General features: G+C 44.8%; 176 protein-coding genes, 3 tRNA genes, 1 other RNA gene, 8 pseudogenes and 2 riboswitches (2 of these 190 cut by a window edge). Of the genes and pseudogenes, 89 read left to right on the top strand and 99 right to left on the bottom strand.

Going from position 1 to position 230,686, the window contains the following annotated elements:
• The 8 genes and pseudogenes from JMY03_RS10725 to JMY03_RS10700 form a co-directional block, all read left to right on the top strand.
• On the top strand, positions 1 to 302 hold the end of the coding sequence (locus tag JMY03_RS10725; protein WP_201603613.1) for a tyrosine-type recombinase/integrase. Its footprint begins 1,069 nt before the window's first position; only the last 302 of its 1,371 coding nucleotides appear in the window; its start codon lies off the left edge, out of view; the stop codon is at positions 300 to 302.
• Between the two features lie 65 nt (positions 303 to 367).
• Positions 368 to 2,206, top strand: a complete 1,839-nt coding sequence (locus JMY03_RS10720) for a DUF262 domain-containing protein (protein ID WP_071001258.1) — start codon at positions 368 to 370, stop codon at positions 2,204 to 2,206.
• Between the two features lie 241 nt (positions 2,207 to 2,447).
• Positions 2,448 to 3,662, top strand: coding sequence for an IS256 family transposase (locus tag JMY03_RS10715; RefSeq protein ID WP_201603611.1), 1,215 nt, complete (start codon positions 2,448 to 2,450; stop codon positions 3,660 to 3,662).
• A gap of 10 nt (positions 3,663 to 3,672) precedes the next feature.
• Positions 3,673 to 3,936, top strand: a pseudogene (locus JMY03_RS10710) (transposase); the annotation flags it as partial.
• A 231-nt stretch (positions 3,937 to 4,167) separates the two neighbouring features.
• A pseudogene (locus JMY03_RS13505) lies at positions 4,168 to 5,868 on the top strand (ESPR-type extended signal peptide-containing protein); the annotation flags it as partial.
• A 552-nt stretch (positions 5,869 to 6,420) separates the two neighbouring features.
• Positions 6,421 to 7,950, top strand: a pseudogene (locus JMY03_RS13500) (trimeric autotransporter adhesin AtaA); the annotation flags it as partial.
• A gap of 12 nt (positions 7,951 to 7,962) precedes the next feature.
• Positions 7,963 to 8,889: a YadA-like family protein gene (locus tag JMY03_RS13455; protein ID WP_449314258.1), complete on the top strand. Its 927-nt coding sequence runs from the start codon at positions 7,963 to 7,965 to the stop codon at positions 8,887 to 8,889.
• A gap of 82 nt (positions 8,890 to 8,971) precedes the next feature.
• On the top strand, positions 8,972 to 9,436 hold the full coding sequence (locus JMY03_RS10700) for an outer membrane protein assembly factor BamE (RefSeq protein ID WP_201603607.1): 465 nt from the start codon (positions 8,972 to 8,974) through the stop codon (positions 9,434 to 9,436).
• Positions 9,437 to 9,683: 247 nt separating this feature from the next.
• Here the strand turns inward: JMY03_RS10700 and JMY03_RS10695 are convergent.
• A pseudogene (locus JMY03_RS10695) lies at positions 9,684 to 10,339 on the bottom strand (IS1595 family transposase).
• Between the two features lie 271 nt (positions 10,340 to 10,610).
• Between JMY03_RS10695 and JMY03_RS13450 the strand changes: the two are divergent.
• The 3 genes and pseudogenes from JMY03_RS13450 (at position 10,611) to JMY03_RS10685 (ending at position 11,669) form a co-directional block, all read left to right on the top strand.
• The gene (locus JMY03_RS13450; protein WP_201603606.1) at positions 10,611 to 10,739 is read left to right on the top strand and encodes a transposase; all 129 of its coding nucleotides are present in this window, start codon (positions 10,611 to 10,613) and stop codon (positions 10,737 to 10,739) included.
• Positions 10,740 to 10,792: 53 nt separating this feature from the next.
• Positions 10,793 to 10,897, top strand: a pseudogene (locus JMY03_RS13495) (transposase); the annotation flags it as partial.
• On the top strand, positions 10,896 to 11,669 hold the full coding sequence (locus JMY03_RS10685) for an IS3 family transposase (protein WP_201603660.1): 774 nt from the start codon (positions 10,896 to 10,898) through the stop codon (positions 11,667 to 11,669). The pseudogene JMY03_RS13495 and the gene JMY03_RS10685, both read left to right, overlap by 2 nt.
• Here JMY03_RS10685 and JMY03_RS10680 read toward each other — a convergent pair.
• The 9 genes from JMY03_RS10680 to glpK form a co-directional block, all read right to left on the bottom strand.
• Entirely contained in the window at positions 11,647 to 12,405 is a 759-nt protein-coding gene (locus tag JMY03_RS10680) for an IS5 family transposase (RefSeq protein ID WP_192529359.1), read from the bottom strand. The two genes, JMY03_RS10685 and JMY03_RS10680, sit on opposite strands and share 23 nt — an antisense overlap.
• 450 nt (positions 12,406 to 12,855) lie before the next feature.
• Positions 12,856 to 14,538: an NAD-dependent malic enzyme gene (locus JMY03_RS10675; RefSeq protein WP_201603605.1), complete on the bottom strand. Its 1,683-nt coding sequence runs from the start codon at positions 14,536 to 14,538 to the stop codon at positions 12,856 to 12,858.
• A 142-nt stretch (positions 14,539 to 14,680) separates the two neighbouring features.
• The gene (locus tag JMY03_RS10670; RefSeq protein WP_201603604.1) at positions 14,681 to 15,328 is read right to left on the bottom strand and encodes a glutathione S-transferase; all 648 of its coding nucleotides are present in this window, start codon (positions 15,326 to 15,328) and stop codon (positions 14,681 to 14,683) included.
• A gap of 83 nt (positions 15,329 to 15,411) precedes the next feature.
• Complete coding sequence (gene arfB / locus JMY03_RS10665) at positions 15,412 to 15,825, bottom strand: alternative ribosome rescue aminoacyl-tRNA hydrolase ArfB (protein WP_201556872.1); 414 nt, start codon at positions 15,823 to 15,825, stop codon at positions 15,412 to 15,414.
• A gap of 211 nt (positions 15,826 to 16,036) precedes the next feature.
• Positions 16,037 to 16,729, bottom strand: a complete 693-nt coding sequence (locus tag JMY03_RS10660) for a TetR/AcrR family transcriptional regulator (RefSeq protein ID WP_025645546.1) — start codon at positions 16,727 to 16,729, stop codon at positions 16,037 to 16,039.
• A gap of 213 nt (positions 16,730 to 16,942) precedes the next feature.
• Entirely contained in the window at positions 16,943 to 17,965 is a 1,023-nt protein-coding gene (locus JMY03_RS10655) for an endonuclease/exonuclease/phosphatase family protein (protein WP_201603603.1), read from the bottom strand.
• Positions 17,966 to 18,269: 304 nt separating this feature from the next.
• Complete coding sequence (locus tag JMY03_RS10650; protein ID WP_201603602.1) at positions 18,270 to 19,637, bottom strand: sodium:solute symporter family transporter; 1,368 nt, start codon at positions 19,635 to 19,637, stop codon at positions 18,270 to 18,272.
• Positions 19,638 to 19,821: 184 nt separating this feature from the next.
• Complete coding sequence (locus tag JMY03_RS10645) at positions 19,822 to 20,373, bottom strand: hypothetical protein (protein ID WP_201603658.1); 552 nt, start codon at positions 20,371 to 20,373, stop codon at positions 19,822 to 19,824.
• A 499-nt stretch (positions 20,374 to 20,872) separates the two neighbouring features.
• Positions 20,873 to 22,459, bottom strand: a complete 1,587-nt coding sequence (glpK, locus tag JMY03_RS10640) for a glycerol kinase GlpK (RefSeq protein ID WP_201603601.1) — start codon at positions 22,457 to 22,459, stop codon at positions 20,873 to 20,875.
• 216 nt (positions 22,460 to 22,675) lie between these two features.
• Here glpK and JMY03_RS10635 point away from each other — a divergent pair, with 216 nt between their 5' ends.
• From JMY03_RS10635 to JMY03_RS10615, 5 genes are all read left to right on the top strand, one after another.
• Complete coding sequence (locus tag JMY03_RS10635) at positions 22,676 to 24,334, top strand: TolC family protein (protein ID WP_201603599.1); 1,659 nt, start codon at positions 22,676 to 22,678, stop codon at positions 24,332 to 24,334.
• A gap of 97 nt (positions 24,335 to 24,431) precedes the next feature.
• On the top strand, positions 24,432 to 25,310 hold the full coding sequence (locus tag JMY03_RS10630) for a YihY/virulence factor BrkB family protein (protein ID WP_201603597.1): 879 nt from the start codon (positions 24,432 to 24,434) through the stop codon (positions 25,308 to 25,310).
• A gap of 158 nt (positions 25,311 to 25,468) precedes the next feature.
• Positions 25,469 to 26,656, top strand: a complete 1,188-nt coding sequence (locus JMY03_RS10625) for an HlyD family secretion protein (RefSeq protein ID WP_201603595.1) — start codon at positions 25,469 to 25,471, stop codon at positions 26,654 to 26,656.
• Positions 26,657 to 26,668: 12 nt separating this feature from the next.
• Entirely contained in the window at positions 26,669 to 27,952 is a 1,284-nt protein-coding gene (locus JMY03_RS10620; protein ID WP_201603593.1) for an ABC transporter permease, read from the top strand.
• Positions 27,952 to 29,187 (top strand): ABC transporter permease, encoded by a 1,236-nt coding sequence (locus JMY03_RS10615; RefSeq protein WP_201603591.1) that lies wholly within the window; start codon positions 27,952 to 27,954, stop codon positions 29,185 to 29,187. Before JMY03_RS10620 ends, JMY03_RS10615 begins: the two co-directional genes overlap by 1 nt.
• Before the next feature lie 87 nt (positions 29,188 to 29,274).
• Here JMY03_RS10615 and sthA read toward each other — a convergent pair whose 3' ends face one another.
• Together sthA and ppsR are read right to left on the bottom strand one after the other, a co-directional pair.
• Complete coding sequence (sthA, locus tag JMY03_RS10610) at positions 29,275 to 30,924, bottom strand: Si-specific NAD(P)(+) transhydrogenase (RefSeq protein ID WP_227675602.1); 1,650 nt, start codon at positions 30,922 to 30,924, stop codon at positions 29,275 to 29,277.
• A gap of 199 nt (positions 30,925 to 31,123) precedes the next feature.
• Complete coding sequence (gene ppsR / locus JMY03_RS10605) at positions 31,124 to 31,963, bottom strand: posphoenolpyruvate synthetase regulatory kinase/phosphorylase PpsR (RefSeq protein ID WP_201556942.1); 840 nt, start codon at positions 31,961 to 31,963, stop codon at positions 31,124 to 31,126.
• Between the two features lie 542 nt (positions 31,964 to 32,505).
• Here ppsR and ppsA point away from each other — a divergent pair.
• From ppsA to JMY03_RS10575, 6 genes are all read left to right on the top strand, one after another.
• The gene (gene ppsA, locus JMY03_RS10600) at positions 32,506 to 34,890 is read left to right on the top strand and encodes a phosphoenolpyruvate synthase (protein WP_201603589.1); all 2,385 of its coding nucleotides are present in this window, start codon (positions 32,506 to 32,508) and stop codon (positions 34,888 to 34,890) included.
• Positions 34,891 to 35,145: 255 nt separating this feature from the next.
• A complete protein-coding gene (locus tag JMY03_RS10595) occupies positions 35,146 to 36,159 on the top strand; it encodes an RDD family protein (protein WP_227675601.1) in 1,014 nt (337 codons plus the stop codon).
• Positions 36,160 to 36,438: 279 nt separating this feature from the next.
• Complete coding sequence (gene rpsF / locus JMY03_RS10590; protein WP_025645577.1) at positions 36,439 to 36,825, top strand: 30S ribosomal protein S6; 387 nt, start codon at positions 36,439 to 36,441, stop codon at positions 36,823 to 36,825.
• Between the two features lie 16 nt (positions 36,826 to 36,841).
• Positions 36,842 to 37,072: a 30S ribosomal protein S18 gene (gene rpsR, locus JMY03_RS10585; RefSeq protein ID WP_010198808.1), complete on the top strand. Its 231-nt coding sequence runs from the start codon at positions 36,842 to 36,844 to the stop codon at positions 37,070 to 37,072.
• A gap of 20 nt (positions 37,073 to 37,092) precedes the next feature.
• Positions 37,093 to 37,608, top strand: a complete 516-nt coding sequence (rplI, locus tag JMY03_RS10580; RefSeq protein WP_201603588.1) for a 50S ribosomal protein L9 — start codon at positions 37,093 to 37,095, stop codon at positions 37,606 to 37,608.
• Between the two features lie 235 nt (positions 37,609 to 37,843).
• Entirely contained in the window at positions 37,844 to 38,083 is a 240-nt protein-coding gene (locus JMY03_RS10575; protein WP_201603587.1) for a hypothetical protein, read from the top strand.
• A gap of 260 nt (positions 38,084 to 38,343) precedes the next feature.
• On the opposite strand, the gene ssrA is transcribed toward JMY03_RS10575, so the two are convergent.
• Both ssrA and JMY03_RS10565 read right to left on the bottom strand, forming a co-directional pair.
• Positions 38,344 to 38,702, bottom strand: a transfer-messenger RNA (tmRNA) gene (gene ssrA / locus JMY03_RS10570).
• A 196-nt stretch (positions 38,703 to 38,898) separates the two neighbouring features.
• A complete protein-coding gene (locus tag JMY03_RS10565) occupies positions 38,899 to 39,570 on the bottom strand; it encodes an alpha/beta hydrolase (RefSeq protein WP_201603586.1) in 672 nt (223 codons plus the stop codon).
• Positions 39,571 to 39,849: 279 nt separating this feature from the next.
• On the opposite strand from JMY03_RS10565, the gene JMY03_RS10560 reads away from it, so the two are divergent.
• Positions 39,850 to 40,620, top strand: a complete 771-nt coding sequence (locus JMY03_RS10560) for a response regulator transcription factor (RefSeq protein ID WP_201603585.1) — start codon at positions 39,850 to 39,852, stop codon at positions 40,618 to 40,620.
• Positions 40,620 to 42,368, top strand: coding sequence for a two-component system sensor histidine kinase CreC (gene creC / locus JMY03_RS10555; RefSeq protein WP_201603584.1), 1,749 nt, complete (start codon positions 40,620 to 40,622; stop codon positions 42,366 to 42,368). The genes JMY03_RS10560 and creC overlap by 1 nt, the downstream gene beginning before the upstream one ends.
• 111 nt (positions 42,369 to 42,479) lie before the next feature.
• On the opposite strand, the pseudogene JMY03_RS10550 reads toward creC, so the two are convergent.
• Positions 42,480 to 43,574, bottom strand: a pseudogene (locus JMY03_RS10550) (RNA-guided endonuclease InsQ/TnpB family protein).
• A gap of 122 nt (positions 43,575 to 43,696) precedes the next feature.
• Here JMY03_RS10550 and JMY03_RS10545 point away from each other — a divergent pair.
• On the top strand, positions 43,697 to 43,909 hold the full coding sequence (locus JMY03_RS10545; protein WP_201556912.1) for a hypothetical protein: 213 nt from the start codon (positions 43,697 to 43,699) through the stop codon (positions 43,907 to 43,909).
• Between the two features lie 130 nt (positions 43,910 to 44,039).
• Here JMY03_RS10545 and aroC read toward each other — a convergent pair whose 3' ends face one another.
• Both aroC and prmB read right to left on the bottom strand, forming a co-directional pair.
• Entirely contained in the window at positions 44,040 to 45,146 is a 1,107-nt protein-coding gene (aroC, locus tag JMY03_RS10540) for a chorismate synthase (protein WP_201603583.1), read from the bottom strand.
• 98 nt (positions 45,147 to 45,244) lie between these two features.
• Positions 45,245 to 46,438 (bottom strand): 50S ribosomal protein L3 N(5)-glutamine methyltransferase, encoded by a 1,194-nt coding sequence (gene prmB, locus JMY03_RS10535; protein WP_201603582.1) that lies wholly within the window; start codon positions 46,436 to 46,438, stop codon positions 45,245 to 45,247.
• 435 nt (positions 46,439 to 46,873) lie between these two features.
• Here prmB and JMY03_RS10530 point away from each other — a divergent pair, with 435 nt between their 5' ends.
• A complete protein-coding gene (locus JMY03_RS10530) occupies positions 46,874 to 48,370 on the top strand; it encodes a L,D-transpeptidase family protein (RefSeq protein ID WP_201603581.1) in 1,497 nt (498 codons plus the stop codon).
• A gap of 184 nt (positions 48,371 to 48,554) precedes the next feature.
• Here JMY03_RS10530 and JMY03_RS10525 read toward each other — a convergent pair whose 3' ends face one another.
• On the bottom strand, positions 48,555 to 48,767 hold the full coding sequence (locus JMY03_RS10525) for a hypothetical protein (protein ID WP_201603579.1): 213 nt from the start codon (positions 48,765 to 48,767) through the stop codon (positions 48,555 to 48,557).
• 273 nt (positions 48,768 to 49,040) lie between these two features.
• On the opposite strand from JMY03_RS10525, the gene JMY03_RS10520 reads away from it, so the two are divergent.
• The 5 genes and pseudogenes from JMY03_RS10520 (at position 49,041) to JMY03_RS10500 (ending at position 56,324) form a co-directional block, all read left to right on the top strand.
• On the top strand, positions 49,041 to 50,801 hold the full coding sequence (locus JMY03_RS10520) for a TIGR00341 family protein (protein WP_227675600.1): 1,761 nt from the start codon (positions 49,041 to 49,043) through the stop codon (positions 50,799 to 50,801).
• Between the two features lie 139 nt (positions 50,802 to 50,940).
• Positions 50,941 to 53,613, top strand: coding sequence for an alanine--tRNA ligase (gene alaS, locus JMY03_RS10515; RefSeq protein ID WP_201603577.1), 2,673 nt, complete (start codon positions 50,941 to 50,943; stop codon positions 53,611 to 53,613).
• A 267-nt stretch (positions 53,614 to 53,880) separates the two neighbouring features.
• A complete protein-coding gene (locus JMY03_RS10510; protein ID WP_201556921.1) occupies positions 53,881 to 55,167 on the top strand; it encodes an aspartate kinase in 1,287 nt (428 codons plus the stop codon).
• A 442-nt stretch (positions 55,168 to 55,609) separates the two neighbouring features.
• Positions 55,610 to 55,777 (top strand): annotated as a pseudogene (csrA, locus tag JMY03_RS10505) (carbon storage regulator CsrA); the annotation flags it as partial.
• A 172-nt stretch (positions 55,778 to 55,949) separates the two neighbouring features.
• Positions 55,950 to 56,324, top strand: a complete 375-nt coding sequence (locus JMY03_RS10500; RefSeq protein ID WP_037059813.1) for a HopJ type III effector protein — start codon at positions 55,950 to 55,952, stop codon at positions 56,322 to 56,324.
• A gap of 286 nt (positions 56,325 to 56,610) precedes the next feature.
• Here JMY03_RS10500 and JMY03_RS10495 read toward each other — a convergent pair whose 3' ends face one another.
• The gene (locus JMY03_RS10495) at positions 56,611 to 56,922 is read right to left on the bottom strand and encodes a YeaC family protein (RefSeq protein WP_201556922.1); all 312 of its coding nucleotides are present in this window, start codon (positions 56,920 to 56,922) and stop codon (positions 56,611 to 56,613) included.
• A gap of 34 nt (positions 56,923 to 56,956) precedes the next feature.
• A complete protein-coding gene (locus JMY03_RS10490) occupies positions 56,957 to 58,081 on the bottom strand; it encodes an NAD(+) kinase (RefSeq protein ID WP_227675599.1) in 1,125 nt (374 codons plus the stop codon).
• Between the two features lie 523 nt (positions 58,082 to 58,604).
• Between JMY03_RS10490 and JMY03_RS10485 the strand changes: the two genes are divergently transcribed.
• Complete coding sequence (locus JMY03_RS10485) at positions 58,605 to 59,327, top strand: Bax inhibitor-1/YccA family protein (RefSeq protein ID WP_025647016.1); 723 nt, start codon at positions 58,605 to 58,607, stop codon at positions 59,325 to 59,327.
• A 109-nt stretch (positions 59,328 to 59,436) separates the two neighbouring features.
• On the opposite strand, the gene JMY03_RS10480 is transcribed toward JMY03_RS10485, so the two are convergent.
• Entirely contained in the window at positions 59,437 to 62,238 is a 2,802-nt protein-coding gene (locus tag JMY03_RS10480; protein ID WP_201603575.1) for a heavy metal translocating P-type ATPase, read from the bottom strand.
• A gap of 416 nt (positions 62,239 to 62,654) precedes the next feature.
• Here JMY03_RS10480 and mrcB point away from each other — a divergent pair, with 416 nt between their 5' ends.
• The 6 genes from mrcB to purH all read left to right on the top strand — a co-directional run bounded on the left by mrcB (position 62,655) and on the right by purH (position 70,514).
• Positions 62,655 to 65,099: a penicillin-binding protein 1B gene (mrcB, locus tag JMY03_RS10475; protein ID WP_201603573.1), complete on the top strand. Its 2,445-nt coding sequence runs from the start codon at positions 62,655 to 62,657 to the stop codon at positions 65,097 to 65,099.
• 242 nt (positions 65,100 to 65,341) lie between these two features.
• A complete protein-coding gene (locus JMY03_RS10470) occupies positions 65,342 to 66,184 on the top strand; it encodes a tetratricopeptide repeat protein (RefSeq protein WP_201603571.1) in 843 nt (280 codons plus the stop codon).
• A 93-nt stretch (positions 66,185 to 66,277) separates the two neighbouring features.
• Positions 66,278 to 67,204 (top strand): 50S ribosomal protein L11 methyltransferase, encoded by a 927-nt coding sequence (gene prmA / locus JMY03_RS10465; RefSeq protein WP_201603569.1) that lies wholly within the window; start codon positions 66,278 to 66,280, stop codon positions 67,202 to 67,204.
• Positions 67,205 to 67,274: 70 nt separating this feature from the next.
• Positions 67,275 to 68,249 carry a zinc-ribbon and DUF3426 domain-containing protein gene (locus JMY03_RS10460; RefSeq protein ID WP_201603568.1) on the top strand — a complete coding sequence of 325 codons (975 nt, stop codon included), beginning with the start codon at positions 67,275 to 67,277 and terminating at the stop codon, positions 68,247 to 68,249.
• Between the two features lie 30 nt (positions 68,250 to 68,279).
• Complete coding sequence (fis, locus tag JMY03_RS10455; RefSeq protein WP_025647022.1) at positions 68,280 to 68,579, top strand: DNA-binding transcriptional regulator Fis; 300 nt, start codon at positions 68,280 to 68,282, stop codon at positions 68,577 to 68,579.
• Positions 68,580 to 68,939: 360 nt separating this feature from the next.
• A complete protein-coding gene (purH, locus tag JMY03_RS10450; protein ID WP_201603567.1) occupies positions 68,940 to 70,514 on the top strand; it encodes a bifunctional phosphoribosylaminoimidazolecarboxamide formyltransferase/IMP cyclohydrolase in 1,575 nt (524 codons plus the stop codon).
• A 95-nt stretch (positions 70,515 to 70,609) separates the two neighbouring features.
• Here purH and JMY03_RS10445 read toward each other — a convergent pair whose 3' ends face one another.
• Positions 70,610 to 72,484: a SurA N-terminal domain-containing protein gene (locus tag JMY03_RS10445; protein ID WP_201603566.1), complete on the bottom strand. Its 1,875-nt coding sequence runs from the start codon at positions 72,482 to 72,484 to the stop codon at positions 70,610 to 70,612.
• 400 nt (positions 72,485 to 72,884) lie between these two features.
• Complete coding sequence (locus tag JMY03_RS10440) at positions 72,885 to 73,157, bottom strand: HU family DNA-binding protein (protein WP_025647025.1); 273 nt, start codon at positions 73,155 to 73,157, stop codon at positions 72,885 to 72,887.
• Positions 73,158 to 73,840: 683 nt separating this feature from the next.
• Here JMY03_RS10440 and JMY03_RS10435 point away from each other — a divergent pair.
• The 8 genes from JMY03_RS10435 (at position 73,841) to fdx (ending at position 81,074) form a co-directional block, all read left to right on the top strand.
• A complete protein-coding gene (locus JMY03_RS10435; RefSeq protein WP_307833145.1) occupies positions 73,841 to 74,422 on the top strand; it encodes a hypothetical protein in 582 nt (193 codons plus the stop codon).
• A 641-nt stretch (positions 74,423 to 75,063) separates the two neighbouring features.
• On the top strand, positions 75,064 to 75,573 hold the full coding sequence (locus JMY03_RS10430; RefSeq protein WP_025647027.1) for an Rrf2 family transcriptional regulator: 510 nt from the start codon (positions 75,064 to 75,066) through the stop codon (positions 75,571 to 75,573).
• The gene (locus JMY03_RS10425) at positions 75,570 to 76,796 is read left to right on the top strand and encodes an IscS subfamily cysteine desulfurase (RefSeq protein ID WP_201603564.1); all 1,227 of its coding nucleotides are present in this window, start codon (positions 75,570 to 75,572) and stop codon (positions 76,794 to 76,796) included. Before JMY03_RS10430 ends, JMY03_RS10425 begins: the two co-directional genes overlap by 4 nt.
• 152 nt (positions 76,797 to 76,948) lie before the next feature.
• On the top strand, positions 76,949 to 77,359 hold the full coding sequence (iscU, locus tag JMY03_RS10420; protein WP_025647029.1) for a Fe-S cluster assembly scaffold IscU: 411 nt from the start codon (positions 76,949 to 76,951) through the stop codon (positions 77,357 to 77,359).
• A gap of 182 nt (positions 77,360 to 77,541) precedes the next feature.
• Positions 77,542 to 77,862, top strand: a complete 321-nt coding sequence (gene iscA, locus JMY03_RS10415) for an iron-sulfur cluster assembly protein IscA (RefSeq protein WP_025647030.1) — start codon at positions 77,542 to 77,544, stop codon at positions 77,860 to 77,862.
• A gap of 88 nt (positions 77,863 to 77,950) precedes the next feature.
• Positions 77,951 to 78,535 (top strand): Fe-S protein assembly co-chaperone HscB, encoded by a 585-nt coding sequence (hscB, locus tag JMY03_RS10410; protein WP_201603563.1) that lies wholly within the window; start codon positions 77,951 to 77,953, stop codon positions 78,533 to 78,535.
• A gap of 238 nt (positions 78,536 to 78,773) precedes the next feature.
• On the top strand, positions 78,774 to 80,651 hold the full coding sequence (gene hscA, locus JMY03_RS10405) for a Fe-S protein assembly chaperone HscA (protein ID WP_201603562.1): 1,878 nt from the start codon (positions 78,774 to 78,776) through the stop codon (positions 80,649 to 80,651).
• An 84-nt stretch (positions 80,652 to 80,735) separates the two neighbouring features.
• Positions 80,736 to 81,074, top strand: a complete 339-nt coding sequence (fdx, locus tag JMY03_RS10400) for an ISC system 2Fe-2S type ferredoxin (RefSeq protein ID WP_025647033.1) — start codon at positions 80,736 to 80,738, stop codon at positions 81,072 to 81,074.
• A gap of 118 nt (positions 81,075 to 81,192) precedes the next feature.
• Here fdx and JMY03_RS13340 read toward each other — a convergent pair whose 3' ends face one another.
• The 7 genes from JMY03_RS13340 to JMY03_RS10370 form a co-directional block, all read right to left on the bottom strand.
• Positions 81,193 to 81,639, bottom strand: coding sequence for an adenylate/guanylate cyclase domain-containing protein (locus tag JMY03_RS13340; RefSeq protein ID WP_265089640.1), 447 nt, complete (start codon positions 81,637 to 81,639; stop codon positions 81,193 to 81,195).
• Positions 81,629 to 82,588, bottom strand: a complete 960-nt coding sequence (locus JMY03_RS13335) for an adenylate/guanylate cyclase domain-containing protein (RefSeq protein WP_265089639.1) — start codon at positions 82,586 to 82,588, stop codon at positions 81,629 to 81,631. The genes JMY03_RS13340 and JMY03_RS13335 overlap by 11 nt, the downstream gene beginning before the upstream one ends.
• Before the next feature lie 614 nt (positions 82,589 to 83,202).
• Positions 83,203 to 83,406 carry a neutral/alkaline non-lysosomal ceramidase C-terminal domain-containing protein gene (locus tag JMY03_RS10390; RefSeq protein WP_227675610.1) on the bottom strand — a complete coding sequence of 68 codons (204 nt, stop codon included), beginning with the start codon at positions 83,404 to 83,406 and terminating at the stop codon, positions 83,203 to 83,205.
• A 400-nt stretch (positions 83,407 to 83,806) separates the two neighbouring features.
• A complete protein-coding gene (locus JMY03_RS10385; RefSeq protein WP_025647036.1) occupies positions 83,807 to 84,238 on the bottom strand; it encodes an HIT domain-containing protein in 432 nt (143 codons plus the stop codon).
• A gap of 93 nt (positions 84,239 to 84,331) precedes the next feature.
• The gene (gene mfd, locus JMY03_RS10380; RefSeq protein ID WP_201603560.1) at positions 84,332 to 88,036 is read right to left on the bottom strand and encodes a transcription-repair coupling factor; all 3,705 of its coding nucleotides are present in this window, start codon (positions 88,034 to 88,036) and stop codon (positions 84,332 to 84,334) included.
• A gap of 280 nt (positions 88,037 to 88,316) precedes the next feature.
• On the bottom strand, positions 88,317 to 88,832 hold the full coding sequence (rraA, locus tag JMY03_RS10375; protein WP_227675609.1) for a ribonuclease E activity regulator RraA: 516 nt from the start codon (positions 88,830 to 88,832) through the stop codon (positions 88,317 to 88,319).
• Positions 88,833 to 88,938: 106 nt separating this feature from the next.
• Positions 88,939 to 89,640: an NAD-dependent epimerase/dehydratase family protein gene (locus tag JMY03_RS10370; protein WP_201603557.1), complete on the bottom strand. Its 702-nt coding sequence runs from the start codon at positions 89,638 to 89,640 to the stop codon at positions 88,939 to 88,941.
• A 495-nt stretch (positions 89,641 to 90,135) separates the two neighbouring features.
• Here JMY03_RS10370 and rpsT point away from each other — a divergent pair, with 495 nt between their 5' ends.
• Positions 90,136 to 90,402 (top strand): 30S ribosomal protein S20, encoded by a 267-nt coding sequence (gene rpsT, locus JMY03_RS10365; RefSeq protein WP_025647041.1) that lies wholly within the window; start codon positions 90,136 to 90,138, stop codon positions 90,400 to 90,402.
• 235 nt (positions 90,403 to 90,637) lie between these two features.
• Here the strand turns inward: rpsT and JMY03_RS10360 are convergent, their stop codons facing one another.
• The 19 genes from JMY03_RS10360 to JMY03_RS10270 all read right to left on the bottom strand — a co-directional run bounded on the left by JMY03_RS10360 (position 90,638) and on the right by JMY03_RS10270 (position 114,038).
• Entirely contained in the window at positions 90,638 to 91,477 is an 840-nt protein-coding gene (locus JMY03_RS10360; RefSeq protein WP_201603556.1) for a histidine phosphatase family protein, read from the bottom strand.
• An 87-nt stretch (positions 91,478 to 91,564) separates the two neighbouring features.
• Entirely contained in the window at positions 91,565 to 92,359 is a 795-nt protein-coding gene (locus JMY03_RS10355) for a metallophosphoesterase (RefSeq protein ID WP_201603555.1), read from the bottom strand.
• A 201-nt stretch (positions 92,360 to 92,560) separates the two neighbouring features.
• Complete coding sequence (gene pyrF, locus JMY03_RS10350; protein WP_201603554.1) at positions 92,561 to 93,295, bottom strand: orotidine-5'-phosphate decarboxylase; 735 nt, start codon at positions 93,293 to 93,295, stop codon at positions 92,561 to 92,563.
• 62 nt (positions 93,296 to 93,357) lie between these two features.
• Complete coding sequence (locus JMY03_RS10345) at positions 93,358 to 93,774, bottom strand: LapA family protein (RefSeq protein ID WP_025647045.1); 417 nt, start codon at positions 93,772 to 93,774, stop codon at positions 93,358 to 93,360.
• A gap of 86 nt (positions 93,775 to 93,860) precedes the next feature.
• On the bottom strand, positions 93,861 to 94,163 hold the full coding sequence (locus JMY03_RS10340; protein WP_025647046.1) for an HU family DNA-binding protein: 303 nt from the start codon (positions 94,161 to 94,163) through the stop codon (positions 93,861 to 93,863).
• Positions 94,164 to 94,458: 295 nt separating this feature from the next.
• A complete protein-coding gene (gene rpsA / locus JMY03_RS10335; RefSeq protein WP_201603655.1) occupies positions 94,459 to 96,150 on the bottom strand; it encodes a 30S ribosomal protein S1 in 1,692 nt (563 codons plus the stop codon).
• A 301-nt stretch (positions 96,151 to 96,451) separates the two neighbouring features.
• Entirely contained in the window at positions 96,452 to 97,225 is a 774-nt protein-coding gene (gene cmk, locus JMY03_RS10330; RefSeq protein ID WP_025647048.1) for a (d)CMP kinase, read from the bottom strand.
• A gap of 246 nt (positions 97,226 to 97,471) precedes the next feature.
• The gene (gene tadA, locus JMY03_RS10325) at positions 97,472 to 98,107 is read right to left on the bottom strand and encodes a tRNA adenosine(34) deaminase TadA (protein ID WP_227675597.1); all 636 of its coding nucleotides are present in this window, start codon (positions 98,105 to 98,107) and stop codon (positions 97,472 to 97,474) included.
• A gap of 6 nt (positions 98,108 to 98,113) precedes the next feature.
• Positions 98,114 to 98,866, bottom strand: a complete 753-nt coding sequence (locus JMY03_RS10320) for a uracil-DNA glycosylase (protein ID WP_201559671.1) — start codon at positions 98,864 to 98,866, stop codon at positions 98,114 to 98,116.
• Positions 98,867 to 99,048: 182 nt separating this feature from the next.
• Complete coding sequence (clpA, locus tag JMY03_RS10315; protein WP_201603553.1) at positions 99,049 to 101,619, bottom strand: ATP-dependent Clp protease ATP-binding subunit ClpA; 2,571 nt, start codon at positions 101,617 to 101,619, stop codon at positions 99,049 to 99,051.
• A gap of 540 nt (positions 101,620 to 102,159) precedes the next feature.
• Positions 102,160 to 102,579, bottom strand: coding sequence for an ATP-dependent Clp protease adaptor ClpS (locus JMY03_RS10310; RefSeq protein WP_390880263.1), 420 nt, complete (start codon positions 102,577 to 102,579; stop codon positions 102,160 to 102,162).
• 111 nt (positions 102,580 to 102,690) lie between these two features.
• A complete protein-coding gene (locus JMY03_RS10305) occupies positions 102,691 to 103,647 on the bottom strand; it encodes a hypothetical protein (protein ID WP_201603552.1) in 957 nt (318 codons plus the stop codon).
• 607 nt (positions 103,648 to 104,254) lie between these two features.
• Entirely contained in the window at positions 104,255 to 105,322 is a 1,068-nt protein-coding gene (argC, locus tag JMY03_RS10300) for an N-acetyl-gamma-glutamyl-phosphate reductase (protein WP_201603551.1), read from the bottom strand.
• A 66-nt stretch (positions 105,323 to 105,388) separates the two neighbouring features.
• Complete coding sequence (gene hemE, locus JMY03_RS10295; RefSeq protein ID WP_201603549.1) at positions 105,389 to 106,525, bottom strand: uroporphyrinogen decarboxylase; 1,137 nt, start codon at positions 106,523 to 106,525, stop codon at positions 105,389 to 105,391.
• 163 nt (positions 106,526 to 106,688) lie between these two features.
• Positions 106,689 to 107,861, bottom strand: a complete 1,173-nt coding sequence (gene proB / locus JMY03_RS10290; protein ID WP_025647055.1) for a glutamate 5-kinase — start codon at positions 107,859 to 107,861, stop codon at positions 106,689 to 106,691.
• A gap of 281 nt (positions 107,862 to 108,142) precedes the next feature.
• Complete coding sequence (gene cgtA / locus JMY03_RS10285; RefSeq protein ID WP_201603547.1) at positions 108,143 to 109,366, bottom strand: Obg family GTPase CgtA; 1,224 nt, start codon at positions 109,364 to 109,366, stop codon at positions 108,143 to 108,145.
• A gap of 247 nt (positions 109,367 to 109,613) precedes the next feature.
• On the bottom strand, positions 109,614 to 111,053 hold the full coding sequence (locus JMY03_RS10280) for a glyceraldehyde-3-phosphate dehydrogenase (RefSeq protein ID WP_201603546.1): 1,440 nt from the start codon (positions 111,051 to 111,053) through the stop codon (positions 109,614 to 109,616).
• Between the two features lie 196 nt (positions 111,054 to 111,249).
• Complete coding sequence (locus tag JMY03_RS10275) at positions 111,250 to 112,545, bottom strand: lipocalin family protein (protein WP_227675596.1); 1,296 nt, start codon at positions 112,543 to 112,545, stop codon at positions 111,250 to 111,252.
• Positions 112,546 to 112,742: 197 nt separating this feature from the next.
• Complete coding sequence (locus tag JMY03_RS10270; protein WP_201603544.1) at positions 112,743 to 114,038, bottom strand: NUDIX domain-containing protein; 1,296 nt, start codon at positions 114,036 to 114,038, stop codon at positions 112,743 to 112,745.
• 251 nt (positions 114,039 to 114,289) lie between these two features.
• Between JMY03_RS10270 and hemP the strand changes: the two genes are divergently transcribed.
• Entirely contained in the window at positions 114,290 to 114,454 is a 165-nt protein-coding gene (gene hemP / locus JMY03_RS10265; protein WP_084212668.1) for a hemin uptake protein HemP, read from the top strand.
• Between the two features lie 347 nt (positions 114,455 to 114,801).
• Here the strand turns inward: hemP and JMY03_RS10260 are convergent, their stop codons facing one another.
• The gene (locus tag JMY03_RS10260) at positions 114,802 to 119,787 is read right to left on the bottom strand and encodes a translocation/assembly module TamB domain-containing protein (protein WP_201603542.1); all 4,986 of its coding nucleotides are present in this window, start codon (positions 119,785 to 119,787) and stop codon (positions 114,802 to 114,804) included.
• A gap of 123 nt (positions 119,788 to 119,910) precedes the next feature.
• Entirely contained in the window at positions 119,911 to 123,621 is a 3,711-nt protein-coding gene (locus JMY03_RS10255) for an autotransporter assembly complex protein TamA (RefSeq protein ID WP_227675595.1), read from the bottom strand.
• 463 nt (positions 123,622 to 124,084) lie between these two features.
• Between JMY03_RS10255 and JMY03_RS10250 the strand changes: the two genes are divergently transcribed.
• The 7 genes from JMY03_RS10250 to JMY03_RS10220 all read left to right on the top strand — a co-directional run bounded on the left by JMY03_RS10250 (position 124,085) and on the right by JMY03_RS10220 (position 133,452).
• Positions 124,085 to 125,410, top strand: a complete 1,326-nt coding sequence (locus JMY03_RS10250) for an MFS transporter (RefSeq protein WP_201603541.1) — start codon at positions 124,085 to 124,087, stop codon at positions 125,408 to 125,410.
• A gap of 215 nt (positions 125,411 to 125,625) precedes the next feature.
• Entirely contained in the window at positions 125,626 to 126,270 is a 645-nt protein-coding gene (gene coq7 / locus JMY03_RS10245; protein WP_025647063.1) for a 2-polyprenyl-3-methyl-6-methoxy-1,4-benzoquinone monooxygenase, read from the top strand.
• Between the two features lie 250 nt (positions 126,271 to 126,520).
• Positions 126,521 to 127,534: a tetratricopeptide repeat protein gene (locus JMY03_RS10240; protein WP_201603540.1), complete on the top strand. Its 1,014-nt coding sequence runs from the start codon at positions 126,521 to 126,523 to the stop codon at positions 127,532 to 127,534.
• Positions 127,535 to 127,789: 255 nt separating this feature from the next.
• Positions 127,790 to 130,264 carry an esterase/lipase family protein gene (locus JMY03_RS10235; protein WP_227675594.1) on the top strand — a complete coding sequence of 825 codons (2,475 nt, stop codon included), beginning with the start codon at positions 127,790 to 127,792 and terminating at the stop codon, positions 130,262 to 130,264.
• Between the two features lie 501 nt (positions 130,265 to 130,765).
• Positions 130,766 to 132,274, top strand: a complete 1,509-nt coding sequence (locus JMY03_RS10230; RefSeq protein WP_201603539.1) for a cytochrome ubiquinol oxidase subunit I — start codon at positions 130,766 to 130,768, stop codon at positions 132,272 to 132,274.
• Positions 132,274 to 133,290 carry a cytochrome d ubiquinol oxidase subunit II gene (gene cydB, locus JMY03_RS10225; RefSeq protein WP_201603538.1) on the top strand — a complete coding sequence of 339 codons (1,017 nt, stop codon included), beginning with the start codon at positions 132,274 to 132,276 and terminating at the stop codon, positions 133,288 to 133,290. The genes JMY03_RS10230 and cydB overlap by 1 nt, the downstream gene beginning before the upstream one ends.
• Before the next feature lie 45 nt (positions 133,291 to 133,335).
• The gene (locus tag JMY03_RS10220) at positions 133,336 to 133,452 is read left to right on the top strand and encodes a DUF2474 domain-containing protein (protein ID WP_156923998.1); all 117 of its coding nucleotides are present in this window, start codon (positions 133,336 to 133,338) and stop codon (positions 133,450 to 133,452) included.
• A 109-nt stretch (positions 133,453 to 133,561) separates the two neighbouring features.
• Here JMY03_RS10220 and JMY03_RS10215 read toward each other — a convergent pair whose 3' ends face one another.
• The 4 genes from JMY03_RS10215 to JMY03_RS10200 form a co-directional block, all read right to left on the bottom strand.
• Positions 133,562 to 134,311, bottom strand: coding sequence for an MBL fold metallo-hydrolase (locus JMY03_RS10215; RefSeq protein WP_201603537.1), 750 nt, complete (start codon positions 134,309 to 134,311; stop codon positions 133,562 to 133,564).
• A gap of 184 nt (positions 134,312 to 134,495) precedes the next feature.
• A complete protein-coding gene (locus JMY03_RS10210) occupies positions 134,496 to 135,254 on the bottom strand; it encodes an IS5 family transposase (protein ID WP_192529359.1) in 759 nt (252 codons plus the stop codon).
• A 220-nt stretch (positions 135,255 to 135,474) separates the two neighbouring features.
• On the bottom strand, positions 135,475 to 136,203 hold the full coding sequence (gene murU, locus JMY03_RS10205) for an N-acetylmuramate alpha-1-phosphate uridylyltransferase MurU (RefSeq protein WP_201603536.1): 729 nt from the start codon (positions 136,201 to 136,203) through the stop codon (positions 135,475 to 135,477).
• A 36-nt stretch (positions 136,204 to 136,239) separates the two neighbouring features.
• On the bottom strand, positions 136,240 to 137,469 hold the full coding sequence (locus JMY03_RS10200; RefSeq protein WP_227675593.1) for an aminoglycoside phosphotransferase family protein: 1,230 nt from the start codon (positions 137,467 to 137,469) through the stop codon (positions 136,240 to 136,242).
• A 317-nt stretch (positions 137,470 to 137,786) separates the two neighbouring features.
• Here JMY03_RS10200 and JMY03_RS10195 point away from each other — a divergent pair, with 317 nt between their 5' ends.
• The 3 genes from JMY03_RS10195 to JMY03_RS10185 all read left to right on the top strand — a co-directional run bounded on the left by JMY03_RS10195 (position 137,787) and on the right by JMY03_RS10185 (position 143,061).
• Positions 137,787 to 140,750: an LPS-assembly protein LptD gene (locus tag JMY03_RS10195; RefSeq protein WP_201603534.1), complete on the top strand. Its 2,964-nt coding sequence runs from the start codon at positions 137,787 to 137,789 to the stop codon at positions 140,748 to 140,750.
• Positions 140,751 to 140,851: 101 nt separating this feature from the next.
• On the top strand, positions 140,852 to 142,249 hold the full coding sequence (locus tag JMY03_RS10190) for a peptidylprolyl isomerase (protein WP_201603533.1): 1,398 nt from the start codon (positions 140,852 to 140,854) through the stop codon (positions 142,247 to 142,249).
• A gap of 539 nt (positions 142,250 to 142,788) precedes the next feature.
• Positions 142,789 to 143,061 carry a hypothetical protein gene (locus JMY03_RS10185; protein WP_201603532.1) on the top strand — a complete coding sequence of 91 codons (273 nt, stop codon included), beginning with the start codon at positions 142,789 to 142,791 and terminating at the stop codon, positions 143,059 to 143,061.
• Between the two features lie 421 nt (positions 143,062 to 143,482).
• On the opposite strand, the gene JMY03_RS10180 is transcribed toward JMY03_RS10185, so the two are convergent.
• Positions 143,483 to 144,637 (bottom strand): endonuclease/exonuclease/phosphatase family protein, encoded by a 1,155-nt coding sequence (locus JMY03_RS10180; protein WP_201603531.1) that lies wholly within the window; start codon positions 144,635 to 144,637, stop codon positions 143,483 to 143,485.
• A gap of 320 nt (positions 144,638 to 144,957) precedes the next feature.
• On the opposite strand from JMY03_RS10180, the gene asd reads away from it, so the two are divergent.
• Positions 144,958 to 146,091 carry an aspartate-semialdehyde dehydrogenase gene (asd, locus tag JMY03_RS10175; RefSeq protein WP_201603530.1) on the top strand — a complete coding sequence of 378 codons (1,134 nt, stop codon included), beginning with the start codon at positions 144,958 to 144,960 and terminating at the stop codon, positions 146,089 to 146,091.
• Between the two features lie 82 nt (positions 146,092 to 146,173).
• Here asd and JMY03_RS10170 read toward each other — a convergent pair whose 3' ends face one another.
• The gene (locus JMY03_RS10170; protein ID WP_265089638.1) at positions 146,174 to 146,302 is read right to left on the bottom strand and encodes a heme-binding protein; all 129 of its coding nucleotides are present in this window, start codon (positions 146,300 to 146,302) and stop codon (positions 146,174 to 146,176) included.
• Positions 146,303 to 146,446: 144 nt separating this feature from the next.
• On the opposite strand from JMY03_RS10170, the gene tgt reads away from it, so the two are divergent.
• The gene (tgt, locus tag JMY03_RS10165) at positions 146,447 to 147,598 is read left to right on the top strand and encodes a tRNA guanosine(34) transglycosylase Tgt (protein ID WP_025647076.1); all 1,152 of its coding nucleotides are present in this window, start codon (positions 146,447 to 146,449) and stop codon (positions 147,596 to 147,598) included.
• Between the two features lie 106 nt (positions 147,599 to 147,704).
• Here the strand turns inward: tgt and JMY03_RS10160 are convergent, their stop codons facing one another.
• From JMY03_RS10160 to rimO, 13 genes are all read right to left on the bottom strand, one after another.
• Complete coding sequence (locus tag JMY03_RS10160; RefSeq protein ID WP_201603529.1) at positions 147,705 to 147,839, bottom strand: methionine/alanine import family NSS transporter small subunit; 135 nt, start codon at positions 147,837 to 147,839, stop codon at positions 147,705 to 147,707.
• A 40-nt stretch (positions 147,840 to 147,879) separates the two neighbouring features.
• A complete protein-coding gene (locus JMY03_RS10155) occupies positions 147,880 to 149,397 on the bottom strand; it encodes a sodium-dependent transporter (protein WP_201603528.1) in 1,518 nt (505 codons plus the stop codon).
• Between the two features lie 283 nt (positions 149,398 to 149,680).
• On the bottom strand, positions 149,681 to 150,460 hold the full coding sequence (gene lpxA / locus JMY03_RS10150; protein WP_025647078.1) for an acyl-ACP--UDP-N-acetylglucosamine O-acyltransferase: 780 nt from the start codon (positions 150,458 to 150,460) through the stop codon (positions 149,681 to 149,683).
• A 66-nt stretch (positions 150,461 to 150,526) separates the two neighbouring features.
• Entirely contained in the window at positions 150,527 to 151,036 is a 510-nt protein-coding gene (fabZ, locus tag JMY03_RS10145; protein WP_201603526.1) for a 3-hydroxyacyl-ACP dehydratase FabZ, read from the bottom strand.
• 507 nt (positions 151,037 to 151,543) lie between these two features.
• The gene (gene lpxD / locus JMY03_RS10140) at positions 151,544 to 152,560 is read right to left on the bottom strand and encodes a UDP-3-O-(3-hydroxymyristoyl)glucosamine N-acyltransferase (RefSeq protein ID WP_201603524.1); all 1,017 of its coding nucleotides are present in this window, start codon (positions 152,558 to 152,560) and stop codon (positions 151,544 to 151,546) included.
• Between the two features lie 171 nt (positions 152,561 to 152,731).
• On the bottom strand, positions 152,732 to 155,182 hold the full coding sequence (bamA, locus tag JMY03_RS10135) for an outer membrane protein assembly factor BamA (RefSeq protein WP_201603522.1): 2,451 nt from the start codon (positions 155,180 to 155,182) through the stop codon (positions 152,732 to 152,734).
• A 262-nt stretch (positions 155,183 to 155,444) separates the two neighbouring features.
• Positions 155,445 to 156,827, bottom strand: a complete 1,383-nt coding sequence (gene rseP / locus JMY03_RS10130; RefSeq protein ID WP_201603521.1) for an RIP metalloprotease RseP — start codon at positions 156,825 to 156,827, stop codon at positions 155,445 to 155,447.
• A 34-nt stretch (positions 156,828 to 156,861) separates the two neighbouring features.
• Entirely contained in the window at positions 156,862 to 158,094 is a 1,233-nt protein-coding gene (ispC, locus tag JMY03_RS10125) for a 1-deoxy-D-xylulose-5-phosphate reductoisomerase (protein ID WP_201603518.1), read from the bottom strand.
• A 54-nt stretch (positions 158,095 to 158,148) separates the two neighbouring features.
• Positions 158,149 to 158,958, bottom strand: a complete 810-nt coding sequence (locus JMY03_RS10120) for a phosphatidate cytidylyltransferase (RefSeq protein WP_201603516.1) — start codon at positions 158,956 to 158,958, stop codon at positions 158,149 to 158,151.
• A 107-nt stretch (positions 158,959 to 159,065) separates the two neighbouring features.
• Positions 159,066 to 159,815, bottom strand: a complete 750-nt coding sequence (uppS, locus tag JMY03_RS10115; protein WP_201603515.1) for a polyprenyl diphosphate synthase — start codon at positions 159,813 to 159,815, stop codon at positions 159,066 to 159,068.
• Positions 159,816 to 159,957: 142 nt separating this feature from the next.
• The gene (frr, locus tag JMY03_RS10110) at positions 159,958 to 160,512 is read right to left on the bottom strand and encodes a ribosome recycling factor (RefSeq protein WP_025647086.1); all 555 of its coding nucleotides are present in this window, start codon (positions 160,510 to 160,512) and stop codon (positions 159,958 to 159,960) included.
• Positions 160,513 to 160,601: 89 nt separating this feature from the next.
• Positions 160,602 to 161,327 (bottom strand): UMP kinase, encoded by a 726-nt coding sequence (gene pyrH, locus JMY03_RS10105; RefSeq protein ID WP_025647087.1) that lies wholly within the window; start codon positions 161,325 to 161,327, stop codon positions 160,602 to 160,604.
• 215 nt (positions 161,328 to 161,542) lie between these two features.
• A complete protein-coding gene (rimO, locus tag JMY03_RS10100; RefSeq protein WP_201603513.1) occupies positions 161,543 to 163,126 on the bottom strand; it encodes a 30S ribosomal protein S12 methylthiotransferase RimO in 1,584 nt (527 codons plus the stop codon).
• Between the two features lie 160 nt (positions 163,127 to 163,286).
• Here rimO and JMY03_RS10095 point away from each other — a divergent pair, with 160 nt between their 5' ends.
• The 3 genes from JMY03_RS10095 (at position 163,287) to JMY03_RS10085 (ending at position 166,611) form a co-directional block, all read left to right on the top strand.
• Positions 163,287 to 164,594: a two-component system sensor histidine kinase NtrB gene (locus JMY03_RS10095; RefSeq protein ID WP_201603512.1), complete on the top strand. Its 1,308-nt coding sequence runs from the start codon at positions 163,287 to 163,289 to the stop codon at positions 164,592 to 164,594.
• 43 nt (positions 164,595 to 164,637) lie between these two features.
• Positions 164,638 to 166,320 carry a sigma 54-interacting transcriptional regulator gene (locus JMY03_RS10090; protein ID WP_201603511.1) on the top strand — a complete coding sequence of 561 codons (1,683 nt, stop codon included), beginning with the start codon at positions 164,638 to 164,640 and terminating at the stop codon, positions 166,318 to 166,320.
• Positions 166,321 to 166,526: 206 nt separating this feature from the next.
• Positions 166,527 to 166,611, top strand: a tRNA-Leu gene (locus JMY03_RS10085).
• A gap of 70 nt (positions 166,612 to 166,681) precedes the next feature.
• Here the strand turns inward: JMY03_RS10085 and JMY03_RS10080 are convergent.
• Entirely contained in the window at positions 166,682 to 167,641 is a 960-nt protein-coding gene (locus tag JMY03_RS10080; protein ID WP_201603510.1) for a serine/threonine protein kinase, read from the bottom strand.
• Positions 167,642 to 168,139: 498 nt separating this feature from the next.
• Between JMY03_RS10080 and JMY03_RS10075 the strand changes: the two genes are divergently transcribed.
• Positions 168,140 to 169,120, top strand: a complete 981-nt coding sequence (locus JMY03_RS10075) for an ATP-binding protein (RefSeq protein WP_201603509.1) — start codon at positions 168,140 to 168,142, stop codon at positions 169,118 to 169,120.
• 32 nt (positions 169,121 to 169,152) lie between these two features.
• Here JMY03_RS10075 and JMY03_RS10070 read toward each other — a convergent pair whose 3' ends face one another.
• From JMY03_RS10070 to JMY03_RS10045, 6 genes are all read right to left on the bottom strand, one after another.
• Positions 169,153 to 170,277: an MBL fold metallo-hydrolase gene (locus JMY03_RS10070; protein WP_201603508.1), complete on the bottom strand. Its 1,125-nt coding sequence runs from the start codon at positions 170,275 to 170,277 to the stop codon at positions 169,153 to 169,155.
• Positions 170,278 to 170,309: 32 nt separating this feature from the next.
• The gene (locus tag JMY03_RS10065; RefSeq protein WP_025647094.1) at positions 170,310 to 170,537 is read right to left on the bottom strand and encodes a hypothetical protein; all 228 of its coding nucleotides are present in this window, start codon (positions 170,535 to 170,537) and stop codon (positions 170,310 to 170,312) included.
• Positions 170,538 to 170,662: 125 nt separating this feature from the next.
• Complete coding sequence (locus tag JMY03_RS10060) at positions 170,663 to 171,331, bottom strand: glutathione S-transferase (protein ID WP_201603507.1); 669 nt, start codon at positions 171,329 to 171,331, stop codon at positions 170,663 to 170,665.
• 230 nt (positions 171,332 to 171,561) lie between these two features.
• Positions 171,562 to 172,545, bottom strand: a complete 984-nt coding sequence (rarD, locus tag JMY03_RS10055; protein ID WP_265089643.1) for an EamA family transporter RarD — start codon at positions 172,543 to 172,545, stop codon at positions 171,562 to 171,564.
• A gap of 276 nt (positions 172,546 to 172,821) precedes the next feature.
• Positions 172,822 to 175,638 carry a DNA gyrase subunit A gene (gene gyrA / locus JMY03_RS10050; RefSeq protein WP_201603506.1) on the bottom strand — a complete coding sequence of 939 codons (2,817 nt, stop codon included), beginning with the start codon at positions 175,636 to 175,638 and terminating at the stop codon, positions 172,822 to 172,824.
• 394 nt (positions 175,639 to 176,032) lie between these two features.
• Complete coding sequence (locus JMY03_RS10045; RefSeq protein ID WP_201603505.1) at positions 176,033 to 177,709, bottom strand: alpha/beta hydrolase family protein; 1,677 nt, start codon at positions 177,707 to 177,709, stop codon at positions 176,033 to 176,035.
• 345 nt (positions 177,710 to 178,054) lie between these two features.
• Here JMY03_RS10045 and JMY03_RS10040 point away from each other — a divergent pair, with 345 nt between their 5' ends.
• The gene (locus JMY03_RS10040; RefSeq protein ID WP_025647099.1) at positions 178,055 to 178,330 is read left to right on the top strand and encodes a hypothetical protein; all 276 of its coding nucleotides are present in this window, start codon (positions 178,055 to 178,057) and stop codon (positions 178,328 to 178,330) included.
• A gap of 82 nt (positions 178,331 to 178,412) precedes the next feature.
• A complete protein-coding gene (locus JMY03_RS10035; RefSeq protein ID WP_201603504.1) occupies positions 178,413 to 179,291 on the top strand; it encodes a methyltransferase in 879 nt (292 codons plus the stop codon).
• 35 nt (positions 179,292 to 179,326) lie between these two features.
• On the opposite strand, the gene JMY03_RS10030 is transcribed toward JMY03_RS10035, so the two are convergent.
• The 7 genes from JMY03_RS10030 to JMY03_RS10000 all read right to left on the bottom strand — a co-directional run bounded on the left by JMY03_RS10030 (position 179,327) and on the right by JMY03_RS10000 (position 189,669).
• A complete protein-coding gene (locus tag JMY03_RS10030; RefSeq protein WP_227675607.1) occupies positions 179,327 to 180,430 on the bottom strand; it encodes an ABC transporter ATP-binding protein in 1,104 nt (367 codons plus the stop codon).
• 492 nt (positions 180,431 to 180,922) lie between these two features.
• The gene (locus JMY03_RS10025) at positions 180,923 to 182,587 is read right to left on the bottom strand and encodes an ABC transporter permease (protein ID WP_201603502.1); all 1,665 of its coding nucleotides are present in this window, start codon (positions 182,585 to 182,587) and stop codon (positions 180,923 to 180,925) included.
• Between the two features lie 46 nt (positions 182,588 to 182,633).
• Positions 182,634 to 183,668, bottom strand: coding sequence for an extracellular solute-binding protein (locus JMY03_RS10020; RefSeq protein WP_390880295.1), 1,035 nt, complete (start codon positions 183,666 to 183,668; stop codon positions 182,634 to 182,636).
• 259 nt (positions 183,669 to 183,927) lie between these two features.
• On the bottom strand, positions 183,928 to 184,716 hold the full coding sequence (locus JMY03_RS10015; protein WP_201603500.1) for a 16S rRNA (uracil(1498)-N(3))-methyltransferase: 789 nt from the start codon (positions 184,714 to 184,716) through the stop codon (positions 183,928 to 183,930).
• Positions 184,713 to 186,215 carry a 3-deoxy-D-manno-octulosonic acid transferase gene (locus tag JMY03_RS10010; protein WP_390880293.1) on the bottom strand — a complete coding sequence of 501 codons (1,503 nt, stop codon included), beginning with the start codon at positions 186,213 to 186,215 and terminating at the stop codon, positions 184,713 to 184,715. Before JMY03_RS10010 ends, JMY03_RS10015 begins: the two co-directional genes overlap by 4 nt.
• 220 nt (positions 186,216 to 186,435) lie before the next feature.
• Positions 186,436 to 187,986, bottom strand: coding sequence for an SEL1-like repeat protein (locus JMY03_RS10005; protein ID WP_201603497.1), 1,551 nt, complete (start codon positions 187,984 to 187,986; stop codon positions 186,436 to 186,438).
• 36 nt (positions 187,987 to 188,022) lie between these two features.
• Positions 188,023 to 189,669, bottom strand: a complete 1,647-nt coding sequence (locus JMY03_RS10000; protein ID WP_227675591.1) for a cardiolipin synthase — start codon at positions 189,667 to 189,669, stop codon at positions 188,023 to 188,025.
• A gap of 493 nt (positions 189,670 to 190,162) precedes the next feature.
• On the opposite strand from JMY03_RS10000, the gene JMY03_RS09995 reads away from it, so the two are divergent.
• Both JMY03_RS09995 and JMY03_RS09990 read left to right on the top strand, forming a co-directional pair.
• Positions 190,163 to 190,238 (top strand) — tRNA-Val (locus JMY03_RS09995).
• Positions 190,239 to 190,274: 36 nt separating this feature from the next.
• A tRNA-Asp gene (locus JMY03_RS09990) sits at positions 190,275 to 190,351 on the top strand.
• Between the two features lie 299 nt (positions 190,352 to 190,650).
• On the opposite strand, the pseudogene JMY03_RS09985 reads toward JMY03_RS09990, so the two are convergent.
• Positions 190,651 to 190,797, bottom strand: a pseudogene (locus JMY03_RS09985) (integrase core domain-containing protein); the annotation flags it as partial.
• 78 nt (positions 190,798 to 190,875) lie between these two features.
• Between JMY03_RS09985 and JMY03_RS09980 the strand changes: the two are divergent.
• A complete protein-coding gene (locus JMY03_RS09980) occupies positions 190,876 to 191,865 on the top strand; it encodes a D-cysteine desulfhydrase family protein (protein WP_201603495.1) in 990 nt (329 codons plus the stop codon).
• Between the two features lie 117 nt (positions 191,866 to 191,982).
• Entirely contained in the window at positions 191,983 to 192,597 is a 615-nt protein-coding gene (locus tag JMY03_RS09975) for a DedA family protein (protein ID WP_025647112.1), read from the top strand.
• Positions 192,598 to 192,639: 42 nt separating this feature from the next.
• On the opposite strand, the gene JMY03_RS09970 is transcribed toward JMY03_RS09975, so the two are convergent.
• Complete coding sequence (locus JMY03_RS09970) at positions 192,640 to 192,939, bottom strand: DUF4298 domain-containing protein (protein WP_201557210.1); 300 nt, start codon at positions 192,937 to 192,939, stop codon at positions 192,640 to 192,642.
• Positions 192,940 to 193,073: 134 nt separating this feature from the next.
• Positions 193,074 to 194,057 (bottom strand): glutathione S-transferase family protein, encoded by a 984-nt coding sequence (locus tag JMY03_RS09965; RefSeq protein WP_201603493.1) that lies wholly within the window; start codon positions 194,055 to 194,057, stop codon positions 193,074 to 193,076.
• 492 nt (positions 194,058 to 194,549) lie between these two features.
• On the opposite strand from JMY03_RS09965, the gene JMY03_RS09960 reads away from it, so the two are divergent.
• From JMY03_RS09960 to JMY03_RS09945, 4 genes are all read left to right on the top strand, one after another.
• Positions 194,550 to 196,214 carry a glycosyltransferase family 2 protein gene (locus JMY03_RS09960; RefSeq protein WP_201603492.1) on the top strand — a complete coding sequence of 555 codons (1,665 nt, stop codon included), beginning with the start codon at positions 194,550 to 194,552 and terminating at the stop codon, positions 196,212 to 196,214.
• Positions 196,215 to 196,342: 128 nt separating this feature from the next.
• Positions 196,343 to 197,656 (top strand): glycosyltransferase family 4 protein, encoded by a 1,314-nt coding sequence (locus JMY03_RS09955; RefSeq protein ID WP_201603491.1) that lies wholly within the window; start codon positions 196,343 to 196,345, stop codon positions 197,654 to 197,656.
• A gap of 45 nt (positions 197,657 to 197,701) precedes the next feature.
• Entirely contained in the window at positions 197,702 to 198,925 is a 1,224-nt protein-coding gene (locus JMY03_RS09950) for a hypothetical protein (protein WP_201603490.1), read from the top strand.
• 21 nt (positions 198,926 to 198,946) lie between these two features.
• Positions 198,947 to 200,038, top strand: coding sequence for a glycosyltransferase family 2 protein (locus tag JMY03_RS09945; protein ID WP_201603489.1), 1,092 nt, complete (start codon positions 198,947 to 198,949; stop codon positions 200,036 to 200,038).
• A gap of 227 nt (positions 200,039 to 200,265) precedes the next feature.
• On the opposite strand, the gene JMY03_RS09940 is transcribed toward JMY03_RS09945, so the two are convergent.
• The 5 genes from JMY03_RS09940 to JMY03_RS09920 form a co-directional block, all read right to left on the bottom strand.
• Positions 200,266 to 201,576: a lytic murein transglycosylase gene (locus JMY03_RS09940; RefSeq protein ID WP_201603488.1), complete on the bottom strand. Its 1,311-nt coding sequence runs from the start codon at positions 201,574 to 201,576 to the stop codon at positions 200,266 to 200,268.
• Between the two features lie 222 nt (positions 201,577 to 201,798).
• Entirely contained in the window at positions 201,799 to 203,040 is a 1,242-nt protein-coding gene (locus tag JMY03_RS09935) for a vWA domain-containing protein (RefSeq protein WP_201603487.1), read from the bottom strand.
• 81 nt (positions 203,041 to 203,121) lie between these two features.
• Positions 203,122 to 203,979, bottom strand: coding sequence for an AAA family ATPase (locus JMY03_RS09930; protein WP_025647121.1), 858 nt, complete (start codon positions 203,977 to 203,979; stop codon positions 203,122 to 203,124).
• Positions 203,980 to 204,313: 334 nt separating this feature from the next.
• Positions 204,314 to 204,973, bottom strand: coding sequence for a hypothetical protein (locus JMY03_RS09925; RefSeq protein WP_227675590.1), 660 nt, complete (start codon positions 204,971 to 204,973; stop codon positions 204,314 to 204,316).
• A gap of 287 nt (positions 204,974 to 205,260) precedes the next feature.
• Positions 205,261 to 205,581, bottom strand: coding sequence for a YcgL domain-containing protein (locus tag JMY03_RS09920; protein ID WP_025647123.1), 321 nt, complete (start codon positions 205,579 to 205,581; stop codon positions 205,261 to 205,263).
• A 268-nt stretch (positions 205,582 to 205,849) separates the two neighbouring features.
• Positions 205,850 to 205,971, top strand: a riboswitch (glycine riboswitch).
• Between the two features lie 63 nt (positions 205,972 to 206,034).
• A riboswitch (glycine riboswitch) is annotated at positions 206,035 to 206,174 on the top strand.
• 284 nt (positions 206,175 to 206,458) lie between these two features.
• Here JMY03_RS09920 and gcvT point away from each other — a divergent pair.
• From gcvT to gcvP, 4 genes are all read left to right on the top strand, one after another.
• Positions 206,459 to 207,643 carry a glycine cleavage system aminomethyltransferase GcvT gene (gene gcvT / locus JMY03_RS09915; RefSeq protein WP_201603486.1) on the top strand — a complete coding sequence of 395 codons (1,185 nt, stop codon included), beginning with the start codon at positions 206,459 to 206,461 and terminating at the stop codon, positions 207,641 to 207,643.
• A 120-nt stretch (positions 207,644 to 207,763) separates the two neighbouring features.
• Positions 207,764 to 208,144: a glycine cleavage system protein GcvH gene (gcvH, locus tag JMY03_RS09910; protein WP_025647125.1), complete on the top strand. Its 381-nt coding sequence runs from the start codon at positions 207,764 to 207,766 to the stop codon at positions 208,142 to 208,144.
• Positions 208,145 to 208,457: 313 nt separating this feature from the next.
• Positions 208,458 to 209,228, top strand: a complete 771-nt coding sequence (locus tag JMY03_RS09905; protein WP_037059828.1) for a nitroreductase family protein — start codon at positions 208,458 to 208,460, stop codon at positions 209,226 to 209,228.
• Positions 209,229 to 209,364: 136 nt separating this feature from the next.
• A complete protein-coding gene (gcvP, locus tag JMY03_RS09900; RefSeq protein WP_201603484.1) occupies positions 209,365 to 212,265 on the top strand; it encodes an aminomethyl-transferring glycine dehydrogenase in 2,901 nt (966 codons plus the stop codon).
• Positions 212,266 to 212,407: 142 nt separating this feature from the next.
• On the opposite strand, the gene orn is transcribed toward gcvP, so the two are convergent.
• Complete coding sequence (gene orn, locus JMY03_RS09895; RefSeq protein WP_025647130.1) at positions 212,408 to 212,995, bottom strand: oligoribonuclease; 588 nt, start codon at positions 212,993 to 212,995, stop codon at positions 212,408 to 212,410.
• A gap of 150 nt (positions 212,996 to 213,145) precedes the next feature.
• Here orn and rsgA point away from each other — a divergent pair, with 150 nt between their 5' ends.
• The 4 genes from rsgA (at position 213,146) to secB (ending at position 215,881) form a co-directional block, all read left to right on the top strand.
• Positions 213,146 to 214,249, top strand: coding sequence for a ribosome small subunit-dependent GTPase A (gene rsgA, locus JMY03_RS09890; RefSeq protein ID WP_201603482.1), 1,104 nt, complete (start codon positions 213,146 to 213,148; stop codon positions 214,247 to 214,249).
• Between the two features lie 121 nt (positions 214,250 to 214,370).
• Positions 214,371 to 214,823 carry a rhodanese-like domain-containing protein gene (locus tag JMY03_RS09885; RefSeq protein WP_025647132.1) on the top strand — a complete coding sequence of 151 codons (453 nt, stop codon included), beginning with the start codon at positions 214,371 to 214,373 and terminating at the stop codon, positions 214,821 to 214,823.
• Positions 214,824 to 215,106: 283 nt separating this feature from the next.
• A complete protein-coding gene (gene grxC, locus JMY03_RS09880; RefSeq protein ID WP_201603480.1) occupies positions 215,107 to 215,370 on the top strand; it encodes a glutaredoxin 3 in 264 nt (87 codons plus the stop codon).
• Between the two features lie 58 nt (positions 215,371 to 215,428).
• Positions 215,429 to 215,881, top strand: coding sequence for a protein-export chaperone SecB (secB, locus tag JMY03_RS09875; protein WP_025647134.1), 453 nt, complete (start codon positions 215,429 to 215,431; stop codon positions 215,879 to 215,881).
• A 120-nt stretch (positions 215,882 to 216,001) separates the two neighbouring features.
• Here the strand turns inward: secB and adk are convergent, their stop codons facing one another.
• The 6 genes from adk to JMY03_RS09845 form a co-directional block, all read right to left on the bottom strand.
• Complete coding sequence (adk, locus tag JMY03_RS09870; RefSeq protein WP_198013365.1) at positions 216,002 to 216,655, bottom strand: adenylate kinase; 654 nt, start codon at positions 216,653 to 216,655, stop codon at positions 216,002 to 216,004.
• A 252-nt stretch (positions 216,656 to 216,907) separates the two neighbouring features.
• Positions 216,908 to 218,188 (bottom strand): c-type cytochrome biogenesis protein CcmI, encoded by a 1,281-nt coding sequence (ccmI, locus tag JMY03_RS09865; RefSeq protein ID WP_201603479.1) that lies wholly within the window; start codon positions 218,186 to 218,188, stop codon positions 216,908 to 216,910.
• On the bottom strand, positions 218,185 to 218,715 hold the full coding sequence (locus tag JMY03_RS09860) for a cytochrome c-type biogenesis protein (protein ID WP_390880291.1): 531 nt from the start codon (positions 218,713 to 218,715) through the stop codon (positions 218,185 to 218,187). The genes ccmI and JMY03_RS09860 overlap by 4 nt, the downstream gene beginning before the upstream one ends.
• A gap of 32 nt (positions 218,716 to 218,747) precedes the next feature.
• Positions 218,748 to 219,341 (bottom strand): DsbE family thiol:disulfide interchange protein, encoded by a 594-nt coding sequence (locus JMY03_RS09855; protein ID WP_201603477.1) that lies wholly within the window; start codon positions 219,339 to 219,341, stop codon positions 218,748 to 218,750.
• Between the two features lies 1 nt (position 219,342).
• Positions 219,343 to 221,370: a heme lyase CcmF/NrfE family subunit gene (locus JMY03_RS09850; protein ID WP_227675589.1), complete on the bottom strand. Its 2,028-nt coding sequence runs from the start codon at positions 221,368 to 221,370 to the stop codon at positions 219,343 to 219,345.
• A 281-nt stretch (positions 221,371 to 221,651) separates the two neighbouring features.
• Positions 221,652 to 222,986, bottom strand: coding sequence for a membrane protein (locus tag JMY03_RS09845; protein WP_025647140.1), 1,335 nt, complete (start codon positions 222,984 to 222,986; stop codon positions 221,652 to 221,654).
• 940 nt (positions 222,987 to 223,926) lie between these two features.
• Here JMY03_RS09845 and mrdA point away from each other — a divergent pair.
• The 7 genes from mrdA to JMY03_RS09810 form a co-directional block, all read left to right on the top strand.
• Positions 223,927 to 225,927 carry a penicillin-binding protein 2 gene (gene mrdA, locus JMY03_RS09840; RefSeq protein ID WP_201603475.1) on the top strand — a complete coding sequence of 667 codons (2,001 nt, stop codon included), beginning with the start codon at positions 223,927 to 223,929 and terminating at the stop codon, positions 225,925 to 225,927.
• Between the two features lie 26 nt (positions 225,928 to 225,953).
• Positions 225,954 to 226,685 (top strand): 16S rRNA (guanine(966)-N(2))-methyltransferase RsmD, encoded by a 732-nt coding sequence (gene rsmD, locus JMY03_RS09835; RefSeq protein ID WP_201603473.1) that lies wholly within the window; start codon positions 225,954 to 225,956, stop codon positions 226,683 to 226,685.
• A gap of 254 nt (positions 226,686 to 226,939) precedes the next feature.
• Entirely contained in the window at positions 226,940 to 227,368 is a 429-nt protein-coding gene (gene rplM / locus JMY03_RS09830; RefSeq protein WP_025647143.1) for a 50S ribosomal protein L13, read from the top strand.
• A gap of 10 nt (positions 227,369 to 227,378) precedes the next feature.
• Entirely contained in the window at positions 227,379 to 227,765 is a 387-nt protein-coding gene (gene rpsI / locus JMY03_RS09825; RefSeq protein WP_025647144.1) for a 30S ribosomal protein S9, read from the top strand.
• A 270-nt stretch (positions 227,766 to 228,035) separates the two neighbouring features.
• On the top strand, positions 228,036 to 229,142 hold the full coding sequence (locus tag JMY03_RS09820; protein ID WP_201603471.1) for an LpxL/LpxP family acyltransferase: 1,107 nt from the start codon (positions 228,036 to 228,038) through the stop codon (positions 229,140 to 229,142).
• 118 nt (positions 229,143 to 229,260) lie between these two features.
• Positions 229,261 to 230,331: a tryptophan--tRNA ligase gene (locus JMY03_RS09815; protein ID WP_201603470.1), complete on the top strand. Its 1,071-nt coding sequence runs from the start codon at positions 229,261 to 229,263 to the stop codon at positions 230,329 to 230,331.
• Positions 230,332 to 230,419: 88 nt separating this feature from the next.
• Positions 230,420 to 230,686, top strand: the 5' portion of a protein-coding gene (locus JMY03_RS09810; protein WP_227675606.1) for a segregation and condensation protein A. 528 nt of this gene lie beyond the right edge of the window; only the first 267 of its 795 coding nucleotides appear in the window; it begins with the start codon at positions 230,420 to 230,422; its stop codon lies off the right edge, out of view.

Genomic DNA, 230,686 nt, shown 5'->3' with positions numbered 1-230,686 from the left:
AGACTATCCTGCAAGAGCAGCTAAAATACTCTCTTGTACTTGTTGAGATGGCTCTAGGTCATACTACTAAAGACCCTAATGGAACTGCTTACGGTCGGTTTGAGTACATCGACGATCGTAGTGAGATGATGCAAAACTGGGCGGACTATTTAGACGCATTACGAGAAGGCAGAGATACGGCAGAATTTAGAGCGGAAGCGCAAACTAAGGCTAACTCTACTTCTCAGTTGCAAGCCTTAATTGATCTGCTTGGTGAAGATAAAATCTTAGAGACGCTTAAAAATCGAAAGGGCCAAGATTAATATCAAACAACTTTATAGTATTATCTTCAATATAATACAATCTTATTAGCATATAGGTTATTTTCATGGAAAAGAAAACTTTATCTAACATTCTTGAAGGTAAAATATTTAGAATACCTGATTATCAACGGGGATACGCTTGGGAAAACAAACAGTTAAAAGACTTTGTTCAAGATATTGATGCACTAATTGATGAGGAAATAAAGAGTCATTATACAGGTACTATCGTCATTTTTCAGCCTAAGAATGAACCAACCGAACATTATGGAATTAATCAACTAGAGATTGTCGATGTTGTCGATGGCCAACAAAGATTAACTACCAGTAGTCTATACTTATCAGTTATTTTAAATAAGCTTATAGAAAGAGGAAATGAAGAGTTTAAAGAGGCAATTCCTATCTATCTTTATTCTGGCTCCAAAATTAAGCTACGGCTCAGTAATGACACAGAACACTTCTTCTTTGACCTTATTTCTAAGGGCAATGCTAATGTTAATGCAACTACTATTCATCAAGAAAGACTATTGAATGCCTATCAATTTCTCAACACTCACATTAAAAGCCAAACAAAAAATAGGGATGCTATTTCATATCTAACAAACCTATTTAATGCGATTACCCGCAAATTAAACTTTTCATTTTATCCTATTGAAGAAGAAAGCGAAATAGGTATGACTTTCGAACTAATGAACTCAAGAGGTAAAGACTTATCATCGTTAGAATTATTAAAAAACTACTTAATGTATTGGGTTTATCGTAACGTTTTAAATGATAGTGATAAAGAAAATCTAACCCACTTAATAAATAAATCTTGGAAAGAGGTTTATATAAATATAGCAGAGTCTAACGGTAGTGAAAATCAATGCTTACGTCTCGGTTGGACGCTATATTATAACCATTCTCCTAAAAAATGGGATGGCTATACAGGTTTTAAGTCAAACGACGTTATTCCTTTGCGAGATTTCAAGAAAAAAAGTAAAGAGGATACACAATTATTTATAGCAACATTTACAACTGGCTTGGCAGAATTGTCCAAACACTACTCAGCTATCCTAAAGCCTAATGATAAGTCTGCATTACCGAATGAAATTAAGTGGTTAACTAAAATCAAAAATGCGGGCAATATCGCCAGTTATCTACCACTAATGGCCGCTTCTAGAAAAGGGGTAATTGATGGATATATATCTCCTACGGCATATATAACTTTACTACAAGCCTTAGAATTGTTTTCCTATAGAGTTTTTTTATGGGAAGGTAAACGTAGTAATACTGGTTTATCAAAATTCCATAAATGGGCCGATGATGTTTTCTCGAAGAACCATAGTTTAGAAAGTATCATTGACTTAATCCTAGGAACAATAAACTGGTATTCTAATGAAATCCGTTTCAGAAAAGAGATTTATGAAGAGCTGTATGATTGGTATCACTCGCGTAGGCTTCTTAAATATACACTATACGAATATGAATTATGGCTTCTTAATAACGAAGGTAAAGGAGCTAATCCTAAACTTGCTTGGAGCGATTTATCTGATGCAACTTTAGAGCATATCTTACCTCAGAACCCTAAAGAAAACTCTTATTGGAAAAAGTCATGGCCAGAAGTAGAATCTAAGAAATACTTGCATGATATTTCAAATTTAGTTTTGACAAAAGACAATTCTCATTATTTAAACTTTGATTTTGATAGAAAAAAAGGTAGTCCTGGATGCGGTCATTGTTACTCTAATTCAGATATTAGACAAGAGCGTAAGATAGCGGAGTTTGATGAATGGACTCCCTTAAGTTGTGCTAAACGCAGAGATACAATGGTATCATGGATCATAGAAAGGTGGGGAATTGATAAACATTTTGAACTTCCTAAAGAAGTTTTAGAACTTGAAGATGAAGAAGAGATCGACTCTTAACGAAAACTGACGTATTAATTAAGCACGCTACAAGTCAATACCCCTACTCCACATAGAAAAGTTATGAAGTAGCTTTACTAAGCTACTTAAAGTCAAACAGTTATGATATTACTAATAACTATCCTATATTCAGTTTATAGATATTCTTGATGTATTAAACATATAAGCTGAATTGGTTAGTTATGAGCCTTTCCCAAACTCTGTGTAACTGCTTATAATCCAATGTAAAGGAGAATAAGCAATGACAAAAGAAACAGAACTAAAGAAATTAGCCGAACAAATGGCTAAACACGTTGGAAGCTTCGAAGACATCAAAGACTTTCAGAAGCAGCTCATGCAATCCTTTATCGATACTGCCCTTGAAGCTGAGATGGAAGACCATCTCGGCTACCCCAAGCATGAAAAGGCGGATAAACCTAATAAGCGTAATGGGCACACTAAAAAGACCGTCCGCAGTGACACAGGCGATCTTGAGATATCTACCCCAAGAGACCGTGATGGTGACTTTGAACCTACACTTGTGCGCAAGCATCAAACCCGTATCTCAGGGCTTGATGATAAAATCATATTTCTTTACGCCAAGGGCCAAACCACCACCGAGATTGTAGAGAGCATTAAAGAGCTGTACGATGTCGACATCTCAAGCTCTCTTGTCTCAAGAGTCACCGATAACATATTAGAGGACATCACCGCTTGGCAGAACAGGCCACTGAGCAGTATCTATCCTATCGTCTACTTAGACTGCATTGTCGTTAAAGTACGTCAAGACAAGCAGATCATCAACAAGGCTATATACCTGGCATTAGGCGTGGGACTTGATGGTAGAAAAGAGCTGCTTGGCATGTGGTTATCAGAGAATGAAGGCGCTAAGTTCTGGCTTGGTGTTCTCACTGAGCTACAAAACCGCGGGGTACAAGACATCTTAATCGCTTGTGTCGATGGTTTAAAGGGCTTCCCTGATGCCATTAACACGGTTTATCCCAATGCTCAGGTTCAGCTGTGTATCGTGCATATGCTGCGTTACTCCATGAAGTTTGTGCCGTGGACAGATAAGAAGGCCGTAGCGGCTGATTTAAAGGCCATCTACGGCGCTGATACGCTTGAGATAGCAGAGGCCAACCTTGAGCACTTTGATGAGACTTGGGGCACAGAGTACCCGCATGTCATCAAGTCTTGGCGTAATAACTGGGAGGGCCTAACGGTGTTCTTTGACTATCCTAAAGACATCAGAAAAGTGATATATACCACCAATGCTATTGAGTCGCTAAACAGTGTGATTCGAACAGCGGTGAATAAGCGTAAGGTGTTCCCGTCTGATCAGGCAGCGTTTAAAGTGGTGTACTTAGCCACCCAGCAGGCATCCAAAAAGTGGTCGATGCCGAGTCAACACTGGACGTCTGCTCTGAATCGTTTTATGATTATGTTTGATGACCGTATCAGTAAGCATTTAATCTAAATGGCAGTTACACAGAATCTGGGATGGTCTCGATGTCAGTGAGTTTACTCATTATCGTATCAACCACTCTAAAACCTTTGTTAATGACAAGAATCACATTAACGGTATAGAGAACTTTTGGAACCAAGCTAAACGGCATCTACGCAAGTTTAACGGGGTTCCAAAAGAGCATTTTTACCTCTATTTAAAGGAATGTGAGTGGCGTTTTAATCACAGTGACCCAAAGTCGCAATTACTACAATTAAAACAATGGGTTAAACAGGGTTTGAACTAGTTATCTAGGACAGCCCCAAAAGTATTTAGATTCTTTCTTAAATATTACTGATGAACGGTCGATATTTAGTGATGAACGGTATTTACTATATATCTTGGTACTATAAAATGATAACAAAACTAGTCAATAAGCTAACAAAAGTTATTTAATTATCTCTAATCTGTATATATACAAACCTATAGTGTTTCCCGTTACCTACTCGCCCACTCATCTTCATAGGATAAGAGCAATATGAATCGTAATTACAAAGTCATTTGGAATCAGTCATTAAACTGCTTTATGGCGGTTGCTGAATATGCAAAAAGCCGTGGTAAGTCTAGTAGTAGCGTGAGTTCTACGTCTACCGCATCTGCTGCGATATCTTCAGGGGCACGATTATTACGATTGAGTGCTCTAAGTGTGGGGCTGATTAGTGCCGGGTTTAGTGTGCAGGCAGTAGCAGGCTATGAAGCAGGCGGTGGGACGACTAGGGCAAACTGTACAAGAGGTACTACTGGTTCTGGTACTGAATCTGCTTCGATAGCTATTGCAAACGAGAATAGTATTGCTTGTGCCTCAGGTCCAGAGGCAATCGCAATAGGTGCAAATCTTGCAGCATCAGGTTCACAGGCTACAGCAATCGGTAGTGATATTATTGCGAGTGGTGATCTATCAGTCATTATAGGTCAAAATTTCAATAGTAATCCTACGACATCTACTGGTGCAGGTGGGGTTGCTATTGGTAGTGGCTTAACGCCAGCCTTAGATAGTCCAGTCGCAAATGGGGTTGGTTCTGTTGCTATTGGATCAAGTGGAAATGGTACAACTAATAGCCTAAATGGTGCGGTTGCCTCAGGAAATCATGCCTTAGCTCTCATGTCTGGTGCGAATGCGTCAGCCACAAACTCTATCGCTTTGGGTACTTCTGCAACAGCAAATAATGCCAATAGTGTTGCATTGGGTTCTGGTTCAACAACTGCTGCGTACGTTCGAACCCAAACAGGTACAGTTAACGGCAAGACTTATACCTATGCAGGCACACCTGCTACTTCAAGCACGGTGAGCATTGGTGCATCAGGTACTGAACGTACTTTAACCAACTTGGCCGCTGGTCGCGTGAGTGCAACGAGTACAGATGGTATTAATGGTAGTCAATTATTTCAAACTAATACAGAACTAGGGAACCTAGCAGCCAGTACAGCTAGTGCATTGGGAGGTAGCTCTGCTGCAGGAACAGCTGCAGGTGCAGTGAGTCTCCCTACTTATAACGTCGGTGGAACAACAGTTAATAATGTAGGTGATGCATTAACCAACTTAGATGGTCGCACCACGGCAAACACTTCTGGTCTTGCAGATCTGGCCTCAGGTAAAACTGGTCTGGTTCGTCAAGATACTGGTACAGGCGCGATCACCGTTGGTGCTCAAACGGGTGGTACCAGTGTTGAGTTTACTGGCACTGATGGCGTGCGTACCTTAAGTGGCCTTGCAAATGGTAACGTTGCTGCAAACTCTACTGAAGCAGTGACTGGTGATCAGTTAAATACTACTAATACCAATGTCACTACTGCTCAAACAACAGCAAGCAGTGCCCTAACTAAAGCCAATCAAGGCTTTAATATCAGTGCCGACAATGGCACTCAAGACAACGTACAGTTAGGCGAAGCGGTTAACTTCACCAACACAGATGGTAACCTAGTCTCAACCGTAAGTGACAATGGCATTAACTACGACTTAGCAGAGAACATTAGTGTCACCCAAGCGACTATTGGTGATGCCACCAATAACACAGTATTGACCAGCACAGCTAATGGTTTAGATGTCGGCGGTGATAAAATCACTAACTTATCTAACGGCACTATTGCTGCTGGATCAAGTGATGCAGTGACGGGCGATCAATTAAACACTACTAATACTAGTGTTACTGCTAATAGAACAGACATTGATACCAATACAGGGAACATCGCCGACAATAGCAATCGCTCTACTGGTAATCTGGCTGCTCTAGGTGGCGGCGCTGCTTATGATGCAGCAACCGATATTTATACCGCACCCACTTATACCTTAAACAACGGTAATAACGATGGTAGCACCACAGACTATAACGATGTCGGTAGCGCACTAGGCAACTTAGATGGTCGCACCACGGCAAACACTTCTGGTCTTGCAGATCTGGCCTCAGGTAAAACTGGTCTGGTTCGTCAAGATACTGGTACAGGCGCGATCACCGTTGGTGCTCAAACGGGTGGTACCAGTGTTGAGTTTACCAATGTCGATGGCGCTAATCGTCAACTAACAGGCGTTGCCAGTGCAGGAGACATTACTCTTGCTGCCAATGCAAACAATGCCGTCAACGCAGGCGATGTAAATACGGCAGTTACAGGTTTGACCAATGCTGGTCTAAAATTCTCAGGCGACAACAACACTGCAACACCGTTCACTCGTAAACTGGGTGAAGAATTAAAAGTTCGTGGCGGAGCTACTGAACTAACTGATAACAACATTGGTGTGGTTGCTAGTACTGACGACACCCTAACGGTCAAGCTTTCTGAGAATATTGATCTTGGTGCTAATGGTAGCGTGACGACTGGCAACAGCGTCACCAACAGCGATGGTGTAAAAGTTGATGATGGTGCAGGTAATGCAACCACCATCACCACTGCAGGTACCAGCGTCACTGACGGTACCAGCACCAGCAACTATGGTGCTGAAGGCTTTACTGTTACAGATGCAACGGGTAACAGAAGTATCTTTAATCAAAGCGGCATCAGCTTTACAGACACCCAAGGTGATGTAACCGGTCCAAGCATTACTGCAAGTGGCATTAATGCCGGTGGTTCTACCATCACCAACCTAAAAGATGGCACAAACGCTGGCGATGCAGTGAATAAACGTCAGTTAGACGCCATTACTGGCAATATTACCGCAGGCGGGGTTCAGTATAATCGAAACCCTGACAACACAGTAAACTACGACCAAGTCAGCTTCGCTGGTACACCAGCTATCGTCGGTAAAGATGACAATGATAACGACATCGTCGTTAGTGGTGGAACGACGCTTACTAACGTTGCCAATGGTATCAACGCCTCTGATGCAGTTAATAAAGGTCAGCTTGATAGTGTTACTAAGGTCAAGGTGTTTGATAAAAACGGTGATGAGGTCACGGTAAATTTGGCAGATCAAGTGGTTAACAACAATGTAAATAACAATGACTTAGAATCTTTATTCTTAACCTATAATAAAGAAGGCCAAGAAGTCACTGATCGCTTGACCATCGGTGAGACGGTGCAAAAAATGAACACGGAAGGCGTAAAATTTGCCCATACCAATGCTAGTAGTCAAAGCAAAGGCGACATTGCTAACGGTGTGACCAATGACTCAAGCGCAGGTGGTCTAGACTCTACTGCCATCGGTGTCAACGCCATTATCGAAGCTGGCGCTGATAGCACAGTAGCCTTAGGTCATGACACGTTTGCCTCGGCCGATGCGACAAAATCTGTCGTTATAGGTAAAGGGTCAGAGGTTGCAGGTGAGTCATCAATTGCTATTGGTGATGGCGCGCAAGCGTTAGGTAATCAGTCCATTAGTATCGGTACCGGCAACGTTGTTAATGGCGATAACTCTGGTGCCTTTGGTGATCCAAGTATTATTAATGGCAGTAACAGTTACTCAGTGGGTAATAACAATACAATTAATAGTAATGACACCTTTGTCTTCGGTAATAATGTGACTCAAACTGTCGAAGGCTCGGTAGTATTGGGTACCGGCTCTGCAGCGATGACGGGCGCGGGTATCGCAGGATTTGGGGCCGTTAGCAATGCTGCTATTGCTGCCACAACCAGTACTACAGGCGCAGTTGCTGTGGGTGATGCGGCTAATAACGTATATCGTCAAGTCACTGGCGTTGCCGCAGGTACGGCGGATTCCGATGCGGTCAACGTCTCACAGCTAAAAGCAGTCAGTGATGCACTGGGTGATAGCAATGAAGCGCTCAGTAACGCTGCCGTGCAATACGACAAAAACCCAGATGATACTGTCAATAAAGGCAGCATTACATTAGGCGGCGCAGCAGGTACCACTATCACCAATGTCAAAGGTGGCTCTATCGCTGCAGGTAGTACTGATGCCATCAATGGTGGTCAATTGCATAATCTTGGTAGCGATGTTGCTGGCATTATCGGTGGTGATGCTACCTATGATGCAGATGGTAACCTAACCGCTAATAACATCGGCGGTACTGGTAAAGGGAATATCAGTGATGCTATTGCTTCTATTAACCAAGGTAATGCTCAGGCCAATGAAGATATCAAAGTCAACACTGATAATATTCAAGCCAATACTGACAGACTAGATGCTGGTCTAAGCTTCGGTGCTGATAATGGTGACAACTTCAATAAACCAGTAGGCGATGGCACTGCCCTTAAGTTTGAAGGCAGCGATAACATCACTACAACCACCACTGGCAGCGGCATTAAGTTTGATTTGAATGGCAATATCAGTGTGGACAGTGTCACGGCTGATAGTGTGACCACAGGTAATACCACAGTCAGCAATAATGGTATCACCATCAAAGATGGTCCAAGCATGACCACAGAAGGCATCAATGCAGGTAATAAAACAATCACTGGTGTCGCTGATGGCATCGAAGTCAATGATGCTGTCAACCTTGGTCAGCTTAATGCGCTTGATGGGAAGCTCAGTAACAGTGTTAATGAGCTAGGTTATAAAATAAATGAAGTAGAAGACGATGCAAATGCGGGTGTTTCAGCAGCAATGGCTATGTCTTCACTACCACAAGCTTACATCCCTGGTAAGTCAATGGTTGGTGGTGGTATCGCTACTTATAATGGTCAGAGTGCAGTGGCGATTGGTGTCTCTAAAGTATCTGATAATGGTCGCTGGGTCATTAAGGTAAATGGTACAGCAGATACTCAAGGCAATGCAGGCGGCGCAGTTGGTGCAGGCTTCCATTTCTAATATAAGCACACTACTTCATGGCAGCGTTTATCTATGAATAGACGCTGTCAATTTACCCATAAAATATATTTAGGAATGTGTAATGAAAAAATCTGTATATCGTTATGGCTTATTGGCAACGACCGCTTTACTATTTACGGTAACTGGCTGCAGCCAAAAAAATATCTTACCAACTTGGCATTTGACGCCTGGTGCTCAGCATGGCTCTGTTGATTCTGATGACTTGGTCTTTCCTGATCCAAACAAAGCATGGCAAAAAGGCGGTACCATTGTCAATCATAATGATGTTGCCAAGATTAGAGTAGGAACTACTAAAGATGAGATTTACAAACTCATCGGCACCCCTCATTTTAGTGAAGGCTTCAATGCTCGCGAATGGGATTACATTCTCAAATTTTACAATACCGATAGTGGAGTAGAGGTTTGCCAGTATAAAATTATCTTCGATGACAGTTATGAAGGCAGAATGCGCGACGACGAATTCTTTGCAACTGAATTCTATTGGCTGCCTGCATCCTGCGGTAAATATTCGGAATTTGCGCGTTAACTAAAAAACCTAACGTTATAACATTAACCAAGATAAGGTTTGTCATTATCATTGTTAATACTGCCTTCCAAGCTAGGATCATAGTTTGGAAGGCTTTTTTATGGTTTTTTGGTTGCTTTAGTAAAGTTTAGCGGATTTATTTGAAAAGTTAGACACACAGCTTTTCAATCTTATTTGCAGATGGTGTTTCACAATCTTATCCGCATCCTTTGAATACTATTTTTATTGGGGCTGTAGTAGATAAGGATTAAATATCACACCATTTTCTCAAGGTTTTCAGCTGATTAGATGGTGAGCCATAGTTAAACCTAAACTCGCACTCTTTTAAAAACAAATGGAAATGCTTCTTATCAATTCCATTATATTTTCTGAGCGTTCGTTTAGACTGATTCCAAAAGTTCTCAATGCCATTGATGTGATTGTTTTTACCACAAGTAAACTCTTTAGAGTGATTGACTCTGAAATGTTTGAATTCGCTCACATCTAATGCATTATAACTTCGATAGCTATCAGTATAAACAAAGCTGTCAGGCTTGATTTTACGCTTGATGACAGGCATTAGGGTAGTCTGTTTGGTGTCTGCTACGACAATGGTATACACCTTACCGTTTCGTTTTAGAATACCAAATACAGCGGTTTTACCAGCAGCCCCGCGACCTCTTTTGCCTTTGCGTACACCGCCAAAGTAACTTTCATCTAATTCGACTTTTCCATCAAAAAGCTCATCAGCTTCTAATGAGAGATGGTAATCTATCACAAGTCTTATTTTATGATAAAAAGTGCAGCAGTATTAGGCTGAATATCAAGCAAATCTGCGGCTGTTCTAGCAGTCACTTCAGCTGTGAAAAACTCTAACAGCCTTCGCTGCAATTTTTTACTTAGTTTACAACGGGTTATCTTCATAAAAATAGTCTAGCATAGTGCTTATCTACTACAGCCCCTTTTTATTTATAAACAATATGATTTCCTGATTAATAATGCTCTTTAGATAATCATTATTCCTGGGTAGTCCTAAAAATACAGACACTGTATACGAATACAAATAACAGTAGAGCAGCCTAAATAATAAGATAAACAAAGATATTTTTTACAAGGAGTAGTCTTGCAACTATCCCCTAAACTAACACAGCTCAAACGTAGAATTTCTTATAACATACCCATAAGGAGTTTTGATATGAGCAAACGAATGACTGAGACCCAAATAGTATCCATATTAAAAGAAGCAGAAGCTAGGATACCTGCTAAAGAGCTGTGCCGTAAATACGGTATTGCTAGCTCGACTTTCTATAATGAGGAACGTTAAAAAACCGTCTGGGAGACTGTTTTAGTGACGCAAGACGGAGCGATAGCCAAGTTAAATCTAAGTACGGTGGTATGGAAGCCTCTGACGTGAAGCGACTAAAAGAGCTAGAAAAGAAAACCGCAGACTCAAACAGATGTATGCTGATTTAAGCCTCAAATCGCAAATGCAGGAAGATATCATAAAAAAGCTATAGCGCCTGCCCTCGAGCGCAAAGTCTGGGCGCAAGAGTTACAGGCGCAGTATGATGTCAGCATTGCAGTGAGTTGTCAGGTGGTCTGCATGAGTCGAACCGCTTACTACTATAAGCCTAAGCTATCTGATGATAGTGAGATTATTGATGTCTTAAATGAGCTTACTGACAAGCACAATCGTTGGGGCTTCCCAAAGTGCTTTAAGCGTATACGTAAGCTTGGCTATCAATGGAATCATAAGCGAGTACACCGTGTTTATACAGCGTTAAACTTAAACCTACGCCGTAAGTCTAAAAGACGGCTACCAACACGTCATCCTCAGCCGTTAAGGGCCCTAAGTGTATTAAGGCATACATGGTCTATGGATTTCAAGAGTGACAGACTACATAATAAGATTCGCTTTCGAACCTTTAATGTGATTGATGATTATAACCGTGAAGTGCTAGGTATTGATATTGGTACCAGTATCCCCTCACTCCGAGTGATTCGCTACCTTGATCAGCTAGACGAGTGGCATGGCTATCCTAAGCAAATTCGCGTGGATAACGGCAGTGAATTTACCTCGCATATATTCACTGATTGGGCGTCGGCTCACGGTATCTACATTGATTATATTGAGCCTGGTTGTCCTTATCAGAATGCTTATATTGAAAGATTTAATCGCAGTTATCGCAATGAGGTTTTAAACTGTTATTTATTTAGGGTGTGTATAGAATTCAAATCAGGGGCAACCAGATAAAGACACAAGCGAGCATTACCGCCGCTGCATAGCTATCTTTGAGCTTATCATATCGCGTGGCAATGCCCCTAAAATGTTTCAATCTAGCAAAAGCGTTTTCTACCAAATGACGGCAACGATACAAATACCAATCTAGTGTGTCGTTACAGCTTTTAGAGTTCGACTTAACAGGTATGACTGACTGAGCACAGTGCGTGAAGATACACTCTCTAATATCGCTACTATCGTAGCCCCTGTCTGCAATCACCGCTTTAGTCTGGTTATTAATCGTGCTAAATATCAACGCCTTTGCCATCTTAGAGTCATGTACTTGCCCACCTGACAGCTCAACATGTATAGGGTTGCCACAAGCATCGACCACTAAGTGCAGTTTGCTGCTATTACCTGCAACGCTTTTACCAATGGCCTCATCAAGATGACTGGCTGCGCCTGTACTATGCTGATGAGCTTTGACCACGCTACCGTCTATAAATAACCATTCACTATCATAGTTTGCTGTGACTATCTTCATGAGCTTTTGCCATTTACCGGTTTTACGCCAGTAACGGTATTGATGATATATGCTAGACCAATGACCAAAATAAGAAGGTAAGTCTCGCCATGGACAGCCTACTCGTATGCGGTACAACATGCCTTCAACGGTACGTCTTAGATTGGGCTTGTTATATACGTTAATTTGTCGCAATATAATAAATAGCTTGTGCCAATGTTCATCGTTGAGCTTGGTGCGAGCCATAAGTGACGCCTTGTTTCTTTGTTGTGGTAAACATTAGAGTAAGGCGTTGCTTATTTTTTTCAATGTTTTCTCAATTCTATACAGCCCCTAATATAGCCACAAGAAAACGCTGTATTAACAATAAATAACAATAGTATTTTAGGTCAAACTCTTTACCATGTTGATTGATCGCTGAGTATATCACCAACTCATTTGTTGGTATAATCGTTGGTATAACCAAAACTATTTTTAATAAATAACATGTAAATCAAAAACTTATTGATTAAATATGGTTGATACTGGGCCCACCAAATTCAAACCCTTACAGGCATTGGCTTGTAAGGGGTTTTTGTTGTTTAAAAAGCTCAAGTTATTATTATCATCCAAGCTAATAATATATAAGTAATTATCATTAATGAGCTGACTACTATTTTTGATAATAATCAGCTTATCTCTTTATATTTTATAGCCCTAAAAAGAAGTACGGCGATAATTACGATACTCAGGTAACCAAAAATTTGCTTCTAATCGACGTTGTAGGTTTTCTGCCGTGACTGGCAGGGCAAGCTTATCTTCAACAGCTTGCATTGCCACAGCATGAGCTATTTTTTCACTAATCTCTTTAATGACGTTGATGGGCGGTAATATAGCACCGGGTGCTTTTTTGTATTCCATAGATATATCTGCTAGGGCCTGGCTTGCGGCCATGAGCATATTATCGCTGATCCCTGTTGCCCGTGCTACCAAGACCCCCAAGCCTATACCTGGGAATATATAGCTATTATTACATTGTGACACTTCAAAAGACTGACCATTATAAGTGGTATTGGCAAAAGGACTACCCGTAGCAATGATTGCGCGTCCGTCGCTCCAGTTTGTCACTTCTTGCGGTGTGGCTTCAACGCGAGACGTTGGGTTTGACAGCGGTAGCACAATAGGATGTTCTGTGTTGGCACATAAAGACTCAATAATCTCTTGGGTAAACAGACCTTTTTGCCCGCTAACCCCAAACAATACCGTTATCTTTGCTTGTTTAACCACTTGTAAAAGCCCAAGTTTCTGACTCTTATCCCAGTGCTGCATATCTGCTTCTTTTTGCACTAGTGGCACTTGGAACGCTTGTAGCTCTGTCATGTTATCGGTGAGTAGGCCATAACGATCCACCATAAATACCTGTCTGCGTGCCTGCGCCTCACTTAAGCCTTCACGCTGCATTTGGCGAATAATATGCTCTGCAATACCGCAGCCTGCCGATCCTGCACCCAAAAACGCTATGTTCTGCTCACTGAGTTTTTGGCCTTTGTTTAAGCATGCTGCGATCAATGTACCGACTGAAACCGCAGCCGTACCCTGAATATCATCATTAAAGCAGCATAATTGATCGCGATATTTATTTAATAGTGGCGTGGCGTTTTCTTGTGCAAAATCTTCAAATTGTAAGAGCACCTCTGGCCAGCGCCGCTTAACGGCTTGAATAAATAAATCGACAAATTCATTGTATTCCTCACCAGAGATGCGCGGATTTCTCCAGCCCATGTACATAGGGTCATCAAGCAGCTGCTGATTATTGGTACCGACATCTAATAATACGGGTAGACAGTAAGCAGGGCTGATACCGCCGCACGCAGTGTATAAAGATAGTTTACCAATGGGAATGCCCATACCGCCAATGCCTTGATCGCCTAGGCCTAATATACGCTCACCGTCAGTGACTACGATCACTTTTACCTTTTGTTTAGTGGCGTTTTGTAGCATATCATCGATTTTATGACGCTCGGGATAAGAGATAAATATACCGCGCTTTCGGCGATAAATCTGCGAAAACTTCTCGCAAGCTTGCCCAACCGTTGGGGTATAGATGAGCGGCATAACCTCTTCAATATGTTGGTCAATCAAATGATGAAATAAGGTCTCATTGGTATCTTGAATGTTGCGTAAGTAAATATGCTTATCCATGTCGTCAGTGAATGAGCGAAGTTGATGATAAGCGCGCAAAGATTGCTCTTCAATCGTCTCGATGGTATGAGGCAATAATCCGGTTAAATTAAAGCTATCACGTTCTTCTGGTGAAAAGGCGCTACCCTTATTTAGTAAAGGGGTTTCTAATAGCGCAGGACCTGCAAAGGGAATATATAACGGACGTTGGTTTGGCATAGTAAAGTCTTCTAGTTAAAAGCGTATCGCTAAAGGAATGTTCTATTGTCTCATTATACAGAGCATTGGCTTGTACTTGGCAATAGGCGACAAATTCATTGTCTATAATGTAATTTTAAACTGGCTGGATGATATATCTACTTTAATTAGGAAATATGATTACCTCGTCGCCTTCTTGCCAAGGATCGAACTTCGTCATAGCTTGCTTAAATAGCGGATGTTCTAGCCAGTCCTGTAACCAACTTTGCAGCTTTGGGTATGGCAAGCCATAAAAAACGTCGCGGTCTACGTGAGCGAATTGGCGTACAAAAGGCATAACACCAATATCAGCGATACTGATGCTATCACCTAGCAAATAAGCATTTTTATTTAGCAAAGTCTCTAAACTCTGTAAGAATACCTCGCCTCGCTCTTGATACTCAGCCTGACTCATCTCAGGATAACGGTCTGCATACTTGTAGTGATCAAGCCAGTGTTTAAACTCATGATCATTTTTGTCGAGTAAGTCATTTGCCTGTTTGATAAGCTTAGCATCGAGCAGTCCTTGTTTGTCATTCTGTTCAAGCGCCCATATCATGATTTCTCGGCTTTCTTCAATTACCCTGCCCTCAGGCAGCTGCAAGACGGGTACTGTGCCTTTCGGACTAATCGCTAACATTTGGCTTGGTTTGTTTTTTAGCACGATCTCTCGTAGCTCAACTGGTAATTCAGCAAATAATAAAGCAAGGCGCGCCCGCATCGCATAAGGGCAGCGACGAAACGAATATAAACGCGGAAGTAATGAGGTCATAGAAGGGTCTCACAATATAATTAAAATTTTATAATTAAAGTTTATGGATGCAACAACAGTGGTGAGAAAAATTAAAGCCTTAGCTAGTAATCAACCTTACCCCTTAACGCTTTGACTTTACCTCGCTGAGTCTTGTTATCTACTCGCTTACGTTTGGCATTACGGCTTGGTTTCGTTGCTTTTCGAGTTTTATTTACATAAGTGGCTTGCTTGATAAAGGCCTGTAGACGCTCGATGGCGTCTATTTTATTACGCTCTTGGGTTCGATATTGCTGGGCTTTGAGCACAAATATGCCGTCTTTATTAATGCGACTATCTTTACTGGTTAACAGGCGTGTTTTGTGTAGATCGCTCAGGCTTGAGGCTCTGATATCGAAGCGCAGATGAATAGCAGAGGCGACTTTATTGACGTTTTGACCCCCTGCACCTTGAGCGCGTATAGCATTAATCTCTACTTCATTGTCGTTCAAAGTGATATTATTGGTAATAAAAATCATAATATTCAGTCATAGTTCTCATTGCAGTTTTTAGATTGGCTCTCTTGGCTAAGAAGGTTTATTATCCATGATAGCCTTAGCAATAATAAATTCAATAGACGATGTGGCTAGTTTTGTTTTAATGCTGTTCTTACAGAGATCACTTAACGCATAAACCGCAAAAAGCCGACATTGAGTCGGCTTTATTGTCATTAAACTTCAGCGGTAGCTTTTATGCCTCTTTACGAGGCAAGTTTTCGGGAAGATAGCAGCGCAGATAAGCAATTGACGCCGTTCCCGCTTCTTGCACATAGTGCTCAGTGATACTGGCATGACGGCGATAAGATAAGGTAAATATCGCATTGATAATGCCATAAGTCACTAATAAGATCTCTTTTATGTTGTCAAAATCAGGCATCTCATAACGCTCAGATAAGCGCTTGTGAACCAGTTCGATGACCTGATGATCCATATCCTCACCAAAACTATCCCCCTCAAAATCAGGAGTGTTGGTGTCATATATCAGCTTCGCTTTAGTCTCGTCATCATGAAAAATCTCAACACAGCGCTTGACAAGTGCAATCAGGTAGCCCTGCCATCTATCATAATCTTCGGTCTCAACGGTCGCTAATATCTCTAAGATATCAATCGCATTCAAGAACCTTAAGGCCAAAAATATCGCTTCAATATTAGGAAAGAAGTGATATGCAGAAGCGCGCGGGATACCTGCTTCTTCGCATACCGCAGCTAAGGTGATATCATTGATAGGCATGGTTTCGCTAAGCTTTTTAGCACCCATCAGTAACTTTTGACGGCGAGCACGGCCTTGCTGACTGGTAAACTTAAATTTATTTGGTACCAGTTTCTTGGCCAACTCTGAGTCTACTAACACATCTTCGATTTTGTCGTCTTTTTGTCCACTCATTATAAACCTCTTAATGTTAGCCTTATTGCCATAACTTGTTTTCATCAAATTATCAGCCCTAAATCAAGTACTGATATGGTCTTTAATAATAGACAATATGATAGCTATTATTATCGTTAGCAAATAATGTATTGCATCACAACCATTTAACTTTTAGTCGGCAAAATCAGGCATTGTCTTAAACCACAATGTAATAGCTAATGAGATATAGCATCAGCCATGAATGTTTATTTTCGCTCGTATAATACCATGATCAGTGACTCTATCAGCATAATCCCATTTTAAGTGATCGTTGAAATAATCTACTCGCTCGACGTGACCGAGAGCGAATTTACTCTCGGGCAAAAACTCTTCTGAGACAAATAACTGATCGATAACCTCTGGCATACCCTGGTAGATATGAGTATATGCCACATCCTTCATCCAACCATAGCGTGCTTGCACGCGAGCTGCATCGAATAATGATACATCGCGCATACTTTTATCATAATTTACCTCTCCTGTCTCTGTCATCAACTGAGTAGTCACGCTGCCAGTGACATCATTCATGTCGCCAAGCAGTATCAAAGGCTCTCGCGTATGCTTTAAGCGCTCTATAATCGTCATTCTTATAGATGCTGCTTCCGCCGCGCGCATACACAGACTACGCAGTTTGGCGCGAACCCGAATGTTAGGGTCATCCATATCCTCTAACAAATTGCCATCATCATCACGTAAGAAAAAAGCACGTTTACTTTTTAGATGAGCGGTGATAATCGTAATAGGCTGACCATAAGCCTCGACTTTAACCAACAATGGCGGACGTTTAAACTGACGATAAGGGCCAATGTCTGGAATATCAATTGTCGCTTCATCGACAACGGTTTCTAGCAAGCTTGTCTCTATCGCCTCAAAGCGGCTAATAATACCTACCGCTGGCGTCCCTATGGCTCCTCTGCCTTGGGTATAGGGGCTTGATTGCTCATTACTGGCTAAAGGAATAATGACATCCTTAGCCTCAAACCCTAATGACATTGCCAACGACTCAACTGCCCTGCTATCCCAAGCTTCTTGCACAGCGATGATATCAGCATGAGCGTTGGATAGTAGGCTACTTAGTCCGTTCAATTTATGCTCGTAAGCCTTATTGGTATAAGCTGGTGCGTTTTCATAAAAGATACGATTGGGATTGGCAAAATTAAGTAAATTAGCAGTGGCAATATAAAAACTATTATTACTGGCGGTATCTTGACTCATAAACAACCTATTATTTTTATTATGTATAAAAAAGAGTATAAACAGTGAAGATGTGAGCAGCCTAATAGATGAATGTATGATAAAACGTATCAGCTATGCCACTTGTCTAGGCGCTGTAGTTTTCACAAGGTAAACTAAACTCAACCGTTAAACTGTCTTAACATAGCATAAGTCGCTCACCTTAGTGTTGAACACGTGTTCAAAAAGTATGTTTGCTTTATTACTAAACGATATTACAACACTTTTAAGGACCGTCTTTGCAACTCTCATTCGCAAATATAGCTCAGGCATGTTGTATGATTATTTACGGTTTTGATGCATCCTTTTTACGAGCAACTACAAAAGATAAGCAACCGAGTAATGACGCGACAACACAGAGTATTAATAGCTTGACGTATTTGTGCTCTACACCAAAAAGCGGGGTCATTAATGTAACATAACCCGCGTTTTCTAGCATATAAATGACGCCGGCTAGCAAAGCTGAAGCGAAGCTAATGACGAGCGCCCAAGGCTTAACCTGCCAATTAGACCAAATACTAAAAAATACAACCGGCGCTAAGAATAGCGAAGCCGTACCACTGATAGCGACGGCGTCAAATAAGTCCTTGCTGCCGGTAGCAATAAACCCTAAGCCTACCAGCAAAAAGCCGATCATGACCAATCTGCCGTTTCTAACTGTCGGCTTAATAAGTTTCATATCGACAGCGACGAGTTTTGCGGCACTCGCATAAGTTGAGTCGAGCGTAGAGATCGCGGAAACGATTAACGCAAAACAAAATAACAGCATCACCGCTGGCGAAAATAAAGTGTTCAGTGTTTGCGTGACCTCAGTAGCACCGCCAGCATTATTTAACTGAGCAAACACACCAAGCAGACCAAATAGCATAATGCAAATCATGGAGATAGGCGCGGCATAATAAAATGACTTTTTGGTGGTGCTACGATCTGCTAGAAAACCGCGGTCCGTCATCACTGGATCATGGGCCGGGTAACTCCAAACTTGAATAAAAGCAACGATCAGTAATATCCAGCCTTTATTATCGGCGGTGTTGGAAGAGCTGACAATATCGGTAAAAGAGAATAGCGGGTGCATAAACATAGCGATAGCTAGCACTGCGATTGCTACGATAGTCAGCGAGGCTTGCATAACATCAGTCTTGAGCGCCGTATGTAAGCCGCCGATTGAAGAATAGATTAAGGTAGCAATGGCAATAAACACTATTAAGTAGCTCTCATTAAAGCCCACAAACAAGGTCGTAATAAAGCCAAACACTAATAAATTACTAAATATCTCGCTCACCAACCGAAAGCTAATCACGGCATTAAAACAGTGCTCGCCGGTTTTACCGAATTTGTCATACATAAAGGTTTGCATGTTATGAAAGCCATGCTTGAAACGTAGGCTATCGACAATATGCGCGCCAGTGACAAAGCTAAAATAATACATCGCATAAGCTAAAGCGCCGGCAATACCATAAAAAAAGCCCAATATAGCGGCATTCATCAGTGAGCGGGCAAAAATCCAAGTCGTAACTTGAGAGAGTACGAGGGTCCAAAGGCCTGGCGCTTGTCCTTGTCGCGACTTACCTTGATAGAAGCTTGCGACATCAGCAGACAGCTCAGAGGCGCTTAGCATAGGTTTATTTGATGAAGGGTCGTTAGTAACAGCCATTTGCGTTCTTTATAAAGGTTGTGATAGATAATCTCAGAATAACATAACTTTGTAATCGCTTTACGCCAAAAGTATAAGCGTAAAAAAAAGCTTCTAGAACAACTCTAGAAGCTTTTATTTTTATCTTTGCCTGTTTAGAAATTAGGTAAAGATACTTTTACTGTCCTATTCACTAATGCAGCTATTATCTACTTACACGGTTCCAAGCATCACGTGAGGCTAGACGCGCTTCTTCCCACTGCATACGCGACTCACCTTTGACCTCTTCCCAAGAGCGCTTTAGGTCACTTTCGTGATCTTCGAAACGAGCATCAGCGGGATACTTAGCGCGATTAGCATAACCGACTGCATAAGCAGGATTTAGATCACGGTCAAAGTCATGACCCTCTTTATAATAGCTTGCATTCACATGCTCAGCACGCCAGTAAGCTTCTTCATGAGTCGGGTTAATCGCTTCAGCTGAAGCATGACCTGCACCGCCACCTACGACTGCACCGATAGCGCCACCGATTAGGGTGCCTAGTGGGCCTGCCATCGAACCGATAGCCGCACCAGCTGCTGCGCCGCCAACGCCGCCAATACCAGTACCTACTGGATGCGAGCCTGGCTCACCAGTGATCATGTCAGCGTTTAGGTCGTCTTTTGTCTCTTTTGACATGTGTTTGACTTCACTACGATCAATATTATCAGGATCGTTAGTGACCACTTTTCTATCGACCACTTCTTGGTCTGCCATACGGCGAGCATTGTCATCTATGATACGCTGCTTATCGCCGCCAACCATGTTGTCATCAGTGATAATGCGGTCATTAGCATCAATGACATTACCTTGAGCGTCTACTCTTGGCTCATTATTAATTATATTATCAGTCTTATTGTTATTCATCGTTTAATCCTTTAATTAATTGTTATAAATTTAGAGTTCTCAAATGAGGGTTGAATAAGAGCTTAACTTCTTCAGTTTCGGCACTGATTCAACACTAATGTAGCGCTGAACAAGCTAAATCAAAGAAAACTGAAGTGGCTAAGTCCACTTCATGTCCTCTTTAGTAAACAACCTCATTACTATTTAAGTATAAAATCATCTGCGTGGTAGTAGCTACACCGGATATGTAAGCTATGTCAACGCCAATATTAGCTTACGTTACAGCATGTATCCTGCCAGCAGGTTTGCACCGTTTAATAGCCTTTTGAGTATCTATCAATAAAACCTTTATAAAACTGTCATCAAAAAATCAAAGTTGAGTCAGCGCGCGCGTCATGGCATCCTGCCATTTACCTAGATACGTTTGACGATTTGTTTCTGACATCGTTGGCTCAAAACTACGCTCCACTTTCCAAGACTCTATCATCGTATTATCATCATATAGTCCAGATTTTAGTCCCGCTAGTAGCGCCGCACCTTTAGCGGTAATCTCCGTATCCATGGGACGTAGTACCGGTACACCAAGCAAGTCAGCTTGAAACTGCATTAACAAATCATTATTAGCGGCGCCGCCATCAACCCGCAATTCAGTCAAAGGATGAGGGCTGTCTTTTTGCATAGCAATCAATACATCATAAGTCTGATAAGCGATAGCTTCTAATGCTGCGCGGGCGATATGGGCCTTGGTAGTGCCGCGGCTCATACCGGTGATGCTAGCACTGACATCTGAGCGCCAATACGGTGCACCAAGCCCGGTGAATGCTGGCAATAGTACCACCTCTTCGCTGCTATCGACCTGCTGAGCCAAGCGCTCGACATCCCTACTTTCGCTGATCATGCCAAGATTATCTCGCAGCCACTGCACGATAGCGCCTGCCATAAAGACACTACCCTCTAACGCGTAAGTGGTTTGTTTTTTTGGGATTTGTAATAGCCGCCGACCCGACTCTACCATTTGACCAAAGGTGAGTTGCTCAGCGCGGCTTTGTACAGCGGTCTTTTGCCAAGCAATGGTGGTGAGCAGTTGCTGCTCGCTGAGCTTAGGGGTCTCGCCTATATTCATCAGCATAAAACAGCCGGTACCATAAGTGTTTTTTGCCATGCCAGGCTCAAGGCAGCCTTGACCAAATAAAGCCGCTTGCTGATCGCCTAATACCGCCTGAATAGCGATCTGTTTGGCAAATAAGCCTTTTTTGGTCTTGCCAAAGTCGCCATCAGAAGGTAGGACTTTTGGCAGTATCGACATAGGTATATCAAAGCGCGCACACAGCTCACTCGACCAGGCCAGTTTATTAATATCGTATAGTAAGGTGCGAGATGCATTGGTCACATCGATGACGTGCTCACCACCGGTCAACTGATAGATAAGCCAGCTGTCAATAGTACCAATCGCCAGCTCTTCGGTTTTGTTGGCATCGATGCGCGCCTTAATATCTGGGTTGTTTTCTAATAACCAAGCGATTTTACTGGCACTAAAGTAAGGGTCTAAGCGTAAGCCTGTGACGCTACGTATCTCTTGGGCGACGCTGCGCTGATGCGAGACGGTTTTTTTGGCTAGCGTCTCACAATAGCTAGCGGTACGCCTATCTTGCCAAATGATCGCTGGGGCAAGCGGCTTGCCTGTGGTTTTATCCCAAACCACAATGGACTCGCGCTGATTGGTAATGGCGATACTGGTGATATCTGTCGCTAATAACCCCGCTTGATTAATAGCATCATGAGCACAGCTGATTTGTGTCTGCCATATCTGCTGAGCATCCTGCTCGACAAAACCGGCTTTCGGGGTGATAAGCTGAGTCGGCTTCTGCACTATTTTGACAGTATTGGCTTGGTCATCGTATATAATGGCGCGGCTAGAAGTCGTGCCTTGATCCAAAGCTAAAATATACCCTGCCATTCCCTACTCCTTAAAGTTATCATTATTTTCTATACTATCGACTATAGCATTATTTACAATTGCGCATTTTTATAGCCGTTGTCACTTTATAATCCTTGCAACTTTATAAACCCTATAACAACGCTTAGTCTAAACCTAAAACTGGTGTGTCAACCCTAACAGGGCTATAATGCCCTAAATTCAGCACGACATCTTGATAAGTGGTTTACCTCTATTATGAAATTTGCGTTATTGTCTCTACCTTCTATGATAATCACTTTGATGCTCTCTTGCGCTTCCGGTCAGGCTTTAGCGGATAGTTATACGCCTGCCACTTCTCAGGCAACTACGCAAATTGTAGATAGCGCTACTTCTGTAAGTACTGCTATAAATAATACTAGCTACCTTGCCGCAGAGCCACTAGCAGCGAGCGCGACTCTAGACACCCTCATTGACCCTATTACCCATAAAAGTGTTGCCAATAGCTACCCGTTAGAGGTATCTAGCTTTTTGAGCTTGGAGCAAGCACAGAATACCTTATTTCAAGTGTCGCCGAAACTCGCCGCTAATCAAGCTGCTATCGCCGCTAGCGAATATCAGACAGACGCCCTTGCGACAGTAGATCGGCCGTTTGTGTTCGCGCAGTTATCTGCCAATGCCTATAGGGTACAAGAAGATATCGACTTATCCTCGCTTAGAAATCGAGTCATTGATGGCGTCAATAATGTGGGCAATGACTTTAACAGCCCAGGCATAAGTAATGTAGCGCCGCCTATTCCGCCGGTACCAGACTTGCCTAATTTTGGTGAGATCATCGGTGAGCGTATTCCAGACTCTTATGATTTTAACCGTTCAGGCTCCACGACAGGGGCAGGTCTTGGAGTGGCGTGGCCGGTGTATACCGCTGGGCGCACTGCAGCGCTAACCGGAGCTTCTAATGCGCGTACGCAAGAAGCGGTCGCTGATAGTATATTAGACAAAAACGAGCTATATAATACGCTTATTGAGCGCTACTTTAGGGCGCAATTGGCGATTATTGCCGCTTACTTACGTGAAGATGCTTATGATACCCTGCAACAAACCGACTATACTGCGCAGCGCTTATTCGAAGAAGGCTTTATTTCGCGGGTCGATCGTCTGCAAGCCCAATCCGCGCTTGCCGATGCAAAAAGCGAGTCTATCAAAGCCAACAACGATGCTCGTCTAGCAATGATTGCGCTGCAGCGTTTATTGCGCACTGATTACCGTATCAAACCGACGACCCCGCTGTTTGTCTCAAGCCAGCCTTTGAGCGATGTCAGCTACTATCAGAACTTAGCGCTTACCAACCATCCAGGACTACAAAAAGTGGCGGCAAAGCGCGCGCAAGCGCAGCAGCTTCGAGCGTTATCAGACACAGGCTATAAGCCAACCGTACTACTCTATGGTTTTAGTCAAGTTGAAAAAGACCCGAGCTGGATTGCGGGGGTATCTGCCAGTTGGAAGCTGTTGGGCGGGCTGGATAAAACCGCATCGTTAGCTGCTAGCGATGCGCGCATCCGTCAAGCCGATTTATCTGAGATTGAGGTCAGCGACAATCTTTTATTATTGGTCGAAAAGAACTGGAATGATGTCAATAACGCTCAAGCTCGGTATCAAGCACTACAGAGCAATGTCGATCTGGCCCAAGAGGTACTGCGTCTACGCCGTTTAGGACTGCAAGAAGGTGTAAACACCACCATCGATGTGGTACAAGCACAGACTCAAGCGCTCAAAGCGCGTACCGAACAAGCGCAAGCAGCCAATGACTATGTACAAGCATTGGCCAGTTTGATGCAAAGCTGTGGTACGCCGCTTGCTTTTAATACGTATCTTAACGCTGCTGATATCAGGTTACCGACTTTATATACTCAATAACGTCAAAACTAATAAAACTTGTAACCTTATTTACTGCCTGTGAGTGCTTATACTATTTGACTCTTATGCTATTAAACCCCCTACTACGAATAATACTATGAATAATACTATGAATAATCCAACTGCTAAAATTAAAAAGCTACCAACGCAGCTATTAAAGACGTGGGGCGATGCCAATAATTCTAACGTTTGGGCGCATTGTGCTAGCGTAGGATTTTTTGGGTTTTTATCTATCTTTCCAGTAATGGCGGTATTTGTACTGCTGTACGGTCTTATTTTTTCGCCGGCTGAGATGCAAGAGCAGATCAATTTTTTGCGCCAATTTATACCGCCATCCGTTTATGATGTGCTTAACGCCCGCCTTAGTCAGTTAGTCTCTAATACCAGCACACGCTTGACCTTCAGCCTTCTACTATCTAGTGTGTTAGCGCTTTATGCCGGCTCTAAAGGGATCAAGTCCTTAATCATTTTGATTAATCTTGCTTTTGGTATCACCCAAGAGCGCGGCTTTATACAAAAAACCATTCGAGCATTGGGTTTAACCTTTGCTGCATTAGTGGTGTTGATCGTAGCGATCTCCTCAATTGCGCTTATTCCACTGCTTGCGAACAACTTTCCTTTTCCACAAATCGCTAAGACTATCGCGCTTTGGAGCCGTTGGCCGGTATTGGCTATTATCATATTTGTCAGCCTATTGGGTCTCTATCGTCTCGCGCCGAATCGTGATGCTATAGCGCTCAAAAATCTAATGCCAGGGGCTGCTGTTGCTACGGTACTGTGGATGTTATTGTCGGTATTTTTTTCAATCTATGTACAAAACTTTAATAACTATAGCGCTGAGTTTGGAGCTTTATCAGCGGCGGTAGTTATTATGCTTTGGCTTTATTATTCAGCCTTTATTATCGCATTTGGCGCTATTTATAATTATGAGAGCATAGAAGACTCTAAACCTTATGCTATTCGTGTCTACCCATAACCAATGGATTGTGTAAAAACGATTATGGATCGAAGCGCGTTATGACACTTTAACGCGCTATGACACTTTTAAGGCATTCGACCTATATTAACATTCATTTTCTTAGCTTTTATACTCATTTTTCACTTCTTACTCACTTGCTTTAGGAACGTTATATCATGGCTAACTCTCATAACGACGCTGATGATGTCAATACATTAGATCCGGTTCATGATAACAAACCCTCTGATAATGCTGAGGAACTAGAGAAAACGACGGCGCCCTATCCACATAAAAAATCAGCAGACAAGGCTGCAAATATAAAAAAAGCTGTCTTTGCACTCGTGCTATTAATAGTACTGGCAGTTATCGCTTATGGCCTATACAAAAGCAGTCAGTCAAGCGCACCTGAGAGTATTACGTTGCAAGGTCAGATGCAAATGAAGCAGACCTCTATCGCGGCCAAAGTACCTGGACGTATCGCCCAGATATTAGTCACCGAAGGCGATAAGGTCGAGGCCGGACAGCAGCTCATTGAGATGGACTCGCCAGAGATCAATGCCAAGGTCAACCAAGCACGAGCAGGTCTCGATGCCGCACAAAGCCAGTTAGATAAAGCAGAAAATGGCGCTCGCCCGCAAGAGATCGCGCAGGCAAAGGCCGCTTGGCAAGCCAATAAAGCCGCCTCAGACTTAGCCGCCAACACCTATGAGCGGGTCAACCGTCTTTATCAAGAAGGTCTAATGGCGCGGCAGAAGCGCGATGAAGCTTATGCTAAGTATCTTGCCACTCAAGATCAAACTGAAGCGGCGCGTTTGCAATATGATCTGGCGTTAGAAGGCGCGCGTAGTGAAGATAAGTCGGCCGCTAATGCGCAAGTGGCGCAGGTCGAAGCTAAGCTTGAAGAGGCGTTGGTCGCCAAAGAAGAAGCCAATCTAAAAAGCCCTATCGCTGGAGTGGTAGATAATGTCATCGTCAGTAATGGTGAGGTCATCGGTCAAGGCGTACCCATACTGACTTTAGTCAATACCGATGACCAATGGGTGGTCCTTAACGTAACCGAAGATCATCTGAATCGGTTCGCCATCGGGCAACAGTTTACCGGCACCATCCCGGCTTTATCTGCATCCAATCGCCCTTATACTAAGACCTTCACTGTCTATGCTTCGTCTAGCTTATCGGATTTTGCCACTTGGCGACCGACTAATAATGATGACGGCTTTGATGTGCGCACTTTTGAGATAAAGGCTCGGCCAAATACCGCTGATGCGCGCATTCGTTCAGGCATGAGTGTGTTAGTAGATATCGATCCGCAAACAACGACTGCAGCAAACCCTTCCCAAAACTCAAACCCTTCCCAAAACTAAGAGTCACGAATCATGCGTCTGATACAAGCGTTTGTACGCAGTGCTAGTTATGAGCGGCGGTTTTTACAAAAAAACCCTTGGGATTTGGCGATGATTTTGTGGATTCCTCTAGCGACGATTTTGTTAGTCTGGTGGATTTTTTCACAAACGCAAATCACTGATCTAACGATTGGCGTGATTGATGAAGATAATGGTCCTGTGGCTAATACCTTAACTCGCTATTTGGACGCGCATCCCAACCTTGAGGTTGCCAGTCTTTATAGCTCGGCTGCTAGCGCTGAAGCCGCTATCTTGCAACGCGATATCTACGCCGTCGTGGTGATTCCAGATGATTTTTCGACTAACATTTTAGCCAGCAAACCTGCGCCGGTACTACTACAAGTCAATGCACAATACGGCACGCACTCTGGCATCATTCAGACCAGCGTCCAAGCCGTTACCGCCACGCTATCGGCTGGCGTTGAGATTCAACGTTTAGTCAAGCAAGGCATGGTACCCTCTGAGGCTGCCATCAACTACTCACCTATCAGTATTCAGCGTACTAGCCTATTTAATACGGTGAATAACTATCAGCAGTTTTTGGGCTCAACGGTGATTCCTGCGTTATTACACATCTTAGCGATGGTCATTGGTGCCACTACTATCGGTCGCGAGCTACGCGATAAGCAGCTTGGTCGTTGGTATCGCTTTATTGATACTGGGCGTCCTAACTTAAATACTGACAATTCTCCTGAAGCTCATACAATTGCTCAGGCTAATTTAGCGGATAGGACAACTTATATTCCTACCTCTAAACCTAGTCTGCTCGTGCTGTTTTTCGGTTTACTTGGTAAGTACTTTTGGCCGCTACTGGCGTATTGTTTATGGGCGGCACTCGCCTTATGGCTTGCGACCATGCGAGAGGATCTAAGCTTTGATTCTATAGCGCTTACTTATCTAGCTTTTATCACTTTGATGTTTTTATCGTTTTGGCTGGGCGCTTTTTTTACTTTAGCCTCGTTTTCTTTGCGTATGGGCTTATCAGCGACGGGTTTTATCTCAGTGCCCTCTTACGCTTTTGCTGGGGTGACTTACCCTTATATCGCTATTACCGATAGCGCCAAACATTGGGCAGACGCTCTGCCCTTGACCCATTATCTACAGCTGCAGATTGCACAAATACAGATGCATGCTCCGGTAGCGCTATCAGAACCGATCATCTACGGTCTACTGTTAGCGGTGCTTATATTAATGCTGCTCTCAGTACTCTGTGCTAAGCGTGCTTTAGCGCATCCTGAGCGCTGGGGAGCCCGCTGATGACAAAACCATCTTTTGAGCAAAGTAAGAAAGCGCCTATAGACTCAGCATCTTTAGACAAAAGTGCTACGCAAACCGTTGATAATGCGATAGCCGATACTTTTTGGGCAAACTTTAAGCAGACCCTCGTCGATGTCTTTAAAGATAAAGGCGTGCTTTTGATGCTCATCATTGCGCCAATTATTTATGGCTTTTTTTATCCTTGGCCTTACTCTTCAGAAGTCGTCAATAACGTCCCTGTCGGCATTGTTGATTATGATCGTAGCGATTTATCTCGTACGATCAGCCGCTATGCTAGTGCTAGCCCGCAGTTGAACACCGTAAACTTCGTGGATGAGCAGCAAGCCAAAAAAGCCATCTGGAGCGATGAGATAGCAGGATTTATGATTATCCCAGCCGGACTTGAACAGCAAGTGATGGCAGGCAAAGCGGCTAGTGTTAGCGTACTGGGTAACGGCGGTTATTTTTTATTAAATAAAAACGTACAAACCGGTTTTTTGCAAGCGGTCAGCACCGTCTCAGCAGGAATTGAGGTGAAAAAAAGCGTAGCACAAGGGGCTTATATGCCGACTGCCGCGCAAAACACCCAAGCGGTACCGTTACAGATCGTGCCTTTATATAATCAGACCGAAGGCTACGGCGCCTACGTGGTGCCAGCGGTATCTATTATTATATTGCAGCAGACCTTACTGATAGCGGCCGCGATGCTCGTAGGTACTTGGTTTGAGATGCGTCGCCATACTACTAGTATTGCTGGCTGGCTAGGACGTATTGCAGCCCTTAGTACGTTGAGCTTTGTGGTTGGCTGCTTTTATTATGGCTGGGCGTTTGAGCTGCATAACTACCCGCGCGGCAAAAACATGCTCGGTAGTCTGCTATTTTTACTGATATATTGTCCGACGGTAGCGACGCTTGGCTGTGTGTTTGGCTTATGGCTGCGTCAACGCGAGCGCAGTATGCAGGTTTTGATTTTTAGCTCATTACCGGTATTTTTTATGAGCGGTTACCCGTGGCCGGCCAATCAGCTACCAGAGGTTTTGCAAATCGTGCGCTGGCTTGTGCCAACGACCCCTGCTATCAATACTTCGGTACAGCTTAACCAAATGGGCGCTAGCATCGCGCAAGTAGCGACTGGTTTTTATGCTTTGCTTGGCTTATGGGTCTTTTATTTTATAGTCTTATTACTGCTTCGGCGGCGATTGGCACAAAAAGATAGTGCGGTTTATAAGATATAGTCCGCTTCAATTAAAACGATGCAAAAAAAGCGCCTGCAAAATAGACAGACGCTCTTCTACCTTTAATACTTCATGCACCCTTAATACCTAAAACACGCGATTAAGACCATTGAGCGCCGCCACGCGATAAGCTTCTGCCATCGTTGGGTAGTTAAAAGTAGTATTCACAAAATACTCAAGCGTAGCATGACATTTCATCACCGCCTGCCCAATATGAATAATCTCTGAGGCGTGATTGCCGTAGCAATGAATCCCTAATATCTCCAAAGTCTCCCGGTGGAATAGTATCTTAAGAACGCCGGTACGCTCACCAATGATTTGCGCGCGCGCCAGATGCTTAAAGAAGGCTTGACCGACTTCATAAGGCACTCGCTCATCAGTGAGCTCCTGCTCGGTCTTACCGATACTCGATATCTCAGGAATCGTATAAATCCCTGTTGGCACGCTTGAGACGGGTTCGGCATCGCTATCACCAACCATAAAGGCGGCTGCACAGCGCCCCTGGTCATAAGCAGCCGAGGCTAGCGAAGGCCAACCTATCACGTCGCCAGCAGCATAGATATTATCCACTTCGGTACAATAATGATCATCAACTTTGAGCTGACCGCGGCTATTGGCTTCTAGGCCGATTGCCTCTACATTAAGACCTTCAGTATTACCAGAGCGCCCGTTTGACCAAAGAATAGCATCAGACTTGATTTTTTTACCACTCTTTAGATGAAGAACGACATGATCGTCATGCGTCTCTAGATGATCGATCTCTTCATTGTTACGAATGAGCACGCCAAACTGTCTAAAGTCATGCGCTAGCGCATCACTAATCTCACTATCGAGATAGTTCAGTAGCTTGTCTTGGTTATTAATCAAGTCGACTTTATAGCCAAGTCCCGTAAAAATAGAGGCATACTCACAGCCAATAACCCCCGCGCCGTAGATGATGATCTTTCTGACCACATAATCCATCTGTAGAATTTTATCAGAGTCAAAAACGCGCGGATGATCGAAGTCTAAGATCTCAGGCCGATAAGGACGACTGCCTACGGTGATAATGGCTTTATTAAAGGTGACGGTTTCAAAGATATTTTCATCAGTTTCAACCTTTAAGGTGTGCTTATCGACGAAACTTGCCCAGCCTTGAATGACGTCGATCTGATTACGCTCATAAAAACGCTTGTGCGTACTGACTTGGTCGCGTATCACGCGGCGCGCGTTGGCTAGTACCTTATTGAGCGGTACGCGCTCATACTCTAGCGCTTTGGTAAACATAGGATCGCGGCGAAAGTTAATGAGGTTAAAAACCGATTGACGCAGTGCCTTACTCGGAATGGTGCCAACGTGCGTCGAGTTACCGCCGACTTGCTCACGAGGGTCAATAACCGCGACCTTTTTGCCAGATTTTGTTAGCTTCATTGCCGCCGCCTCACCAGCAGGGCCTGCTCCTAAGACCACAGCATCATATTCAAATTCATGCTTATCGCTTTTGATACGCTGTGAGTCTTTGGTAAACTCTGATTTGATATCGATACGCTTATCATCTAGGGGGTTGACTAAGTCAGGATGATGCATGATGTCATCATTCACTTGTTCATGCGTTTGCTCGATTTTTTCTTTTTTACTGGCGTCTGTGGTTTGCTCAGGCGCTGTATTTGGCGCGCTGCCGCTATCTTTATTTGAGACTTCGGTGCTAGTATCTAGACCGGTGTCATTGGTGTCGTCACCTTTATTCTTGCTGGCCATCGTAACCTCTTTATTAGTTTATGTGGTTTTTAATATTTATACTTTATCTTATGACTTTTGAGGATGCCCACCGTACTCGATGAGTCCTAATTTTGCAATGTCCTTAATGAGCAATGTCTCTTATTAGCAGTATCTCTTATTAGTATAGTCAGGCTTGGATTACGGAACTCATACTATTGACTCATAGATATGCATTTTGCTAACCAATGCGACGCTTGAGACCTGTCATTTGCAGTATGCGAGTCGCAATCTCTTCAACAGACATCTCAGAGACATCCAAGTTCGGGATACCTTGAGAGATATAAATGCCTTGTATCGCGCGCTGCTCTTGCTGCACTTGTTGATAGCTAGAATACCGGCTACCGGCGCGGCGCTCTTGGCGAATTTTTACTAGCCTATCGGTATTAATCACTAGCCCAAACAGCTTGTCCTTATGCTCGCGCAAGGATTTTGGTAATTGATTGTCGTACAGATCATCTTCAGTCAGCGGATAGTTGGCCGCCCGAATGCCGAATTGTAAGGCTAAATAAAGCGACGTTGGCGTTTTTCCTGAGCGAGAAACTCCAATAAGAATAATATCCGCCATATTATAGTGACGGGTACGCGCGCCATCATCATTATCCAAGGCAAAGTGCACCGCATCGATACGCTCTTTGTAAGTCTCAGAATCAACATTATCATGCGCGTGGCCTGAGTGACCATCCGGCTCAACACCCATCTCTTCAGCGATACGGCCAATCAAACCCTCGTACATATCTAAATTACAGCTTTTGGCAGAATTCACTGTTTCGCGAATCTCAGGGCTGACGATAGTATCGAACACCAGCGGTAATAAGCCGTCGCGCTGATACGCCATATTGATCCGAGCCACCGCATCCTCAGCACGCTCGATACTATCGACATAAGGCAGAACATGTGTTTCAAAAGGCACAGAAGCAAACTGACTTAGAATCGAGCGCCCCAAAGTTTCAGCGGTAATCGCCGTACCATCAGAGATAAAAAACGCACTTCTAATCGTTTGCGAGTTATCTAAGCTCATAGCATGCCGGTTCTGAATAGTTGGTTTATCTGGTTCAGAGGGATTATTAAAATACATAACGGACAACCTTAAAGCTCTATGAAGTGTTTATTAATGAGAAGCAACTATTTTTTAGCCACTCTATTTAATCGCTCTATTTTTTGATGGTGACTGGTGGCTTGCTAAACCTAAGTGAGTTATTTAATAGTAATGCCTTACATTATACTCATAATAGCGCCTGAATAGGAATCGATGTTGAGGGCAAAATGTACCAGTGCCTTTAAAGTAAAAACTATCCACTACTCTGTTTTGTCTTAGCGATTTACTTTGCTATTTTTGTTGTGATTTGCTATTAAGTTTTAGCAATATTCTCACTACATGTAGGTTACTGATAATACATCTCGTTGCTATTACAGTAGCCGCTGAGCTACAAAGACGTAAAAAACTCTAAATTTTGTATCTTTTTTCAAAGTTTTTACCTTATCCTCTCGAAATTCGCAAAATATAGGCGTATAATCCACCTTTATAATCCTTACTAAATAACCTTATTTTTTGGAGTTATCATGGCAGCGCAATCTACAGCACTTGTAATCAATCTTGATCAGTTAGGAAAAGACGATATTGAGATGGTCGGTGGTAAGAACGCCTCTCTTGGCGAGATGATTAGCCACTTATCAGATTTAGGTGTTAGCGTTCCTGGCGGCTTTGCCACCACCTCAAATGCTTTTAACCGTTTTTTGAACGAAACAGGTCTGCTTGACAAGATCAACAGCGAGCTGAAAACCTTAGACATTAATGACGTCAATAAGCTTGCTGCTACGGGTAAAAAAATCCGTAATTGGATTGTCGAACAAGAGCTGCCAGCAGATCTTGAAGCTGAGGTGCGTAAATCGTTTGAAGTGATGAGTGGCGGCGAAGACATCGCGGTTGCGGTACGCTCTTCTGCGACTGCAGAAGATTTGCCAGATGCTTCATTTGCCGGTCAACAAGAGACTTATCTAAATATTCGCGGTATTGATAACGTTCTTATCGCTATTAAAGAAGTGTTTGCCTCACTATACAACGATCGCGCGATCTCTTATCGTGTACACAAAGGCTTTGAGCACGAAGGCGTCGCTTTATCTGCAGCCGTTCAGCGTATGGTGCGCTCAGAGACAGGTGCAGCGGGCGTGATGTTCACTCTAGATACCGAAAGCGGCTTTGATCAAGTGGTGTTTATCACTTCAAGCTATGGCCTCGGTGAGATGGTCGTACAAGGCGCGGTCAACCCTGATGAGTTCTATTTATCTAAGCGTCTACTTAACGATGGCAAACCCTCTGTCATCCGCCGCAACTTAGGTAGCAAGCACAAAAAGATGATTTATGGTGATGAAGGTAGCACCGCTAAATCAGTCAAAGTCGTTGATGTCGAAAAAGAAGAGCGTATGCAGTTCTCTTTATCTACTGAAGAGCTGACCTCTCTTGCCAAGCAAGCGATGACTATTGAGCAGCACTATGGTCAAGCGATGGATATCGAGTGGGCCAAAGATGGCGATAGCGGCCAGATCTTTATTGTGCAGGCGCGTCCTGAAACGGTCAAGAGCCGTCAAGACAGCAATGTCATGGAGCGTTATGTCATCAATACTGGTGATGCCAAAGTATTATGTGAAGGTCGCTCAATCGGACAACGTATCGGCGCCGGTAAAGTCCGCGTTGTCAGTAACCTAAACGAGATGGATAAAGTCGAAGACGGCGATATCTTAGTCTCTGATATGACCGATCCTGATTGGGAGCCGGTCATGAAGCGCGCTTCAGCCATTATCACCAACCGTGGTGGCCGTACTTGTCACGCCGCTATCATTGCGCGTGAGCTTGGCGTACCCGCTATCGTTGGTTGTGGTAACGCCACCGAGCTATTGGTTGATGGTCAAGACGTCACTGCCTCTTGCGCTGAAGGCGACACTGGCTTTATCTATGAAGGTCAGCTTGATTTTGATATCCAAACCAACTCGATTGAGTCTATGCCAGAGCTGGCGTTCAAAGTGATGATGAACGTTGGTAACCCTGATCGCGCCTTCTCCTTTGCCCAAATGCCTAACGAAGGTATCGGTCTTGCGCGTTTAGAGTTCATCATCAACCGGATGATTGGCGTGCATCCAAAAGCACTACTGAACATGAACAGCCTGCCACGTGAGATCTCACAAGCGATCAATGAGCGTATTTCAGGCTATGCTTCACCTGTTGATTTTTATGTCGATAAGCTGGTCGAGGGTATCTCAACGCTAGCCGTTGCCTTTATGGATCAGCCGGTTATCGTACGGATGTCAGATTTTAAATCGAACGAATATGCCAATCTTTTAGGTGGTAAATTGTACGAGCCATCAGAAGAGAACCCAATGCTTGGTTTCCGCGGCGCGAGTCGTTATGTCTCTGACAACTTCCGTGACTGCTTCGAGCTTGAGTGTAAAGCGCTCAAACGCGTACGTGACGAGATGGGTCTGACCAACGTCGAGATTATGATTCCTTTTGTGCGTACTGTTGATGAAGCGGCGCAAGTCATTGAGCTATTAGAGAAAAATGGCCTAAAGCGCGGCGAGAACGGTCTACGTGTCATTATGATGTGCGAGCTGCCGACCAACGCCTTACTAGCAGACGAGTTCTTAGAGCATTTTGATGGCTTCTCTATCGGTTCAAACGATTTGACTCAGTTGACGCTAGGTCTAGATCGCGACTCAGGTATCGTCTCACATCTATTTGATGAACGTGATCCTGCCGTGAAAAAACTATTAAAGATGGCAATTGATGCCTGCCGTAAGCAAAACAAATATGTCGGCATCTGTGGTCAAGGTCCATCAGACCATCCAGATCTAGCGTTTTGGCTCATGGAGCAAGGTATCAGCTCGGTATCATTGAACCCTGATTCAGTACTTGATACTTGGTTCTTCTTAGCTGGTGAAGAGGCTAAATAGTTACTAAATAGTTACCTAGGAGATATGAGCTTTAGGTAGCGATAAGCATAATACAGCTACTATTAAAGATCGTAACTAGTCACTATTATTAGGGTTTGCTTGCTATTCATCATTAGTTTTGATGAAATAGCGAGCAAACCCTAAACTGTATTTACCCTATAGTGAAATACTAACCTTGTTATAAGTCACTTTGACCCAATAAATTCATTTATAAAAGCAAAAACTTATCATCAGCGAATTAAGATATCATTCATTATGCAAATTTTTCTTGCTCGAAATAATGTCCAAGCAGGCCCTTATACTCTAGATCAGCTCAATATCATGCTTACCTCAGGTGAGGTGGTGCTTGATGATTTGATGTGGCACGAAGGCTTAGCGAACTGGCAACGGCTCGGTGACTTGACAGCCAATCAACCTTACTATCGCCCGACCATGAATAATACAACCGTTAATGGTAGTGATGATGACTCTATTATCAGTAACGTCACTATCTTTCCAGAAGACTCTGATGACACTAATACTAGCGCCAATCAAGACGGTTTGAACGGTAAAAAGCTCTCTTTGGATAGACTCTATGGTAAGCCTGAGCGCTCAGCGACAGATGGTAAAAAGTCTAAAGTAGATATGACCACTAATCGCGACCATTCACCAAGCAATAATATCTCGCTTAATAAGTCTGGCAGCGCTAGAGTAGCAAGCGCCAAAGATGTCGTTATCGGAGATGTAATCTTAGCGCCTGTCATGTCGCGGATACTAGCCACTGCGGTCAATGGTTTGCTCTATATATTAGCCATTTTTCCGTTAGTATTGGCCCTGACCAAAATGGATATCGATTATACTAAATTTCAAGATATTCAAAATATGGACGCCGCTTATCAGTACTCGATGACTTTAATAGAGAGTATCCCTAGTGGTACTTTGATGATGTCACAAGTCATGGTATTTGGCTTATTTGCCCTGCAGCTCTTATTTATTATTCTGCGTGGCCAGTCTTTGGGTAAACTGATTACGGGTATTCGCGTGGTGGATCAAACCACGCATAGAATCCCGTCCTTTTTTAAACTTATTGTTATGCGCACGTTGCTGCTACTTATTGTCTATAATCTACTGTTTTCATTTACGAGTTTTTTAGGTTTTATAGTGATTGCCGTTCATTATTATATGGCCTCAAAAAGTCCCGAGAATATCGGTTGGCATGACAAACTCGCTAAAACTTTAGTGGTTAAAGCAGATAGCAAACAGCTGGTTAAACAGCCTAAAGTGAAATAACTATAGTAAACTCACGTCTCCTAATTAAAATATTTCAAAAAGTAGCGCTTAGTCGCTACTTTTTTTATGGCTAGCCTTATCGTTTGTAAATAATAAGCGCTACAATTAACTCCTTTTATCCGCATTAACCTTTGTGTTAACGCTTGAGTACTGTTATAATACTGCGCTTTATATCCTAAGCTTATCACTCTGTGTAATAATAGCTGAGACTAAGTTTACCTTATAAATCTCCTTGCTACCTGCATAGGGCCGGTAGCTACTAATCCGTAAGGAGTCCAAATGCGACATTACGAAGTGGTGTTAATTGTACACCCAGACCAAAGCGACCAAGTTGTCGGCATGGTTGAACGCTATATCAAGTTGGTTCAAGACAACAATGGTATCATCCATCGTCTAGAAGATTGGGGCCGTCGTCAACTGGCTTATCCAATCAACAAGATTCATAAAGCTCATTATGTGTTATTCAACATCGAAACTGACGGTGAGACTCTAGAAGAGTTAGAAGAGTTATTCCGTTATAACGATGCCATCATCCGTAGCTTAGTCATGCGCCGTGATGAAGCAATCACTGAAGAGTCACAGCTAGCTAAAAACGCCGATGAAAAACGCGCACGTAAAGCTACGCCACGTCGTTCAGACAACAATGACAACAACAGTGAAGACTAATTAAAGGAGAATACTTATGGCACGTTTCTATCGCCGTCGCAAATTCTGCCGTTTCACTGCTGAAGGCATCACTCACATCGATTATAAAGATGTTGAACTGCTAAAACAGTACATCAGTGATAATGGTAAAATTGTACCAAGTCGTATTACTGGTACCTCTACTAAATATCAGCGCCAACTAGCCACTGCTATCAAGCAAGCTCGTTACTTGTCGCTACTTCCGTACACTGACAACCATCAGGGTTAACCGTTAACTAGGAGTGACTCATGCAAATTATTTTGTTACAGCGTATCGTCAACCTTGGTAAACTCGGTGAAACTGTCGATGTAAAACCAGGTTACGGACGTAACTATCTTATCCCTCAGGGCAAAGCGCTTCCTGCTACTAAAGCGAATATCGAAAAGTTCGAAGCTCGCCGTGCTGAGCTTGAAGCTGAAGAAGCCCGCGAGGTCGCTACTGCACAGACTCGTGCTGATGCGTTAACTGACGTTAATGTTATCATGCGTGCGAAATCTGGTGACGAAGGCAAGCTATTCGGTTCTATCGGTACTCGTGATATCGCTGAAGCTCTAACTAACTCAGGTCTAGAAGTAGACCGTTCTGAGATTAAGCTGCCGGAAGGTACACTACGTCAGATTGGCGAATACAACGTTGATATTCAGCTACATCACGACGTTACTGCTAGCATCTTGGTAACTATCTTGTCTGAAGACAATGATGACGAAGACCAAGACGTTGAAGAAGAAGCCGTTGATCAAAACGAAGAGACTTCTGAAGAGTAAGATTTATATTCTCTAATCGAAGTTAAAAAGAAGCCAGTGACATAAAGTCGCTGGCTTCTTTTATATGGCTATAGAATTTGACTAGACTTCAACAAAACACTATAAATATCATACCCTTAGTTTCATACACTACCGTTCAGCATACTCATTCAACCGCTCAGCACCTTCTCCATGTTCTTTTATCATGAATTTTACTATCATAGCGTGCTTCGTTTTAATTGGTAGGAGAACAAACATGATTAAGACTGGTGATAAATTAGTATGTACGAGTGGCAATGCTTTTTATGCAGAAGGACACGTCTATACTGTAGGCGACTTTATTAACGACAAGTTTTTTGAGTTGCCAACTGGCTGTAACGATGAATACTGGTACGCTAAAAGAGACAGCTCTGGTATCTCTATTCATTTTGATACGATGACAACCAAAGTCAGAGATGCTTATTTTGATAAATTAAATAACCAAATTTACGCTTAGAAGAGACTTCTATAGTAGATAGATAATTCTTAGTTTTGCCTAAACCCGCTTTGATATTTAATCGTTTTAAAACTACTTAGTCGCTTTAAAACATAGTAGCTGTAGTACTTGATACTAGCGTCCTAGTATTGATACCTTGTATTTGTAGTAAATAACATGTACATCACACATAAATACTATGAAGAATAAAGCTTGAAAGAATAAAGCTTGTACCATAAAAAAATCCGGTCACTTGATGAAGTGACCGGATTTTTAGTATTTGGTGGAGATGGCGGGAGTTGAACCCGCGTCCGCCAGCATTACGCTCATGACTCTACATGTTTAGTTTCTGTCTTTAGTTTTAGTCCGCACCGATCCGACAGTCAGGATGGATTGGACGAGTCTCTACTTTTGAACCCAAGCGATTGAGACAATCCCTTGTGGCGAACCTATATACGGACGCTTCAACTGGGCTAACCAACTATAGGTAATCGGCAGCGCAGTAAGCAGGGTTTAAGCTGCTAGAGCGTAAGTTTCGTCGTTTGCGACTATAACAATATATGTTTGATTTACGAGAGGACATACACTCTCGACATGCATCATTGAGTTTCATCACCAGCGTCGAAGCCAGAACATCCCCAATAAGACTGAGTATTTTAGACTAACTTCAGCTTTGACTCAACCTATAACCGTTAGTTATTACATTAATTTACAGGTTGGCTATTACGTTTAAAGCTTATTCATCTGTCTTAATTACTCTACTTACTATATAGGGTCAACTTACCTGATTTCAATAGCTAAGAGACTATTTATAAAGCAATATTTATAAGAAAAAGTTAAGCTAAAACCTTATTTAACCATTTACCGATATTCTGGATTTGCGGCATACAGACTTGATGCGCCATGGGATAAGTGTTGAATTCAACGTCATAGCCTTTATCTGTCAATAGCTGCTGGGCTTGCTGGCCTAATACTACTGGCACTACCGGATCTTGCACGCCGTGTTCAATGAGAATCGGTAAGTCTTTATTAAGATCACTATAGCTTAGGCTATCATTGGTTGCCAAATAAGTAGACAAGGTCATAAGACCAGCTAAGCGCTGTGGATAGCTTAGCGCCACATGGTAGGCCACTGCCCCGCCCTGCGAGAACCCAGCGATGACAATATGCTCAGGTTTGACCCCGCGTTCAATCTCGCGCTGAATTAAATCGCGAATTTGCTGCGAAGATTTCTCGATTTGTGCTACGTCGATTTTGCGATCAAGACTCATCTCTAAAATATCGTACCAAGCCGGCATCACCATACCGCCATTAATAGTTACGGGTATCTGCGGCGCATGCGGAAAGATAAATCTTACCGCCATATCATTATCGAGACCCAACTGCGGCACGACTGGCTCAAAATCATGTCCGCTAGCACCTAAGCCGTGTAGCCAAATCACCGCGCGATCTATCTTTTTTTGAGAGGGATTATGCTCTACGGTGACCACATCCAAATAATTACTCATACGATTTCCTTATTTCAGTTCAGACAAATTATTATTACCTACAAAGCATCTTCAAGTCTTGTGATTCTTAGCGGAGTGATTATCCATAAGTTTTTCATACGCTTTGCTTGCCTATCACATAGTCTTCTCAGCTATCTATGCTAGGATAGCTTTATTATAAAACTTATGCTGCTAACAATTCTCTGTATTTATGATGCTAGCCTGCGACTTTTCAATGGCAAAGCTCACAAATACGGTAGCTGTCTTTTAGACACCCAAAAACAATTAAGATAAAACGCTATGACTCATATCCTCTTAGTAGAAGACGATCCGGCTATCGCTATGTCACTCAAAGTGACTTGTAAGCGTGAAGGCTGGCAAATCACTTGGCTTGACAATGCTAGTAGTGTATTGCCAGAGCTGCGTCGTTTGCATGACGCAGAGGCACAAACGTTATCAGCGATTATTTTGGATGTGGGGCTACCAGACGGTGATGGCCTAAGCTTATGCCAACAGATTCGTCATGACTCTGAATTGGGTAGTTTAAAGGATATTCCGATTATATTTTTGACCGCGCGTAGCGATGAGGTTGACCGTATCTTAGGGCTTGAGATGGGCGGTGATGACTATTGTGCTAAGCCTTTTAGCCCGCGAGAATTAGTGGCAAGATTAAAAGCGGTTTGGCGACGTGAGCAGTTATCTAGTCAGTATAAGGAGTCTGATAAGACTATAGATGACGCCGGTTTAGTCTCACAATCGCCGGTCAGCTATACTTATAGCTCAGGAGACTGGCACTATCAGCCGTTGAACTATTCGCTGACTTGGGATGGACAAAAGCTTGAGCTGAGCAATACTGAGCGCAAAATCTTATTGGCTTTATTGCAAGCGCCCAATCAAGTCTTTAGTCGTGAACAGCTGTTAAATGCCATCAGCGATTATCCTGATCATCGCTTGGCAAGAACGATAGACAGCCATGTCAAATCTATCCGTAAGCAGCTGGCCAGCATTCATCCTGATATCGACGTCATCCATACCCATCGTGGTCTGGGCTATGGTCTGTGTCCTGCCTAATGTCTACTTTCCAACACAAAAATAGTGCTGATACGCAGATCAATAGCGATGTAAGTCAAAACAATTGGTATACTAAGCTGCATCCAATGGGTACGTCTCAGCAGCAAGCTCAGCCTAAACAGCCGCTAAATTTAAGTATATTTTTTCGGATTTGGTTGGCGGTGGCTTTGATCCTGATAGTCTCAGGCATTGTGGTATTTACGCAGCTATTTGAGCACGTCAAGCCTACCGCGCAGCAAGTCATTGAAGATACTTTGCTCGATACCAGTAAGATGATAGCTGCCAATCTCCAAGAACCTGTACAATCAGGGCAAATATCAAACACCGCCTATCAGCAACAGTTAGATAGCGCTTTTATCGCTCAGCCCGCTAGCTTTAAAGATCACAGTATTAAAAGTAAAACGGCTAAAACCGCTTATAACCTAGATAATGAGCCTGAATATAAGCAAAAAACGGCGAGCAGCTTTCGGCTTTACGTTACCAATAGTCAAGGCATCGTTCTGTACGACTCCCTACCCGCATCTGATAATGCTGAAGGCGCAGACTATAGCCGCTGGAACGATGTGTATCTGACCCTTAGAGGCCAGTACGGCGCGCGCAGTACGCCTGACACTAACAGCACCCGCGGCAGCTCAATTATGTATGTCGCTCAGCCTATCAAGGATGATTTAGGTCACTTGATTGGCGTGGTCAGTGTCGGTAAACCGGTCGATAGCGTCTTACCCTATCTCGATAATACGCGCCAGCGTATGCTGATCACGACTCTACTTATTAGTATTGTTTCACTGATTTTGGCAGGACTTGTCGCTTGGTGGCTGCAGCAAAGTATCAGTCTTGTGACTCGCTATACTAGCGCGCTTGCCGAGGACACTAAAAAGCCATACTTTTATTTAGCTCATGAGCTCAACAGCTTGACCGACACTATCGAGTCGATGAAACATCGGTTAGAGAATAGAGCGTACGTTAGCGACTATGTACACACGCTGACTCATGAGCTAAAGAGTCCTCTGACCGCTATTCGCGCAAGCGGTGAGCTATTAGAAGATGACAATCTAGATCTAGACGATAGGCAGATGCTTAGCCAAGCGATTGGCGAGCAGAGTATCAAAATGCAGCAGCTCATTGATCGGCTGTTACTGCTGGCGAAAGTTGAGCAGCCCACTTTTAGATTAAACCGTCAAGCTATCTCGCTAACTCCTATCCTCACTAGCCTAATAAAAGACAGTAGCGTTAAGGTTCAGCAACGTAGCCTAGCCTCTATTAGATTTTTTATTGATAATGAGCCAATAAATAATCTTGCCACTGAGCAAGATTATCCATCTACCCTTTTAGCCAAAACCACCATTGCAGCCGATCGCTTTTGGTTAGTGCAAGCGCTGCAAAACGTCCTTGATAATGCCATTTATTTCGCTAGCAATGAGGTGAGTATTGAGGTGACGACGGCACAAAACAGCGTCACGATTGATATCTTAAATGATGGCCAGCCACTCCCTGATTACGCTATCGCCAAAGCTTTTGATCGTTATTTTAGCCTCTCGCATCAAAAACAATCGCCTCAAGCAAACGGTAATCATTTGAAAAAAGGTACCGGGCTTGGCTTAACTTTAGTCAAGCAAGTCATTGAGCATCATGGCGGCAGCGTTAGTATCGATAACGTAGATGACTATATAAACCATACAGCAACTAAAACCCTTAGCAGTCCCTCTCAAGGTGTGTTGGTGCGTATTATCTTACCTTTGGCTAACTAAGATTAATTCATTAAACATCCATCATCTCTGCACAGGGTTCATACCTCAATATTCTACGATAGCTCTATCGAAACTTGCTATCTAGACTTAAGGTTTGACTTCCTCCCCTCCCTAAACGGAGGGGATTCCTTCTACAAGACGGTCAAGCCCGACCGCAAGAATGTTTTTGGCCGCGTTAATATCGCGGTCATGAGTGACACCGCACTCGCATATCCACTCTCTTATACCAAGACCTTCTCTACCTTTCGGACTGTCTTGGCGAGAGCCGCAATTTGATCAGGTTTGGGTGGTGTACGCTTCATTGACTTCGATATAGTGGCAACCTGCGTTCGCGCATTTGTAATCCAGTTGTCGCTTCATCTCAAACCATCCTGCGTCATAGACAGACTTAGCTAGTTTGCTTGAAGTAAATGAGCTTGATTGAAGTTTACCGACCACTATCAAGGCGTTGTCCTTAATCAGACTGGTGGTAAACTTGTGAATTAAGTCTTGACGAGTGTTTTTTATCTTGGCGTGAATGGCTTTTACGCGCTTTTTATGGTTTGCTCTTTGAGCAATGGTAAGTTTTTTAGCCCATTTCTGGGTTTGCTTAATGGTTAGCTTGTCGCCTTGGCTGCTGGTAGCAGCATCCTTACACCCTAAATCAACACCAACCTTACCATCACCACCTTTAACCTTAGGAAAGTCTTTAACGGTGATACAGGCATACCAGTGGCCGCGATTGTCTTGCACTAGCTCCAGAGTATTGATGCTGTACAGGGCTAGATTATAGCTGTCCCATAGATCTATTGTGAGTTTTTTACCCTTAGCGAGGCTTAGTTGGATAGTGGACTTAAGGCTTTTCTTGCCTGATTGACGGGTTGCTAAGTGCTTAATGGCAGTCTTTCTAAACGGAATCCAGCCCAAGCTTCTTCTCTTGGCTTTTGGATTATTAGTACGCCAGTTGAGTTTGGCTTTTTTAAACTGTTTACGGGATTTAGCGTGAACCTCACTGATCGCTTGCAAGGTTTGACTGTGCAGATTTAGGTATTCACTAGCCCCTTTGGTGTAAGTGGCCAAGTCATAGGCTGAAAAGAATTTGCCAGTGCGCTGTAAATGTTTAAAACTAAGCACATTGACGTAATTCCAGACAAAGTTGACCGCACCAGCTAAGATATTGAGCTGCTTGGCATGTTTGTCTTTGGTGCGTAGTTTGAGCGTTTTCATAGAATGATTATGATCTCAATAAGCAGAGTTGACAAGGTAGATGTCATCTTAGGTGACAACGGTTGACGCCTTACATCCATGCCCTAGAAGGATGTGGTTTTACGGCGCTGGTGATAAATGCTATGCAAAAACTCATTCCAACTCATACTACAGCCACTCATTTAACAAGCACTTACTTAGGGTATAGCCGTCAGGAGTGTCGCCAATTATTGGCTAACTCTAATATTGACAGTATTACCTTTGCATACTGGCTTGCTATTCCCAGTCAGCAGCTCTTATTGGTTTTTAAGCACCAACGCTGCGTAGCCGTTGATTACTATTCGAATGTCGCTTAATAAACAGTAAAGCTAAGCACTTCTTATCCCTTTTACTTACAAGCACAAAAAAACCTTTTACTCTTAATCAGCCTTGTTAGATGACTTTCATTAAAAGTAAAAGGCTTGCTACTACCTAAACGGCTTTACGCTATTTAGTAATCGCAGCTACTGGCGCGACTACGTCTGCATTTTGACCGCGGTGACGCAAGTAATGATCGAGTAATACAATCGCGAGCATCGCCTCAGCGATAGGCGTCGCTCTTACTCCAACGCAAGGATCATGACGGCCTTTAGTGAGCATATCGATCGCTTCGCCATCGGTGTTTATACTTTTGCCAGGGGTGGTAATACTAGAAGTAGGCTTGAGCGCGATACTTACGCTAATATCTTGCCCAGAGGAGATACCGCCCAAGATACCGCCAGCATGATTGGCAGTAAAGCCATCCGGAGTCATCTCATCGCGAGATTTATGACCGAATTGACCGGCGACCGCCATACCATCACCGATCTCCACACCTTTCACCGCATTGATGCTCATCATCGCATGGGCAATCTCAGCATCTAGGCGATCAAATACCGGCTCACCAAGCCCGACCGGTACGCCGCTTGCGACAACCTCAAGCTTAGCACCGCAGCTGGTGCCCGCGCGTCGCAGACTATCGATTAAGGTCTCAAAACGCGATACTGCTTCGCTATCCGCGCAAAAGAATGGATTGCTATTGACGAATTCCCAGTCGATTTGGCTTGGATCAGTGACTTGGCTGTACTCATTACCAATCTGGGTCACATGCCCATGAATCTGTATACCTAAGCGCTCAGACAGATACTTCTTAGCGATAGCGCCTGCGGCCACACGCATGGCAGTCTCGCGAGCTGAAGAGCGCCCGCCGCCGCGATAATCACGAAAGCCGTACTTCATACTATAAGTATAATCGGCATGACCGGGGCGGAAGGTATCTTTAATGTCGCTATAGTCTTTAGATTTTTGATTGGTATTACGGATCAGTAAGCCAATAGAAGTACCTGTCGTTTTACCTTCAAAGACGCCAGAGATGATCTCGACTTCATCGGGCTCGCGGCGCTGGGTTGCGTACTTAGAAGTCCCAGGTTTACGGCGATCTAGATCAACTTGCAAGTCCTCGCTAGATAACGCCATACCTGGCGGCACGCCATCGACGATAGCCATCAGGCCAGACCCATGCGACTCTCCGCAAGTTGTGACACTAAAGAGTTTTCCTATACTATTACCTGCCATGTCTATCTATCCTTCAATACTCAATGCTATTAATATTGGGCTACTGTCCATCTTACGCTTTTGGCTTCACTTACTTCTTTACTGGTAGAAGGTACTGATTATTGCACCTGATGACTCTCTAAAAGCTGTACATAATGGGCAAATGACTCACGGTGCTCTAACAGGTCATCATAAGTGATCGCAAAGATACCGTGACCGCCATGAGCGAACTTTAACCAATTAAACTGAATATCAGGATAAGCTTGCATCAGTGCCCATTCACTATCGCCAACCTCACAGACGAGTAGACCTTCTGGCGTCAAGTAATCAGCGGCGTCATACAAAATCTTGTGTACTAGATCTAAGCCGTCTTGACCGGCGGCTAACGCATGATCAGGCTCATATAGAAACTCAGGCGGCAAGTCAGCCATGATTGCCGCATCAACATAAGGCGGGTTAGTGACAATAAGCTCGTACTGATTGTCGCTTGGGAGCTTAGCAAACAAATCAGATTCAATCACATTGATTTGATGCCCCAGATCATGATGATCGACATTGACCATCGCCACCTCAAGCGCGCCTTTATCGATATCAGCGGCGTCCACCAAAGCATCGACAAAACGTGTCGCAAGCGCAATAGCAATACAGCCAGAACCTGTGCACAAGTCTAAGATACGCTCAGGCTGCGTCAACTGCTTCATGTCAAGGCCGTGCTCGAAGAACTTAGTGGCTGACTTGCCTGCATCCATAGCGTTTATGCTGCTGATACCAATCGGCTTGGCAAGCTCATTGACATCGAAATATGGATAGAACTGCTGACGGATCAACTCAGCTATCGGCGAGCGCGGAATAAGCACACGCTCATCCACATAAAAAGGTAAATCACAAAAATACGCTAAATTGATCAAATAACTAAGCGGCTTACGTTGAATGATACGCGCTTCTAATAGCTCTAGCACTGCTTGCTTCTCTGAGGCAGTCAGACGGCAGTCTAATATTTGCTCATTTGCTGACCAGTCAAGCGACAAAGAGTGCAAAACAATAGCAGAAGCCTCAGCGAATTCGTCGGTCGTACCTTGCGCTACTACCACATCATAGTTCCGCAATTGCGTCACACAAAAACGAATGAAATCGCGAATCGTCACTAATTGCTGACGCGCCTCTTCAAGCTCACTATGAAAATTAGCAAATTCGCTATGCTCGGTGTCTTCAGCATTTAGCTCATGTCCATCTAGATCGTGACCATCATAGTCGTACTGATTTGGATTTTGCTGCTGAAAGTCTTCTGCGCTCATTATCTGCTCGTCTGACATACGGCCTCTTTTATGGTTTGTTTGATAGCATTAAGGTTTGTTGATAGCATAAAATTATTGGTTTCGATTTAAAGCATTATAAACTTAAAGCGAATATGACGCCAATCAATCCTACAACTGATAATAGCAAATCCCCGGTTGCACTCTACTCAGACGAACTGCGCTTCTAGAGCAACCATGTTATGATAGAAGCATGCTTAGTATAAGTTGCATTAATAGTACCTGACTCGAAAGCACCTTACTCGCTTCTTGCTAAGCGTCTGTTTTGCGCAATATACTCTTTATATTATGACTCAATCCTCTCTCCCTAGTCATTAAAGCGTCAACGCCTGACGTCTGTCTGCTCATTACTACAAAAAGAGGGGTTAAAAGTTTGCGAAGCGTCCAGATAATGCGCATAATACTTCCATAATAACCACCACATTGTGACCCTTTATGATGAAAATAAAACCTATTGTAACTGCACTCTCTATTGCCACGCTGAGTCTTAGTGCCACTGTCTTTGCTGCACCGACAGACAATACTCGTACTTTGCCTGTAGACAATTTGCCAGATATCGACAGCTTATCTGGTATCAATCTAGAAGAGAGTCGTAGCAGCTCAGTTGATAGTGATACGCGTAACACTTTGCCGAATAACGACTCAGCAACCAATGCTCAGCCGCAAGTGAGTACGCCGGCAGCCTCTGATAGAATGGGACAACTGATTGACAGTAAACGCGCCGCTCAGCCTAATATCGGGACTGGCATAGCTTCTAACGACATAGCTTCTAACGATATAGCTTCTACAGACATCGCTGCTAACAACACAGCATCTAACGCTGTTGCCGCTGATAATATGAGCGTAGAAGAGCTCACCCGTAAAGACCAGCAGTCTGATACGACTGATGATATCAGTGACGGTCAGGCTCTAGCAGGCCCTAGTAGTGCGGCAGCGGACACCTCAAATTTTGAAGTCACTAATAGCGCACAGCTCCAAAACATCGGCGATGAGTCTGCTATCAAGAGCATCGAGGATAAGAATGGTAAGAGATATACCACGCTAGATTTATCCAATTATGCCAAGCAAGTCAATGGCTCGACTTGGTCGCCCAACATGAACGTCAACTCAGCGATGACGATTAAATTGCAAGCGCTTCTCGACTGGAACCATGCTTCACCAGGCCCTATCGATGGTGGTTGGGGTATGAATAGTAAAAAGGCGCTCGTCAACTTTCAAAACATGAAAGCTCTGCCTGCTACTGGTAAAATGGATCAAAAAACTTGGGATGCTCTTAACAAAAACATTCCTGCCAATAAGCCAGTACTAGTCACTTATACCATTACTGAAGATGATGTAAATACTAATTTTGCTAGATTGCCATCTGGCTCTGAGGCAAAGTCAAAAGTCAAAGGCCTTTACTATCAAGACATCAAAGAGATGTTAGGCGAGCGCTTCCATATGGATGTACGCTATCTCGATAAGTTAAACAAAAACAAAACGTACAAGGCGGGCGAGACCATCACCGTATTAAACAATCGTGAGCCTCTCAATCAACGTATCAACCATATGGTCGCCAATAAAGCGGATAAAACATTATACGCTTATAACGGTGATAAATTAGTTGCCACTTATCCGACGACCATCGGTAGTACGAGCACCCCTTCCCCGCAAGGCAGCTTTAAGATTATCAATAAAGTCAAGATGCCATGGTATAAAGCGACCGTTGGCAAAGGTGACGATAAGAAAGTACATATGCTGCCGCCAGGACCTAATAGTCCTGTAGGCGTGGTATGGATGGGACTATCAAAACCTTCTTATGGTATTCATGGCTCACCGAAGCCTGAGGGCATCAGTCGCCAAGCCTCGGCAGGCTGCGTGCGTTTGACCAACTGGGATGTGCTAGAAGTCTACGCCAATATCGAAAATGGCGCGACCGTTGAGCTACAATAACGGCTGAGCTACGAGCGTATATCTGACGTCAAAAACAGTCTTAACAAAAATAAAAAAGCAGCCTCCACATAGGCTGTTTTTTTATTTAAATCATAACGTTTAGACCCAAAGCCCTTGCTAAGTCTACAAGCTAGACTGCCCTTCAAACACTTCTAAGCTTTATAGCATTTAAGCCTGATAGTTGCTAAGCCTTATAGCCTTCTTCATTACCGGTAATGCTGCCTATTTTTTTGGTAAAAAATAAACCGACTGGAATAGCGACTAGTAGTCCTATGACTATGACTATTTGAATATGCCGTATCTCGTTAAAGCCGGTTACTAAAGCGGCGATCATCAGTAAGCCGACGATGACAGTAGCTGCCATAGAGTAAACAACAGAAAGTAGTGGCCAGTTCATAGTCTAATCCTTATCTTTTGTATGGGTATAATTACTTTATACCTTAAACCCACATAAAAAGTAAGTCTTTATTATAACCAGCAAAGCCACCAAAACTAGGCGACTAATCGCTAAACCCATGCTAATATTAGGGAGTTATCTAGCGTATTAAAAACACTTACTTTACCGCTTACTCTGCTACTCAGAGCTCGCTTGTCGCAAAAATCTATACTTTCTCCCCTATTTGTCTTTACAATAGTGATTTTCTTCTTGCCTTTGAGAAAGTCCAATACTATGACCGCTAACCCTGCTAGCCGCTCTAATAGCTCTAATAAATCTGACAACAAGAACGCTCAAGAGCCTGCATCTACCCCTAATAGTAATGATAGTAATTTTGATAATAGTGTCGACGTCGACGACGCTGGCGAGCATGCTGATAACAACGAGTCCTTAGAGTCTGAAAGTGAAGAGATAAATACCGCAGAAGTAGGACATCATCATTCTGACGCGAAAGTGACGATGACGGCTATTAGCGAAGAAGTGGTTGTCGCGACGGTTGAAGATATCACACCTGAGATGGCGCAAGCTCAAGCTGTCAACTTAGAAGCTGCGGACTTTAGCATTTCTAACGTCAGTTTTTCTAACATCGACTTTGCTCACTTGGCAATGGCTGACTTAGTATTTACTAAAGCCAACAGTGCCACTGTCACTGCTAATACCCAAGCAGCTGATGAAAACGCCCTTACCGATGACTCAGGAACTAGCGCCCATGGCGACACTGCTGATGTCGATAGTAACCAGTCTGATGAACAAGCGATGTGTGTTGATGAAGCGTATATAGAAAACAGTGAGACAGCAAAGGTATCCGGCAACACAGACGCTAGCAATATAGATTCTAAGCAAAGCGAGAACGACTCTAAGAGTACTGCAGAGGAAGAAAACGCAAAAGAGGAAGTACAAGAGAAAAAAGAAGCGAAGCTTGAGTCTTATAAGCAGTTTGTCGCTGAACAGTTTAGTAACCAAAAAGTCGATTATCCAGAAGTACGCGTCAAAATCGAGGCCAATGCCCTACCGAGTAAGATGTATTTTATTATGAACATCCTCTCGGCCATTATCGCAAGCTATGGCTTAGTGACTAATTCTGCAGCGGTTGTCATCGGCGCGATGCTAGTGGCGATGATGTTAGGACCTATCACTGGCGTGGCGCTCGCGATTATTGACCACCGTATGCCGCTACTGTGGAAGTCGCTATTTACGGTCATCGCGGGCGTCTCTTTAGTGGTGCTCGTAGGCTTTTTGATCGGGCTGCTGCATAACGATCAACCGCTGACCGCTGAGATTTTATCGCGTACTCAGCCCACTTCTATGGACTTAATGATTGCGCTAGCTGGCGGCACAGCTGGCGCGTATGCGATGGTATCACCACATCTATCGGTCGCGGTCGTAGGCGTCGCGGTAGCCACCGCTTTGGTGCCTCCTCTAGCGGCAAGCGGTATTTTATTCGCTCATAGCGAGATGCAATTAGGTCTTGGGGCGCTATTGTTAGCTATTACTAATATTATCGCTATTCAATTTACCAACGCTTTAGTGCTCTGGCTACTTGGCTTTCGCCGCCTAGTCGATGATGATTATCAATCAAACACTTATTTGACTTTTTTACGCCGCAATGCAGTGACCTTATTACTACTTGCCGGACTCGGTACTTATTTGACTATCAATCTACAAACCAATGCTAAGCAGCAAGTCTTTGAGAGCAGCACTAAAGAGGCGATAAACAGCTATTTTATCGACAAAGGCAATGTACTGACCAACACTCAATTTGAGACCTCGAATGAGAACCAAATCGTGCGCGCTATTATTCGCGGCGAGACGACTCCTAGCTCTTACGATGTCCAGCAAATTGAGGCGCTCATCACCGCTGATATGGTAGAGAACTTTCCGGAGTATCTACCCATTAAGCTACAACTGCGCTACCTACCTGTACAAGTCATTGAAGCCAATCCATTAGTTACCGATAAACTAGATAAGACAGACGCGGCCATCTTGACCAATTAACGACTGTTTTATGACTGCTAGTGTATTAGCCCTCACAGTGACTATTTGCGAATGTTCAACGAGGGCGGTATGTGCTAAAATCGCGGGCAAATTTAATATTCTACAACTATCTTAAAACCATTTTTTGTAAGGAGCCGCTGTGAGCCAGCCATCTCAAACAGCCGAGATTCGTCAAGCTTTTATCGATTTTTTTATAAGCAAGCAGCACACCCCTGTCTCCTCATCGAGCCTTATTCCGCATAATGATCCTACTTTACTGTTTACCAACGCCGGTATGAATCAGTTTAAAGAGACTTTTTTGGGGATGGAATCGCGTGATTATACGCGCGCGGTCACTTCACAAAAATGTGTGCGGGCAGGCGGTAAGCACAATGATTTAGATAACGTCGGCTACACCGCGCGTCATCATACTTTCTTTGAGATGCTCGGTAACTTCTCTTTTGGTGATTATTTTAAAGAAGCCGGTATTGCTTATATTTGGGAGTTTTTGACATCGACTGAATGGCTAGCTATCGACAAAGACCGTCTCTACGTCACTATTTATGAGACTGACGACGAAGCCTTTGATATCTGGCACACTAAGATTGGCCTGCCAGCGGAGCGTATTATCCGTATCGGCGATAATAAGGGCGCCCCTTACGCCTCTGATAACTTTTGGACAATGGGTGATACCGGTCCTTGCGGCCCTTGTACCGAAGTCTTTTATGACCATGGCCCTGAGATTGAGGGCGGCTTGCCTGGTACGCCTGAGGAAGATGGCGACCGCTATATCGAGATTTGGAACTGCGTGTTTATGCAGTTTAATCGCCAAAAAGACGGCACCATGCTGCCACTACCCGCCCCTAGTGTCGATACTGGTATGGGACTTGAGCGCATTAGCGCTATTATGCAAGGCGTGCATGGCAATTATGAAATCGATTTATTCAGCCACTTGATGGACGCTGCTGCAGAGATTTTAGAGATTGACAACGAGCAGCAATCCTCACTAAAGGTGATTGCTGATCATATCCGTGCCGTATCCTTTTTGATCGCTGATGGCGTGATGCCAAGTAATGAAGGCCGCGGCTACGTGCTGCGCCGAGTTATTCGCCGAGCGGTACGTCATGGTAATAAGCTTGGCGCTGAGAGCGAGTTCTTTTATAAGATGGTAGCGCCTTTAGTCCGTGAAATGGGCGATGCTTATCCTGAGCTAAAAGACAAACAAAGCCTCATTGAAGCCGCTATTCAAAAAGAAGAAGCACAGTTTGCCAAGACCTTAGCCCAAGGCTTACGTCTGCTCGCCAGCGAGCTTGAGAGCTTAGAAGATGGCGATATCCTCTCTGGTGCTGCCGCTTTCAAGCTCTATGATACTTACGGCTTCCCGCTTGACCTCACTGCAGATATTACCCGTGAACGCGGTATCAGCATCGATGAAGAAGAGTTTGACGAACAGATGCAAGCGCAGCGCGATCGCGCTCGTGATGCTGGCAAATTCGATGTCGACTACAGTAGCGTCATCCAAGTGGAGACGCCAACTGAGTTCATTGGCTACGAGCAGCTCAGCGATGATAATGTCAATATTACCGCGCTCTATCAAGACGGTAATGCGATCGAGTCTCTAGCAGAAGGCAGCGAGGGCGTTATCGTCTTGGATCGTACGCCTTTTTACGCCGAAGGCGGCGGACAAGTCGGTGAGCTTGGCGAGATACGTAGCGAGTCTGGCGTCTTTAGCGTACAAGACACCAAAAAATCAGGGCAAGCCATTATCCATCATGGCGTCGTCAGCATGGGTACTGTTAGCGCAGGTCAAAGCGCAGAGGCGCAAGTGCTCTCAAGCATCCGTGCTGCGAGCGCTAAAAACCATTCTGCTACCCATCTGTTACACGCGGCTCTACGTCATATACTCGGCGATAAAATCAGCCAAAAAGGCTCGCTCGTCTCAAGTGAAGTGCTAAGGTTTGACTTTGCTTATGATAAGCCGGTAAGCCCAGCTGAGATTGCGCAAATTGAGCGTTTGGTTAATGAGCAAATCCAAGCCAATACGCCAGCTTGTATAGAGAACATGGCTATTGATGAAGCCATGGAAAAAGGCGCGGTGGCGTTATTTGGTGAAAAATACGGTAGCGAGGTGCGCGTACTCACCATGGGCACCGAGATGACTATCGATGGGAATAACCAACCCTTCTCTATTGAGTTATGCGGCGGGCTACACGTGCAGCGTACCGGTGATATCGGCCTATTTAAGATCACTGGTGAATCTGGTATCGCCGCTGGTATTCGCCGTATTGAGGCGCTCACTGGTATGGGCGCTGTCAAGTATGTTCAACAAAATGATCAGCAGCTAGCGACTCTTGCCGGACAACTCAAAGTTAAGCGTCCACAGGTTGCCGCGCGCGTACAGACCATGGCAGATAAGCAGCGCGATTTAGAAAAGCAGCTCGAGCGCTTGCAACAAAAGCTCGCCAGCAGTCAAGCGGCAGATTTATTGAACGAGGTGCAAACCATCAAAGATACACCTGTACTGGTCAGCACTTTGAGCGGTATTGACGGTAAATCTATCCGCCCCTTAATGGACGATATTAAGTCCAAGCTTCCTGATGCCATCATCGTATTAGTTGGCGATAAAGACGAGCAATTAGCACTCGCTGCGAGCGTAGCGAAGTCGATGACTGCGCAGATTAAAGCCGGTGATATTATTCGTCACTTGGCAGGTGAGCTTGGTGGCAAAGGCGGCGGTAAGCCTGACTACGCGCAAGGCGGCGCGCCAAAATCTGGCAATACTCGCACTGTGTTAGAGGCACTACCCGCTTGGATCGAAGCTAAATTAAGTTAAGCTCAATTAAGCTAAGTTAGCTCGTTTCTATAGTAAAACGCTTAACTTACATCTGATTTGTATTTGACAGATGGCAGTTGGTTATAGCATTGATAATTAATTACCATATATCAAAGCGGCATGGCGACTTAAATTTGTGCTTTGATTATGGTATAAAGGTCAGCGTTCAAATATTAATTGACTCTATCACTATGCACGGTCATTAAAATACGATTGGATTTAATGGACACTTATAGGTGATAGAGGATGCAGAATAGGTAAAATCTTATGGCGTTAATAGTACAAAAATACGGCGGCACCTCAATGGGCAGTATTGACCGCATTAAGAACGTCGCCAAACGCGTCAAACGCTGGCATGATAACGGTCACCAAGTCGTCGTCGTCGTCTCAGCGATGAGCGGAGAAACCAACCGCCTCATCGATTTGGCACGTCAAATCAGCGCTCAACCTGACCCTCGTGAATATGATCAAATGGTCTCCACTGGCGAGCAAGTGTCGATCTCATTACTTGCTATGGCCATTCAGGATCTAGGTATTGGCGCGCGCTCAATGACCGGTCGTCAAGTCGCTATCAAGACCGACACCTCACATAATAAAGCCCGTATCGAGAGCATCGATGATGAAAACATCCGCCAGCAGCTAGATGCCGGTAATATCGTCATTGTGGCAGGTTTCCAGGGTATCGATGAGCACGATAATATTACCACTCTCGGACGCGGCGGCTCAGACACCACAGGCGTCGCTATCGCAGCTGCCCTAGGTGCTGATGAATGTCAGATATATACTGATGTTGACGGCGTCTACACTACCGATCCACGCGTCACTTCAAAAGCTAAAAAACTTGAAAAAATAACTTTTGAAGAGATGCTCGAGATGGCAAGCCTTGGCTCCAAGATTTTACAGATTCGCTCAGTAGAGTTCGCTGGTAAATACGGTGTGCCCTTACGAGTGCTATCGAGCTTCGATGACAATAACGATGGCAGCTTTGACGATGATTTTAGAGATAACGTGGGCACCCTAATTACGATAGACGAAGGAGACAGTATGGAACAGGCAATTATCTCAGGTATCGCCTTTAACCGTGATGAAGCAAAGATTGTGGTACGCGGCGTCCCTGACCACCCCGGTATTGCCTCAGCTATTTTAAGTCCAATTGGAAATGCCAATATCGAAATCGATATGATTGTGCAAAACCTATCGGACCAAGGTACCACTGACTTCACCTTTACTGTCAACCGTACTGACTTAGACAAAGCGATGGCAGTGCTAAACGATGAAATCAAAGACGACATCGGTGCCAAAGAGATATTAGGTAACAGCGAAGTGGTCAAAGTATCTTTGGTCGGTGTGGGTATGCGCTCACACGCAGGGGTTGCAAGCTTGATGTTCCAGACCTTAGCGGAGAACAACATCAATATACAAATGATCTCTACTAGCGAAATCAAGGTCTCCGTCCTTATCCAAGAGCAGCACTTAGAAAAAGCAGTTAAATCCTTGCACACAGCATTTGGCTTAGATCGTGAAGACGGTGAGAGCAAAGTTGCTGGACAATAGGTTCTAGCATAAATTCTAGCTGTTTTTTTATTTATCTGCGCTTAACCGCTGATATTTTGCTAAACGGCTAAAATAAGTTTTAATATACAAAATGACAGAACCTATCAATGTTCTGTTTTTTATGACTATTATGCTCATAATTTCCATAATAGCGCGGCTTGCTTACTCTTTTATTGGCGCTAAATAGTCACAAGACTTCGGCTTTATCCAGTAGTATTGTTAAAATCCGTGACAGTACGGTCTATGGGACTTATAATGGGGCGTTCATTTGGGCAAAATGATACCTATAGTTATGGAAGCTGTTTATCTTGTTTTAGACGGTATAATTACTTGTGAATTAAAACCTTAAACAGCTCGATACTGGTTCATTCAGTGATATTGAGTAATTGAGAAGTCATATGATAAGTAATCGTTCTTTACTGCGACATAAGGAGTGTGACGCATGTTAATTTTAACTCGCCGCGTTGGCGAAACTTTAATGATTGGTGATGAGGTCAGTGTTACTGTGCTAGGCGTCAAGGGTAACCAAGTACGCATAGGGGTTAACGCGCCAAAAGATATCGCGGTACATCGCGAAGAGATTTACCAGCGTATCCAGCAAGAGCGCACGGTACAATCACAGATGCAACATCTCGAGCAAGGCAACTTTGCGCCCTCTTTTGATGACGAAGACTATTTTAATCGTTAAAATAGAGCTTTATCGTTTATAGCAGACTCGTTACGGCTGCTCTGCCTATAAGCGCTTACTCTTTGTAATTTTAATATTTTTGAGGTCATTTACTATGAGCATCCGCCAATCCGACGTCTCGGCTTTATTGAATGGTTTGAATAAAAAAGCCATAGGTTTTAACGATGTTATCAGCTTTATTGACGATTTTTATCGTTATTCCCCAGCGCCGTTTGTCAATGGTATGCAGCACAATGCCGCTGGCGAAAACGAAGGTAGTGCCAAAGTCTTTGGCTTTGCTAAGCATCATGGCCTAAACCAGCTAGATACCCTTAAACTATTTGGTGAGCATTATGAAAAAGTGCTAGCCACACCTAAGGGTACGGATCACGCCAATATCCGCAATTTCTTGCATTGGGGTTGGCAAGGATTTTTGATGCAAAAAAATCCTTTAACGCTACGTCCGACTGTCGATACCACTGCTTTGTAAGCTTGGCTCTATAAAAGCTTAGTTCTATAAAAGTTTAGTTTTATAAAATAACAGCATAGACCAAAAAATCCACGCTATGATCATAGTGTGGATTTTTGCTTTTAGGGCGTGTCCCTATTTTAAAAATGGTGATAAAAATGAGATAAATCGCAGGCAAACAAGGAAAATAGCGCAGGTAATATCAAGATATTGACCAGCTATTTGACACCGTTTGCCAAAGATTTAGCCATTTTTAGCCCATTTAGTCATAAACGCTTGAATTAGGGACACGCCCTAATATTACTCATTATTTATCGCGGAATTTTACCGGTTGAATCGCGCCTTTAGGATTGGGCATATTAGGATAATGATGTTCGTGCTCGACATCGCATTCCGCGCCCACGATACTGCCGTCGTCTTTGATAGGCTTATGAATAAAGCCGACACGCTCGGAGGGCTCTAGATGCTCGTGCTCCCACATCATCACCGCTTGCATACACGTTTCGCGCTGCTCAGCGCTTAGCTTACGGCCATCTGGCCATTTACCAATCTCAATGGCTACTCGGAATTTATCTACTATCTCCGGGGTCAAACTGGCTAGTACTGTCTCTTTATTCATCTTCACTCCTCTTCTCTAGCTATCTGTAACCTGTCTAAAATTTAGTGACTCGATCGGTGTTTGTATCTATCTGCTCAGGGGTAGTACTTTGAGCATCAGCCTCAATAATATGGTGGTCAGTACTTTGTATCTCTACGCTTTCTATCTCTATGCCTTCTATCTCAATGTCATCATCGTCATCGCTATCGAGACTGAACTCTTCGGCATGTACGTTCCAATGCAGCTTAGTACGGCAAGCTTCATAAAACTCAAACCCTGGTGGATGCAGCAAAGTTAGCTTATCAGGATGTTTACGGATATATAAGCGTTGATCCTGCTCAATAGGTACGCTAGGTTTACCGTCAGCGCTGACCATTGGCTGAGTGCGATTGTCCTCATGAATGCGAATACAGACCTCACTACTACCACTGACCACGATAGGCCTGCTTGAGAGCGTATGTGGATGCATCGGTACCAGACAAATCGCATCCATGCTAGGATGGATAATAGGCCCGCCACCCGAGAGTGCATAGGCTGTCGAGCCCGTCGGAGTCGCGGCAATGAGTCCATCACTGTGCTGACGATAGACGTCTTGACCGTCAATTTTCATTTGAAAGTCAATCATGTGTACCGACTTGCCCGCATGTAATACAATGTCGTTGAGCGCCATATCTTCATGCAAGATATTGTCGCCTTCGCGTATCTCCATCGTCAGCAAAAACCTATGATCGAGCTGATAATCCCCCATTAATACTTGCTTTAATTTAAAGGCAACCTCATTGGGCTTCACATCTGCCAAAAACCCAAGACGACCGCGATTGACCCCAAGCACAGGAACCCGGTACCGCGCCAATGCCTCAGCGGCATGTAAAATAGAGCCATCGCCGCCGACAACAATCACTAAGTCACAAATCTCACCGATCAAACTGCGCTTGACGATTTTTACCTTTTCGATATCTACTAAATTTAAAGTCGGTAGATTGGCGGTTTGCACATCCATAATCAGCGTTAGATTCATCTCGTTGACTGTGCTTGCCACTTGAATGAGACTCTCAATAACGCTGCGCTTGCCGGCACGGCCCATCAGACCAATGCGGCGAAAGGCTGGGTTTTTGATGGCGTGAAACAGTTCTGATTCGTGCAAGTGTGGCAATCGGGCTGACTGCGCTGAGTTTTCCATAAAGCGACTCGACAAACTTAAAAAAGTGCAAAGGTAAGTGATGCAATGACATCGACTTTTTATAATTAACAGTATCGAAAGAGGGTTTTTAGATGACAACCTACAAACTTAAAAAGTCTAATGCTGATTTAGTCATAAACTATCAAGCTAATGATAGCGATAAATAAAGCGTTAAACTAGCATGTTTTACCAATCATCGTTGTTAACTGTCGTAATCGACCCCATCTATAAAAGGTTAGACGCTCACTTTAGCGGAATGATTTGTCTTAAATGACCTTTTTAGAAGGGCTTTTATTGACCGACTTAACCATTAGCTGATTTGCTGTGATTGATTTTTACTTATAGTTAGTAGCGCTGTTTTAGCGCTTAGTAGTGCCTTCTTGTGACTGCTCGCTAACCATTAGCAATAAGCAGAGGATATCAAGACTAAGCCTTGATATGAGTCACGCAAAGACAGTTGACAATAATCCCGGTTTTGCTAAAGTAACGTTGATTTATACTATTTTATATTAAGGATATATGTATGGCTAATCCTATTGTCAGCCGCGCAGAATTTGCGGTCGGTGGCGAGCCTATGACCGTCAAAGGTGTCATCCAAAAGACCAGTATGTTACTTGGGCTGGCGGCTATCACGGGCGTAGGCTTTTTCTTTTATGCTCTTATGGCAGGACTGTCACAAGGTTTTATCACTATGGCCGCTTTTGGTAGCATGTTTGCCGCCTTTGGCTTAGCTGTTTTTATGACTTTTAAGCCCAAAAAAGCCAAAACCTTAGCTGTCCCTTATGCCCTACTCGAAGGTATATTTTTGGGTGGTATCTCGCTATTCTTCATGCGTATGTACCCAAGCGTACCTGTCACTGCTATGTGCGCAACCTTCGTCACCGCGGCAGTGATGCTAGGACTTTATCGCTCTGGTCTGGTGAAAGTCACACAAAAGTTCCGCTCGATTGTCACCTCAGCACTTATTGCTATTATGCTCGTTTACGTGGCGCAGTGGATACTATCTCTAGCCTTTGGCTCAAGCCTACCTTTCTTGTTTGAAGGTGGCGCTATTGCAATCGGCTTTAGCTTGTTTGTCATTGTTATTGCTTCTTTTACCCTCCTCCTTGACTTTGATAATATCGATCGCGGCGTAGCAGCGGGTATCTCTGAAGACTACGAGTGGTTATTTAGCATCGGTATCCTCGCAACGCTTGTGTGGATGTATATCGAATTTATGCGTCTGCTAAGCTACTTACAAGACTAATTTACAGCGCTTCGCTACTACCCTCTTAAATCGAAAAACCGCCTGTTATATTTAGCAGGCGGTTTTTTTGCTCAATGTTCATGCTATTGTTTTGCTTGTAGCCTAGCCTTTAAGCCCGTTTCAGACGTAGAGCGTTAAGTACCACTATCAAGGAGCTTAGCGACATACCGATTGCAGCAAGCCAAGGCGGCACATAACCAAAGATAGCTGGCAGCAGGACAATGCCGTTATAGCCTAATGCCCAGCGAAAGTTTTGTTTGATAATGCGCTCGGTCTTATCAGCGATGCGCTTAGCCGCATTAATACCTTCGACTTGACCATTTAAAATAATACTATCACTAGACACTTGCGCCAGATCAGCGGCGCCAGCGATAGACGTAGACACATCAGCGGCAGCTAGCACGGGCGCATCATTGATACCATCACCGACCATCAGTACCACTGCGCCTTTACTTTGTAGCTGCTGGATGTGATTGACTTTATCCGTAGGCGATAGGCCATTATAAGCGGCGCTCATCCCTAAGGTGTCCGCTATAACTAAAGCTTGCGGACTAGGGTCGCCTGTTAGCATCACTGACTCTATTCCTAGCTGCTTTAGAGAGTCCAAAGTCGCTTTGGCGCTATCACGAACCTTATCATTGAAATAAAAGCAGGCGAGTGCTTGCCAGCTAGGCGCAGTATCTTCGGAGCTTTTAGTTAGAGACTGACAAGATAGAACCACCGCTGAGCTGGCTCGATGGGCTATCAAATCGATATTGAGCGACTGAGCACTGCTGCTCGCATCGTCATGGGTAGCGTCCATAGCGAAATCAGCATGACCGATCCGGTACAATACCCCATCGACTATCGCTTCAACGCCGCCTGCCGGGTAATGTTGAAGGTTTTGGGTAGCTGGCAGGTGCAACTGATAGGCCGCCGTCAGCAGCGCGTGGGCAATCGGATGGCGACTGCCCACCTCTAGCGCAGCCGCTATCGCTAATAGCTGATCCTGCGAGTCGGCATGAGCTGATGCTTGAGCGTTTAACAGCTCAATATTTAATAAATTGGGCTTACCGTAAGTCAGCGTACCTGTCTTATCAAAGGCCACGTGGGTAATCTCAGCCAAAGTTTGCAGCGTATGACCACGGGTGGTCAAAAATCCATAGCTTGCTAGCCTATTGGTCGCTACCGTCAGCGCAATAGGCGTTGCCAAGGATAATGCACAAGGACAAGTGGCGACTAACACTGCGACAGTGGCCCAAATGGCTAGACTAGGATCTACGATATACCAACCAATGAACACTAAGACCGAGAGCACCAAAATACGCGCGACAAACCAACGTGCCAGCTTATCGGCTTGCTGCGCAAGCTTAGGCTTCTCGCTCATAGCACGGTTCATCAGCCGGTCGATCAGTCCCATCTGACTGTCTTCTGGTAAGGCCGTCACTAGCATCTCAAACGGCTGACTGTCATTTTGCGCGCCGCCAACGATGTAGTCGCCTTGACGCTTGATAATCAGGTCGCCCTCGCCGGTCAGCAGGCTTTGTGAGACGGTCGCAGTTGGACTCAGCAAGATACCATCACTGATGATCTCCGCCCCTGCCTCGATCATGATAATATCGCCCACTTGCAGACTTTGAGCGGTGACCATGGACTTATCAGCGGCATGTAGTTCGGTTACCGAAGCCGCGGATTGTTGCCATGCGGCAGCAACCTTTTGCGTCAGCGCTTGGACATTAGCGTCCATATCTTGCATAAAGTTAGGTAACGGACTGGCTTTTAGATTGGTACTGATATCATCATTAGTATCAACCGCATTATTCATATCGCTGGCTACTAACGGTGCGACGTCAGCTTGGCTTTGCTGGTTTAAACGCCCTAAAATTAGCGCAGCCGACGCCTTATCTTCAGCGATTTTTTGGACTAAAATTGGCTCAACCACGACCAGATCATTGGCCATAGTCGCCGCTTTTAGCCGTGCATTATGCTCAATGTAGCGCCCAGCTAATAAAAAGAAAATGAACATACTTACTGAATCATAGTAAGTCTCGCCTTGTCCGGTCACGGTGGCATACATGCTAGCGAAAAACGTGACGATTAAAGCGACACTGACCGGCACATCCATATTGACTTGACGCGCACGAATCGCCGACCATGCTGAGGTAAAAAACGGCACGCCAGCATAAAAGAAAACAGGCGTGCTGACAAATAACGACACCCAGCGCAAAAAGTCGCGCTGAAAGACCAGCATATCGCTATATTCACCAAAGTATAGCGCTACTGCATACATCATCGCTTGCATAGCACCGAGAGCCGCGATACCGAGCCTGAGCAGCATCTTATTATTGTGCCGGGCTAGCATCGCCTCATGGGTATCTTGGCGATAAGGTTTGGCGTCGTAACCGATTTCATTGATCACCGCTAAGATACGGCTAATGGGCAGCTTGTTTTCATCCCAGATAATACGCATGCGCTGATTGGTCAAGTTGACTTGGCATTTATCCACGCCATCAATCTCATAAAGCCTTGACTCAATCAGCCAAGTACAAGCCGCGCAGCGCAGATTATTGACTGACAGCTCAGCGACTGATAGACCTTCTTGCGCATAGACAAACTGCGACTTGATCTCATCATGATCATAAGCTTCAAGCTGCGTTAACTGAGTGGGCAGGCTTGCGGTACGGTTAATCTCTGAGCGATCAAGATAATACTGCTCAAGCCCTGCTTCTACGATACTCTCAGCTGCCAACTGACAACCCATACAACACATCTCACGCGCCTCGCCTAATATCTGTGCGTGAAATGGCGGCTTAGGTACTGGATCGCCGCAATGAAAACAGTGCCCAACCTGCGGCAGCACTAACCCTTGGGTGATGGAACTATCGTCATACTGAGAATGGGACACAGACGAGGATGAAAAAGAAGGGGACATGATTGCTCTTATTAATGACCGGCTTATTGTTAGAGGACGTTACTTTAGAAAAATCAGCTTTTGGTAAAACTATCTTATCGTCAATCTAATCATAGCCGTACGCTGTTATTTGGGAATTACTATCTAATGTTGCTTATACCTTGCTCAAAACGGTGTTTAATTCATATAAAAAACATAGTGAGACTCACTATAAGTCGTTATCTTATATGGCAGTGATATTCTAGATTAAAAGTAGGTATCGGTATTTATTCATTAAGCTGCGATTACAGCGCGATAAGCTCTACTTATTATAACGGTTTAATGCCATGGTATGATGAATGGCGTAATGAATGCCGTGACTGAGATGATAGATTGAAAATTTAGTCAATTTGCGTCATTATGAGGCAGTTTTTTTATGTTAAAACGGTGTGTTATCAGTGCAAAAACCTAATCTTACCCCGCCGCAGTCGCCTAGAGCTGCAATGAGCTCCCTACCCTCCAAACAAGGCGGGATTGTGTTTAGCAGTATCTTACTCATCATTGTCATCGTAGCTATGGTGTTATTGGCTCTATACCTAATCAAGCTTGATCGTACTATCACTAGTAAGTTTGAGGGTAAGCGCTGGGATATTCCAGCTAAAGTTTATTCGCAGCCACTTGAGTTGTATCAAGGCGCTAATGTCGATAAAGACACGATAAAGACTTGGCTTGATCTACTGAACTATCAAAGCAACACCGCTTATGATCGTACTGGTAGCTTCCACCGCTCCGGCAATACCTACTTTATTCATACTCGGGGCTTTAGCTATAGCGCTAACGATGTCGATAAAGAACAAGTCATCAAAATGACGCTTGCTAATAATAAGATCCAAAGCATCCAGAGCACTGAGCAAAACGATACAGGTATCATACGCCTAGAGCCTGTCAGTATCGGCGGCATCTATCCAGATAGTAACGAAGATCGCTTAGTCGTCTCTTTAGATGAGGTGCCTCAGCCGCTCATAGATGCGCTAATTGCTACTGAAGATCGCGCGTTTTATGAGCATAAAGGCGTATCGATACGCGGCATAGCGCGCGCGGTCATCAATAACTTCTCAGGCGGCTCTATGCAAGGCGGCTCGACTATCACCCAGCAGCTGATTAAGAACTTTTATCTCAACTCAGATCGTACTCTTAAGCGTAAAGCCAACGAGGCGTTGATGGCGATACTGCTAGAGCTGCATTATAGCAAGGATGAGATACTACAAACTTATCTAAATGAGATTTACTTAGGTCAAAACGGCAATCGCTCTATTAATGGTTTTGGCCTCGCATCACAGTTTTATTTTAATAAACCTTTAAATGAGCTGCGTCTAGATCAGCAAGCGATGTTAGTGGGTATGGCAAAAGGGCCTAGCATCTATAACCCGCGTCGTCATCCAGAAGCGGCCAAAACGCGCCGCGATGTGGTGCTGAGTAATATGCAAGCGATAGGCAAGCTGACAGCAGAAGACTATGCAGCTGCCTCTGACAACTCTTTAGGCGTCGTCGATAAGCCCGTTGAAGGTAAGAGCCAGTTTCCTGACTTTTTGGACATCGTTAAACGCGAGCTCAATGATGTCTACTATGCTGACGATCTCAAAAACGAAGGTCTGACTATTATCAGTACCCTCGACCCTATTGCACAGCTAGCAGCAGACAAAGCGATTGATCGTAAGCTCGGTGAGCTGCGCCGTAATAATAGTAAGACCAAAGATTTACAAAGCGCTTTGGTCAGTGCCAATCCTGAGACCGGTGAGCTTGTCTCTGTCGTCGGTAGCGGTAGCGAGTTCACCGGCTTTAACCGAGCGGTAGATGCTAAACGTCCCGTCGGCTCGCTGCTAAAACCTATCATCTATATGACCGCGCTTGAGAGTGGACGCTATAATTTAGCCAGCTCAGTGGATGACTCACCTATCACAGTCACCTCAAACGGTAACGACTGGAACCCCAAAAACTACGATGGCCGCGATCATGGGTTTATTCCTTTCACCACTGCCCTAGCTAAGTCCTATAACCAAAGCACTGTACGTTTAGGGATGGAGTTTGGTTTAGATACTTTTGCCAGACAACTACGCCGTATGGGTATCGAAGAAAAAATCTCCCCTTACCCTTCTGCGCTATTAGGCGCCGTTAATCTCAGTCCGATGGATATGCTGGGCGTGTATCAGGTCTTTGCTACCGGCGGCTTTCGTACGCCTATCCATAGTATTCGTACTGTTATCGATGATCGTGGTCGTATTTTGCAGCGTACTGGGCTTAACACACAGCGCAGTGTGCCGCCTGAAGCTAACTTTTTGACCAACTATGCTTTGCAGCAAGTGGTCAAAGAAGGTACAGCTCGCCGAGCGCAGTCTTTGGGTAGTGAGCTAAATTTAGCGGGTAAGACTGGAACCACTAATGACTACCGAGATGCTTGGTTTGCAGGCTATAGTGGTAACTATGTCAGTGTGGTTTGGGTAGGCCGCGATGATAATAAGCCTATCGGTCTTGGCGGTGGTACTGGAGCGCTACCGATTTGGGTTGATTATATGCGCCGTTTAAAGCTAACTCCTGTAGCCATGGCAGAGCCGGAAGGGATCGAATGGTTATGGCTTGAGAACAACTCAGGCAAGCTCTCTAATGAGCGCTGCGCCAATGCACGCTACTTACCTGTGATGTCCGCCTATCTACCTGAAGAGGCTAGTGAGTGCGCTTTGCAGCTTTATCAGCAAGAACAAGCGCGTGAACGCGGATTTACTTTCGGGCAGCCACAATCAGAAGGTCTGGACAATACGCAACAGCCTACTACTGAAGATATGGAGAATAATGAGCCACAACGAGGCGCTGATACTTGGTACGACCGCGCGCTTGAGTGGTTCTAAAGGTTGATTCAATAGCTGCTAAAAGCAGGACAATCGAGTTATAATAAGGGCTTTAGAGTTATCTAAAGCCCATTATTTATAGTTAGGGGCTGTATACTGATACGTGCATAGTGGCATTGTGACATTGTGGCATTGTGACATGATAACGACACATAACTTATTATCAAAAACAGATCACCCTATTATTCAGTAAATCTTTTGCTGTTTATAGATGATGTAATATTAAGTAGAGGTAGCAGGATATGGCGATACTAAAGCAGCAAAACTCACAACTTTTGGCAAGCGGAGCAGCACGCTCATTACCGTCGAAGCGCGTACTTCTTCCTACTATACTCATGAGCGCCTTAACCCTGAGCGCTTGTCAAACCGCGCCGTCTACAATGGCTAATCAAGGACCCGTAACTTCTACTACTCAAACGACTGCGGTTGCTGACTCTAGCCAGCCAGCACCTAGCTACACCAATGATGGCTACCCTATTGAGCCTTATCATCCGCCTGCCCAAGCCCCTACGACTTATGAAAATAGCAACAATCGTCAAAACCCCTTAACTCAGTCTGGCTCAGCCCCGAATCAGCCCATACCTACACGTCCTGATGATAATGTTTTAGTCATACCGCTACCGGATGCGATGATTGAAGAGCCACCTGTTTATGACGCTAATACGCCTTCTCAATCGCCGAGCTTACCCTCACATAGCGATTTATTAGAGCGTGCCCGTAAAAACTCGCAGCAGTCCTCACAGTCCAGCCGGCAAGCTTCTAATAATAAAAGCGATTTACCTGCTTTTCAGAACCTGATGCGAGTCGGTACCTCGCAGCTACAATCTGGTAATCTGACCGCAGCAGAGAACAGCTTTACTCGTGCGCAGCGTTTGGCGCCTAGATCGTCCGCGGTATACTTTTATTTATCGCAAGTCGCACTAAAAAAGAATCAGCCCCGTAAAGCCGAAGCGATGGCTCGCCGCGGCCTGACTGTCTCGCAAGATGCTAATCGTCGGCGCGCTTTATGGCAGCTTATCCTTAGATCTGGACAAGCACAGAACAATACTCGCGTGATTCGTGAGGCGCAGCAGGCGCTTCGTTAGTAGCAAGGCGAGATCGTCAGTATGTGTTAGGCAGCATTAGATCTCATTATTTTTAAACTCACTCTTATTTTTCTTATTTTTAAAGGCATTTTTATGGCATGGCAACAACTGCATCTACAGTGTAAAAAAACCAACGTTGATTTGGCAGAAGCGTTGTTATTAGAATCGGGCGCGCTGTCTATTATGTTAGACGATGCAGGCGACCAGCCTTTGTTTGAGCCGCTACCTGGCGAGTCGCCACTATGGGATGAGGTGGTACTAACAGGTATCTTTGACGCCGCTACCGAACAGGGTAATCGACAGGCTCTCGAGCAGCTTAGTCATGATATCGCTGCACAAGTAGATGCCAGTCGTACTTGGCTCAGTGCTGTCGAGGACAAGGACTGGGAGCGTGAATGGATGACGCATTATCAGCCGATCGAATGCGCCAATAACCTCTGGATTGTACCTGAATGGTTGACACCTCCAAACCCTGAAGCAACCAATATCATTATGGATCCAGGCTTAGCTTTTGGCACAGGCTATCATGCAACGACTCGCTTATGCTTAGATTGGCTCACCAACGAGGACCTGCAGGATAAAGTCGTCATCGATTATGGCTGCGGCTCTGGTATTTTGGGAATAGCTGCCCTGCTATTGGGCGCGCGTCAAGTTTATGCGGTAGATATTGATCCACAAGCAGTATTGGCCACTAAGCAAAACGCTGAGCGCAATCAAGTTGATGAGCGGCTATTGGCTTTTTTACCAGAAGAGTTCAACGATTACTGCGCTGAGAATGAGGTGATACCAGTAGACATAATAGCCGCTAACATCTTAGCAAAACCGCTTATTGGGTTAGCGCCTTATTTTGCAACGCTTATCGCTGTACAAGGCAGGCTAGTGTTGGCAGGTCTTATTGAGTCGCAGACTGAGCAAGTTATTGACGCTTATCAGCCCTATTTTACCCTCGACCCTAAGCATGCTTTTACCACGCAAGAAGATCATCATTGGCAACGACTGTCAGGAACATTTACAGGCTAGCAACATTTAATTACATCTGTTACGATATTGGCAGTACCTACTTACCGCCAATAGTAGCTGAGTAGAATTAATGAACACTGCTTCTGGACTTGATGACATGACTACGCGTATCAAAACTCAGTGTCCTAGTTGTCAGGTGTATTTTGAACTAAATGCTGAATTGCCAGAGCTCTTACAGCGACCGAGCACACAGATGCGCTGTGCCCATTGTCAGCACAACTTTTTGGTGAATGAGCATTTAGTTGTTTCTGCCAATGATGATTCATTGAATAATACAGTAACACCAGATGATAGCGCGCATTCAGATAATAACTGGCTCGAAGAGCTGCTCAGTAAGCATAATAGTCACCACGACAAGCCGCTCGGTCACGCTCAAGCACAATCTGCTGACCAGAGTGCTTCGCAGTCGACGCCTTATTTAACTCAGCCCGTTTTGCCCGCTAACAAGATCGATAAAGCGCTAAGTAATCAGTATTTGTATCAAGACTTAGCGCAGCGTAATTTAGCTCAAGATAGAGTGCGGCGCTATGTTGCTCAAGATGATGAGACGCGATCGGGGCACTACGATGACGGACCGCAATCAGTAGCAATATTACTGTGGAGCGCTGGTTGCTTGGTCTTAACCTTATCTTTATTTGCCCAATATATTATCTTTAATTTAAATACTTTAATCAAAGATCCAGACTATGCTGCCCGTTTGGAGGCTGTGTGTGTGATAGCGGCGTGCCGACTACCCTCTGCTGATCTAGATGCTTTTGTCATCTCTGATCCCGTATTTAGAGCAAGCAAGATTAAAGCGGCTACTGCTTATAGTGATGTGCAAGCGACCCTATCGAATCAAAGTACCGAGACCCAGCTGGTACCTAGTCTTAGAGTTAGTATTTATGGTAGCGATGCATTAGTCGGAGAGTTTATTGCGCTACCAGAAGACTACTTAATGACTCGTCAAAGCCAGCTGTCTGCCAATTACAGCCAACCTTTTATGTTTACTATCCCTCTGACTCGCCAGCAAATTGATAGGATTACTATTGAACCTATTTATTGATCATCTGCCCAATATTGAGGAAAATACCTTATGACACCATCTGTACAGGGCTCCGCCAATCATTTTGCCCAAAGCGTACATTATGCAAGCTCAGCTGAGAGCTCTGAGCCTTTACGCTATCATGTTGAACGTGTGGTTCGTGAGTATTTTCTAGCCTTGGGCGACGAGCTACCAACTGATTTGTATGAGCTTATCTTAAAAGAAGTCGAGCTACCATTATTGACCGTAGTCCTCGAAAAGACTCGCGGCAATCAAACCAAGTGCGCGCAAATATTAGGGTTGAATCGTGGGACTTTACGTAAAAAGCTAAAGTGCTACGACTTGATGTAATGCTTCAAGCTGCTAGTTCATCTTCTAGGCGCTAAAGCGGCGAGTATTTTGACTAATAATTTGGGCAAACAAGACAAAATTTTGTACATACTAGCCAATATGTTTTATCATATCGGCCTTTATACTATTGCCTTAACCGATGAATCACTAGGCCAATCGTAATCACATAAACAACCATATCAGTCACCACATATTTTATAATAGTTATCACGACCTACTCATGGCAATAATTAAGCCTGTTTTTTATGGCTTGTCTTGCCTATATCCCCTCGCCTGAGCCTATACGGTATCCATCGCTAGCAGCCTATGCTTGCGGTTAAATGCCTTTTATTTTCAGGATTTTTATGGAATGATTTTATTATGACAAAACCACTAGCTCTCCTCTCAGTATCTAATAAAGCAGGTATTGTAGAATTCGCTCAAGGCTTAATTAAATCAGGTTTTGGCCTATTGTCTACGGGCGGCACTTATCGTTTGCTACAAGACAATAATGTCGAAGTCACAGAGGTCTCTGACTATACAGGCTTTGCTGAAATGATGGACGGCCGCGTCAAAACCCTACATCCCAAAATCCATGGCGGTATCTTAGGCCGCCGAGGTACTGACGATGCGATCATGAATGAGCATGCTATTGAGCGCATTGATATGGTGGTCGTCAACCTATATCCGTTTGCTGAAACGATTGCACAAGCTGACGTGACTATGACTGACGCTATTGAAAATATTGATATTGGTGGCCCTACTATGGTCCGCGCTGCGGCAAAAAATCATGCTGATGTTGGCATCGTAACCGACCCTAATGATTACGAGCGCGTTCTATCTGCTCTAAACAAAGGTACAACGCTGACCTCAGCGTTACGCTACGATTTGGCAGTGAAGGCTTTTGAACATACGGCTCAGTACGATGGCATGATTGCAAACTTCTTAGGCAGCCGCGTTAACGACACACAGCAGCCAGAAGTTTTTTCTCGTACGCTCAATCTACAATTCGATAAAATGCAGGATTTGCGCTACGGCGAAAACCCGCACCAAAAGGCCGCCTTCTACGTCGAAAATTCTGCTTTAGATAAAAAAGAAGCGTCGATTGCCACTGCTAAGCAGCTACAAGGCAAAGCCCTATCCTATAATAATATCGCTGACACAGACGCGGCGCTTGAATGCGTAAAAGCCTTTACCGCGCCTGCTTGCGTCATCGTCAAACATGCAAACCCTTGCGGTGTTGCCGTTGATCCTGATCAAGTCGCTGCCTATCGCACCGCCTTTAGCACAGACCCTGAATCCTCTTTTGGCGGTATCATCGCTTTTAATACTGCGCTTAGCGTCGCTGCGGCAAAGGACATCATCGATAACCAGTTTGTCGAAGTGATCATTGCTCCCAGTATCGAAGATGGCGTGCTAGAGGTAACGGCCGCGAAGAAAAACGTTCGAGTATTGGTTTGCGGCGAGCTACCAACGACTAACCGCCAAAGCAAACTCGACTACAAGCGCGTTAACGGTGGATTACTGGTGCAAGAGCAAGACTTGGACATTATTGGTGCTAATGACTTACAGATCGTCACTGACGTACAACCGACAGAGGCTCAAATTGCCGACTTGCTGTTCACTTGGACTGTCGCCAAATATGTCAAATCAAACGCTATTGTTTATGGTAAAAACAAGCGTACTATCGGCGTTGGTGCAGGTCAGATGAGCCGTGTCAATTCTGCTCGTATCGCTGCTATAAAAGCTGAGCATGCAGGCCTTGCAACTGAAGGCGCTGTCATGGCTTCAGACGCCTTCTTCCCTTTCCGTGATGGCATTGACAATGCGGCTGAAGTCGGTATTGCTGCTATCATTCAGCCCGGTGGTTCTATGCGTGATGACGAGACTATTGCTGCAGCTAATGAGCACGGCATAGCCATGGTATTCACTGGAATGCGTCATTTCCGCCATTAATCCGGTATCGATAAGCTTGCTTAACTATTAAGTACAACTGGTACACACAAAAAGCCACCGTCATTACGGTGGCTTTTTTGTGGCTAACCTTGTATTTAGCGAACCTGAGCGTTCTCCATATTCGCTTCATTGATCTCAACGTTATACGCTAAACGTAGGTAGTCTAAGTAATCCTGCAACTGATCTTGGCCTAAATTATCACGGATAATAGCAGCAGTTTGTACTTTTTCTGCTGCAGATAGCTGCGACTCACCTTGTGTTTCTATATGGTCACCTACTAGCACTGACGCCCCCACTTCCGTAGGACTGGCTATCGCCACTACTCCATTCATAGGTGCTTGCTTACTAAACGCAAGGCCACGCTCTTTATCAGATAACAAAGGCGTTTGACGATTGATCTCACCCAATGCTTGAAAGGATACAGCTTGCTTTGCGATATCATCGACAGTATCAATAGCGGCTGCTACTTTTTTGGCATCGGCTAGAGCTAAAGCACTGGCTTTTTGTTTGCGTAGGGTTTGCGTGATAATCGGGGTCGCTGCGGCTAAGCTTAGAGTCTCAGTAGGACGATAGTTGCTCGGCTGCGCCCAGACCATACCATTACCGACTTCAATACCAGTCGTTACCGCTTGATCCTGAATAGTAAAATCATCAAACGCTTGTTTGATCACTGCAGGCTGCGCGAGTACGGACGTATTGTTTTCTTTGCGGTAGTCATTGATCCGCTTAAGCGTCACATTTTCTTGTTGAGCGATATCTTCGATACTAAAGCCGTCTGCCGCCAAATCATTAATAGCAGTGACTTTATCAGCATAAATCGTCTGACGCTTATACTCTTTGGCTTTTGCCGTCAGCTCTTCGCGCATACTCTCCATAGTAGGCACGTCATCACTATTGTCTTCAGTGACTTTGAAAATCTGATAACCAAAGCTCGTATTGACGACTGGGCTCACCTCACCGACGGTTAATCCCTCAAGAGCGTCCTCAACCTTAGCAGCATCGTTACCAAATACCGAAGGATTAAAACGGCCAATAGCGCCGCCGCTTGCACCAGTAGGGTCATCAGAGTACTGTTCAGCCAGCGCAGCAAAATCTGCACCGTTATTTAGCTCGGCCAATACCTTATCAGCGCGTGCTTTGGCATCATCACCGCTCAAAAGTATTTGGCTAATCATACGCTCGTCACTCACCCCAAGCTGTTGCTTATAGCTCTCATACTGCTGTTCTAACTCATCTTCAGTCACTTGCTTAACTTCAATGTTAGCCGGTATCAGCTGAATATAAGCAAGATCGACCATAGCGTCGCTTTTTAGCTCATCTTTATTGGCATTGTAATACGCCTCTACATCCGCCTGACTGATTTGTACTTGTTGCTGGTAGTCCTGCCAGTTGAAACGATGCAACCAAACCTTACGGGTCTCAAGCTGCAAGTCGATCAGCTGGTTGACAGCGCGCATTGGATAGATGGCTGTTCCCACAATACTGGCGTTGAGCTGATCTAGACTCAACTGATTGCGAAACTCTGCAAATAGCTGGTTTTTAGTCATTCCGCGCTGACGCAAGAAGTTTGAGAATTGATCATTAGAAAAATTACCTTCTGCGTCTTTGAATATCTCTTCTTGCAACAATAAGCGATTGATCGTGTCATCAGATACAGTCATACCCAGCTTGCCTGCTTGCTGCTCGAGTAAAGTGCGATCAATAAGGCCTTTTAACACTTGATCATGCAGCACATCTTCATTGATCAAACTGGCATCATCGACCTGATCTAATAGCTCAGTACGGCGGCTGTTCACCGCAGACTGGTACTCGCTAAGTCCAACACTTGCCTCTCCTACCTGAGCGATTTGGTTGGGATCGACATTCCCGCCAAAATAGCTCTCAACACCCAACAACGCTAATGGCGCTAGGCATAAAATCAATAAAATGCGACCAGGCCAAGTTTTTAAAAAATCGCGCAATTTATCCATAATTATTTCTGCTTTATTAAACCGTGTTGGGAGGACCATTTTAATACTATCAGTCGTCATAGGACTGACAATGGTCAGAATCAATAATATACAATACTTGTTAACAGGTCAGTATCTTGTCGATATATAAGTCTTCAAAACTTATCAACGCTATAGCTTATCAACGTTAGAAACAGGAGAATGACTGCTATCTCAGCGCTTGGGCAAGCGAAACCTGCGCGCCTATGATACGTGATTTTTGCCATAGACTCAAAATATTCGTTTCGCCTTTACTAGCTTTTTTACCCATAAAAAAAGCACCTCAATTAAAGATGCTTTTTTTGTGCTATTTATCATATTGTTTTGATACAGTTAAAACCATAACTAACAGCACTGAATACTTCACAACTTAGAGTCTGGCTTAGTTTAAGCGCTCTTTTAGGTTTTTACCGGCTTTAAAGCTAGGTACTTTACTAGCTGGGATAGCCAATTCTTCACCAGTCTTAGGGTTACGACCAGTACGTGCTTTGCGATCTTTAACACTAAAAGTGCCAAAACCTACTAGTGAGATGCTCTCGCCAGCTTCTAGTGCTTCACCAACGCTTTCCATAACAGCGTTCAATGCATCACCAGCTTGAGTCTTATTTAAACCGCTTTTGTCTGCGATGCTATCAATGAGTTCTGACTTATTCATAAAATTTCCTTCAAGTTTAAGGGCTATAATAAACGCTAGCTTCCGCTATTGTATCGCTCTAATAATGCTTAAGCAATAACGATAACTAGAAGCTTACGTGGTTGTGGTTACGCTTTATTAAGGCCTTTATATCAAGGCAGCATAGGGAGCGCAAGCGATTTTACATTTTTTTGTGTACTCTACAACGCATTCGACACTCAATATTACGTAAAATACCAGTAACTTTCTTATCTAGATTTTTATTGCTTTTATTTCTTAGCTGCTATTTCACTCTCTAACTTGTTATTTTAATTACCTATTCTATGAATGGCTGGTGCTCTGACATAAACAATATTGCCAATATTGCAACAATTCGGTTACTGACACTAGATAGCATTATTTTTATGATAAGTTTGTCAGTATGGTAGCAACCCCATAGCAGCAACGCTCTTGAACTTGAACGGACTAAGCAGCTTAACTAAAGAATGCCAAGACGCATTGACACATTGACACATTTAAATTTTGACATACTGCGTTTTTACGCTACTCTTAGCAAGAATTTGCATTACTACTGATTCACTATATTGTGACTCTACTCATTTACCTCATAACCCTCCACCTTATAACAATGGATAATTGACATGAAGCGTTCTACATTGTCTCATTCTCTGCTAAATATCATTTTGGTTTTTATTGAATCAGCAATGACGTTATTATTACGCTTAGATCCTGAGCTACGTAAAGCAGCATACCCTTTGGCTAAACAAAACACGCTAGTGTGTTTGCGCTTATATTTGCCTCATGTCGAAGTGTTTGCCACTTTTAGCTATAAAGGGGTACTGTTAGATACAAGTATGCCGACCGATCGTAGTGAGCCTGACGTCGTTATCAATGCTTATAGTATGCAGGTCATCAATGCGCTCACAACTCACGATATCGAGAGCACTGAAAAGCTACAAATGCGCGGAGAAGTAGTGCAAGTACAACTGGTCAAACAGTTTATTATGCAGATGGGTTTAGGCGGCATCATTCAAGGGCTAATCAAAAAAATCAAAGGCAGCGAAAAAACCAAACCCAGCGATGCCGAAAAGCAGGAAAAAACTGATAACTACAAAGCACGTATCGCAGAACAACAAACGCAAATCAATACCCTTACCATAAAGAACCGCGAACTTGAAACGACGCTCAAAGAATTGCAAAGTAAGCAAAAGCTCCTGATGATAAGTGCGGTTGTAGCTGTAGTTATCGCTCTGATCGCTATTATTGCTTTTTTTATCAGTCAATAATAGAGGGCTGTATTGTTTACTCATTATTGCTCATCGCTGTTAGCAATACGCTGTTAGCAATACGCTGTTAGCAATACGCTGTTAGCAATACGCTGTTAGCAATAAATAGTACCCCCTCATTGTAAGAATAAAGATAAATAGTAGTGGTGCTTGCTGTACTACTACTGTTACTTTTCTCCTTTCAATCATTACTGGATCAAAGCATTATTAAATCTAAACCTTTGTGAATCAAAGCGCTTTATTCAAAAGCGACTCTCTCTTTAGTATTCATTTACCCCTCGCTGTTCTAAGTATAGAAATAACGATAATCTATCGATTTTACACCTATTACTGTCAATTAATATTATCAATCACTGGCTTAAATTTAATTAACGCATCAACCACACTTTAATCTTGACTAAATTACTCAGGATTAAGTATAATACTCGTATCGCGACATTTATAGGATTAACCATCTGTTGTGAGATAGCCATAGCGTATGACTTACTGACTATGAGTTTGTTATTTATTAGCGACTAACTCGTTAGTTTCAAGCTATTCGTTGGGGCAATATGTTGAATACATCACCAGTCTGATACTGGAATGTTAAAAGCAGCACTTTACCTACTTAAGCTTACTACTAATCAGTTTGGAGATCTTTCATGCGTTTAACCACTCGAGGCAGATATGCCGTTACTGCATTGCTAGATTTGGCACTGCAGACCAGTCAACAAGATAGTGCGGTGTCTTTATCTGATATCGCTAAGCGGCAATCAATATCGATCTCCTATCTTGAGCAGCTGTTCTCTAAGTTACGTAAACGAGGGTTAGTCACGAGCATTCGCGGTGCTGCTGGAGGTTATTATTTGTCAAAGCCTCTAGACGAGATTGATGTCATGAGCATCATCTCAGCAGTGGATGAGTCCGTCAATGCAATGCAATGCGAGGGACGAGGCGACTGCCAAGGCGGCACCATGTGTCTGACTCATGATTTATGGTGTGCTTTATCAAATCATATCGAGCAGTACTTGAAAAATATAACTTTAGCACAACTATTAGATATGGAAAATGTGCAATCCGTTTCAGAACGCCAGCACAGCTCTTCTAAAGAGATTTCATCAAAAGACATCAATACCATTACTTTATCGACTAGCGAGGCAAACCCAGCATGAGCCAACATAATAATTTAATATACTTAGACTACGCCGCTACTACCCCTGTTGCTCAGCCTGTTGCTGCAAAAATGAGCGAATATCTAACGGTAGACGGTATCTTTGGTAATCCAGCTTCGCGCTCTCATGGTTACGGTTGGCAAGCAGAGGAAGCCGTAGAGACAGCGCGCGGACAAGTTGCAGAAGTGATTAACGCTGATCCACGCGAGATTGTCTTTACCTCAGGGGCAACTGAGTCTGATAACTTAGCCATTAAAGGTGCGGCACACTTCTACCATTCTCGCGGTAAGCACATTATCACGAGTAAAATCGAGCACAAAGCCGTATTAGATACTTGTCGTGAGCTTGAGCAAGAAGGTTTTGAGATCACATATCTTGAGCCGCAAAAAGGCACAGGTCTGATACTGCCAGAGCAAGTCAAAGACGCACTACGTGAGGACACCATTTTAGTCTCACTAATGGCAGTCAATAATGAGCTTGGCACGATTACTGATATCACTGCTATCGGTGAGATTACTCGCGAAGCAGGCGTTATCTTTCATGTTGATGCCGCTCAAGCCGTAGGCAAAATAAAAATTGATGTCGAAACGACTAAAGTCGATTTAATGAGCTTTTCAGGTCATAAAGCTTATGGCCCTAAAGGTATCGGTGCTTTATTTGTTCGCCGTAAGCCACGTGTACGTCTAAAAGCTGAGCTACATGGCGGTGGTCATGAGCGCGGTATGCGTTCAGGTACGCTGCCAACGCATCAGATTGTTGGTCTAGGCGCAGCCTTTAGCTTAGCTGAAGAAAAGCGCGAAGAAGATCATGCTCATGTTGCTAATCTTCGTCAGAAGTTGTGGGATGGCTTGCAAGATATTGAAGAGATCTATCTAAATGGTGATCTTGAGCACAGCGTACCTAACATCGTTAACATTAGCTTCAACTTCGTTGAAGGGGAATCTTTGATGATGTCGCTAAAAGACTTAGCGGTTTCTTCAGGTTCGGCTTGTACTTCAGCAACGCTTGAGCCCTCTTACGTACTGCGCGCTATCGGCCGCTCTGATGAGTTAGCGCATAGCTCTATCCGTTTTAGCTTTGGCCGCTATACTACTGAAGAAGATATCGATACGGTACTCTCGCAAATGCATAGCGCTGTTGACAAGTTACGTGCTCTATCGCCGCTTTGGGATATGTATCAAGACGGCGTAGATCTTGACTCAGTTGAATGGGCTGAGCACTAAGATAGTCGCTAGTATAAGTACGGCGAATACTAAGTACAACGAGTAAATAAAAATTACAGACTATTAATACGTTTGACCCCAATTACAGATAAGCCCTCGAAGCAGTAACCTTAAAATACTTCGGGACTCATCGTCTAACCAGGAGAAAACCCATGGCTTATAGTGACCAAGTTATTGATCATTACGAAAATCCACGCAATGTCGGCAATCTTGATAAAAATGCCGAAAATGTAGGTACCGGTATGGTTGGTGCTCCAGCCTGTGGTGACGTTATGCGCTTACAGATTCAGGTTGGCGATAACGGTATCATTGAAGATGCCCGTTTTAAAACTTATGGCTGCGGCTCTGCTATTGCTTCAAGCTCACTAGTCACTGAGTGGCTAAAAGGTAAAAGCTTAGATCAAGCCAGTGAGATCAAAAACAACGATATCGCTCAAGAGCTTGCTTTGCCACCCGTTAAAGTGCATTGCTCAGTCTTAGCAGAAGATGCAATCAAAGCAGCTATCAGCGACTACAAAGGAAAGCATGGCACTAGCGATACGCAAGAAGAAGTCGCGCACTAAGCGGTTTAGTTGAAGGCGTCTTATCTTTATAATAAGTCTATAGAGCGCTGAGCTTTATACGCTACGGAGGTGACAATACAGCTTATGCCATTGTCACCTTTATTTTATACCCTACTTATAAGTTTACTCATTATAATCTTAGTGATTACAGTCTTAGTTATTGATAAATAATAGGAGTTGGCATGATTGAAATGACAGAACGCGCCGCTCAGCATGTTCGAGAGTTTTTAGATAATCGCGGTAAAGGCGAAGGTATCCGCGTTGGTATTCGTACTGCAGGGTGCTCAGGTTTGGCCTATGTTTTGGAGTTTGTAGATACTCCCGACGATAACGATACGCGCTATGACAGTCGCGGTGTCAGTATTTTTATTGATCCAAAAAGCTTAGTATATCTCGATGGTCTGCTGATGGACTACGAAAAAGAAGGATTAAATGAAGGCTTTAAATTCACTAATCCTAATCAAAAAGGCGAATGCGGCTGCGGTGAATCATTTACCGTATGATGTTTTGCTTGTTTAAAATAGCCAAACCTTTGATAGATTAATCCTTAAATATAACAATAAATGAGTATCACTTTTTAAAGGTCAAAATATGACTTCAGATAACCATGCGCAGCCAGACGCTCAGTTCGATAATTTTTTTGCTTTATTTGAGCAGCCTGTTCAGTTTGACTTATCTCAGCGGGCTCTAGATCAGCGCCTGCGTTTGCTGCAAAAACGCTATCATCCTGACAATATAGCAAAAAGTAATACTAGTGATCATCTGCAGCAGTCTGGGCAAGCGTCAGCCGTTATCAATCAAGCCTATCAAACCTTGAGTCATCCAGATAGCCGAGCCGCCTATCTATTAGATATGGCTGGGCAAGCACAGACTTTGGAGCATTCCATTGCCGATTTAGAGTTCCTTGATGATGCCATGCAGTTGCGCATTGATTTAGAAACTGCTATTGAAGATAAAGAGCGCTCGAGCCTACAGCAGTTACATCCACAGATTACTAGCCGCTTAGAAGAGCAGTCAACGCGATTCAAAGAGGCGTATCAGCACGAGCAATGGCAAACGGCCATCGATGCGACCCAAAAGCTAAAATTCTTAGTCAAGCTCAATGCTGATATCACTATAGCGCTCGATGAGCTTGCTAATGCAGAACAAGCAGACGACGATGATCTGTATGTCTAAGCTTACAGACTAAGTCTTTATGTGATTATTAATGGCCTTATGACGATGAGCGGCCTTTGCCCTTTTTATCATCAGTAGATTTTATACTGTCGGAGCTATTGCTAGAGTTACGATATCAGCGGTAATCACGTATAATCTGCCTGACTTAGCTTTGTCTTAGAAAATATATAACAACAGATTCTAATAGCCGCTTTTTTATTACCCTCTCATTTTTCACTTTTATTTTTTGAGCTGTCTTATGTCTTTATTGCAAATTGCTGAACCCAATCAAAGTGCCCAGCCTCACCAGCATCGTTTTGGCCTTGGTATTGATCTAGGAACCACGCGCTCATTAGCAGCAGTCGTCCGTTCAGGCAAGGCGCAAGTACTGCCAGCGAAACATCATGCCGATACGCTACTCCCTTCTGTCGTTTACTATCCTGCTACTGGGGCACCTGTAGTCGGCTCTGAAGCACTAGCCCACCTTGCAGATGATCCTAAAAACACCATCATCTCCGCCAAGCGCTTTATGGGCCGTAGTCAAGCAGACATCAAATTCTCACATCCTTATGAGCTCAGTGGTAGCGAAAACGCTATGCCGGCATTTATGACCGCGCAGGGGGATGTCTCGCCAGTAGAAGTATCCGCGCGCATACTAGCCGCCCTAAATGAGCGCGCAGGCGATGCCCTGCCTGCAGATAGCGTTGAAGGCGCTGTCATTACCGTACCGGCCTATTTTGATGAGGCGCAGCGTCAAGCGACTAAAGACGCTGCTCAAGCCGCTGGTATTAATGTATTAAGACTGCTTAACGAGCCTACTGCCGCTGCAGTTGCGTATGGTCTCGACAAGCCTAATCAAGACGATACTGAAAGCTACTACCTCATTTATGATTTGGGTGGGGGTACTTTTGATGTGTCTATCTTGAAGCTGACCGATGGCGTGTTTGAAGTGCTCGCTACAGGCGGTAACAGCGCGTTAGGCGGCGATGATATTGACCGCTTATTGGTCAATTGGCTGATCAAGCAGTTGGGTATCGATCCTGCTGAGGTCAGTCGCCATGACAAATCTATCTTGGCTCAGCAGGCTAAAACCTATAAGCAGGCGCTAACCGACAGCCAACAAGTAGATGTCGATATCGCTATCAATGAGCAAACTTTCCAAGGGGTATTAACTCATGAGGACTTGCTTGCTATTGCACAGCCCGTTAGCCGCCGTACCTTAGCGGTCTGCGAGCAAGTACTACGTGATGCCCAACTATCAGTGACAGACTTAGATGAGGTCGTTTTGGTTGGCGGCTCTACGCGTATGCCAACTATCCAAAATACCGTAGCTGAGTTTTTTGGTAAGCAGCCGTTATCTCGTCTTAATCCCGATGAAGTAGTCGCTTTAGGTGCGGCGCAAACAGCGCATCAGCTTATCAACGGTAATAGTGATAATAACCTACTCTTACTTGACGTTACCCCGTTATCACTTGGGCTTGAGACCATGGGCGGCTTAGTTGAAGTGCTCATCCCGCGTAATACACCTATTCCCGTCAAAAAACGTCAAACCTTTACCACTTATCAAGATGGGCAAACCGGTCTAGTAGTCCATGTGGTCCAAGGTGAGCGCGAAACGGTTGAAAACTGCCGCTCATTGGGACGCTTTGAGCTGTACGGCATCCCGCCGATGAAGGCCGGGTTTGCGCGTATTGAGGTGACTTTTAGTATCGATGCGAACGGACAGCTAACTGTGAGCGCGCAAGAAACCAGTACAGGTACGGAAAGCCAGATCGAAATCACACCTTCTTATGGCTTATCTGATGAGCAAAAAGAGCAGCTGTTAGTAGCAGGTTTTAAACATGCCGAAGAAGATAAGAATGCTCGCTCTCTGATTGAAACAAAAGTCGAAGCGGAGCGTGAGCTGTTAGCGCTACAATCAGCGCTTGGCGACTTCGACAGTTTACTCACAGCAGAAGCCAAACAAGCATTAACCACGCAAATGCAAGCCTTACAAGAAGCGCTCGCTCATGATGATCTAGCCAATATCGAGGCCCAGCAAGCTAAGCTTAAACCTTTGAGCGATGCTTTTGCAGCTAGCATCATGAACCAAAGCGTCAAAACCAGCATGGCCGGCACTAGTGCAAAAGACTGGTAGCTCATAAAGAGCGCGCTTCCCACATAGACTTTAAACGCTATTAACCCCTACATTTTTAATTAATAAATCGCGGATAGATTATTTATGCCAAAGATTACTGTACTCCCCCATCACGAGATTTGTCCTGAAGGTACTGAAGTTGAGCTTGAGACTGGTAGTAACTTATGTAAAGCGCTACTCGAAAAAGGCATCAAAATTGAGCATGCCTGTGAGATGTCAAAAGCCTGCACTACCTGTCACGTCGTCGTGCGTAAAGGCTTTAACGGTCTAGATGAGATGGACGATATCGAAGCCGATTTATTAGATCGTGCTTGGGGGCTTGAGCCTGACTCTCGTCTCTCTTGCCAAGTTGTTGTCGAAGAGGATGACTTAACTATCGAGATACCAAAATATACTCTGAACCATGCCAAAGAAAACCATTAAGCTCAATCTATGAGCTCAACAATGAGCTTTTTTTAAATTGGAAAGAAAAAATCCAGCGATTCTATTTAGTGTCGCTGGATTTTTATATTATAAAGCTATAAGAAATTAGATGCTGTTTTTATCGACCTGACATTTGATCACTCTCTTCTTTTTCGATACGCTCTAGCGCAAAGTTGAGACGATTTCTAATTTCTTGATAATCGTAATTTTTCATATCTTTGAAGTTAAGATGCAGATTGAAACCCGGTAAAGTATGATCGACCCATTTGGACGACTCATCCTTATCGGCATCGGGATCTAAAACCTGCCAAGCCCGAATAACATCATCAAAGCCTTTTAACTTATAGCTAACCGCATATTTACACTGATAATCATGGCAGATGTAGTCATAAGTCGCTTGGCTGATCAAAATCTCATCATTGCCCGCGGCTTGCTCGAGACGCGCCGCACGATTGGCCTCTCTACCGATAATAGTATAGTTCAATCGGCTACTACTGCCAAAGTTACCAACATGGCAGTAGCCGGTAGTAATGCCAATGCGCACGTATAGACCATCAAACCCCATCAAACCCCATCAATCGCCACTTTTGTCTGAGCGTACGCATCTCGCGGCGCATATCTATCGCCATCGCCACACAATCTAGCGCGTCTTGACGCACTCCGCGACTATTGGGCTCACCGAAGAAGCAAACCATACCATCGCCGATAAACTTATCTAACACCGCGCCATGTTTATTAGCGATATCGGTCATTACCTCCATATAAGTATTTAAAATATCGGCTAAATTGTCAGCGCTCAGACTATCGGACAGCTCTGTAAAGCCGACAATATCTGAGAACATAATGGACAGTTTCGCACGCTTATTAGCGACTTGAACCTCGCTATTTGATTTAACAATAGGTTGCCATATCTGCTGCGGTACAAAGCGGGTCAGCTTACTAATCACCGACACCATAGTGCTGAGTCTGCCTTTAGACTGCGCGGCTATGCGGCTATGCTCAATGTACTTATTATAAAAAAACCAAAAGTGACCGAGCACAACTAACAAGCTTGCAAACAGAATAGTAGGCGGTACGAAGCCTTTATCACAATCTATTTTAGAGCCACTTAAAGTGATACTAACATAATAAAATATCACCATAGTTATGACCGCTGCCATCAAAAGCTTAGCGCGGTTCTCTGCTTCGCTAATAATGATGCGCACGGCAATCAGCAGGGCTAAACTCAAAGCGATTACTACGCAAAATTGCATCGTACCAATGACTGTCCCTAATAAAACAACAACCGCATTTGAAGTCCAAAAATTTGAGGGACGCCGATAGTTGTATACAAGAATCATCAGACTAGGCAAAGAGATGATGACAAAAAGGGCCATCGCTGTGGGACTGAACTCATAATATAAAGCGAGAAGAGCCACGCTTAGCAGCAAGACATAAACCTCAGGATAATTAAAATTAAAACCTTCACCGGTTTTTAGTGAAAATTTCGGTTTTAACATCTCTGATATTGACATGCTGTTATTCGCTTTATTAAGTCACCGTAAAATAATCTTACAGCAGAAGGGTTAATCATAATGTTTGGATAACCGAAACAGTATGATTATTGAAATGTGATAAATAGATAACTCTATTATAGTGCTTCAAGCCTGCTAAGCCTACGGCAATGATACCCAAAAAAATACCGCTTGTCAGTTAAATGCCGCCAAGGCCTTGAAAATATTAGATAATATTCGCTAATCCGTATTTAGTATATACAAATAATTAGATATTTATACTGGACTTTTATAGAGTCCAAAGCGGCTTAAACCTCACTCTATTTACTGCACCGTAAAGCTAGGGCGTGTTGAACATTCGACCATGGCACTGACAGAGACTATTTTTTAGGCGATTTGCAGATAAAAATGGTAAGTTTAGTCGTTCTAAGCGTCTATTTTTATCAATAAAGCGGCAAAAAATAGTCCTGTCCCTGTTGTTGTAGTTAGGGCTGATGCTAAAATCGCCCTAGTCGTTGCGACTGTTTAATTAAAATCAGCTAGCCAATGCAATAAGCATTATCTGCAATTTTAACGACGACTAGAACACAGCTTTGATTAACTAGTAGCGATCAGCAGTGCGCATTTGTGAATGTTCAACACGCCCTATTAGAAGTGCCTGAGTACGGCTTGATTTTGTGTGTCCAGCCACTCTTCCAATCTCCGTAATGAGTCAAGCGATAAGTGCCAGCTGGCGTATCATCTGCTATGCGCCAATCGATAATCGCCTTACTGTATGCCGCACCTTGACGCTGCCAAGTATAATTGGTCTCAAAGTCGCTATCGCTTAAATAGTCAATCCATTGACCGTTCTCATAGCGCTACACCGCTAAGAAGCTGTCTTCAGTTCGCAGATTGTTTTTGGGATGGGCGGCGCAGAACAAGAAGTTGTCATCTGTTATCCTTAACGTAGAGTGAAGTTACAGCTACTTATGTTGGCTTATAGTAAGCACTAACATTTCGCTGAGACCAAATAGCTCAAACCGCTTTTAAGGTGTTACATCAATGACGATTACGACCTACAAAAACAGCTCTAAGCCTACAAATTGACTAAATCCTTTAGTCAACCTTCTCTAATTAATGAATAACAGACAAATGTGAAACGCTTTATGGTGAATAGTGACATAAGCTAAAACTCGCCTATATCACCATAAGGTTATTTAGAAAGTACTAAGACATGTTTATAACATTATGGCTTGACTACATTTGCCAATCGAACGGCATTTGATGATGCCCACGTAGTGCCATCATTAGCGGCTGCTGCATTTGCGCTAGTACTTCTTGCGTATAAGGAATAGCAGGCGTGCCCCATACTGGATTTGGCCATTTAATATCGTTTTGATAACGCACAATATGATGAAAATGCAGCTGCGGTACTTGATTACCTAAAGCGGCAACATTCATCTTTTCGGCTTGAAAAGTCTTGGCCAGTTGACTCGACAACCAACTTGACTCGCGTAAAAACTGGTTTTGATCGGCCTCTGAGAGCTCATATAGCTCGGTTATTCCAGTCACTCGCGGCACCAATATCAGCCAAGGAAACTGGCAATCATTGATCAAACGGCAGGTGGATAAAGGAAAATCACCAACCAAAAAACTATCGCTAGCAAGCTTAGGATGCAATTGAAACATAAGATGTATTTCTCTAATAATAAATATAATAAAAAGGTAGAAGTAATTAAAGCTATTTTAGCAGTTATCGTTGTAGCCGTGTTAGCAATTCCCTTAAGCCGGCTCTGCTGCCATATGCTCGCTAAAGTACTTTAGTAGCTTCTCCACAGCTTTGACTCTTTGCTCAGCGCTTTTTAGCTTATCTGCATCACTGTAGCGGATACCTGAGGCGCCATTCATCCGATACTTTTGTCCATTTGATTGAATGAGTTTAATAATAGCCAAAGCATCGACTGGGGTATCAGGGGCAAACTCTAAGCTGACGCTGCTACTATTGGCATCAATCTTATTGATCATCAAGGGCTCAGCTTGCAGCCGCAGACCATGTACAGCAAACAGCTGCTTGGTTTGATCCGGTAGCCCCCCGAAGCGATCTATCATCTCCGTACGGATATCGGTGAGGGCGTCAATATCATCAGCATTACTAATACGTTTATAAAACAGCAGGCGCTGATGCACATCGTGCACATATTCTTCTGGAATCAGTGCTGAGCTATGCAAGTTAATTTCACTAGTCAGCGACAATGGCGTATTGAGATCAGGCTCTTTGCCTGCTTTAATCGCCTTAGTCGCACGCTCGAGCATATCCATATAGAGGCTAAACCCAATCGCTTGCATATTACCGCTTTGCTGTTTACCTAGTATCTCGCCTGCCCCGCGAATCTCTAAATCTTCACTTGCTAGCATGAAACCAGCGCCAAGCGTATTAGCGCGTTCAATAGCGCGTAGTCGGCGCTTTGCATCACCTTTTAGACCTTTGAGCGATGGCACCAGTAAATAACAGTACGCTTGATGATGACTACGACCTACGCGACCACGAAGTTGATGCAGCTGCGCAAGTCCAAACTTATCTGCGCGCTCAATGATAATAGTGTTTGCATTAGGCACGTCGATGCCGGTCTCGATAATGGTTGAGCAAACCAATACATTAAACTTTTTGTGATAAAACTGCTGCATGATTTGCTCAAGTTGCCGCTCTTGCATCTGCCCATGCGCGACACCTACTCTAGCTTCTGGTACCAACTCACGTATCGTCTCTGCCATGCGCTCAATACTCGCCACATCATTGTGCAGAAGATAGACTTGCCCACCGCGTAACAGCTCTCGCAGAATCGCCTCTTTCATTAATGCTTCGGTCTTTTGCATGACAAAAGTCTTGATCGCTAAGCGGCGCGCAGGCGGTGTGGCGATAATCGACATATCACGCATACCAGACAGCGCCATATTGAGCGTACGCGGAATCGGTGTGGCAGTCATCGACAAACTATCGACATCAGTCTGAATGGCCTTGATACGCTCTTTATGACGTACGCCAAAACGGTGCTCTTCATCAACGATCATCAAACCCAAATTGGAGAACTCGACGTCTTTTTGTAGCAGCTTGTGCGTACCGATAATGATATCCACTTTACCAGCGGCCAAATCTGCAAGCACTGTATCTTGATGTTTTTTGCCGCCAAAGCGCGATAAAGTCTCAATGCGCACTGGCCAATCGGCGAAGCGGTCGCGAAAGTTATCTTCATGCTGACCGGCAAGCAACGTCGTCGGTACTAACACCGCCACTTGATAACCGGCGCTAACCGCAATAAAGGCGGCTCGCATCGCCACTTCTGTCTTACCAAAGCCAACATCACCGCAGATCAGGCGATCCATCGGTTGGTTTTGGCGCATGTCTTCCATCACTGCGTGAATGGCATTGGCTTGATCGGGCGTCTCTTCAAAGGCAAACTGGCTGGCGAATAGCTCATACTGCGACGGCTCAATCTTAAAGTGGATACCGACTTTGGCCTCACGTCTTGCCTGCATGTTGAGCAGCTCTGCAGCGACATCATGAATTTGCTGTAAGGCTTTTTGTTTGGCTTTGTCCCATTTGCCGCTACCGATTTTATGCAGTGGCGCTAAGGCCGGATCGCCACCACTGTAACGGCTGATCATTTGCAGATTGGCTACGGGCACATAAATACTCGCATCATCAGCATATTTTAAGTGAATAAACTCTTGCTCACCATCACCTACATCTAGAAGGATTAAGCCATCATAGCGCCCTATACCGTGCTCAATATGCACCACGGGGCTACCTTGGGTCAGCTCAGTGACGCTTTTAACTAAGAACTCTTCTGAGACCCCGCTTTGACGCCGACGACGCGTTTGCAGCATTTGCCGGCCAAACAGTTGTGTCTCGCTGATCACCACTAAGCGCTCAGGCACATAAACGCCGCGCTCAATCGGTGCGACGGTCAACCCAACATGAGGCAAACGACTGTGTTTATTAGAGTCGTTATGAGCGATGCTACTATGATCGATAGCTAAAAAGTCTCTAAAACTATCATAAGCTTTGGTCTCAATTTTACCTTTGAATAACTCAATGAGAATTTCACGCCGGCCTGCGGTTTCAGCGACGATTAACACCGGCGTTGCCGTTTGGCTCTGTAGTTCTAGGAAAGCTAACAGATCAGCTAAAGGCTCAGATTTTTTATGGTTGACAGACAACTGCGGCGGCTCTTGGGCGCTTAAGGTCACTAGTCCTTGCACCTTTTGATTATCTGAGCTGTTATCCTCCATTGCCGCCTGAGTCTGACTCGTCGCCAGCTCGCTGCGGGCGCTAACGATCACGCGCGGATACTGATTGAGCTGTTCGTTAAAGCGATTAGCAGGCAAATATAGGAATTCAGGCGCAAGTATTGGCTTATCGATATCGTGGCGACGCTCTTCATAACGGCGCTGTATTTGCGACCAATAATCGACTTGCCGCTCACCGATAAGCTCATCAGTAATAAATAGCACGTCACTGGGCAGATAATTAAATAAACTACTCTCTTCTTGCCAATTATTTAGATCAAAAAACAGCGGCTGATAATACTCAAGACCACTACTCGCAATCCCTGCCATCACGTCTTTATGTAACTCAAACTTGCGGCTACTGGCATTTGGGAACATCGCAGCAAAGTTTGTTCTGAAGGTTTTGCGGCCTTCATCCAGTGGAAATTCTTTAGCAGGCAAGATTTGGAATTTCTTAATGGGTTTTGAGATATCAGGGAGCTTATGTAATAGCGACAGCGACTCTGCGCCCATACTACTGTCGTTACCCGATAGCATAGCTCGCAAATCATCTTCAGTTAAAGTGCGCTGCGTTTGCGGATGAAAAAAACGAATCGTCTCAATCTCATCATCAAACAGATCAAGACGCAGTGGAAACGGCTGACCCATAGCAAAGATGTCGATGATACTACCGCGTACCGCAAACTCACCAGGCTCAAAGACGTTTTCGACTGCTCGGTAGCCTGCTTTTGCCAGTAGTTCGCGCTGAGCATTGATATCGAAAATATCACCTGCACTCAAGTCAAAGTGCTGGCCGATCAGCCAACTTGGCGGCGCGACTCGCTGCATCAGTGTCTGCACCGATATCAATAGCACTCCTGTCGTCGGCATATCGGTCAATAGATTGATACGCTCACTGACGATGTCTTGGTGCGGCGATAGCTCATCATAAGTCAAAGTCTCCCAATCAGGGAACACATAAGCATCGACGCCGCAAAACGCCAGTTCAGTCTCAATCTGATTGAGCTGGTTTTGATCGCGCGCTACCATAATCTTGAGCCGATCAGCCACCTGCCATAACTCAGTATTGACCAAGCTTGCAAGCCAAAGGCTACTCACCGCCCCATGCACAGGCGCCAGCCAGCGCCGCTGATGATCCTTAATAGGAAAAAGTTGCTTGTTAATAGGATAAAAAGCGTCAGTCAAAGCAGTGATAGGCATAAAGAGTAGTATCGAAGTTAGCGAATAAGGGAGATGAAAAATAAAGAGATATTATACGAATTTTTTGGCCATTGACCAAAAGTTATGCGGTAACGGTTTGTCAGTTTGAAGACTTGTCCGTTTCACGCTTTTCATTTTAGAGGTATGGATAGTTAGTTTAAGAGTATCCAATAAACATAGCTAAGCGCGAACCTGCATCAGTGCAGTCAGCGCTTAGCTACTTTTTGATCTTGATGTCGATATCTGACTTATAAATTTAATCGCTATATAAATCGAGCTGCTACAGTAATGCTTTATCACTAGCAATTATGCCGTTATTGTCAGCATAGACAAACATACCAGAATTAAGCGTCAAATCACCAAAACTAATTTCAATATCCATTTGCCCTTCATCACGGCGCGTTGATTTGCGCGGGATACAACCTAATGCCATTACTCCTATGTCCATCTGCGCCATATCATCGACATCACGGACACAGCCGTAGACCACAACGCCTGCCCAGCCATTATCAATAGCCGCTTGCGCGATCATATCACCAAGCAGCGCGCAGCGCATAGAACCGCCACCATCGACAACTAATACCTTTTTGTTGCCATCAGCGTCTTTGCCATTACTATTCAATAACGCTTTGACACGGCTATTATCTTCAAAGCATTTAACCGTGACAATCTCACCGCAGAATTTATCTTTGCCGCCAAAGCTATAAAACGACTTACCTTCGATATTAGGCAAGCAAACTTGTGATTCAGGATTAGCGTCTAATAAGTCGCAGGTCACAAAATCTTCTTTTGTCATCTCGTTAATATCTGGCATAGTTATCTTCCTTGTTCAGTTTTTATTGATAATTTTTACTTAGGCTATTTTATAAGAGCGGGCTTACTTAGCGAGTCATATATTCATACTAGTATTTTACTCGCGTCATCGCAAGCATCTGCTTATTTTCAATAATACTTGTAGTGCTAGGCAGATTAGCGGACTGAAATTTGCGGCGCTCATAAAGGTTATTAGCGCTCATAGTCATAGCGCTTGCGACTCGTCTAGCGCTAATAGGATGGATGGATAGCGACTCTGGTACCAAAGGCGAAAACACCTTAAAGATGTTTTGACTCACATTCTCAAGCGTTCGCCCTTTGTGTTTACCCAGTAATAACGAGGGACGAAAAATAAGGAGCTGTTTGAAACCCAATGCTCTAATGGACTGCTCGGTCTCTGCTTTTACTCGGTTATATAAGAAACGACTGTCGATATCATTATTCATTGCAGATAATAAAAAGAAATTCTCTACGCCTTTTTCTCGGCATAATTTTGCAAAGCTGACGTTATAATCGTGATCGACTTTACGAAATGCCTCATCACTACCGGCTAGCTTGCGAGTGGTCCCTAAGCAGCTAAAAGCATCGGTATTTTGATCAGCGCCAATATTGGCACATATTTCGGCTAAGTTATCGAAGTCATTCACTTGATAAAAATGAATACTGGCATTGATGTAACGCAGCGGTCGTCTCGCAATCACGATTAAAGTGTCATAAATCTCACTTAATTGCTTTACTAAGTATTGCCCTACCAAGCCTGTGGCGCCAATTACAATTGCTTTTCGCTGCATAGCTTATCCATCTTTATAGTCAAATATTTTATAGTCAATCGTTTGGTTATCGTCTCATATATTTTAGTCTTATCGACAACAGCTGTTATAAGTTAACCGATTCACTCTATGATTGCTTATCATTAATTGTAAGAGATTTTATCAAAAAACCGGTGGTAGAAGTAAATATCGATAAGGTAGAAACTTTGTTCACAAAAGGCGTCTAGTCGCTTCAATGAATAGCAGCGATATCATATCACTGCTACTTAAATACACACTTCTTTATGCTTCTTCGCTCAAACATATTGTTCTTAGAGCAAGAATTTGTTAAAATGACCGGCTTTACACGTCGAAGCTATTTAATTATTCCAAACGGCTTTGACGCCTTTGATGACTTACTGTACATTTGGCATCAACATCATGTTTGGCGAGACGGCTGCTCGTCACCGATGATGGTTAAAACTATTACTGTATTCAACATTCATATTTTTATCTGTCTTTATCAAGGAGATACGCGTGGCTAATACTGCACAAGCTCGTAAACGCGCCCGTCAAAACACCAAACGTCGCCAACACTCTGCTTCACAGCGCTCTATGGTTCGCACTTACCTTAAGCGTGTAGATGCAGCTATCGAGTCAAAAGACTATGATGCGGCAACTGAAGCTTACAACAAAGCGGTACCGGTTTTAGACCGTATGGCTGACAAAGGCATTATTCACAAGAATAAAGCTGCTCGTCGTAAGAGCCGTTTGAACAAAGCAATCAAAGGCTTACAAGCTTAATCATAAGAGTATTCTCTTATTTAGATTGCTAGGTTTAAATCTAAAAAACCTTGTCACAGGCTAAAATGCTGAGACAAGGTTTTTTTATGGCTGTTAGTTTCTACGGGTGTTAGTTTTTACGGGTGTAAGTTAGTGAAGCCTATTGGCGCTATACAATAACTATCAAGCTGGCGGAAATAGCTGAAAGCTTAGTTATTAACTACAAACTCAGTGATTAACTACAAGCTCAGTTATCTCAATCCCATTTTACCTCTGACGGCAGCAGCAGCTTATCACTACCAAAGCCTGAAGCACTATAATAGCTCTCTAACAAATGACTTACTGGGCGGATATAATGCTCACCTCGCCATATCAGGTTCGCGTTCACCTTCTCAAAAGCGCCTTCATCGAACCATAAAAACACCCCTTCCATCATTTTAGGCCAATCATTCCAGTCGATCTCTATAAAGTCGAGCATGACTGCTAAGAATGCCGATAACAAGGTATCATGACTCACTGCTAGCAGCATATGACCTGGCTGCGGCTGATATTGATAAAATAGTGAGAGAATATCTAAGCCGCCTTGATAGGGATTCTTGGTCCCTTCAAGATTGTTTTGCAAAAAACGATTGATAAAGTTCAGCACGCCAATCTCTTTAAATATCGGATTGGCAATCTCAGGGTCGGTGACTAAGCTACCCGGCTCTACCAGTAGTGATTGATGGACAATACTACGGCTAAGACCTGCGCCTTGTTGCATGAGCATAGCGGTGTCTATACAGCGTCCTATCGGACTTGAGAGACTATCCACATCTAAGGAGTACGGCAGATGCCCTGCGAGCCAACGTCCCCAAGATTTGGCTAACACGCGGCCTCTAGGAGTCAAAGGCAGCTGATAACTGGCAAAACCGTTACCGTCTGAGCGCTCACGTAAAGAGTGCCGAGTAAACAATATCAGCCGCTTGTCCTCAGGCAACACCCCAACAGAAGACATCATGCTATCTGGCAGATGCGCTGGAGCTGGCATGCTTGGACTATGTCTTGAGTGCACACTCACATGAGAGTTAGTATGCTTAGGATGAGTAGTATTAGTCATAAAAGATAGTATAACGAGCTGTTTATTTATAAGGGGAAAATACAATTTGAGTCACTACTGTAGCCATCATAAAACCCACTCGCTATCTTATACTTCGATAACTCTATCCCAAGCGAACTCAAGAGCAGTACTGCTGACTTCGTTAGGATAAGCACGCGGATTGACGATAACACGAGTGTCATTGATACGGTAATCAAAGGCTTCATGAGTGTGACCATGCACCCAAAGCGTTGGCGCCCAGTCCTCAAACATCCAAGCAGACAAATCGGTGACAAAAGCGGCGTTACTCGGTAAGGTCGCGTACTTTTGGGACACTGATAAAGGGCTAATACTATGGTGAGTCATCACTACCGTTTTTTTGCCTAACTGCTTGGCGGCTATCAGCGCTTGCTTGAGCCATTGCCGCTGCTCATCATGAATCTGCATTGAGACCTCTGGTGAAAACAGCTTATGACCTACGTATATTTGCTTATAGTCGCGCATAAAGCGCTTGGCAATATCTATAGTATCGCCATTAGCCTGATATTGATAGTCCGTCCATAACGTACAGCCTAATATTCGTACCTCACCAATGTCGATATGCTGGCACTGCAAAAAACGCAAGCCTAAATGCTGAGTCGCATCGTAGTTATCCCAAGTCGCTAGCTTTTTATCAAAATGCAAAATATCTTCGTTAAAATATTCGTGATTACCTGCAATCGTTAGCAGAGGGACTTGTAGCCGTGCCGCTTGCTGTTGTAGCCAAGGCATACCGCTATCACTATTAGCGGTGTCGCCTGCGACCAATACAATATCAGCATCAGTCTTTGGAATATGTCCTATGGGATGCGATTGTCTGACATAGCTATCGATATGAAGATCGCTTAATATCTGGAATTTCATACAACTCAATATAATAAGTAGGTTAACAACGTAGACTCTAAACTGTAGTAGCAATAAAGCTAAAACGCTCACCTAGTGTAGCATTTATTTATATGGCGTTAGAGACTAAAAAAGACAACGGCTAGGTTGTCTTTTTATAATAGTATAAAGCGGCGTTGACGATATCACATCATAATAGCTTATACCGATAGCAGCTATACCTTAGATATCTATACTTTGTAAAATAGTCTGTAGTTTCGCAGTAGGATCAGGCGAGTTGGTAATAGAGCGGCCGATCACTAGATAGTCCGCGCCGTCTTGCAAGGCTTGCTTAGGCGTACAAATGCGCTGCTGATCATCACTGTTATCTTCTGGCAAACGAATACCTGGGGTAATCAGTTTAAAATCATCACCGCATAATGTCTTAAGCCTTTTTGCCTCTTGTGCGGAGCAAACCACCCCATCGAGACCAGCTTTTTGGGTCAATTGTGCAAGCCTACTGACTTGAGTTTCAAGCTCATTATTGACCCCGATTTGCGCTAAATTCTGTTGATTCATCGAGGTCAGTACGGTCACTGCAATCAGCAAGGTATCATAGCCGCCTTCGACTAGGCGCTGTTTTGCTAGTGCCATAGCATCATAACCGCAGCTAGCGTGGACATTAACCATCCACACGCCTAAATCAGCCGCAGCCATGACGGCTTGCGCGGTAGTATTAGGAATATCATGGAACTTGAGGTCTAAGAATACCTCAAAGCCTCGCTTTTGTAGCGCCTGTACGATAGCAGGCCCTGAGCGGGTAAATAGCTCTTTGCCTACTTTAAGACGGCACAGCGTAGGGTCTAGTTTATCTGCTAAAGCAAGAGCGGCGTCTAAGGAAGTATTATCTAAAGCCACAACAACAGGAGAAGTCAGGGTTGTAGAAACTGCTTTGAGAGGCGCCAAAATATCCGTCATGAGTTTACCGCTTTTTTAAATAGTAATTAGTGAGTTGGTATTAAAGTGATGCAATAACTCCATCAACGACGAGGAGTTTTGCTAATGGTACTAGTCTTAGCAGCAATGGTGTTATCACTTTCATCAGCGACTACGTCAGGCTGAGCTGGCGTGCCATAGACAGCTTGTTCGGCGGTGGGTGCATTCGCTTGACGATCGATAGCGATATTGGCTTGATTGAGCTGCTCTTGTAGATGGGCGTTACTTTTTTGCAGACGGGAAATCTCCCATTTATTCTGAAATACTCGAAACAGTAATAACGACAGTATAAGACCAATTACAATACCCAGAGTCATACTCAAAATCAGCAGCAACCCTAAGTTCATAGCAGGCGCTTGTGAGAATAACAAATTCACCCCAATATCAGAATTATTTGCTAATACCAAACCAAGCGCGTAGGCAAAGCTCAGAAATAGTAGGACAAACAGTATAAAGCGCATAATGGGTTACCTTTTAGTTAGTAGTCATCTGTTGGTAGAGGCTAATCTCGATCAAAACCTTAGCTGCAATATCAAGCCAAAAGTAACTATACCGCTATTTTGTCATTGACCGCTTCACGTAGCGCTTTACCTGGCTTGAAATGCGGAATAGCTTTTGCAGGGACAGGTACACTTTCTCCCGTTTTGGGGTTGCGCCCTATACGCGCGCGTCTATGATGCAAACAAAAGCTACCAAAACCGCGTACTTCAACACGGCCATCATTCGCTAAAGTGTCTACCATAAGATTGAGTATTTCACGCACTGCATCATCAACCACGCTCTCAGCCATTGGATCACAGCTGACACTCAAATTATTAATAAAGTCAGATTTATTTATCGCTTGCTGCATTGTCACACTTGCCTTATTGATTTAGATTTGTCAGATTAAAAACAAAAAACTGCACTTGTTCAAGCACTTAATATTAGTTTACGTCTCAAAACTCGTGGTGACAAATGATATCTCAAATAAAAACAAATAGAAATCAAAGTTTGCTCATTTTAGCTAAAAGTTTTTTATTTTTTATAAAAAGCGGCTTTGTCATCTGGTATTTGACAACTAATACTAAGACCTATCGAAATTAGAACATAAAAAAAAGCGACCGAAGTCGCTTTTTTTTTATGTTCTATACAAACAAATCAGAGATTTACTGCATTTGCTCTTTGATCAAGTCACCAATAGTCTTAGGCTGAGCATCAGAACCTGCTGCTGGAGCTGCTCCTGCACCGCCAAGATCTTTAATCGCTTGACGCTCTTCAGCTTCGTCTTTGGCTTTGATAGACAAGCTGATGTTACGCGTTTTGCGATCAACACTGATGATTTTCGCTTCAACGTCATCACCAGCAGATAGATGCTTAGTCGCATCTTCTACGCGGTCACGTTGAATCTCAGAGGCACGTAGATAGCCTTCAACTTCATCAGCAAGCTCAACAGTCGCGCCTTTAGCATCAACTTCTTTGACTTTACCATTAACGATAGCGCCGCGGTCATTAGCGACTAGGTATTCGTTGAATGGATCAGAGCTTAACTGCTTCACGCCTAGGCTAATACGGTTCGCTTCTGCATCTACAGACAATACCATAGCTTCAACGGTGTCGCCTTTGTTGTAGTTACGGATAGCTTCTTCGCCAGTCTCATTCCAAGAAATATCAGATAGATGAACCAGACCGTCGATACCGCCGTCTAGACCGATGAAGATACCAAAGTCAGTGATAGACTTGATAGTACCTGTGATCTTATCACCGCGCTCATGCTTCTTATCGAACTCATCCCATGGGTTTGCTAGGGTTTGCTTGATACCTAGGCTGATACGACGACGCTCTTCGTCAATATCAAGGATCATCACATCAATCTCATCGCCAACTTGTACGACTTTTGAAGGATGGATGTTCTTATTGGTGTGATCCATCTCTGATACGTGGACTAGACCTTCGATGCCTTCAGAGATCTCAGCGAAACAACCATAGTCAGTTAGGTTGGTGACGCGAGCTTTAACGATACTACCTACTGGGTAAGTAGCACCAACGTTATCCCAAGGATCTGTGCCTAATTGCTTCAGACCTAGGCTTACGCGGTTACGCTCACGGTCAAACTTCAATACTTTAACTTTTAGGTCTTGACCGACTTCAACCACCTCAGATGGGTGCTTGATACGGCGCCATGCCATGTCAGTGATGTGAAGTAGACCATCGATACCACCAAGATCAACGAACGCACCGTAATCGGTTAGGTTCTTAACGATACCTTCGATCTCGATACCTTCTTCAAGCTTGTTCAACAGCTCTTCGCGCTCAGCTGAATTTTCAGCTTCCATAACCGCACGGCGGCTAACCACAACGTTGTTACGCTTTTGATCAAGTTTGATCACTTTGAACTCTAGCTCTTTGCCTTCAAGATGCGTGGTATCACGGATAGGACGAACGTCAACCAATGAACCTGGTAGGAAAGCGCGTACTGAACCGATATCAACGGTGAAACCGCCCTTAACTTTGCTTGAAATAATACCTTTAACGATTTCATCGTTATCGGCGATCTTCTCTAGGAAGTTCCAAGTTTCAACACGCTTAGCTTTTTCGCGTGACAGCAAGGTTTGACCCATACCGTTATCTACGGCTTCAACGACAACATCAACACTATCGCCAACTTCAACTTCAAGTTCGCCTTCTTCGCTTAAAAACTCTTCACGAGCGACGATACCTTCAGATTTAAGACCTGTATCTACAGTGATCCAGTCGTTATCGATGGCAACAACAGCACCTGTGATAACCGAGCCACGCTCGATATCTAAGCCTGTTTCTTCGATGCTCGCTTCAAATAGTTCAGCAAATGATTCCATTATATCTACCTTTGTGTAGCCGTAGCCTGTCCAGCACAGTACGGATCAAATTTATGATTTTATAAAACGTTATGCTGGTTTTATATCTTATAAAATCATATAAAAAACAGTTGTTAATAATAAGCGCGTCGTTGTAGCAACTCACTAGTAGCAACAGTCTAAAAACCTAGTTAAATCAGTATTATACTATTTTTAGTATTAAGTAGAAACACATGCAAATAGTGAAAACATGACTCAATGCTTTAATCTTACTATTTTACCCTAAAACTGCATCGTTTACGACTCATTAATCGTTATATTTCTGTCAAAAGCATATCCCTTGTTGCTGACAGTAGCTTTTAATCTGTTCGTAAACCACATCCGCAGGCAGTGCTGAACTATCTAATACTAGCGCATCGGAGGCAGGCTTTGACGGCGCAGTGCTGCGGTTCTCATCACGATCGTCGCGCGCTTTAATCGTCGTTAAGATAGCCTGGTAGTCCGCGACTTGTCCGGCCTGCTCTAGCTGACATACTCGGCGTTCAGCTCGCGCCTCAGGGCTAGCTGTCAGGTAGACCTTAACATCAGCATCAGGAAACACGACTGTACCCATATCACGGCCATCAGCCACTAGACCTGAGCGCGTAGCCATGTCTTGCTGTAGCTGCAACAAAGCTTGGCGCACTTCAGGGAATACCGCCACTTTCGAAGCATAACCACCAACCGTTTCATTGCGGACTTGCTCACCAACGCGCTCATCATTGACGATAATATCGATACGCCCTGAGGTGTTGTTCAGCTCAAACGCAATGTCTAAGCTTTGGGTTAGCTGCAACAAAGCAGCTTCATCAATAGTCTTACTGCCATCAGCACCCAGCAATCCGGCCTCAAAAGCTTTTAGACCGACGATCCGATATAAGGCTCCAGAATCTAGCAATTGATAGTCCAAGCTTTGCGCCAATCGCCAAGCAACCGTACCTTTACCGGCACCACTAGGACCGTCGATACAAATCACAGGAAAGCGTTCTGGCAACACTTGGCTCTGTTGATTAGCAGAGTCAGTCTTAACAGAGGGGTTAGATAGCTCAGGTGCAGTCATAATGGCTCAGTCATTATTGGTTAGCAGTCCTAGTCAGCAAAACGCTGATAGAAGCAATTATCAATTCAAGTAATAGCTAGTAGCTAGCTAAAAACTTTTATCGACTAATAAAGCAGGTTCACGCAATTAAATAGCGTCATATTATAGCAAGATAACGCGGCTGCCACTAGCACTAGATAGATGCCATTGTCTGACGATGGCATCGCTTTTATTAGCCTTTGGATAACATGTCTACTCTTACAGTACTTACTGGTGCTGTGTTTGCTGAATTTTACTAGCTTTTAACGCCTGTCGACGCTGACGAAAAAATGCTTTTAGTAGTTGACTGCTAGACTCTTGGCATAGCCCTTGTTGTACTTGTATCTGATGATTATAAAAAGGCTGAGTGCTCAGATTCATCTGACTGCCGACCATGCCAGCGCGCGGCTCATTAGTGGCATAAACGAGCCTGCCTACACGCGCATGAATAAGCGCGCCGATGCACATCGTACAAGGCTCTAAGGTAACATATAATGTAGTACCCACCGGCAAGCGATAATTATTAAGATGCCGACAAGCCGCTCTTATGGCTGTCATCTCCGCATGAGCTGTCGCATCGTGACGGCCTATAGGCTCATTAAACCCTTCACCGATAATGCTATGATCATGGACTAAAACGGCGCCTACTGGTACCTCTCCCTGCCCAGCGCCCCGCTTAGCAAGCGTCAAAGCATACTGCATCCAGTAGTAATCTGTAAGTGACCAAAAACGATAACTGGCCAGCTCGTTACCAGTAACTGCCCTAGATAGCTCATTATTAACCTGTAAAGGCTGCAAAGCATTAGAGACCTGCCACAAAGGCAATAATAATAAACGTTGACTGCTCATTTGCATAGTAAACATAGTAAGCTACTGCGGTAATTGCCAATCGATCGGTGTCTGACCATGCTGCTTAAGATAATCGTTCGTTTTCGAAAAAGGTTTTGTGCCAAAGAAGCCTCCACGATTAGCAGCTAATGGCGAAGGATGCACCGCCGTCAAAATCAGGTGCTTATCGGTATCGATATACTTGCCTTTTTTCTGCGCTTTGCTGCCCCATAAGATAAAGACAGTATGCTCAGTTTGCTCATTGACCACATCGATAACTTTGTCGGTGAACTGCTCCCATCCCGCGTTTTGATGGCTATTGGGCTCGCCCTCGCGAACCGTCAACGAGCTGTTGAGTAATAATACTCCTTGCTGTGCCCAATAGGTTAGATCGCCATGCTTAGAGGGCGTGATACCGATATCGCTTGCCATCTCTTTTAGTACGTTATTCAGCGATGGTGGCTTAGGTATGGTCTTAGGGACGGAAAAAGATAAACCCATCGCTTGCCCTGCGCCATGATAAGGGTCTTGGCCGAGTATAACCACTTTGACATTCGATAAAGGCGTCAAGTTTAGCGCATTGAACATTAAAGGCGCTGGCGGATAGATACTATCACCTGACTGATAGGCTTGCTTTAAGAACTCACGCAGCTCATCCATATTCTCTGAGGTCAGCTCCTCCTCTAGAGCGCGCTTCCAATCCTCTGGGAGCTTTACTTTATCTAAAATCGCCTTTTTTTCGGCGGCAGTCTTAGTGTTAGAATCATCATCAGATAGATCGTCAAATAAATTCATGGTTATCAAGCCTTATTAATTATCAGTAAATCTTACTAGCGAGGGTAACAAAAATAACGGTTGTTTTTCATTAGACTTTTAAAATAAATTGAGCAAACAAATTAGCTCAAACGAGAATAAGTGCATAAAAAAACGACTACCTCTATAGATAGAGATAGTCGTTATAGTAACCAAAGATCATATTAACTAGCGACAGATTCAGAATCTGAGCGCGGCTCATGAGTCTCAACGACTGTCAAAAGTATACGGCTGTCGTCTGAACTATTTGCTTTGCGGCTGCTCTTATCAAGATCTACCGACTCTGTCGTCTGCTCCTCTTCCGGTGCTAAAGTGAGCTGCACAACCCCGCCATTTACCAAATCACCGAACAAGATCATACTGGCAAGCGGTTTTTTAATCTCATCTTGAATGAGGCGCTGCATAGGGCGTGCGCCCATCAGACGATCATAGCCTTTATCCGCTAGATAATCACGTACTTCGTCATCAATCTCAAGAGTGACTTGTTTGTCATCGAGCTGGACTTGTAGCTCAACCAAGAACTTATCAACCACTGAGGTGACAACTGAAGGCTCTAACGCGTTGAACTGAATAATCGCATCTAAGCGGTTACGAAACTCTGGAGTAAACACCCGCTTAAGCGCTTCAGTATTATCACGGCTATGGTCTTGCTCCGTGAAACCCATAGATGAGCGGCTAATACTCTCAGCGCCCACGTTAGTGGTCATGATGATGATAACTTGTTTAAAGACTGCCACACGGCCATTATTGTCTGTCAAAGTACCATGATCCATCACTTGCAGTAGCAAGTTAAAGACATCAGGATGCGCCTTTTCAATCTCATCAAGCAACAACACACAGTGCGGATGCTGATTGATCTTTTCAGTCAATAAGCCGCCCTGATCAAAACCAACATAGCCTGGAGGTGCACCAATCAGACGAGAGGCTGTATGCGCTTCCATATACTCACTCATATCGAAACGGACCAGCTCAACGCCCAGCAAATTAGCCAATTGGCGCGAAACTTCGGTTTTACCCACCCCAGTAGGCCCTGCAAACATAAAGGAGCCGATAGGCTTGTCTGGCGCTTTAAGACCGGCACGCGATAGTTTGATCGCATCCGCTAGGTTTTCAATCGCTTCGTTTTGACCAAAGACGAGATGTTTAAGGTCACGATCTAAATGCTCAAGGATACTCTTGTCATCGGTAGAGACAGACTTAGGCGGAATACGAGCTAGTTTTGCGATAATCGCTTCGATATCAGCCACATCGATTTTAATCGGTGCTTTTTGTGCCTTATTAGAGCCAGCATAATCAAAATCAGTAGCTTGCTGAGCATTTGTATGAGTCTGCGACTTATCATCCGACTTCGCTAATGCTGCTTGCTCACTCATCTCGTTATCAGTGTCGTCTTCAAGACTGGCGTCGATATCATCATAATCGGTATCATCGATGTCTTGTTCGAGATCGGCGATAAAGCTCTCTTCTGCTTTGATGTCTTCGGCATCAGGAATCACGCCCAAACGCTTGTACGCACCCGCTTCGTCGATAACGTCGATCGCTTTGTCTGGCAAGAAACGCTCATGAATATGCTTAGAGGACAGCTCTACTGCGCTAACTAAAGCCTCGTCAGTATATTCGACATTATGAAACTCTTCATAACGCGGTTTTAGACCGCGTAAGATATCAATACTGTCGTCTACGCTAGGCTCTTTGACATCGATCTTTTGGAAACGACGCGAGAGTGCATGATCCTTTTCGAACACTTGACGATATTCTGTAAAGGTCGTGGAACCAACACAGCGCAGCTCGCCATTGGCTAACGCCGGCTTGATCAGATTAGAGACGTCCATATTGCTACTCATAGAGGAGCCAGCACCGATAATCATGTGAATCTCATCGATAAACAAGATGGCATTTGGCTTTTTCTTGAGCGCATCAAGCAATGACTTCATACGTTTCTCAAAGTCGCCGCGATACTTAGTACCAGCAATTAGCGAACCGATATCTAAACTATAAATCACGCAGCCGTTGAGTGGTTTGGGCGCTTTATCATTGATAATTAACCAAGCTAAACCTTCAGCAATGGAGGTTTTACCCACGCCAGGCTCACCGACTAACAGCGGGTTGTTTTTGCGGCGGCGGCATAATACTTGGGCAGTGCGCTCAATCTCTAGGGCACGGCCAATGAGTGGATCTGTCTTGCCTTCAGCGGCGCGCTGATTAAGGTTAGTAGCAAACTCCACTAGAGGATCTTTACTGGTCTTCTCTTGAGCACTACGGCGCTCGCCCGTCATAGAAGAGCGCGACTCCGCAGGCTCGTCTTTGTCTTGACCGTGCGAGAGATATTGAGTCAGCTCCAAGCGGCTGATGCCTTGTTTTTTGAGCAAATAGACAGCGTAAGTATCATGCTCTGAGAACATAGAAACTAAAATATCTGACCCTTCAACCAAACGGCCACCGCCAATAGACTGCACATGAAAAATAGCTCGCTGCAAGATACGATCGAAGCTTTGAGTCGGCTGCGGAGACTGCTCTAGATCGACATCTACCGTTGGCGTATGCTTATTAATATAAGTTTCAAGCTCTGTACGCAAGCTTGAGATATTAGCATTGCAGGCTGTCAGTGTGTTGGCCGCGTGAGTGTTCTCAAGCAGCGCTAGTAGTAAGTGCTCAACAGTGAGATACTCATGCGATTTTTGGCGCGCAAGCGTCATTGCTAAACGTAAAGAAACTTCAAGATGACGACTTAACATAACGAATTCCTACGGTTGTATAACTCTTTATAATTGAATAGCTTAACTGATAAATTAGGGCGATATGGTGAATGTTCAAGCGCAAATATCAGGGTTATGACTGGATAATAGCTCTTATTCATTACAGACTGAGTATTTCATCAGCGTTTATTCATATCAACATGATAGCCATAGATAGTCAATCTTTTAACAACGACTAAAATGTATCAAGGCATATAAGCTCTAAGATAAACGCGTGAACAAGCATACGATCACCAGCCGATTGAATGCTGACTAATGAGATTGAAGGTGATAATAAATTGAAGAGAATGACAGTTTAAATAAGATAAAATACAAAGCTGTAGCAGCGATAGCTGAATGAAAGGCTGTAGTAACGATATAAGTGCAGCCCTTATAAACTATATAGGGCTGCCTATCATAAAAATCAAGTGATAAAACAAGGAGATAATATAAAAAGGGCTCTGCAATGGCCTTATAAAAATAATGGCAAATGAGTCGATTAATCGTTTATTTGTAAAAAGACTTAAACTCGATTATGACTTATTCGCCTTGATGCGGCTCGATTTGTGTGAGTAGCGGATAACCTTCACGATGCGCTAAGCTATTGACCTTTTTGGCTTTTGTTTCAGCAATATCTTTAGGATAGATACCGGCTATTCCTTTACTAGTATTATGAATCGTCAACATGATTTGTACCGCAGAATCGACGTTATGCTTAAACTCTGATTGCAGCACATAGACCACAAACTCCATAGGCGTATAGTTGTCATTGTACATCACCACCGCATACATAGGCGGCTTAGCGACCTCAGGCTCAGCCACCAATACATCGGCTTGCGGCGCGCCTTGGGTATCTGGGTCATCATCTTGCGCACGGATCCCTGCCGGCATACTAGGCAAATGCCAATCCATTACCGTTGGCTCACTGTTTTTAGCGATTGATAATTGAGGTGTCATCATAATAACTTCATAATAATATTAAGATAAAAATGTAAAGACCAGCTACCAGTTACTTCTTGTAGCTAGACTCATACTAGATAATTTAAGGTGTCAGGGAGTTAAGGCGTGCGCCTATATAGGAGACTGATCCACTTCTGGCAGATCTATCAAAGACAGCGGCATACTATCTACTCGATCTCCTAGCGTCCAGTCATATAGCTGCTCAACTTCTTGACCGTCTGCTGTTAGTACAAGCTTAACTTGTAATGGTTCAAAGTTGTTAGGCATGACAAAGCGGCCACGAATACGAGTAATCCCTTTGAGCAAATAACTTGCCGAATCTAAGGGAACTTCCACGAAATCATCGTCGTTCAGTAACATCAAAGTGGCATTCAAACGTTTTGCCTGACCGTCTTCGCTGAGCATAGCGACATCAAAACCAAACTCAAAAGCGTCTTCTGGTAGTGGCTCAATTTTAGCCCCTAGTACTTGCAGCGGTAGGCCACCTTCTTCACTGAGAGCCGCAGCATAAACCTCGTTAAGCTGATTAAGCTGCTTGTTTTCGAGACTAAGCTCTTTTTGATTCTCACGCAGCTCATCCAAGTTATTTAAGCTGATGGTCAGCTCTTGCTTAGCTACCGCAACTTGATTGCTCAGCTCCTTATAACTTGCTCGCATCTCCTCTAACTCTTGCACGGTCATCTGGGTACTGTTGATTGCTTGTTTATTCTGCACTTCTAGAGCATGGTAGCCACGCTTGTAACCCAAGCTATGGCCTAAAGCTAACCCTACTATCACCGTAAGCAGGATGGCTGCTGCAAACAACGCTAATATCCAAGACGCAGCCCCTGCTTGTTTGCTTTTAAAACCAGTACCATAAAGCTGCTTACTGCCCGAAGCTGTTATAGCGCTACGCTTCAATGGATAATCATCCACTTTTATTTGCTGTGCCTCGCTCATTAATGGCTGAGCGTCGTCATTGCTAGTGGTCTGCTGCGCTGTCAAGCCTGATTTAAGAGACAGTAAATCGTCCTGATAAGGCAAAGGTACTGGCGGCAAGCGTAAGCAAATAGCAGTCTTAGTACGCATCTGGACAGTATCTCTTAAGAGGAAAGGCAAGACATTATAACGGAATTTATGGGCAATACCTAGCATCGCCCTGTAAGCCAAATGAATCAATAGTCAACATCCTTGGTAAGATTATTGTCAGCCTCAGTCATTGTTAGACTTCATATTGTTAGACTTCATAAAGGTAAGTTTATCCCTAACTTATAGCGTCAGTAATTAGCTTTATCAATTTACATTAGTAATCATGCCTTTTCACTGAATTTTTGGCTTAATTACTAGGGCGTGTTGAACATTCACAAGAAGGCACTGCTGATAGCTGCTAGTTAATCAAAACTGTGTTCTAGTCGTCGGGAAAATTGCAGGTAATGCTCATTGCATTGGCTAACTGATTTTATTTAAACAGTCACAACGACTAGGGCGATTTTAGCATTAGCCCTCACTCTAACAACAGGGACAGGACTCTTTTTTGCCGCTTTATTGATAAAAACTGACGTATAGAGTGACTATACTTACAATTTTTATCTGCAAATCGTCTAAAAAATAGTCTCTGTCAGTGCCACGGTCGAATGTTCAACACGCCCTAATATAAAAAAATTACTACGATAGACATTACTGCGATAAAAACCTATCAAGGGACAATCGGCGCTGCGTTAAGGCCCATTGATTCCTCAAACCCAAACATCACATTCATGTTTTGTACGGCCTGCCCTGCTGCACCTTTGACTAAATTATCTTGAACCACCAATACTGTCAGCTCACGGCGCTCATTGTCTTGATAGATCGCGATACGCAAACGGTTGCTGGCGCGTACACTACGCGTGTCAGGATATACACCAGTCGGCAATACATCAATAAAAGTCTCACCGTTATAGCTACTCTCAAACTCCTGCTGCCAATCGATAGCAGCACCTGACTCAGTCAGCTCTAAATGAATAGAGCTGAACATACCGCGTATCATAGGTACTAAGTGCGGTAAAAAGCGGATGCGCTGCGTGAATTGACTCGCTAATAGCTGCTCCACCCCTTGCTCAATCTCAGGCAAATGACGATGTCCTGTCACTCCGTACGCCTTAAAATTATCAGTGGTTTCGGCATAATTTAGCGCCAGACTCGCTTGGCGACCTGCACCTGAGACCCCAGACTTAGCATCGATTACGATACGAGACTCTATCAAACGCTCATTTTGCTGATTTTGCAAGGCGATAATCGGTTTTAAACCTAAAATAGCCGTTGTCGGATAGCAGCCTGGATTTCCTACTAGCATCGCATCAGCTAATTTATCACGGTTGATCTCTGGTAGGCCATAAACTGCGCTTTTGAGCAGGTCAGGACACGCGTGTGATTGCTTATACCATTTTTCAAACTCCGCTAAAGACTGCAAACGAAAGTCAGCGGCTAGGTCGACGACTTTAATACCAGACGCGGTTAAAGCTTCGGCCTGCTGCATCGCTACGCCATGCGGGGTAGCAAAAAATACCACGTCGCACTTTTGCAGCGCTGCAAGCGTATCTTCACCTAGATCACTAAAGACAATATCTGATATCCCGCGCAAGCTTGGAAAAATCTCATCAGCGCGAGTGCCCGCTTCACTTCGTGAGGTCAATAGATCAATAGACACCTTAGGATGGGCAGATAATAAGCGAATAAGCTCAATACCTGTATACCCTGTACCACCGACAATCGCTGCTGAAATCATAACTTATCCTTTTTTAAAACTTAATGCCGCTCTCAATACCAAACTCATACCTTCTAAACTTAGCGTCTAAATCTGGTAGTCATGCACGGCATCGACAAAGACTTTTGCATTGTCAGGGTTAACCCACTGAGTAATACCATGGCCTAAATTGGCAATATACCCTGTCTTGTCACCACCAGCATAAGCGCCATCTAGCATCAGCTTAACCTCGCTGCGGATACTCTCTGGAGAGCCATATAAAGTCGCAGGATCCAGATTACCCTGAATAGCCTTACTGCCTTGCAAGGTTTTATGGCGCTTAGTCAAATCACGCTGACTCTCAGTCAATACTTGGCGAGCACGGTCGAGTGGCATAGTCCAGTCTAACCCTAACGCATCCGCGGCGCTATCGGCTTGCACATCGAGCCATAGACCGCCGCCTTTGGTAAATAGTACCACAGGCACATCTGGATGACGCTGCTTTAACTCCGCGACAATGCGCTTATTATAAGCATGCGAGAAGTCGATAAATTGACGATGGCCTAGCGCCCCGCCCCAGCTATCAAATATCTGTAAGACTTGCGCGCCAGCGACGACTTGGGCATCTAAGTAATCAATGACTGCTATCGCTAGCTTGTCTAACAACTGATGCAAAAACTCAGGGTTACTATACAAAAAGCCTTTGGTATAGCGATAGTCTTTTGAGCTACCACCCTCAATCATATAAGTCGCTAGTGTCCAAGGACTACCTGAAAAACCGAACAACGGCACTTGACCATTGAGCTCTTTACGGATGCTAGTCACAGCGCGCATCACGTAATCCAAAGAGTCATTGACATCTAAGGTTGGCAAACGATCAAGATCGGCTTGCTGGCGAATAGGATGCTTAAATTTAGGACCTTCGCCCGTTTCAAAATACAAGCCTAAGCCCATAGCGTCCGGAATCGTCAAGATATCACTAAACAAAATAGCCGCATCTAAATCCATACGACGCAGGGGCTGCATAGTAACTTCTGTCGCACGCGCCGTATCTCTACATAAGCTCATAAAGTCGCCCGCTTCCGCGCGGGTTGCTTTATACTCTGGCAAATAACGACCTGCTTGACGCATCATCCATACTGGAGTGGTATCTATCGGCTCAAAACGCATGGCGCGCAGCAATCTGTCGTTTTTTAGGGGTGCAAATTCGTGCTTAGGCGAACGGCTATTGTCTGAAACACTCATTGACAAATCTCCAAAGTAGAAATAGGTATTATTATAAAATTTTATTGTCGCCTAAGTGGTAAAGCAAATACCAAGTAGCTCAACAAAAACGTTAAACTTAAGGCAGGTTATACTATCGCTAACCTGCCCTACAAAAAATCAAATATGATGTATTAATCAAACATTATGAAGTTAAAGCTAAATTGTCGCGGTGCACCATAACTATACGCTCATCTTTATCACCAAGAATCTTGTCAAACTGCTCAGTACGCTCACGTGCTACGCGCTGAGCTTCATGTGAAGAAAAGTTGACTTGGCCAACCGCTATTCGCTCATTGGTATCTTGATGCACGATTTCGACGACATCACCCTCATCAAAACCACCACGTACCTCTACCACCCCAACGGGTAATAAGCTGCGATTTTGCTCAACGAGTGCTTTAGCTGCGCCAGCATCAACGATTAAACTACCCGCCATACGTAGATGCGCGGCAAGCCACTGTTTACGAGCGATGATTTTGTCCGCTTCATTGGTAGTCAATAAAGTCCCTAACGCCTCGCCTGAGACCACACGAGTAATCACATCATCAATGGCACCGCTGACGATCACAGTTGGGCAACCGCCCATGGCTGCAAGACGCCCTGCGCGAATCTTCGTCAGCATACCGCCGCGCCCAAGTTTGCCGCCATCACCAGCGATGTCAAACAAATAATCAGCCATCGCTCGCTCTTGACGGATCATCTTCGCATCGGGATTGTCGCGCGGGTTATCGGTAAACACCCCGTCTTGATCGGTTAAGATGATGTATAGATCAGCATTGACTAAGGCCGCTGACATCGCCCCTAAAGTATCGTTGTCACCGAATTTAATCTCATCAATGGTGATCGTATCATTCTCATTAATGACCGGTAGTACGCGCCACTCTAACAACTGAGTTAAAGCGCCGCCAGTATTCAAATAACGGCTACGGTTAGATAGATCATCATGAGTTAGTAGTAGCTGCGCGCTTTGGACGCCATGCTGAATCAGCGCTGACCACCAAGTTTCGATCAAACCCATCTGACCGATAGAAGCGCAAGCTTGTAGTGCCATAAGCTTCTTGGGACGCTCTTCTAGATTCATCCGTACTACGCCTTCAGCCACAGCACCTGATGACACCAGTAACACTTCCATACCTTGATTATGCAGTTTGGCAATCTGTTTTGCCCAACCATAGATAGCAGTTCGATCAAGCCCGCGACCATTATTGGTCAATAACGATGAGCCGATCTTGACAATAACGCGCTGAATATCAAAGTTGCGGGATTGTTTAATAAACCTTGCTTCTTCTGTCGTTTGTTCGCTGTCAACTGCCATAAAAAACTCCTTTCTATGAATGGTGCTTAGGGAATGGTGCCTAGGGATTGGTACTTATATTATTGGTACTTGTATTAATATTTACATCACGCTGTTAAAGTTTTTGAGAAAAGTGACTACTCAAATCCTTTAGCGCTAAATCTAACACGTTTACTCCTTAGTGTTGAGCACTGTTGTATCAGAATCTATCAACTCACCAGTTAGTGAACCGATATATGATTATCGGCGCATTTATGGCTGTTGTCTTTATGACTAGTGTATTTGTGGCTATCGCATCTTAGTTAAGGAACATAAACCACTTCTACGCCGTCATCGTCGTCATCATCAAAGTCAGTTAGATTCTCACCATTAATATCAGTTCCTTCACGCTGCGCTTTACGAGCGGCTCGGTAAGCTTCGCGCTGTGCTTCAGTGTTGCGGCGCACCTCACTCTCTAAACGCTCAAAGCGCTCGGCTTGCTCTTCAGCAAAAATAGGATCCTCGAACTCACGTTCGCGCTCGCGCTCGATCTCATTCATCAGATGATACTTAACCGCGTCGACGCCTTCGCCGGTAAGGGTTGAGGTACGAAACACAATACCCGTCCAGCCAAGCTCAGCGACGATATGTGTACACAGCTCATTGAGCTCAGTCTCGTCTACGATCTGATCGATTTTATTGAGCACTAAAATTTGCGGTAAGTTGGCCAGCTCCGGTGAAAAACGCTCGAGCTCATTTAAGATGACATTAGCGTTCTCAACAGGATCACTACCATCAATCGGCTGAATATCTACGATGTGTAATAGTCGGCGCGTACGGGCCACATGCTTTAAAAAGCGAATACCAAGCCCTGCCCCGTCTGAAGCGCCTTCAATCAGACCCGGAATATCTGCCATCACAAAGGAGCGATGACGACCGATATCAACTACCCCTAAATTCGGCACTAATGTGGTGAAAGGATAATCAGCAACTTTTGGTGTAGCGGCAGAGACCTGACGGATAAAGGTAGACTTACCGGCATTAGGCAGACCGACTAAACCGACATCAGCCACTACTTTTAGCTCGAACTTAAGTACCTTTAGCTCACCTTCAAAACCTGAGGTCGCTTTACGCGGAGCTTGGTTGGTTGAGCTCTTAAAGTGGGTATTACCCAAACCGCCATCACCACCTTTGGCGATCAGTAGAGTTTGATCCACTTCGGTCAAATCGCCAATGACTTCATCAGTTTCAGTGTCAATGATAGTCGTCCCAATAGGGACTGGCAAGTAGATATCGTCAGAGCCTTTGCCGGCGCAGTTCTTGCTATGGCCGTTCTCACCACGCTTGGCATCATGGCGGCGAGTATAACGATAATCCACTAAAGTGTTGGTGTTGTCGTTAGCGATGACATAAACATCGCCGCCTTTACCACCATCACCACCATCAGGACCACCACGAGGGACGTATTTTTCTCGGCGGAAACTGGCGATTCCGTTACCACCGTCACCTGCCTTTACCGTTACGACGGCTTCATCAATAAATCGCATGTTACCTTCCTTAATTTACTATTGTAGTACTGCTAAATATAAATACTGCTAAACGTCTTGGCCATTCACAGCCTACTGCTCAGGTCCAATCATACACTATAAGGTTATAAACCATAATACCAACAACACCCGATAACCAATGCGACTATCGGGTGTCTTATAGGCGACCTGATATAGCTTAACAACGATGCTTATTCGTTATGATTCACTATTATCTGACAGCCTGACCAGTCTACGCAAGCAAGCGTTACGCTGGAATTTGCGTGTAGCTGATACCAGCCATCTGCGCTGCTACGCGTAAGACTTGGGTGCTGTAACCGACTTCATTATCATACCAAATATAAACCGTAGCATGATTATCAGTAACGATAGTCGCTTGTGCATCAACGATACCCACATGCTTAGTCCCCACAAAATCGGTAGAAACAGCTTCGGTAGAGTCCGTATAAGCAATTTGTGCTTGCCAAGTGCTGCTATTGGCCATATCACGTAGGAAGTGGTTAAGAGCGTCAGCATCTTTTGGCGCAGTTTTTAAATTCAGATTTAAGATCGCTAAGCTGACGTTTGGCGTCGGTACACGAATGGCATTACCAGTCAATTTACCGCTAAGCTCTGGTAAAGCTTTACCCACAGCTTTTGCCGCGCCAGTACTGGTGATTACCATGTTCAGTACCGCACTACGACCACGGCGATCAGATTTATGATAGTTATCAATCAAGTTTTGATCATTGGTAAAGGAGTGAATAGTCTCGACATGACCGTTCTCGATGCCGTACTCATCGTTTAACACTTTGAGCGTCGGAGTAATGGCGTTAGTCGTACAGCTTGCCGCACTGACGATTTTGTCATCGCCAATAGTGTCGCTATTTACCGCATAAACGACGTTTTTGATATCGCCGCCGGCAGGAGCTGTTAGTAGTACCTTTCGTACGCCTTTAGACTGTAAGTGCTTACCTAAGCCGTCTTCGTCTTTCCAGATACCCGTATTATCAATAACCAATGCGTTGTCGATACCATAAGCGGTATAGTCAATCTCACTTGGGTCTTTGGCATAGATGACCTGAACAAAACGACCATTGATTAAGATGCCGTTATTGGCTTCATCAACGCTCACACTACCGGTAAAGCCGCCGTGGATAGAGTCGCGCTCAAGCAGCGAAGCACGCTTAGCTAGATCGCCTGCAGGTGCAGGGCGCACGACAATAGCTTTTAGCTGTAAGCCTTTAGCACTTGAGGCCTGCGCTAATAACAAACGCGTGAGGATACGGCCAATACGGCCAAACCCGTAGAGCACAACGTCAGTTGCATCGTTAGTCGCTCCATTAGCACTAGTCCCTTGTAGCGCTTGTTGTACATCGCTGTCACTAGCGATAAGCTGACCGACATCTACGCTTGCTGCAGTCACATCGCTTTGTGCTAATGTTTTTACGATGGCTAGCGTATCAGCAATAGCCACTGCTTGACCACTAGTATTGCGAGTCGCCGTCTTTTGATGTAGCGCTAATATTTGCCCTACTGAGCTGGTATCTAATGTCTCACCAAATAAAGTGACTTGTACATCTTGCTCATTATAAAGGGTATTGAGTACACCCATCAGCTCAATCGCTTGTTGCTCTTGGTTATTATATTGGCTTAACTGGTCTTGATGTAATTGGCGTAAGGTATCAGCATTGCTCACAGGAAGCATCCTTATAATCAGTAAATGAATAGTCAGTAAATAAAAAACAATAAAAAAGAGGTAGAAAATGTTCGTTGATTATCCTTTGGTAAGCGCTACAAATAATAGCGGAATCAAAGGCAATAAATGGCGTAGATTTTAGCCTAAAACGCTTAGTTTTGCCAGTAATAACCGTTTTACCCAAAACAACATAACCTAGTCGCTACTAAGGAATCAAGTTAACAGTCTGATTCGCATGAGGCGTTAAGGTAAACTCTTTAAGATTGTATCCTTGGTCCTGAGCGATCTGACGGTACTTTGCATAGGTTTGCTGAGTCACATTGGGCGAGCGTGCCAGCAACCACAGATAGTCTTTATCTGGCGTACCCACTAACGCTGTTTGATAGTCAGTATCACGCGCTAGTACCCAGTAATCAGCGCGCCCGATAGGCAACCAGCGAATCCAAGTAGGCAAAAAAGTTACTTTCAGTTTGCTGCCAGTAGCATCAGCGGGGTTAGCTAAGCCTTCAGCGACAATTTGCGAGCCGTCTTTATCCAGACATTTATTCGTCACAATAATGCCAGAGCCATCGGCTTTTTCAGTATAGTTAGCGGTTACATCGCTTGCACAGTTACGCTGAAAGTACATCGGCAGACGTCCTATCTCGTACCAAGTACCAGCGTATTTATCCAAGTCCACGCTATCCACTGTCGTAGGCTTAGTCGCTGACTTATGGATAAAGTTCTTGGGATCAATATTTATCTCTGTTGTTTGATCTTCAGTATTATTCATGTTCTTAGCAGCAGTTACTGTCTGCTCAGGAGTCGCAGCGTAAGCTGAAAACGCGGCTAGCGGAATAATAATAGCTAAAGCAATACCAGTATGCTTAAGAAGACTGGACATAAAAACTCTCTCCGAAACTTTAACAGTAGTATTGATAGCACTTTGATTCTGGTACAGCTGTTTATGAGCCAAATCTGGATTATCTAGCACTCCATCGACCTCTGGCTCACTATTAGTAGTATTGATGACTTCTTGTTTTAATATATCTTGCTTGTTTTGCAGCGCATCCTGTTGTTCTGTAGTGTTAGCACTACTTTTCTTATTATCAATCGACTGAGTATTGTTCTGCATATAGTGCAATAGCATCTCTTCTTCGTCAGATATTAGGGTACTTTTCATTAGGGCACTTTTAGCAACTGGTGTGGCTTTTTTATAGCCGCAGCTGACATCACCAGAGCGACTAGGAGCACTAGCCGATTCACTGAAGTGATAAGCTGGCAGGTCATCTTGCTCATAAGCATAGCTAGCGTCATTACTTGCAACCGAGCTATTCGCACTCGACTTCGATAAGTCTGATTTTGACAAATAGCTATCGTTTGCCGGTGTTTTGCTAGCGAGCGAATTATGATTATTTTTAACCTGATGACCATTCGCCTGCCTATCGTATGAGCGATCATACGGGTCGGACTTAGTGGAGGTATTGGCTTTCATAGGCATAGGGTTACCGTATTTATTCATTTATTGAGGTCTATTAATAAGACACTACTTTGATATTTGTGCCATCAATAATAAGGATGAGTAGTCAAAATAAGTAGTGAGGCTATGTATGAAAAAGCTACGGTTTGTAAAATACTCCAAAATTATTAACGCTATCAAATACATAGTAACCAGATAGTTGCCATTTATTAAATATAAGTAATGTTTTACCGGTAAGATTAGACTCCTTCTTGAAAACTGCGGATACCTGCAACGGTGTTTGCGCCATTTATAGTCGCCAAATCGCTCATCGCCGGTGATAAACCGCCCAAAGCAATGACCGGTACATCAGCGAGCGCAGCCAGTGCAGACCACTGCTGCCAGCCAAGCGGTGTCTGCTCCGGATGAGTTTGTGTGGCAAGTACAGGGGATAAAAAGATAGCAATAACTGGCGCTAATGAAAGCGTTAGGCGCAAATTAGCCAATTGATTGGCGGCAGCGATACTCTCAGCGTCATGACAACTAATAATCAGCCCGGTAGTGTTTTGATCACTAGTATTGAGTAGGTCTAAGTCAAAACGGCAACTTACCTCGGCAGTAGCGCGATTAGAGCTAGAATCATAGCGAAGATCGTCATTGCTATCTGCGCCGCTATCTAGATGACTAGACTGCTTTTGATACTGACTAAACCAAGCCATCAGCTCCGTTTGCGTCAAGTGATAGGCAGATATTGGTAAGTTGTCTTGGTTTAAAGTCGGTTGATTAGTACTCGCGCTTATATTGTCATTTTTCAAATCATCTAGATGATTAAAATCTATAGCTTTGCGTAAGCGGTAAGGGACGATAGCGCTAATATCGCTTCTAATCGCCAGTAATTGCGTAATAATTTCGGCCTCTTTATCAGTATTATTATTCGATTGAGCGAGCTTAAGACGTAAATAACTCCAGCCTTGATACGAGAGCTGCTGCTGATGATACTTCAGCCACCTTTGAGCTGGGTTAGTGGCTAAACTGTCACCTGAGTCTGGCGTCTCAAAGTGCGCTAATGGGTAAGTGATGGCCATACACTTGGGCAGCTTGAGCCAAGCCAAAATAGTTCGGTTGGCAGCGGGCAGCGGATAATGATTATTGAGTAATAGATCTTTATCGGCCCACGTCAGCATTTGCGCTTCTAGTCCATACTCTTGCTGCTTGTAATGCTGATACTGCTCAGCGCTAAGCTCAATTTTGTAAATATGCAAAGCGACCTGTTTATCGACATAGTCATGATGCAGCCGTCCAAGCTTGAGAATGACATTGCCAGCAATATCAAAGCCAGTCTCTTCTTTGACCTCGCGTATCAAAGCGGCAACTGGAGTTTCATTAATGTCTATTTTGCCGCCAACGAACTCATAACGGTCGCCTTGATGCTGCTCCCGCTTGCGGTAGCCAAGTAGATACTGCTGCTGATAATGAATAACAGCTACCGCGACATTGACGACTTTTGAGGATTTAGCTAGAGGTTGATTAGAAATAGGATTAGAGTTATTTGGCATGATAGCCCCTGATATTCAAAGATATTCAAAGATATTCAAAGATATTTAAAGTATTTACCGCTATTAAACGGCCGTTATCTTAAGACAGTTATTATTGAGGAGAAGCATCATCTATAACTGAATCAATTATCAAGCTAAAGATGATTTAATTCATAAAAGCACTTGCAAAAGCCATAAATGTTAATGATAATTATTATCGTTAAGTTAATTCATTTATTAACGCTCTATTTTACTATCAAAAGGAATTCATTATGAGTCTGGTCATCTCTCGCTATCTAAATAACCGTGACAATCGTCTACCTACCCTGCAGTCGCAGCACTTATTTGCTTTGACCAAAGAGGTGCGTATCGAGCATGAAGGGGAAGAATATCGTCTGCGCTTGACTCGAAATAATCGTTTGATTTTGACCAAGTAGCTTTTGGCCAAGTGGTTTTTAATCAAGCAGCTTTTTGCCAAGTAATTTTTAATCGAGTAGCTTTTAACTCACTAGTTACTGAGCTTATTGCGCTGTTTTAGCTCATATTCGTCCAAGTCAGTATTAGGGCGTGTCCCTAATTCAAGCGTTTATGACTAAACGGGCTAAAAATGGCTAAATCTTTGGCAAACGGTGTCAAATAGCTGGTCAATATCTTGATATTACCTGCGCTATTTTCCTTGTTTGCCTGCGATTTATCTCATTTTTATCACCATTTTTAAAATAGGGACACGCCCTAGCTTGAATCAATAAAAAACGCCTTTAAATAAAGGCGTTTTTTATGCGTATTAGAACTGCCAACTATAGACCACATCCGCCGCGTTTTCAGCAGCGGAGGTCGCCTCTAAATAGACACGGCGAGTCAACTGATACCGCACCGAGAGACTATTTTCAGCATTGAACACCCCTACCCCGTAACGAATATACAGATCAGGCGAGATATAACCGGTAACATTGACATTAGTGTCATCACTGTTGCCTGAAGCATCAACGGTTAAGCTTTGGAAACCAAAAGCTTGGCCGATCTGATTGGTGAGACTACGCGTGCCACTCAAGCCAAAGTTAAGACCGGCGGCGGCTAAGTTATTGGTCACTTGCGACTTAAAGCCCTGCTCACTGATTTGGCTGGGGCTGCCGTCATTAATACGTCCTGTCACCAAAGCATTCATTGCTTGTTGCTGCGTCAGTCCGGCATTATTAAAGACGATAATATTTGGATTTTCAGTATTGCCCTTGATGCGGACGCCAACGATATTATCATCGATGATTTTGACCGCTTCGATGCTAAGATCAGGCTTCATGACATCGCCGTTAAAGCGTATTTGTCCGTAATTCAGCTCTAAGCTTTGGCCAAAAGCATCGATACTAGTACGCTTCGAGACTTGTACGACACCTTTAGCGCGCATGACGCCACTGCCATTTTGCGTAATATTAATGGCGCCTGCCAGTGGAATAACCGCACCAAAACCGCGGAAATTGATATCGTCGCCCAGATCGACACCGATATCGGCGTTGATCGACCAAGGCTTAGACACCGCCAGTACTTCATCAATATTACCGATTAGACGCCTATCGAGCACCACTGCATCTTCGGTCTGGGTGATGATATCTTCGCTGGCCTCAGGAGGACGGATCGTCGCAGTAGGTATACTGACAGCGCCTTCAATATTGACGTATTTGTCATTTGGACGCACGATGATATCGATGTCTGGATTGACCTCTGCTGAGAGTAGCGGCGGCTGAGTCAGCACTAGACGCTCACCGACGATACTGAGTTTGGCCTGTAGCTCTTGCTGCCAGTTTACCGTACCGGTAAGCTCACCGGTACCCGTACCACTATTGAAGCTACCGTCTATCACCGCCTCTGTACCGCGGATTTTGGCAGTGGTGTTGACATTAGTAAGATTCACCGGTAACCCAAGCATAGCGATCCGACCATCAGCGAGTTTGACATCGCCGTAGAACTGCGGCTTGGTTAGAGTACCGCCAAGGCCACCTGCCATGGTGATATTCCCTTCAAGCACACGCATACCCGGGAAGAAAGGTTTAAGTATCGCTAAATTTAGCTCATTTAATACCAAAGCGCCGGAGATAGGTTTAGGATCTTTATACGGATCCACAATGACTTCGGCATAGCCACGGGCACCGCGACCAGTGTTGATATCTGTACGCAGCTTGACACCTTCAGGGACCGATAACGCAATCAGCGAGACGCGCTTATAAGGTAAGCTCACTGGAGCCAAATCACCATCTTGAATCAGACCGATTTTGCCGTTGTCCGAATATAAAGTGGTGTTAATAGTAGGAGCACGGCCCTGTTGCCAACCAACGACAGCTTTGCCATTGATCTTCGCCTGCCAATCGATATCTTTAGGCAAAAATACTGAAAATAGGGAGGTATCAAGATTTTGTATCGCTAAATTGACTTGACCGGCGTCGGCTGAGGCGATTAGGTTCTCTCGTAAGCACAGCTTGCCACTTTGATCAGCGGCCTGCCAGCAATGTGCTGCCAGCTGTACTTTTAGCGGATTGCTCTCACCTTGAGGCAAGTTTAAGATAAGCTGCGCCGGTTGTAGCTGGTTGAGCGTGGCATATTTAGATTTGACGCTACCATTTCCTATTGCGCCGCGCCATATCAACTCGTCGCGATTGAAGCCGCCTTTTAAGCGCGCTAAGACGTTAAGCTCATCATTGGCTACATCAAGATTGACCACGTGTGCCTGCTCAGTACCATTGAAGGTCGCTTTGACCTTTTGAAAGCTTTGACCAGCGGCATCTAAGCCTTCAGCACTGACTATCAGCTGACTTGGACTATTTGCGAGATTCACTAACTTGCCGCGCACGCGCCCTTGACGTAAAACAAACCCTGGCAAGGCAATGCGCTCACCCACTAAGTCCACATAAATCGTTGGCAAGGCTTGGCCTGCGGGCTGCGATAGAGTGGCCCCGCCGCTGACCTTACCGGCGAGCTGGTCAGATAACTGATCTAGGCTTGTGATATTGATTTTGGCTTGTAGCTGTTTAGCATTACCGTTAGCAGTTAAGTAGTTATCGCCCCACCGTAGCACTAAATCATTGGCATCAAGGCTATCAATTAAAGCGTTCACTTGCTTGTACTGCGTTTCGCTATCCTGAGCTTGCAGGCGTTCAAAATAGCTGCCTAAGTCCTTGGGTAAGCTAAGCTTAGCAGACAAACTACCTTTGGCACTTAGTGGTTGACCCTTGAGCATGCCGCGCAGATTAATCTGCTGTAAGTTGATAACCTGCTGGGTTTCGCCCCAGCGTCCATCAGTTTTTATACTGCCGGTGATGGTACTTGGCGTGTCTTTTAAAAAGTACCCTAAGTTGAAGCGATCCATAGTGGCGTTGATGTCCCAAGCAATGCCTTGGCGTACGTCCACGCTACCTTTAGCATCGATACTGCCGGCCGCGCCTACATGACGAAAGCGCTTAATACGAATCAGCTGCGCATCGCCACTGGCATCAATCGTCAGCTTGCCTGCTGGCAGCTGCTCAGCATCTAAAACGCCATCAAAATTGACAGCAAAGCGTTGCAGCTTACCTTGGCTATTAGCCGCTGTACTCGCGGGCTGTTGCCACTCACCACTAGTAACCAAATCTCCGGTCAAAATAGCCGGATTATTAGGAAGAAAGTAACCAACATCGAAGTTATCAAAACGTCCTGTGACGCTCCAGCCAATATTATCACGCAGATCGATGACGCCTTTTGCGTTCACTGCGCCAGCTTCACCACTGTAATCCAGTTTGCGAACGCTGATAAGCTTTGGTGTGCCTGCTGCGCTTATCGATAACAGACCATCGGGTACATCTTGAGTATCAACGCGGCCATCGAAGCGTACGTCAAACACTGACAGCTCACCGCCGATAAGATCTATCTCAGCGTCGCCATTACCAGTAACGCCGATAGCGCGCTGGTCTTGACTAGCGTCTAGCTTTGCTTGCAGGTCGGTACTCGTAATATTGACAATATGCCGCTGACCTTTGTCGCCGTTTTTGCGGATATTTAGCAGGCGGCCGCGCGCGCTCAGGTTACCTGTTAAACGCTCAAGCGGCAGATCACTACGATATTGCTTCGGCAACAAGCCGTTAGTACGCGCATCTACCTGCCAAGTCAGCGGGCGCTGATTGGTGGCGAGTTGTATTTGCCCGGTGCCAGATAAGTCGCCAACGATGCCCTGATAGTTGAGACGATTGATATCGATGACATTAGCATTTTTGCGAATGCGAACGTCATAATTACCTTTAGGCGCTGCATTTAATTCATTGATGACAGCATTGGCATCGACAGATAAGTTTGAGCCGCGCACGATGACATCAGCGCGGCCGCTTGGGCTATCGATATTGCCAATACTTGGCACATCACGGCGGGTCAAGTTCTGCCACCTAGCATCGATATACATAGGCGCTGGCTGCTTAGATTTGGCAGATAGCTTACCGCGGACAATATTAGCGTTGATATGCTCGCCATCACGCTGACGCAAATCGGCATCAACTTGCAGATTATTGCTGAGGTTTTTTTGTTGATAATGTAGCGATAGTCGACCATTAAGCGTCTGCGGCGCATAAGCCTTAAAGTCGCTATACTCATCTGGAATCGCTTGACGGATATCAAAGCCATTGCCAACAGCGCGAATTTTGGCATCGAAGCTCTCGCTCCAGTCCAATATCCCCTGCAAGGTTAGCCGTCCTGCGGGCACATCAGCATCTAAGCGATCGATACGCAGCTGACTATTGGCAATCACCGCGCGTCCTTTATAACGGCCTGAAGGTATGTCTTTGGCGGTCAGCTCCGTATTGATGCGCAGTTTAATATCCGAAACCACGCCAGAAGCAGTCGCCATACCGCTTTTTAGATGGATATTTTGCGCATCAGCATACGGTATCAGTACATCATCCCAGCGCAGTTTCGCTTCAAACGGTGAGCCTTCATCTAGCCCTTGTGCGACAAACTCGCCGCTGACATCACTATCATTGTAGCGGCTGCGCACTTTACCTATCGTACGTTTTAGAGTACCAGTTGCTTTGACATTGAGCGGATCTATATAAGCTTTTTCAAGGGCGCTGACTTCAACAATAGCGCTTAGATCTAAGGGGTAGTCGCCTTGTAGGTCGATCTCACCTTGTAGCGCACTGACTTTTACAATATCACTATAAAAGAGCTTACCACTGCCGACGGTGACCTGACTGCCGACCCAAGTCAAATCCCTTGCCGCTATATCGTTAACGATGACCGGCTCTTTAGTCACTTGCTTATAGACGATAGTTTTGATTTTGGCTTGGTCGAAACGCAGATTGACTGGTAGCTCAAGCGTCTTATAATCGAACGGCTCACCGGTTGGCGGCTTAGTATTAATAATCTCAATACGCTGGATATCGGCATCACGTAAGTGTACTTCTTTAGCAAATACAGCGCGCCAGCCTATTTTGACGTAAGCCTGGTCTACTTTAATCTCAAGATCTTCGGTAGCCTTAAGATCGATATCAGTGACCATAATACCGTCACGCAGGTTACCACTGCCATATTTGAGCTTGACGCCCGTTTCGCTACCGACTTTTTCTAATAAAAACTTAGTGCCTGCATCCGTACCTGCTGCATAAAAAAACACCGCGAACATCACAACTAAGACAATAGCAATCAATGCTAGCAGCTTTAGCAAAAAAGATAGCGGATACCACCGACGCACCGCGTGGGCATCTCGTTGCGCAGGATCTTTAGACGACGGGTCGTTAGGTGGGGTTTTATTATTCAACATGACACTCAATCAAGTAAAAAAATTATTAGCTCTTCGCCTGCGAGCCTTGCTTGGGTTTTCGTTTGGCTTAGTTATAAGTTCTTATTATAAGTTCTTAGTTAAAAGACTTAATTATGCATCCGCTTATAACGGCGAGCCGATAAAGAAATGCAAACGCACCGGAATACTATCCTCTGTCACCCCAGCTGCCACATCGACTCGCACCACACCAACAGGCGACGCCCAGCGAATACCAACGCCGACCCCTACTTTAGTATCAGTTTTGAAGTCTTTATCATAAGCATTACCCACATCGGTGAATAATGCCCCGCGGAAACCCGGTCTAAATTCATAGTTATATTCAGCACTACCGACGGCGAGAATCTGTCCACCAGTCAGATAACCGTTTTCTAACGGTGATAAGCTCTCATAATCATACCCGCGAATACTCTGATCACCGCCGGCGAAGAAGCGTAGCTTATAAGGCACTTCATAAAAGTCATCCGCCCAAATATACCCGGTATTGAAGCCGCCTAGCACTTGGTGCTTATCATCCTCACCAAAGCTATAAATACCGCTGACACCGGCGCGCACAATCGCCAGATCAGTATCGCTAAGTACGCTCTCAGCGCCGGCTTCGATACCATAATACTGACGATAGCCGCTGGTAGGATTGATAGCATTGTTGACGTCGGTTTTATTAATACCGTAACCAAACAACAAAGCTTGCTGCGTAGGTCTTGAAGAGGTGAAACGTACCGGTAGATCTTCTAACTTTGTATCGTCAACCCCAGTTTCGAGCTCATCTAACCGATAACGTACCGAATATCTCCTATTCCAGCCGCTCTCTTTACGAATATTTCTAGCCAAAGCTGCCTTTACAGTATTAGTCGATAGATCAAAGTTCCCTTCACCTTGATCGATGACTTCCTCTTCATAAGTCAGACGCGCCTCTAATTTATCATTGAGCGGGTGCTTCCAAGGGCGACTACCATAGACAGTCACGTTTTTACTGATGCGTGAGGCTTCTACTTCCGCGCCGGCTTGGTAGCCCTGACGATTAACCAAATTATAGTCAATCTTTGCAGTAGCACGGATATCGGTATCAGTACCATAACCCAGACCAACCTGAGCATCGCGCGGCTTATCTGCGGAGACGAAGACGTACAAAGGCACTTTTTTACTTTCAAAAACCTCTTCAGGAGTAATACGATTGGCTAAAGTTGGCGGTACAAAATCCTCATCGATTATGGACTCCTCTTCAGGGAATATCTTCTCGGCAATATTACTGATTGAATCGCTGATTTTTCCTAAGAAGTTCTCAGCTTCTTCGTCTTTTTCATCCAATACCCGATCATTAGGTAGGCTACTTAAACGATTGGCTTTGGCTTTGATTTCTTGTAATTTATTTTGCGTTTGTTCATCGACTTGGAACTCAATAGGAGCGATATCAGCGGCATCAACGGTAGCGCCACTGTTCGCCTCAAGGCTTTCAGCAACGACCTCAGAAACGACCTCTGAATCATCCTCATCACTGCTAAGATTGTCACGGCTCTCGCCAATGAGATCAGTATCGCCAGCGCCTACGTTTGCCCCTTCTTTAACATCACTGTCTAAATCGCCATCTTCTACATTATCTGACTGATTAGCAGTATTATCAAAAGCTAGCGTACTGCCAGCACTCAGCTCATCGGGTGGCAATAAGCTCTCAACGTTGACCATATTGAAGTAGCGCGTTGCCGCTAGATCATTACTTAACTTGGTCACATCGGGACGATAAAAAGGATCACCAGCTTCAAAGTGTAGCAACTGACGCAGTAAAGGCAGCTCTACGGGTAGCTTATCAGGGTCGCGCGTGAGGGTACCTGTCGCCTCATCGTACGTAAAAAACACCACGTCATCGAAGTCATAACGAACCCCAGTATCATAAACGAGTGATATATCGGCTTTATTATCTGGCAAGATAATGTCGACCGATTTATTCAGCCAATTCTCATCAAAATAGCCATAAGTGCGGCTTAGAGCCTCAAGAGCAGCCTTACTATTTTTATAAACTCTATGGTTAAAGACATCGCCCTCTGCTGGCAGCGCTGTCTCTTCTAGCGTTTTGAACTCGGCTTGCTCGGCGCCCTCACCGCGGACATCGACGATACGGCTATCGACAGTTACCGGTTCACCCAGCTTTTCGATGATCACATCGATACTGTTGGCATCCGGCTGACGTAGTTTGAGAGTAATATCATAATAGCCTACAGCTTTTGCCGCATCTAAAGCGGTCTCTTGCAGGCGTGGCAGGGCTGCGGTGAAGTCAGTGACCGACTGAACGGTAGTATCATCGATAGCAGCTTTGATATTATTAATCGGCTGAATATCTTCATCAGCCTTGATCAGTCTTGGCGTACCCTGAGCCGCATCATTGGTAGCATTGTTAGGGCTTCTATCTGCGTCTTGCTGCAGATAAACCGTGGTCTCAACACGCGGCAACGCTGCTACGCCGCCGTTAAATAGGCGATTATACAAACGTTTGACAATACCGCCTTCATTGCGAGCTAATGGTTTAGAATTATTCGCTTGAGTCACGCCTTCTGCGACGGCGTCAGCATTGTCCTGTGCTTGATAGTCTGGCAGATAGTCATCAGGATTAAGATCGCCGCTTTGATCACTATTTTGATCATCAGCCACCTCGCCATCGCTGGCCTCGATTTGTGCTTCAGCGATAGTATCATCAGCACCTGTCACTGAACGATTGTCTTGCTGCGCTAATATCTGCTCAGGATTGTTTTGCTCAGTGATGTCAGCACCGTCATCGACTCGGCCACTACTGACAGAGTCGCTCACCTCAATAGGACGCGCCATTATCTCTGCTGTTTGTGCCTGCTCTTCTGGAGTTTGTGCGCGGTTTAAAGTCTCAAGATTGTTGGGCGTAGGCAAAGTCGCAGAGTCGATTTTTGGATCTAATCCTAAAGGTAATTGCTGACTATCAAGTCGGGCAATAGGCGCATTAAAGCCTTCGTCATTAAAACTATCGAATTGACTGTCTATCTTGTTACTGTCAAAGCTGTTTAGATTACTATCGAAGCTGTTTAGATCGCTACTAAACCCTGCATCAAAAACATCATCTAAACCGTCGGTGTTGCCATTACTCGTACTCTCCATAAAAGAGTCATTCTCAGCGTCCAAAGCCGCAAGTTCCCGATCAATCTGTTCGGGAGTCATCATCTGATACCCTTGCTGCTGTATCGCCGTTGCCTGTCGTTGCAGCTCGGCATCGCTATCAAAATCATTGTTACTGACTGGCGATACATCCGCTTCATTACTATTATTGTTTTCAGCGTCCGTGCCAGTATTTATCTCACTAGTGTTCATATCGCCATCTTGGCTGACTTCTTCACTGAACTCATCGAGTACGGATTTATCGACTTCTCCCTGCTCAAAATCTCTTCTTAGGCGCAAAGCCTCTAAAGCCGCATCAAGCTCCGCTTCTGAGTCAAAATCAATAAGGCTATCGTCTGAACCATCCTGCGCTACATTGGTTTGTGAAGTGCTCTGAGAGTTGTTTTGGACTTCTACTTGCGGGTTAGACGCTGTAGGGCTTTGCGCCACCTCTGCGCGAGGGTCGGTCTCAGCGGCACTGGCAGAGGCCATCCCAACACCAACCAAAACACTAGCGACAGCGCTAAATAAAGCGGTTCGGGCAAAATGGTGACGTACGCCAATGCTTGTGTGCTGAGCATGCGCGCCGATTAGCGCCAACCGATTAGAGGGAGATGACGGGGCCGTGCTAGATACACAAGGTTCCGACACGAGTATCGAAGCGGTCATTGAAGCGTGATGCAATGAGGGGTTACTTCTCATGACTAATACTATCCTATCATCTGATATGGCCACTTAAGCCTAGCGTAACGGTTCACAAACGCTTTAAAAAGACTGTTTATAGCCTTGTAAAGCGGACCTATTGATATAGCGAAAACGATGCACACTTAACGATGTAGAGGCTGATAATTATCAAAATATCACTGCTGCATCAGGGCTTATAAAATTTACAAATCATAACTGAGCTCACGAACATATCATAGCATTTAATACATGTATTTGCCCCACAGCCTTGCTATTATACGAGGTTAGAATCATAAAACCTATCATATATTTTAATAAGTTATTGATACTATTTATAATTACCATATTAGCAACAGCATAACCGCTATCCCTCGTATGGTAGCCTCTGGTCACGTCTGATAGCGTCATTATCCGACTACCCGTTTTTATCTTGATCTGTGGTTATTTAAACAATTAAAAGTACTCGCTCATAGGAAGCCTCATGGCAAATCAGTTTCAGTTATTCAAGCGGCGGCGTTTTAGTGCCATGTTTTTTACCCAGTTTTTGGGCGCTTTCAATGACAATATTTTTAAGCAGGCACTGATATTAGTGCTGACTTATACGGCCGCAAGCCAGCTCGGTGCTGAGGTTAGCATTCTTAACAACTTAGCCGCGATGCTCTTTATTTTGCCATACTTTTTATTCTCAGCGCTCGCCGGACAAATCGCCGATAAGTTTGAAAAATCCAAACTCACGCGTTTGGTAAAAATACTTGAGATCGTCATTATGACAGTGGCCGCTATTGGCTTTGTGTTTGAGTGGTATGTGCTACTGTTTGTGGCGTTATTTTTGATGGGTACCCATTCTACCTTTTTTGGTCCTATTAAATATGCTTATCTACCCCAAGCAATGCGAGAAGATGAGCTGGTTGGCGCTAATGGCTTATTTCAGATGGGTACGTCTTTGGCAATCTTGCTGGGGATGATTATCGCAGGAGTATTAACGCAGCTACCGCAGTCGCTATACTGGATCAGCGCGACTGTGCTTTTGGTCTCATCTCTAGGTTATCTAGCTGCGCGCGGTATTCCGCACATGCCAGCCATGCAGCCGAAGCTAAATATCAACTGGAATATCTTCACCACTAGCCTATCAACGGTTCGCTACTTGTATTCGCTGCCCTTTTTATTTTTTATTATTTTAGGCAATAGCTGGTTTTGGTTTTATGGCGCGACTTTTTTGACACAGACGCCAGAATTTAGCAAAGTTATCTTACAAGGTGATGAGTCAGTCGTGATATTTTTACTGACTTTGTTTTCTGTAGGGGTCTCTATCGGCTCACTGCTGTGCAAGAGACTGACCAAAAACGAGGTTAGTTTGCGTCTACTGCCCTTTGGCATTGCCGGTTTGAGCATTTTTGCAATTGATCTTTATTTTTCTTTATCAGGGCTGAACATACAGCCTGCTGGGGATACTCTATTAACAATTGGCGACTTATTTGGAGTACCGGGAACTTGGCGTGTTTTTGCAGACTTATTCTTCTTAGGGTTTAGCGGCGGTCTGTATATTGTACCGCTTTACGCCTCAATGCAAGCTTATGCGCCAAAGAGTCATCGCGCGCGTATAGTCGGCGCTAATAACATTTTTAATGCCATATTTATGGTCGGTTCTGCTATTTTTGCTATTGTAGTATTGAATAGCTTGCAGCTGACACTACCGCAGTTATTTTTGGTCACCGGCATATTAAATATTGGCTATGGCACCTTTTTGTACTTAAAGCTCAAAAAGCATCAACAGCAAGCTGTCATACAAAACCATGATGAAGGTTAAATGCTTTAGTATAGTTAGCTGAATGTAAAACTTTTACGGATTTAAACGCGCTACTGGTATAAATTTTACTTGCGTGCTGCGTTCCCAGAGGCTGCGCAAAATTCATCCCAGTAGCGCTATGACATTTTTAGAGTGTATCGACTATATTAATTAATAGTATCAATCGATAATCAGTAAGATGAATGTAGAAAACCGTACTTTATTAGGAGTTGTTTATGACAGCGCGTCCTCTTTCAAAGATTGACCATTTATTATTGAGCGTTGATAAAGCGCTACGAGCGGTAGTGCCGCACTCAAACCCAAGCTCTCGGCCCTTACCTGTGAGTAGCGATGAGATTCCTGAGCTGAGCATCACCGAATCTCGCCATGTCGCAGGCCTTATGCGTATCAACCATACCGGTGAGGTCTGCGCGCAAGGCCTCTATCATGGTCAAGCCTTTACCGCAAAAGACGAGACCGTCAAGCAAGCCATGCACCAATCTGCTACTGAAGAGGTCGATCATCTCGTTTGGTGCGAGACTCGCCTTGATGAGCTTGGTAGCCACCCAAGTGTCTTTACGCCGCTATGGTACGGCATGTCCTTTGGTTTGGGCGCGGTGGCCGGAGCTATCTCTAACGAGTTCAGTCTAGGGTTTGTCGCTGAGACAGAAGCGCAAGTCAGTGAGCATCTACAAGATCATATCGCCCAACTACCTGCGCAAGATCAGCGTACTCGTGAGATACTAGCGCAAATGGATATCGAAGAGCTGCATCATCGTCAACTTGCCCTTGATAATGGCGGTGCGGCGCTAGCACCACCGATACGCCGCAGTATGCGTTTTATGGCGAATTGTATGAAAAGTGCTGCTTATCATATATAAGTAAAGCAGTCATAGCTTGGCGCTGCAAACGATGGCAGAGGATTTACGGATAACGTCTGCCAGATAATGTTTAGTATTATTATTAACAATCCTACCGTTGCGAGTGCTGATACTAATTGCTAGGGTATGAAAAAATAAACTGCTTTGATAGCTTTGACTGCATTGACCTAAACACTTATTCATATAAGCAAAACTAAGATCAGTGAAAACCTCACTTTTCCCTTGAGACTACTAAAAGGCAACCGTTTTTATGAAACACAATATAACTCACAAATTTGCAACTCTGACTGCTCTAGCAGCGGCTTGTACTATGCTGTTGACCACCCCAGCCCTTGCAGCACCTGATAGCGTCACCGCAAGCGTGCCTAGCGCTAAGGATTCAAGTCGGCGTATCATTCGCCGTGCCCAGCCAGCCAACACTCAATCTGGCGCGCAGCCTATTCCGGTGCAGTCAAATGTAGCGACTCCAGCAGCCGCAGCCACTAATAGCGTAGCAAATGAGTCGGAGCGTGCTACTCGCGTGTATCAGCGTGGCCCTATCACTAGTACGGGCATCGATATTAGCCAAGGTCAGCTTCGCAATATCCCAGCGCCGCAAGCGACTATCTCTGATATCAGCTTTATCTCAACCGTACTTATCCCTACCAAGCGCGGTGTAGGCGCAGATAGGCTCGACGTTAGCTTACTTGATCATTTTATCGAAGACGTCTCGCCCAATGCGCGCCACTATCCACCAAACTTCCCCAACCGCTCACAGCGCTACTACACGCGCGAGAAGATTAAAGTATTAGCAGATTGGATTGAGCCTTTTGCCAGTGCGCCAGACGCCTCTTATGAGGTCTTAATTCGCGCCGCTAAGCTCAATGGTATGGGCCGCAACTTAGATTTGGGCTCAGATTATGCCGTACGCGGTGGTCAATATATAGATCGCGCAATCAAAGCTCAGCCTGACAGCGCTGAGGCCAACTTTTTATATGGCATGATGCTCTCAGAAGGCGGCGGTTTTAAGGAAGGTCAAAAGTATCTTGACCGAGCGGTTGGCCTAGGCTATACCGAAGCAGAACAAAGCTTGGCTCAATCTGATCTGTTAAGCGATCGCCGCAGTGAAGCACTCTCGCGCCTGCGTCGTCTCGAGCAAAAAGTACCAGATAATAAAGTAATACGTCAACAAATCAAACTCATTGAAGACGGGAAATACTATATCTGGGATCTACCCGCTCCTGATATCAATGTCAGCCCGAATAGTATCAACCAGACCAGTTAATCGGCAGTTAAAGATAGCATTATCTAAAACAGCGGTCGTTTAAGATAATATTAGTCGCTGAGGCTGACTTTAGTTATCAAGCCAGTCGATTATAGCGCCGCTTTAACAGCGCGCCTTCTTTACAGTGATTGAGTAGTGACTCACTATCATCTATAAAGCAGGCGCGCTTTTTTTGTTTTAGCGCTATACTGTTTGAGGTTTTATCTTATCGAATCTGTCTTTATTCTATATTGAGATTATCTACTGAGACTCGCTATGACTGTTGCAAGTAACGCTGTAAACGCTATAACATCTGCTCACAAACAAGCGCTTTTGGCTATAACTATTATTACCTCTACACTACTTGTCAGCGCTTGTAGTACGGTATCTGTAAGCCAGCAAAGCAAGTCCAAAGTCATTAGTAGCCAACGCGGTAATATCGTCTCAGACAATAAACTCAGTAGTAATACTGCGTCAACCCTGCTCTCGGCTGGTCTCAATGAAACGGCCTGTTTGCAGCACTTTGATCTGTGCTTAGGGCAGCTCTCTGATAGTCTCCTCGATGATAATTATCGTTCGTCGCTTGCTGTCTTCGCTGAGCTGCATTACGCCAAAGCAAGGCAATTAGCCGAATCTTCAGACTGCCTCGCTGCGCTATCTCGGCCACCGATTGACCCCTACTTTGCCAACGCCCCACTCGATGAGGAGCAAGCAAAAAGTAAAGAACAAAGAACATCCGCTTGTCTTATGAATTATCAACAGCGGCTGTTTGATGCCGTCAAATCAAGCTACGCGTATCTATTTTATGACAGATTAGAACACGACTTTGAGAACGCTACTCAAAAACAAAAAAGCGCACCTTTACAAAACCGCATTCCAAACGATGTCGATATTCAAACTCAAGATATCTACAATGCCGCGAGCAATGACATCATAACTAAGCTGTATCAATCTAAAGCCCGCACTAAGAAGATGTTTGGCAACACTCATATTGAGTACTTACCAACAACAGCTACCGACGATTCAGCCCAAACCGCTATTTCTAATAAAGTTGCGATGGGCGGCCGTGCCACAGACCAAGTCAAGGTCATGACGGTGCAAGTTGGGGACTATGGTCTCAATGTCCATCTACCCAATGAAGACCAGTATCTACAAAACGCTCGTGAGCAAACTTCTGCTTTGACAGATCTGACCTCTACTTATGAGCTGCGTCTTGCGGGACTAAACTCGATAAGTAAGCGGCCAGGTTTAGGTATTAGCTTCGTGGCGTCTCTCAATGACCGTTACACGACCACTATTAGCCAGCTGCTCGTCTCCTCTTTGTCAGGTAGATTGGCTCAAGACAATAGCACCGATAACGACGAAAGCATAAGCAATGAGGACCCGAGTAGCCGAATCTACCCTAGCGGCCATTTGCTGATGACCGGTTTGATTAAACCTGTAGGAGATAGCGTATTAGATGTACTCAGTAGCGAGCAGCTCGATATTCATCTATATAACCCTTACCGCAGTGAGAGCACTACTATCTTAGGCGAAGACTATCCGCTGGCAGCGAATTTTTCGGCAGGTTATGGTATGTGGCTTGCAGAGAATCAACTAGACGGCGTCGGCTACTTAAACCTAATCACTCGTCAACAAAAAACCAATCTGCCCAAATTGTTTATGCTTGAGCCTTATGACCCTAACAAGCGGGTATTGATTATGCTGCACGGGTTAGCCTCGAGTCCTGCCACTTGGGTCAATTTAACCAATGATATTTTGAACGATGCTCTGCTGCGTGATAACTACCAAGTTTGGCAGATATTTTATCCAACCAACTTGCCTATTATAGAAAACCGCTACCAAATACAGCGTCTAATCAATAGCACTTATGAGCAAACCGATCCTAAAGGACAAAATCGCGCGAGCAAAAACAGTGTGATTGTCAGTCATAGTATGGGCGCGCTTATCGCTCGCATGATGCTCTCAGACGACAACTTGGTCGATGACTTAGATCGACTCGATGATCAAAACCAGCTCACATTTAGCGAAAAAAACAAAATACGTGAGGCGCTCAAACAGTCCTTTGGTGAAGAGCAGTTAAAAGAGCGCTTTGAGCTGCATGCTTTGCCGCAAGTTGACACTGCTGTATTTTTGTCTGCGCCCTTTCGCGGTACCGACTACGCGGATCGCTGGTTTACTCGCGCGCTGCGCCGTATTGTCTATTTGCCCGTCGGACTTGTCAAAACGGTCACTGAAAACTTAGCTACGATCGCAACCCAAGGTGATTTGGCACAGAATCCTTTAGGCGCGCTATATTTGCAAAATGGTGCCAGTCAGCTCAGTGATCAATCCTCTTTTATTCAGTTAACCAAAGACATCAAAATCAATGATCGCGTCACTTACCATTCCATTATAGCCAGCAATGACTCCGACATTACTCAAGGGCTTGCACAAGCGCAGCCCGATGGCGTCAAAATCGATCTATCACAGCCGCAACCTAAAGAGACAGTAAAAGGTGAAGATGACGTTGTTGATAACGATGTTAATGATGCAGTAGAGTCTCTACCACTTGTTGCTGCGGTCCGTGTTGATGGCGATATTAGTCAAGCATTAACCAAAACCTTATCAGATGGCATTGTGCCTTATACTAGCGCTCACCTTGAAGGTGCGGCTTCTGAGACCATTATCAATGGTGGACATAGTATTCAGACCAGTCCGCAAACTATCTTGACCCTGCGCCGAATTCTGCATGCTCAACTCGAGCAATAAGCTTAGGCGATTAAAAAAGCATTGCGTTTAAGTGTATTTTAATATACGTTACTATAATATATATTAAATAATATTAAAAGTTATAAGAGGGTTATCGGCGTAAAATGAGTCACTATAGCTTCAAATAATAGAAGTTTATACACTCAAAAAGGCATTTTAAGCTTATTTATGTGTGATTTTTTCAATACCTATTGTAGGTTATAAGTGACTGATAGATGTATAACCTGCAACTTGCAGCAACTAGGGTACAAGCGCATAATAAGTGAATACAAACTTTTAATATAACTTTGATTAACAATAACTTATTAATTTATAAGGATATAAATTATTAATTTAAGTTAAGCCGTTATGGTCACCTCATTAGTCCATCCGTTTAGCTTATTCATACTCACAGCCAAATCTTAGCTATTGACCGTACTACTTGTATTTAAGCTGCGGTTAGTAACTTGGGCGTATCACGGAAGCTTGCGCTATTTTGCTCACGAATGAAGGTAAGCGCTTATGTTCGCTGCATTTATGATCGACCAAATGGACGCGCTGATGCTCGCGCGTATTCAGTTCGCTTTTGTCATCTCTTTTCATATTGTCTTTCCGGCGTTCTCTATCGGTCTTGCCAGCTGGCTGACCGTATTAGAATTTCGCTGGCTCAAAACGGGTGATCCCATTTACGCTGAAGTCTATAAACACTGGGTCAAAATATTCGCCGTAGTGTTTGGTCTTGGCGTGGTATCAGGCGTGGTGATGTCCTACCAGTTCGGCACCAACTGGGCCGTATTCTCCGACAAAGCCGGTAACGTCTTAGGGCCTTTGCTCGCTTATGAGGTGTTAACCGCCTTTTTCTTAGAAGCGTCCTTTTTGGGGATTATGCTGTTTGGGTGGGGGCGCGTCAGCAAGCGCATGCACTTTGCCTCGACGGCAATTGTCGCTGTCGGCACGCTGATATCAGCCACTTGGATTTTATCAGCTAATAGCTTTATGCAGACGCCGCAAGGCTTTATGATAGGCGCTGATGGCCTTCTGTATCCAACCAATTGGCTTGAGATTATCTTTAACCCCTCCTTCCCTTACCGTCTTGCACATATGGTGACGGCAGCATTTTTGACTACCGCTTTTGTCATCGGCGGTATTGGTGCCTATTACCTGCAGTCCAAAAAACATCAAGATCATCGCAAGCATGGCCGCGTGATGCTAGGTATGGCGATGATTATGGCTATCTTTGTAGCGCCGCTACAAGTGCTCATCGGCGATGAGCATGGCTTGAACACCCTTGAACATCAGCCTGCAAAAGTGGCGGCGATGGAAGGTATTTGGGAAGATGAGCGCGGTGCGGCACTACGTTTATTCGCGATACCTGATCAAGATAACCAAACCAATAAGTATGAAGTGAGTATCCCTTATGTCTCGGGTTTAATTTTGACCCATTCATTAGATGGAGAAGTCAAAGGACTCAAAAATTGGGCTGTCGAGGATCAACCGCCTGTTGCTATTGTCTTTTGGGCATTTAGGATTATGGTGGGTATTGGTATGCTCATGGTACTTGTTGGCTTATTTAGTGTTTACAAGTACTTTAAAAAACAACAATTTAATCCTGAGAGTAAATGGTTCCATAGGGCTTGGATGTTTATGACGCCGATGGGCTTTATTGCGATACTAGCTGGCTGGTTCGTCACCGAAACAGGACGTCAGCCCTGGACCGTCTATGAAGTCATTCGTACTAGCGAGAGTATGTCGCCCATTGCAGCACAGCAGGTGGCGACGACTTTGATTGGCTTTATCGTACTGTATATCTTTGTCTTTGGCGCAGGTAGCTTTTACATTATCCGCCTGATTACTCAAGGGCCTAAACCGTACGAGGATCCTTCAGAGGATACTTACTATGATCATTCTGTGACCGAAGCTCAGGGCCGTGCTTTGAGTGGTGATAATGCGCCGCAAGAAAAAACAAAGGATAAGAGTGATGAGCATCTAGACAGTCCTGCTGATGATGTTGATGATGGAGGGTTGCGCTAATGTTTAACTTTGGTGATGTATTAGACTTACCCCTTATCTGGGGCGGACTTATCGCGCTATCGGTCTTTATCTATGTGCTACTCGATGGCTTTGATTTGGGCTGCGGTATTTTGTTTCCCTTTGCAGGCTCAGATAAGAACCGAAGCCGGATAATGAACTCTATCGCCCCATTTTGGGATGGTAACGAGACCTGGCTAGTGCTTGGCGGCGGCGGCTTGTTTGCCGCTTTTCCTGTCGCTTATGGCATTATCATGAGCGGCTTGTATCTACCTGTGACCTTTATGCTCTTTGGACTCATTATGCGCGGGGTGGCCTTTGAGTTTCGCTTTAAAGCCAATACCCGTCGTCATGTTTGGGACGCGTTTTTCTTTGTAGGCTCAGTGATCGCTACCTTCTCACAAGGCATTATGCTTGGCGCTTTGGTACAAGGACTCGAGGCCAGCAACCGCTTATATACTGGCGGTCCGTTTGACTGGCTCACGCCCTTCTCTATCGTTTGTGGTTTTGCCATGATTATCGGCTATGCGCTACTGGGTTCCACTTGGCTGATTATCAAGACAGAACACACGCTACAAGTATGGGCGCGCAAAGTCTCAGGTTGGATGCTCTCAGCGCTTATAGCCTCTATGATTGTAGTTACCGCCTTTATGTTCTTCTCTGATATTGAGGCGCTCGAGGGTTGGTTTAGCTTCCCAGGTCTGCTATATCTTGCCCCTATGCCGATTGTCGTATTGGCTCTGTTCTTTTTGATGCGTAAAGACCTTAAAACAGAACGTGAATATCGTCCGTTTTTGTTAGCCGTAGCGCTGTTTTTGATGGGTTATATTGGCGTCTGTTTTGCTATATTCCCGTATATAGTGCCTTATCAGATGACCATTTATGAAGCGGCAGCCGCCGATACCTCATTGTCGTTTATGCTGATAGGCGCGGTTATCATGTTACCGATTATCTTAAGCTACACTGCGTTTGCCTATTATACGTTCAAGGGCAAATCTGATCACAATCCGATGTACTGATATCTAATCAATAACAGATGTCATAGACAATAAAAGGATAAGATTATGAAAAAGCTAAGTAAAAAACAAAGCCAATGGGCGTGGTTCGTGGGTTTATATTTGGCAGGGTTTTTAGTCGTTTTTACCTTTGCACAATTAATTAGGCTGGCGATGGGACTATAAACTCCATCAGTAAAAAAACGCAGTCTTGATTATCAAGGCTGCGTTTTTTATTACGCTTATAAGCTGCGTGTCAATTGTCAGTCCTAGAAGTTGTTAGTCCTAGAACAGGCTAGCCTTGCGGACTTTGTGTCATTTGGCGACAGTATCCTGCCAAGTTCTCAGGTAAATCCTCTGGACAAACGCCGCACTGCTGATTGCCCGGCACCGCATAATTGATAAATTTTGGATACGGCAGGTTTAGATTATTCATAATGACCCTAAACTCCTCTATCGTCGTATCACCGCCAAGTCTTGGGTTGCGCTTTTTTTCTTGCGCAATTGAAGACACAAACCTCTCTTTATAGTCATGTGCAGGATACACCAAGGTCTCATCTGGTAAAGAAAACAGTTTGTCTCTTACAGAATGATACAGGGCGTCTGCGTCACCATTTTGAAAGTCCGTGCGACCGCAGCCTTCAATCAGTAAAGCGTCTCCTGTAAACACCCGTCCATCAAAGATATAGGCAAAATGCCCATCAGTATGCCCTGGTGTATGCAAAGGATGCAAAGTAATACCATCAAGCTCAAAGGGCACGCCGTCCTCTAAGCCAACATCTGCGCACTCCAAGCGATCATAAGCAGGTGCTGCAATCTTACTGCCAACCTCACGCTTCATCTCCAACGCTGCGGTAATATGATCAGCATGAATATGCGTATCAATGGTATAAGCTAGAGTCAAGCCAAGCTTATGTAGCTCAGCGAGATCGCGATCCATCGTTGCAATGACAGGATCAATCAAGACGGCTTGTCCAGTACTCGTGTCCCCTATCAAATAGGTATAAGTACTAGAGAGCGGTTCATATAATTGCTTAAAAATCATAATCATTCCTTTTTGATGTGCGTGGTTTATCGATACTGATATTTTGTAGTTTATCATTTCAGTAAAGTTAATATTTTCTATATTTAATCATTATATATTACATTATATTATATATTATTGTAAATATTTGGGTGCTGTGATAGATTTGGTAACGTACAAGCGATTACTAGGGTGTGTATAGAATTCAAATCAGGGGCAACCAGATAAAGACACAAGCGAGCATTACCGCCGCTGCATAGCTATCTTTGAGCTTATCATATCGCGTGGCAATGCCCCTAAAATGTTTCAATCTAGCAAAAGCGTTTTCTACCAAATGACGGCAACGATACAAATACCAATCTAGTGTGTCGTTACAGCTTTTAGAGTTCGACTTAACAGGTATGACTGACTGAGCACAGTGCGTGAAGATACACTCTCTAATATCGCTACTATCGTAGCCCCTGTCTGCAATCACCGCTTTAGTCTGGTTATTAATCGTGCTAAATATCAACGCCTTTGCCATCTTAGAGTCATGTACTTGCCCACCTGACAGCTCAACATGTATAGGGTTGCCACAAGCATCGACCACTAAGTGCAGTTTGCTGCTATTACCTGCAACGCTTTTACCAATGGCCTCATCAAGATGACTGGCTGCGCCTGTACTATGCTGATGAGCTTTGACCACGCTACCGTCTATAAATAACCATTCACTATCATAGTTTGCTGTGACTATCTTCATGAGCTTTTGCCATTTACCGGTTTTACGCCAGTAACGGTATTGATGATATATGCTAGACCAATGACCAAAATAAGAAGGTAAGTCTCGCCATGGACAGCCTACTCGTATGCGGTACAACATGCCTTCAACGGTACGTCTTAGATTGGGCTTGTTATATACGTTAATTTGTCGCAATATAATAAATAGCTTGTGCCAATGTTCATCGTTGAGCTTGGTGCGAGCCATAAGTGACGCCTTGTTTCTTTGTTGTGGTAAACATTAGAGTAAGGCGTTGCTTATTTTTTTCAATGTTTTCTCAATTCTATACAGCCCCTAGTATTATGTTCCATTAACAGAGATTAATATGCTGTAATCTGAAACAGTACCTGTATTAAAAAGGCTGCACTATTGTAATAGCGCAGCCTTTTTAATGATTGTCACGGTTCAACTGTTCAATCAATGACTTTTAAGAATCAGATTTATCATTTGTAGAATGATGTTTAACAAACGCATTGACTTGCTCTAAGCGCTCAGGCGTACCGACATCTATCCAGTTATCGGTAATCACTTCGGCGGTGATCTGAAACTTAAGCATCGCTTGCTTAAGTAGTGGCGCAAGAGCAGCAGGCTGACCACTGACTAGACCATCTAGTAGTCTTGGTGACATCACACTAATACCAGCGAAAGTATACTTATCCGCATCAGCAATCGGCTGCTCGCTTGCCAAGCCATTATTGATAGCGAAATCACCACCGTTATTGTGCTCAGGATTGTCTATGAGTATCAAATGCGCTTTTTGATCATTATTAAGCTCATAGTCTTTTAGACTACCAAAATCATAGCTCGTCCACACATCAGAATTGACTAAAATAAAAGGCTCATCTCGTAGCTTACCCGTTTGCAGCGCTTGAAAGATACCGCCTGCTGTCTCTAATGGCTCATCGCCTTCTTCTGACCAATGCAGATTGACGTCAAACTGCGATCCATCGCCTAGCGCTGTCATGAGCTTGTTAGCGAGCCATGAGGCATTAATAGTGATATCAGTGATACCAGCTGCTTGTAGTGCTTTGATATGCCAGACAATCAAAGGCTGTCCGCCGACTTCAACGAGTGGTTTTGGTGTCTCAAGGGTCAACGGACGCAGGCGTGTACCTTTGCCTGCTGCTAATATCATCGCTTGCGTTATTGCAGACATATCTGCTCCCTGATGTTATAAATTAGTGTAATAGGTTTAAATATACTGCTGCACAAACTTAGCCTGATAAGCGGGTAATACGGTCTCTTCTATCCATTGATTAAAGGGAATAAGTGCCTGCTTTACCTCCTCACTACCCTGCTTACTCAGCCAGTCAAGCTCGAAGAGTAAATCGCTCATAACCTTTGGAATATCGGCCAGATAACGACTCTTACCATCACGCTCAAACAAACGAATAAAGATACCGAGCACCTTTAGATGACGCTGAACGCCCATCACATTGACATCGTTTTCAAGCTGCTCAGCACTATCAGTAGTGGTCAGCTCAGCGTTTTTCTGCCTCTGCCAAAAGTCCTTAATCCAGCTAGAGATTTGTACTTCAGGCCAGTCGACATAAGCATCACGGACTAAGGAGACCAAATCATAACTATAAGCGCCGATAACCGCGTCTTGAAAGTCGATAACGCCTAAGCGCGAATGATCAGCTTGGTCTTGCATCAGATTACGACTGTGATAATCGCGGTGAACGACGACTTGTGGCTGCCGCAAAATCTCATTAATTAATGCTTTTTTGACAGTCTGCCAAAGACTAGCGTCTAAACTGACCTCAATGTGCGGTATAAACCAGTCACTAAATAAGTCCATCTCGCGATTGAGCAGCTCTTCATTATAATCAGGCAGCTGGTGCTTATCTTTGGCAGTCTCTACCGGCACTTGCTGCAGTGCAATCAAAGTCTGCATAGCCGCTTGATAATACGCATCGACTTGCGCCGGAGTTGCCCCAACCAGTAAGTGTGCAAACTCCACCGTACCAAAATCTTGCAGCACCAAAAACCCTTGCTCCATATCTTGCGCGATAAGGGTTGGTACATTAATCGCTAGTGCCATTAAAGCGGTGACGTTGATAAACTGCTGCATCGCTTGCTGCTCATCAGCTGAGTCCATCACTATATAATGCTCAGCTTCATCACTATCTGATTGGTTTAACCATTGTAGACGATGGTACTGACGACTGCTGGCATCCCCTGGCAAACTGTCGAGCTTAAAGTCTTGACCGGCAAATACTTGCTGCAACCAATGCAGTAGCTGCTGCTGACGCTCATCAGCGGCCTCGGTATCGCTCCCTATTTGCGTTGGGGTTTGGGTGCTGATTGTAGAATCAGTATTCTTAAGCGTTTTATCTGTCATCGCGCTAGTAGTCATAAAAAAATCGCCGGTTAAATAGAGTGATAAGTCAGGCAAATACTTGCTAAAATAACGAGCCATCTGAGAGTGCTTAGTATTTTTATCCGTCTTATTGACTCGCTATTCACGATTAGCCCGCTTATCAATAAGTAAATACCTTGCTGCATTACAAAATTTGCAGCAATAGTGTAGCTGATTTGGTTTTTTTTGACTATCATAAGTCAAAATAATTGTCGCTTTGCTCATTACCCACTCATTGAACAAAGATTAAACTAGTTTTTCGCGTTATAAAGCTGAGTAGCTAACTTTTGGTTTGATACTTACTTTTAAGATTCATTGACTATCTGTCTCTATCGTCATCCAGTCGGCTAATAGGTTCTACAATCATAGGTGTGCCCTTGTTATATTCTCCGCTCTACCAAAGCATTCGCTTGATTTTATTCGGTGCGTTAAGCCTATCTAGCTTAACCGTTAGTGCTGCTATCACCGATGATGTCCAACAGATGAGCGAGCCTTTGGCGACTGAAGGAGCTGAACGCGCAGTGGCGGATCTCGATACAGCTAGCGCTAATGATATGGCTGTGACGTCCCTAGAGAAGAGTACCGCTATAGGCTCAGTAACTGCTGTAGAGAACAACACTACGCTAGTAAACGATGATGCACAAATAGCGGCTAACATGGATACAGAGCAGATTGCGGTTGTTGACTCCACTATCGAGGCTAACACTGATACTGATACTGATACTGACATTACTGCTACTAATGTTGAAAATTTAAATTTCGACGACGACACTATTCAAGATAGCTTGATGCGCTTGGCAGAATTTTATGAATTAAAACCCAATAGCGATGTAACTAATGCTAACCAGGCGGCCACCAATACTGCCGCAAGTCTAGTCGATAACGACATGACTGGCGCGGAGCTAGATAACACCTTAGAGACAAAGCAAACCTTGCCAAAGCTGGGGACTGATTTAAATGTTGTTCCCATTACTGTCGATACTGCGCCGCGCTGTGAAGGTCAATGGGTCTACCCTGATCGCAATCCAAATTACCAGCGGGCAATAAATGAGGCCAATCGCGACGCCAATGCGCCTCTAAACGATCAAGACTCTATATATGCTGAGTCTGATTATGGTTATTATGATAATGTTGATTATGCTGAGTTGTCTGGCAACGTGATTATCGATCAAGGTGAGCAGCATATCGAGGCCCAAAAAGTAGTTTTGGATCTCAGCAGTGGCGTGGCAGCAGCACAAGGGCAAGTGATGTTCACTGACCAAGCGATTGGCAATGCGCCAAACCGCGGTACGGCAACCGAGCGCCCGGCGGCCACTGTTAATGATAAAGTCTCACAAGGTGGTTTGATTGGCGTCGCGGACAGCTTAAATTATAATACCGAAACCGGACAATCAACAGCTAAGGACGTGGCTTTTGCTAGCGTAGAGCTGCAAGCGCACGGCTATGCCAAGCGCTTAAACCGCCCTAACGAGACGCAGTATGAGCTTGATGAAGTGATGTTTAGTACTTGCCCGCCGACCAACCGCAAATGGCAGTTTGATGCCAAAAGCATCGATTTAGATACCGAAACAGGCCGCGGCGAAGCTTACAACACAACGTTTAAAATTGCTGATGTACCGGTATTTTATTTACCCTATTTTAATTTCCCTATAGACAATAGACGCAGCAGCGGCTTCTTATTACCGAGCGCGAGTGTCGGTAGTAAAAGCGGCCTTGAAGTTGACGTACCTTATTATTTTAATTTAGCGCCGAACTACGATGCCACCCTTAATACTCGCGTTTATACCAACCGTAACCCCATGCTCTCCGGTGAGTTTCGTTATCTAACTGAGGAGTACGGCGAAGGAATTTTTAACGGCTCTTATTTGCCCAATGATAAAAAATATGATGGTGAAGATCGTAGCAGCTTTTTTTACGATCATTATTGGTCATCTACCAGTATTCCGCGCTTAAGTGGCGACGCAAAATATAGCTATGTGTCAGATGCCGATTATCTCAACGACTTCGATACCTTGGGTTTGTCAGACAATACGTTAAACCTACCACGCCGTGCGCGGGTGAATTATTATAACGATTATGTCAATGGTGAATTAAAAGTCGAGACTTTCCAAACGCTCGATGCATTTAACAATAACGGACAGCCTTTACAAGATAAAGACAAGCCGTACTCGCGCTTGCCACAGCTTAAACTTGACTATCGTCTACCATGGGCAAAAAGCTTTGATATCACAGGCGTAAGTGACTCGGCTTATTTTAAAAAATCCATCGATGATGGCTCTGAGGCCGAAAAAAGCGGCGTTAGAGTTTATAATAAGCTAAGCGCCGCTTATCCTATCGAGGCTGCGTGGGGGTATATTAACCCTAAGCTGAGCTTACAGCACCTATATACTTCCTATGATCAAGACAGCTTAGACGCTAATAATCTCGATGAAGACGATGGTAGCCAGTCCGTATTTGTCCCGCAAGCAAGCATCGATGCTGGTCTGAACTTTTATCAGTCAGGCTCACCCTTTGGCGCCTTTGATGACACCATGGGCGGTTATCAGCTACTGAGCCCGCGGCTGAAATATACCTACTCTCCTTTTGAAGATCAGAACGATATTCCTAACTTCAACACGCGTATCGCTTCTATTAACTATCAGCAGCTCTTCTCGGACAGCTGGTTTTTGGGGTATGATCGTCTGCAAGATTTGCACGCCATTACCCCTGGTATCAATTATCGTTACATCGATGCAACGGGTGTGACACGTTTTGATGGTAGCATTGCAGAGCAGTTTTATTATGATGATGGCCGAGTAACTTTAGAAGATCAGACGCCAGTATTCGACACTGACTCGTCAGGAATGGTTTGGAATACTAGCACTCAGCCTTATAATAACGTTTGGGTCGATGTCAGCGGCGCGCTAAACAGTAGCTATGATCTAAATTACATCACTACTGAGCTACGGTACCAGCCTTCAAGCAATAGCTTATTCAACGTCGGCTTCGTCAAGCGTCAAGAAGATGAAAACACCAACCAGCTTCCTATTTCAGCGCTAACGGCGTCAGCTATCTTTCCAATAAACAACAACTGGCGAGTACTAGCACAAGGGCAGTATGACTATCGGCGCAACCAAACCCTCGATGCGTTAGTTGGCATAGATTACGAAGATTGCTGCATTGGCTTTGCCGTTTATGGTCGTCGTTATTATAATGATCTAAATATCAACGATAAACCCAATCAAGCTATCATGGCTGAAATTAGGCTCAATGGTTTAGGCAGTGACAGTGGCCGCTTAACTCGCCTATTAGCAGATAAAGTATTAGGGTTTGAGCCAACACAAACGGCTTGGAAAGACTAGCAAACGATCTACCCTATCGCTATTTAAAGTTGGCTTTTTGCCTACCAGTGCATGCCGCTGATCAACCCATAACCGACATGACGACATCAATAAGGATTATCATGAGACTTTTTTCTTTACGCCAGACGAACCGAGCCATACTCATGAGTATGAGCGCCAGTCTGGGTCTTGTACTCGCGTTGAATGCTCAAGCGGCTACTGTTGAACCGACTAATACTCAAAATGCTAGTGCTCAAAGCCAGAATACCAACCGTCTAACCTCTGCTACCAGTACCGATGGCATCATCGCGCTAGTCAATGATAACGCTATTTTAAAAAGCGATTTGATCAATGCTATTATGCAAACCCGAGCAAGAGCGCAAGCGGCAGGCCAGCCTATTGCCAACTCACCGCAGCTACAATCTGAAGTTCTTAACGGCTTGATTCAGCGCGAGTTACAGCTCTCCCTTGCCAATAGACTTGGCTTACAGCCTGATGATGCGGCTATCAATCAGCGTTTGGCGCAGATTGCTCAAGCAGAAGGCGTTAATAGCCTCGCCGGTCTACAACAAAAACTAGATGCCAACCAGCCAGGTCGTTATGCTGCCCTACGAGCGAAGTTGTTTGAAGATGCCGCTATCCAAGCCTTGCAGCAGCGCCAAGTCAGTAGCCGAGTCCGTATCAGCGAGCAGGATGTCGATGCTTTTTTAGCTTCCCCTGAAGCCAAACGTCTTAACCAAAATGAATATCAGACCATTCACGTGCGTGTGCCTTATATTGACGACTACAGCCGGCTGTCAGCCGCTCAGCGCGAGCAGGCGCTTGCCGTAGCAAATACTCTGCGCACTCGGTTATTAGAGTCTAATGTCGATGTAGAGGCAGCCATGAGCGCCGCGCAAGGTAGCTACCCTATTCCACTACAAGGTGGCGATATGGGCTTTCATAGCGCTGCTGCGCTGCCAACTGAACTATCAAGCCAGATTACTCAGCTCGACGTTGGTGAAGTGAGCGCGCCTTTGGTCACTCCAGAAGGAATCGATATCGTCAAGCTAGCCGATAAAACCGTCAATAACAAAATGATTGTGCCCCAATGGGATGTTCGACATATCTTGGTCAAAATCGATGAGTTACAGACTGATAGCCTAGCCCAGCAAAAAATCAACGATCTGTATGAGCAGCTGCGTCAAGGTGCGGATTTTGCCAGTTTAGCCTCGACTTATTCTGATGATCCCGGCTCTGCTGGACGCGGCGGCGATTTGAACTGGGTTGGCGAAGGTGAGATGGTTGGAGAATTCGAAGCGGTAATGAAGAACACTACCGTCGGCGACTATTCTGCACCCTTTAGAAGCCAGTTTGGCTGGCACATACTAAAAGTCGATGATAAGCGCCAACAAGATATCAGTAACGAGTATCGTCGTGACCTAGCTCGACAAGCTCTGTATCAACGCTTAGCACCACAAGCCACAGAAGACTGGTTACAAGAGCTACGAGCAGGCGCCTACATTCAAGTGATTGAATGATAGCGCTTAGATCGCTCACAGACCCTTATACATTTATCTCATTATCTTAAATCTGTAAGTTCTAGTCTGCGCAGTTACAAAGGGTATATGCCAAAGCATATGCCCTTTTTTTATTCTTCACGCAAAAGTCCATTAGACTCTATCCTAATAATGCTCGAATGATGCAATTATTGCTTCCAAGTCACTATCCGTAACTCATTAAAACCTTGTTAAATCTTTATTGATAATAAGAACTAAACAATTATTCTGCCGATACTATCTAAATCCTAATTATTCACGGTTAGAGTGTACTTTGTACTATGACTCTCTACAATTATCTAGCTTAGCTATAGATTAATTATTAATAAAAACAAACACTTAAATACAAAAAGATGTCTTTTGATACCCAAGTATTATTTTCTATTTTTCATGCTATTGGTAAAATATTCATTAAATACAACCGCTTAGGTTTCGCCACGCTATCAGTGATATTAATAACAAAATACTGATAATAAAGGGCGTACTAATACTAGCGTTAACTAATATCAATAGGAGAATCAGTGATAAATACTGGAGACGTACTCATTTGCACAAGTGGAAATCAATTCTATAAAGAAGGCGAGTTATATACCGTCGGCGACTTTGTGAATGATAAATACTTTATTTTATCTACAGGTCATGACGATGAGCATTGGTATGCCACCATCGATGAGCAAGGTATATATGTCAGTTTTGATTGTCTAACCGAAGAGTGCGACGATGCTTGGTTTGTCGCCACTGAAGACAAGAATGATGACTGGCTTAATGCCTATAACACTCTAGACCACGCTTAAAAATAGCCAAACATTATCTATAAAGTTTTAGAAGTATTAAATGAAGGCTAGCAGCGTGTATAATTAGCAACATTTTTTATGAATAAGAGCTTCATCGAAAAAACTATAGACAAGAAAAAACCCGAACCTTGGGCAATAGGTTCGGGTTATTGGTATTTCGTTTTATTATTATTCTATCCTTGATGACTTATAATAAGTCCTCTCTAAGCCATTTTACACCGACTCATAACGCTTGAGCTGACTCAAGGCTATGCTATAAGCCTCAACACTGCATCCTTGACTATCCTTGTGTTGATGAGTCTATTATAGGCTGACCTCACCGCGCAAACTAGACGCTAAAAGCCCTATTTTTTGTACGCTTATGCTTACAGAGGATTTGAGTCATTTGTCTATGTCATATGTAAGTATAATATAAAAGTACCTATACCGGTTTTGCTGTCTGGTCTTGTTGTGCTTCGTTGTCTTCTTCGGCATGTTGTTGTGAGACTTTTTCTCCCTCTTCTTTACCTTCTTCGATTTTATGATTGGTCTCTTGGATGTCTTCAGCATCAGTTGTAGGGGCGTTTTGTTCCTGCTTACTGGCCTCTTGCGGCTCGTATTGTAAGGTAGTCATCACTGGGAAATGATCGGAGCCAATAGAGGGCATTCGACTGATATCTACTAGCGTAAAGCACGCACTGTGAAAAATATGATCTAGCGCCCAACGCAAAAAAGGATATTTGACGTGAAAGGTATTGATAAAATGACGACCAATACGCGGATCAAGCAAGCCTGAGATGCGCTGAAAACGGCGCGTGGTTTTTGACCATGCCACGTCATTGAGATCGCCTGCTAATATAGCCGTTTGCTCATGCTCTTTGATGTGTTTGCCGACCATCAGCAGCTCTGCATCACGCGTCGTGGATTTATCTGCTTCAGTAGGGCTTGGCGGCATAGGATGCAGGCAATACAGCCAAATCACTCGGCCACTTTGCAAGCGTAACTGACTGTGAATTGAGGGAATATCATCGATAATCAGATACTTGATTTCAGGATCTATCAGCTCGAGCTTTGAGTACAAGTGCATGCCATATAAGTTGTCTAAGGGAACTTTGACCGTATAAGGATAGTCAGGCTCTATCTGCTCAAGCGCTCGCTCCCACTTCTTATCTGTCTCCAACGCGATCAGAATATCAGGGTTTTTGTCGTTTACCAAATCGACTAAATCTTGCTTTTGCTCATTGGGCGTTAATACATTAGACACCATGATTTTGATCTGGTGCTCAGCCAGCTTTGGGCCATCGGTGGCGTTTTGTACTTCTTTTTTCCACAACTGCGTATAAGGAAGCACCATTCTAAGCTGATAAGCTAAAGTCAGACTCAAGGCCAAAAACAATAGCCACTGACCTATCTGCCACTCAGAGTAGAATAAAATCATCGCCGCCCAAGCGACGACTCCTAACACCATAATCTGGATGCGCGGAAACTCGACTACTCGGACCCACCAATTATCAAGGGGCATCCAGCCCCAAATGGTCACAAAGGTGATAAACCCTGCTAACCATTGCGCGCCGTAATACAGTAAAGAGATATCCATAATATAGCTAACCATGTATTTAGATAAAGGCTAGGCCAAGAGTAAAGTCTGACTCAATAAATATATTTATTATCATTTTTAATTGTCGTACTTAATTCTCAAGCTTACTTTTGGCCTTTTATTAAGAAGCCTACTTTAGCATTTCATTAAGCGAATAAACATTATAAAACGTTACTGTTTAGAGCCCATAAATGGTAACGATATAGCAGTAAAAGAAATTTATCGAAAAATCTTGCTTTTTTGTTCTATTCACGGCATTGTTACGGGTTGTCCTTGTCACAAACTATGTCACAAACCATCGTACAAGAGGAAGGCATTTCATGAGTAATTTAACAGTAGGTTTAGTAGGCTGGCGCGGTATGGTCGGCTCAGTGCTGATTGAGCGTATGCGCGAAGAAAAAGACTTCACCGGTATCACCCCGGTGTTTTTTTCAACCAGTAACAGCGGCGGCGATGCGCCAAGCTTTGATGGTATTAGCCCAAGTAAACTCAAAGATGCTCATGATATTAAGTCTTTAGCGGACTGCGATGTGATTATTACCTGCCAAGGCGGCGACTATACTCAAAAGGTACACCAGCCTCTGCGCGATAGCGGCTGGGAGGGTTATTGGATTGATGCTGCTAGTACTTTACGTATGGATGAAGATAGCATCATTATTTTAGATCCCGTCAATCGTAATGTGATTGATAACGCTTTAGCTCATGGTAAAAAAGACTTTATCGGTGGTAACTGTACGGTATCGCTTATGCTGATGGCTATCGGTGAGCTGTTCAACAGAGGCTGGGTGGAATGGGTCAGCGCGATGACTTATCAAGCGGCAAGTGGCTCTGGCGCTAACAATATGCGTGAACTTATCAGCGGTATGGGCGTATTACAAGATGCGGTCAAAGCTGAGCTGTCTGATCCTGCCAGTGCAATCTTGGATATCGATAAAAAGATCGCCGAGACTCAGCGCTCAGCCGATTTTCCTCAGCAGTATTTTGGCGTACCCCTAGCTGGTAGCTTGATTCCTTATATCGATTCGCAAATGGACAATCAGCAATCAAGAGAAGAGTGGAAAGGCGGCGTTGAAACCAATAAGATCCTTGGTAATGATGAACAGAGTAATATTCCTATCGATGGTATGTGTGTCCGTATCGGTGCGATGCGCTGTCATGCTCAGGGTCTGACTATCAAGCTCAAAAAAGACATCCCGCTAAGCGAGATTGAAGAGGCGCTTCAAGGTAGCGATAATAAATGGCTAGATGTAGTTGAGGATACTAAGGAAGCTACAGTCGAGCGTTTAACGCCAGTAGCCGTAACTGGTACTTTAACCGTAGCTCTAGGTCGCCTGCGTAAGCTCAATATGGGGCCTGAATATTTAGGTGCATTTACTGTCGGTGACCAGCTGCTATGGGGCGCTGCAGAGCCTTTACGCCGGATGCTAAACATCATTCGTGAGCAAAACAGCTAAGTTTGACTCAAAGCATCGACTATAAAAAGACAGCATATGCTGTCTTTTTTTATTGACCCGTGTATTTGACTATAACTGGCTGTTATTCATAACGAATCATCACCTCGTTACGACGCATAAAAGGCAGCGTCCATGGCGGGTTGTAACGAGCCAGCTCAGGCTCCCCTACCATCTGTAAATTCTGCTTTTGCATCCATTCTATAAGTGTCAAACGCTATTGTCTGTGTCATTTGGGTAGAGAGCTATTAAAATAAAGGCTGTAGAGCTCTCACTTGACGAGGATAACGGTCATACAAAAAACCGCTAATAATGATATAATTAGCGCCATTTTCATAGCTCAGATAGCGATTATAATATGCAATTTACTTTACATAAAACTGCTAGTGGCGAGACTCGTGCGCGCCGTGGTACCGTTCATCTCAATCATGGCGATGTACAAACGCCTGCTTTTATGCCTGTTGGCACTTACGGCACGGTGAAAGGCATGCTGCCTCGTGATATCGAGGCCATTGGCGCCGACATTATCCTTGGCAATACCTTTCATCTTTGGCTGCGCCCGGGCACTGATATCATCGATCAGTTCGGCGGCCTGCATAAATTCATGCACTGGGACAAGCCAATCTTGACCGACTCTGGTGGCTTTCAGGTCTTCAGCCTTGGCGCAATGCGTAAAATCACCGAAGAAGGCGTACATTTTAAGTCGCCTATTGATGGTGCGAAAGTGTTTTTATCACCTGAAAAATCGATGCAGATTCAGTATAGTCTGAATTCCGACATCGTCATGCAGTTCGATGAGTGTACGCCCTATCCGGCCACGCACGCTGAAGCGAAGAAATCTTTGGAGCTCTCCTTGCGTTGGGGGCAGCGCTGTCTTAATGAGCATCAAAACCTTGGCAGTACTAATGCGCTTTTTGGTATCGTGCAAGGCAGTATGTATAGCGACTTACGTCAGCAGTCACTTGAGGGTTTACTTGAGATTGGTTTTGATGGTTATGCTATCGGCGGTCTCTCTGTGGGTGAACCCAAAGAGGAGATGATGGCGGTATTAGATTACCTACCTGATGATATGCCAGCCGATAAGCCGCGCTATCTGATGGGCGTTGGTAAGCCTGAGGATCTAATCGAAGGTGTGCGCCGCGGCGTTGATATGTTTGACTGCGTCATGCCAACTCGTAATGCACGTAATGGTCATTACTTCGTCACTGGTGATGCTGATAACACTGGAGTGGTACGCATTCGTAATAGCCAATATCGTACGGATACAGGCCCACTAGATCCTGGATGTGACTGCTACACCTGTCAGAACTTTAGCCGCGCTTATCTTTACCATCTCAATAAATGCAAAGAGATGTTAGGCGCGCAATTAGCAACTATTCATAACCTACGTTATTATCAGCGCTTGATGGCAGGTATTAGAGACGCTATTGAAGCGGATACTTTTGATGAGTTTGTGAGTGAGTTTTATAGCAAGCGCGGGCAACAAGTACCTGAGCTAACGCTGCATTAAGTCATATAGCTGTTGATAAAGGCTCTTATTTCTGTCTCTGTTCATACTAAAAAAGCCAGTCACTCATATTAGTGACTGGCTTTGATACATTTATCTACTGATAGTCTTAATAAATTTGATCATCAGGCAGCTGACTCATGGGAATATCAGGATGCTTTCTTAGATGCAAAACAGCTAAGAGCAAACCGCCCCATATAAGCAGCATGGAGATAATCATAAAAATAATGGCTGAAGTTGACATAATTTATTCCTATTAAAGTGTCCGTCTAAGAGCAGTATGATTAGCGTGCATCATCAAGAGCGCGAGCTTTATCATCTTCTTCGTCATGGATACCTTTCATACGAGAGAGTATAAAGGCACCTAAGCCAAATAGTACCACCACGCCCCAACCAAATAGTAATAGGATGGTTGTTGAGTAGCCTTCATAAGGGTTTTGTACCAAATCAACTAATCTCATACCTAGCGCAATGACCAGTACAACAGGCGTAATAACCGTCAGCATAAATACCCAAGCACCGCCTAATTTGACACTAGACACCTGATTGATATGCGCTATTAAACCTGGGATTTTGCGGCGATTAAACCAAGTGACCAAGACAATAGACATGAGTCCACCTGCGACGATACCGATGTTATTAGCAAAATGATCAATCACATCGACCAATACCAATGAGCTACCAGTAGAGAAAGCTGAGATAGATATAACCGCAGATACACCCACGATTATGGCTACTGCTTTTTTGCGCGACCAGTCAAATTTACTTTGAAACGCAGAGACGGGTACTTCTAAGATACTAATTAATGAGCTAATACCAGCAACGACCAACGAGCCAAAGAATAAGAAACCGACAAAGTCGCCACTAGCGCCCATAGTAGAGATGATTTTGGGGAAAACAAAGAAGGCTAGTCCAACGCCGCCACTCGCGACTTCAGCAACATCTTGACCGGTTGACATCGCCATAAAGCCAATAGCTGAGAAGATACCGATACCTGCAATAAGCTCAAATGAGGAGTTAGCAAAACCAACCACTAAGCCTGCGCCTGTTAAGTTAGTGTTCCTTTTAAGGTATGAGGCATAAGTCACCATGATGCCAAAACCCACTGATAGCGAGAAAAACACATGCCCATAAGCAGCTAGCCAAACACTAGGATCCGCCATTCTGGTCCAGTTTGGTTCAAAAAAGGCATTCAAACCAACCACAGAGCCTGGCAAAGTGACGGCTTTGAAAACCATAATACCAAACAGCACAATAAGTAGTGGTAAGCAGATTTTGTTCGCAAGCTCCACGCCTTTACGGATGCCGCCAAACATAATCAATAGCGCTAAAGCCCAGACAATCACTAGACCTGTAAACATCTGCGGTACAAAGACGGAGGTCAGCTCGCCAGTATGCTGTATAAAGTCACTGACAAAGAAGTTAGTGGTATCCTCGCCCCACTTTTGTCCAAACGAGAAGACCATATAACTACCTGCCCAAACGATGACGGCGGCGTAATAGATGGCAATGACAAAAGAGACCAAAGACTGCCACCAACCGACAAACTGACCAGATGGTGAGAATCTCTTATAAGCTCGCGGCGCGGCGGCGCGGTATTTGTGGCCAATAATATAATCTAAAAATAATAACGGAATACCTGCGGTTAATAAGGCGATAAGATAAGGCACCATAAATGCCCCACCACCATTATCATAAGCCACATAAGGAAATCGCCAAATATTCCCTAATCCAACTGCTGAACCGACAGCTGCTAGAATGAATCCAGTACGACTGGACCAATTTTCCCTTTGCTGTGCCATATAACACTCCTAAAATTCACTGGCGTTCTCTTTTAATGCCCTTTAAGTACCTTAAACGCTGCACTTTAGAGCAGCAAGATAATCAAAGAGACTACCAGTCAGCTATTGGTTAAAATAAGTTACTAAAACCTTACTACATATGACTTGAAAGTTTCTGCTAATCGACAGCAAATGTCAAGAAATGATAAACACAAAAAGCCATAACGTTATGTTATGGCTTTTAATGATAGAGGTTATGATGTTTAGACTCGAAATGATAGTACCAACTGTGCTGAGCTAAATTTTAACGGACGACACCGCGTTTACTGTGCTCTAAAGAGTCAATGAGTAGCTGGATTTTTGGCTCTTTGGGTAGCAGCTCATTTTGTAAAACCTCAAGCGCTTGGACAGTGGTCAGACCAGACCTAAAAACGACACGGTAAGCTTGACGTAAGACGTCGATAGTCTGTTTCGACCAGTCTTTTCGGCGCATGCCTTCTATATTTAGACCGTGAGCGCCTGCCGGATTGCCCGATACCATAGTAAAAGCCGCCACATCTTTTAGAATAAGGCTCGCTCCACCGACTAAGCTGTAGTCATCAACGCGGCAGAACTGGTGAATACCAGAATTGCCACCAATGATAGTATGATCGCCGATGGTCACGTGTCCGGCAATGCCAACGTTATTTGCTAAGACATTGTGGCTACCAATGGTACAGTCATGAGCAATATGGGTATTGACCATCAGTAAGTTGTGACTGCCAATCTTAGTGATAGTAGCGTCTTGCGCGGTACCGCGGTGTAAGCTACAAGCCTCTCGAATAGTATTATGATCACCAATCTCAAGCCAAGTACGCTCACCGGCATACTTAAGATCTTGCGGATCCTCGCCGATACTAGCGAACTGATAAAACTGATTGTGCTGTCCTATACGTGTCAACTTAGCCACTACCACATGACGATGCAAGATCGTGTGAGCGCCGATAGACACCTCATCACCAACGATACAATACGGTCCTATAACCGCCGTCTCGTCAATAGTTGCAGAAGGTGAGATGAGTGCTGTAGGGTGAATCTGGCTCATAGTACAGGCCTTAGTATCATCTAATTCAATGGAATAATAAAAGTAGTTCGTGCTGATTTGCCGAGGTTATTTCTCTTGGCGAGCAATCATAATCTGAGCACTGACGGCGAGCTGCTGCTCAACGTGAACCGTACAGTCAAACTTATAAATACCTTGCTTTTGCATAGTAATCTTAGAGCGAATGATAAGCTGATCCCCTGGAATCACTTGCCGTTTGAAGCGCACCTTATCTACTCCGGCAAACAGGTAGAGATAGCCATCCTTAGAGGTCAAACCGGCACTGATAAACCCTAAAACACCAGAAACTTGCGCCATACACTCAACCATCAACACCCCTGGCATAATAGGCTCGTCAGGGAAATGACCATTAAAAAACTCTTCGTTGATGGTGACGTTTTTTATACCGGTGATCCACTCCCCAGGTCGACAAGCCGTAATCCGATCGACTAGCATAAAAGGATAACGGTGCGGTAAATAATGCTTCAAATCATGATAAGTCAGCGGTAAGCTCAAGCCGTTTGTTGCTAACTTACTGATATCTTCATCCGTTAACTTATCGAAATCAATGGCACTCATAATGGGCTTCCTTGCGGTACTCGCAATCAAAATATAAATTAGAGATATGCTGTTTTAGGGCGTGTTGAACATTCACAAGAAGGCACTGCTGATAGCTGCTAGTTAATCGAAGCTGTGTTCTAGTCGTCGGGAAAATTGCAGGTAATGCTCATTGCATTGGCTAACTGATTTTATTTAAACAGTTACAACGACTAGGGCGATTTTAGCATCAGCCCTCACTCTAACAACAGGGACAGGACTCTTTTTTGCCGCTTTATTGATAAGAACTGACGTATAGAATGACTATACTTACCATTTTTATCTGCAAATCGTCTAAAAAATAGTCTCTGTCAGTGCCACGGTCGAATGTCCAACACGCCCTAGACAGACACTTTTAAAACAGTTCACTTTAAATCAGTTAAATAAAAAAATAATCACATCTAAAACCAGTTGCTTTTTAAGTCAGCTGCTTTTTAAATTGGATACTTTTAAAACAGTTGCTTTGGCTGTTGGCGTAGGGTTGACTACTCAATCATTACCCATTTGACGAAAACGTACTGCCGCGCGTCGCCATTTGGCTGTAGGCATAGCGGCTGTACCCGATGAATAAGAGCCTGAGGTTTTGATCGATTTTGTCACCATAGTCATACCAGATAAAGTGACATCGTCAGCAATCTCAATATGACCGTTGATACCGACAGCGCCGCCCACGATACAGCGCTTACCAAGGCGAGTGCTGCCTGCGATACCAGTATGAGCGGCGATGGCAGAGCCGTCACCAATATGGACGTTATGCGCTATTTGTACTAAATTATCGATAATCACATGATTACCGATAACCGTATCATCAATAGCGCCGCGATCGATACAGGTATTGCTACCTATCCGTACCTGATCGCCAATGACCACACGCCCTAGCTGAGCAATACGCTCCCAGCCACTATCACTCGGATTTTTGGTTGGGGCGAAGCCAAAACCTTCGCTACCTATACTAGCGCCGGCGTGAATTCTCACTTGGTTGCCGATGATACAGTCGTGACCGATAACCACTTGTGACTTAAAGTGACAACGCTCACCAATACTCGTATCAGCCCCAATAACTACATGGGCGTCAAGACAACTGCCTGCGCCTATCTGTGCGCGCGCGCCAACCACACAAAACGGCCCTATGCTGACCCCTTCACCGATGATAGCACTATCAGCAATGCTTGCTGCCGGGTGTATGACGCCAGTCTCAGGCTTTGACTCAAATAACTGAGTACTACTCGCATAAGCCAAATAAGGATTGGCAACGACCAAAGCTATCGTCGGTGCGCGGGCAATCTCAGCATGCGGCTCATTGACTAACACGGCTCCAGTCTCACTAGCGGCAAGATAAGAGAGGTATTTTGGATCCGCCAAAAAGCTGAGCTGGGTGCTAGTAGCGGTAGCCAAACTGCCGACGCCGCTAATTTCAAAATTAAGCTGCTCAGAGCTTAGCGCCGACTTGTTCAGTACAGGTTGGCGCTGCTCAATTTGTGTAATGAGATGCTCAATGGTAGTCATAGTCAGTAACACTGCTAATAGTATAGTAAAACAATATAGTGAAAATAGGCACTAAGCTAAGATAAGCTAACAGTTTAGCTCAGTCATTCGTAATGCTCTATCGCTTAAGAGCTGACGTGTTAGTCAGCTCTCCATCAAGCCATTATGGCAGCGCATTAAAAGTAAGGTCAATTAAAAAGTACTACCAATTTGGAACTGGACTTTTTCGGTCTCGTCGCCTTCTTTGTCGCCAATAGGTACCGCATAACTGATCGAAATAGGTCCGATAGGCGTGTACCAAGTCACGCCAGCACCGGCACTAAAACGCAGATCATTGTCTTGCGTTAATAATGGAACATCTACAGGATTATCATCTGTATCTACAGGACGCTCACCCGTTACCGGGTCAACGAAGTTGCGATCTTCTCTATCGGTAGTATCAAAGACTTGTCCACCTTCCGCGAATAATACCGGACGTACTTGATCCGCCCAGTCGCCTTTGAATGGCATAGGCAAGATAAGCTCAGTACCGAAGCTTGCTAAGGCGTTACCACCGACCTCTTCGTCTCTGATACGATCACGACCAAGAACCGCATCAGAATAAGCTTTCGATCTAGGGCCTAAACTTGAGGACTCGTAGCCACGTACAGAGCCATAACCACCAGCGTAGAAATTCTCATAAAAAGGCAAGTCATTACCATAGCCAAGCTTAGTGTAACCGCGTGCAATCACATCTTTATAGATCGGATAGTAGACGTTACCGCGATAAATGGCTTTTTGATAATCAGCATCGCCAAAGCCAATAGTCGCATCGACGCTATGGCTCATGCCCTTCGTGGGAAACACTGGGCGATCTAGCGTGCTGTAGTCCCAGCCTAGGAGTAAATTATAGCTGATATAATCATTCTTGAAGGTGGAAGCGCCTTTAATAGGGTCACCACTGTCATCTACAATTTCACTAAATGAGCCTCCATCGTCGACAATCTGGTCGACGTTAGACACGCCAAGGAAACGCCCGCCGCGAACCTCAGTATTATCGATGTTGATACCAGCGCTTATGCGTTTAGTCTCGTCAACAGGATAGCTATAGTTAAGCGTAGCGCCATAAGAGTCGGTGACATAGTTACTGACGTTTCTATCATCATATTTGGTCTCACGGTAATAAGCACTGACCCCTTGTGAGACGCCATTTTCAGTGAAGTAAGGATCGGTATATCCTAAGCTATAAGAGTCGCGTGTCTCTGAGCGTGAAAGTGCGGCATTGACGCGGTTACCGGTGCCCATAAAGTTGTTTTGAGTGAGGTCTAACTGGAAAGTTACCCCGCCACTTTGAGAGTAACCAGCGGCAATCGTTGAGCTACCTGAGGGTTGTTCTTCAACGGTATAGTTCACATCGACTTGGTCTGGCTGATTGGGCACCGATCTAACATCAACGTTAACGGTTTTAAAGAAACCGGTGCGCAATAAACGTGTGCGCGATAGCTGGATTTTTTCGTTAGAGGCCAGTGATCCTTCTAACTGACGCATCTCTCGGCGCAGTACTTCGTCTTGGGTTTTTATATTGCCGTTGAAATTAATACGGCGCACATAGATAGGTCTTACCGGATCGATATAATAGTCAACATCGACGATCTTGGTGTCGTCATTAATACGCGGTACTGGGCGAATTTGTGCTAGATAATAGCCTTCATTGCCATAACGGTTTTTGAGCGCAGCAGTTGTTGCATCAAGCTTAGCTTGCGAGTACTGCTCATCGGCATTAAAGGTCACAAGCTCGCTTAGATCATCGACATCGAATTTGGGCTCGCCCAAAAAGCTAATATCCCCAAACTGGTATTGGTCGCCTTCGGTTAAGCTGATTTCAATAAAGACGCTTTTTTTATCTTCACTAATATTGAGTATGGCGTTGTCAACGTTAAAGCGCACATAACCATCGTTCTGGTACAGCGCTTTTAGGTTCTCTAAACTTGCGCCTAGTTTTTCTTTGGCGTAGCGATCTGACTTAGAGATGATATTGGCCCATGAGGTTTCTTTTACTGCAAACACATCTTTAATCTCTTCATCACTAAAGTGCTGATTACCAATAATATTAATATCAACTACTTTGGCCGCTTTGCCTTCGATGAAGCGCACGTCAAGCTTGACCCGATTACCATCGAGCAAAGTCTGATCCACTTCGATACTGCTGTTGTAATAGCCTTGGGAGATATATTGCTGCTGCAGCTCGTTAGCGACACCTTGTAGCGTCGCTTGCTTGAGTACGTCGCCGACTGATAAGCCAGCGTTTTCTAAGCCTTGCTCTAGCCCTTCTTTGGGAATAAGCTGGTTGCCCTCAAAATTGACTTCGGCAATGACAGGACGCTCAACGACATCAAAAGTCAGCTGACTACCCTCGACACGGCTTTGAATGTTAGCGAAGTTGTCAGTAGCATACAAAGCTTTAATACTAGTCGCTAAGCTGGCATCGGTCACCATATCACCGACGCTAATAGGCAACACTGGATAAAGACTATCGGGAGTCAGGCGTTGTAATCCGGTGAAACCAATGTCAGTTGCCACAAAATCTGCCGCTTGTGCAGAAACACTCATCATGGCTACCACTAATGGCAACCCAGCCGCGCTCGTAAGTAAAGGCGTACGCATAAATACTATCCGTCAATAAAAAACTTGCTTAAGTTAAGGTAAAAAAGCATATTTTGTCTACCTTATTGAGACTTTGCTTATGGCTCATTAAGATAGAATTAGAACACTTTATATAAAACGCATCATAAAATAAACTAAAAATTACGTTAAATAAAGCTTAGCTACTATGAGTATTGTTTATTGCTATTTGTATAATGTTAGGCACAATCCTGCGCAGGCGTTAGTGTAGCGCATTTGGCTCGATATGTCGCGCCGCGTTCGCCTAAAACAGCCGGCTAATATCATTACCAATCGCTAACACCATGAAACCTACTAGCAAGAGTAGACCTATATTTAAGCCTGCGATTTGCACCCCTTCTGGTAGAGGTCTGCCTCGTATAAGCTCAATAGTGTAATAAACAATATGACCGCCATCCAATATCGGAATGGGTAATAAGTTCAATACGGCAAGACTAAGACTTATCAAGGCAGCAGTAGATAGTACCATCTCCCAGCTGATATCGAAGCTTTGCTTAGCGACTTTGGCAATAGTAATGGGGCCAGATAAGTTATCCAACCCTATCATACCTGAGAGCATCTTCCCCATTGAGCTGACCGTCATTACCGCTAACTGTTCGGTTTTCTCAAATGACTTCACCAGTGATTCACCAGGACCATAGACGACGGTATTTTTATAAGCATCAGGGATGACAATATCAGTCTGAGCGACCATAGCGCCAATCTGCCCATAGCGATTGCCTAAATTGTCTTTTTTGCCTTGTGGCATGATCTGTAACTGTAGCGGCTCGCCATCACGAAGCACGGTGAAAGTGAGCAATACTTCTGGGCTATCACGGATAATACGTGTGACACTAATCCAATCGTTAATAGGGGTATCATCGATAGCGGTAATTTCATCACCGACCTGCATGCCCTGTAAACTTGCCGCACCATCAGCAGTCAAATCGCCAATAATAGGCTCAATAGTTGGCTGCCACGGTAGCGTGCCAAAGCTTGTCAGCGCGTCTTTGCCTTGCGCCTGCCCTTGCATAAAATTAGTCACCGGCGCTTGGTAAGTGGTTCGCTGAGCGCTTGCCGCCTCCATAGCTTGTGATTGTAAGGTAACGCTCACATTATCGGTCTCACCCATGCGACTTGCTAAGCGATAGTTGATGTTCTCCCAAGTTTGCACCTCATGACCGTCGATAGCGACAATCTTCTCACCCGCTGGCAGCTGCGCCATAGCGGCTGGCGTGTCGGGCAGTACCTCACCGATAGTAGTCGCTAGCTGCTCTGAGGGCGTCATAAACAATACCCAAAATAAAGCAATGGCGATAATGAAGTTCATGATGGGGCCAGCGGCGACGATAGCTATTTTTTTTAAAGGATGCTGACGATTAAAGGCTAAGTGCTGCTCATGTTCAGCCACCTCACCTTCACGCTCATCAAGCATCTTGACATAGCCGCCAAGCGGCAAAGCAGATACTCGGTAGTCTATACCGCTGCGCTTACTGGTCCAGCCTGCAAGCTTAGGCCCAAAGCCAATAGAATAAGTTAGCACCTTGACGCCGCATAAACGCGCAACGATATAATGCCCCCACTCGTGCAAAGCAATCAGAGGTCCTAGTACAAATATAGCGGCAAGCAGCGTTAATATAAAAGTCATGGATGTCTCAAATTAGGTATAGATTTAAGCGACCTCAAACCATCTGTCCCGCTATCTGGCCCGCCATTTGGCCAATAAGCGTCTGTGTGTAGCGGCGTGCGGCGTCATCAATAGCTAAGATATCATCGATACTAGCATCAGCAGTTAAGCTGGCTACTTTGACTTGGCTCAGCGCTTGCTCATTGATATCCGCTATATCAGTTAAGCGTATCCGCTCTGCTAAAAATGCCTCGACCGCAATCTCATTAGCCGCATTCAACACAATAGTCGCCTGAGTGCCCGCCTGCATCGCTTGCCGTGCTAAGCGCAGACAAGCAAATTTCTGCAAATCTGGAGCAATAAACTCTAAGGCGCTTAGCGCAAATAAATCTAACGGCTGTGAGCCGCTGTCGATACGCTCAGGATAGCTTAGCGCATGAGCAATTGGCGTCTTCATATCGGGACTACCGAGCTGAGCCAAATAGCTACCATCGTTATATTCTACCATTGAGTGAATGATACTTTGCGGATGAATCACTACGTTTATCTTATCTTCTGGTAAATCAAACAAATGACAGGCTTCAATCAGCTCCAAGCCTTTATTCATCATCGTCGCTGAATCGACAGATATCTTCTGCCCCATGGACCAGTTAGGATGCTTTACTGCTTCAGCGACCCCAGCTTGCTGCATATGCGCAAATGAATGCTGCAAAAAAGGTCCGCCAGAAGCCGTCAGCCAAAGCTTACGCACCCCATAAGAGGACTTGTGAATCTGCGTATTATCTTGCTGAATAGACGGCGGCAAACATTGAAATATGGCATTGTGCTCAGAATCAATCGGTAATAAAGTTGCGCCATGAGTCTTAACCAGTGAGATCATCACTTGCCCAGCCATGACTAGCGCTTCTTTATTGGCTAATAAGATACGCTTACCGGCGCGCGCGGCTTTAAGCGTCGAGGACAACCCTGCCGCGCCAACGATAGCCGCTACCACCGTATCTACTTCACTGTCAGACGCGATATCATCAAGACCGGCAGGACCACCAATAACCTCGGAGTCTAAGCCTGCCTGCGCAAGCTTGGCGGCAAAGTCATCGACCTTATCTATAGGCACACAAACGCGGGCAGGGTTGAACTGCTGGCACAGCTGCAATAGCTTATCTAAACGCTGATGACCTGATAAGGCATAGACATCAAAGTTGTCACTATGCGCTGCTAAAATAGCTAAGGTGCTATCGCCGATGGAGCCCGTCGCGCCAAGTACAGCGATGCGTTGTCTGTTAGTCATAAGCTTAAGGGCCTATAGTGTTATCAATAATAGATGAAGAATAAAGAGACTTAATCAGCCTACAAGCAGACCAAGCTGCTGTAGACCTAAGAATCCTAAAGCAAATATAGGGGTGGCCGAGAGCAATGAGTCAATACGATCTAGCACGCCGCCGTGTCCTGGTAGGATAGTTCCCGAGTCCTTAACTTTAGCGCGGCGCTTGAGCATCGACTCAAACAGATCGCCTAACACCGATATCAAAATAGTCACCACAGATAACGCGGCAAAAGCCAGCAGTGCAGTGCCCGACAATTGCAGCATAAAGACGCTAATACCGATAACGACTAATAAACCGGTAACGACTCCGCCTGCCAGTCCTTCCATGCTCTTATTGGGCGAGACATTTGGCGCCATTTTACGTTTGCCAAACTTACGGCCAACGAAATAAGCCCCGCTATCAGCGCACCAGACCAATAAGAACACATACATCAGCCACCAAGGCGACTGCTGCCACAAAAAGAACATAGCAGTAATGGAGGCAACCAGTATCACCATTCCCATGGCTGACAGTCTGCGGCCATACCAGCTGGTATGAGTCGGAAACTTACTCACCCAAGATAAAGCCACCAGCCATATGATTAAAGAAGCTATCCACCATAATACCCAGGTCATCGGCAATACGAGCGAGATGAGCGTCAGTGCCAAAACAATTAACACAAAAATCGTCGGCTGACGCCATTTTGGCATGAGCTTAGTCCATTCATGGGCTGCAATCGTCACACCAATAGCCAGTAGAGGCGCAAAAAATATAGGCGTTTGGCTTGCAAATAGCGCAATACCTACAATGATAATTAAGACGACTGCTGTTCTAATCCGTTGCCACATACCAATCAAGCCTTATACTCATAGTTGACAGAACTTCAGGGGGTATAGGGTATCTGAGAGTTGACAGACACTTATAACGTAATCATTCACTCTTTTTGTACTTTTCACTAATTAGTCGTTGTACTAGCGACTTGCTCACTAGTCTTGCCAAAGCGGCGCTGACGCTGACTAAACTCCTTTAGCATACCATCAAGCTCTTCTGCGCTAAAATTCGGCCATAATGTTTGCGTAAAAAACAGCTCAGCATAAGCGGATTGCCATAATAAAAAGTTCGATAAGCGGTACTCTCCGCCCGTACGAATCAGCATATCGACCGCAGGCTCATCTGCTAGCTGTACATATGCGCCTAATTTTTCTTTGGTTATCTCTTCCACCACCAGCTGTCCTGTTTGGACTTGCGCGGCGAGCTGTTTTGCAGCATGGGCAATATCCCACTGACCACCATAACTAATAGCAATCACCAATCTCATAGCATCATAGTGGGCAGTCTGAGCCTCTGCATCGGCCATCTGCGCTTGTAAATCGTCAGACAACTGGCTACGATCACCAATAAAGCGTAGCTGGATTTGATACTTCTGCATACGTGGTAGCTGCTCACTAATAGTCACCGATAATAAGTGCATGAGTAATGCCACCTCGCTCGGTGGTCGCTGCCAATTTTCACTAGAAAAAGCAAATACCGTCAGTACTTCAATGCCTACTTCGCGGCAGTACTCCACTACAGGGTCCAGCGCGTCTTTACCTTTTATATGGCCTTCGCCTTTGCCTAATTCGTGTTGTTTGCCATAACGATTGTTGCCATCCATAATAATAGCAATATGTCTGGGCTTTAGGCCTATGTCAGTTTCTGTAAGCATTCTTTAGCCATCTTAGTAGTAATAAATTCTTAGCCATAAAAGCTAACTAATAAAAAACTGGCGTCTCGACAATACCACTTGCAAGAGGCCAGTTCTTCATTGACATTCAGGTTTTGACTTTGCGTTGAATCTAGCAAGCCACTTATACTTCCATCAAATCGCTTTCTTTTGTGCTTAAACGCTTATCGATGGTGTCGATATATTTGTCAGTGATTTTTTGAATATCATCATTAGCGCGGCGCTCATCGTCCTCTGAGATCTCTTTTTCTTTGGCTAGATCTTTGATGTCATTCATCATATCACGGCGAATATTACGAATAGAGACGCGGCTGCTTTCCGCTTCACTACGAGCGAGTTTTTGCATATCGCGGCGAGTCTCTTCGGTCAGTGCCGGCATAGGCACACGAATCACATCGGCGCTCATTGGGTTAAGACCCAAATCAGCTTCGCGAATGGCTTTATCTACTGCTTGTACCATAGTGCGATCAAACGGCTGCACCAGTAAGGTGCGTGAGTCTTCAACGTTAACGCTAGCGACTTGGTTCAATGGCGTGTCGGCACCGTAGTAGCTGACCATGATCCCTGATAGCATGCCAGGATGGGCACGGCCAGTACGCACTTTACTAAAAGTATTATCAAGCGCCTCTAGCGTTTTTTTCATGCGCTCTTCGCCGTCTTGTTTGATTTCTTTAATCATCATATTTCCTTAATTTATCTATACGACAATAGTCATAGTTGCTTATTTTGAAGAGATACGGTTATAAATCGTGGACTGCCGATTTATGACTAGTGATAAACACGAGTGCCTTCATTTTCGCCCATAACGACATTCAATAACGCGTTAGGCTTAGTCATATCGAATACTTGTAGCGGTACATTGTGCTCACGGCACAGGGCAATAGCGGTCAGATCCATGACGCCAAGCTTTTGCTCGAGCACCTCATCAAAAGTGAGGCCATCGTACTTGGTCGCATCGCTATGCAGGCTTGGGTCTTTATCATAAACTCCATCAACCTTAGTCGCTTTTAAGATCAGACCAGCTTCAATCTCAATACCGCGCAGGCAAGCAGCGGTATCTGTGGTGAAGAAAGGATTACCGGTACCGGCAACAAAGATACAAACCTCGCCGTTTTTGAGATAACGAATGGCATTACGGCTGCTATAGCTCTCAGTGACTTCGCCAATAGGTAAGGCTGACATCAAGCGCGTTTTGATATTGCGGCGCTCAAGTGCATCACGCATCGCAAGGCCATTCATAACAGTCGCCAGCATCCCCATCTGATCGCCTGTGACTCGGCCTACCAGACCCTCTTGTTGTAATTGGGCGCCGCGATATAAGTTACCACCGCCGACGACGATACCGACTTGCACCCCAAGGCCACGTAGATGAGCGATAGACAGACTCATCTTATCGAGCACCTCAGTATCAATACCCATGTCTTTGCCGCCCGCTAAGGCCTCGCCTGATAGTTTAAGCAAGATACGCGAAAAACGGGGATTTTTATCAGACATAAGAGCACCTTTTTATCATTAAATATTATCGTTAAATTACTATCAAAACTGTCATCAAGTCGCTGATAGCTTGATCAGCACAGCAAATCAGGCTAAATTGCGCTAATTGTAGCAAAAACTATCCCTTATTGGGCAATTTTCATTCACCGCTTTTGTCATTATGCCTGACGGATATACGCTTTTATTGAGCCTTAGCCCTAGCCTTAACCTCAATCTTAACCTTGAAAGCTTGCAAACAAATCGTATTCGCTAGCGTCATCGATAGTCACTGTTAAAAACTGGCCAACTTTTACCGTAGCGTCAATATTGTCGACATAGACATGACCGTCAATCTCTGGCGCGTCCGCGTAACTGCGGCAGATAGCGATATCCTCTTCCACATCAATCTCATCAACTAATACTTGTAGCGTCTTACCGATTCTCTCTTGTAGCTTTTGCGCGGAGATCTCTTGTTGGAGCGCCATAAAGCGCTCATAACGCTCCTGCTTCACCGCTTCGGGAACGGGATTTGGCAAGTCATTGGCGACAGCGCCTTCGACTTCTGAATAAGTAAACGCGCCGACTCGGTCTAGACGGGCTTCTACTAGCCAGTCGAGTAGACACTGAAAGTCCTCTTCGGTCTCACCGGGGAAGCCGACCACAAAGGTTGAGCGAATGACAATCTCAGGGCAAATCTCACGCCACGCTTTGATCCGCGCCAAGGTGTTTTCGCTATGCGCGGGGCGTTTCATGGCTTTGAGGATTTTATGACTGGCATGCTGGAACGGAATATCGAGATACGGCAGCAGCTTACCCTCGCCCATCAGCTCAACCACTTTATCGACATGCGGATACGGATAGACATAATGCAGGCGCACCCATATGCCTAATTGATTAAGCGCTTGGCACATATCATAAAATTTGGATTTGAGCGGCATACCGTTCCAAAAGCTGGTCTTATATTTAAGATCTAAGCCATAAGCTGAGGTATCTTGCGAGATGATAAGTAGCTCTTTGACGCCAGCATTTTTTAGCGCTACCGCTTCATTCATCACCTGATCTATGGAGCGCGAGACTAAATCGCCGCGCAGGCTTGGAATAATACAAAACGTACAGCGGTGGTTGCAGCCCTCAGATATCTTTAGATAAGCATAATGGCTTGGCGTCAGCTTGATGCCTGCCTCGTCGATCAGATCGATTTTGGGATTGTAGTCTTTATCTTGCTCTTTAGTAGGGCGCGGCACATGCTGGGCAACAGCAGTAATGACCTCGTCATAAGCATGCGCGCCGGTCACTGACAATACGGCTGGGTGCATAGTACGGATTTTATCCGCTTCTTTGCCCAAGCAGCCGGTGACGATCACTTTGCCATTTTTACTGATGGCTTCACCGATAGCGTCGAGCGACTCTTGTACTGCCGACTCGATAAAACCGCAGGTATTGACGACGACTAAATCTGCGCCGTCGTAATCACTGGCTACTTGATAACCATCGCGGCTCAGCTCAGTGATAATGCGCTCGCTGTCTACCAAAGCTTTTGGGCAGCCAAGCGACACAAAACCGATTTTGGGCGCAGTGACAGGCGAGCTTGCATGAGCTTGAGCGCTGCTGCTACTTTGTTCGATACTACGGTTTTGGTTATGATTGGCTTTATGATGATACGCTTGAGTAGTGCTGGAGGCTTGCTCAGGACTCTCGCTACTCGGTACTTGCGCAGGATTGAATACTGTCGCGGTGTTTTTTAGCGCGGCATTAGCTGGCGATGGCGCTACCGAATCGGCTAAAATAGTATCATCTGATGGCATAGAATTTTTGGACATAGCTGACCTTGCTTGAGATAAAATGGCTGAGCGCATTGTACGTTTTTTTTGTGATAACTGCTAGTTTTGCCATGCTATGCTGTTGATTTATGGTTAAATGTTATTGATTTAATACATCATCTCTATGAACCATGCCCCCTTTTACTCTATAGGCTTTTTTATGAGCAGCCATTCGCTAGCCTCTGCTACTACGCCCGACTTAGCTTTTATCTCCCAGCAACTATTCACCGCCATCTTATGGGTTGATGACTCCTTAGTTATCGAGTGGATCAATGCGCAAGTAGAGCAGCTACTGGCTATTAGCCGCGGTAGACTGTTAGGGCAATCTATACTCAAATTACTCGCACCCGAAGAGTTAGAGCATATAGCGACAAACCTGTCTATAACGACAGATGATGCTCCAACCGGCCTACTGACTGAGCGTTTTTATCAAGCGCAGCAGTATCAGCAGCCCTTTGTCACTCATGATCATATAATAGATTTTTCTTCTGATAGCCGTGATGTCCTACTCATAGACTATAGCGTAACGCCGGTTGTATATCAGGAAAGACCCTATTTCATCGTTGAGATGTGGGGTAAAGATCGGCAAAGCCGCATCACGGAAGACCAGCGCCAACAGCAGCAATACGAAGTCGCTCGGCAAATGCTGCGCTCGGTGGCTCACGAAGTCAAAAACCCACTTGCCGGTATTCGCGGAGCCGCGCAGCTACTCGTGCGCCAGTTCAATAAAATCCAAAAGCTAGACGGCGACCCCAGTGCTCTCTCGCTAAGCTCAAACGACAAAGCCACCACCGCTACGTCTAATATACTATTAGATAAAAGTATGCTTAAAGACAAGCTTCATGCGTATACTGATATCATCATCTCCGAGACCGATCGCTTAACGCAGCTCATCGGTCAGCTGCTAGGGTCCAACCAGCCTGCGCATTGGCAACTCATTAACATCCATCAGCCACTAGAGCATGTCTTGGCCTTAGTCCTTAGTCAGTATCCTAAAGTGACTATAAAGCGTGATTATGACTTATCTTTGCCAGAGCTTACAGCTGACAAAGACCAGCTGATTCAGGTATTTTTAAACTTACTTAATAATGCTTGTGAGTCGATGACCGAATTTGCGCAGTTGCAAGTCGATGCAAACTATCAGCCGCAGTTAGCCATTCAAACACGTATTGCATTTCAGCACACTATCGGTCAGCAGCAGCACAAACAAGTACTACAGCTCTCTATCACTGATAACGGCGGCGGTATAGAATCAAGCTTACTCGGACAAATATTCTTCCCGATGGTGACGAGCCGCGCGGCGGGTACGGGGCTTGGCTTGTCGATTGTACAAGACATTCTCAGCCGGCATCATGGTATGATTGAAGTGCACTCTAAGCAACATAAGAGTGGCAATTCAACTTGCTTTACACTGTACTTGCCGTTTACTCAGCCACTGCACTCACTTAATGCTGTCAGTTATAAATAATCCCTACTGCTAATAATGACAATAACGATGAGTTAATAACACTATGACCACTCTTGCTACTCTATGGCTTATCGATGACGATGCCGCACTACGCTTGGTATTGGCCGACACTTTTACCGAAGCTGATCTGACGGTTATCAGCTTTACACAAGCGCAAGCGGCCTGGACGCGCCTCAATGATATTTTACAAAAGCGCGAGCCTGCATCGCAGCTCCCTGATGTTATCTTGACTGACATTCGTATGCCGATGATGGATGGCCTGTCATTCAGCGATTGGGTGCATAAGCACTTCCCTGAACTGCCTATCGTCATTATGACTGCACATTCCGATCTGACGTCAGCCATCAATAGCTATCAGGCAGGTGCGTTTGATTATCTAGCCAAGCCCTTCGATTTGGATGATGCTGTCGCGATCATTTATAAAGCGCTCAATCATCAGCCAGATAGTGATACTCATCAAGACCGCTTAATGGATCAAAGCCGCACGGCGATAAATAAAGAACCTATAGCATCACACTCTACTCAGAATGCAGACAACCAGCAAAATACTAAAACTGCTAGCGATGTTAAGAAGCCTGTCTCTACACCAAGCGATAACACCAATCCGAGTGGTATTATCGGGCAGTCGCAAGCCATGCAGACTGTGTTTCGCGCGATTGGCCGTTTGGCTCATTCGCCGATTACTGTACTGATCACCGGTGAGTCAGGTACAGGTAAAGAGCTAGTGGCAAGCGCCCTACATCAGCACTCGCCGCGCGCCAAGCATTCCTTTATCGCGCTAAATATGGCAGCGATTCCGCATGACTTAATTGAATCTGAGTTATTTGGCCATGAAAAAGGCGCTTTTACTGGCGCGACGACGCAGCGTCAAGGCCGCTTTGAGCAAGCTGATGGCGGTACGCTGTTCTTAGATGAAATCGGTGATATGCCGTTTAGTACGCAAACGCGGCTACTGCGCGTGCTCGCGAATGGCGAGTTTTATCGGGTCGGTGGTCAGCAGCCTGTTAAAGTCGATGTGCGTATCATCGCTGCCACCCATCAAAACCTAGAGCAGCTCGTCCAGCAAGGCAAATTTCGCGAAGACTTATTTTATCGCCTCAACGTCATCCGTCTACCGCTGCCGCCTTTGCGAGCCCGCCGAGAAGACATTCCAGCCTTAGCCAGTCATTTTATGCAGCAAGCAGGCAAGCAGATGAACACCGCCGTCAAACAGTTAAGTCCTGATGCTCTGCGTAGTATGCAATCCTTTGACTGGCGCGGTAATGTACGCCAGTTAGAGAACGTTTGTCTTTGGCTGACAGTGATGGCGGCTGGGGATACGGTGCTTACCCAAGATCTGCCTCCTGAACTGCTCGCCGATAATGCTGCGGACTCATTAAGTAATAATAACGCTCAGGCCGCTCTTACTACTCAAGAAATTCCATCCGCGCAAATGAATAGTACCTCGCCTGTCCATTCGCATACTTCTACAGCGATTACTGAAACTTCGATAAGTTGGCAGCAAGCGCTAGCAGACTGGGCTAAACAGTCTTTGCAAGCGGGTGAAACGGACATCCTACAGTTAGCGACCCCAGAGTTTGAGCGTGTACTGTTGAGAGAAGCGCTTAGCCATAGCGGCGGGCGCAAGCTAGCTGCGGCTCAGCTATTGGGTTGGGGCCGTAATACGTTGACACGCAAGCTAACATTGCTTGATGTATCGTCGAGCAAGCCTACTACAGAGGAGTAGCCAAGTCTTTGATTAGCTTGCTTTTCCTATAAAAGGATTACAGATTTTCATTTAATCTGCAAAAAAATTAAATTAATTTGCAAAAAGGGGTTGCCAAAACTGCGAAACTCTATATAATAGCCAACCACTGAGACGCACTACCGAATCAGTTATCTGTCTGTTAGACGTTTGAATTTAAGCGCTGACGATGATAGAGTGACGATAATGGGGCTGTGGCGGAATTGGTAGACGCACCAGATTTAGGTTCTGGCGCCGCAAGGTGTGAGAGTTCGAGTCTCTCCAGCCCCACCATTTTCGGTTAGTACATCTTAGACCAAATATCAAAGCCTGCTTTTTAGCAGGCTTTTTTGTGTTTGTACGTTTATTTTATAATTGTAAGTCCTTCAAAACTAACTTCCTTCATACTTAGATATCTCTCACTGGTTCGTTTCGCCAAAGCCTTATCCAAAACATCTTGATAATGACTATATTGAAAAGGCAATCGAGGAATCGGCCGTTGGCAATGCTGAATCGCCCAGTCTCGCCATGGCTGCGTAGTTGACGACTCAATAGCATACGGTCGCATGCCCGCCAAAACCTCATACATCATAATGCCAAACGCATAGATATCACTTTGCACCGTACTGCTCTGCCCTTGCCATAGCTCTGGCGCAAGATAAGCTGGCGTACCCGCGCTGTTTTTAGCTTGTAGCTTGTTTTTAGAACTATTTGCAATTGGTCTCGCTAAAGCAAAGTCCGTTAATAGTAAGTTCTGCTCTTTATCCATTAAAATATTACTAGGCTTAATATCGTTATGCAGCCACTCTTTATCATGTAGAGACTTTATGAGCGCTGCCGCTTTGACGATAATTAAGTGCTTTTGTGCCAGGGTTAGTGGCTGCTTGAGATGTTGCGCCAAACTGCCTTGCGTGTAATAAGGTATAGCTAGCCAAGTGAATGACTGCTCTTGTCCGAGTATATTTAAGCGCAAAGTGCCGTAAGCGAGAACGGGCGGCGCGGTAGTGTTTTTTTGAGCGGCTCCATTGCTACTTTGCAAACGGTTTACTACTTTCAGCACCTTTATTTCATGATTCAATGATGCTGCATCTAAAGAGCTATCAGGGCTCAGTTGCCATTTTATCATCACCTGACCAAACTGAGCGTGAATAGCTCGGCTTAAGCCTTGATAGGTTTTTGCAGTGTCGTTTGGTTGGCTCAGCCGTTGATGCACGATATTAAGATAGCCTAGTTGCATAAGCGTATGAGTTATCGTAGGTAAGAGCTTATCAGCTTGCAGTTGCAGCTCTTGTTTTTTTGACCCATGACTTTCTTCATCTTTCATAGTAAAGTAAAGCCCTTATGTGGCTATAGTAGACCTGATTAAAAGTGTTATGCGTTTGATTGACCAGCAAGACTAATAAAATTTTCTGGCGTGCCGTGCCTACGCAGACAGAGGCTGCAATAATTCATAGCAGCCTTGCATAACATTTTCATAGTGAACTGACTAGGGCGTGTTGAACATTCGACCTTGGCACTGACAGAGACTATTTTTTAGGCGATTTGCAGATAAAAATGGTAAGTTTAGTCGTTCTAAGCGTCTATTTTTATCAATAAAGCGGCAAAAAATAGTCCTGTCCCTGTTGTTGTCGTGAGGGCTGATGCTAAAATCGCCCTAGTCGTTGCGACTGTTTAAATAAAATCAGCTAGCCAATGCAATAAGCATTATCTGCAATTTTCACTTAGACTAGAACTATTTTAGCTATCAGCAGTGCGCATTTGTGAATGTTCAACACGCCCTATATTATCTGCATTAAATTTAACCCAAACGATTAGAATAGATATGTCCGAATCCAAGCCGAACGATCACTACGCCCTACCCGCACCGTTACTGACATTGCTAGAGCAATACTTACAAGAGCGCGTCACGCCAACCATTCAAATCGACCCCGAACAATTGGCTTATCGCTGGGTCGGTGGTCGCAGTGGTCATCTTGAACCCTTATCAGTAAATCTGTTTTTAAGCTTAGATGACTTACAAGGTATTGAGACCCAAAAAACAAAACTGGTTCAAAACACGCGTCAATTCTTAAAAGGCTTTCCGGCCAATCACGTACTGATGACCGGAACTCGCGGCGCCGGTAAATCATCGCTAATACGCGCTCTACTGCAAGAATATCACAGCGAAGGTTTACGTATTATCGAGATTGCCCGTGATGATCTACAAGTGCTCGATAAAATTCGCGCTGCTATCAATGCACTGCCTGCTGACACTCAGTGCCGCTATGTCGTGTACTGTGATGATTTGGCCTTTAACGGTCAAGATGAGAGTTATCGGGCGCTAAAAAGCGTACTCGATGGCGCGCTAGACTCTGAGCAAGACAAGCTTTTAGTATATGCAACCAGTAACCGCCGCCATCTATTACCGCAATTGATGAAGGATAATATTAGTATTTATGATGGACAGACCGATGAGGTTAACCCTTATGAGACTATAGATGAGACCGTGTCTTTATCGGATCGTTTTGGTCTTTGGTTATCCTTTCATCCGATGGATCAACATACTTATCTTCAAATTGTGCAGCATTATCTGAGCTTAGAGCAAGCGAAAATATCGGGTGCTTTAGAAACTCATTCAGAAAATCATAGTGAGGCTAAAATGACTACGATTGGCAAAGAAGAGCCGCCTCTAGCTGACGATATCAGAGCCGCAGCTTTACGCTGGGCATCAGAGCGCGGCGGCCGATCAGGGCGAGTTGCTTATCAGTTTAGTCGCTACTTTAGCGGCAAAACACAATTGGCTGCGGCTGATAGTGAGGGCTAATGTCCGGTCATTTAAAGAGGCTAATTTATTGTCTATTTATTTATGAGACCTAAATACTGAACGCTGGATTTGGCAGTGTGCTCACTACCTTTGTTAGTAGTAATTGGTTCGCCTTCGACCGTATATTGCGCAAAGTCCTCAGCTAACCATAACTGATTTTGATAATACCTTTGCGCTTCTAAACGAATATGACTCATATTAGCAGTAGTGCTATTAGGGTTATCAAAGTTCTGATAACGGGCGCTAAAATGGGTCAAGATTAAATGTTGTAGACCGCTATCCTTTGCAAATTGTGCCACTTGCTGAGCGCTACTGTGCATGGGATCAAAGCCTGCGTTGCCCATATTGCCAGAGTTTTTGGCTAAAATACGTGCTTTTACCTCATTAGTATAAGTCGCTTCATGGACGAGTAGATCCGTGTTTTTGACAGCGGCACTTAATAGCTCTGGACTGTCGTTATCCCCTGCCACCACTATTCGTGTGCGCCGCTGATTATTATGGACATAATCAGCTGATGCCAACTGTCGTCCGTCTTCTAAAGTGACATCATAACCTTGCTGTAACTGACCCCATAAAGGGCTAGCGGGAATACCTGCTGCTTTGAGCTTATCTGTATTTAGCACCCGCTGATGAATCGTTTGCGTCACCCCAAAAGCATGCGAAGCCACCCGGTGCGACAGTTTTGTGATATCAATCTCGAGCTGTTGCTGATTGTCTAAAGCCAGAGAGATTTTAGCTCCATTATCAGACAGAACCTCTTCTATCGCTATAAAGTCGATCGCAAAAGGAAAGTGTAGCTCAGTAGTTGATTTTACCGCGTCAAGAAAGTCGTGAATGGCTTTTGGCGCAATAATGGTTAAGGGCGCAGTGCGTCCTGACATTGCGGCACTTGCAAGCAAACCTGGAAGGCCATAACAGTGGTCGCCATGCACGTGCGTGATACAGATAACCGTCAGCTGATGCAAAGACAGCTTAGTCTGAAGCAGTTGCTGCTGCGTGCCCTCGCCGCAATCGATAAGTAGCCAAGGTCGTGATTTTTTGCGGGATTGGTTTTGACTAGATAAATAAGGATTTAGGCATTCGATAGCGAGCGCGGTGACATTACGCTGTTTAGTTGGTACGCCCGCCGAAGTGCCCAAAAAGGTCAGTTGTAGCATAGCTCGCTGCTTACTCCTTAGAGTCCAAAAAACTAGGGAAGCTCACAGATAAAGGTGCGCTTTCCTTCAATTATTTGTCCGCCACTAGCATAACACTCGTTTGCCATATTAGACTCATAAGACTTCCAGCCACCATAAAAGCTAGCAATACAAAGCAGCGCGACAAGGAGCTTTTGGCCCCAAGACTTGAGCGATATCGGCTGTTGCTCGATGATTTCTTCCTCAAAAGGCTCGTCAGTTACTTTATTTGGCTCTTTCATTATCCTACCTTTTTGAAGCGTTTAATTGTATTTGCTAGCCATTATAACCAAAAAGCGCATCATCAACGAATTGAATGACACGCTTTTGGCTTCTACCTAAAAATCTATTTTACGAGTTTAACCGCTTAGAAGTTAAGACGACCGCCTTTCTCTTCACTACGTTTAAAGGCTGGACGCTCTTCACTGCGTTTAAGCCAGTTTAAGATGTTGGCATATTTTTTTCTATTTAAACCTTCACCCGCATTGGCCCCTAACACTGCTAGATGCATCTGAATATCTGCCGCACTGAATTCAGCACCCGCAAACCACTGATTGTCTTCTAAGTGCTTCTCCATCATCGCAAATATCGGATCTAAGCTTGATTTGACCATGTTCTTTTCGATTTGTGCTTGAATCTTTTTGCTGACCGGTTTGATGAGCATCGGCGATTGCTGCACTACTTTGGTAAATACCAAACGCATCACTAACGGCGGCATGACTGACGCTTCTGCAAAGTGTAGCCAAAAGGTATAATTCTCCCAAGCCGCTTCGTTATCGTCACTAGGCTTAAACTGCTGCTCCTTGTCATAGTGCTTGAGTAGATATTCGATAATAAAGCCTGACTCTATCAGCGTCCGTCCATCCGCTTCTAATATAGGCGCATGACCTAGCGGGTGCACCTCTTTTAGACTATCAGGGGCACGGTAGGCTTTGGTACGATTATAACAAGTCAGCTGATAATCAGCCCCCAACTCCTCTAATAACCATAAAATACGAAAAGAGCGCGAGTTTTCTAAATGATGAAGATGCAACATAAATTCTCCTAATAATATTTTGATAAATTGGGCTAGCTGATAAATAGTGAGTGATAAATATAAAAATCAATACTTTAAGATTTTGCTACTTTAATATCATCATATCTCAGTCAAACCGCCATTAATACCAGCAAAGCCCATTACAGTTACCAAAAATAATATCTAACCGGTCAAAATTTTGCCGCATTAGGGTCTATCTATAAATACAGAGTGCGCTCGAAAGCGTTGGCTTATTTTGTATTTAACTTCTCAATCTTACGCGACATTTTCGCTATTTTTCGTTGATAGCGGTTAATTTTACGAAAACGCCTAGCCGCTAATATTCCCTCGATACGGCGATTTTTGAGACGTTGACGCGAAGGAAAACTATGCACCAATGGCTCATTATAGCCATGCAAGCGATCCTCGCGGCGACGATATAGATAACCTCTAGCGCTGTCTATAATCATAATCGCCAAAGCTACTATAATCATACTATACATAAATAATGAGCCGCCCTCATCAAGCCCTTGACTCAAAATCGTAATAGAAAATATAAATAGGAAAATCGGCTCTAAATAGCTCAGCGTTCCAAACAGTGACACCGGCAACTTACTACTCGCCACCATCGTCAGCGACATCGCAAGCGCGCTAAATATTCCTAATAATGGCAGTAAATACCAAAACTTGTTATCGCTGAGCGCTGTACCAAAACCGCCACTGCTATACAACGCAAAAAGCACCACCGGTAATAGTAAAGTTAGATCTGATAATAGACCAGTAATCGGTGGCACAGCTAGCTTGCGGCGCATCAAAAAGTAAGGCGGGTATCCTAAACAGACAAATAAAGTCGCCCAAGATATCGTACCGTATTGATAAACATCATACGCAACGCCGAGCGCCGCTATTAGCGCAGCTAGCCACTGTAGAGCGCTCATATATTCTTTATAAAAAAATCGCCCTACCATAATCATCACTAATGGCAGTAAAAAATAGCCCAAAGTGACATCGAGCCCTAAGCCATTAACCGGCCCCCACATAAACAGCCAGATCTGGCCGCCCAAAATCGGCGTCGGTAAAATAAATATCAACCACTCTTTTGGGGTTTTTATGGTCTTTAGATAATCAAAAACATGCTGCCACTGCTTCGTTAAGCTGACCAATATTGTTAGGCTGATCAGCATCATGATGACCCGCCATGACGCTACTTGCGTCCCGTTAAAGGCTGCATCAATAAACCAAATAAGAATAATAGCGAGAATAAAAAACTCGCAGACGCGCCAGCTACCGTTCCTTGAAAAGTTTGATTGTTAGTTAGCATAACAACAGCCTTTTAGATTTACCGTCCTTATTAAAGCGATGACTTAACGCTTTAGAACATCGAATTAAAGAGTATTAAAAATACAAATAAGAAAATTAAAAACCTCTAACGATAACGTTAGAGGTTCTATGTGAAATGTGAAAACCAGAATGACCCTGTTTAGATTGGCGACTTAACTCTCGCCCTTAACTTAGCTATCTCCATCGACACCAGTTTCTATATCATAGTCATTAGCGATATCGACAGTATCACTGATATCATCGTTTGCGCCGCTTGCGGTAGTGGTATCGATATCTGCCTGCTCCTGAGCTTCAGCGCCAAAGGTACCATCCTCACGCATGGCTTCAATCAGCTCATTATCGTCCTCTTCGTGCTCGACCCTTGCCATAGCCACTAGCGTCTCATCTTTAGACAGACGAATCAAGGTTACGCCCTGCGTGTTACGACCAGCACTTGCGACGTGCTCGACTGGCGTACGCACTAAAGTACCTTTATCAGATATTAAGATAATATCATCTTCTGGATCGACCTTAGTTGCGCGTACCAAAGCGCCATTACGCTCACTGGTTTTGATAGCGATAACCCCGCCGCCGCCGCGATTTTGGGTATTAAACTCTTCAATGAAGGTACGCTTACCAAAGCCGTTTTCACAAGCAATCAAAATCTCACGGACGTCATCTTCGATAACGACTAAAGATTTAATAAACTCATCATCTTTTAGACGCATACCGCGCACACCTTTAGCGGTACGGCCCATAGCGCGAGCATCGTTTTCATCAAAACGGATCGCTTTACCGCTTGAAGCAAATAGCATCACCTCTTGACTACCGCTAGTGATACGCGCGCTCACAAGCTTATCACCTTCCTCTAAGCTTACAGCAATCAAGCCATTAGAGCGAATATTGGCAAACTGCTTGAGCTCTACCCGCTTCACCGTACCATTCGCCGTTGCAAAGAACACAAAAGGCGGCGCGGCAGTCGTGCTGCCTTCTAACGAGTCATCGTCTGTCTCGTTTACAGTCAGCTCACTTGTAGCGGAGGACTCTTCTACCATCTTTGGAATAGGCAGTATCGTCGTCACTGACTCATCAGCACTGAGCCCAATTAAGTTCACCAAAGGACGACCGCGCGAACCGCGACTGGCAATCGGTACTTCAAAGCCACGTAAGCTAAAGACGCGGCCAGTATCTGTGAAGCATAATACGGTCGCATGAGTAGACGTGACAAGCAGATGATCGATAACATCGTCTTCTTTCATCGCCGTCGCTGACTTACCTTTACCGCCGCGTTTTTGTGCGACATAATCATCGATAGGCTGAGTCTTGGCATAGCCGGTGCGCGAAACGGTCATCACCACCGTCTGCTCTGGGATTAAGTCTTCGCGGCTAAAGTCACTGCGCGAATCGATAATATCAGTACGGCGCTCGTCACCGAAGTTGTCTCGAATCTCAATCATCTCATTAGAGATAATAGTCATCAGCTTATCAAAATCCCCTAAGATAGCTTCTAGGTTAGCAATCTCACGTAACAAGTCTTGGTATTCTTCAGTCAGTTTGTCTTGCTCAAGGCCAGTCAAGCGATGCAACTGCATCTCTAAAATCGCATTGACCTGCTCAAGTGATAGACGATAACTTTGCTCGCCTTTAGTCATATCATCGATAAGCCCGAATGGCGCTTTAGGGTCTTCGCCTTCGATATACTCAGGACGTACCGATTGGCTACCGGCGGCCTTTAGCATAGCGACGACACTACCTGAGCCCCAAGTATTACCAAGTAAGCTCTCACGCGCTTCACCGCGGCTAGCAGATGCTTTTATCGTGGCGATAATATCATCGATATTAGCGAGCGCTACGGTCAAACCTTCGAGTAGATGCCCACGAACCCGGGCTTTGTTAAGCTCATATATAGTACGGCGCGTCACCACTTCTTGACGATGGCGCACAAAGGCAGCAATCAGTTGACGCAAGGTTAATAGCTTAGGCTGACCGTTATCAAGCGCCACCATATTGATACTAAAGCTGGTCTCAAGCGGCGTCTGCAAAAATAAATTATTAACGATGACTTCAGCGGTCTCACCGCGGCGCAAGTCGATAGCGATACGCATACCGTCTTTATCAGACTCATCGCGTATTTCAGTGATACCGTCGATCTTTTTATCACGAACTAGCTCTGCGATACGCTCAATCAGCTTAGCTTTATTGGCCTGATATGGCACTTCAGTGAACACAATGCGCTCGCGATCACGGTTGACACCGGTAGTACTCATCGGCTCAATATGATAGCGACCACGTACGTGTAAGCGGCCTTTGCCCGTGCGATAAGCGTCTTGAATACCCGCGCGGCCATAGATGATACCGCCCGTCGGGAAATCAGGACCTGATATATGCGTCATCAGCTCTTCACCCGAGATTTGCGGGTTCTCAGCGTAAGCCAAGCAAGCATTGATCACTTCGGTTAAGTTATGCGGTGCCATATTGGTCGCCATACCGACCGCAATACCGGTTGTGCCATTGACCAAAAGGTTGGGCACGCGCGCAGGCAATACGCTTGGCATGCGCTCAGAGCCGTCGTAGTTGTCTTCCCAATCGACGGTATCTTTGTCCAAATCTGCCAGCATCTGATGAGTCAGCTTGGTCATACGTACTTCGGTATAACGCATGGCAGCCGGAGGATCATCATCGATCGAACCAAAGTTACCCTGACCATCAACCATTGGGTAGCGCAAGCTAAAATCCTGCGCCATACGTACGATAGCATCATAGACCGCGCTGTCGCCATGCGGATGGTATTTACCGATGACATCACCGACGACACGCGCTGACTTCTTATAAGGCTTATTGTAGTCGTTAGAGAGCACATGCATAGCGTACATAACGCGGCGATGCACCGGCTTGAAGCCATCACGGACATCAGGTAGTGCACGCGAGACAATCACACTCATCGCATAATCTAAGTAGGACTGTTTCAATTCATCTACGATGCCAATAGGACTGACCGACTCGCTCATATACACTCCTTCACTCATATCCACTTTATTAATTTTGCAGGCTTTATAGATCGCTCACCACACTAAGCTGACTTTGATAACCATCAAAGAATTAGCCAGTAAAGCAACACCATAAAGCATGAAAAATCTTGGGAAAATGATGATCGTTTTAGTAGTAAATAAAGAGGACTATTTTAGCACAAATCTGCAAGCTTAGGGGTATCTATATACCAATAAAATCAAGCAAAACAGCTGATTAGCAGGCTTTATTTGCACTTGACAAAACGCTAGTAATATTACTCTGATAACCCGTCTAATTTTCTATATTTATAGCTGCTTTATCAACAAAAAAACTGCACCCTTTCGGATGCAGTTTTTTGGATGACGCGAGTATCTTCAGATTATCAGTTTAAGACTATCTTGGAACCACTTGAGAGGCGCTAAAATCTTGATCGAAGAATTCGCGGGTCGCTTGAGTACAAGCACTGCTGACCAGACCACCGTGATAGCTTGACAATATAGCCGCACCTGCCGCTTGTGCTAATGCTGTTGGATCTGTTACGCCCGCAGCCTGCGCATTCGCAATTGCATTATTTTGAACAGCTGTCAATGTGGTAGAGAATCTGTCTTGAACGTCATCGATAACGGTTGTTGACATCCATGGGTTGCTCATAGCACTATCACCAATCGGAGTCACTTCGCCTCGGTTGTTTCTAACATCGACATTTAGAACCGTCACATTAAGGTTGGCGTTTGGCGCTGCACTTGCCTGCTGTAATATCGCCGCCATCGAACCCGTATTTAGATCATAAAATACCGTTGGGTCTTGGTTACCACCACACAATAGTGTCGGCATTTTTGGTATATATCCACGCAAGTCGTTATCCTTTAACGCCTTACGAAGGTTGTTTTGCGGGTTTTGGGCGGGCAATGCACCTGTGCCTGCTATTAACTGGTCTTGGTTTTGTAAAGCATCAGCGACATAAGCGGCACGGAAATCTGTTTTGATCAGATAGTTATCGTCAGCAAACCCTAAGAACGCAAAAGGTAGGTCACTGTCTGGCAGCTGATTGATCAAAGGATTATCGGTCGGCTTTGCTTCAAAGAGTGCATTGTCAGGCAATTTATTGGCAGCAACCAATTCCTCAAAACTCAACAGACTTGGCAGTTGCGTGTTGGCATAATCTGCGGTAAAGATGTCAGTCGGGTTACTATAAATGTTGCCGTACTTTTTTTGCATGCCATCTGCCAATAGCGGCGCAAAACGGGTCGCGCCAATATTTACATTACCAGCAAAAATCGCATCACCAAAAGCAGCTAACGCATAAGGCCCTGAGAGCGGCGCGATTGCCGTTACTGTTTTATTTTGCGACTCTAGTAATCTCGCAGTTGCCATAGCGACATGACCGCCTTGTGAGTAGCCTGAGAGGTATAATTTACCTGAATCATCGATGTTGGTGTAATTGTCATTACTCGCTAGCTTTTGCTTGTCGATCACTGAGCGAGCACTCTCTAGCGCATCGACCATGTCATTCGACTGCTGTTCAGCGACTAAGTACGGATGATAATCAAGCTCGGAATCATCGTAGCCAGCATAGTTTGGCGCGACAACGATATAACCTTGGGCGGCAAAGTTAGCGGCTATGAGTGTTGACTCGCCGACTGCTGGATTATTGACATTACCGACTTGGGTAAAGTCATAGCCTCTATCGGTGGTCGTACCATGAGCGTACAGCAGTACCGGACGCTCACCTTGACATTCATCGCTATCGCCAGTGGGTAACATTAACGCTGCCGTCGCGTTAGTCGCTTCGCCTGCAGCGCCAACAGTCGGATAGCTGACCTTTTCAATGGTGACGCCGCACTCAGCATCAGGAGTGTCAGCAGTATCGCCAATAAGAGTATCTATTTGATCTTGGCTAAAGGCATTTATAAACTCTGAAGTAGTTGGAGATTCTGTTGATATTGGCGCATTAAAATCATTATCATCATCGCCGCAAGCTGTTAGTAGTAAGCTGCTTGCTACAGCTACCGATAATAAACAGCGCGACATCGTTGGGATTTTAGACAGATTGGCATGGGGAATGGTCATATTCGCTATCCTTAGCATTGAGTGACAGGGTTTTAATGTTAATTTTAGAATATTAATACAGCGCAATAGCCACTTTATCAAAAACAGCTTTAGTGATTAATAATCTATAATGCATACACCTTACTGTTTATACCGTAAAAGAGCATAAAAAGATACTTCAAATCGATAATTCCGGCTCTTGTACAAGTTCTTGAGCTCTAAGCACTCTAATATCGTTCATTCTAATATCGTTCATTCTAATATAATCATAGACAAAATATTCTTAATCGCTAAACTGACTACGGGTTTTGCCCAGGGTCTATTAAAGCTCAACCATTAAACTATTATTTTATAGGTCAATATTTTATGGATATCGTTTTAGCTATCGTTTGGATTTTGGCAATGGTGCTCTATAGCTTCTCTAGTGATTATGCCCAGTACTTTCCTGATCATAATAATCGCGCACTGCCTTTTGTGCGTTGGGGTTCGCTATTAGTCGCGATGGGCTTATCTGCATACCTTGCTCAAGCCTATCAACAACACTTACAAGGCACTGGTATTTGGGTCTTTGTCATTGTCGTCTTCGTTATTATCATATTATCTAAACTGGTCTTTAAATGGGTGCTCAAACGCCGCCGCTAAAGTACAAAATAAAGCTCTAATAAAAGTAAACTAAACATAACTACGCAGCGGTAGTCAATTTAATAATAAAGAAAATCAATTTATGACAGACAACAAAAAAGATAACTCACAAAACCAGCAGAGAGCGACACGTACCGATCGTAGCTTTGAGCCGATTGCTGATCATTTTGAAAAAAAGGTCTACGGCGGTTTAAAAGGAGAGATTCGGCTTGCGGTATTGCGCCGAGATATTTTTGCTTATGTCAATGAGCACAGTCGACGCTTAGGACGTCCGCTGCGCATATTAGATGTCGGAGCCGGCTTAGCGCAAATCGCTATGGAGCTGGCAGCGCAAGGTCACATCCTTGTCATCAATGATATCTCTGCCGCTATGTTAGACAAAGCGCAAACTCATGCTGCCGCCCTTGAGACAGGCACCAAAACCAAGCTAGATATCAGTTGGCTGGTTTGCCCTTATCAGGAGCTTGCATCCAAGCTTGCTACAGACAGTACTGCAGAAAACAGCGATAGTAAGTTTGATCTCATCCTTTGTCACGCGCTGCTCGAATGGCTGGCCAAGCCGGCTGAGGTAGTGAGATTTTTTGATACTCAGCTACGCCCTCAAGGCGCATTATCACTCTGCTTTTATAATCCAGCGAGCTTCGATTATCGCAACCTAATTATGGGTAATTTTAATCTGCTAGATAGACAGCTTGAAGGCAACTATGCCGCCGACAATAAAAAAAGCCTAACGCCCAATCATCCAGTCGCCAGACAAGAGGTAGAAGCGTGGCTACAACAACATCATTATAAAATCGTGCTTGAGAGCGGGCTACGTGTCTTTCATGATTACGCGCCGCTTAAGCGCGGCGGTCATAACGACCCTGAAGCAGTGATAAAAATGGAGCTACGCTATTCTCAGTTAGAACCGTACAAATGGCTAGGACGCTACTTGCATATCTTAGCGACTGCGAACGGCTGATATTGACTGATATGTTTACTCCTGTTTAAGCGCGCTCAATGTGATCTATCGTACTCTGACCACGTGGTGGCATTGACGTCTTTTTCATCGAACACCACCACATGCTCAAGTAACGGCAAGATACCGATATGGCTACCAACTGCGTGGTTATGGTGGCTCGCGACTAACGACAATACCGTCTGACCACTGTCTAATTGCAGCCGATACAGATAGTTGGCACCGCGAAACACTCGTCCAACGACTAATGCAGTCTGCGGGCTATCATCATCATGAATGATATCATCAGGACGCACAAGCACCTTGATGGGCGTGCCATTAGGATAGTCATACTCGCAGTATTGCGGCTGCCCTGAGGCATCGTACACCTCCATGCGCCGATAAATATCGCCAAGTGCCGTCTCGACATGACCTTCTTTGATAATGCCATCTATCATCGCGCCCTCGCCGACGAACTCAGCGACAAAAGGACTAACCGGCTCATGATACAGCTCGCTTGGCGTTGCCCACTGTACCAGCTTGCCTTGATGCATAACCCCGACTTTATCTGCGAGCGCAAACGCTTCGTTTTGGTCATGAGTCACTAAAATAGCAGTAGTATTGGTGCGTTTTAGAATATCACGCACGCTCATCGCTAGTGACTCGCGCAGCACCACATCAAGGTTAGAAAAAGGCTCATCAAGTAATAGTAACTTTGGCTTAGGAGCCAGTGCCCGAGCTAACGCCACGCGCTGCTGCTGACCACCCGATAGCTCAGCGGGACGTTTATCAGCGTGCTCGCTCAGTCCCACCAGCTCTAACATCTGCGCCACGCGCGCTTTTTTATCAGCGCTAGACCATTTATTAAGACCAAATCCAATGTTTTTGGCGACGCTGAGATGACCAAATAGCGCATAGTCTTGAAACACCATACCCATACCGCGCTTGGCAGGAGCCACCGCAAAGGAATGGCGGTTATCTTGTTCGGTTAGACGCTGATGATTGAGCTCAATTTTGCCTTGGCGGATAGGCTCAAGCCCAGCAATAGCTCGCAGCGCTGTGGTTTTTCCGCAGCCGCTATACCCCAAAAAACAACCGATCTCACCTTGTTGCAGGCTCAATGACAAGCCATTGACAATAGTCACATCATCGTAGCCCACGATTAAGTTTTCTACTTTTAAAAAAGGCTCAGTATCGCTCTTTGAGGCGCGCGGGTCATGGTAGTTACGTTGCCCGTCGCTCTGCTCACTGCTGCTATCGCTACCCGTATCCGCTTCACCAAGCGTTTGCGTATTTTGCATAGTTTGGCCTTTTTGCGGTAACGCTGATACCGGGAGCACAGATGATTTTTTGCTCACTTCTAGCCTAGCTTTGGCTTTGATAAGCTTTGGATCTAGACCTTTTGTAAGGGATTGACGGTCTTTAGAAGAAGGCTGCTTTGCATAGCTCTCCTCGGTATCTAAAGTATCATTAGTCAAGTTGGTATACATAAAAGGTACTCGTAAGCGATAAATAAATGAGACGGGCGATAATAAATATTAGGGATACTCAATATTAGAGGTGCTCGCTGCTATTTAAAGGTGACAAAATTAAAGGAAAAATCTAAAAGTGCTCATACTAACATGTTAATCATGAGCGATTACCATTTATGCAGATTAGCTATGCTTTTCACTTTGGCGTAGTAATATCCATACAGGTATTAGCCCCACCAACACAATCAGCAAACTCGGTAGCGCCGCTCTCGCCCACATGCCTTCGCTTGTCATTTCAAACACTCGTACCGCCAGCGTATCCCAGCCTTGCCGACGCGTCATTAGGGTGATTGGCATCTCTTTCATCACCTCCACAAAGCCCATTAGCAAAGCCGTCAGCACTCCCGGACTAAGTACCGGCAGCACCACTTGTCGCCAGCGCTGGAACGGACTACTGCTTAACAGTTCAGCGGCGGCTTCTTGATTGACCGTCAGTCGCTGTAATTGCCGATCGATCGGCTGAAAGCTCACCGTCATAAAACGTGTTGAGAGTGCTAATAGCATCACAATGACGCTACCTGATAATACTTGCTTGGTGGTAATACCAAAAGCGATCAGCTGATTGTCCAACCAAGCAATAGGAATAAACACGCCAACTGCCAGCACGGTGCCTGGTACCACATAGCCCAAATTAGCAAGCGTGGTCATCAATTTCGTGCTCTTATCGGCATACTGACGCTTAATCCAAGCAATGATAATAGCGAGAAAGGCAATCAGCACTGTGGTCATGCTCGCAATAAGCAGACTGTTGGTGACAAAATCGATATAGCGCGCATCAAAGTCTTGGCGGTAGTTCATCGCCGTCCAATACAGTAGCTGCAAAAACGGTACTAAAAATGCCAATAAAAATACCAGACTACAAAGCAGCGTCATGCCCCATTTAGCTGCTGCGTTACTCGTCAGGCGCTTATTACTGCTTTGCGCGGTTATCGAGCCGCGACGTGCCTGCCAATACTGCTCAAATATCACCACGATAAACACTACGCCAATAAGTAAAGCCGCCAGTTGCGCGGCGGTAGTCAGGCTGAAAAAGCCAAACCAAGCCTTATAGATAGCAGTGGTAAAGGTATCGACATTAAATACCGATACCGCACCAAAATCCGCTAGCGTCTCCATACTCGCCAGCAATAAGCCGCCAATAATCCAAGGCAGTGCTTGCGGCAGCGCCAAACGAAAAAACACGCGGCTACGACTGAGCCCAAGCATCTGCCCCGCTTCGATCGCGCGGTGACCTTGCGACAAAAAAGCTTGCCGCGCTAATAAGTAAACATAAGGATAAAAAGCAAGCGACAAAATAAAGCCTGCGCCCCAAACGTTGCGCACTGAGGGAATAGCAGTGGTCACGCCCAGCTCTCGCAAGCTTGTCTGCAAAGGCCCACTAAAATCAACCATACCGACAGTGACAAAGGCGAAAACATAGGCGGGTATTGCAAGCGGCAACATCAAAGCCCAAGAAAAAAACCGCTGACCTGGGAAGCGGTACATACTCGTAACCCAAGCCAGCGAAGTACCCACGCTACCCGAGATGACCGTCACCATCGCTAATAAGATAGCGGTATTTTTTAATACTTGCGGCAGCACATACTCGCCCATATGTGGCCAGATATCAGCCATCGGCTGTGTCCAAGACAGTAGGACGATCAAAATCGGTATCAGCATAAACAACGAAATCAGTCCTAAGACTGATTTCGATAAAACACGTTTAAGAAGGGTGCGATCCTTAACGACGATAAGGTCTGGAGCCCCTATATCGTCTGCATGTTCGGACGCTTTTGGTATCGTTACCATATTACTACCATCTTCTACCCTCTATAGCGACGCTAATGAACAAGCCTTACTTATAGCCTGCTTTGTCCATCATTTGAATCGCTTGAGTTTGTAGCGAGCCAAATTTTTGAACATTGATATCATCTTGTTTAAAGCTGCCCCAAGATCTGAGCATCTCTGACTCATCAACGCCCTGTTTTACTGGATACTCTTTATCGGAGCTGGCATAGATACCTTGCGCTTCATCAGACGACAACCACTCCATCAATTTAAGCGCGCCATCTGGGTTGTCTGCTGCCGCAACTACGCCCGCGCCAGAGATGTTGACATGGGTGCCAGTTGTGTCTTGATTGGCCCAAAATATCTCTACTGGAAAATCAGGGTTTTCATCAAGGATGCGGCCATAGTAGTAGCTGTTAGCGATACCCACTTCACACTGACCAGCCGCAATAGCTTCTAGCATACTCGTATCATCGCTGAACACATCAGTGGCTAGATTATCTACCCAGCCGCGAATCACCTCTTCAGTTCTTTCAGGGCCCAAGTGCTCAATCATACTAGCCACTAGTGACTGGTTATAGACCTTTTTTGAAGTGCGCAAGCATAGCTTGCCTTTCCACTTTGGATCAGCCAGATCAGCATACGTCGATAGCTCCTCTGCATCGACTTTGCTAGGGTCATAAAAGATAGTACGAGCGCGTAGCGACAGACCTGTCCAATTACCCGCTGGATCACGGTACTTCGCCGGAACGTTAGTATTTAGAGTTTCTGATGCTATCGGCTGCAATAAGCCCTGCTCTCCTGCTTGCCATAAGTTACCGGCATCAACGGTTAATAGCATATCAGCTGGGGTGTTATCGCCTTCTGCTTGTAGGCGCGCCATCAGTGGGCCTGTTTTATCAGTTACCAGCTCAATCTCAACGCCAGTCTCTTCGGTATAGCGATCTAATAACGGCTTAATCAGCTGCTCATTACGCGATGAATAAATCGTCACCGACTGATCGCTATTGGCCGTTGCCGCTTCAGTTTCAGTTGTTGATGCCTCGCCTTCAGCCGTCTGTTCAGGTGTCTGGCTTTGATTACAACCGACCAAACCTAACATCATACTAAACATAGCCACAGATAACGTGGTCTTTATGGGCTGACTTACCGCAACTGAATCATTAAGCGCTTGTAACGACATGGCTTTCTCCAAAGCTGGATTATAAACAAAAGAACATTAAAAAGGAGTTATAAATAACGAGATAAACGGCTTAAAACGAGCAAATACATACTAATAGAAATGATATTAATTATCAATAACTTTATGCGACTCGCTCATAAGAGCAGAAGCCATAATGTGCTTGATGTTGCAAGGTTTGTTAATGAGGTAACAGCCACTGCCCGACAATGACGTTGACTGCCGCTTCAGTACGCAATATTCTTGAGCCTATAGTAAGCGCTTGACAGCCTTGTGCAGCTAGTAGCTCAATCTCATAGTCGATCCAGCCGCCCTCGCTACCGATAAAAACCATCTTAGGTAAGCTATCAGTAGGCAAGCCACTATTATTAGCTGATCCGCTAGCAATAGACGCTCGCTGTAAGTAAGCTGATAGCGATAACGCACCGTAAGGATGAGCAACGATCGCCTGTCCATCTATGTCTGTAAGCAAACGCGGTAGCTTGTCTTCTACAAAAGGTTTAAAGCGTTTTTCTAAGGTGATAGTCGGCGCAATAGTATCAACGGATTGTTGTAAGCCTTCGAGTACAAACTCGTCAAGACGGCCAAGCATTGGGCTTTGCCAGTAGCTTTTTTGGCTGCGATAGCTGTTTATTAAGATAATGTGTGCCACCCCAAGCGCAGTCATATCCATAATTAATCGGCGCAGCACCTTTGGGCGTGGCAGTGCTAAAACAACGGTGAGGTCTAACTTAGCGGGCGGTGCAAGAGTGAGCTGCACCTCGCGTAGCTGAATGGCAGTTGGTGTCATATCATCGATGATAGCGCTGCCCAGCTTGCCGCCTAATTGTCCAATCTTTAAGCTATCGCCTACCTGCAAGCCTAATACCTTGTGGATATGATCGATTTGTTTAGGGTCGCTGATATAAGCTTGAGCGCTTGCAGCGTCAGCATTTACGAAGTTATCGATGGGTAATAGTAAACAGTTCACAGCACTTCTCTACCCGTTACTCCTTGTAATGACTGACTCATGACCGTCTCAATCATCTCAAGTTGCTGCGTAAGCACCGCTTGTTGCTCACTTGTCAATTGCGCGCCTGCCTGCCCTGCGCGCTTAGCGGCTGATAAATCACTCAGCCAAAGCTGTAACTGACTATAAATTTTAGCCTGATCTGATGAGTTTGCGCTCTTACTAGTGTTTGATGATTGGCTCTTGCTAGTCTTTTGCAGAGCATCACTCTTTGAATTTTGAGAGAGCAATTGCTGATGGTTTTGATAAAACTCATTATTAGGCTGATAAAGCGCCCCTACCTCTGCCAGTTTATCCACCACACTCTGACAAGACTGCGTATATTGGCCCATTAGCACAGGCGTCGCTACGCTCGCAGGCTCAACAGGATTATGACCGCCGATATCTACCAACGAGCCGCCGACCAAAGCCACATCCGCTTGCTCATACCAGTGCATCAGCTCGCCCATCGTATCCGCAAGATACACTTGGGTCTGTGCAGTGATAGGCTCATCCAAGCTACGCCTTGCCAGAGTGAGAGTGGTAGATGTGATAAGCTCAGCGACCTCATCGAAGCGCTCAGGATGTCTAGGTACGATAATCAGTAGCGTATTGGCAAGCTTAGGATCTGACAGCAACTGCTGCTGCCATGCCAGCGCAATACTCTCTTCGCCTGCATGGGTACTTGCTGCTATCCATATCGGCCGATTGAGACCCTTTAGCGTCATACTGTTTGTAGACTCTTGCTCTACTTGCATATTTGTGGCTACTGGTTTTGGCGTGTTAATCACCCATTTTAATGAGCCGGCTACTCGTATCTGTGAGCTTAATGCGCCAAGTTGGCGAAAGCGTTTCGCCGACTCATCGTCCTGCGCGATAATCAGCGTCAAATTTTGCATCATGCTCGCACTGACCGATTCGATCTTTTGATAGCTTTTGAATGAAGAGGCGGATAAGCGTCCATTGACCAAAATACTAGGGATTTGCTGAATCGAGAGTTTGGTTAAAATATTGGCCCAAAGCTCAGTTTCGATAAACAAAGCGGCCATCGGCTGTACGTGACTTAAAAACTTATCAATGACAGCCGGACTATCTACCGGCACGTAGCTATGAGTCAGCCGTCCTTGCGCGATATCGTCAGCAAAACGCTGAGCGGCACGCGCAAAGCCCGTCTGCGTGGTATTAGTCAACCAAATCTGGTAGCCCTTCGCTAGTAAAGCGTCTAATAAAGGCGCGGCGGTGTTGGTCTCGCCTAAAGACACCGCATGACACCAAATTATTTTTTGAGTCGAGATATCTGCCGTTGATGGAACTGCGAGCGCCGGATACTGCTTACCAAAGCGCTGAGCCACTTCTTGCTGATAGTTGTCGCGCTTATGCGAGCGGCGCCAGACTTGCAGGCGATATAAGGGTTTGAGAATACCAATCGCCACCCGATAATACCAAGGCGGGCTTTGCGGAGTACGCATAGCAAGCTTCATCGGCTCAGCGTAAACTTCGACTAAATCGACGGTAGGCTCCTGTGTCTCTATATCTGTTGAAGACGGCGGGGTATAAGAGGACGGCATGACATGAGACCCGTTCAATAAGGGATAAGACGGCAGCAAACACAGCCGACACGTTAACTTAAGCAGACAAGACGAAAAACTAAAAATGAGCGTGACAATTTTACCGTAAACTTTAGTCAATGAGAATTAGCCATTAGACAAATATAATTAATAAAAGCGCCGCTACCACTATCGCGCCAATAAGCCATTGATAACGCTTAAAGCTGTGCTGCTCTTGTTTTTGGGTATCGATCAGCATTTGCGCTTGTTGCCACTCCTTATTCAGGGTGATGGCTTCTGGATGACCATTGTCCGCCGCTTGCTCGAGCCAATATCTGCCCATGTCTATATCTTGCGTCAGTCCAAACCCTTGATAGTATAGCTTACTTAACAAGCGCTGGGCGCGGCTATCATTGGCGTTGGCGGCTTGTTTGACTAAACTTATACCCTTCTTTGTACTTGCCTGATCTATGCTAGCCCGATTTATACCAGCTTTATCCTTATCAGACTCGCTATCCATATTTAACTTAGCGGTGCCTTCGCCTAATAGCTCATACATCGCAAGTCGGAGCATAGCGGCAGTATGGCCGGCGTTAGCTGACTTTTGTAGTAAGCCTAATGCCTGCAGACGAGCGGCTTGATGAGTATCAGAGAATTTAACTTGCGCGCGTGGTTTGTTTTGTTTTGCGATATGACGCTCGAACTGATCGAGTATATGACAAGCTTGCTCATATTCCTTGTTTCCAGCATTTTGCGGCACTTTAATCTCATTGAGCTCGTTTAACAAACGAGTAAAGATCTCAGGCGTCGGTTGGGCATTTTTATTAGCAACTTTATTATTTGCAGTCTGGCTATTAGGGCTTTTATGAGCAGGGTTATTAACTTCATTATTGGTTGCAATTTTAGGATGGTTGTCACTTTCAGTTGGCTTCGACTGCGCTGTGGTTGACGGTAAGACAGACTGAATAGGCAGCTTAGCGTTTATCTGCACTGATTCATCTTGCCCTAAGTTTTGCTGATATTTTGGGTTATTTTCCGTATTCGCTGGCAGCCTTTGAGTCTCTACTGGGGTATTCGCCGACTGAGATGTTTGAAGTATTTGCGAAGACACTTGAGGCAAGCGCTCTTTGACTGCTTGATATAGACCGCTAGCAATCTGTCTTCCTTGAGCGGCGACAAATTGCCTATCAATATGACCAAATAGGCGCAAACCGATTGGCTCTAAAGCAAAAAATAACGCCGCTGCATGAGCGCTTACCTCATTTAAATCATCGTTTACCTGAGCACTGTCTTCTCGATAAGATACTGCCATGTCTTGATAAAAATCATCGGCAGATAGTCTCAGCTGAGGATAACGGCGGCGCAGCTCAGACTGACTGTACCAATGCGGCAAGCTTTGCCACTCACCGGCTAAAATCCGGCCGGCATAAAACGCAAGGAACCATAATAGATGGCGAAAGCGATCATCTGCTAATAAGTGCTGCTCTGTTACTGCGTTTTTAGCATTATCTCGGCGTATCTGTAATAGTAGCGTGTCCACGCGCTGCAAACTCGCTAGCGTCTCATCTAACTTACAAGCCTGCAGCTCAGCCTCATAAGCGATACCGCCTGCGATAGGACGCTGAGCCAAAAAGTCCTGCCAGTACCCTTCAGCGATATAATCCAGTGAAGTCTTGGCTACAAATGAATCAAAGCTGACAGACATAGCGAAACGTATCCTATGGGTGAATAAACATGCAAATTATAATAAGGGACTAAACAAGCGTATCACATTATCGAACAAGCTTTTAGAACGAGGGCGCTGCTGCCAATAATGCAGCTCCAAAAACTCACAATTCTCCAAATAAGCGTTTTGGCAGCTCAGAACTTGCGCCACCATCTCTGGGGTGTAAATCGCCAAAGTCACTTCCATATTCAAATAAAAGCTACGCATATCGATATTCACTGTACCAAACAGGCAGTAATCATCGTCAATGACCACGGTTTTGGTATGTAGCAAGCCGCCTTCGAAGCGTGCAATCTTCACGCCCGCCTCTAACAGCTCTTGATAATAAGCCTGCGAGGCATGCTGTACCAGAAATGAATCTACTTTCTTTGGCACAATCAACGTCACATCGACGCCGCGCCTTGCAGCTGTAGTTAGCGCCCCAGATAAGGCTTCGTCTGGCACGAAATAAGGCGTAGTAATCTGAATGCGGGTATTAGCACGGTGGATAACCGTGACTAGCGTATTATAAATGACATGCCCGGTCAGCTGCGGCGCTGATGGGATCAGCTGAGCGATAACGTTATTGACTATTGGCATAGGCGCAATATCTATCAAGTTTGTCCCCGCTAATGGCTGCACGGCACTCTCTTGCGTATGCCCCTGCTCATCAAGCAATTGCACCCGACTGTTCAGATCGTTGATAGTAGGATGCATCACATAGAGCTTACGCGTGTAATTATTTACCCGCTTATCAAGCTCATAAAGATTATCTTGACTCTCAGCGCCGATATCGGTGACCACCACTTTACTCATAGCCGTCGCGATACTAATCGGTTGCACGCTTGTGCTCCGAATCATCACATCGATCCACTGGCCGACGTTTTTATCTTGTTTAAAATAGTTAGGGTCAACCAGATTGAAGCTGCCGGTATAGCCTATATACTCATCGATGACGATAATCTTGCGATGATTACGCAAGTCTGAGCGCTTAAACAAGGTCTTAAGTAGACCTACTGGCAGTGACTGATAAACAAAGACACCGGCATTTTCTAAAGCTTCTTGGTGCTTACGATTAAAAAACCCTAGACTACCAACACTATCCGCTAGGATGTGACACTCTACCCCGCGTCTCGCTGCACTCTTTAAAGCCTGCAGCACTTCAAGCACTTGGCCTCTCGGGTAGATAATATAAAACTCCATATAAATAGTGTGAGCGGCATTGTGAATATCAGCAATAAGCTGATTAAAAATAGCGCTTGGACTCGTCAGCAGCTGCATTTGATGACCGGCAAATACGCCAAAGCCGGTTTTTCGCGTCCCAATAGAACTCACCCCGCGATAGTGATCGGACAATAGATCTTGGCCTTGATCAAATACCAAACGCTCGCGCGCTGCCATATCGTTGGTCAATAGCTGCGCTTGGTCAACGCGCTGCCGATAGCGCCGTCCAATCATCGGCTCGCCTAACAAAAGATAGGCGATAAAGCCGACTAAAGGCAGCGTGTAAAGCATAGCAATCCAAGCAATAGACACGCCAATATTGCGCTGCACTGTGACGATACGCAGCGTCATAACGACCATCAAAGTAATATGCAATACTAAACCAAGACCGGCCAAGTCGATCCAAGACCAAGGCGCAAGTGTCTGTTGTGTCGCTAAAGGGTCTATGATGGGCTCCAATATTTGAGAGATCTTTAAGTTTGCAGCATCTATTAGCGTTTATGCAGCTTATATAGCACGTCTATCTATAGGTATGAAAAACAAACTGCTATAGTAAGCCTCCCTCCTATAGTTTATCAAATGTAATTTATCAAATAATATTTACCTACTCACTATTTCCATTCGCTTTTAGCCAGTTACATTATTTATTTGTCGAATTTATAAAATAGTATTTGACAGGCATCACCAAATCTATATAATACACACCCACAGCAAGGGGCTTTATTGGTTCTGAGTTGTTAGAGGTTTTATAGTTTAAAGCGGTGACAGCTTTAAACGAGTTAGAAATTCTAATTTAAGGATTTCAGTACCTGGTTTAGGTACATAACTTCTAGAAAATTCCCTTTAAGGAATTTTCAGCAATACCTAGTTTGATGCAGGACTTTTGGAAATCCTATTTAAAGGATTTCCCTTGCAGAGCTAAAAAAGCAGTGCTTTTTTTATACGCTCTTCAGGGTGATTAGCTCAGTTGGTAGAGCGTCTGCCTTACACGCAGAATGTCGGCGGTTCGAATCCGTCATCACCCACCACTTACTAGCTTGTGGCAAAAAAGCTAAACGACCTAAGCAGCGGTAGTTCAGTTGGTTAGAATACCGGCCTGTCACGCCGGGGGTCGCGGGTTCGAGTCCCGTCCGCTGCGCCATATTTAAAACGAATTTAAACCTTTGGGTTTAAGCAAGTTTCGCCTCAAGTATTAGTTTACTTGAGGTTTTTTTGTGTCTAGCTTTCCTCTCAAGGTCTTTATTTATAAGCTCTGGTTGTTTGCCTCTATCGAACGTTAAGAAAAGGTCTGCTCTTTAATAATGCGTAAATGATAAGTTTTTTCGCATGAGCTCTATCTTTTGAAAGTCAGTGACCAAACGGTGACCATTTAGTGACCAAGGTTGTTAAAATTGGGATGTGGCAACTGACCCCCAAATTTAAAACACCAAATAAGTAGAACTAAGCTGTCATATTAAGTTTCTGTATCGGCGTAAAGCCACCATTACCCATATTGAGTCTTTCGTTATTATAGTGATACAGCCAAGCTTCAGCCTGGTGCCGCACTTGATCTAAACTATCAAACAGTTCTTGATTAAGCCAATCATGCAGCGCATATTTCACGCTAATACTAAATGTTTGTTTCGCTTGAAATGACTATACATCACTCTTACAAATGGACTTTTTATGACTCATAACCTCCCTAAAGCGTCGCTAGGCTACTTCCCTACGCCCTTGATCGAATTATCGCGCTTGAGCGCCAAACTTAATGGCCCAAAAATCTATATGAAGCGCGATGACAATACGGGACTGGCGCTCGGCGGTAACAAGACCCGCAAGCTTGAGTACATTATGGCGGATGCTTTAGCGAAAGGCGCGGATACCGTGATTACCGCTGGCGCTATTCAGTCCAATCATTGTCGTCAAACGGCAGGGGCAGCGGCAAGCTTAGGTCTTGAGTGCCATTTGGTATTGGGCGGACAAGCGCCTAAACAGGCGCAAGGTAATCTGCTGCTGGATCAGATCTATGGCTGTCACATTCACTGGGCAGGCGCTAATCGCAAAGGGGAAGACATCCCTGCTCTTGTGGAACAGTTAACGGCGAAGGGCAAAAAGCCTTACGTTATCCCTTACGGCGGCTCAAACGAGCATGGCGCGATTGCATTTGTAGAAGCCTATAAAGAGATGGAGTCGCAGCGCGAAGCTATGGACGTGACCTTTAGTCATATTGTCTTTGCTTCAAGCTCTGGCGCGACTCATGCCGGTCTGATGCTGGGCAATAAAATGTTCGATAATGACTGTCAAATCGTCGGCATCAATATTGATAAAGGTGAGATGGATAAAGTGCCTTTTGATGAGCATATCGTGAGCCTAGCCAACAGCACAGCGCAGTTGATTGCAGCCGATTATCAGTTCACTGCGGACGATCTGATACTCAACTCTGATTATGTTGGCGACGGTTATGGGGTGATCGGCGTGCTTGAAAAAGAAGCGATTGCATTGACTGCGCAAAACGAAGGTATTTTGCTGGACCCTGTTTATACGGGACGCGCGATGGGCGGACTCATCGATATGATACGCACCGGGCAAATCAAAGCAACCGATAACGTCTTATTTTGGCATACCGGAGGCGCGCCGGCACTATTTGCCTACGCTGATGATTTAGATATACGTTAACGAAACTTGCACAGCGCGTAAAACCTTCTGAATTGAAAAACCACTGATGATCTAGTATCTTTTGCCTAAATATTCGGCTTAGCAGCAGTATTGTTCATTCTATTTTAAAGGTTTTTTATGGGTCAAATCAGTGACTGGGTACTCTCTATCACGGCGAAGTTTGGCTACTTTGGCATTATCTTTGCCATGTTTGCCGAAAACGTCTTTCCGCCTATTCCCTCTGAGGTTATTATGCCTGCTGCTGGGTTTGCCGCCTCAAATGGTGAGCTTAATCTCATACTTGCCATACTAGCAGGGACGCTTGGCGCGGTACTTGGTGCGTTACCGCTGTACTATTTAGGCCGCGTGTTTAATGAAGAGCGCTTGATAGCCTTAACCAAAAAATATGGCAAATTTGTTTTTGTAAAACCTGACGATATCAAAGCTACCAATGAATGGTTCGATAAGCACGGTAAAAAAGCGGTATTCTTTGGTCGTATGGTGCCTGGTATCCGCTCGTTTATCTCGATTCCTGCCGGTATGAATAATATGCCAATGCTACCGTTTTTGGGACTCTCCGCACTTGGTGCAAGCATTTGGACGACAGGTCTGACGCTCGCGGGTTACTATATGGGCCAAAACTACGAGGTTATTGAATCGACGCTCGCCCCTTACTCGACAGGTATTGGCATCCTTATCGTTGTCATTATTATTGGCTGGTTTGTAAAGCGGCGTTTATCTGATAAACACTAACAAATGCGCAGGCCGATAATCACTAAGTGCTAAAGCTTTGATTTACTTGTCGATAGCGTCCAGCCCTAAGCGCATCCAAGTAATCGCCTGCTCTTGATGCTCTGTCATCGCATTCCAGATACCGTCTTCGCTAAAGATAGAATGAGCCTCACCAGAGTGCTTAATCGTGACATCAGCCTCACGATCTTGCATCCACTGCGGACTGAAATAGTATTCTTGTACCTCAGACAGTAGCGCTTCTGCCTCTCTCCAATCTTGCTGCGCCTGTAATAACTTTGACTGTAGAGCAGACCAACGCTCAAATTTGTGTTGTATGTCTTGTGGATCGACTCTATCAGTCATTTTTAGCTCCTAACCATTTATCAAAAGTTCAATTTCAAAGTATCACTAGTGCGAGTGTATAAAACCCACTAGCTTTTAGATAGTGGGTTTCTGCAAAAATGAATAAGCTAATATATCGGTTTTAAAGCCGCTATTTATGCGCTCATCTGCTCACGGTTATGCGGCTCGTTAAAGCCAATAACTGGGCCTAGCGGGACGATCTCAGTCGGATTGATAGTGTCATGACTGGTATAATAGTGCGCCTTAATGTGTTCCATGTTGACAGTCTCGCTGATACCGGGCACTTGATATAGCTCTTTGAGATAGTTCCAAAGGTTAGGATAATCAATAATACGGCGAATATTACATTTAAAATGACCGACATAAACAGCATCGAATCTTACCAAAGTGGTAAATAGTCGCCAATCGGCCTCAGTAAGTCTATCGCCTACTAAATAACGGCTCGTTGCCAGACGCGCCTCTAATTTATCAAGGCCGTCAAACAACTCGGTTACCGCCTCTTCATAAGCCTCTTGCGTTGTCGCAAAGCCTGTTTTATAGACGCCATTATTGACTGATGAATAGACTTGCTCATTAATCTCATCAATCTCGTTTTTTAGATCATCTGGCAGTAAATTAAGCGGTGTTGCCCCGACTTCATCAAAGGCGGAGTTGAACATACGGATGATCTCAGAGGACTCATTACTGACGATAGTATGGTTTTTTTTGTCCCACAATACAGGGACTGTCACGCGGCCGGTATAGTCAGATTTTGCTGCGGTATACACCTCATACATATAATTGGCATGGTTGATCGGATCTTGAATGACGCCGTCGCCGTCTTTAAAGGTCCAGCCGTAATCGCGCATAAACGGATGCACTACCGATAGCGATATCATATCCTCAAGCCCTTTGAGCTTACGATAGATAGTCGTGCGATGCGCCCAAGGACAAGCTAAAGACACATATAAATGATAACGGTTTGGCTCGGCCTTAAATCCGCCCTTTCCTGTTGGGCCTGCGCTACCATCTTTGGTTACCCAATTGCGAAAGCCCGACTCTTCGCGTTTAAAGCGGCCGCCAGTAGCATCCGTGTCATACCATTGGTCTTGCCACTGTCCTTCTACTAATAATCCCATCATCTTATCCTTATCAAAACATTATGCTTTTTAACGAACTCTATAAAATTCTGCTTATGCTCATTTAGGCAAAGCACTAAGTGAATATACGTTCATGTTAGCTTGGTCCGACTATAACACTTTACTCGCCAGCTATACATTAGAGTAAACAAATATGACTCTGAATCATAAAACCTGTCTGCTAGCTAAATGCAGGTGCTAGAAATCAGTAGAAGACGATACAGCAACTAATCTGGACGCTAACCACCTAATAACTAACACTTTCTTACCTAAATTACTCACCGTTACACTTAGGCTATTTTTACGACAATTCTTGTCTAATTTGAGCTATCAAACCATATTATTATGACTTTATAACTGAGCATAGCTTTACTATTAACAGCTCTGTTCTTACATGACTGACGCCTAAAATTATAAAAATAACTTTAAAATTATAATTATCAATACTTAACCCTATTAGCCATAAGTTACGTGGATGCTCAAGGATAGATCATGACCGTTAATGAAGTGACTGCTTTTGCGCCTAATTTCACTACTTATCATTCAAGCCGCAGCTCTTATGCTGAAGGTTTGGACAATGAGGATACGGTTAGTTTAAGTTTTCAGATTATGACTCGTGCTGAACCGTTTGAGGTTGTCACAGCGACTATTGAGTCTTTGCTAGCCATTAAGTCCGCTAATGACGAGATTCTCATTATCGATAACAACCATACAGATAAAGCCTTGTACGAGCCTTTGGCCGCTTATTGCGCCAGTTTGGCAAGTGAGCTTAAAGTACGTTTTTATCATGTGGATAAAGTGGATAACTTTAAATCAGGAGCGCTGAACTTAGCGCTAGAGTTGATGGACACAAGCTGTAGTCATATTGTGGTAGTCGATAGTGATTATCAAGCGCTCCCTCATGCTAGAGAAGCTATCGCTCAAGCAATAGTAGACTATCCTACTCATGCTTTGTTGCAGTTCCCGCAGTTTTATCGCGATAAAGGCCTAATAGATGTGCATAGCGAATTAAACCATTATTTTAATTATCATCTGTACCGCCCTTTCAACCGTCAGCGCGCGTTATCAACGGGTACTTTTGCAGTTATTCGCAGGCAAGCCCTTACCCAACTAGGCGGCTGGTCTGGCGCGTCTATTACTGAAGATGCGCAGATGGGTGTCTTGATGCACCGGCAAGGGCTGAAGAGTCAGTTTATCCCTAAAGTGATAGCGACAGGCCTGTTGCCCAACACTTTGCCGGATCTTATCTGTCAAAGACAGCGCTGGATTTATGGCAATATGCAAGTGCTGAGCTCTTATTTTGCTACTGATAAGCAAGCGTCGGTAGCAGAGAAACCACCTTTTAAAGCTCAACAAAACTCTGAGCGCCTATCTTATATCAGAGCGCATCTCTCGCAGCTTAGCGCTTGGGTCAACTTCACTGGCTTATTTATTTTGTTGCAGCTAACGTGTGTCCTGATGGTTACTGGCGCTTTATTACTTAATTTTGCAGCAAATTTTCAGTTATTACTCGCGCCTTTGTATGCCGTTTTTGCCAGCTACGCGCTGTTTTTAGGCAGACGCTTTTGGGCTTATAGTCATGATAGCGCCCCTCTTAACCAGCAAATACATAGCGCTAAACAAACTAGTCGTAAGCCTGCCTTTCTTCTACAAAGATATGAGTCGTTAAAAAAACAAACGCGAGCTTGGCTGCTGCACCTGAATTTTTGGGAGTTTGGCGCTTTATCGTGGATGCCAGTACTTTGGGGCCGTGATAAACCTTTTATTTGTACGCCCAAACAAACGCTCAGCAGTACCTCTCGCTCGACCTTTATAGCCAATATCAGGGCGCTACCTAAACTGCTATTGACGCTTAACTTGGCTACTTTGCTACTAGTTGCGCCTTTTTCACCGCTTTATTCGCCGGTGTTGTTTATTGCTGCTTTAGTGATTTGTTTGATAAAAGTGCTAGCGGCAAACGTAGCGCTAGACAACTATCGTTATCAGCGAACAGAGGGACAAATTATTAATTTTAAAACGCGTAGCCAGTATAAAGCTGTGCGTAAGCCAAGCAAAACGGCTACCTCATTAGCAAAGGCTAAAGCTATTCCATCAACAGCTATGAGCCGTCACTCTATTAATAAAGCTTGCACGGACAAAGAAGCCGCAAGCTCTTAGCTGTTTTTTATTCAGCTTGTGCGGCTATTGATAATAAAAGCTATAACGAACGTTTAAACCGATATAAATATAATACCGGCATAAATACAATACTTACATTCTCCTTATCGCCCCTTACTGGACACATTATGTCACTGACACATCCTAAAGCTTCGATGCAGATTCGCTCTGCGCCGCCTATGCACGCGCCTCTAAAGATCGCTATCATCGCTCATTCGCTCTATCCGATTGCACAGCCTTATGCTGGCGGTTTGGAGATGATTACTCAGCTACTATGTGATGAGCTAGTCGCGCGCGGTCATGACGTACTGCTCTATGCTCATGAGGACAGCCAAACGCAGGCTAACCTACAGCCGCTCATGACTCGCGAACAGTTTGATGCTTTAGTTTATGACAATGAGCACGACTCTGTCGGTATGAGCCGTGAGGATATGTATCAGTATCTTGTATATCAGCAGGCGCTTAGCGACATCATTGCCAGAGACAATCGCGGCGAGATTGATATCGTCCATAACCATAGTCTGTATCACGTACCGATGCTAACGGGTCAGGCATTTGGTAAGCGTTTTTTTACTACCTTTCATACGCCTATTTTTCCGCATATACGCTTAGCTTTATTAACCCTGCAGCAAGGCACTGCCACGCAATTTACTTCAATCAGCGCTCATCAGCAGCAGCTGTTTGACGAGTTTGTGCCATCACATGTGGTCTATAACGGTATCGATGTCGACTCTTTTACAGCCAATATTGAGCCTATTAACGAGGAGGTTTATTTTTGGTATGGGCGTATTTGCCCCGAAAAAGGCACACACTTAGCGATGCAATACTGTCAGGCAGCAGGTAAACGCTTGATTATCGCAGGTCCCAAAAGTAATCAAGAGTATTTTGATAGCAAAGTTGCGCCACTACTGGCAGCGGATGCCGATAAGGCAGATGGCGAGGCGCTATTCACTTACGTGGGTCACTTAACCAAAGATCAAATCAACGACTATTTGTGTCAAGCAACCGCCATGCTATTTACGAGTACTTGGGATGAGCCATATGGCCTCACTTTGGCTGAGAGCTTAGCCTGCGGTACGCCAGTGATAGGCTTCGACGTAGGCGCTGCGGCAGAGATTATCAACGATGAGACAGGTATTATCGTCCCTAAGTGTAATGAGCAGGCCTTTGTAGCAGCTTTTGATACTATTAAGACTCGCTCAAGAGCGGCTTGTCGCACGCGTGCTGAGCAGTTTTGTTCGGTTGCGGCTATGGTCGATGGCTATGTCGATTTATATAGACAAGCGTTATCGCTAGAACCTTTAGTATCAGATAGCGCTAATTTTAAAGCTAGCAATACTGTTTCAAATATTAATCGTCAAAATAGTGTTGATAATCCAAGTGAAGCGACTACTCAAAATAAAGATGAAACTAGGAAGCAGAAAGTTGAAAGAGTCGTTTAATTTTTACTTTAAACCTTTAACCTTTATATAATCTTTGGAATTTTTATGCGCATTGGCTATTATGCTCACCACCACGGCTCAGGTCATTGCCGACAAGCGGATAAACTAGCCGCGCTTATGCCTATCAGCTTACGTAACACCTTTATCGTTTTTACCAGCCTTGCCATAGACGCTTATACTTTTACGACTATCAAAAATGACCAAATTATTCGTCTTAATGCAGAGGATGAGCGAGAGGATGATATTTTGGCTGGCCGTGCAGGCAAGTACTGGCAGCCGGCAAGTCTGCATTACTCTCCTATAGGTAATCACGATATCCAAACTCGTAGCCTACAACTCTTAAATGCTATTCAGCAGCATAGCATCGATCTAATGATTATCGATGTCAGCGTTGAAGTCGCTATGCTCTGCCGCGCCGCTAGCGTGCCTTATCTTTACGTTAGGCTTGCAGGTATTCGCGATGACGAACCGCATCTCAACGCTTTTGCTGGGGCCCTAGGCTTACTTGCGCCCTACCCGAAAGCCTTAGAGGCAGATGAGACCGACGACTGGCTTCAACAAAAAACCTTATACTTAGATTTTTTGCCTGAAAAGAGCGCCAAGTCCATCTCTTATGATGCATTTATAGTATCACTAGCCGACCTGATTGAAGACGATAATAATGGCTCAAACCCTGCTACAAAGTTTAATCTAACCGATAAAGCTGAACAACACCCAAAGATTATTACAGTGATTAAAGGCTATGGTGGCCATGAGGCGATTGACGCTAAGCTGCCAAAACTGCGAGAGATGTACCCTGATGCCTTGATTATATCGCTTGGGCCAATCGCTGATAACAAACGTAGCTATGTTGATATCGCCGCGCAAGTAACTGATGTCTCGCCTTTTCTTATGCATAGCGATCTGTTGATAATGGCGTGCGGACTCAATGCTATCGCGCAAGCTTATCATCACAAGACACCATTAGTAGTGCTACCAGATGAGCGGCCGCATCGTGAGCAAGAAGTGATGGCAGAGGCGCTTATCGCACAAGGGCGGGCGATGAGTTGGCAACAATTTGTAGACGCGTCAAAAAACCCTCCTAGTCTCGGCAGTTTACTCACTTCATCTGCTAAGCCAGACAGCAACCGAGTGAGTAACAATACGGTAGATGAAACAAACACCAAAACCGCGGCCCAAGCCTTGATGGACAGCTTTATTGAGTATCCGGCTACTAAACCCTGGTTTCAGGACTGGTTATTACCAAAGCTAGATATGACTCCTAAATGATTAATACAATAAAAATAAACTATGAATCAAGCAAACCACCCTCGACCTAAAACTATCGATGTCAGCGTCATTACCACTTGCTATGGTCGTAATCGCCACCTTTATAACCTCCTTAGTAGTTTAGCTAATGGTAGCGTGCAGCCTGCTGAGATCATTATCGTCAACGATGATGCTGACCCTAAGCGCTTAGCTGAGTATCCACTCAATATCGTGCAAATCCCTACTTCGGACAGTAAAGAGAGGGATTTAGCAGCGGCTAATCAACGAGATCTGCTGTCGGACAACGAAAACGACGCTATAGAAAAAACAGGGTTCGATATTGGCCGAAACCGCAATCTTGGCGCAGCTAAAGCCAGTTATGAGCAGCTGATATTTTTGGATGTCGATTGTATCGTGTCGACGACTTTTACCAAGCAATTAAGCGCGAAGCTAGCCGCGCATCCCAGTGCCCTACTTATGGGTCAGCCGCTCTATCTGACGCGTCCGCTAACCGATAATGAGTCTGGTAAATTACAACAAGGTGATTGGGGCAATGCTGAACTAAACGCTCTCGCGGTGACTAATCCTTATCGTCATAATCTTGTTGAACAAGCGGTTGATCAGGCGGTTGATCAGGCGGTTGAACAAGCTGCCGAATCCACTGACAGTATAGAATTAGAGTCCGCGAAGATAACTAACAGAGCGAAAAGAACAATTGAGCGTACGCAAGACTATGGCGCGTTTTGGAGTTTATGCTTTGCCATTAGCCGTACTCAGTTTGGAAAGATTGGCGGTTTTGATACTCATTACATCGGTTATGGTGCTGAAGACACGGACTTTGCTTTTATGGCACGCGAACTAAATATTGAGTTTTATTTGACTGGTGATATTATCTATCATCAGCAGCACAGTGTCTATCGTCCGCCGCTTAATCACCTCTCAAGCATCGTTGTCAATGCCAATCGCTTTTATGAGAAGTGGCAACACTGGCCCATGGGCGGCTGGCTTGAGAGCTTCGCCGATATGCAACTTATCAACTGGCAGCCTGAGCAGCAAAGCGCCATCACTATCACTCGTCAGCCTACAGATAATGAAATTAAGGCTGCACATTGCCCTGACGCGCCCTACGTTTAGACTGTCACCTAACCAAAAGCACCTAACCCAAATCATTTAACCCAAATCATTTAGACTTTACAAAAAAAGCATCCTAACTCGGATGCTTTTTAGCTTTTGCTTCATTTTAGAAAAAACATTTAATCGTTAAGCTTTGATCTATGCCACTTTAATTTATGCCACTTCAATTTATGCCACTTTAATTTATGCCAATAGTCACTTTTAAAAAAAGGCATAATCAGATCCGCTCACCAGCCAGTTAAAGATATCGCGCTACGCTGGGTGATAAAACCATCTGGCGTTTGCCCATTAGCCGCTTGCCAGCGCTGAAAAGCCTTGCGCGTATTGGTACCGATGATACCATCAGCGCCCTTGGTATCGTAGCCTGCGCTAGTCAAACGGCGCTGCAAATTTTTGACTTGTATGGTCGATAGCGGACGCTCGTATCGCGGCCATGATGTACGTAGGCCACTTTGACCCGTTATCGCTTTGCCAAGTAGACTTACGCCCAATGCATAGTTAGAAGAGTTGTTATAGACTTTGATCACATCAAAGTTTGGGCTTAGCAGCAAGATAGGACCATCCTTACCGGCTGGTAACCACAGCTCCATCATCGTATTGGCATCTAGATTGACATCTTCTATAGTGTCGAGACCCATTGACGCCCATCTTGCCGCTGTTTGCTTCGTGCCGACTAAAGAGTAATCGAACGAGGCAGGAAGCGTCGCTTCATAAAATGGCGCCAGACCGCGTACCCACCCTGAAGCGTTGAGATAATTGGCCGTGGAGGCGAGCGCATCTTTGGTAGACCACGGGTTACGATGACCGTTATAGTCGCCATCCACGCCATAATCGAGCCAAGTCTTTGGGATGAACTGCGTCTCACCCATGCCGCCGGCCCATGAGCCATCGAGCTGCGACCAATACACATCACCGCGCTGCAATAAGTCAGCCAATGCTAAGAGCTGCTCTTCGGCAAACGCTTGGCGGCGGCCATCATAAGCAAGGCTGGCAAGCGAGCTTGGTATATAGCTGTTACCTGTCACTGCGCCAAAAGACGACTCCATACCCCAAATCGCCGCTATTATCTCAGCCGGAACACCATAACGCGACTCAAGGCTAGATAAATAAGAACGCTGCTCATTAAACTTGCGCTGGCCAGTACTGACTCTACCACTTGATACGGCGGAGTCGGCATAGTCCCATGGCATTTTAGAAAATTCTGGTTGGCTCGAGTCTAGCGAGATGACTTGTTGATTGAGATTAGCTGAGGCTAATAAACGCTGAATATCGGCAGGGTTTTTGCCGGCAGATATCGCGCGCATACTGAAGTCTGACTTCCAGTCTGAGAAACTAGTATAGCTTGGTTTTGGTGCAGGCGTTACCACTTGCGGTCTGACAACTGGCTTTGGCTTAACCGTGATGGTTTGCGTTTGGGTGACTTGCACATTACCTTGGCGTACCGGCTTAGTCGGCTGAGTGGCAGGCTTTTGGCTAGCACAGCCTACAACCATAAGCGTAGGTAGCAAGATTGCGATGTGATGTTTTTTGAAAATCATGAGCGTCTCGAGTATTAATAACAGGTGAAATAAGGCAAATATAGGACAATATAAAACGAAGGCAGCAGCAGCACAATCCGTTGCTCGCTAAAAATCACTTTAGCAACAAATAATAATAAAGTCGATGATATCAATAAATATTATAAATGATAAAAAAGGTCGCTATCTGTGGATATCGACCTTTATACCATTACGTTTATGGCTATACTTTTTGACGAGAAACTACCTTGCCAAATAAGCGGTCATATCCTCTACCCCATGCAGAGTCATCGGATACATGTGGTTGTCAAAGATCTGTTTTATCTCAGTGATGGTTTGCGTATAAGACCAGAACGCGGCTTCTTCTGGGTTAAGCCAAGCGACTTTATCGAAGTGCGCGAGCACACGCTTTAGCCAGACTACTCCCGCTTCGTTGTTCATATACTCAACGCTGCCGCCGACTGAAAACAGCTCATACGGTGACATAGATGCGTCCCCTACAAATATCACTCGGTACTCGCGCCCGTACTTATTAAGCAGCTCGTAAGTCGGCATAGGATTACTGTGGCGACGGTTATTATCCTCCCACACATAGTCATACAGACAGTTATGAAAGTAGAAAAACTCTAAGGTTTTAAATTCATTTTTCGCCGCTGAAAACAGCTTCTCTAAGGCTTCAACATGGATATCCATACTGCCGCCGACATCGAATAGCATGAGTACTTTGACGCGGTTACGGCGCTCAGGCTGCATATGAATATCGAGCACGCCTTTTTTGGCGGTACGCTTAATGGTCTCATGGATATCTAGCTCATCCTCGCTACCAGTACGTGCAAACTGACGCAAGTTGCGCAGCGCCATTTGGATCTGGCGCGTGCCAAGCTGTTTATCATCATCAAGGTTACGATACTTACGCTGCTCCCAGACTTTGACTGCACTGCCCTTACGCGACTCACCGCCGACGCGTACACCTTCGGGATGATCGCCATAAGCGCCAAAAGGAGAGCTGCCGCCAGTGCCGACCCATTTACTGCCGCCTTGATGACGCTCTTTTTGCTCTTTTAGGCGCTCCTCTAGCGCTTTCATCAGCTCCTCTAGCGAGCCATACTTATCTAACAAACGGCGCTGCTCATCGGTTAGGTTTTTGGGATCGAGCTTGAGATCGAGCCACTCTTTGGGGATATCGGTCAGCTTATTCATCAGCTCATCGATATCTAAGCTATCTACGCCTTCGAAGTAATCTGCCATCGCCCGATCGAACTTATCAAAGTGACGCTCGTCTTTGACCATGCAAAGCCTTATCAGCCGATACATGTCCTCACGACTGGCAAAAGTCTGCAGCTCTGGATACTCTGAGTCTGCTGAGCTCTCAGGATGCGGCTGCATCATCAGCCCTTTATCGAGCGCGGCATTGAGATCGAGCAGCTCGCGAGTCGTGACGGGTACGCCGTAAGTTCGCAGCGTATAAAAGAGTTTAATAAACATGATTGTCTCTCACTTATTGACAGGCCTAGCTAGCAAAATGGCTCATACGAGTTTATCGTAAACGCCCTACAAAGCTCATGATTAACGGCGCATCATATTGGCAAAGCGCTGTAATAAATTGACGTCAGCTTCGTTCTTGAGTAGCGCACCATATAACGGCGGAATAGACTTCTCGCCGCGCAAGTTTTCTTCGAGCTCTTCTTGTGCCATGTCGTCAGCTAACAATAGCGTTAACCAATCGACCAACTCAGAGGTCGAAGGCGGCTTTTTAAGACCTTGCAAATTGCGCAGTTTATAAAAAAGATCGAGCGCATCATTGACCAACTTTTCTTGAATATTAGGGAAATGCACCTCGATAATTTGACGCATGGTTTGCTCATCAGGAAAGTCGATGTAGTGAAAGAAGCAGCGACGCAAAAACGCATCAGGTAGCTCTTTTTCGTTATTAGAGGTAATGATGACCACTGGGCGCTGCTCAGCTGAGATGGTCTCACCCGTCTCATAGACATAAAACGACATCTTATCGAGCTCATGCAGTAAGTCATTAGGGAATTCGATATCGGCTTTATCGACTTCATCAATAAGCAGCACACTACGCTCCTCACTAGTAAACGCCTCCCACAGCTTACCGGGCTTGATATAGTTGCCGATATCATAGACTTTATCATCGCCAAGTTGCGAGTCGCGCAGACGTGATACTGCATCATACTCATACAAGCCTTGCTCAGCTTTGGTCGTGGACTTGATATGCCAAGTAATCAGCGGCATACCTAGACTCTCGGCTACCTCTTCAGCGAGCAAGGTCTTACCTGTGCCCGGCTCGCCTTTTATCAACAGCGGCTTTTGTAGCGTCATCGCCGCATTAACGGCGAGCTGTAGATCGTCAGTGGCAATATAAGTATTGGTACCGGTAAAGTTCTTTTGGTTATTGTCTGCCATAAAGTTAAATCTCAATATTAGTGGTTAGGATGTGTTGAAAATAAAGGCGTTTGATAGATGCTAAATTTAGACACTAACATGCAATAAAAGCCATGCAATATAAATAATTTAAGATTAGCATAACCGGTGTTAATGCCAAAATACTGATGGGTTTGCAATTTTTAGTTACGATAGTCTATGCCTTATAAAAAACAAACAATGAAACGGATATAAAACCGTATATTTGAGCAAGCTAATTTGGATGTAAAAAGTTATAGAAAGAAAAAAAGACACTAAATAGTGTCTTTTCTTTAATGCTAATACCATCCAAAATAATGTTTACTGCGTATTGCCATTAGTCTTTTTTATCTATGTGCGACGCCGCTTCATTACTTGGTTTTTTACTATAAAATCCTTTCACAGGCTTTTTGGTAGGGCTATCAGACGCTTTAGGCTCAGCTGCAAGGTCGTTTGTTTGTGCGGTTTGTGCTGTTGGTACTGGCTCGCTATGTTTTTTTTCTAAGTAGTTGCCTGATGCCAGTTGCATATTGGCTTCGGTGTCTTCAGCACTATTGCGCCGCGCCTTATCGAGACTGGACTCAAAAGCGCCGCGGATCAGTTGCCAAACAAAACCGATAAACAAACCGACCACTAGCACCACTAAGATAGGCAGGGAGTTACTCACCGCTGAGGCAGTATCCTTCATCAATAGTGCATAAATCACGCCGATACTAGCAGGCGCGATCTCGCCTTGTTCGCCAAGCGCGGTACCGGGCGCTAATAATACGGCAAAGATAACCATCCAAATCATACCACCAAGTGGCTTTGGCAAAACGCGTGCAACCAAAATCCATAACAGCAAGACGATGATCGTCCCGCCTAGATAAGCGTACATAGGTAAGTCGGCAGGTGGTACGTTTTTGACCATCTGACTCCACCAAATCACAATCTCACCAAGAGTATCGCTGAGCTGCTCAAGTGGCAAAACATTTAAAATACCTTTCAACCAATCCATGCTTATTCAATCACCTACGTTTAGTGATGCCGATGTCAAACGACGTCTAAGTTAAAAACTCTGTTAAAAAACTATATCAAGAAACTATATTAAAGAACTATGTTAAAGAACTATGTTAAAGAACTATGTTAAGAAGTTATGCTAAAAGCCGGTGTCAAAAACCTTTACAAAAACCTTTGCTAAAAACCTTCATTAAAATATTAGTTAAATACTGCACTAAAGCACTATGTCAAAAAGCACTATGTTAAAAGGCTATTTTATCACGACTTGTGAAGGTACGACATGTTCTAATCATACTTATTGTCTTGCGCTTCTTTTGCGCGCATCTCGGCCTGCCGGCGCATCACGTCCGCAGGCGGCATCTGTACAAAATATCCTTTCTCTTGTAGCTTAGCCAGCACTTCCTCTTTATCGACTCGTGCAAGCTTCTTGGTATTACTAAGGTCTAAATGCATCACAAACTTGCTCGTGCCTAGTCCTGCTCGAAAGTCTTTGGGTAGTACACTGAGCCAATCCTTGATCTCGTCAGTATCATCTGGGTAATCAGGACGCGCTATGTAAACGTACATATCTGGATGTTTAGGGAATTTATAAATGTCACAATGCATAACCATTACCTATCTGTAAAATATTTATCAAAGTTATGGCTGTAGCCTAGCATAATTTGACTAATTATCAGTAGTGGCTTTACGTTTTATTGCGCGAATCGCTGAGCTGATAGCAGCTCAACCGCACTGCTAACCCTAAAACAATATCTGTAAAGGACAATCAGCCTCTTAACGTAGCAAAAAAAGACGGTTAAATGATTAATTTTGTTTAAACGCTTAATTAAACACCAAGATCCCTTGTAAAACAGCGGGGAACCTTTCATAATAAAAGGGTTTTTCAGGAGAGAGTTTTATCATTATGGCAATAGCCTGTAGCTATGACCAATGACAAGACCACCGAAGGCGCATCCACCCTGCCAATCGCTCAGGTAAAAGGACTGAAAAACTCATGCCTATTATTACGACTTGATAATAGCTTAAATATCTAAACTATTATCACAGCACACAACTGGGCATAACAAATCTGGAGAGCGGTGAAGACTTATAGCGCTTCATCCACCGAAGGGGAGAAAATACGCTGTTGCCTTTTCACTATAAAAGTGAGGACTCAATAGCGTATTGAAAATCTCAGGTCACAGGACAGATAGGGCTTATATGCAATTGACACTGCTAGTGTTTTTGCGTAGCTTTATTTTGTGCCACCCTTTTTATTGCCAACGGTGTCGTTGGTATGGTTACCTCTCATTATGGTTTACTTGCTTCCTTTATACTATTAATCAATAAAGTTAATCAATAAAGTGTCATTATTGGATCGCTCACCCTAAGATCCACTAGTAATGACCTTGATAACTCAGTAATCAAAGTCATTAGCTTGATTATTACTGACTTACGATTTGACTGATAAATAGTAGAGGCGGCGTAACTACAAGGATTTGTTATGACTGACTCTAATACTCAAAACACTGACTCTACAACACCTTTGGCCCCTAAGCGCACCCCTCTGTATCAGTCACACGTCGATAGCGACGGCAAGTTGGTGGACTTTTCAGGTTGGGAGCTACCTATTCATTACGGCTCACAAATAGAAGAACATGAAGCGGTGCGTACCGATGCTGGGATGTTTGACGTCTCGCATATGGTCGTCGTCGATATCAGCGGCGCTGATGCTAAAGCTTGGCTACAAAAGCTGCTGGCGAATGATGTTGCTAAACTCAAAACCGTGGGTAAAGCGCTGTACTCGCCGATGCTAAATGAGCAAGGCGGTATTATTGATGATTTAATCGTCTATCTAATGAATGAGGCCGAAACTGAGTACCGCATCGTCTCTAACGCCGCCACTCGCGACAAAGATATCGCTCAGTTCCATAACGTTGCTGAAGGGTTTGAGGTCACTTTAACAGAACGCCCAGAGCTTGCCATGATTGCGGTACAAGGTCCAAAAGCGGTTGAAAAACTAGCCAAAGCCAAGCCAAGCTGGTCAGAGACACTATCAGGTCTTAAGCCTTTTGTTGGTGCGGATTTGAGCGATATCGAAGGCCAAGATTGGTTCGTTGCGCGCACCGGCTACACCGGTGAAGATGGCGTTGAGGTCATTATGCACGGTGATGACGCGCCGGACTTTTTTGACTTATTAAAAGATAATGGTATTAAGCCTGCTGGCCTCGGCGCTCGCGATACACTACGTATGGAAGCGGGTATGAACCTTTATGGTCATGATATGGACGACAATGTCAGTCCTTACGAGTGCAATATGGGCTGGACGCTGGCGCTAAAAGACGAGCGTGAGTTTGTCGGCCGCGACGCTTTAGTCAGTAAGCGTAAGCAGGCAAAAGAGAATAATACCGCGATGAAGCAAGTTGGCCTGCTTATGACTAGCCGCGGGGTGCTGCGCGAAGGTATGGAAGTGACCATTAACCAAGGCACTGACAATGAGCAGACCGGCGTCATCACTAGTGGCACCTTTTCCCCTAGTCTCAAAAACTCTATTGCCATCGCTCGCGTACCCGCTAGCCTCTCAGAGGAAGATACGGTACAGATCGACTTGCGCGGTAAAGGCAAGTTTGTCGATGTACGCGTATTAAAGCTACCTTTTGTGCGTAACGGTCAGCAGCAATTCGACTAATACTATTTGTTTTGCCAGTCCCATCACTGATAATATTACAGTCAGCTTTGGCTATCCGCTTTATCTGATGATAAAGTTTGCATTCATTATAAACCACCCGCTACTCTTTAGGAGAGAACTATGAGTAATGTCCCAGCAGAACTAAAATATATCGCCAGCCACGAATGGCTACGTTTAGAAGACGACGGCACGGTTACTGTCGGTATCACGGACCACGCCCAAGACTTGTTAGGTGATGTGGTATTCGTTGAGCTACCTGACGTTGGCGATACTATCGCTGTTGATGATGAGATCTCAGTTGTTGAATCTGTCAAAGCTGCCTCGGATGTCTACGCTCCTATCTCAGGCGAAGTCGTCGCTATCAACGAAGCCTTAGAAGACGATCCGGAAATTATTAACTCAGACCCGTATGGCGAAGGTTGGTTCTTTAGAATGAAGCCGGACAATATGGACGACTATGAAGCGCTACTAAGTGCTGAAGAGTATGAGAACGAGCTGTAAGTCTTAAGCCCTCATAGCTTATATAAAAGGTTTTGCAGGTATTGGTGTCAGTAGGTTCTATATCAGTAGACTCTGAGGTCAATATCTGCCCTTATTTTTAAACCTTTTGTACATTTGTACGTTTGAGCTTATAAGTCTGCTGCGTAATACCTACCTACTAGATAAATAGTATACGCAAGCACTATCTAAATATTACGTGTTATCACGTTTTATCATAATACAGCTTAGGTTTTGAACGCCTACCCCTATCTTATCTATACATGCCGGACTTAGGCATTTTGCCCACTTTAACGACACTTGCACGGACTTTGACATGAGTACTGATAATAAAAGCGCCAACTCTACTAAAGACACCTTAGCCATGCCGGAGCATACTCCTCAACTACAAGCTTTTACTCAAGTAGTCGAGTCGCGCCGTTCAGTGCGCCGCTTCACTGACACGCCTATTCCTGATGAGGTTATGGCTGACTGCTTACGTTTGGCGATGCTAGCGCCGAACTCAAGTAACTTACAGCCGTGGGAGTTTTATGTCATTGACAGCCCAGACAAGCGCAAACGCGCCGTTAAGAATTGCATGAATCAAAACGCGGCGAAAACTTCCGCGCGCTTGATAGCCGTCGTGGCACGTACCGATATTTGGCACGATCATGCCAAACAAATCCTCGATGAATATCCAGATAAGCCAGTGCCAAAAAAGGTCAAAGACTACTATACCAAAGTGGTTGCACTAGACTTCTTACGTGGTCCTGCCAATGTCATCTCTGCTGCCAAATGGAGCGCGACCAAAGTCTTTAGACAAGTCAAAGGCCCTATCAAGACGCCTTATTATACCTTTGACGATGTCAAAAACTGGGCGACGAACAACACCGCCCTCGCCGCCGAAAACCTCATGCTAGCTCTCAGGGCGCATGGATTTGATAGCTGCCCGATGGGCGGTTTCGATGAGCCGGCGATGAAGCGACTACTTAAGCTGACCGACGATCATCACATCATTATGATGATAGGCGCCGGTGAGCGCGCTGACAACGGCATCTACAGCTCGCAGTTTCGCTTCGAGCAAGAGCAATTTGTGCATTACGTTTAATAAAATGACGTCGCATTATTGATCATAGCGATATTGCGACGCTGAGCTCGCTTTTACCACTAAATTACTAACAACAAGTCGCGTAATAAATGACTTTATCTTTCTACCCTTACTTTAAACGCTAATAAGGACTGTCATGACCACTTCTCAAAAACCGACGTTCGATACCTTTAAAGGTTTATTTAATGAGTCTGAATTCGTCTATCGCCACTTAGGCTCAAACGAAACCAAGCAAGCTGATCTGTTGAGCGCCATTGGCTACCAAGACATGGCAAGCTTTATTAACGATACGGTGCCAGAGCCAGTACGTTTGCATAAAGATCTTGATCTACCGCTAGCGATGAGCGAGCATGCGGCGCTTGCCAAATTGCGCAAGATGGCAGATAACGTCACTGTGAATAAGAGCTATATCGGGCAGGGTTACTCGCCTGTACGTATGCCAGCGGTCATTCAGCGTAACGTGCTCGAAAACCCAGGTTGGTACACCGCTTACACGCCGTATCAAGCCGAAATCGCTCAGGGCCGCCTAGAAGCTTTATTAAACTTCCAGCAAGTGTGTATTGATCTGACGGGTCTTGAGATGGCGGGCGCCTCCCTGCTTGATGAAGCGACGGCAGCTGCTGAAGCGATGGCGATGTCTAAGCGCATGAGTAAAAGCAAGTCAACGCAGTTTTTTGTTGATGAGCGTATTTATCCGCAGACACTAGACGTTATCCAGACTCGCGCTAAGTACTTTGGTTGGGACGTAGTCGTTGGCGACTTTGAACTGGCCAAATCAGGCGATTACTTCGGTGCGATCTTCCAATATGTCGGCAAAGAAGGCGATGTTCAGGATTTAACCGACGTTATCAGTGCTGTTAAAGAAAAGAAAACCTATGTCAGCGTCGTCAGCGATATCATGAGCCTTGTGCTGCTAAAGTCGCCTGCCGATATGGGCGCAGATGTCGCTTTAGGTAGTACGCAGCGTTTCGGTATTCCGATGGGTTATGGTGGTCCACACGCCGCTTACTTTGCTTTTTCTGACAAAGCCAAACGCTCAGCGCCGGGCCGTATCATTGGTGTCTCAAAAGATGCGCAAGGTAACACGGCGCTACGTATGGCACTACAGACTCGTGAGCAGCATATCCGCCGCGAAAAAGCCAACTCAAACATCTGTACCTCACAAGTTCTACTCGCCAACCTCGCTGGCATGTACGCTGTCTATCATGGCCCAAGCGGTGTCAAACGTATTGCAACGCGTATTCATGCTTTTGCCACTGCCTTTGCAGAAGTCATCAGACAGGCTAATGGCGAAAATAAACTTAGCGTTGTACATGATCAGTTCTTCGATACTGTTGTCGTTGATTGTGGTTCAGAAAAGCTAGCGACCCAAATTTTTGAGAACGCTGATAATATTGGTTATAACCTATGGCGTTTTGACGATACTAAAATCAGCGTCGCCTTTAGTGAAACCAGCGATGAAGAAGACTTCAAAGTATTGACTCAGTTGTTTGTCAATACCTCTCATCAGCTACCAGAAACCGCTAGCGTATCACTAGATCAGACGCATCTGCGTAACGATGATATCTTAAGTCATCCGGTGTTTAACTCGCACCACACTGAGCACGAAATGCTACGCTATCTAAAATCTTTAGAGGATAGAGATTTGGCGATGAACCGCAGCATGATTGCGCTAGGCAGCTGTACGATGAAGCTGAACGCCACAAGCGAGATGCTGCCAATTACTTGGCCTGAATTCGCCAATGTGCATCCTTTTGCGCCGCTAGATCAAGTCTCAGGTTACATCGAGATGATCGATAGCTTACAAGAGCAGCTAAAAGCCATCACCGGCTTCGATGATATCTCTATGCAGCCAAACTCCGGTGCCTCTGGTGAATACGCCGGTCTGTTAGCTATCCGCCGTTACCATGAGTCTTTAGGCGAGACCAATCGTAATATCTGCCTAATTCCTATGTCAGCACACGGAACCAACCCAGCAACCGCTATCATGATGGGCATGCAAGTCGTCGTGGTCAAAACCGATGACAACGGCAACGTCGATATCGATGACTTAACGGCGAAATGTGAAGAGCACAGTGCCAATCTAGGCGCGTTAATGATTACCTATCCATCGACCCATGGCGTCTTTGAGGAAGGTATCCGCGACATCTGTGACCTCATTCATAAGCATGGTGGTCAGGTCTACATGGATGGCGCCAACATGAACGCGCAGGTCGCTATTATGCAGCCTGCTGATGTCGGCGCAGATGTGCTGCACATGAACTTGCATAAGACTTTTTGTATTCCGCATGGCGGCGGTGGCCCTGGTATGGGTCCTATCGGTATGCAGGCGCATTTGGCTCCGTTCAAAGCCAACCATGCGGTGGTTCCAGTGCATAATGCACCAAACGCCTGCTCAGCGGTATCCGCAGCACCGTATGGCTCAGCTAGCATCCTACCGATTTCATGGATGTATATTACGATGATGGGCCGCGATGGTTTGCTTGAGGCGACCAATCTGGCTCTGCTCAATGCCAACTACGTTGCCGATCAGCTCAAGTCTGACTATCCGGTCTTATATGCCGGTAAAAACGGCCGAGTGGCGCATGAATGTATCATTGATATCCGTCCGCTAAAAGAAGACACCGGCATCACTGAGAGCGATATCGCTAAGCGCTTGATGGATTATGGCTTCCACGCGCCAACGATGAGCTTCCCTGTCGCCGGAACGCTGATGATTGAGCCGACTGAATCTGAGTCTAAAGAGGAGCTAGATCGCTTCATTAATGCGCTCAAATCTATTAAAGCTGAAATCATGAAAGCCAAAGCTGGTGAAGATGGCTGGACATTAGAGAACAACCCAGTCGTTAACGCGCCGCATACCGCCTCTGTCATTACTGATGAAGAGTGGTCCTATCCGTATAGCCGTGATGTTGCGGCATTCCCACTATCGTACGTGCGCGCGCACAAATTCTGGCCAAGCGTCGGCCGTATCGATGATGTTTATGGCGATAAGAATCTTATGTGCTCATGCCCAAGTATCGAAAACTATATGTAGTTTTTGATATGATAGATGGCATCGAAAACTATATGTAGTTTTCACGGTTTAGAATAAAACAAACCTCCAAGTCAGTAGCTGGCTTGGAGGTTTTTTCTTATTATCATAGCTATAAAATAGAGTTGCTAAGTTAAAACCTATACTATTCCATCAACTTAAAAAAGTGCTGGCGATAGTGCTTCAGCTCGCGGATAGAGTCGCGAATATCATCTAACGCTAAATGGCTACCGCCCTTCTCAAAATTCTTTAAGATGTCTGGCCGCCAGCGAAAGCACAGCTCTTTTACCGACGACACATCTAAATTGCGATAGTGAAAGAAGCGCTCAAGCTCCGGCATCTGGCGCGCCAAAAAACGTCTATCTTGGCAGATAGAATTACCACACATCGGCGACTTACCACTATCGACCCATTTATTCAAAAACTTAATCGTTTCCGCTTCAGCTTCTGCCAGTGTTACTTTGCTACGGCGCACCCGATCGACTAAGCCTGATTGGCCATGCTGCTTAGTATTCCACTCGTCCATCTGATTGAGCCTTTGATCCGATATTTTGATCGCAAATACCGGCCCCTCAGCTAACACATTGAGATCCTCATCAGTAACTACAGTTGCAATCTCGATAATCTCATCATTGAGCGTATCGAGCCCAGTCATCTCAAGGTCTATCCAGACCAGCCCCTTTTTGCCTTGGTTCTTAATTTTTATCTTATTGGGATGGTCATCGCTACTCATAAGGCGTCCTATTATTAAGGTTTAAAATATCTCGTTATTTCTTTCGCTTCAACGGTGTTTACAAGGTTACAAAACCCCTGTTAAGCTTAAGCTGTATGTTAGCAAATTTTCGCGCTACACTGAGCAATATTTTCGTTATAGGCAGCACTCATGGCATTGATTCGGCAACGCAAACTCACCAAACAACAGATTCGGCGCATAGACAAGCAGCAACTAGAGAGTCAAGATAGTATTGATGATAGCTTGATGGATGGTGTGGTCATGGCGCACTACGGTAAGCAGCTAGAGGTGCAAGTCACCAGCTTACCGGCCGTTGTTGCTGAGCCGCCAGAGATTGGTCCCGACGACCCTGAGCCTTTTTGGCAACAGCTTGCCCTTGGGGACATTTGGCGCTGTCATGTACGCACCAACCTGCCGATGCTCGCCGCTGGCGATCAAGTACGCTGGACGGCTGACTCTAATACTGGCTTTGGACGTATTGAGTCCGTCAAGCCGCGCACCTCTTTAGTCTCGCGCCCAGATCGTTACCATAAGCTCAAACCTGTCGCCGCTAATGTCGATATTTTGGCGATTGTTTTTGCGCCGCTGCCAGCCGCTGCTCCTTCATTGATTGATCGTTATTTAGTCGTTTGTCATCACGCTGGTGTGAAGCCGCTACTGGTCTTAAATAAAGCAGACTTATTAGCTCAAGATGACTATGCTGACACCCGTGAGCTACTCACTCAATACGCCGCATTGGGCTATGAGAGTGTGCTGACCTCTGTTGATTGCCCTGAAAATATCGCTGAGAGCGCCGAGCAAATAGGCCTCGGTGAGCTCAAAAGCTATATCGATCATAAGCTTGTTATTTTCGCCGGTCAATCTGGTGTTGGTAAGAGTAGCCTTATCAACGCGCTGCTGCCGGAGTCCGCGCAAAGCGTCAATGTCATCTCTGAGAACTCACAACTGGGTCAGCACACCACGACGACCAGTCGGCTATTACCCTTTAACCCTGATGATTTGACTGCTGGCGGCATCGTTGATACGCCCGGTATTCGCGAATACGGCATCTGGCATCTGACCCCTGAAGATATTATCTCAGGCTTTATTGAGCTGGCTCCCCTAGCAGGCTATTGTCAATTTCGCGACTGTCGGCATACTCATAACTCCAAAGGCTGCGCGCTATGGCAAGCGGTAGCAGATGGGGAAGTCTTGCAGCGCCGCGTTGAGAATCTGGTCACTTTGCGAGAAGAGGCGGACACTAAGCCATACTAGCGCCGGTTTGCTCTGATCGGCCGTTTACTATAACGAGTCTTATCGGTATAATAGCGCCTGGTTCGATATGGTTGGGCTGTATTCGCAGTCTGCTAGAGCCCTAATTTTTTGGAGGTCTGTTGTGGATCGTGCGCTTGAATTTGTAGGCAATCACCCTTTTTTATTTGGTATTTTGGCGGTATTAGCTATATTGTTTTTTACCATTGAAAATAAACGTAGTGGCAAAAAAATATCTCCTAACACGCTTGGGATGCTCGTCAACTCGCAAAATGCGCAATTGATCGATATTCGTACCAAAAAGAAATTTGAGACCGGCTATATTCAAGGTAGCCGCAATATTCCTTTTACTGAAATAAAAGATCGTATAGAAGAAATCCGCGCAATCGAGCAGCCTGTGATTATCATTTGTGATATGGGCGTGCAAGCGGGTGCGGCGATACAGATGATCGGCAAAGACAACGTTTATCGTCTAGAAGGCGGCGTTGGCGGTTGGCAAGGCGCTGGTATGCCATTAGTGAGCCCAAAAGATGCGCAAGCCAAAAAAGGCAAAGCTAAGCCGAAGCTCAGTAAATAGTAGATCCCAATCTTACAAATTTGTGGTTTAGCAAGCTTTGTATTTATCAATTATGTATTTGCCAAATATTAAGACATCATAGCTATCGTAAAAAGCTATGATGTCTTTTTTTACAAAAGTAGCAAGCGCGGTTATTGTGAACTTTTATTACATTTATCGTTATCTGCTTGAATTTATACCCGAGAGCCCCACTTCATAACTGAAGACGATGAAAACGACACTGCTCAGTAATGGCAGCTGATATTCATCATAACGACTCATTTATTATAAATAAGGATTTATTATGACGGTTCCTGTAAAAGTATATACCACGCCAATCTGCCCCTATTGCACAAACGCCAAACAATTATTACAATCTAAAGGCGTCGACTATGAAGAGATTGGTATGCATGATATCAGCAGCGATGAGCGCCGCGCTTTGATGCAAAAAACCAATAATTACCGCACCGTACCACAGATCTTTGTGGGTGATACTTTTATTGGCGGCTTTGATGAGCTTAATCAATTTAATCAGCAAGGCAAGCTTGATGAGCTATTAGCAGGTTAAACGGCATAACTTCGCATTATTTTGAACGATTAATTTATTAATTCTTAGAGGAAATAGCATGGCTGAAGAACAAGCACAACCCCAACTGGCGTTAGAGCGCATTTATGTCAAAGATATGTCGCTTGAAGTACCTGGCGCTGATGTATTTACCAAAGAGTGGAACCCAGAGCTAGATATCAACCTATCAAGCAATGCTGAGAAGTTAGACGACGACCATTATCAAGTGACTCTAACCGTTAGTGTCAATGCCAAAAACGCAGAAGCACCAGCGTTTATCGCCGAAGTACACCAAGCCGGTATTTTCTTATTAAAAGATATTCCAGAAGACCAAATCGGACAAATCCTAGGCGCGTACTGCCCTAACGTCTTGTTCCCTTATGCGCGTGAAGTGATCAGCGACATCGTCACTCGTGGTAGCTTCCCGCAGTTGCTACTAGCGCCGGTCAACTTTGACCAAGCTTATGCCCAAAGCCAAGAGCAAGCTCAAGTAGACGCACAAGGTAAAGCGTAAGCCTATATTAAATAGACTCATTTGAACCGATTAATCGGTAAAATAAAAACCGCCTAACTCATAAGTTAGGCGGTTTTTTTATGCACTGATATAAGCAAGTATGAGCTTATTGCTAGCTGTTTAGTCTTTTAATGCGGCTAAGATTTGCTCTCTGACTTCATCAATCGCTTGGGTACCGTCAAACTTATCGTAATCAGGAGTATCCGCGCCTTCTTTGGCTTTGTCTTGATAAAAACCGACCAAAGCAGAGGTTTGCTCATGATAAGTGGCTAGACGCTCACGAATGGTCTCTTCTTTATCATCTGGACGCTGAATAAGCGGCTCACCTGTTACGTCATCGATGCCTTCAACTTTTGGCGGATTATGGTCAATATGATAGATACGGCCTGAGTCAGCATGCTGACGACGACCAGAGAGACGCTTGACGATTTCGTCATCAGGAACGCTAATCTCAATCACATGATCGATGGCGACATTCGCTTCCGCTAACGCTTGCGCCTGTGGAATGGTGCGCGGGAACCCATCTAATATGCAACCATTGGCACAATCAGGCTTAGCGAGACGTTCTTGCACTAAGTTGATGATGAGATCATCAGAAACAAGACCACCTGCATTCATCACGCCTTGGGCTTGTTTACCAAGCTCAGTGCCTTCTTTGATCGCAGCGCGTAGCATATCACCTGTGGAGATTTGCGGGATATCATACTCTTTAGAGATGAACTGGGCTTGGGTGCCTTTACCAGCGCCAGGGGGACCTAGCAAAATAATACGCATCATTATACGTTTCTCCTCAATAGATGGGTTTTCGAAATTCTAAAAAATTACAAAACATAGGGATTGGTGAATTGCAAGCCATACCTTACCTTGTGGGTTTATAAAGCTCAAGTTTTTTTATCTTATATTGCCAAAGTTGCTATGACTTTACTGTTCATGTAAAGCAATTGCGTGCCAATATGACTCGTAAAATAATGAGCTTTGACACGCTGTTTGTAATAACCATAAGTATTAACCATAAGACCATTTATCTTAAGGTACTTGCTGATTAATCTCGACATTGACTTGGTTTTGGTCGGTGCTGATCACCACCGGATTACCGGATAAATCTCCAGATTCAGCAACTGCATTACCACTATGACTAATACGAGCAATGACTGCCAGCTGCGTCTTTTGCTCGCGAGCTGAGGCTAAAGTGCGCTCAGGCATCATAGCGTCCAGATCGCTTAAGCTGATATTGGCTTCGCCTTGCTTAATCACCGATATGGGTAGACGCTTAGCAGCGAAAGGCGGTCCGCCATTGACATCACGTATCGCCACAAAGAGCACATCGTCTCCTTTTACTAGCGGCAATAAGCTTGAGTTGACCACAACCGTAACATCCACACCTTGCGCCACTTGCGCTTTTTGCGCGTTAATATTGGCGCTGAGCTCATCTAAGCTGGCAAGCGCTCGGCTATGATCGCCAGGCTTCGCAGCAATGCTGTTTCGCAAGCGGCTGATCCAGCCTTGCGCTTCATCGAAGTTACTACTACGCGCCTCACCCATGGCCATCAGCATTTGCGCGCCTTCGTGCTGCGGGTTTTTGACAAGTACGTCTTGTAATACTCTACGAATATTGGCATCAAGCCGGCCTTCATTGGCAAAGAAACTAATCTGCGCGTAACTCGTCGCAATCTCTTCGTTTTCAGGCGACAAGCGATAAGCTCGAGACAGCGCTTCTATCGCAGAAGGCGTCGCTTCTAGTGATAAGAACAGCTCTGATAAGCGCATCCAGCGATCTGGGTCATCAGCGTGGCGATAGACGTTGGTCTGCATCGCGCTGATAAGCTGCTTGCCATCTTCAATCGCCCAAGCAGGCGGTTGATCGATTTTACCGGTCAACAGATCATCAGCGACTTGACCGACTTTGTCCTCACTCGTCCATAGCTCGAATACCGGGGTACGATTGCCGATCAACAGATACGCCATAGCGGCTAATACTGGCACCCAAACCATCACAATCAGACGGCTTTTGATGCCTGGCGCAACCATAGGCGTGACTTCTCGCTGCGCATCTAACAACTGACGCTCAAGCTCAAGCTTTTGGTTTTGATAATGACTGTCGTCAATCGTTCCGCTGTCTTTATCGCTTTTTAGCTCAGCCAAACGCTCACGGAATACCGCGACGTTGATATCGAGCAGCTGATTGTCTACTGGGTTCGATTTGATACGCGCGGCGCGTAGCCACGGAGTAATAGCGATAACCGCCAAAATCAGCGCCATAAATAAGCTTAGAGCAATAAATAAGCCGATAGTAGAAAATAGGGTCATTTTTTGTCCTCTGGGCTTGAGATATCATGGTCGGTGCTATCAGTACTGGTACTGTTACTATCACTGGCACGTGATAATAGACGATCTAGTTCTGCTTTTTCTGCTGGAGTAAGCGCCGCAGCGGTACTCTCAACCTTCACTCGGTTTTGACCGCGAGCAGCAGCCTGTCGGCGTTTACTTTGCCAAAACCAACCGCCGATAAGCACGATTAGCAATAAAGGCGGAAAGAACCATAGAATCCAAGTCGATGGACGTACAGGCGGCTTGTAGCTGATAAAATCGCCGTAGCGCTCTTGCATGTAACTGCGAATCTCACCATCGCTGCGCCCTTCTTTGACCAAGTCAAAGGTCTTTTGCTTGAGGTCTTGTGCAATAGGAGCGTCAGAGCCTGCCAAGTTTTGGTTCTGGCATTTTGGGCAACGCAGCTCTTCGATAAGGCCGCGATACTGCGCTTCTTGCTGCGTGGAGTCAAAATCATAGACGTCAATGGCCGCATAGCTTGATAGGCTAAACAGACAAGCGAGCATTAGGCCGGCGGCTTTCAGAATTATATGAGTCATTATTGACAGGCCTCCGTAACTTGACTGGCCTCAGGGACCGCATTGGTCTTATTGGCTTCATTGAGTACCATCAAGCAAGGAGTGATACGGTCTTGCCAGTTGGCTTCATTAATCTCACCAATAATATGCTGACGAATAATGCCATTACCATCGACTATAAAGGTCTCAGGCGCGCCCGTTAAACCCAAATCTAAAGCAAACTGACCCGATGAGTCTTGAATAGACATCGAAAAAGGATCGCCGCCGCGGTTTAGATAGCTTAGCGCGTCACCAATTTCATCTTTATAATTGATGCCAACCAAATTAACACCGCGCTCCTCAAGTTCCATCAAAAAAGGATGCTCAACGACGCAAGTGGGGCACCAAGAGCCCCAAACATTCATCAAAAAAGGCTCATCAGGCAGATTATCGTTCGTCATAATACGGCTAGTATCTGATAATAAAGGCAGCTCAAAGGCAGGTACTGGGCGCTCAAGCGCAGTATTCATTACCACTTCAGTCGGCTTACCTAGCTGATTGCCTAGCAGATAAAGCACCCCAATAAATACCAGCAGCGGAATCAAAAACCATATTTTTAACTGTTTTTTCTTCATCTTACTTCTCCTTCGCACTTGCTGCTAGCGTTGCCGTATCTACCGTACGCGCGGTGTCGGTACTACTGGTTTCTAATAAAGCACCTTTAGATTTTTTGATACGGTAGCGCTTATCGAGCATACTCAGCAGCCCGCCTAAAGCCATAATAATCGCGCCAAGCCAAATCCAGCGAATCAGCGGCTTAACATAGATACGTAACGCCCATTCGTTACTGCCCTCAGCGATAGGCTCGCCAAGCGCTACATAGACATCACGCATTAAGCTGGGATCAATCGCCGCCTCGGTGGTCGGCATGGTACTGATAATATACGTGCGCTTTTCTGGCGTCAGTGTCGCCACTGCTCGGCCGTCTTTGCTGACAGCCACTGTTGCTTGTGTGGCATCAAAGTTACTCGCTTTGATCTCTTGAAAGTCCACTAAATTAAAGTCGTAGCCTTGGACATTGACAGTATCACCTTCAGCCATCGCGACATCGCGCTCGATGCTCAGACTGGTCGTAAACGCCACCCCAATTACCGCTATCAGCACACCGATATGGGCGACTTGCTGTCCCCAATAGCTCAGCCGCAGCTGACGCAGACCTTTAAAGAGACTAGGTGCGTTTTTGGTTTTATCTCTAAAATCAATCACCATCCATAAAAGCACCCAAAAGCTCACTGCTAACGTCACACCGATATTGAGCATCGAGGACGGATGAGCAAAGTAGGCAATGATCGCTGCGAGCACTAAACTACTGACCGCGATGACCATCCCCACGCCTAATAAAGGCCGCTTGTCTTTTTTCCAGCGGATATTAGAGCCCATGCCCATCGCTATCAGCAGCAGCCAAGTTAACGGAACAAACAAAGCGTTAAAGTAAGGAGGGCCTACAGAGACTTGGCCTAAATTGAAAGCGTCAGCGATGATAGGATATAGCGTGCCTAAAAGCACTACTAAGGTTGAGATCAAGATAATGACGTTATTAATCACCAAAAACGATTCGCGCGATATCAGCTGATATTGGCTCTCAACCGTCAAGCGCCAACCGCGCAGCGCAAACATCAATAGGCCGCCACCGATGATGATGCCAAGAATAGCTAAGATAACCAGACCACGAGTGGGGTCAGCGGCAAACGAATGCACTGAGGTAAGGACTCCAGAGCGTACAAGGAAAGTACCCAAGAGACTTAAGGCAAAGGCGAAAATAGCCAGCATGATGGTCCATGCTTTAAACACCCCGCGCTTTTCAGTGACTGCTAATGAATGCAGCAATGCTAAGCCGACAAGCCAAGGCATAAACGAGGCATTCTCTACCGGATCCCAAAACCACCAGCCGCCCCAGCCAAGCTCGTAGTAAGCCCACCAAGAGCCAAGAGCGATACCAATCGTCAAAAAGCCCCAAGCTGCTAGCGCCCAAGGACGCGACCAACGCGTCCATACCGCATCGAGTCGCCCTTCCCATAATGCTGCCATACAAAACGCAAAAGGCACTACCATACCGACATAACCCATATAAAGCATAGGCGGATGGATAATCAGACCAAAGTCTTGTAGTACGGGATTGAGATCAGCGCCATCTACCGGCAGGTTAGGCAGAGTACGCTCGAACGGCGATGAGGTAAAGATCAGCATCGCCAGCATCATCAGCTGCACTGCTGCCAATATCACGAGTACCCGCGCGCGCATAGATAATGGCAGACCGCGGCTAAAGTAGGAAACTAAGGCGCACCAGCTGGCCATGATAGTCATCCACAGCAGCAGCGAGCCTTCATGCCCGCCCCATGTTGCGGATAGCTTATAGTACCAAGGCAGCAACGTATTGGAGTGCTGAGCCACATAGACCAAAGTGAAATCATTGTAATAAAAGCCTGCCATCAACGCGGCAAATGACACAATCATAGCGGCAAACTGCGCCCAAGCTAGACTTGGTGCCAAGCGCTGCCAAGCGACTTGATGACGCATAACGCCAATGGTCGGTAATACAACTTGCAATATTGCCAGCACAAAAGCGGCAAGCAAGGCAAAATAACCCAATTCTGTGATCAACATACCGTCTAACCTTGTTTACTTTAGCGCAAAACCTCAAAGCCAATAAGCGGCATAAGCCCGCTATATTTCACGGCTTATTTGTGAGTTTTGCTTGATACCATCGTCGTCTACTTTATTGTAGTGCGGGTAATAGGGTTTATTAATTTACAACGACTTAATCACTGCTCAATAGCTGCAGTGATTAATAAGTCCTTATATAGTTATATTGTCTTTTGAGTAGGGCGTTATTTATCGCAGCTTTTAGCCTACTTTGGATATCGAGGTATTTGGCTATAAAAAACCTAACCCACAGCGGGGAAAAATACTAATACTAAGTGTAGCCAACCGGCTAAAAACCCAGTCAAACCGCCAAGTACAATCAGCGTCAGCTCATCCTCTCGAAAGGCAGGTCGCAGCAAGTTTTGAAACTCACGCGGGGTTAAAGCGCGGATGCGGTCACGAAATAAACCAAAAATCTTGCTCGCGCGGCTCTCGTTCAGCTCAGGATCGCGTATTGGTACCATCGTAGCACTAATCGACTTATCGATGATAGTGTTTTTGAGCTTACCAAACTCGCGACGACCTAAGCTCATACGCAGCGACGTCCTAATGACAGGCGTCTCTAACAGCTCATAAAGGTGCGACTTCATCAATACACGCGTATCGTTTGCGCGCGTACCATACATCATCTCATTCATGATGTTCTCAAGTGTCACCAAGTCTTTGACCACAATCTCAGCAAATACCTCAGAGACCTCTTCTTGGCGCTTCATAAAACCGCCTTGAAAGCGAAACTGAGCAATATGCGGTAGCTGCGGCACTACAAACGGAAAGCGGCTACTGCGTCTAAAGAACTTTACATAAGGAATAAAGCGCGGCTCTACAGGATTAAACACCATCCAAATAGCAATCCAATTGGTCAAAAGCCCCCAAATAGCAGCAAAAAACGGTACTGTCCAATGCTGCGGTACAAACAAGAAGATAAACATCTGAATCAGGCCGAATACTAAGCCAATGAGCGCGCTGATATGCCAAATGAAATTAATCTCTTTTTGCCCAACCCGTAAGAACATATTGACCATCAAGCGCCGATCGTTCTCCATCGTGTTGACGATCATCTGGCGCATATCTACTAATTCTTCGACGTTATTGGTCAAATCTAGTACCAAAGCTTGCATAATCTCTGGCAAGGCTTTGTGCGCTTGATTATAAATACGGCGTTTGATGGCATAAGGCAAATTGCCCCACAACGTCTCTGAGCGCTCAAGCATAATCTCATCGATGAGCGCCTCGAGGTTTTCATCGACCTTTTCGGTGATAAAAACGGCCATCTGTTCAGGCTCCATCGCTTTAAAAAACTCATCTAATGAGCCAAGCTTTGAGAGCGTCTGATCAACGATAACCCCAGATATCTTACCCGCTTTACGCGGTACAATACCTTGCCACCCTATCCCTGGTAAACCAAAGAAGGGAAAGTTAGGAATGCGAATACCCCAAAACTTGATGGGATAAAATAGCATTTTTAATGCCATCCATACGTGTGCCCAAGTGACAAATGCAGTCACCGGCGGAATAGTCAGCATAGCAAGGAATTCTGGATGCTCAGCGATTGTCTGCCATATCGAGGTTACGTCCATGACTTTGCACGTCCCTTATATAAAGGTTATTGTCAGCCTATTGATTTTATACGGTTACGTTTTTACTGATTCGTTTTTACTGATAATTTTTTATTAGGCTTAATGATAAGCCGTCTTACTGCATTGATACCGTTTTGATACCGGACATAAAGCCGCCTGATTTTAACATACTTGCTATTTTTTAGCACCCATATAGGTTATGGAAGTTATGACCGTAGGCGACACTTTTAGTGAAGCTCCGTTGGCTCTACTCATCTAAAATAGTGTTGTTAAGTAAGCGTCTAAGAGTAAGGCTAATAGCAAGATTGTGGGACTTTTACATCAGTCATTATTCAGCGTCACTGTGCATAATTTTTATTAACCAATACTCATTAACATATCCTCATTAATGGACACTTATTAGGGCGTGTTGAACATTCGACCGTGGCACTGACAGAGACTATTTTTTAGGCGATTTGCAGATAAAAATGGTAAGTTTAGTTGTTCTAAGCGTCTATTTTTATCAATAAAGCGGCAAAAAATAGTCCTGTCCCTGTTGTTGTCGTGAGGGCTGATGCTAAAATCGCCCTAGTCGTTGCGACTGTTTAAATAAAATCAGCTATCCAATGCAATAAGCATTACCTGCAATTTTAACGACCACTAGAACACAGCTTTGATTAACTAGTAGCGATCAGCAGTGCGCATTTGTGAATGTTCAACACGCCCTAGTGAACTTATAGCCTGCTACAGTTATATCCTTTTATATTTAGTGAGTAGTCTCTGTTATAATCTGCGCCTTGCAGCTTGGCTGACATTATAACCTAGCGCAAAAAATCGCTATGTGATTGAAATTATTATTGTTATTTTTGTCAACATCCTATATATTTGCTGCACTCTTTATTGCTTAGTTATTGCTCAGCGCTATATGTGTCGCCCCTCTCGTTTTAGGTCCCGATCTGCTATGAATAAACCACTCACTCCAAATACTGAACAGATCAATCGCATGTTTATGCGGCGGATTATTATCCTTGGAGTGCTGATTTTTTTGGGTTTGAGCGGTTTAATAGTGCGTTATGGTTTTTTGCAGGTGTACGCTCACGATCGTTATAGTACGCAGGCGGACAATAACCGTATCAAACTGATATCTGCGCCGCCGAGTCGCGGTTATATCTACGATCGTAACGGTATCTTGCTTGCGGATAATCAGCCGGTATTCACTGCCATGATTAACCCAGATATTGTCGAAGATCCTGAACGCGTGCTTGCACTACTTGCGCCTATTTTTGATTTGAGCGATAAAGATATTACCGATATTTTGTCTCGTCTGTCTCGCAGTAAGCGCGATCCTGTCACCGTCAAAATCGACTTAACAGAGACTCAATTGGCGCAGTTTAGCGAGCGTAAGCCTTTTTTTCAGGGGGTGACTATTCAAAGTAAGCTCACCCGCTCCTACCCTTACGATGAGCTGTTTGCCCATGTGATCGGTTATGTTGGCCGGATTAATGATAAAGAAACCAAACGCATCGATAAGGATCGTTACGCAGGTACAGACTTGATTGGCAAAATCGGTATCGAGGATTATTACGAAGATATCTTGCTCGGCGAGCCAGGCTATCAGTCGGTGGAGACTGACGCTCATGGTAATATCATTCGCCAATTAGAAACCAAGCCGCCCATCGCAGGCAATGACATTACTTTGAGCTTAGATTATGGCCTACAAAAAATAGCGCAAGAGCAGCTAGATGGTAGACGCGGCGCTATCGTCGCTATCGACCCGCAAAATGGCGATGTACTCGCCTTTGTCAGTAACCCAAGCTACGATCCCAATCCGTTTATCTCTGGTATCTCATTCAAAGACTATGGCGCCCTGCGCGACGATATCGATCAGCCGCTATATAACCGTGCCTTGCAAGGAATGTATCCACCAGCATCTACGATTAAGCCTTTTGCAGGTTTAGGCGGCATTCATTACGGTCTACGCGACTGGGAAACCACTATCTATGACCCTGGTTACTTCAGCTTGCCTGGGGACTCGCACCGTTTTCGCGATTGGAAACGTGGCGGTCACGGTACCGTCGATCTCAAAAAATCGATCATGATGTCGGTCGATACTTATTATTATAAGCTTGCTTATGAGATGGGTATTCAGCGCCTACATGATTGGATGGTTAGATTTGGCTTTGGAGAGCGTACCGGCATCGATTTGCCAAATGAAAAATCTGGCATCATGCCTTCGCCCGAATGGAAAAAAGATCGCTATGATAAAGACTGGCTGCCGGGCGAGACGATATCGGTTAGTATCGGTCAGGGTTATTTTTTAGCCACCCCGCTCCAAGTCGCTAACGCCACTGCGATGACGGCTAATAAAGGCAATCATATCACCCCACATCTACTAAAAAGCAGTGAAGGCGCGGCCCCCGTTAAGGTCATTAGCAAGCCTGATGGCAAAATCGACTATAATGGAAAGCCATCCGACTGGCTGCGTATGCACGATGCTATGGAAGATACCGTAAAGCGTGGAACCGCGCGCCGTATATATACCAAAGACTATCGTATCGCTGGTAAAACCGGTACCGCACAGGTAAAGTCTATCGCGCAGGGTAAAAGCTATGACAAATCGGCTCTGGATAAACGGCACTGGGATCATGCTTGGTTTACCGGTTTTGCGCCAGTTGAGAACCCAAGTATTGCGCTAGCAGTATTGGTCGAAAACGGCGGCGGCGGTAGTACAGTAGCCGCCCCTATCGGACGAGAACTCTTTGACTATTGGGTCGTGCAGCGTGATAAAGACCCTATTATGCCGCCAACTCCAGATCAACTAAAGATAATCAAGCGTCACAAAGCGTTAGAAAAGGCGCGCCTTGACGCTATCCGTGAAGCAGAAGCCAAAGCCGCCGCCGAAGCTGAGGCCGCAGCTTTAGAAGAAGAAGCGCTATCGACTGCCGCGACCTCTACTCCCTAAAACTATTAATATTTAACCGTTTTATTATGAAAAAGCCCTCAGCAATACGCCGCTCGCAAGCCCAAAAAGTAAAAACCCAAAGAACTAAAGCTTCAAAACCAAAGGGCGGTAAAGCAAAAGATAGTACATCAAGATCGCAACAAGCGGCCGGCCATGTCCGCATCATCGGTGGTCAGTTTAAGCGGCGTAACATCACCTTTATCGATGGTGAGGGCCTGCGTCCGACGCCAGATCGTCTGCGTGAAACGCTATTTAATTGGCTACTCGCTGACATTCATGGCGCCCGCGTATTAGATAGCTGTGCAGGTAGCGGCGTCTTAGGCTTTGAAGCTTTGTCTCGCGGCGCTACGCATTGCACTTTTATTGAAGCCAACCCAGCACAAGCAAAACTGCTAGCACAAAGCGCTGAACAGCTGCGTTTAGAGGCGGATAGCTTTATTATAAAGTCTGGTAAAGCTGAGCTATTATTGCAGCAAGACCAGGATATTAACCAGCCGTTTGATATTGTCTTTATCGATCCGCCATACGCAGACGATCTGTGGCAGCCTATCTTGAAAACGCTTATAGAGCAAGACTTACTCACTCCGAGCACGCTCATCTATTTAGAAGCTGATAAAGACTTAACGACTCAATTGGCGCAATTGGCCGAAACCCTCAATGAGAATAATAATTTGCAGCCAATCACTGGCTTTGAGTGTCTAAAACAAAACAAAGTAGGACAAGTTGTCGCTGGACTTTATCAGCTGTCAACGTCATAATTATCTCACTGCTTTTTACGATTAGACTTAACACCTCATCATCAAATAATGATAAGGTATCGAGTGCTTTATCGCTTAAAAGCACAAAACCCGTAAAAAACCTGCTGAATACGACTGTTTAATGTAATGCAGGAGAAAATAAACCCCATTGGCGCTTGCAAGCCGGAGCGCTACTGCTTATAATGTGCAGTCTGTTTTTTGAGAGCCCCGTTCCCAGCTAAACTCTCAACGAATTCTAAATTTAAGGTTTTATCATGAAAACACTTAGTGCAAAACCAGCTGAAGTGACCCATGACTGGTATGTTGTCGATGCTGACGGCAAAACCCTTGGTCGCTTAGCCACGCAAATCGCTACTCGCTTACGTGGCAAGCACAAAACGTCTTATACCCCGCATGTTGACACTGGTGACTTCATTGTCGTCATCAATGCAGATAAAGTCGCGGTAACGGGCAAAAAAGCACAAGATAAAAAGTACTATCGCCACAGTGGTTACCCAGGTGGTATTAAAGAAACCAACTTCAACAAGCTGATTGCACATAAGCCTGAAGATGTTCTACACAAAGCAGTTAAGGGTATGCTTCCTAAAGGCCCTCTTGGCTATGCGATGATCAAGAAGCTGAAACTATATGCGGGTACAGAGCATCCACATGAAGCTCAGCAACCTAAAGAACTAGACATCTAAGGATAATTTTATGGAACGCAATTACGGAACTGGTCGCCGCAAGACGTCTACCGCTCGTGTCTTTTTAGCGAAAGGTACTGGTAGCATCAATGTCAACGGTAAGCCACTTGATGAATACTTCAGCCGTGAAACTTCACGTATGGTTGTTCGTCAGCCATTAGAGCTACTTGAATCACCTAATGATTACGACCTTTACATCACTGTAAAAGGTGGCGGTATCAGTGGTCAAGCAGGCGCGATTCGCCACGGTATCACTCGTGCCCTAATCGAGCTTGACGAAACTAATAAGCCTGCCCTAAAAGCAGCTGGTTTTGTGACTCGTGATTCACGTCAAGTTGAACGTAAGAAAGTTGGTCTACGTAAAGCACGTAAGCGCCCACAATTCTCAAAACGTTAATCGAAGCTATGGCTTATTGGCTCGCTACTCTATTTCTCGTCAGATATTGGTAAGAGTAGCTGCTCATCTAAGCTTAGTTTTGCAAAACCTTATAAGTGGCTCGCTGCTTATAAGGTTTTTTTATGCCTGACGATTTATACATTGTAATCAACGATGTAAATAAATTATTGGGCTCAAACACAGGCTCATACTTGCTACAAGCAAAACTCATCTTGTAAAGCAAGCTTATCTACCCCATCATAGTAGCACCTTTTATTATAGTACCTTCTTATGAAAGCGCCCGAACAATACGATCCTAGCAAAGCCGATAACCAAACCTCTACCGCACCAAATAGCGTCTCTAATAAGCAAGCAAAATCACCTGCTCTGCCGGCAGGTACGCCTATGATTACTGAGACGCAAAAGAAAACTGCCCAAGCCGAGAAAAGGCCTTTTGAATGGCAGTTTTTATTGCCGAAGTACTGGGGTATTTGGCTAGTATTAGCGCTAGTATTGCCGCTGATTTATTTGCCACTACGTTATCAGTTTTGGCTCGGTCGTAAGCTCGGTATTTTGATTTACAAACTAGCAGGTTCGCGGCGTCGTGACACGCTGATTAATTTAGGTCTGGCTTTTCCAGAGAAGCCGGAAGCGGAGCGTGAGCTGATGGCAAAGCAAGTCTTTGTCAATCAAGGCGTTGGAGTGTTTGAAACCTTGTGTGCTTGGTTCCGTCCTAATGTATTTACCCGTACGGTATCGATATCGGGTTTGCAGCACTTAGTCAACGCCCAAAATGAAGGGCGTGCGGTAATTTTACTGGGCGCGCACTATACGATGCTCGATTTGGGCGGACTACTCTGTACGCAGTTTTTTGCCGCCGATTGTATGTACCGCGCGCAAAATAACGCGCTGCTTGATTGGTTTATCTACAATGGTCGCACCAATATCTTTGGCAAGCAGATATCTAGTCGTGATATGCGCAGTTTAGTTGATTCTATTAATAAGGGCCATGTGATTTGGTACTCCCCTGATCAAGACTATGGCCTCAAGCAAGGGGTTATGGCGCCCTTTTTTGGTGTACCTGCGGCGACCATTACGATGGCACGGCGTTTGGCTAAGCTAGGTAGTAAAACCCATCCGCCAGCAGTAATGGCGCTGCATACTTATCGGCAGACCCCAGATAATCTGCCGCGTGGTAAGCGCCCACATTATCATCTAACAATCACACCAAAGCTTGAGAACTATCCGAGTAAAGATGAAGTCGCTGATGCCACGCGAGTCAATGAAATACTAGAGAGCCTCATTCGTATTGATCCCACTCAGTGGATGTGGTTTCATCGGCGCTATAAGCATGGTCCTAACGGCCGCCGCGATATTTATAAACAAGAGGCTAAATAAACTACTCTTCAGTTATTCGAGCATAAAAATCGCCGATAAATTTGTTATACTCTGCGGTTATGATTTAACACCTAAACGCCTATACACCATAATTTAAAAACACTGTAATGGATATTTTATGAGCGATAACTCTAATTCAGACGCTTCAAAACAAAGCAAACGCATCCTTACCGGTATAAAACCCACCGGTATTCCCCACTTAGGTAACTATGTTGGTGCCATTCGTCCTGCGATTGAGTCCATTCAGAATAGTGACGATGAAGCGTTTTTTTTCTTAGCCGATTATCACGGTATTATTGGTTGTTATGATCCTGCTATCATTCATGAGTCAACTAAAACCATCGCCGCCACTTGGATCGCTTGCGGTCTTGATCCTGAGCGCGTAACCTTTTATCGTCAATCCGATGTGCCAGAGATTACCGAGCTGGCTTGGATCTTAAACTGCTCTTGCGCTAAGGGTCTGATGAACCGCGCGCATGCTTATAAAGCTGCAGTCGATATCAACCTAGAAAAAGATGATGTCGACGCCGACCAAGGTATTAACATGGGTCTATTTGGCTATCCGGTGCTGATGGCGGCTGATATCTTGATGTTCAATGCCACTCACGTTCCTGTAGGCCGTGACCAGATCCAACATATTGAGATGGCGCGCGATATCGCTGGTACTTTCAATCATAGATATAAGCCACTATTCACCTTACCAAGCGCAGTAGTCGATGATGACATTCCATTACTGACAGGCCTTGACGGCCGTAAAATGAGCAAGAGCTACAGTAATACTATTCCGCTGTTTGGCGAAACCAATCCGCAAGTGAGTTCAGAGAAGCAAATGCATAAAGCCATTATGAAGATTGTGACTAACTCACAGCTGCCTGATGAGCCAAAAGACGCGGATGATTCGGCTATCTTTGAGATATACAAAGCCTTTGCTACTCCTGCTGAGATCGCTGATATGCGCGCGCAATTTGCGACAGGTATTGGCTGGGGCGATGCCAAACAAGCGCTTTTTGATAAGATTAATAACGAGATTGCCCCGTTCCGCGCGCGTTATGAAGAGCTGATGGCTAATCCAAAAGAATTAGAAGAGATCTTGCAAATGGGTGCAGATAAAGCTCGCCGTCACAGCCGTAAACAGCTTGATAAAACGCGCCGCGCCATCGGTATTCGCCCGCTAGCGAAACTCAAATAATCCGTTAGCTAGTCAGATTAAGATGCCTTCAACGATTAGCATAGCGCCTGATGCTGCCTCTGATTTAGCCGACCAGGCGTCAACTGATATGCTTGATGCCGCTCTGCGCATTTATCAAACGCCAGTAGCGAACCTGCCCGAGGACTTATATGTACCGCCGGGGGCTTTTGCAATTTGGCTTGAACAGTTCGCAGGGCCGTTAGATTTTTTGTTGTATCTCGTCAAAAAAAACAACGTCGATCTAACCCAGATGGATATTTTGCCGATCACTGAGCAGTATTTGGCTTATATCAGCGAGCTTGATAGTGATCATTTTGAGCTCGCTGGTGATTATCTACTGATGGCCTCAACTTTA

It is taken from the genome of Psychrobacter submarinus (genome assembly GCF_904846685.1).
GTDB classification, from domain to species: domain Bacteria; phylum Pseudomonadota; class Gammaproteobacteria; order Pseudomonadales; family Moraxellaceae; genus Psychrobacter; species Psychrobacter submarinus.
This window is presented reverse-complemented; position numbering and strand designations above follow the sequence as displayed.

What these genes read in the sequence shown, in the direction of transcription:
- frr (WP_025647086.1), bottom strand. Translation starts at nt 160,512, where the DNA reads ATGATTAAAGAAATCAAACAAGACGGCGAAGAGCGCATGAAAAAAACG.
- JMY03_RS09850 (WP_227675589.1), bottom strand. Translation starts at nt 221,370, where the DNA reads ATGTTGATCACAGAATTGGGTTATTTTGCCTTGCTTGCCGCTTTTGTG.
- JMY03_RS10075 (WP_201603509.1), top strand. Translation starts at nt 168,140, where the DNA reads ATGTCCGAATCCAAGCCGAACGATCACTACGCCCTACCCGCACCGTTA.
- rpsI (WP_025647144.1), top strand. Translation starts at nt 227,379, where the DNA reads ATGGAACGCAATTACGGAACTGGTCGCCGCAAGACGTCTACCGCTCGT.
- JMY03_RS10385 (WP_025647036.1), bottom strand. Translation starts at nt 84,238, where the DNA reads ATGTTTCAATTGCATCCTAAGCTTGCTAGCGATAGTTTTTTGGTTGGT.
- lpxD (WP_201603524.1), bottom strand. Translation starts at nt 152,560, where the DNA reads ATGACTACCATTGAGCATCTCATTACACAAATTGAGCAGCGCCAACCT.
- JMY03_RS10040 (WP_025647099.1), top strand. Translation starts at nt 178,055, where the DNA reads ATGGATATCGTTTTAGCTATCGTTTGGATTTTGGCAATGGTGCTCTAT.
- JMY03_RS10370 (WP_201603557.1), bottom strand. Translation starts at nt 89,640, where the DNA reads ATGCAGCGAAAAGCAATTGTAATTGGCGCCACAGGCTTGGTAGGGCAA.
- rplI (WP_201603588.1), top strand. Translation starts at nt 37,093, where the DNA reads ATGCAAATTATTTTGTTACAGCGTATCGTCAACCTTGGTAAACTCGGT.
- grxC (WP_201603480.1), top strand. Translation starts at nt 215,107, where the DNA reads ATGACGGTTCCTGTAAAAGTATATACCACGCCAATCTGCCCCTATTGC.
- JMY03_RS10615 (WP_201603591.1), top strand. Translation starts at nt 27,952, where the DNA reads ATGACAAAACCATCTTTTGAGCAAAGTAAGAAAGCGCCTATAGACTCA.
- JMY03_RS10525 (WP_201603579.1), bottom strand. Translation starts at nt 48,767, where the DNA reads ATGAACTGGCCACTACTTTCTGTTGTTTACTCTATGGCAGCTACTGTC.
- JMY03_RS09935 (WP_201603487.1), bottom strand. Translation starts at nt 203,040, where the DNA reads ATGTTTATTAAACTCTTTTATACGCTGCGAACTTACGGCGTACCCGTC.
- hscB (WP_201603563.1), top strand. Translation starts at nt 77,951, where the DNA reads ATGACTTCAGATAACCATGCGCAGCCAGACGCTCAGTTCGATAATTTT.
- JMY03_RS09855 (WP_201603477.1), bottom strand. Translation starts at nt 219,341, where the DNA reads ATGAAGAAAAAACAGTTAAAAATATGGTTTTTGATTCCGCTGCTGGTA.
- JMY03_RS10675 (WP_201603605.1), bottom strand. Translation starts at nt 14,538, where the DNA reads ATGCCAAACCAACGTCCGTTATATATTCCCTTTGCAGGTCCTGCGCTA.
- JMY03_RS09845 (WP_025647140.1), bottom strand. Translation starts at nt 222,986, where the DNA reads ATGGACGTAACCTCGATATGGCAGACAATCGCTGAGCATCCAGAATTC.
- fabZ (WP_201603526.1), bottom strand. Translation starts at nt 151,036, where the DNA reads ATGAGTGCCATTGATTTCGATAAGTTAACGGATGAAGATATCAGTAAG.
- JMY03_RS10425 (WP_201603564.1), top strand. Translation starts at nt 75,570, where the DNA reads ATGAGCCAACATAATAATTTAATATACTTAGACTACGCCGCTACTACC.
- JMY03_RS10495 (WP_201556922.1), bottom strand. Translation starts at nt 56,922, where the DNA reads ATGAATAAAGAGACAGTACTAGCCAGTTTGACCCCGGAGATAGTAGAT.
- JMY03_RS10530 (WP_201603581.1), top strand. Translation starts at nt 46,874, where the DNA reads ATGATGAAAATAAAACCTATTGTAACTGCACTCTCTATTGCCACGCTG.
- JMY03_RS09920 (WP_025647123.1), bottom strand. Translation starts at nt 205,581, where the DNA reads ATGCATTGTGACATTTATAAATTCCCTAAACATCCAGATATGTACGTT.
- JMY03_RS10510 (WP_201556921.1), top strand. Translation starts at nt 53,881, where the DNA reads ATGGCGTTAATAGTACAAAAATACGGCGGCACCTCAATGGGCAGTATT.
- ccmI (WP_201603479.1), bottom strand. Translation starts at nt 218,188, where the DNA reads ATGACCCTATTTTCTACTATCGGCTTATTTATTGCTCTAAGCTTATTT.
- JMY03_RS10010 (WP_390880293.1), bottom strand. Translation starts at nt 186,215, where the DNA reads ATGAAGCTTGCTATGCGTACTCCGCAAAGCCCGCCTTGGTATTATCGG.
- JMY03_RS10005 (WP_201603497.1), bottom strand. Translation starts at nt 187,986, where the DNA reads ATGTCTGTCAGCTTTGATTCATTTGTAGCCAAGACTTCACTGGATTAT.
- JMY03_RS10720 (WP_071001258.1), top strand. Translation starts at nt 368, where the DNA reads ATGGAAAAGAAAACTTTATCTAACATTCTTGAAGGTAAAATATTTAGA.
- rpsR (WP_010198808.1), top strand. Translation starts at nt 36,842, where the DNA reads ATGGCACGTTTCTATCGCCGTCGCAAATTCTGCCGTTTCACTGCTGAA.
- JMY03_RS09925 (WP_227675590.1), bottom strand. Translation starts at nt 204,973, where the DNA reads ATGGATTGGTTGAAAGGTATTTTAAATGTTTTGCCACTTGAGCAGCTC.
- JMY03_RS10250 (WP_201603541.1), top strand. Translation starts at nt 124,085, where the DNA reads ATGGCAAATCAGTTTCAGTTATTCAAGCGGCGGCGTTTTAGTGCCATG.
- JMY03_RS10235 (WP_227675594.1), top strand. Translation starts at nt 127,790, where the DNA reads ATGACTGTTGCAAGTAACGCTGTAAACGCTATAACATCTGCTCACAAA.
- fis (WP_025647022.1), top strand. Translation starts at nt 68,280, where the DNA reads ATGACACCATCTGTACAGGGCTCCGCCAATCATTTTGCCCAAAGCGTA.
- gcvT (WP_201603486.1), top strand. Translation starts at nt 206,459, where the DNA reads ATGACTGACTCTAATACTCAAAACACTGACTCTACAACACCTTTGGCC.
- JMY03_RS10180 (WP_201603531.1), bottom strand. Translation starts at nt 144,637, where the DNA reads ATGGATATCTCTTTACTGTATTACGGCGCGCAATGGTTAGCAGGGTTT.
- JMY03_RS10240 (WP_201603540.1), top strand. Translation starts at nt 126,521, where the DNA reads ATGAAACACAATATAACTCACAAATTTGCAACTCTGACTGCTCTAGCA.
- JMY03_RS10045 (WP_201603505.1), bottom strand. Translation starts at nt 177,709, where the DNA reads ATGACCATTCCCCATGCCAATCTGTCTAAAATCCCAACGATGTCGCGC.
- JMY03_RS10355 (WP_201603555.1), bottom strand. Translation starts at nt 92,359, where the DNA reads ATGAAATTCCAGATATTAAGCGATCTTCATATCGATAGCTATGTCAGA.
- JMY03_RS10470 (WP_201603571.1), top strand. Translation starts at nt 65,342, where the DNA reads ATGGCGATACTAAAGCAGCAAAACTCACAACTTTTGGCAAGCGGAGCA.
- JMY03_RS10715 (WP_201603611.1), top strand. Translation starts at nt 2,448, where the DNA reads ATGACAAAAGAAACAGAACTAAAGAAATTAGCCGAACAAATGGCTAAA.
- iscU (WP_025647029.1), top strand. Translation starts at nt 76,949, where the DNA reads ATGGCTTATAGTGACCAAGTTATTGATCATTACGAAAATCCACGCAAT.
- sthA (WP_227675602.1), bottom strand. Translation starts at nt 30,924, where the DNA reads ATGGCCAGCAAGAATAAAGGTGACGACACCAATGACACCGGTCTAGAT.
- JMY03_RS10210 (WP_192529359.1), bottom strand. Translation starts at nt 135,254, where the DNA reads ATGGCTCGCACCAAGCTCAACGATGAACATTGGCACAAGCTATTTATT.
- murU (WP_201603536.1), bottom strand. Translation starts at nt 136,203, where the DNA reads ATGTCTGCAATAACGCAAGCGATGATATTAGCAGCAGGCAAAGGTACA.
- JMY03_RS10065 (WP_025647094.1), bottom strand. Translation starts at nt 170,537, where the DNA reads ATGAAAGAGCCAAATAAAGTAACTGACGAGCCTTTTGAGGAAGAAATC.
- JMY03_RS10200 (WP_227675593.1), bottom strand. Translation starts at nt 137,469, where the DNA reads ATGGCTCGTTATTTTAGCAAGTATTTGCCTGACTTATCACTCTATTTA.
- JMY03_RS10260 (WP_201603542.1), bottom strand. Translation starts at nt 119,787, where the DNA reads ATGTTGAATAATAAAACCCCACCTAACGACCCGTCGTCTAAAGATCCT.
- prmA (WP_201603569.1), top strand. Translation starts at nt 66,278, where the DNA reads ATGGCATGGCAACAACTGCATCTACAGTGTAAAAAAACCAACGTTGAT.
- pyrH (WP_025647087.1), bottom strand. Translation starts at nt 161,327, where the DNA reads ATGTCTGATAAAAATCCCCGTTTTTCGCGTATCTTGCTTAAACTATCA.
- cgtA (WP_201603547.1), bottom strand. Translation starts at nt 109,366, where the DNA reads ATGCGATTTATTGATGAAGCCGTCGTAACGGTAAAGGCAGGTGACGGT.
- JMY03_RS10650 (WP_201603602.1), bottom strand. Translation starts at nt 19,637, where the DNA reads ATGGCTGTTACTAACGACCCTTCATCAAATAAACCTATGCTAAGCGCC.
- JMY03_RS10230 (WP_201603539.1), top strand. Translation starts at nt 130,766, where the DNA reads ATGTTCGCTGCATTTATGATCGACCAAATGGACGCGCTGATGCTCGCG.
- JMY03_RS10660 (WP_025645546.1), bottom strand. Translation starts at nt 16,729, where the DNA reads ATGAGTGGACAAAAAGACGACAAAATCGAAGATGTGTTAGTAGACTCA.
- glpK (WP_201603601.1), bottom strand. Translation starts at nt 22,459, where the DNA reads ATGGCAGGGTATATTTTAGCTTTGGATCAAGGCACGACTTCTAGCCGC.
- JMY03_RS10680 (WP_192529359.1), bottom strand. Translation starts at nt 12,405, where the DNA reads ATGGCTCGCACCAAGCTCAACGATGAACATTGGCACAAGCTATTTATT.
- cydB (WP_201603538.1), top strand. Translation starts at nt 132,274, where the DNA reads ATGTTTAACTTTGGTGATGTATTAGACTTACCCCTTATCTGGGGCGGA.
- JMY03_RS09950 (WP_201603490.1), top strand. Translation starts at nt 197,702, where the DNA reads ATGCGCATTGGCTATTATGCTCACCACCACGGCTCAGGTCATTGCCGA.
- JMY03_RS09815 (WP_201603470.1), top strand. Translation starts at nt 229,261, where the DNA reads ATGAGCGATAACTCTAATTCAGACGCTTCAAAACAAAGCAAACGCATC.
- JMY03_RS10280 (WP_201603546.1), bottom strand. Translation starts at nt 111,053, where the DNA reads ATGCTTCCTGTGAGCAATGCTGATACCTTACGCCAATTACATCAAGAC.
- JMY03_RS10345 (WP_025647045.1), bottom strand. Translation starts at nt 93,774, where the DNA reads ATGCGCTTTATACTGTTTGTCCTACTATTTCTGAGCTTTGCCTACGCG.
- lpxA (WP_025647078.1), bottom strand. Translation starts at nt 150,460, where the DNA reads ATGAGCCAGATTCACCCTACAGCACTCATCTCACCTTCTGCAACTATT.
- JMY03_RS10255 (WP_227675595.1), bottom strand. Translation starts at nt 123,621, where the DNA reads ATGAGAAGTAACCCCTCATTGCATCACGCTTCAATGACCGCTTCGATA.
- JMY03_RS09905 (WP_037059828.1), top strand. Translation starts at nt 208,458, where the DNA reads ATGAGTACTGATAATAAAAGCGCCAACTCTACTAAAGACACCTTAGCC.
- JMY03_RS09975 (WP_025647112.1), top strand. Translation starts at nt 191,983, where the DNA reads ATGGGTCAAATCAGTGACTGGGTACTCTCTATCACGGCGAAGTTTGGC.
- JMY03_RS10310 (WP_390880263.1), bottom strand. Translation starts at nt 102,579, where the DNA reads ATGATGACACCTCAATTATCAATCGCTAAAAACAGTGAGCCAACGGTA.
- coq7 (WP_025647063.1), top strand. Translation starts at nt 125,626, where the DNA reads ATGACAGCGCGTCCTCTTTCAAAGATTGACCATTTATTATTGAGCGTT.
- tadA (WP_227675597.1), bottom strand. Translation starts at nt 98,107, where the DNA reads ATGTTTACTATGCAAATGAGCAGTCAACGTTTATTATTATTGCCTTTG.
- JMY03_RS10155 (WP_201603528.1), bottom strand. Translation starts at nt 149,397, where the DNA reads ATGGCACAGCAAAGGGAAAATTGGTCCAGTCGTACTGGATTCATTCTA.
- JMY03_RS10635 (WP_201603599.1), top strand. Translation starts at nt 22,676, where the DNA reads ATGAAATTTGCGTTATTGTCTCTACCTTCTATGATAATCACTTTGATG.
- rsgA (WP_201603482.1), top strand. Translation starts at nt 213,146, where the DNA reads ATGGCATTGATTCGGCAACGCAAACTCACCAAACAACAGATTCGGCGC.
- hemE (WP_201603549.1), bottom strand. Translation starts at nt 106,525, where the DNA reads ATGAGTGTTTCAGACAATAGCCGTTCGCCTAAGCACGAATTTGCACCC.
- JMY03_RS10270 (WP_201603544.1), bottom strand. Translation starts at nt 114,038, where the DNA reads ATGCCAAATAACTCTAATCCTATTTCTAATCAACCTCTAGCTAAATCC.
- proB (WP_025647055.1), bottom strand. Translation starts at nt 107,861, where the DNA reads ATGGCAGTTGACAGCGAACAAACGACAGAAGAAGCAAGGTTTATTAAA.
- aroC (WP_201603583.1), bottom strand. Translation starts at nt 45,146, where the DNA reads ATGGCAGGTAATAGTATAGGAAAACTCTTTAGTGTCACAACTTGCGGA.
- arfB (WP_201556872.1), bottom strand. Translation starts at nt 15,825, where the DNA reads ATGATTTTTATTACCAATAATATCACTTTGAACGACAATGAAGTAGAG.
- uppS (WP_201603515.1), bottom strand. Translation starts at nt 159,815, where the DNA reads ATGCTTACAGAAACTGACATAGGCCTAAAGCCCAGACATATTGCTATT.
- cmk (WP_025647048.1), bottom strand. Translation starts at nt 97,225, where the DNA reads ATGACTGCACCTGAGCTATCTAACCCCTCTGTTAAGACTGACTCTGCT.
- rplM (WP_025647143.1), top strand. Translation starts at nt 226,940, where the DNA reads ATGAAAACACTTAGTGCAAAACCAGCTGAAGTGACCCATGACTGGTAT.
- JMY03_RS13450 (WP_201603606.1), top strand. Translation starts at nt 10,611, where the DNA reads ATGAGCAAACGAATGACTGAGACCCAAATAGTATCCATATTAAAAGAA.
- JMY03_RS10595 (WP_227675601.1), top strand. Translation starts at nt 35,146, where the DNA reads ATGCAAATTTTTCTTGCTCGAAATAATGTCCAAGCAGGCCCTTATACT.
- JMY03_RS10670 (WP_201603604.1), bottom strand. Translation starts at nt 15,328, where the DNA reads ATGACCTCATTACTTCCGCGTTTATATTCGTTTCGTCGCTGCCCTTAT.
- bamA (WP_201603522.1), bottom strand. Translation starts at nt 155,182, where the DNA reads ATGCGTACGCCTTTACTTACGAGCGCGGCTGGGTTGCCATTAGTGGTA.
- mfd (WP_201603560.1), bottom strand. Translation starts at nt 88,036, where the DNA reads ATGCCTATCACTGCTTTGACTGACGCTTTTTATCCTATTAACAAGCAA.
- rraA (WP_227675609.1), bottom strand. Translation starts at nt 88,832, where the DNA reads ATGACAAAAGAAGATTTTGTGACCTGCGACTTATTAGACGCTAATCCT.
- JMY03_RS10120 (WP_201603516.1), bottom strand. Translation starts at nt 158,958, where the DNA reads ATGTGGCAACGGATTAGAACAGCAGTCGTCTTAATTATCATTGTAGGT.
- argC (WP_201603551.1), bottom strand. Translation starts at nt 105,322, where the DNA reads ATGATTTCAGCAGCGATTGTCGGTGGTACAGGGTATACAGGTATTGAG.
- JMY03_RS10480 (WP_201603575.1), bottom strand. Translation starts at nt 62,238, where the DNA reads ATGTCCCCTTCTTTTTCATCCTCGTCTGTGTCCCATTCTCAGTATGAC.
- rseP (WP_201603521.1), bottom strand. Translation starts at nt 156,827, where the DNA reads ATGACTTTTATATTAACGCTGCTTGCCGCTATATTTGTACTAGGACCT.
- JMY03_RS09960 (WP_201603492.1), top strand. Translation starts at nt 194,550, where the DNA reads ATGACCGTTAATGAAGTGACTGCTTTTGCGCCTAATTTCACTACTTAT.
- JMY03_RS10630 (WP_201603597.1), top strand. Translation starts at nt 24,432, where the DNA reads ATGAATAATACTATGAATAATCCAACTGCTAAAATTAAAAAGCTACCA.
- JMY03_RS10575 (WP_201603587.1), top strand. Translation starts at nt 37,844, where the DNA reads ATGATTAAGACTGGTGATAAATTAGTATGTACGAGTGGCAATGCTTTT.
- JMY03_RS10500 (WP_037059813.1), top strand. Translation starts at nt 55,950, where the DNA reads ATGAGCATCCGCCAATCCGACGTCTCGGCTTTATTGAATGGTTTGAAT.
- JMY03_RS09930 (WP_025647121.1), bottom strand. Translation starts at nt 203,979, where the DNA reads ATGGCAGACAATAACCAAAAGAACTTTACCGGTACCAATACTTATATT.
- JMY03_RS10090 (WP_201603511.1), top strand. Translation starts at nt 164,638, where the DNA reads ATGACCACTCTTGCTACTCTATGGCTTATCGATGACGATGCCGCACTA.
- JMY03_RS10340 (WP_025647046.1), bottom strand. Translation starts at nt 94,163, where the DNA reads ATGCAGCAAGCGATAAATAAATCTGACTTTATTAATAATTTGAGTGTC.
- iscA (WP_025647030.1), top strand. Translation starts at nt 77,542, where the DNA reads ATGATTGAAATGACAGAACGCGCCGCTCAGCATGTTCGAGAGTTTTTA.
- JMY03_RS10490 (WP_227675599.1), bottom strand. Translation starts at nt 58,081, where the DNA reads ATGGAAAACTCAGCGCAGTCAGCCCGATTGCCACACTTGCACGAATCA.
- JMY03_RS10160 (WP_201603529.1), bottom strand. Translation starts at nt 147,839, where the DNA reads ATGTCAACTTCAGCCATTATTTTTATGATTATCTCCATGCTGCTTATA.
- JMY03_RS09945 (WP_201603489.1), top strand. Translation starts at nt 198,947, where the DNA reads ATGAATCAAGCAAACCACCCTCGACCTAAAACTATCGATGTCAGCGTC.
- orn (WP_025647130.1), bottom strand. Translation starts at nt 212,995, where the DNA reads ATGAGTAGCGATGACCATCCCAATAAGATAAAAATTAAGAACCAAGGC.
- fdx (WP_025647033.1), top strand. Translation starts at nt 80,736, where the DNA reads ATGCCAAAGATTACTGTACTCCCCCATCACGAGATTTGTCCTGAAGGT.
- JMY03_RS10080 (WP_201603510.1), bottom strand. Translation starts at nt 167,641, where the DNA reads ATGAAAGATGAAGAAAGTCATGGGTCAAAAAAACAAGAGCTGCAACTG.
- JMY03_RS10620 (WP_201603593.1), top strand. Translation starts at nt 26,669, where the DNA reads ATGCGTCTGATACAAGCGTTTGTACGCAGTGCTAGTTATGAGCGGCGG.
- JMY03_RS10215 (WP_201603537.1), bottom strand. Translation starts at nt 134,311, where the DNA reads ATGATTTTTAAGCAATTATATGAACCGCTCTCTAGTACTTATACCTAT.
- ppsR (WP_201556942.1), bottom strand. Translation starts at nt 31,963, where the DNA reads ATGAGCTTAGATAACTCGCAAACGATTAGAAGTGCGTTTTTTATCTCT.
- JMY03_RS10655 (WP_201603603.1), bottom strand. Translation starts at nt 17,965, where the DNA reads ATGAGTCAAGATACCGCCAGTAATAATAGTTTTTATATTGCCACTGCT.
- hscA (WP_201603562.1), top strand. Translation starts at nt 78,774, where the DNA reads ATGTCTTTATTGCAAATTGCTGAACCCAATCAAAGTGCCCAGCCTCAC.
- gcvH (WP_025647125.1), top strand. Translation starts at nt 207,764, where the DNA reads ATGAGTAATGTCCCAGCAGAACTAAAATATATCGCCAGCCACGAATGG.
- JMY03_RS10565 (WP_201603586.1), bottom strand. Translation starts at nt 39,570, where the DNA reads ATGAGTAATTATTTGGATGTGGTCACCGTAGAGCATAATCCCTCTCAA.
- JMY03_RS10320 (WP_201559671.1), bottom strand. Translation starts at nt 98,866, where the DNA reads ATGAATTTATTTGACGATCTATCTGATGATGATTCTAACACTAAGACT.
- tgt (WP_025647076.1), top strand. Translation starts at nt 146,447, where the DNA reads ATGCAATTTACTTTACATAAAACTGCTAGTGGCGAGACTCGTGCGCGC.
- clpA (WP_201603553.1), bottom strand. Translation starts at nt 101,619, where the DNA reads ATGTTAAGTCGTCATCTTGAAGTTTCTTTACGTTTAGCAATGACGCTT.
- JMY03_RS10700 (WP_201603607.1), top strand. Translation starts at nt 8,972, where the DNA reads ATGAAAAAATCTGTATATCGTTATGGCTTATTGGCAACGACCGCTTTA.
- JMY03_RS09955 (WP_201603491.1), top strand. Translation starts at nt 196,343, where the DNA reads ATGTCACTGACACATCCTAAAGCTTCGATGCAGATTCGCTCTGCGCCG.
- JMY03_RS09980 (WP_201603495.1), top strand. Translation starts at nt 190,876, where the DNA reads ATGACTCATAACCTCCCTAAAGCGTCGCTAGGCTACTTCCCTACGCCC.
- JMY03_RS10095 (WP_201603512.1), top strand. Translation starts at nt 163,287, where the DNA reads ATGAGCAGCCATTCGCTAGCCTCTGCTACTACGCCCGACTTAGCTTTT.
- JMY03_RS10445 (WP_201603566.1), bottom strand. Translation starts at nt 72,484, where the DNA reads ATGGATAAATTGCGCGATTTTTTAAAAACTTGGCCTGGTCGCATTTTA.
- JMY03_RS10220 (WP_156923998.1), top strand. Translation starts at nt 133,336, where the DNA reads ATGAAAAAGCTAAGTAAAAAACAAAGCCAATGGGCGTGGTTCGTGGGT.
- rsmD (WP_201603473.1), top strand. Translation starts at nt 225,954, where the DNA reads ATGAAAAAGCCCTCAGCAATACGCCGCTCGCAAGCCCAAAAAGTAAAA.
- JMY03_RS10460 (WP_201603568.1), top strand. Translation starts at nt 67,275, where the DNA reads ATGAACACTGCTTCTGGACTTGATGACATGACTACGCGTATCAAAACT.
- hemP (WP_084212668.1), top strand. Translation starts at nt 114,290, where the DNA reads ATGAGTCTGGTCATCTCTCGCTATCTAAATAACCGTGACAATCGTCTA.
- JMY03_RS10035 (WP_201603504.1), top strand. Translation starts at nt 178,413, where the DNA reads ATGACAGACAACAAAAAAGATAACTCACAAAACCAGCAGAGAGCGACA.
- JMY03_RS10625 (WP_201603595.1), top strand. Translation starts at nt 25,469, where the DNA reads ATGGCTAACTCTCATAACGACGCTGATGATGTCAATACATTAGATCCG.
- rimO (WP_201603513.1), bottom strand. Translation starts at nt 163,126, where the DNA reads ATGTCCAAAAATTCTATGCCATCAGATGATACTATTTTAGCCGATTCG.
- JMY03_RS10025 (WP_201603502.1), bottom strand. Translation starts at nt 182,587, where the DNA reads ATGGTAACGATACCAAAAGCGTCCGAACATGCAGACGATATAGGGGCT.
- JMY03_RS09820 (WP_201603471.1), top strand. Translation starts at nt 228,036, where the DNA reads ATGAAAGCGCCCGAACAATACGATCCTAGCAAAGCCGATAACCAAACC.
- JMY03_RS10545 (WP_201556912.1), top strand. Translation starts at nt 43,697, where the DNA reads ATGCAAAAACTCATTCCAACTCATACTACAGCCACTCATTTAACAAGC.
- mrdA (WP_201603475.1), top strand. Translation starts at nt 223,927, where the DNA reads ATGAATAAACCACTCACTCCAAATACTGAACAGATCAATCGCATGTTT.
- JMY03_RS10430 (WP_025647027.1), top strand. Translation starts at nt 75,064, where the DNA reads ATGCGTTTAACCACTCGAGGCAGATATGCCGTTACTGCATTGCTAGAT.
- JMY03_RS10275 (WP_227675596.1), bottom strand. Translation starts at nt 112,545, where the DNA reads ATGAATAAATACGGTAACCCTATGCCTATGAAAGCCAATACCTCCACT.
- JMY03_RS13340 (WP_265089640.1), bottom strand. Translation starts at nt 81,639, where the DNA reads ATGGGGTTTGATGGTCTATACGTGCGCATTGGCATTACTACCGGCTAC.
- JMY03_RS09965 (WP_201603493.1), bottom strand. Translation starts at nt 194,057, where the DNA reads ATGGGATTATTAGTAGAAGGACAGTGGCAAGACCAATGGTATGACACG.
- creC (WP_201603584.1), top strand. Translation starts at nt 40,620, where the DNA reads ATGTCTACTTTCCAACACAAAAATAGTGCTGATACGCAGATCAATAGC.
- gyrA (WP_201603506.1), bottom strand. Translation starts at nt 175,638, where the DNA reads ATGAGCGAGTCGGTCAGTCCTATTGGCATCGTAGATGAATTGAAACAG.
- ppsA (WP_201603589.1), top strand. Translation starts at nt 32,506, where the DNA reads ATGGCAGCGCAATCTACAGCACTTGTAATCAATCTTGATCAGTTAGGA.
- JMY03_RS10435 (WP_307833145.1), top strand. Translation starts at nt 73,841, where the DNA reads ATGACGTTATTATTACGCTTAGATCCTGAGCTACGTAAAGCAGCATAC.
- JMY03_RS10560 (WP_201603585.1), top strand. Translation starts at nt 39,850, where the DNA reads ATGACTCATATCCTCTTAGTAGAAGACGATCCGGCTATCGCTATGTCA.
- pyrF (WP_201603554.1), bottom strand. Translation starts at nt 93,295, where the DNA reads ATGACGGATATTTTGGCGCCTCTCAAAGCAGTTTCTACAACCCTGACT.
- JMY03_RS10520 (WP_227675600.1), top strand. Translation starts at nt 49,041, where the DNA reads ATGACCGCTAACCCTGCTAGCCGCTCTAATAGCTCTAATAAATCTGAC.
- JMY03_RS10070 (WP_201603508.1), bottom strand. Translation starts at nt 170,277, where the DNA reads ATGCTACAACTGACCTTTTTGGGCACTTCGGCGGGCGTACCAACTAAA.
- JMY03_RS10485 (WP_025647016.1), top strand. Translation starts at nt 58,605, where the DNA reads ATGGCTAATCCTATTGTCAGCCGCGCAGAATTTGCGGTCGGTGGCGAG.
- JMY03_RS10305 (WP_201603552.1), bottom strand. Translation starts at nt 103,647, where the DNA reads ATGCGTACTAAGACTGCTATTTGCTTACGCTTGCCGCCAGTACCTTTG.
- JMY03_RS10190 (WP_201603533.1), top strand. Translation starts at nt 140,852, where the DNA reads ATGAGACTTTTTTCTTTACGCCAGACGAACCGAGCCATACTCATGAGT.
- JMY03_RS10645 (WP_201603658.1), bottom strand. Translation starts at nt 20,373, where the DNA reads ATGGCAGACCAAGAAGTGGTCGATAGAAAAGTGGTCACTAACGATCCT.
- gcvP (WP_201603484.1), top strand. Translation starts at nt 209,365, where the DNA reads ATGACCACTTCTCAAAAACCGACGTTCGATACCTTTAAAGGTTTATTT.
- JMY03_RS09970 (WP_201557210.1), bottom strand. Translation starts at nt 192,939, where the DNA reads ATGACTGATAGAGTCGATCCACAAGACATACAACACAAATTTGAGCGT.
- JMY03_RS10360 (WP_201603556.1), bottom strand. Translation starts at nt 91,477, where the DNA reads ATGACTAATACTACTCATCCTAAGCATACTAACTCTCATGTGAGTGTG.
- JMY03_RS09860 (WP_390880291.1), bottom strand. Translation starts at nt 218,715, where the DNA reads ATGCTCGCTTGTCTGTTTAGCCTATCAAGCTATGCGGCCATTGACGTC.
- JMY03_RS10020 (WP_390880295.1), bottom strand. Translation starts at nt 183,668, where the DNA reads ATGTTAGGTTTGGTCGGTTGTAATCAAAGCCAGACACCTGAACAGACG.
- purH (WP_201603567.1), top strand. Translation starts at nt 68,940, where the DNA reads ATGACAAAACCACTAGCTCTCCTCTCAGTATCTAATAAAGCAGGTATT.
- secB (WP_025647134.1), top strand. Translation starts at nt 215,429, where the DNA reads ATGGCTGAAGAACAAGCACAACCCCAACTGGCGTTAGAGCGCATTTAT.
- rpsF (WP_025645577.1), top strand. Translation starts at nt 36,439, where the DNA reads ATGCGACATTACGAAGTGGTGTTAATTGTACACCCAGACCAAAGCGAC.
- ispC (WP_201603518.1), bottom strand. Translation starts at nt 158,094, where the DNA reads ATGACTAACAGACAACGCATCGCTGTACTTGGCGCGACGGGCTCCATC.
- JMY03_RS10440 (WP_025647025.1), bottom strand. Translation starts at nt 73,157, where the DNA reads ATGAATAAGTCAGAACTCATTGATAGCATCGCAGACAAAAGCGGTTTA.
- JMY03_RS09940 (WP_201603488.1), bottom strand. Translation starts at nt 201,576, where the DNA reads ATGATTTTCAAAAAACATCACATCGCAATCTTGCTACCTACGCTTATG.
- adk (WP_198013365.1), bottom strand. Translation starts at nt 216,655, where the DNA reads ATGCGTATTATTTTGCTAGGTCCCCCTGGCGCTGGTAAAGGCACCCAA.
- JMY03_RS10060 (WP_201603507.1), bottom strand. Translation starts at nt 171,331, where the DNA reads ATGTTGCATCTTCATCATTTAGAAAACTCGCGCTCTTTTCGTATTTTA.
- JMY03_RS13335 (WP_265089639.1), bottom strand. Translation starts at nt 82,588, where the DNA reads ATGTCAATATCAGAGATGTTAAAACCGAAATTTTCACTAAAAACCGGT.
- prmB (WP_201603582.1), bottom strand. Translation starts at nt 46,438, where the DNA reads ATGTCAGACGAGCAGATAATGAGCGCAGAAGACTTTCAGCAGCAAAAT.
- asd (WP_201603530.1), top strand. Translation starts at nt 144,958, where the DNA reads ATGAGTAATTTAACAGTAGGTTTAGTAGGCTGGCGCGGTATGGTCGGC.